Below are 220,791 nucleotides of genomic sequence, written 5' to 3' on the forward strand. Positions count from 1 at the left end.
AAAAATGTTCGACACCCACACGGGGGGTGAGCATCGAAACCAAAAAATATTTGGCACTGACATTCATCGACACACTATTGAGTTCTCAAAGAACACACGCACACACCATCTCCCGGGGATTCCCCCGATCAATCGGTGAGGCAACTTTTACAGCTTAGCGCGGCCAGTAACCCGAAACCAAATCGGGGTCCCAATCGAGCTAGTGTGACCGCCAGGCGCTCCTCGTACTACCTCGTTTCCCTGGCTCAGCGTCTCCGCTCGGCCCCGGGTCGGTGTCCGTGTCGCTCTGACTTGAATAAAGTTACGTGGCGGCTTGCACGATGTCAAATCGCCTGGTCAATACGGGTTTTGGACGACTCGAGATCAACATCCAGGACGGACAAGATCGATTCCGGCCCGCGGACAAGATCAATCAGGTGCCCCGACCCGCTCCACCAGACCGCCCAACGCCTGCAGCTGTTCGACGAAATTCGGGTAACCGCGGTCGATGTGGAAGACGTCGTGCACTTCGGTGGTTCCGTCGGCGACCAGACCCGCGAGCACCAGGCCCGCGCCCGCCCGGATGTCCGAGGACCACACCGGCGCGCTGGACAGCCGAGGAATACCGCGAACAACCGCGTGGTGACCGTCGGTGCGGGCGTCGGCGCCCAGCCGGATCATCTCCTCCACGAAGCGGAACCTCGCCTCGAAGATGTTTTCGGTGATCATCGAGGTGCCGTCCGCGATCGCCGCGAGACCGATGGCCATCGGCTGCAGGTCGGTCGGGAAACCGGGGAACGGCAGGGTCGAGAAGTTCACCGCGCGCGGACGCTCCGGCTGCACCACACGGAAGCCGTCCAGCTCGAAGGAGATTCGCGCGCCCGCCGAACGCAGCTTGTCCAGCACCAGCGAGAGGTGCTTCGGGTTCACGCCGGTGACGCGCACGTCGCCCATCGTCATGGACGCGGCGATCCCCCAGGTCGCGGCGACGATGCGGTCGCCGATCACGCGGTGATCGGTCGGACGCAGTCGCTTCACGCCCTGGATGGTGAGCACCGAGGTGCCCGCGCCACTGATCCGGGCGCCCATCTGCACCAGCATGTTGCACAGGTCGACGATGTCGGGCTCGCGCGCCGCGTTGTCGATGACCGTCTCGCCCTCGGCGAGTACCGCGGCCATCAGGATGTTCTCGGTCGCGCCGACCGACGGGAAGTCCAGCCGGATCCGGGCGCCCTGGAGTTCGTCGGCGCGCGCGACGACGCAACCGTGCTCGATCTCGCTGGTCGCGCCGAGCAAGCGCAGCCCAGCTTGGTGCATGTCGAGGGGACGGGAACCGATCGCGTCGCCGCCGGGCAATGCGACGACCGCGCGCTTGCACCGCGCCATCAGCGGACCGAGCACGCACACCGAGGCGCGGAACTGCGTCACGGCGGGGAAGTCCGCGTGGTACTTCGGCTCGGCGGGCGTCGTGATGGTGACCACGGAACGGTCGCCGGGTGCGTCGTCGGAGATGACGACCTCACAACCCAGCCCGCGCAGCACCTCGGCCATCAGCGGCACATCGAGAATGTCGGGGCAGTTCGTGATCGTCGACGTGCCCTCGGCAAGCAGGGCAGCGGCCATCAGCTTGAGGACGCTGTTCTTAGCGCCTCCTACCGCGACCTCGCCGACGAGCCGATTGCCCCCGGTGACCAGAAACCGTTCGCTCACACTGGGTAGCTTATCCACCGTCGGCGGCGCGCACGCGCGTGTACGCGATCCCGGTGTGCTCCGACACGATCCGAACGGTCGGGATCACGATTCTTTCTTGCCGCCGCCGGGCTGCCACAGAATGTCGCCCGCGGGATTCGTGTACCGGCTCAGGATGAAGAGCAAGTCGGACAGCCGATTGAGGTACTTGGCCGGGAGAACGCTGGTGTCCTCGGGGTGGGCCTCGACCGCGGCCCATGCGGCACGCTCGGCGCGGCGCACCACCGTGCGCGCGGTGTGCAGCAGCGCGGCCAGCGGGGTGCCGCCGGGCAGAATGAACGAATTCAGCGGCGCCAGTTCGGCATTGAACTCGTCGCACCAGCCTTCCAGCCGGTCGATGTAGTCCTGCGTGATGCGCAGCGGCGGGTACTTGGGATCGTCGACCACGGGGGTGGACAGATCCGCGCCGGCGTCGAACAGGTCGTTCTGAACCTGGCGGAGCACCGCGAGCAGGTGCTCGTCCGGTGCGCCGAGCGCGATCGCGACCCCGATGGCCGCGTTGGCTTCGTCGCAATCCGCGTAGGCGACGAGGCGGGGATCGGTCTTGGAGACCCGTGAGAAATCGCTGAGCCCGGTGGTTCCGTCGTCACCGGTCCTGGTGTAGATCCGGGTCAGATGCACACTCATGCGAAAACTCCTCCGCTCGCTACAGGCCGGGCATGCGGCGGGTGCGGTCCGACGGCCGCGATTCCACCCAGGACAGGAAGGCCGCGCGGGCGCCGCGGTCCAGCGCGAGTTCGTAATTGCCCTCGGTGTCGGCCACCTCGGTGACGATGATCTCGTCGGTCATGATGTCGTACTCGTCGCCGCGCGGACCGCGCCGATCGCCGACCTCGATGCCGCGGCGCCGAATCGTGGCGTCCGGGCCGATCTTGAGACTGGTGAGCTTGAAGAAGACGAGGCGATCCTCGTCATAGCGAATGAGACCGTGCCGCCAGCCCTGGCCGCCGTTCGCGGGCAGCACACGCAGGATCGCGGCGGTCCCGCCGCGGCGCAGCATGATCAGTCGGTAGACGGAGATCAACGCCAATGCGACCAGCAGCAGCACCAGAATGATCAAGACAACCATCCCGGTTTGCAATGCTGTCCGTCCTTTCGCTCGGCATCCGCGTCACGAACCGCGGCGGATACCCATCCGTTGCGACATTCAAACACGAGTCTACAAACGGGTGAGCACCTGGGGCTGAATACCATTGTCGGCGGCGAAGATACCTTCGCCGCCGACAATGGGGATGTTCACGACCCGTCAGGGTCTTCAGGCGCTCGCGACCTGCTCGACCGCGCGCACCCGGGCCTGTGCCGCCCGCTGCTGTTCCTCGGTGGCGGACGTGTCGGCCAGCACCTTGCGTGCCGCCTCGACGTCCACCTCACCGGCGAACTCCGCGGACTCGGCCAGGACCCGCACCGTGTTGGCGGTGACCGAGAAGAAACCGCCGTGCACGGCGGCGACGATCCGCTCGCCATCGGTGGACACGATGTTCACCGTGCCGCCCTCGACCAGCTGGCCGAGGAGCGGCTCGTGGCCCGGCATGATGCCGATCTGGCCCTCGGTGGTCTGCGCGCTGACGAACGACGCCTGGCCGGACCAGAGCAGCCGTTCGACGGCGACCAGATCAACTGACATTTCCGCCATGGGTGACTACTTTCCGGCGATCTTCTTCGCGGCCGCCTCGACGTCGTCGAGACCACCGCAGGAGTTGAACGCCTGCTCCGGGAAGTGGTCGAACTCGCCCTTGCAGACCCGGTCGAAGTCGTCGATGGTCTGCTCCAGCGGCACGACCGAACCCACCTGGCCGGTGAACTTCTCGGCCACGATGAAGTTCTGGCCGAGGAACTTCTCCAGACGACGGGCGCGACCGACGAGGACCTTGTCCTCTTCGGAGAGCTCGTCCATACCGAGGATGGCGATGATGTCCTGCAGTTCCTTGTACTTCTGCAGGATGCGCTTCACCTCGTTGGCGACGGCGAAGTGCCGGTCGCCGACGATCGAGGCCTCCAGGATGCGGGAGGTCGAGGTCAGCGGGTCGACGGCCGGGTAGATGCCCTTCTGCGAGATCGGGCGGGAGAGCTCGGTCGTCGCGTCGAGGTGGGCGAAGGTGGTCGCCGGGGCCGGGTCGGTGTAGTCGTCGGCGGGCACGTAGATGGCCTGCAGCGAGGTGATGGACCGACCACGGGTCGAGGTGATGCGCTCCTGCAGCTCACCCATCTCGTCGGCCAGCGTGGGCTGGTAACCGACGGCGGAGGGCATGCGGCCGAGCAGGGTCGACACCTCGGAACCGGCCTGGGTGAACCGGAAGATGTTGTCGATGAACAGCAGCACGTCCTGGTGCTGCACGTCGCGGAAGTACTCGGCCATGGTGAGGGCCGAGAGGGCGACGCGCATACGGGTGCCCGGCGGCTCGTCCATCTGGCCGAAGACGAGGGCGGTGTCCTGGAGGACGCCCATCTCTTCCATCTCCAGGCGGAGGTCGGTGCCCTCACGGGTGCGCTCACCGACGCCCGCGAACACGGAGGTGCCGGAGAACTCACGCGCGATACGGGTGATCATCTCCTGGATCAGAACGGTCTTGCCGACACCGGCGCCACCGAACAGACCGATCTTGCCGCCCTTCACGTACGGGGTCAGCAGGTCGATGACCTTGATGCCGGTCTCGAGGATCTCGGTCTTGCCCTCGAGCTGGTCGAAGCTCGGCGGCTTGCGGTGGATGCCCCACTGCTCGCCGTCGCGGCCGGTGCCCGGCGCGTCGAGGCAGTCGCCGAGGGCGTTGAAGACGTGGCCCTTGACGACGTCACCGACGGGCACCGAGATCGGCTTGCCGGTGTCGGTGACGGTCGCGCCGCGGACCAGGCCGTCGGTCGGCTGCATCGAGATGGTGCGCACGATGTTGTCGCCGAGGTGCTGAGCGACCTCGAGGGTCAGGGTCTTGGCCACCGACGCCAGCTTGATGTCGGCGTTCAGAGCGTTGAAAAGCTCGGGGATCGCGCCACGCGGGAACTCGACGTCCACGACGGGGCCGATGACCCGGACGACGCGGCCTGCGGCGGCGCCGGTCCGGCTCGTGTTGTCTTGAGTGACAGCTGCGGTCATTTGGATAAGTTCTCTTCCTGCGCTTCTAGTCGCGGTCCGAGCTCGACGCCAGCGCGTTCACGCCGCCGACGATTTCGCTGATTTCCTGCGTGATCTGGGCTTGACGCACCGAGTTCGCCTCGCGCTGAAGAACACTCGCGAGTTCGTTGGCGTTGTCGGTGGCCGCCTTCATTGCGGTGCGCCGAGCCGCGGACTCGGATGCCGCTGCCTCGAGCAACGACGCGTAGATACGCGTGTTCACGTACTTCGGCAGCAACGCCGCCAGCAGTACATCGGCGTCGGGCTCGAATTCGTACTGCGCCTGCGGTTCGGCGGTGGGCGAATCGGAGAACGAGTCCGCGCCCATGTCGAAGTTCTCGTCGACGAAGCTGACCTGGATCGGCGCAAGGCGGCGCACCTCCGGGGTCTGCGTCAACATCGACACGAACCGCGTGTACACGATGTGCAGCTCGTCGACGCCCTCGATATCGCCGGTGCCGTGCGGGTGCGGCACCTGACCGTCGGAGCCCGCCATGAAGGCGTCCACCAGGTGGCCACAGGCCGCCGAGGCGTCGGTGTACTTCGGCTGCTGCGAGAAACCGGTCCACGCCGAGACCAGCGGGCGGTTACGGAAGGTGTAGTACGTGAGGCCCTTGTTGCCCATCACGTACAGCACCGGCTCCTTGCCCTCGCCGCGCAGGGTGGTCATCAGCTCTTCGGCGCGCTTGAGCACGTTGGAGTTGTAACCACCGCACATGCCGCTGTCACTGGTGATCACCAGGACGGCGGCGCGACGCGGGTTGGCGCGTTCGGTCAGCAGCGGATGCGCCAGGTTCTTCGACGCGCTCGCGAGCTCGGCGAGGACCTTGGTGATCTCTTCCGCGTACGGCTTGGCGGCCGCAACCCTGGCCTGGGCCTTGGAGATTCGCGAGGTCGCGATCAGCTCTTGGGCCTTGGTGATCTTCTTGATCGAATTCACACCACGAATGCGGGAGCGCAATTCACGCAAGCTTGCCACGGTTCACACTCCCTTCATTCGCCAGATTCCAATAGCGCATTGCTCGCCCGATTACTTCTCGACGTGCTTGCGGGTGACCGACAGCGACTCGACCTCTTCGTGGTCGAGCTCGCCCGCCTCCGCCTCGTTCACCACACGGCTGCCGTCGGAGGCGAGGAAGCCCTGCTTGAACTTGTCGGTGGCCGCCTTGATGGCGTCGCCGTTCTCGGCGTCGAGGACCTTGCCGCCCTCGATCGACTTGAACGCGTCGGCCGCGCTGCGGTGCAGGTCCTCGAGCAGCTCCGCGTTGAAGCGGCGGATGTCGGCGACCGGAACCGAGTCGTAGTAACCGGCGTCGACGAGGTAGATCGAGACGATCTGGTCCTCGACCGCGACCGGGGAGTACTGGTCCTGCTTGAGCAGCTCGACCCAGCGGGCGCCGCGCTCGAGCTGCGCCAGCGAGGCGGCGTCGAGGTCGGAGGCGAAGGCGGAGAACGCCTCCAGCTCGCGGTACTGCGCCATTTCCAGACGCAACGAACCGGCGACCTTCTTCATGCCCTTGGTCTGGGCGGCGCCACCGACACGGGAGACCGAGGTACCGACGTTGATCGCCGGGCGGACGCCCTTGTTGAACAGGTCGGACTCGAGGAAGACCTGGCCGTCGGTGATGGAGATGACGTTGGTCGGGATGAACGCCGAGACGTCGTTGGCCTTGGTCTCGATGATCGGCAGACCGGTCATCGAGCCCGCGCCCATCTCGTCGGAGAGCTTGGCGCAGCGCTCGAGCAGACGCGAGTGCAGGTAGAAGACGTCACCCGGGTACGCCTCGCGGCCCGGCGGGCGACGCAGCAGCAGCGAGATGGCGCGGTAAGCCTCGGCCTGCTTGGTCAGGTCGTCGAACACGATCAGGACGTGCTTGCCCTGGTACATCCAGTGCTGGCCGATGGCCGAGCCGGTGTAGGGGGCCAGCCACTTGAAGCCGGCGGAGTCGGAGGCCGGGGCCGCGACGATGGTGGTGTACTCCATCGCGCCGTGCTCCTCCAGCGCGGCCTTCACGCCCGCGATGGTGGAACCCTTCTGGCCGATGGCGACGTAGATGCAACGCATCTGCTTGGTGGGGTCGCCGGACTCCCAGTTGGCCTTTTGGTTCAGGATCGCGTCGATGCAGACGGCGGTCTTGCCGGTCTTGCGGTCGCCGATGATCAGCTGACGCTGGCCGCGGCCGATCGCGGTCAGCGCGTCGATGGCGGTGATGCCGGTGGCCATCGGCTCCTCGACCGGCTGGCGCTCCAGCACGGTCGCGGCCTGCAGCTCCAGCACGCGGCGCTCTTCGGACTCGATCTCGCCGAGGCCGTCGATCGGCTGACCGAGCGGGTTCACCACGCGGCCGAGGAACTTGTCGCCGACCGGCACCGAGAGCACGTCACCGGTGCGGCGAACCTGCTGACCCTCTTCGATCTCGGCGAACTCGCCGAGGATGACCGCACCGATCTCGCGGTCCTCGAGGTTCAGCGCCACGCCGAGCACGCCGCCCGGGAACTCGAGCAGCTCGTTGGCCATAGCCGAGGGCAGGCCGCTGACGTGCGCGATGCCGTCGCTGGTGTCGGTGACCACACCGACTTCTTCGATGGACGTCTGGGGGGTGTAGCTCTGGGTGTAGCTCTCGATCGCGCTACGGATCTCGTCGGAGGAGATCGTCAGCTCCGCCATGTTCTTCCTGCTCTCGCTGTAAGGGTCTCGAATGTCGGTGTTGGCGCCGGTGCCGGGCCGGCAGAGCCGGACTACGCCAGCTCGCGGCGCAGCCGCTCCAGTCGGCCGGTGGCGCTGCCGTCGATCACGTCGTCGCCGACGCGCACGACCAGCCCGCTCAGCAGGCTCTGATCGACCTCGACGTGCACCGTGATCGGCTTGCCGTAGATGCGCTGCAGGGAGGCGGCGAGCCGCTCCCGCTGCTGCGGCGTCAGGGCGATCGCGGCGCGCACGTGCGCGACGATCTGGTCACGCCGGGCGGCGGCCAGGTCGGACAACTCGTCGAAGGCCGGGCCGAGGCCGGTCCGCTGCCGTGCCACCGCCTGCTCCGCGAGGGTCACGGTGATGGTCTCGGCCTTGCCGGACAGCAGCCCGGAGATCAGCTCGCGCTTGGCCGAACCCGGCTTCCCGCGATCGGACAGCGCCTGCTCCAGCTCGGGGTTGTCGGCGATGATCCGGCCGAGCCGGAACAGCTCGTCCTCGACCGCCTCGAGCCTGCCGCTGTCCGCGGCCGACTCCAGCAGGGCCTCCTGGCCGAGCAGCACCAGGGTGTCGACCAGGTCGGAGGTGCGCGACCAGTCCTGGGCCACCGCGGTGGTCAGCACCGCCAGGGTGGCGGGGCTGACCTTGCCGCCGAAGACCCGCTCGCTCAGCTCGGCGCGCACCGAACCGGGCACCGACACGTCCGCGAGCGCAACACGCAGCGAACGCTGGTCGTCCAGCACGGCGACAGCGGCGAACAGTTCCGAGCCCGTCGTGGCGGCAACACTGTCGCTTCCGGTCAGAGCGGCCCGAAGCGCCTCCCGGGACCGGGAGCTGGCCTCGCGGCTCGCTGCGTACATGCTTCTCACTTTCGCGTCGTTACCTTCCGACCCCGATGCCGGCGTCGGTCTCGTCGAGTTCGCTGAGGAACTTCTCGATCGAGGCCGCCTGCTTGGCTTCGTCCGAAACCGACTGGCCGATGATCTTCTCGGCCAGGTCGACGGCCGTGCGGCCGACTTCGGAGCGCAGTTCGGTGAGGATCTGCTGGCGCTGGGCTTCCAGCTGGGCGTGGCCAGAGGCCACGATGCGGTCGCTTTCGGCCTGGGCCTCCGAGCGCATCTGCGCAAGGATCTGCTGGCCCTGGGTGCGCGCGTCCTCACGGATGCGCGCGGCCTCGAGGCGGGCGTCCGCCAGCTGCTGCTGGTACTGCTGCAGCGTCTGCTGGGCTTCTTCCTGCGCGGCCTCGGCCTTGGCGATACCGCCTTCGATCTTGTCGGCACGCTCGTCCAGCACCTTGGTCAGGCGCGGGATGACGTACTTGTAGAACAGCACCGCGATGATCGCGACGCAGACCACCGACCAGACGATGTCGTACGTTTCGGGGACGAGAGGATTCACATCCTCTCCGCCCTCCGCTGCGAGTACTGCGAACTCGTACATCGGAATCAGAAGATGAAGCCGGCGACGAGGCCGATCAGGGCCAGCGCCTCGGTGAACGCGATACCGAGGAACATGTTGGTACGGATCGTGCCCTGCAGCTCGGGCTGACGGGCGATACCCTCGATCGCCTTACCGACGACGATACCGACGCCGATGCCCGGGCCGATGGCGGCCAGGCCGTAGCCGACGGCGCCGAGGCCCTTCAGCGTCGACTCGTTGGCAGCTTCCTGGGCCAGGTACGAGAGGCTCATGAGTCTTCTTTCCCTTTCTGTTGCTCACCCGCCGGGCGGCGCGGTGTAGCAGGTCTCCGGTGATGGGTAGTGCGGTCAGTGAGAATCGGCGTGCTCGGCGAGGCCGATGTACACGGCGGTCAGCAGCGCGAACACGTAGGCCTGCAGGAAGATGACCAGCATCTCGAACAGGGTGAACCCGAGTCCCGCGAGCAGCGAGAACGGCGAGAAGACCTTCATCCACGCGGCGGCGTCGAACAGGAAGAACCAGGTCGCGCTGAAGAACAGCACCAGCATGATGTGGCCGGCGAGCATGTTCGCCATGAGTCGGACGGTCAGCGTGAACGGGCGAAGGATGAAGGTCGAGACGAACTCGATCGGAATCAGCAGGACGTGCAGGGCGGGCGGCACGTTCGGCACCACGATGCTGCTGCGCATGTAGGTGAGGAAGCCGAACTTCTTGATGCCCACGTAGTTGAACGCGATGTAGGCGACCGCCGCGAGCACGATCGGCATACCGATTCGGGCGTTCGAGGAGATGTTCAAGCCCGGAACGATGCCGGAGAAGTTCAGAAAGAGGACCGTGAAGAAGATCGTCGCGATCAGCGGGAAGAACTTGCGGCCGGTTTCCTTACCGAGCACCTCTTCCGCAATCTGCTCCTTGACGAAGACCAGTCCGATTTCGGCGACATTCTGTAGGCCGCGCGGAATGATTCGGGGACTCCGGAAGGCCAGCAGCATGACGGCGACGAGCACGGCGGTCATGATCAGCCGGACCAGCATCAAACGATCGAGTTCGAACGGCGTTCCCTCGAACAGCAAAGCTGGAGGGAAGAAGTCGGTTAGCGACGGCGCGTGGAACTCACCCGCCGCCAAAGTGGTGACGCTCAGCGTTCTCTCCCGTGTTCGGGCCGCGGGTACGGTCATTCCCGCGGTTCGATCGGACATTGACGATCAATTTGGGTCGACTCAGGTCGGCTCGAAATTCGTCAGCAGCTGCGCGGCAATCCCGCTCGGGCGGCGTCTGTACGTGTGTCGGCGACATCGTCGACATGCAGAACCGGAACCCTCGGAGCCCGGCACGGCAGTAAGCATAGCGGTACTCGGAGGGATCGTGGGATCCCCCCTCGCTTGGTCGCTTGCTTACCAACACTTTACCAAGTTATCTACGACGCTGTGTAGGGGGGTGAAGTCATTCCTGTTCGGCGGCCGGGTCGGAGTCCCCCGCGGTGGTCGAGACATACGGAACCTTCTGTCGCAGAACGCCGTACGTCTCCGCGCCGAGCACGATGACGAGGGCGCCGATGACGGTCAGGAACAGCGCCACCCGGTTGTAGAAATCGAACTGGTTGAGCACCGCGACCGCGATGAGCACCAGCAGCACCTTGCCGACCCAGCTGGCCAGCATGACCAGGCCCGCTGTGCTCGGCGGCAGCTTCGCGCCGAAGAGCACGACCGCGGCCGTGGTGAGGATGAAGACGCCGCCGATGGCCGCGCCGAGCAGCGCGCCCCACAGCCCGGGCAGCCCGGCGACGGCGGTCGCGATCGCGGCGCTCAGGACCACCAGGACCGCCAGCCCGATCAGGCCGTAGCGCAGCGCCGACTTCAGCGGCGCGTCGGGGCCGGGGATGGGGTTCGGAGTGAAGGTCACGGCTACCGACTTTACTCAGACGCCTGCTGCTCGGCCGCCGCCTCCCCGCGCCGCAGCCCTGGAACGGCGGTCACGACGAGGGCGAAGACGAGCCCCCCTGCCATCAGCAGCACCACGATTCGACGGTCCATCAACGAGGTACCGACCGCCCCGAATGCCAGTACACCGACCCACAAATAGATCAGCAGCACGACGCGTCGATGGGAATGGCCGATCTGCAGCAAACGGTGGTGCAAGTGCATTTTGTCCGGCGTGGAGAAACTCACACCCGCCCGCACCCTTCGCACGATCGCCAGCAGCAGATCCAGCACCGGAATGAACATCACGGCGCCGACCAACAGCAGTGGCGAAAGCAGACCGACGATGTCGCGCGGACCATAGCCTTGCAGCGGAATTCGACCCGAGGCGCCGGTGGAGACCGACGCGAGCATCAGGCCGATCAGCATCGAACCCGAGTCGCCCATGAATATCCGGGCGGGCTGGAAATTGTGCGGCAAAAACCCCGCACACGCACCGGCGAGCGCCGCGGCGAGCAGCGCAGGCGGGTAGGTGTTCACGTCACCGCCCTGCTCGTAGAGCAACCCCACGGAGAACACGAAAACGGCGGCGGCGCAGATGAAGCCGAGGCCGGCGGCCAGACCGTCCAGGCCGTCGACGAAGTTCATCGCGTTGATCAGCGTCACCGTCACGGCCACGGTCACCAGACCACCCTGCAGCGCGTCGAGCACCACGGTGGAATTGTTGAACGGGTCGTAGATGACGTACCAGCTCAGTCCCATGACGGCCATCACGCCGCCCGCCGTCACCTGGCCTGCGAATTTGGTGAGCGCGTCGAGTCCCCAGCGATCGTCGACGATGCCGACGAGCACGATGATGGTCGCCGCCACCAGCACCGCGGGTATGTCGACGGCGTAGTCGAACCCGCGGCGCAGGGCGGGCAGCTGGTGCGCGAAGAGCACCGCGGCCACCACGCCGATGTACATGCCGACGCCGCCCATCCGTGGGATCGGCTTGACGTGCACGTCGCGCTCACGCGGCACGGCGACGGCGCCGAACGAGATGGCGAGCAGCCGGATGCCGCCGGTGGCGAGGAAGGTCACCGTGGCCGAGATCAACAGGACGAGCAGGAGCTCGCGAAGCGGAACGACCGAGCCGGAGCCGGAAATCATGCGACCTTTCTCCCGCTCACCGCGCGGGGGAAATGGTCAGCTCGTCCGGTGACATGCCGAGCACCTCGGCGATCTCGGCCACCGGGACCGCGCCCTCGCGCAGCACGCGGGGCTGATCCGCGGTGAGATCCACGATGGTGGAGGCGACCGCGTGCTCGGCAGGACCGCCGTCGAGGTACACGCCGACCAGGCTGCCGAGCTGCTCGCGGGCCTCGGCGGCCGTCTTGGCGGGCGGCTGGCCCGAGATGTTGGCGCTGGACACCGCCAGCGGGCCCACCTCGCGCAGCAGATCGAGCGCCACCGGGTGCAGCGGCATCCGCAGCATCACGGTGCCGCGCGTGTCACCGAGGTCCCACGCCAGCGAAGGCGCTTGCTGCACAACAAGACTCAGACCACCCGGCCAGAAGGCGCGGATCAGCTCGCGCGCCTGCGGGCGCACCGAGAAGACCAGTCCGTCGATCGTGTGCCACGAACCGACCAACACCGGCACCGGCATGTCCCTGCCGCGGCGCTTGGCCGCGAGCAGCTCGCTCACCGCGGTGGAATCGAAGGCGTCGGCCGCCAAGCCGTACAACGTGTCTGTGGGCATCACCACCAGTCGCCCGGACTTCAGGGCGCTGGTCGCTGCGGACAGTCCGGCGGCGCGCGAATCGGGATCCGCGCAGTCGTAGACGGTACTCACGGCCCCCATCCTGGCACATGGTGCTGGTGGGGCGTCAGGTGCGGGTAGCGACGACGAAGCGGGGTTTGCCTGCGAGGTCGGGGTGTTCGACGACATCGGTGAAATCACCGGTCTCGGTGAGGAGGGCGGCGAGGGCCGAGCCGTTGGTGTCGTCGTGCTCGATGGCGGTCGCGCCGCCCGGACGCAGCAGACGGGCGATGTTGGGCACCATCCGGCGGATGACGTCCAATCCGTCCGGCCCGCCGAACAGCGCCAGGTGCGGGTCGTGGTCGGCGACCTCGGGGTCGAGCACCGCACCATCGGGGATGTAGGGCGGGTTGGACAGCAGCAGGTCGACCTTTCCGTTCAGCTCGGTGAGCAGGTTCGGATCGGTGACGTCGTCGGCGTACAGGGTGATCGGGGTGTCGCCGTCGGCGATGCGGTCGTCGGCATTGCGGCGTGCCCATTTCAGGGCGGCCGGGTCGATCTCGATGGCGTGCACCTGGGCATCGGGCCGCGCGTGCGCGACAGCGAGCGCGAGCGCGCCAGAACCGGTGCAGAAATCGATGACGATCGGCTGGTGATCGTGCGGCAGCGTCTCCAAATAGGCCAGCGCCCAAGCGAAGAGCAGTTCGGTCTCCGGTCGCGGCACGAAGACGCCCGGCCCGACCGCGAGATCGATCTGTCCCATCGGGGCGACGCCGGTCAGATGCTGCAACGGAATGCGCTCGGCGCGCCGGTCGACCAGGGCGCGGTAGTCCGCGACGAGCACCGGATCCACCAGCGGCACCAGGGCCAAACGCGTCCGCTCGACACCGAGCACATGCGCGGCGAGTTGCTCGGCGTCCGCGCGCGGACTCGGCACGCCCGCGGCCTGCAATTGTTCCGCGGCTTCGTTGATCACCGCACGCATAGACACTCGACCCACCACCCCACTCTCGCCGATTTCCGTCGCGCCCATCGTTCACTTCCCGGAATTGGGTCGCCCAGCCACGCGGACGCCGCGCCGGAACTTATTCGGCCGCCATGCGGGCCTCGCGGTCGGCCTTGCCGAGCGCGTCGAGGAGCGCGTCGAGGTCGCCGTCCAGCACGGAGTCGAGGTTGTGCGCCTTGAAGCCGATGCGGTGATCGGTGATCCGGTTCTCCGGGAAGTTGTAGGTGCGGATGCGCTCGGAACGGTCCACCGTGCGGATCTGGCTGGCGCGACCGGCCGCGGCCTCCTGCTCGGCCTGCTCCTCGGCGAGCGCTTGCAGGCGCGCCGCGAGGACCTGCATGGCGCGGGCCTTGTTCTGCAGCTGCGAGCGTTCGTTCTGGCAGGTCACGACGATGCCGGAGGGCAGGTGCGTGATGCGGACGGCGGAGTCGGTGGTGTTGACGCCCTGGCCGCCCTTGCCGGACGAGCGGTAGACGTCGATGCGCAGATCGGATTCATCAATCTGCACCTCTTCGACCTCGTCGGGCTCGGGGTAGATGAGCACGCCCGCCGCGGAGGTGTGGATGCGGCCCTGCGATTCGGTCACCGGAACGCGCTGCACGCGGTGCACGCCGCCCTCGAACTTGAATCGCGACCAGACGCCGTCGCGCACCGCGTCGCGGCTCTTGATGGACAGCGTCGCGTCTTTGTAACCGCCGAGGTCGGAGAAGGTCGCGCCGAGGACTTCGACCTTCCAGCCGTGCCGTTCGGCGTAGCGGATGTACATGCGGGCCAGGTCGGCGGCGAACAGCGCCGATTCCTCGCCGCCCTCGCCGGACTTCACTTCGAGCACCACGTCGTCGCCGTCGTGCGGGTCGCGGGGGGCGAGCAGGTCGGCGAGCGCCTGCTCCAGCTCCTCCACCTGACGCCGCAAATCCGGGATCTCGGCGGCGAAGGCCGGATCGTCGTCGGCCAGTTCCTGCGCGGCGGCCAGATCGTCGTGCGCGCTCTTCAGCTTGTTGTAGGTGGCCATGATCGGGGCGAGCTCGGCGAACCGCTTGCCGACGCGGCGCGCGGCGCCCGGATCGTTGTGCAGCGTCGGATCGGACAGCTGCGTTTCCAGTCCCGCGTGCTCGGCCAGGATGTCGTCGATCGCGGACGGCTGCGTCATGATGCTTCCTTCTCTCGGGTCCCGGCCTGTGCCGGGTCGGCATTTCTCGTCATCCGGCGCCGGGCATGGCCTGGGCACCGGGCCAACAAATGCGCCGACGCCCGGCCTGCAGTGCAGAACCGGGCGTCGGCGAGGAAGCTACTTGGCGTCGGCGTCGGCCTTCTTGCCCGCGCGCTTGCCGTAGCGAGCCTCGAAGCGGGCCACGCGGCCACCGGTGTCCAGGATCTTCTGCTTGCCGGTGTAGAACGGGTGGCACTGCGAGCAGACCTCGACGGTGATGTGTCCCGACTCCTTGGTGCTGCGAGTCTGGAAGGTGTTGCCGCAACCACAGACCACCGTGGTGTCGACATACGTCGGGTGGATTCCTGCCTTCATGGATGGTGTCCTCTCGATAGTGGTCGCCGGGTCGCCACGAGGGGCGTGAACCGGAACCGCTGGTTCCAAACTCTGCGTCGCAGAGGTCGGCGGGATTGTCTGCGGGACGCAGACGCACAGCGGTCCAGTATGCCAGAACCGCTACTACGCACCCAAAACACACCGGGCAACCATTTTGTTCCCTGCTTCGTGTATCTAAGGCAACCTCCGCAAACGCAGCACCCCAGAAAGTGAGGGCACGCGGTTTCTCCGCACCTACGGAACCCTTAAGTCGAGTAGTCCGCTACTCGGGAAGGCGAACAGCACTGTTCATAGAGTTCGTAGGTGTCGAGTTCCCCCTGCACATCGGCGTGCCGAGACAGAAAGGAGAACGCTATGAACAGCCGAATCGCCCTCGCGGTGTTCGTCCTGTTGATTCTCACTGTCGCGGTGGGCTGGTTTGCGATCCCCGAGACCACATCGTCCGCCGCCTACACGACCGCGGATACGGCCGCGTACTACGAGCGGCACTCCGCCGAGGCGGACGACGACGTCGCGGTGTCGGCTACGACGAGGTTGCTCGCCTGCATGATCGCCGGTGCGGCCGCGATCGGCCTGATCTTCTTCCGGCCGTACATGCCGAAGGGGCCCCGCGATCGCGAAGCCCCTTCGGTGGCACGGCAATTCGTACCGCTACTCGTCCAACGCGCCCGGCGCGGTCTTGCTGACCTGCATCAGGAACTCGAGGTTGTTCTTGGACTTCTTCAAGCGATCGATCAGCAGGTCGATCGCCTGGTGCGAGTCCAGGCCGGAAAGCACGCGGCGCAGCTTGTGCAGCACCGCCGCCTCGTCTGGGCTCAGCAGTAGCTCGTCCTTGCGGGTACCGGACGGGTTGACGTCCACCGCCGGGAACACGCGCCGTTCCGCGATCTTGCGGTCCAGCTTGAGCTCGGCGTTACCGGTGCCCTTGAACTCCTCGAAGATCACCGTGTCACCGGTCGAGCCGGTCTCCACCATGGCGGTGGCGATGATCGTCAGCGAGCCGCCGTTCTCGATGTTGCGCGCCGCGCCGAGGAACCGCTTGGGCGGGTACAGCGCGGTCGAGTCGACACCACCGGAGAGGATTCGGCCAGAGGCAGGCGAGGAGTTGTTGTACGCGCGGCCCAATCGGGTGATCGAGTCCAGCAGCACCACAACGTCTTTGCCCATTTCGACGAGTCGCTTGGCGCGCTCGATGGCCAGCTCGGCGACCGAGGTGTGATCGCTCGGCGGACGGTCGAAGGTCGAGGCGATGACCTCGCCCTTCACCGAACGCTGCATGTCGGTGACCTCTTCGGGACGCTCGTCGACCAGCACCACCATCAGGTAGCACTCGGGGTTGTTGGTCGCGATCGCGTTCGCGATGTCCTGCATGATCGTGGTCTTACCGGCCTTCGGCGGGGACACGATCAGCGCGCGCTGGCCCTTGCCGATCGGCATGATCAGGTCGATCACGCGGGTCGTCAGCTTGTTGGGCTGGGTCTCCAGCCGTAGCCGCTGGTTCGGGTAGAGCGGGGTCAGCTTGCTGAACTCGGGACGCCGCTTGGCCGCCTCGACGTCGCCGCCGTTGACCGTGTCCAGCCGCACCAGCGGATCGAACTTCTGCCGCTGGTTGGCCTGCTCGCCGTCGCGCGGAGCCCGCACGGCGCCGGTGATCGCGTCACCGCGACGCAGGCCGTTCTTGCGGACCAGGTTCATCGAGACGTAGACGTCGTTCGGTCCGGCGAGGTAGCCCGAGGTGCGGACGAACGCGTAGTTGTCCAGCACGTCGAGGATGCCCGCGACCGGCTGTAGGACGTCGTCCTCGCGGATCTCGAGCTCGCGGCTCTCACCGCCGCCGGTCTCACGGTCACGCCCCCGACGACGCTCACGGAACCGGCGACCACGGCGACCGCGACCGCCTTCCTCGTCGTCACCACCGCGACCGCCCTCGCCGCGACCGCCCTCGCCGCGACCGCCCTCGCCGCGACCACCGTCGCCGCGACCGCCCTGGGCGCGCTGCTCACCGTTCTGACCGCGCTCGCCCTGGCCGCGCTCGCCCTGGCCACGCTCGCGGCGCCGTTCGCCCTGCTCGGCTTCCGGCTTCTGCTCGTCACCACGCGCCTCGGCGGTCTCACCGCCGCCGGAACGCGCCTGGTCACGGCCGCGACGCTGCCGACCACGGCCGCGCTGACCACCTTCGCGGCCGGACTCTTCGCTGGTCTCGGCGGCGGGGGCGGAATCGGTCTGCGACGACTCGGCGGGCGCGGACTTCGAAGGAGCGGGATCGGCGGGTGCCTCGGGCGCGGGCGCGGCGGCCTTCTCGGCGGGCGCGGCTTCCTTCGCCTTGGCCTCCTTGGCCGGGGCCTTCTCCTTCGCCGGCGCGGGCGTCACGTCGAGGGCCGCCTGCTCGGCCTTCTCGCCGCGCGCGGGCTTCTCCGACTTGGCGGGCTTACCGGCCTGGTTCTCCTTGATGGCGGCGATCAGATCACCCTTGCGCATACCGGAGGTGCCTCGGATACCGAGTTCCCCCGCCAGCGCGCGCAACTGCGGCAACAACATTCCAGTCAGCCCCGATCGTGCGACGTCGGTTTGTTCGCTCATCTTCGAAATCTGTCCGGATTCACTTTCGCGGCCGCCCGAGGAACTTGGGTTGGATTCCACCCCGGGTGTCGCGAGCAGGTCCGTATCTGTCACGGAAATCCTTTCCTTCCCTCGACCGCCGTGTGCTGTTTCGAGGGTTCGTCCCGCAGTCCGGGCACTCTGCCGGACTCGGTATTGCCGTATCGCCTGCCCCGCCGGACCGGAGGCTTCGCCACCGGTTGTGAAAGGTGGGAGAGATCATTCCAGTTGCGCAGCTACGCAGTACCCCCATGGCCTGGAGGCTCGAGCCTGGAGCCTGCTGGAGCGATTGCCCTGATGAAGCACCGGCGTCTGATGCGCACGATGTACGGACTTGCTCAGAATAGCTGGCAACTGTGAACCTCGGCAAGGCAGACGCGCCGTCAGTCGACCTGGACGCCCTCGGCGAGTCCTGGCTCGACCACCCGGAGGCCGTCGGCGGCCGCGAGTTCGCGGAGTTCCGCTGGGAATTCGCTGGTACCGAGAGCCAACACGGTCGGACCCGCGCCCGAGACGGTCGCCGGAATGCCTGCCGCGCGCAACCGCTCGATCCACGCCGTGGTGAGCGGTAGCGCGGGAGCACGCTGGCCCTGGTGCAGCCGGTCGGCCGTAGCGGGCATGAGCAGGTCGGGACGCTGGGTCAGCGCGACGACGGCCAGCGCGGCCCTGCTGACATTGAAGGCGGCGTCGCCGTGCGGCACGGTCTCGGGAAGCAGACCCCTTGTGTGCGCGGTGGACGAGCGGACCTCGGGAATCAGCACCACCGGGCGCAGCGTCGGGTGCGGATCGAGCCGGACGGCGCGGTACACCCGGCCGTGCTCGGGAATGTCCGCGCTCGCCTCGGTCGCGTCGGCGGCGGTCTCGGTCCAGGACACCACGATCCCGCCGAGCACGCTGGCCGCCGCATTGTCCGGGTGGCCTTCGAATTCGGAGGCCAGCTGCACCAATCGTGCGGCGCCGACGGCCAACTCGGGATCCAGCTTCGCGGCGAGCGCACAGCCGGCGGCCAGGCCGCCGACCACTGCCGAGGCCGAGGAGCCGAGCCCGCGCGAATGCGGAATCACGTTGCGGCACACCACATCGAGGCCGTCGGCCCACACACCGACGGACTCCAGGCCGCGTTCGATGGCACGCACGACGAGATGCGAAGGGCCCCACGGGACATCGTCGGCGCCCTCACCCTCGACCCGGATCGTCAAGCCGGAATCGGTGGTGCGCACCTCGATCTCGTCGTAGATGCCCAAAGCCATACCGAGGGAGTCGAATCCGGGCCCGAGGTTGGCGCTCGACGCGGGCACCCGCGCCGTCACGGAGAGTCCGGCGGGCAGGGTCCGCGACATCAACTGGCTTTCGCGGGAACTCAACTCAGGCCAGCTCGAGTCGGGCGGCGACCGCGACGGGGTCGACCGCGATCGGCTGCACCTGCGGCATGCCGAGCAGCGCGGTGTCGGGGTCCTTGAGGCCGTTGCCGGTGACGGTGCAGACCACCGTCAGGCCCGCGTCCAGCCAGCCTTCCTCGCGGGCCGCGAGCACACCGGCCACGCTGGCCGCGGACGCGGGCTCGACGAAGACGCCTTCCTTGGCCGCGACCAGGCGGTACGCCGCGAGGATCTCCTCGTCGGTGGCCGCGCGGAACGCGCCGCCGGACTGCTCCTTGGCCTCCACCGCGCCGTTCCAGGAGGCGGGGGCGCCGATCCGGATGGCGGTGGCGATGGTCTCCGGGTCCTTCACCGGGGCGCCGTTGACCAGCGGAGCCGCACCGGCGGCCTGCACGCCGAGCATGCGGGGCAGGCCGTCGGTGATGCCGTCGGCGTAGTACTCGCGGTAACCGCGCCAGTACGCGGTGATGTTGCCCGCGTTGCCCACCGGGAGCGCGTGCACGTCCGGCGCCTTGCCGAGCACGTCGCAGATCTCGAACGAGGCGGTCTTCTGACCCTCGATACGCGCCGGGTTCACCGAGTTCACCAGGCCGACGGCCGGGAAGTCGGCGGTCACCTTGCGCGCCAGCTCGAGGCAGTCGTCGAAGTTGCCCTCGACCTGGATGATCTGCGCGCCGAGCATGACGGCCTGGGCCAGCTTGCCCATCGCGATCTTGCCCTGCGGGATCAGCACCGCGCAGCTCATGCCCGCCCTGGTGGCGTACGCCGCGGCCGACGCCGAGGTGTTGCCGGTGGACGCGCAGAGCACCGCCTTCTGACCGCGGTACTTGGCGTCGGTCATGGCCATGGTCATGCCACGGTCCTTGAACGAGCCGGTCGGGTTGGCGCCCTCGACCTTGAGGTACACCTCGCAGCCGGTCAGCTCGGACAGGAACGGCGCGGGCACCAGCGGGGTGCCGCCCTCGAACAGCGTGACCGGCTCCCAGTCGGCCGCACCCGCGAGCCGATCACGGTAGGCCGCGATCAGACCCGGCCAGCGGGAGTGCACCCCCGCCTGCGGGGCGACGCCAGTGGTACTCATTCCTCGGTGCCTTCCAATCTCAAAACGCTGGTCACTGATGTGACGGACGCCATCTCCGCCAAGGCCGACACGGTGTCCGCGAGCGCCGACTCCACCGCGTGGTGGGTCACCACGACCAGGCGCGCACCCTCGCCGTGCCCTTCCTGACGGACGGTCGAAATGCTCACCCCGTGCTTGGCGAATTCGCCCGCAACCTTGGCAAGGACGCCTGGGACGTCTTCGACCTGCAGGTTCACGTGGTAGCGGGTGGGCGTATCGCCGATCGGCGCGATCGGTAGCTCAGCATAAACCGATTCGCCCGGTGCGCGGCCACCGAAGAACTTGTTGCGTGCGGCCATCACCAGGTCGCCGAGCACCGCGGAGGCGGTCGGAGCGCCGCCCGCGCCCTGCCCGTAGAACATCAGCCTGCCCGCGTTCTCGGCCTCGACTACCACGGCGTTGAACGCGCCGCTGACCGCCGCCAGCGGGTGCTTGCGCGGGATCAGCGCCGGGTAGACCCGCACCGAGACGCGCTCCTTGCCGCCCTCGGCCAGGCTCGGCTCGCCGGGGCCCGCGTCCACGCGCTCGCAGATCGCCAGCAGCTTGACCGTGCAGTTCACCGCGGACGCGGTCTCCAGGTCCTCCGCGGTGATCTTGGAGATGCCCTCGCGGTACACATCGGCGGCGGTCACGCGGGTGTGGAAGGCCAGCGACGCCAGGATCGCGGCCTTGGCCGCCGCGTCGTAACCCTCGACATCGGCCGTCGGGTCGGCCTCCGCGTAGCCGAGGCGGGTGGCCTCGGCGAGGGTCGCCGAGTAGTCCGCGCCGGTCTCGTCCATGGCCGAGAGGATGAAGTTCGTGGTGCCGTTGACGATGCCGACGACGCGGTTCACCCGGTCACCGGACAGCGACTGGATCAGCGGGCGCACCACCGGGATGGCGCCCGCGACGGCGGCCTCGAAGTACAGGTCGGCGCGGTTGCGTTCGGCGGCCGCGGCGAGTTCGCCGGTGTAGTCGGCCAGCAGCGCCTTGTTGGCGGTCACCACGGATTTGCCCGCGTTCAGCGCGGCCAGGATCAGTCGGCGCGCGGGATCGATGCCGCCGATGACCTCGACGACCAGGTCGACGTCCGGGCGGTCGACCAGCGCGTCCGCGTCGGTGGTCAGCAGTTCGGCGGGCAGGCCGCGATCCTTCTCCAGGCTGCGCACCGCGACGCCGCGAAGCACGACGGGCGCGCCGACGCGCGAACGCAGGTCGTCGGCGTGCTCGCGCAGAATCCGCACGACCTCGGTGCCGACATTGCCCATGCCGAGGACCGCGACGCCGATCGGGCGATCGGTCCCCCAGGTTCCGTTCTTGGCCACTTCGGTCATGCGTCAACCTCCAGACTCAACAGATCTGCCACCGTTTCCCGGCGCAGCACCAGTCGCGGCTGACCGTCGCGGACGGCGACGACCGCCGGACGGGTCAACTGGTTGTATCGACTGGACATCGAATAGCAATACGCTCCGGTCGCGGCCACCGCCACCAGATCGCCGGGGCCGACGTCGGCGGGCATCCAGGTGTCGCGGATGACGATATCGCCACTCTCGCAATGCTTTCCGACAACACGCGCGACGACCGGCTGCGCGTCCGATGAGCGCGAGACCAAGCGGCAGTCGTAATCGGCCTGGTAGAGCGCGGGACGGATGTTGTCGCTCATGCCGCCGTCGACGCTCACGTAGCGGCGGCGCAGGCCGGCGTCCAGCGAGACGTCCTTGGTGGTGCCGACCTCGTAGAGGGTGACGGTGCCGGGTCCGGCGATGGCGCGGCCCGGCTCGACCGCGATGGTCGGCTCGGGCAGACCCGCACGGGCCGCCTCCTCGGCGACCAGGCGGCGCAGGTTCGCCGCGAACTCGCCCAGCGGCGGCGGGTCGTCGTTCGGCAAGTACGAAATACCCAGTCCGCCACCGAGATCCAGCGTCGAGATCTGCGCAGTGCGCTCCACGCCGAACTTGTCGATGGCCTCGCGCAGCAGGCCGAGCATGCGGCGCGCGGCGATCTCGAAACCGTCGATCTCGAAGATCTGCGAGCCGATGTGCGAGTGCAGGCCGACCAGCCGCAGGTTGCTGGCCTCGAAGACGCGGGCGAGCGCTTCCATGGCGTCGCCGCCCGCGATCGAGAAGCCGAACTTCTGGTCCTCGTGCGCGGTCGAAATGTATTCGTGGGTATGGGCTTCCACGCCGACAGTGACGCGGACCAGCACGTCCTGCACCACGCCGGCGCGTCCGGCGACCGCCTCTAGCCGATCGATCTCGATCAGCGAGTCGACCACCACGTGGCCGACACCGGCCTGCACCGCGGCCTCCAGCTCGGTGACGGATTTGTTGTTGCCGTGCAACGCGATTCGCTCGGCGGGGAAACCGGCGTGCAGCGCGATGGCGAGCTCGCCGCCGGAGCAGACGTCCAGCGAGAGGCCCTCGTCGCGGATCCAGCGGGCGATCTCGCCGCAGAGGAACGCCTTGGACGCGTAGTGCACCCTGGTGTTGGGGCCGAAGGCCTGCACCATGTCGCGGCAGCGGGAACGGAAGTCGTCCTCGTCCACAACGAACAGCGGGGTACCGAACTGCGCGGCGAGGTCGTGCACCGGCACACCGGCCAGTCGCACCACACCGTCGGCGTCGCGAGAAGCGTTGCGCGGCCAGACATTCGCGGGCAGGTCGATCATCTGCTTCGGATCGGTGGGCTGTTCCGGCAAGCTGGGGGCGTGCGGGATGTCCGCGTGGCGTGGCCCGGCCGGGTGCGCGCTCATAGTTGTTCCTTCCTTACCGCACGCGCCGAGCACGTGGACAGATACGAATTCCCGAGTTGCCCGCGCACTACATGCGCTCCGGTGCGCTGACGCCGAGCAGGCCGAGGCCGTTGGCCAGCACCTGACGGGTGGCCTTCACCAGCTCGAGGCGGGCGGACTTGAGCGGCGTGACCGGCTCGTCGCCCTTGGGCAGCACCCGCATGTCGTCGTCGGACTGGAACGGGTGGTAGGCGCCCGCGAGTTCCTCCAGGTACCGCACCACGCGGTGCGGTTCGCGCATCTCCGCCGCCGTCGCGACCACCCGGGGGTACTCGCCGAGGGTACGGATCAGCTCGCCCTCGCGGTCGGCGGTCATCAGACCGAAATCCGGTGCCACCGAAGCGAAGTCGAACGCGGCCGAGTTGTCGATGATGCGGCAGGAACGGGCGTGCGCGTACTGCACGTAGTAGATGGGGTTCACGCTGTCCTGCTTGGTCCACAGGTCCAGATCGATATCGATGCTGGAATTCACCGAGGACCGCACCAGCGAGTAGCGGGCGGCGTCGACGCCGATCGCCTCGACCAGGTCGTCGAGCGTGACCACGGTGCCCGCGCGCTTGCTCATGCGAACGGCCGCACCGTCTTTCACCAGATTCACCATCTGGCCGATCAGCACCTCGACGGTGTCCGGGTCGTCGCCGAACGCGGCGGCCGCGGCCTTGAGGCGGCCGATGTAGCCGTGGTGGTCGGCGCCGAGCATGTAGATGCACAGGTCGAAGCCGCGGGCGCGCTTGTCGTGGAAGTAGGCGATGTCACCGGCGATGTAGGCGGACTTGCCGTCGCTCTTGATGACGACGCGGTCCTTGTCGTCGCCGTACTCGGAGCTGGCGATCCACCAGGCGCCGTCCTTCTCGTACAGCTTGCCGGAGGACTTGAGCTCCTCGACGGCCTTGTCCACCGCGCCGGAGGCGAACAGCGAGCTCTCGTTGAAGTAGACGTCGAAGTCGGTGCCGAACTCGTGCAGGGTCTGCTTGATGTGGGCGAACATCAGCTCGACGCCCTCGCGGCGGAACACCTCGTGCCGCTCGTCCTCGGGCAGGTCGACGACGCCGGGGTTGCCCGCGACGACCTGGTCGGCGATCTCGCCGATGTAGGCGCCCGCGTACCCATCCTGGGGGGTCGGCGCGCCGGTTGCGGCGGCCACCAGGGAGTTGGCGAACCGGTCGATCTGCGCGCCGTGGTCGTTGAAGTAGTACTCGCGGGTGACGTCGGCGCCTTGCGCGGCCAGAATGCGGCCGAGCGCGTCGCCGACCGAGGCCCAGCGAGTCCCGCCGAGGTGGATCGGGCCGGTCGGGTTCGCCGAGACGAACTCCAGGTTGATCCGGCGGCCCGCGAGCGCGTCGGCGGTGCCGTAGGACACGCCCGCCGCGAGCACCTTTTGCACGATCGCGCCCTGCGCGGCGGCGGCGAGGCGGATGTTCAGGAAGCCGGGGCCAGCGACCTCCGCCGAGGAAACGCCCTCGGTGGCGCTCAGCGCGTCGGCCAGCCAGGTGGCCAACTCGCGGGGATTCGTTCCGGCCTTCTTGGCCACCTGCATCGCCACATTCGTGGCATAGTCACCGTGTTCCGGATTGCGGGGGCGCTCCACGTTGACCTCGTCGGGCAGGACCGCGGGGTCCAGTCCACGTTCGACAAGCACCTTCGCCGCGGTGGAGCGAAGGAGATCTGCAAGGTCAGCTGGAGTCACGAGTCTCTATCCTATGGTCTGGGCAGGTGTACGCCGTCGGGCGGGCACTGCCCCGGATCCGTCCGCAATGAACAGCACAGCGGTTCATCACATCGAGAGAGCAACGAGCAATGCCGAGTAGCAACAGCGCCTCGAAGTCGGCCAAGGCCGTACGAGCCGCGGGGAAGGTGTCGCCTTCCCGCAAGGGGGGCGGCGGCAAGGGCCAACTTCCGAAGAAGCGCCAGGTCCCGTGGTTGGCCATCGGCGCGGCCGCAGTAATCATCGCATTGATCGGTGCGCTCGCCTACAACCTGGTCCCCAAATACCGCGAACAGGCCGAACTGGACAAGTACACGCCCAGTGCGCAGAAGAAGGATCCCTCGGATCAGATCGCGGGCGTGGTGAAGAAGGACTACGCGCAGGGTGCGGGCAAGCACGTCGACCCGACGCAGCGGGTGGCCTACGACCAGACGCCGCCGTTCGGCGGTCCGCACGACCAGGCGTGGGCCGACTGCACCGGCGTCGCGTACGCGAAGCCGATCCGCACCGAGAACGCGGTGCACTCGCTCGAGCACGGTGCGGTGTGGATCACCTACAACCCGGACAAGGTGGACGCCGCGGGCATCGACACGCTGAAGAAGAAGGTCGAAGGCAAGCAGTACACCTTGATGTCGCCCTTCCCCGGGCAGGACAGCGCGATCTCGTTGCAGTCGTGGGGGCACCAGTTGAAGCTGGACGACCCGCAGGACAAGCGGATCAACCAGTTCATCACCGCGCTGCGGCAGAACCAGTACACCTACCCCGAGGTCGGCGCGGCCTGCTCCAACCCGTACTTCGACCGGGAGAACCCGGAGCCGTTCGATCCGACGCCGCCCGGCCCCGGTGCGGTGCCGATGGACGGTGCGGGCATTCCGACCGATCCGTCCGAGCTCGGTGGTGGACTGCCGCCAGGTATTCCGGGTGTGCCCGGCCTTCCCGGTGTTCCCGGCGCACCTGGTCTGCCCGGGGCGCCTGGTCTTCCCGAGGCGCCCGGTCTGCCTGACGCGCCGGGCGCACCCACAGCGGGTCCCTAGATGGGGGCCGAGGCAGATGTCGATGAGCCTGGCGCGGAGACCGGGTTCAAGGCGCAGGTGCGCAGGCAGGGTGTGGCGCTGCTGATTCTCGGCGCGATCGGCGCGATCCTGCTCGGGTTCGCGATCGGGACACTGGTGCGTCTTCCGCTGGACGGCGGCTCCGGTGAACCCGACCCCAACGCGGTCGACATCGGGTTTCTCCAGGACATGTCCGCGCACCACGCGCAGGCCGTGGAGATGGCGGGCATCGCCCTGCTTCGCTCGACCGACAACGACGTGCGCAGGCTGGCCTACGACATCATGACCACCCAGCAGAACCAGGTCGGGCGGATGCACGGTTGGTTGCAACTGTGGAACAAGCCCGCCCAGGGCGCCGACGGTTTCATGGGCTGGATGAGCGAACCGGACTCCGGACACGGGCACGGCGGCGAGCATCAGATGTCCGGGTCGATGGCGAGCATGCCGGGCATGGCGACCCAGGAGGAACTCGCCGCGCTGCGGCAAGCGCCCGCGCCCGAGGCCGACGCCATGTTCCTGCGGCTCATGCTGCGGCACCACCAAGGCGGCATGCCGATGATGGAGTACGCGGCCAAGCACGCCGCGACCACCGCCGTGCGCACCCTCGCCGCCAGCATGGTCGAAACCCAGCAGGCCGAATCCCGCCTGCTCACCACCATGCTGACCGCCCGAGGCGGCACCCCCCTCCCCCTCAACTGACCCCGCGTCGGGCCGGACCGTGTGAAAGCGCCCGGCCCGACGCCCTTTTTGGCGTCCAGCGCGCGATGCGATACGCTTGCCCCGCCCGATCGGACCACCCGGCCCGACCGAGATCTATCCCGCCCTCGTAGCTCAGGGGATAGAGCGTCTGCCTCCGGAGCAGAAGGCCGCAGGTTCGAATCCTGCCGAGGGCACTCCACTCGCTGCATGGCCCATGCCCACGGAGGGCGTGGGCCTTTGCTCGTTTCGTCGTGTTTTGTGGGGGTGCAACCCCCACGCCCCGCCCGGAGGGCTTCGCCCCCGGACCCCCATGGAGCGGGCTGGGTTTTGTGGGGATGTTCCTGTCGTAGCCGGAGGGCTTCGCCCCGGGCCCAATGAGAGAGCTGGGTTTTGTGGGGATGTTTCTGTCGCAGTTGGTTCATGTCCACGGAGGGCGTGGTTTCGCTCGTTGTCGGAAGGGCGCCGCTGATCCGATGTGTGTCGGCGTTGGGGCGAGGTTCGGATCGGTACCGCGCTTGTTTTGTGTCAAGTAGAGTTGGGGGGTCACGTGAGTGATGCCGGGAGGGCGGAGCGCGGTTGCAGCGACGCCCCGCCCGGTGGGTCAGCTGATCCACATTCGGCGGACCAGAACGAACGCCCCGGCGATTACAGCAGCGAGAGTCAACACGATGCCGTAGTCGACCGGGGCGTTGTTCTTGCCTCGGCGATGTTTGGCCATCCCCACCACCTCCTTTCTCGGCGCGGTGCGGCCTGGACCGATGCCACACCGCCCCTGGAGTAGGAGGTTGGGGACACCCTACTCAGTCCCTCTGACCAGTCCCTTTGCGTCACAGTGGGTTACACGCATAGGTATGCCGAGTTCGTAGGTTCCCCGGCGATCGACATCGGCTCGACACGACGGTCCTTGGTTGGTCCGGGCGGGCGGTGCGCGACGGAATCGGTCTTTGGCAGGATGGGGCGGTGCGTTCTGTGGTGCGGGTGGGGGCCGTTGTGGTCGCGATGATCGCCCTGAGTTCTTGTTATCCCGAGGATGTTCCGACTTCGGCACCGACGACGAGCACGTCGGCGCAGACGAGTTCGGCGGCGCCGACGAGTACCCTCTCGCCGGATCAGCGGCATCGGCAGGGTGCGTTGGCGGAGGGGGCGCGGATGGCGGAAGTGCTTGCGGTGCCGACGGATATCGACCCGGATGTCACGGTGTACGGGCGGGCGGGGGTGTTGACTCCGGCGCTGCTGCTGGTGATGGCGGGGCACAACGACGCGATCAAGGAAGCGGCCGAGCGCAACGGGCTGCTGACCGGTTTCATCACGCACCGCACGAACGACGACCGGGAACGGCGAAAAGACCTGACACACGGCGTGATGCGTTTCCCGGACGATGCGACGGCACGGCAGGCGGCCGCCGACCTCGCGGATGCCGCAGTGCACTCGCGGGGAATGCTCGAGTCGGTGGCACGCACGCCCGCACCACTTCCCGGCGCCCCGGAATCGAGGTTCAGCCACAAGGAAGAACGGGGACGCTCGGAGGGAATGGCCTTCACTCCCTTTCGCGAGTACGTGATCTATACGTCGGTGCGGGCCGGGACACTCGACGAGGTGCGGCAAACCACGTTGCGCGCCATCGAATTGCAGGGCCCGCTGCTCGACGGCTTCATCCCGACGCGACTGGTCGACTACCCCGACCTCCCCTACGACCCGGACGGCGTCTTCGCCCTCACCATCGGCGACGGCGACGCGCAACAGGGCGCGTATCGGCAGCGTGGCGCGGTGCTCTTCGCGCAGGACCAACCGCGCGCGGCGTCCCTGTTCCGCCAAGTCGGCGTGAACGCCATGGCCAACAAGGGCACCACGGTCTACCGCACCGACGAACCCTCGGCAGCACAACGCCTGAGCACAGGGCTGGTCGAGATGCAGCGGGAGCATCAGCCCGCGCCGACCGCACCCGGCGTTCCGTCCTCGTCCTGCGTTTCGGATCCGAAAGGCGGCGTGAATTCGTGGTTCTGCGTGGTCGCCGCGGGCCGGTACGTCGGCGAGATCTGGGCGAAGACTCAGGACGACGCCCACCGCCTGCTCGAAGAGCAGTACCGGGTGCTGCGCGACGCGAAGTAGATCGGGCACGCGAAGCGGCTCCGACGTGGTCGCCACTGCCACAGCCGAAATCCGCGTCCGCCGTTCTTGTCTCACCTGTGCAGTAGCGTCCCGGACGAAACGATCGTTCGCCTGGACGGTGTGTGGCGCGCGCAGCTGACGAGCCGCCGATCCGCCTCGGAGCACGACCGTCTTTCTCACCGGCACAGCGCATTTCGACACCAGAGAGAGCCCATGGACCTGCACCCGTCCGCCAGCCGCTACTTCGGCGTACCCGTACCCGCTCGCGTGGCCGACGCCGTCGACGGGCGATTGCTCGAATATTGGGCGGGCGATCGCGGCCCGCTCGTGGACGCCCACTTGGCGATCAACTACCCGTACTTCGGAGCGATCGACAAATCGCTGAGCGGCTTCGTCGTCCTCGACGACGAGGGTGACAACTACACGCTGCTGGATGTGCGGGGCGGCGGCGCGGTGTGGTGGCAGGATCACGAAACCCGGGAACTGGCACTGTGGTTCGACTCTTTCGACGATTGGCTGGCCTACCGAGACGAGCTCGCGCGGGCCGACGCGAACGACGAGGACGAGCGGTCGGAGTCCGATATTCGCGACTCCTTCCGTCCGCCGTCGCCCACCGCGTACTCCGGCCCCACGCCGACGAGCGCCGAACTCGCGGAGCGCTACCAGTGGCTGGTGTGGCTACTGGCGCAACCGTTGCTGCGCGATGGAAAGCCCACGCAGTCCGCCGAAAGTCTGGCCTCCAGCGCCGCAGGGCACTTCACGCACCTGTGGAGCGTCACCGACGTCCGGAAGGTGCTCGAGGCCGAATTGCCGCTGCTGCACGGGGATCCGCATCTGGCTATCTATTGGCTGCTGCACACCGCCCTGCTCACGCAGGACGACGACCGCGCCCGCGTACTCGCCGAGATCGAGCGTGCTCCGGAGCGTCCCGACCTGCTGAACGCCTTCACCGAGGTCTTCGGCACGCTGGCGATCGACGGCGACGTGGCGTCCGTGCGGGAGTTCCGCGTCCGCCGTTCGCTGCTCCAGCAGTACGTCGCTGCCGATGACGAGGCGCGAACGCGGGCCGCGCTCACGGCCATGGAGATGGCGCCGGAGCACCTGCCGCTGGCTCGGGCGAGCTGGATAAAGCACGGCTTGGACGACGGAACGCTCACCGCCGAACTCGTGAGCGCCGCACTGGATCGCATGCCCGTCACCACGGGGACAACACTGCTGCGCGCCGAAGTGGATCGGCGAGCGGGACGTGAGCACAGCCCGTCCGCGGACGCCCTCGTGCGTTCGCTGCCCGCATCCACCTGCACCTGGTCGCTCCGCGTGTGGGCGCTGTCCGTGGTGACGCCGCTGGTGCGCGACGGCGCGGCCCTCGCCGCGGCGGCCGGAGACCTCCTCGGCAAAGACCCGTACAGCAGGCCGTGCCTGATCGCACTGCGGCGGGCCCACGAACTGTGCGAGACCGAACCGGTGCTGACCAGCGCCGAGCTCCAGCTGCGCTGGGCCGACGCGCAGATATCGTCTTCCTACCTGGAGCGGCTCGGCACAGGCGACCATGCCACCGTCGTGGCGGAGATCGACGCCGCAGGACTGAGCGAGCTTGTCGCACAACGCGTTCTGCTGCGCGCGGATATCGATGAATCGTCCGCCGAAGTCATCGAATGGGCGCTGAACGCCATCCTCGGCAGCGCGCACCCCGATCGAGCCACGCTGGCCGCCACCGGTATCGAGCACCTGCCCGCCGAGGTGCGCACCCGCGTGGTGCAGGGGCTGCGGGTGGACGCACCGGACAGCGCCGTCGTTCCGGTGCTGATCCGGCTGCTCGAGCACACACCGGAGCCGGATGCCTCCGACATCGTCGCCGAGATGAACAACGACGAACTGAAGAAGGCCGTCTGCCTCGCACTGGCCCCGATGGCACACCACCCGCCGGTGTTCGACGAACTGATGAGGCTGGCGGCCCTGCCGGCACCGGCCAGTACGGTCGAAGCACTGTGGGAGCAGCTGTTCCGGCCGAGCGCGGAGCAGTGTGTGCTGCCACGGACGTCGGCCGAGCAAGCCGTGCGGGCCGCCGCCGCCATGATCGACACCATCCTGGCCCATCCCGGAATTGGCGCTCGCAATACCGCGGGTCACCAGCTGTACCGCTTCCGGCACCCCGGTGCGCAGGACTTTCTCATCGCGGCGCTCGACGACTACGGCCGTCGCTACGCCGATTCCGACCCGGCACACAGCGCGGTCCTCAGCCACGGGCAGACGGTGGACGATCAGCTCGAGACAGTGGTCGCCAACCTGTATTCGGCGGTACGGAACCTGAACACCGGCACCGCGCGCACGGCGTTGATCGAGCGTCTGTTCACCGAACGACGCAGCGTCTGGCGCATGGGAAACGCACTCGCCGAGATCTTCTCGGCCGAGGTGCACCGGGATGTCCTGCGGCAGTTGCGCGATCGGCGCGACCATCGTGCCGCCGCGCACTACGCCAATGCCGTCACCGATCACGTGAAGCAGCGATGGCCCCTTGTCGAACTGCTGCGGGAGATCAGCGACTGGACCGCACCGCAGGACGAGACCGAACAGCGGGTGTTCAAGTACGCGCTGGTCGTCGGCATCCTTGCCGCGTTGGAAGCCGACGAGTACGACCTGGTCCGAAACGCCTACGCCAGCTGGGAATCCCTCGCGGTCGATGCCGTCGAGCCCGACAGCCTGTCTCGCGGACGGGAATGGTTCGATCCGCTCACCTCGGACGATATGCGCGCCCGACTCGCCGACGTGCTGTCCGGAGAGGCGGATTCGGCACGGCGCGCCCTCCTCGACGCGGGCGAGCGAGCACGGGCGGCGGGACGGCCGCTGGCTCGGATCGGTGACGACGAGCTCGGTACCTTGGCGGGCACCACCGTGCGACGACGCCTGCTCACCGACCGAGGTACGGGCGAGGTGTGGTTCCTCGACTCGGACGGCGAAATCTACGCCTTCGACGGATTCGGCATCTCGGACGACCTGCCCTTCCAGGCGAGCATGATCGGCTATCACGGGATGCGGGAGTTTCTCGGCGAGGTGCGCGAACAATCGGAGCGCGCGTTGCTGTGGACGGCTTCGGGCAACGAATTCGTCGAATTGGTGCGCTATCTGGACCGAGTCGTCTATCGGTGGGGTGTCAACAACGGCCGCTTCGACACGGTCGGTCTCACCTTTCCCGACCCGGCTACCGCCGAAAACGCCTGCACGCGAATGAAGGCCACCTGCGCGGCGGCGAAATACACCGAATCCGATCCGTGGTACCTGCCCGGCCGCGCGGCGCTCATGCGCACCTTCTACCGGCCCGACGCCAACAGCGAACGACTGATGGCCTTCGACCGGCCCCAGTTCGCGGTGGACGCGGAGCTCGCGGTGGCTCATGAACGCCGGGAGCTGGAGATGTACCGCGACGGTGCGGCGCTGTCGAAACTGGAGTGGGTGACCTGGAACGGCTATCGGGTACGCGAGGAACTGACCGTCGCCGAATGGGTTCGCGCTCGCATCCGCGACGACACTCGCGATCCGGCCTGGCATGTCGCAGCCCTCGCCGAGTTCGCCGAATACTTTGTGGCGCAAGGGTTCACCGAGCATTCGCCCGGTCTGCACGGATTCAGTGCCGAAGTCGGCCCGCCCGCCTCTGCTGCGGACATCGACGCCCTCGAAGCCGAGCTCACGGCACCGCTGCCCGCCGTTCTGCGCACACTGTGGCAGCACATCGGTCACGCCGAATGGCGAATCGGCGAGACCGGTCTGCGGCTCCTGCGCCCCACCGAGGTACGGCAGGAACGGGCCCGTATGCGCAAACTCGGGGCGAAGTACGCGGCCGCGCTCCACGGTGAGCAGCAACTCGAATGGGACCCTGTGCTGTCGACCATGAACGCGCTGGTTGTCAGTCTCGACGGCACCGTCGACACCGTGTTCTCCGATGTGTCACCGAGCTCCGACGACCGGGTCTTCATGTACCTGGATCAGCATCCGGCCGAGGCGTGGTGGGAGAGGTCGCTGTCGTGGATTCTCGCGTCCTCGTTCCTGAGCCGATTCGCCTTCCACCTCGAAATGGCAGCGCCCGAAACCATGATGCTCTTCGGCGGCCAGCGACGCGGCCCCGGACTCACCCGCCGGTACTTCGAGTCCACCGGGCCGAGCGGTACCAGGTTCTGGGAGATCGTCACCGATCCCGGCCTCGATACCGTCGCCACCCGGCACGGCAGAGAAGGCGGCGTGGGCACTCGCAACACCAAACGCTACGGCGACCCGGCCAAGGCCGCCGCCAAGGCCGCGAAACTGATTGCCGCCAAACAGAAGAGCGGGTATCAGGAGGTCGACTGACGCGCCGGAGCGGTCCTCGCACCTCGTTGTTCGGTGTTCGTCGCGGCGGCCGGTACGACCTCGAGCGGGTCGGGTCGCGGCGAGGATCGGCGTACTCTCGCGTTCATGAGCTGCTGCGGACCGTCGCGACGGACACTGCTCGGTGCGATCGCCTCCGCGGCACTGCTTTCCGCCCTGCCTGCGAGTCGTGCGCGGGCGCAGGCGGCGTCGGTGGTGGCGACGGATTTGGAAGTGGTCACGGTCACCGACAGTTCGGTGGTGCTCACCTGGACGACCGTAGCGGCGGATGGGGCGGGCCGCTTGGTTCCTGTTCCGTCCGACGCCGAAGTACGGTTGGGCGCAGCTGATTCCACGAGAGCACCAGTGCCCGTCTTCGCCGATCCCGAGCGAACCCCGTTCCACTACGCGGAGATCGGCGGCTTGGAGCCGGGCCGACGCTACCGTTTCGAAGCCCGGTCGCAGGGTGCGCGGGCGACGCCCGCTCTCTCGCTGACGACACTCGCGCACGGAACACCGGAAACTACCGGCGAATTCACCACTTTGGTGCCACCGCAGGGCCGCCTGTTGCGCACCATCGCGCTGGCCAACGACGTGCACTACGGCGAGACGGTGAGCGGTCTGGTGGTCGGCGGGTTCCCGCCCGGCTTCCGCCAGCTCACCGGCCTGCCGCCCTACCCGGAAGTCATGCTGGACGCGTTGCTCGACGACCTACGGGCCAGGGAAGTGGACCGGCTGGTCGTCGCGGGCGACCTGACCAGCGAGGCGACACCGGACGAATCGCGGGCCGTCCGCGCCCGGCTGGACACCTGGGGCGCGCTCGGCGGCGACTACCTGGTGACACGCGGCAACCACGACCGCCCGCACGTCGGCTACCAGGGCTGCACGCACCTTGGCGAACATCGCGACTGCTGGGGCGACAACTTCCTACCCCGGCAGCAGCTGGTCGAACACGAGGTCGGCGGCCTGCGCCTGCTCGGCGTGGACACCAGCGAACTCGACGGCTCGGGCGGCCGCATCGAACGACCGCAGTTCGATCGCCTCGCCGAGGTGCTGCGCGCCGATCCAGACCGCCCGACCCTGGTCTTCGGCCACCACCCGGTGACCCGCGAGTCCGGGCTGACCAACACCGCGGGCCCCGGATTCGTCCTCAACGGTCCGGACAGCGCCGAGCTACAGCGCCTATACGAGCGCGCGCCCGGAGTCTTCCTGCACCACAGCGGCCACACCCATCGCAACCGGCGGACCCGTCCAGACGCCGACATCGCGGTGGAATTCCTCGAGGTGGCGGCGGTGAAGGAGTATCCGGGCGGCTACAGCCTGCTCCGCGTGTACGAGGGCGGATACATGGTGAACTTCTACAAGACGCGCACCGAGGGCGCCCGGCGCTGGAGCAGCACGACCCGCGGTGAATACTTCGGCCTATTGCCCGACTACACCTTCGGTTCCTTTGCCGATCGCAATCACGTTGTCGCGCGGGATTTTTCCGGGCTCTCCTGAAGCGGACGACGAACGTCGACGCCCCCGGTCCGGCGGTGGCGTAACACCGAACCGGGGGCGTCGACGACCGGCGCACCCTTTGCCTGGAGCGAGCGGCGGGAATCGAACCCGCGTAAACGGCTTTGCAGACCGTTGCCTCAACCTCTCAGCCACGCCCGCCTCGCCTTAGAGAATGCCGGGCCGGACAGCGCGCGACCAGACTTCGGCTCGAGCTGATCCGAAAGCGGGCCCGAGCCCGACGCGGGTGATAGCGCCGTCGGCGCACGACGCGGAAACGGCCGCTCGGCATGGAATGATCGGGGACATGTCTCGGCCACGCCCGCTCCCAGTCGACCCGATCGAGGAGGCCCACCGCCAGTGGGTCGGCCACGGCTGGGGCGATGTCGCCGACGGCATGGCGGCGGTGACGTCGCTGGTCCGCGCCCAGCAAATCGTGATGGCGCGGGTGGACGAAGCACTGAAACCGACCGGTCTGACCTTCTCTCGGTACGAACTGCTGATGCTGCTCAGCTTCAGCAAGACCGGCGCGCTGCCGATGGCGAAGGCCAGCGCGCGCCTGCAAGTGCACCCGACCAGCGTCACCAACACCGTCGATCGCCTGGAGGCGGCACGGCTCGTGGAACGGGTTCCGCACCCGAGCGACCGCCGCGCCACCCTGATCGAGATCACCGACGCCGGAAGGGAATTGGTCGCCGAGGCGACCAAGGAACTGAACGCGAAGGTGTTCGCCCAGCCCGGTCTGCCCCCGCAGCGACTGCACACGCTGTTGCAGCTGCTCGCGGAATTCCGGCACGCCGCGGGCGACTTCGACACCGGGGACGCGCCCGCGCGCTGGAATACCCGCGATCGCTGAACTTCGGTCCGTACCTACCGGTCTCGTACACCGCCGAAACGACCGCCGCGTAACGTTCCGGCATCCAACTAGCGAATCAGCGGCGGTGTTGCCTTGGCAGCGGACGGGAAAGGGTCCACCATGTAATCCATGGTGCTGGTCTTGGGGGTATCGGCGGGCGCTGGTGGCGCGCGCGCGATGTCGACACATTCCGACCAACCGCATCTGCCTCCGATCGACCGCTGCCACGTACCGCGGCGCGCGGGCGCAGGCGTCGAGGAGGCCGTGTTCGAGGCGATCCGCCAAATGCGCCGTTCAGCCCAGCTGCGGGACGAGCTGATCACCGCGACCGCGGTCACCTGCCGCTGCCCGCTGCACGCCGACGCCATCCGTTCCGCGGCGGGCAGCAGCCGGCTCACCATCGTCGACGAGCCGCTCGCCCAGCTGCGGTACCTGCGCTTCACCGGAAGGCTGCCGGAGTCGGGCACGGTGATCCTCTACGACCTCGGCAGCTCCGGGCTGACGGTCACGCACGCCGACTGCCGCACCGACACCATCCTCTCCAGCAAACGCAGCACGGTGCTCGGCGGCGACGGCTACGACGCGCTGCTGCGCTGGCAACTGGCTCGCGGCGGCGTGCTCACCGATCGGCTGACCAGCCGACGCCATCGGGAGGCGCTCAGCAGCACGCGGGTGGTCACCGCGACCGATGCCGGATCCGGCGGCCGCGCCGTGGTGACCCGCAGCGACCTGGCCGAACTGTGCGCGGCCAGCATCCATCACTCGGCGTCGTTCGTGCGCCAGCTCGTCGAGGAAAGCGGGGTGCGCCCCGAGGCGCTTGTGCTGCTCGGCGGCTGCACCCGCAGTCCGAGCGTGCGCGCCGAGCTGGCCGAACTCGTCGACCTGCCGGTGATCTACGACCCGGAACCGGAATACGTCTCGGCCCGCGGCGCCCTGCTGCTCGCCGCCGAACGCCCGTCCGGTGACGTGCGGATGGCTCGGCTGCGGGCGGGCGCGACGCTGTATCGGCCCGCCACCGCGGGCGTCGACCGCCGGAAGGTCATCGCGGCCGTGGCGGTCACCGCGGCGCTGGGAGCGACGATCGCCGGTCTGCTCGCGGTGGAACGGAATTCGGCGCGAGCGCCGCACGGCGGAACCGCGCCGACGCAGATCGAACTGCGCATGACCCCTGAGCTGCCTGGCAACTGAGTCCGGAGCCCGCCGCATCCCGTTGGCTACCATGGCGCGAGAACCACAAATGCACGACAACGGGGGTGTACCCATGGCATTCGCCGCGGCGAGAACCATGCTTTCGACCGGATTCGGCGTGCTGACCTCGCATCGCGCCCTTCGCGCGTTTCCGGCGCGGTCGTCCGTCATCGCGGCCGTGGTGATGGGCGTGCCGATGCTGCTGGTCGGTGCGGACGTCACCGACGGAACCTCGGCGACACCGTGGTTGCTGGCGGGCGCCGCCTATCTGCTGACCATGATCGTCACCACATTCGGCAATGCCGCGCTCATCGCGCAAACCGACATCGTGCTGCGCGGCGGATACCCCAGTGCGGCAGCGGGCAGACGGGCGGCGCGAGCACGGTGGGCCGCGATCCTGCTGTGGGCGCTGGCCGCGGCGACCGTGCTGCCGGTGCTGCGGCTTGTCGAGCACGACTGGCGCGATATGCGCGCGATGCGCGGCCGCACCCGAACGGCGTGGGCGGACGTCGCCAACCTCGCGCTGCCGAAGATCGTCCTCGAACATCGCAATCCGATTGACGCACTGCGCGATTCACGAGCGGCCCTGGAGCGCGGGTGGGGCGCCGACGTGGCGAGCAGCGCGCGCCTCGGCATCGTCGGCTACATCCTGGTGCTCGTCGGAATAGTGCTGAGCGTGTCGGTCGGTGCGGCGTTGGGCGCGCAGGCCCAGGCCGGGACCGGCCTGCCGTACGGTGCGGCGGTCGGCGGCTGGCTCGGTCTGTCCGTCTTCACCACCGCGCTGATCTTCGTCTCGGCCGCGACCGCGGTGTATCAGACCGCGCTCTACCGCTACTCGGTCGACGGACGCACGCCGCCCGCGTTCGCCGCGGATCTCACGCGCTCGTTCCAGCCGTGAAACAGCGACGGCTCGCGCGAACGCCACGGAAGGCGGACGCGCGAGCCGTCACCGAACTCAGCGGTTGGTGAACTTCGCCGGACGCTTCTCGACGAAGGCGGTCATGCCTTCCTTCTGGTCCTCGATCGCGAACAGCGAGTGGAACACGCGGCGCTCGAAGCGCAGGCCCTCGGCGAGGGTGGTCTCGAAGGAGCGGTTGACCGCCTCCTTCGCGATCATGGCGACCGGCAGCGACATCGCCGCGATGGTCTCGGCCACCTCGAGCGCGGTGTCGAGCAGCTCGGCGGCCGGCACGATGCGCGAGACGAGTCCGGCGCGCTCGGCCTCCTCGACATCCATATTGCGGCCGGTCAGCACCAGGTCCATGGCCTTGGCCTTGCCGATCGCCCTGGTCAGGCGCTGCGAGCCGCCGATGCCGGGGATAACGCCCAGCTTGATCTCCGGCTGCCCGAACTTGGCCGTGTCGGCGGCGATCAGGATGTCGCAGATCATCGCCAGCTCACAGCCGCCGCCGAGCGCGTAACCCGCGACCGCCGCGATGGTGGGCTTGCGGAAGTTCGCCAGCCGGTCCCACCGGGCGAAGAAATCGTCCATGAACATGTCCATGTACGACTTGGGCTGCATCTCCTTGATGTCGGCGCCTGCCGCGAAGGCCCGCTCCGAGCCGGTGATGACCACGGCGCCGATCGCGTCGTCGTGCTCGAGCTCGTCCAGCGCGGCGATCACGTCGTCGAGGACCTGCGCGTTCAGGGCGTTGAGCGCCTTCGGACGGTTGAGCGTGATCCAGCCGACCCGGCCCTTGCGCTCCAGCAGAATCGTCTCGAAGTCGGTCACTCGGTCACCTCTTGCTCGGATCGGTTACGGATATCCGTGACGATAGCCGAGAAGTCCTTGCCCCCGTCCGTCTGGTTGAACCGGGTGTAGATCTCCGCGGCGAGCGCGCCGAGCTGGCCATCGATGCCGTTGGCGCGCAAGGCGTTCGCGGCGAGACCGAGGTCCTTCGTCATCAGCGCGGTGGCGAATCCCGGCTGGTAGTCGTTGTTCGCCGGGCTGGTCGGGACCGGCCCGGGGACCGGGCAGTAGCTGGTCAGCGCCCAGCTCTGGCCCGACGCGGTGGAGACGACGTCGAAGAACGACTGGTGGCTCAGGCCAAGCTTCTCGCCGAGCACCAGTGCCTCGGACAGACCGATCATCGAGATGCCGAGCAGCATGTTGTTGCAGATCTTGGCGGCCTGGCCGACGCCCGCGTCGCCACAGTGCACCACCTTGCCGCCCATCACCTCGAGCACCGGGAGCGCGTCCGCGAAATCGGCCGCCGCGCCGCCGACCATGAAGGTCAGGGTGCCCGCCGCCGCGCCCGCGACACCGCCCGAGACGGGTGCGTCGAGCGCGCGGTGCCCGGCCGCGACGGTCCGCGCGGCGGCCTCCTTGGCGTCGGCGACGTCGATGGTGGAGCAGTCGATGAACAGGGTGCCGGGGTTCGCGGCGGGCAGCAGGTCGGCGTAGACGTCGAGCACCAGCTTGCCGTTGGGCAGCATGGTGATCACCACGTCGCGGTCCGTGGCGGCCGCGACGGCCGTCTCCACCACGGTCGCGCCGTCCTTGCGGGCCTGCTCTTGGGCCGCGGGCACCGGGTCGAACGCGAGCACGTCGTAGCCCGCCCTGACCAGGTTGGCCGCCATGGGCGCGCCCATGTGACCGAGGCCCAGGAAACCGATCTGCCCACCCGTCGCCCGGCCGCCACCCCTCATCGAATCGCTACGCGATGCTGTGCTCACTGCTGCGCCTCCGGTGTCGCCAAACCCAGCTCCTTGTCGCCCAATTCGGCGAAGTACGCCGCCACCTGTTCGTCGGTGACCTCGGCGAGGGTCGCCGGTCGCCACTGCGGGTTGCGGTCCTTGTCGATCACCTGCGCGCGGATGCCCTCGACCAGATCGTGCGATCCGAGCGAGGCGATGGAGACCCGGTACTCCTCGTTCAGCACCGTCTCCAGGCTCGGCAGGCCGCGCGCCGCGCGCAACGAGCGCAGCGTGACCTTCAGCGCGACAGGCGATTTGGCGAGCAGGTCGGACGCGGCCTTGCTCGCCTCTGGCGCGTCGTGAGCTTGCAGCCGCGCCACGATCTCCTCGACGGTGTCCGCGCTGTAGCAGGCGTCGATCCAGTCCCGCTGCCCGAGCAGTTCGGATTCCGGTGCGGGCTCGGCGAACTCGGCGATGGCGGAGTCGGCGGTCGCGGTGTGCAGGGCGTCGAGCAGCGCCGGGATGCGGTCCGAAGGCACGTAGTAGTCGGCGAATCCGGCCGCGATGGCGTCGCCCGCGCCCATCCGCGCGGTGGTCAACGCGACGTGCGTCCCGATCTCGCCCGGCGTGCGGGCGAGCAGGTAGGTGCCACCGACATCGGGGATGAAGCCGATGCCCACTTCGGGCATGCCGACCTTGGACCGCTCGGTGACGATGCGGTGGCTGCCGTGGCCGGAAAGGCCGACGCCGCCGCCCATCACGATGCCGTCCATGATCACCACGTAGGGCTTCGAGTAGCGACCGATCAGCGCGTTGAGGATGTACTCGTCGCGCCAGAACACACCGGTCGGCGAATCCGCGTCCGCGTCACCACTTCTCGCGTCGGCGTGGATCGCGACGATGTCGCCGCCCGCGCACAGCCCGCGCTCCCCCGCGCCGGTGACCACGACGGTGCGCACCTCGTCGTCCTCGGCCCACGCGCGCAGGGCATCGGTGATGGCCAGCGCCATCGGGTGATTCAGCGCGTTGATGGCCTTGGGCCGGTTCAGCGTGATCAGGCCGAGGCCGTCGCGCTTCTCGATGAGTACGTCACTCATGCCTGCGCCTCGCTGACGCTCGGCTCCGGCATGCGCGAGGCACGCCGGCACATGATTCGCTCACTTCGTTCGCTCATGCTGCTCCTATGACCGAGCGGGCGACGACCACCCGCATGATTTCGTTGGTGCCCTCGAGAATCTGGTGGACGCGCAGATCCCTGACGATCTTCTCCAGGCCGTATTCGTGCAGATAGCCGTAGCCGCCGTGCAATTGGAGGGCCTTGTTGGCCACCTCGAAGCCGACATCGGTGGCGAATCGCTTTGCCATCGCGCACAGTTCGACCTTGTCGGGTGCGTTCGCGTCGAGGGCGGCGGCCGCGCGCCACAGCAGCGTTCGCGCGGCCTCCAATTCGGTACGCATATCGGCCAGTTCGAATTGCAGCGCCTGGTTCTTGTTGAGCGGCTTGCCGAAGGCATGGCGGTCGGCGAGATACGGCACCGCCTTGTCCAGCGCCGCCTGCGCACCGCCGACCGAGCACGCCGCGATGTTCAGCCGCCCGCCGTTGAGCCCGTTCATCGCGATGCGGAAGCCATCGCCCTCCGCGCCGAGCCGGTTGGCGACCGGGACGCGGGCGTCTTCCAGCACGACCTGGCGGGTCGGCTGAGCGTTCCAGCCCATCTTCCGCTCGTTCGGCCCGACCGACAGGCCAGGGGTGTCTGCGGGCACGATCAGCGCCGAAATGCCGCGCGCCCCTTCGTCACCCGTGCGGACCATCAGCACGTAGACGTCGTTGGCGCCCGCGCCGGAGATGAACTGCTTCGCGCCGTTGAGGATGTAGTCGTCACCGTCGCGAACGGCCTTGGTGCTCAACGCCGCCGCGTCGGAACCGACGCCGGGTTCGGTCAGCGCGTAGCTGCCGAGCAACTCCATCGAAGTGAGCCCCGGCAGCCAGCGTTGACGCTGCTCCTCCGTGCCGTAGGCATCGATCATCCAGGCGGCCATGTTGTGGATGGAGATGTAGGCCGCCACCGCGGGGCACCCGGTGGCCAGCTGCTCGAAGATGCGCACGGCGTCGAGCCTGCGCAGCCCCGAGCCGCCCACGTCCTCGCGGACGTAGATGCCGCCGAGACCGAGCGGGCCCGCCTTGCGCAGCACGTCCACCGGAAAGTGTTTCTGCTCGTCCCATTCCAGCGCGTTGGGCGCGAGGAATTCGTCGGCGAACTGGCGCGCGGTCTCGCCGATCGCGCGCTCGTCCTCGTTCAAGGTGAACATCCGGCTCAGTCCATCGTCGGGATGACGAACGCGTTGGACTCCTTGAGACCGGAGGGCCAGCGCTGGGTCACCGTCTTGGTCTTGGTGTAGAAGCGGATCGAGTCCGGGCCGTGCTGGTTCAGATCACCGAAGCCGGAGCGCTTCCAGCCGCCGAAGGTGTAGTACGCGATCGGCACCGGGATCGGCACGTTGATGCCGACCATGCCGACCTCCACCCGGGACGCGAAGTCGCGGGCGGTGTCGCCGTCGCGGGTGAAGATGGCAACGCCGTTGCCGTACTCGTGCTCATTGGCCAGGCGCAAGCCCTCCTCGTAGTCCTTGGCGCGCACGACGCTGACCACCGGGCCGAAGATCTCCTCCTTGTAGATCCGCATGTCGGCGGTGACCTTGTCGAACAGGGTCGCGCCGACGAAGTAGCCGTCCTCGCCGCCCTCGACGGTCAGGCCGCGACCGTCCACGACCAGCTCGGCCCCCTCATCGATGCCGATCTGGACGTAGTTGTTCACCCGGTCCACGCCGTCCTTGCCGACCAGCGGGCCGAAGTCGGCGCCCGGGTCGTCCGAGCGGCCGATGTTGAGCTTGTGCACGCGCTCGGTCAGCTTGGCGACCAAGCGGTTCGCGGTCTCCTCGCCGACCGGCACGGCCACCGAGATGGCCATGCAGCGCTCGCCCGCCGAACCGTAGCCCGCGCCGATCAGCTGGTCGGCGACGTCGTCGAGATCGGCGTCCGGCATCACGATCGCGTGGTTCTTGGCGCCGCCGAAGCACTGGGCGCGCTTGCCGTTCGCGGTCGCTGTCTCGTAGATGTACTGCGCGATCGGGGTGGAGCCGACGAAGCCGACGGCCTTGATCCGCGGATCGTGCAGCAGGGTGTCGACGGCTTCCTTGTCGCCGTTGACCACGTTGAACACGCCCGCGGGCAGACCCGCCTCCAAGAACAGCTCGGCCAACCGCAGCGGCACCGAGGGATCGCGCTCGGACGGCTTGAGCACGAACGCGTTACCGCACGCGAGGGCCGGGCCCGCCTTCCACAGCGGGATCATGGCCGGGAAGTTGAACGGGGTGATGCCCGCGACGACGCCGAGTGGCTGGCGCATGGAGTAGACGTCGATGCCGGTGCCCGCGCTCTCGGTGTACTCGCCCTTGAGCAGGTGCGGGATGCCGGTGGCGAACTCGATGACCTCCAGTCCGCGCTGGATGTCGCCCTTGGCGTCGGCGATGGTCTTGCCGTGCTCGGACGACAGCAGCGCCGCGAGGCTGTCCATCTCGTCCTGCACCAGGGTCAGGAACTTCATCAGCACCCTTGCCCGCTTCTGCGGATTGAACGCCGCCCACTCCGGCTGGGCCGCCGCCGCGTTCGCGATGACCGCCTCGACCTCGGACTTGCTCGCCAGCGGCACCCGCGCCTGCACCTGACCGATGTTCGGGTCGAAGACGTCGCCGAAGTTGCCGGAGGTACCCGGGACGTGCTGCCCGCCGATGAAATGAGTGAGTTCGCGAACCATGCCAGTCCTTGTCTGTCGTCGTCGACGCGCGGAGGCGCGATCAGCGGTCATCCTATAGTTGGATGTCCAAGTAATGACCCGCTGGGTCGTGAATGTGATCCATCCCACCGGCGGCGGGCAAGGCCCCGACCGCCCTGGCACACCCCGAACCGCCTGACGAACGCCGAGCGGGTGAGTCGGTAGGGTCCCGGCCGCGAACAAGGTCCCACACACTTTCCACACGCCACACATAGGCACCGCCTGTGTGCCGCGTACGAAACCTCTGTGCCACGGCCGCGATCCCTTCGCGGAGTCGACCGAACGTGAGCCCGCCCGCCACACGCTGAATCGACCCAGCAGCAGTGTCGGCCCGCGTCAGCGGGTGGGGTCCGCGCCGAGGCTGCGCCGAGGCCGGATCGCCTCGACCGTCGAACTCACCCGGACTTTCTCGGCGAACGCGTCAGAGCGATGGCACCTGCCGCCAGCAGCACCGCGCCCACGATCAGCACGAACCCGGCCGCGCCGAGCCCGCCCGACAGCTCCGTCACCGCGTCGGCTATCGCGAGCGCGACCGCGCCCGCGCCGCCGATCATCAGCACCGCGGATCGTCGCGTCGGATACAACGCGAAGCACAGGAACGCGACGAGCGCGGTCAGCACGGCGGACCAGAGTTCGCGCCCGAAGTCGATCAAGTGCGCGCCGAGCAAGGCTATGACGATCCCGAGCAGGTAGCCGGCCCATGCCTCGACGAATGCCCCCATCGCGGTCAGCAGCAGCCACGCCAGCCCGAGCGCGAAAAGGCCCAACCCGACCCAGAAGTCGTCGACGTCCAAAAGTTCGCCGAGCACGCCGACGACGACGGGAGCACTGAACGCCGCGCACGCGAGCATGCCGACGACCGAGGGCAGCGCCAGATAACCGACCACCGAGACGACGAGTCCCGCGCTCAACGCGAGCACCCACGCCTCGTCGGAGCCCGAATCATCGATGCCCGAGCCGACCGCCCCGGTGACCGCGGCCGCCGACGACGCGAACAGCACGGCGGCGAGCCGGACACGCGCGGTCGGTGTCGGCGCTCGGAACAGCGCCGCACGGCCGGCCAGCGCCACACCGCCGAGCGCGAGCCCGATCGCCACGACAGCCAGAGCCGCGACCCGGCCGACCCGCGCCAGATCATCCCAGGCTGCGCCGACGAACAGCACAACACCGCCGAGCAGCAGGCCCGCCCCGGCATACGCCGCCACCTCCGCGAGCAGCTTGCCACCCGACGGTCGAGCCGCGTCCTCCTCGGCGGCCACCGCCGCCAAGACGGCGTCGCGCTGGTCCGTATTCAACACACCGCCGTCGACCAGCCGCCGCAAGGCGGCCCCCACCCGTTGCTCGTACGCCATCGGCTCAGTATGTCCGAGCCCATCCGCCCGCTGCTACGGCCGCGAACAAGCTCGCACACACTCTCCACACGCCGCACACAGGCACCGCCTGTGTGCGGCGTACGAAACCTTTGTGGCACGGCCGCGAATCCTGGCGGTGTGATCGCGGTCACCGTAGAATTACTTTGACGTCCTAGTATCGGACGTCAGGACTCGCCGGAGGACTCCCGTGGCCGACAGCAGCGCGCTCCACACGCCCACCCATCCCGTGCGTTTCGTGACGTCGGCCGCCCTGTTCGACGGGCACGACGCCGCGATCAACATCATGCGCCGCATCCTGCAATCCCAGGGTGCGGAGGTGATCCATCTCGGCCACAACCGCGCCGTGCACGAGGTGGTCGCCGCCGCGATCGAGGAGGACGTGCAGGGCGTCGCGGTCAGCTCCTATCAGGGCGGCCACATCGAGTACTTCGAATACCTCGCGGCCGCGCTGAAAGAGGCTGGGGCAGGCCACGTCCGGGTCTTCGGAGGTGGCGGCGGGGTGATCGTGGCCGAGGAGATCGAGCGGCTGGCCGCCGCGGGCGTGCGGATCTTCTCCCCCGAGGACGGTCAGCGGCTCGGCTTGCCCGGCATGATCAACGAATTGGTGCGGACCTGCGATTTCGATCTCGCCGAGGAGTTTCCCGCGACCGAGGCGGTGCTCGCGGGCGAGCGGCCCGCGCTGGCCCGCGCCATCACCTGCCTTCAGCAGGACACGCTGCCCGCCGCCGCCCGCGAAGCGCTGCTCGCCGCGGCCGACGCGCGCGCCGTGCCGGTGCTCGGCATCACCGGCACAGGTGGGTCCGGGAAGTCTTCGCTCACCGACGAATTGGTGCGTCGGCTGCGTTCGGACCAGCAGGACAAGCCGCGCGTCGCGATCCTCGCCGTCGACCCGACCCGACGCCGCGGCGGCGGCGCGCTGCTCGGCGACCGGATCCGGATGAACGCGCTCGACGGCGCGCACCTGTTCTTCCGTTCGCTGGCCACCCGCGGCAATCACGAACTGCCGCGCAATATCGACACCATCATCGCGGCGTGCAAGGCCGCCGGGTACGACCTGGTCGTCCTGGAGACGCCGGGCATCGGGCAGGGCGACACCGCCATCGTCGACCACGTCGACGTGTCGATGTACGTCATGACGCCCGAGTTCGGCGCCGCCTCCCAGCTCGAGAAGATCGACATGCTCGATTACGCCGATGTGGTGGCGATCAACAAGTTCGAGCGCCGAGGCGCGGCCGACGCGGTGCGCGACGTGTCGCGCCAATTGCTGCGCAACCGTGAGGCGTTCGGCGCGCGCCCGGAGGACATGCCCGTCTTCGGAACCAGCGCGGCGACCTTCAACGACGACGGTGTGACCGCGCTCTACCAGCATCTGACCGGCCTGCTGAGCGAACACGGCCTGCGGCTCGAGCCCGGCACGCTGCCTCGGGTGGACACCAAGGTCTCCACCCGCTTCGCCCAGCTCATCCCGCCTGCCAGGGTGCGGTATCTGGCCGAGATCGCCGAGGCGGTACGCGGATACCACGCCGAGACCGCCCGGCAGGTCGCGGCGGCGCAGCGCGTCCAGCGGCTCGAGCAAGTACTCGCCGAACTACCCGAGGACACCGCGGTCGCCGATCTACTCGACACCGCCCGCCGTGAACTGAGCGACCACAACGCCGCGCTGCTGGCCGAATGGCCTTCGGTCGCCGAGAGTTACCGCGGCGAGGAGCAGGTGGTGCGGGTGCGCGACCGCGAGCTGCACACGCCGCTGCGGCGGGAGTCGTTGTCGGGCAGCAGCATCGCGCGCGTCGCGCTGCCCCGCTTCACCGATCACGGTGAGCTGCTGCGCTTTCTGCGCGCCGAGAACCTGCCTGGGCGCTTCCCGTTCACGGCGGGCGTGTTCGCGTTCAAGCGGGACAATGAGGATCCGGCGCGGATGTTCGCTGGCGAAGGCGATCCGTTCCGTACCAATCGGCGGTTCAAGGTGCTCTCCGAACATGCTGAGGCCAAGCGCCTTTCGACGGCCTTCGACTCGGTGACGCTCTACGGCCGCGATCCCGACGAGCGACCCGACATCTACGGCAAGGTCGGCACGTCGGGCGTCTCCATCGCCTCGCTCGACGACATGAAGGCGCTCTACGACGGCTTCGACCTGACCGCGCCGACCACCTCGGTCTCCATGACGATCAACGGCCCGGCTCCGACCATCCTCGCCTACTTCCTCAACACGGCCATCGATCAAGCGCTGGAACGCTTTTCGGCGAGCGCGGGCCGTGCGCCGACGCCGGACGAGGCCGCCGACATCCGGGCGCGGACGCTGTCCACCGTGCGCGGGACCGTGCAGGCCGACATCCTCAAGGAGGATCAGGGCCAGAACACCTGCATCTTCTCCACCGAGTTCAGCCTGCGGATGATGGCCGACATCCAGGAATGGTTCGTGCGCAACAAGGTTCGCAACTTCTACTCGGTGTCCATCTCGGGCTATCACATCGCCGAGGCCGGCGCGAACCCGATCAGTCAGCTGGCCTTCACCCTCGCCAACGGATTCACTTACGTGGAGGCCTATCTGGCGCGTGGCATGGACATCGACGACTTCGCGCCCAACCTGTCGTTCTTCTTCTCCAACGGCATGGACCCCGAGTATTCGGTGATCGGCCGGGTCGCGCGGCGCATCTGGGCGATCGCCATGCGCGACCGCTACGGCGCCAACGAGCGCTCGCAGAAGCTGAAGTACCACATTCAGACCTCGGGCCGTTCGCTGCACGCACAGGAGATGAACTTCAACGACATTCGCACCACATTGCAGGCGCTGATCGCCGTCTACGACAACTGCAACAGCCTGCACACCAACGCCTACGACGAGGCGGTGACCACGCCGACCGAGGAATCGGTGCGCCGCGCGCTGGCCATCCAGCTGATCATCAACCGCGAGTGGGGGCTTGCGATGAACGAGAACCCGATGCAGGGCAGCTTCATCGTCGACGAGCTCACCGATCTGGTCGAGGAGGCGGTGCTCAGCGAGTTCGAGCGGATCAGCGAGCGCGGCGGCGTGCTCGGCGCCATGGAGACCGGCTACCAGCGCGGCAAGATCCAGGACGAATCCATGCTTTACGAGCGGCGCAAGCACGACGGCTCGCTGCCGATCATCGGGGTCAACACGTTCCGCAACCCCAACGGCGAGCAGCACCGGGTGATGGAACTGGCCCGCGCCACCGAAGCGGAGAAGAAGTCCCAGCTCGACCGGGTGCGCGAGTTCCAGCAGCGCCACCGCGACGCGGCGCACGCGGCGCTGGCCCGCCTGGACGCGGTGGCCCGCACCGACGAGAACATCTTCGAGGTGCTGATGGACGCCGCGCGGGTCTGCACGCTGGAGCAGATCACCGACGCCTTCTTCACCGTCGGCGGGCAGTACCGCCGGAATGTGTGAGGGGTGGCGGCGGAGTACGCGCAGGCGGCGCTGCGGACGCAGTCCGTCCACAGACCGCGCATGGCCGGAGCGAAGGCGGAGGTACGCATTTCCCCCAGGCCCGCCACCGGTCGTGTGACAATCGCCGGGCCGGGAAATCCGCCACGACAGGAGGGACACGATGGACCTCGCCGGTCTACGCGTGATCGACGCCCACATCCACCAGTGGGATCCGTTGACCACGCCGCGCGATTTCAGCAATCTCGCCCGGCTGTTCAAGTACCTGCCGGTGCCGATCGATCTGGCCAGCCGGTTGGCTCCGCGACGTGACCGCGAATTCGTCGGCGACCCAACGCCATACGTGCATCCCTACCTGCCCGCCGACTACCGGACCGACACCGCGGGCGTCCCGGTGGAGTCGATCGTGCACATCGAGGTGGAATGGACCGGGACGGGTCCGACCGCCAAGGCCGACGAGACTCGCTGGGTCGCCAGCCTGCCCTTCGGCGTCGACACCCCGCGCCTCGGCGCCGTCATCGGATCGGCCGACCCGGCCGCTGACGGCTTCGCGGCCCTGCTCGACGCGCACCAGACCGCGTCGCCGCTGTTCCGCGGCATCCGCACGATGGTCGCGCACCACCCCGACACCGCCATCCGCTCCTTCGCGGGCACCGAGGGCGCGCTCACCACGAGCCGTTTCCTGGACGGGTTCGCCGAGCTCGCCGCGCGCGGACTGTCCTTCGAGGCGTGGGTGTACTCGCACCAGCTGCCCGAAGTGACCGCGCTGGCCGAGCGCTATCCCGAGGTCACCATCGTGCTCAACCACCTCGGCACGCCGGCGGGACTGTTCGGCAAGGTCGGCAAGCGCACCGGGGCCAACCCGGGGGAACGCAGGAAGCTGCTGCTGGCCTGGCGCGACGATCTGAGCGCGCTGGCCGCGAGGACCAACGTGGTCGCGAAGGTCAGCGGGTTGATGATGCCGATCCTCGGCCACCCGGTGCCGCCGCGCGGCAGCGCGACGCCGGTGCCGACGCTTGTCGAGCGGATCGGTCCGCTTGTCACGCACGCGATGGACGTCTTCGGGCCCGACCGCCTGCTGTGGGGCTCGAACTTCCCGGTGGACAAGCCCATCACCAGCATCGATCACAGCGCCCGCGCCATCGCCGAGATCGTGACCGGCCACGGCGGCGGCCCCGCCGACCTGGCCCAGATCTTCCGCGGCACCGCGGAACGCGTCTACCGCGTCGAGGCTCCCGAATAAGTTCGCGGGCCGCGGGCCCGTTGACAAAGATGGCGGGCGCGCGCCTAATGAGGTGGCAGGTGCGGACAATGATGTCGCCCGACATCACATGGGTTCGTACGACGGCGGCCGGACTCATGGAACGAGCGGTGCGATGAACGAGACGACCATCGACCACGAAGTGATCATCGTCGGAGCCGGGTTCTCAGGCATCGGCGCTGCGATCAAGTTGCGCGAGGCCGGATTCGAGGACTTCCTCATCGTCGACGACGCGGACGGGGTCGGCGGCACTTGGCATTGGAACACCTACCCCGGTGTGGCCGTGGACATTCCGTCGTTCAGTTATCAGTTCTCGTTCGATCAGCGGGCGGACTGGACCCGGGTATACGCGCCGGGTCGCGAGCTCAAGGCCTACGCCGAATCGTGCGTCGACAAGTACGGATTGCGCTCGCGCATCCGCTTCGGCACCACCATCACCGACGCGGAATTCGATGAAGAGCGGCATCTTTGGCGGCTGCGTACCGATTCCGGAGAGGAGTTGCGCGCCCGCTACGTGATCAGCGCGACCGGTGTGCTGACCCGGCCGAAGATGCCGGAGATCCCGGGCGTCGGCGATTTCCGCGGCGTCACCATGCACACCTCGCGCTGGGACCACGGGCAGAGCCTGCGCGGTAAGCGGGTCGCGATCATCGGCACCGGAGCTTCCGCGGTGCAGGTCATCCCGGAGATCGCGCCCGAGGTGTCGCACCTCGTCGTCTTCCAGCGCACGCCGATCTGGTGCCTGCCGCGGGCGGACCTGCCGCTGCCCGCGCCGCTGCGGATGGCGCTGCGACTGCCCGGCGGGCGGTCGCTGACCAGGATGATCAGCCAGACCTACGTCGAGCTGACCTTCCCCATCGCCGCGCACTACTACCGCTCGCTGCCCACCGCGGCGATGGCCGAGCGTGCCGGGCTCGCGCACCTGCGCCGCCAGGTCCACGACCCGGCGATCCGCGAAAAGCTGACGCCCCGTTACGCACTCGGCTGCAAACGGCCGAGCTTCTCCAACGACTACCTGGCCGCCTTCAACCGCGACAACGTGCTGCTGGAGACCGACCCGATCCGGGAGATCACCGCGACCGGCGTGCGGACCGACGCGACCGAGCATCGGGCGGACGTGCTGATCCTGGCGACCGGATTCAAGGTGATGGAGTCGGGCAACATGCCGACCTACGATCTGCGCGGCGTCGGCGGCCGTGACCTGGAGAAGTGGTGGGACGAGCACCGACTCCAGGCCTACGAGGGCGTCAGCGTCCCCGGCTTCCCGAACTTCTTCTCGGTGATCGGGCCGTACGGCTACAACGGTTCGTCATATTTCGCGCTGATCGAGACCCAGGTCCGGCACATCCTGCGCTGTCTGCGGCATGCCCGCGCGACCGGCTCGACCCTGGTCGAGGTCACCGAGGAAGCCAACGACCGCTTCTTCCGGGAGATGCTGTCCCGGCGCGGCGGGCAGGTGTTCTGGCAGGAGTCGTGTTCGGTTGCCAACAGCTACTACTTCGACAAGCACGGTGATGTGCCGCTGCGGCCGTCCACCACGGTGGAGGCGGCCTGGCGCAGCGGGCACTTCGATCTGACGGACTACCGGTTCGCCTCGGCGTCCTAGAAGACACAGGACGTCTCCAGCCGCGTATGGCCGGAGCGAAAGCGAATGTACGCAGAATGGGCGCTGCCGCACGCAGCCCGCCTCGAGCCCGCCCATGGCCGGAGCGAAGGACACACTAGGCGCGGGCGGTCGCGGCGGCAATCTGCTGGGTCAGAGTTTCGCGGGCGGTGACCAGCGAGGGTCCGTACCAGGTGAGGCTGCGGCCCTCGACCAGCGCGACCGGAATTCCTGGAAAGGCTTCGGGCCCATCGGTTTCGGTGAAGACGTACGGCTCGTCGGGCAGGATCGCGAGTTCGACGCCGCGGGTGAGTTCCTCTTCCGTGACGCGCGGGTAGCGCTCGGGGCGGTCGGCATGGACGAGTCGCAGGCCGAGGCGGCGTGCCAGGTCACCGGTGAATGTGTCGCGGCCGACGACCATCCAGGGCTTGCGCCAGACCGGGATCACCGCCGCCCGATCGGGCTCCGGAGGCGGTGCGGCCCAGATCTTCTCGGCTTCGGTCAACCAGTTCGGCACGGGGACGCCGAGCGCTTCGGCGAAAAGCCGGGCGAGCGAAGGGAACGCGTCGTCCAAGTTTTCGATTCTCGTGACCCACACCGGGATACCCGCCTCACGCAGCCGCTCGACGTCCCTGCGGCGATTCTCCTCCTGGTTGCACAGCACCAGATCCGGTGCCAGCGCGATGATCCGGCGGACATTCGGGTTCTTGGTGCCGCGTACCCGTTCGACGGAGAGGTCGGCCGGGTGGGTGCACCACTGTGTCGCCGCGATCAGCAGCTCGGGGCAGGTGACCGCGATCGACTCGGTGATCGACGGCACCAGAGACACGACGCGCCGGACCGGGCGGACGATCGTCACCTCGCCACCCAGATCATCTGTCAGCGAGATCCTCTGGGGCGGAACGACATTCATGACAAGATCCGGTCGCACAGGACGCGCAGCCGCTCGGGCGGCACCTCGGGCAGCGTGTTGCCCGCGCCGAGCACCAGCAGGTAGAGGATCTGCGCGGTCTGCTCGGCGGCGGGTTCGGGGTAGCCGATCTCGCCGAGGAGTTCGCGCAAGAACGCCAGCCGTGCCGCATCGACGCGCTGCTTGGCCGCGGCCGCGATGGGATCGTCCAGCGCCCAGGCACGGACCGCGACCTCCAGTCGAGCGGGTGCGCCGTCGGCGAGCACCAGGTCGATCAACAGATCGAGCTTGGCGCGCGGGTCCAGGTCTTCAGCCGCCTGCACCTCGCGGATGTAGCGCAGCGTCTGCACCTCCTCGAAGTGCGCGAGCAGCGCCTTCTTGTAACCGGACATGCCCTGGAAGTGGTGATAGAAGGACCCGGTGCTGAGCCCGGTCGACGCGACCAGCTTGTCGATGGTCAGCGCCGTCGGTCCCGCCGCGCCGAGGATCGTCAGCCCGGATGCCAGCCATGAGGTCTTGCCCGCCACATCGCCCAGCCTATAACATAAATTTTGTTCTGTTCTGAGAGAACTCGCTTTCGGAGGTCGCGATGACCGCGATGACCACCCAGCCCAGCGCCACCGCCGCCCGCTGGCCTTTGCTGACCCACTACGCGGGCGGCACGTTCCTCGGCCTGATCGGCTTCGGCCACCTGCTCGCGCTGCACGTCTTCAACGGGGCCGACGTCGCGGGCGAGGAAGTGATCAACGAACTGTCCAGAAACACCACGACCGCGCTGTTCGAAGGCGGCAGGGAAGTGACTGTGTTCGGGCTCAACACCGGCTATAGCGTGGCCCTGGGAATGTTCGGGCTGCTCTTTCCGCTGCTCGCGGTCGTCGCGGTGCGGGCGGCGCCTTGGTTGATCGCGCGCTGGTCGCCGTTCAACTGGCTGTGCGCGGTCACGGCAGGCGGCACCTTCTGGATCTCCTGCCTGTACTTCCCCGAGACCGTAATCGCTTTCGCCGGACTGTCCGCGCTCTGCTACGCCGCCGTGCTGGTAGGCGGGCCGCGTATGTCGCCGACGTAGAGCGGGGTCGGCACAGCCACGCGAATCGGCACAGCCCGCGCGAGGGAGTGTCCTATGGTTTCGTCCAGGGCAACCGCACGGTTCAGGGCCTGATGACGATGTAGTGCCCAGTGGTCTCCTGGAACTCGACGGCTGCGGCGATGGTGGCGTCATCGAGCGTTGTAGCGCCGATGGGAACGACGATGAGTTTGTCGTCATCGTCGTGGAGCCGGTGGATGATCGCGATGCAGGTTCCGTGTGCTGAGGTCATCGGTTCGGTGGAGCCGAGGTAGTAGGCGTCGAGTTCCTCGCCGTCGGGTGCCAGTGTGTCGGGGACGTAGCCGTAGTTGGCCAGGTAGAGGAATCCGCAGGTCGGGTGGCGACTTCCGTAGGGCCGGTCGATGGTGAGGTGGACCGTCCGGCCAAGGAACTGGCGTGCCAATCGCAACGATCCGGATTCCTCGATCGGGTCTGCGCCGGTCATGTTCGCAGATTATCGGGCGGCCGGGTCGTTATGCGGCTGCCTGCGCGCCTCAGAGACAGAGCCATGCGGGGCGCGCGGAGTTCATGGCAGCGCAGGGTCGGTACACGGGCAGTGGATGGACAGCGCTCCGGCATTACTTCGCCTGCCCCGCGAGGGCAGACTTGGAAGTGGCACCCGGTACCGAGAAATCGGCCCCCAGCGCCCGGACGGGATCCGCCCGACGAAGTCCGGAGACGCGGGGCGCGACCTCGATGCCGGGTGCTGGCCGTTGTCGGCGCGAACGCCGCCGCCGTCCCAGCGCCCGCGGCCGCCTCCGAACCCGCAGCGGTACCAGCGCCCCCAGCGGCCCCGACCCCCGCAGCAGTCCCAGCGCTCGCATCCGCCTCGGCCCCACAGCCGCCCCAAGTGCTCGCGGCGTTCCCGGCCCCGCAGCCGTCCCAGCCCCGCAGCCGTCCTAACGCCCGCAACAGCCCCAGCGCCGCGGCCGTCCCAGCCCCCGGGCCGTCCCAGCCCCCGGGCCGTCCCAGCCCCCGGGCCGTCCCAGCCCCCGGGCCGTCCCAGCCCCCGGGCCGTCTCAGCCCCGCAGCAGCGCGTACAGCGCGCCGAGTTCGCGCAGCCCGGTGGCGGCGGTCGTCTCGTCCTCCGCGCTCATGCGCAGGGCCTTGCGTAGCAGTACGGGGTCGAGATCGTCCATCGCGGAACGGAATTCGACCTTCGGCAGGTCAGGTAGCCGGGCCTCGTCGCCGTACAGATCCTCCGTCGCGACCGGGCGCGGATCGCGTTCGATGACGCGGATCAGGGTGTCGAGGTCAAGTCCGCGCAGGGTGAGGATCTCGCGGGGACGCTCGTCGAGGCGCTCGGCGAGCAGGTAGCAGACGGCCGCGACGTGTTTGCACGGCCAGCCGGGGTCCGGACAGGTGCAGTCGAAGTCCAGCTCGGCCGCCGTGGTCGGGAGCAGCAGCGGGCCGAGCGCGGTGGGCAGCGCGCCGGAGGCGATCTCGGCCAGCATGCCCGGTGAGCTGCGGATCGTCTCGACCAGCAGGTCGAGTTCGTCCTCGCGCAGCGCGCGGACCCGGAACGCCGCGGTGAACGGGCGCGGCTGACTGCCCTGCACCTCCGCGACAACCGCGCCCGGTTCGATCCGATAGCTCACCACCTGGCCGGAGCGCGCGTAGCTGCGCCCGCGCGCCAGCCTGCCTGGCTGGGCCATCGCCTCGACCGCGTCGATCAGCGCCCGGCCCCACCAGGTGCGTCCGAATCCGCCGCGCCTGCTGCGCGCGGTCACGCCGCCCTCGACCGGCAGCCGCTTGCCGTACTTGCTGTAGTCCTCGAAACTCATTCGCCCACCGCCTCGGCGCCGAGGGTGAACAGGTCGCGCAGTTCGTCGGTGCTCAGCTCGGTGATCCAGTTCTCCCCCGCGCCGACGGCCAAGTCGGCCAGCCTGCGCTTGCCGTTGATCATCTCGTCGATCCGCTCCTCGATGGTGTCGACGCAGACGAGCTTGCGTACCTGCACCGCGCGCCGCTGACCGATGCGGAAGGCGCGGTCGGTCGCCTGGTTCTCCACCGCGGGATTCCACCAACGGTCCAGGTGCACCACGTGATTGGCGGCCGTCAGGTTCAGCCCGGTGCCACCGGCCTTGAGCGACAACAACATCAGCGGCGGGCCCTCCTCGGCCTGGAACCCGGTCACCATGGCGTCGCGGCGGCGTTTGGGCACGCCGCCGTGCAGGAACGGGATCGGGGCGCCGAAGCGCTCGGCGAGGAACGGCGCGACGAGCTCGCCGAACTCGCGGAACTGGGTGAACAGCAACGCCTTCTCGCCATCGGCGAGCACCGCGTCCACCACATCCTCCACTAGGGCCAGCTTGCCGGAACGGTGCTTGCCACGGGCCAGTACGCCGGAGCCGTCGCCGAGGAAGTGCGCGGGGTGGTTGCACACCTGTTTGAGGCGGGTCAGCGCGCCAAGCACGGCGCCCTTGCGCGCCATGCCTTTCGCACTCCTGATCTTTTCCATCATGTCGTCGACCACCGCCTGGTACAGCGCGGCCTGTTCGACGGTCAGATTGGCGCGCACCGTCATCTCCAGCTTCTCCGGCAGGTCGCTGATGACGGACGGATCGGTCTTCACCCGGCGCAGCACGAACGGCTGGGTGACGAAGCGCAGGCGCGAGATCGCGTTCTGGTCGTTCTCCCGCTCGATCGGCACCGCGAACCGCGCGCGGAAGGTCTGCGGGCTGCCGAGCAGTTTCGGCATCGCGAAATCCAGCAGCGAACGCAGCTCCTCGAGCCGGTTCTCGACGGGAGTTCCGGTGAGGGCCAAGCGATGTCGCGCCTTCAGCGAGCGGGCCGCACGGGCCTGGCGGGTCGCGGCGTTCTTGATGTGCTGTGCCTCGTCGAGCACGACGCGTTCCCAGTCCTGCCTGCCGAGCGCCTCGACATCCCTGGCGAGCAGCGAGTAGGTGGTGAGCACGAGGTCCGCTTCGGCGATCGCCGCGTCCAAGTCTTCGCCGCCTCGTCTCCCGGCGCCGTGATGGACGAGCACGCGCAGGTCGGGCGCGAACCGCTCGGCCTCGCGCTGCCAGTTGCCGACCACCGACATCGGGCACACCAGCAGCGTCGGGCCGGGGTTGTCGGACTGTTCCCGTTCGTGCACGAGCAGCGCGAGCACCTGGATCGTCTTGCCGAGGCCCATGTCGTCGGCAAGGATTGCGCCGCAACCCATTCGGCTCATCGTGACCAGCCAGGACAGGCCACGCAGCTGGTAGGGACGCAGCTCCGCCTTGAGACCGCTCGGGGCGGGCACCGGCTCCGCGTCGTGCTGCCGGTCGAACAGGTCGGCCGCCCATCCGGTGGCGGTGACCTCGGTGATCGGCACCTGCTCGACGCGGCCGCTCGCGAGTTCACCGATCATGTCGGCGAAGGTGATCGGCGAATCGTCGTGGTGCGCGGCGACGTAGCGGGCCGCGGCGGCGAGCACCTTGTGATCGGCCTGCACCCATTCGCCACGCAACTGGACGAGATCGGATTTGGCGCGGACGAGTCGCTCCATCTCGGCCGTGGTCAGCACGGTGTCGCCGAGCGCCAATTCCCAACGGTAACGGACCAATCCGCGCATGCCGACGGTGCTCTCCGCCGCGGGGACCCCGCTCTCCACGCGCAACCGCATGGACGGGGCGGAGATACTCCACGCGCGCGGCAGCAGCAACCGGACGCCCGCCGCCTGCAACGCGTGCGCGCCGTGCGCGACGAGATCGGCGACCACCTCGGTGGGCAGCAACAGGTCCATCGTGCGCGGATCGGTCGGCAGGTCGCGAAGGCGCGGATAGGCGCGCTGCGCCTCGCCCAGCTTGTCGATCGCGGTGCGGATCAGGCTCGGGTCGCCGTGCAGCGGAATCGGCGACGGCGCCTCGCCCTCGGTGCGCAGGCAGACCTCGAGCCGCCACAGCGCAACCGACTCGTCGGCGACGCCCAGTTCGCCGTCCGGCTCGAGCAGGCGAAGCACCAGTTCCGGCTCGTCAACGGTGAGACTGGCCCGCCAGCGTTCCAGCACCTCGGCGAGCTGATGGCTGCCGCTGTCGAGCGGGCTGTCGCCGACCAGCGCGGCGAGCAGCGGGTGCGACGGCGGCGGGCCGCCCATCAGCCGCCTGGCGATCGGGTCGGTCAGTTCGCCGACCAGGTCTTCCAGTACCGCGGCGGGGCGTCCGGCCGCGTGCAGTGCGGCCGGTGCGGCCACCGCGAGCTCGGCGAGCCAGGCGCGCTGGGCCGCGCCGCCGACCAGTCGCCAGCGCACCCACCATTGGCCGTCGTCCCTGCGCAGTTCCGGGACGACCCGACCGGCCCGCACCCAGCGTTCGACGCCGTGCGCGACATGGGCGAGAAAGCGCAGATCGCCCGCGACGGCCGAAGCGGGCAGCGGCTGGCGCAACGCCGCGGCGGCGGCCTCTGGCGCCAGCGCGTGCGCGCGGACCGTGGCGGGCTCGGCCGCACCGGACGCGGGCACGAGAACCTCGGCCCGGTGCCGGAACCGCGACGCGCGCAGCAGGGCGCCCAGCGGGTCGGGCAGCGCGTCCGGCACCCCGTCGTCGGTCCACAGCAGCAGACCGGCCCCTGGCGACCACAGTCCGTGCAGCATCCGCCCATCAAATCAGGTGGGTCCGACACTTCGCCGCGGGGTTCGGTAGCCGCAGGTCGTCCATGCGAAGTTCGCGGTTCAGGGGCACTATGGACGGTACCGAGAGCATGCCGCGACCAACGGAGACAGCCTGGGTCGAGTGGTACCGGGTGACCGTAGACGCGTCCAAGAACCACGCCGGGATGCGCTGCTACCGCTGGGGCCGTTTTCGGCACATACTGGGATATTCGCTGGTCACGACTGAGAACCACAGCTGGGCGTCAACGAGCGGAGGGCAGCAGCATGACGATTCTGCTCCAGGTACTCGAGCAGAGCTTCACGCCTACTACGCATTGGGAACGGCGCAAGTACACCTTCGTCAACGCCGCCAAGATCGTTGGGATGCGTCTCGACGGCGAGTGCGGTGTGTGGCTGGACCTGTCACGGCCCGGGGAATCACAGCACCTCGCGCACACCCCGGACCCGCATCAGGCGATCACGTTCCTCCTCACCACCTTCGCCAAGATCGCCGAGTGCGAGGAGCGCGGCGGCTCGTGGTTGATCGGGCACGACGGAGCGCACCACGAGTCCATCGCGGCCACCCGATACCCGCCGCGGGCCGCCGAGGTCGCCGACGACGATCTGCTCGCGCGCGCCTGGTTGTGAGCAAGCCTCGCCGCTGATCGGCGCCGCCCCGGCGAAGCCCTCGAATGTCGGTGCCCCCGAGTACAACTGGCACCGTGCGCATCCGTGGTCGTTCGCTCGTGCCGCTTCTCGCGGTGCTGCTGCTCGTCGGCTGCGGCGGGTGGTCCGCCGGACCGGTCGCGCCCGCACCGGGTAGTCCGAGCCGAGCCCAACTCGAACTGTTGCTCGCCGAGGTGCGGGTGGTCGCCGAGCGGCCGCGGCCCGGCGGTTACGAGCGCGGCTGCGGGAACGGACAGGGCTGCGTCTTCGGGCCGTCCTGGACCGACGACTACGACGGTCCGGGCGGGCACGACGGCTGCGACACCCGCAACAATGTGCTCGCCGCCCAGCTCACCGGCGTGCGTTTCCGTGCGGGCACGCGCGACTGCGTCGTGGTGTCGGGCGGCCTCGACGACCCGTACACCGGGGAAAGGAGCACGTTCCGCAAGGCCGACGCCCGCGCCGTGCAGATCGACCACGTCTATCCGCTCGCGGCCGCCTGGGACATGGGCGCGTTCGCCTGGCCGCCGCAGCACCGCGTGCGGTTCGCCAACGATGTCGAGACGAATCTGCTGGTCACCGCGGCGGGCGTCAACCAGGCCAAAGGCGACAGCACGCCCGCGGAATGGCTGCCGCCGTCGCGCGCGAACCACTGCTTCTACGCGGGCCGCTACCTCACCGTCGCGGTGCGCTACGACTTGCCGCTGACCTCGGCCGACAACGCCACGCTGCACGACGTCGCCCGCACGTGTCCGTGAGCCCGCCCGGCGTCAGCCACAGTCGATACCGCCGTCAGTGCCCGGCGAACCCGCACGACCCCGAGCCCCAGCCACAGTCGACACCGCCGTCAATGCCCGGCGAACCCGCACGACCCCGAACCCCGGCCACAGTCGACACCGCTTGCTTGTGCCCGTGAGCATGCGCGGCACCGAACCCCGCCGCTACAGCCGACACCGGACACACGCCCACGAACCCGCGCGCCCCCGCTCCCGGCACTAGTGCCCCGCCCACGAAGGTTGGACAACCAACGCCGACCAAAGGTCACCATTGATCGCCCCACCGCACCGAAGGTCACCCCCGGTCGGTCCACCGGTGCACGCAGGTCGGATGAATGAAGGTGACGTCCAGTCGGTCTGGCGGGATGGAGGTGGCCTTCGGTCGGTTGCCGCGCGGACCATTCTGGACGCGGCATTCGGTCGACACCGCCCGCACTTGCCCGCGAGCCCGCACGACCCGATCCCCGGCCACGGTCGACATCGGACGCACGTGCCCGTGAGCTTGCGCGGCACCGAACCTCGGCGCTACAGCCGACATCGGACGCACGTGCCCGTGAGCTTGCGCGGCAACGAACCTCGGCGCTACAGCCGACACCGGACACACGTGCCTGTGAAGGTGAACCTGCCCGCACCTGGACCCGGCGCTACGGACGTCGCACGCGAAGTGGCGCGCCCGTCCGGGGTCGGGTCGCCGTGTCCTGTGACCTTCCCGAGCTGTACTACGCGCCCGTGGCGACCGGTCGCTTGGGATCGTTCGACCACTGCGACCAGGAGCCCGGGTACAGCGCGGCCTCGACGCCCGCGACCGCGAGCGCGGCGACCTGGTGGGCGGCGGTGACACCGGAACCGCAGTACACCGCGACCGGGCCGGAGCCGAAACCGGCGAAGCGCTCGCGCAATTCGGCCGCGGCGCGGAAACGTCCGTCCGCGGCGAGGTTCTCCGCGGTCGGCGCGCTCACCGCGCCGGGGATGTGTCCGGCTTTCGGGTCGACCGGCTCGATCTCGCCGCGATACCGCTCGCCCGCGCGGGCGTCGAGCAGCACGCCCTTCCACTTGGCGACGGCGTCGGCGTCGACCACCGGCAGCTGGCCGGGCCGCAGTTCGACGTCGCCGGGTTCCGGATCGGGTTCGGCGCCCGCGGCGAGCTCGCCGCCCGCGTACGTCCATGCGGGCAGGCCGCCGTCGAGGATGCGTACGTCGGTGATGCCCGCCCAGCGCAGCAGCCACCAAGCGCGCGCCGCGGCCATGCCGCCGGTCGCGTCGTAGACGACCACCGGGTCGCCGGTGCGGATGCCCCAGCTGCGCGCGCACTTCTCCAGCTGCGCGATATCGGGAAGAGGATGTCGCCCGCGTGCCGGTGAGGGCGGCGCGGCCAGCTCGGTCTCCATATCGACGAAGACCGCGCCGGGAATGTGCCCCTCCAGATAGTGCTGCGGCCCGTCCGGGTCGCCCAGCGCCCACCGCACATCGAGCAAGCGGACCCGCTTGTCCGCCAATGCTTCCCGAAGTTCCCCCGCAGAGATCAGTACCGCGCTCAACCCAGCTCCTCGTCCAGTTTCTCTCGCGCGCCGACCCACTCACCTTAGTGGACACCGCCGGACGTAGTCCGTCGAAAACCGCGGATGGCCGCAGCGAAGTCGAAGGTAGAAAGTCGGTCCAGTTTTCCGGCACTGGCCGGTGACACGCTGTCCGACCAGCGGCAGTATCCGGACAATGTCCAGAGTTTCCGCGCTTCCCGACCTCGATCCCGCATCGCGGGAGGCGCCCGCCGCCGGGCTCGCGCAGCCGCTCGGGGCGGGCGCGGTGACGGCGCTCGTCGGGTTCACCAGTTCGTTCGCTGTGGTGCTGAGCGGGTTGACCGCGGTTGGTGCCACCGCGGCCCAAGCCGCGTCCGGGCTCCTCGCGCTGTGCGTCACCCAGGGCATCGGAATCATCCTGCTCAGCTACCGCTACCGGATGCCGATCACGCTGGCCTGGTCGACGCCCGGCGCCGCGCTGCTCGCGGGCGCGGGCACGATCGCGGGCGGCTGGCAGGCCGCGCTCGGGGCGTTCGCGCTCACCGGAGTGCTGATCGTTATCACTGGGCTGTGGCAGCGGCTGGGGAACCTGGTCGCCGCGATTCCGGTCGAGATCGCGCAGGCCATGCTGGCGGGCGTGCTGTTGCCGATGTGCCTCGCGCCGGTCGAGGCGGTGGCGACCAGCCCGGCGGTGGTGGTGCCGGTGATCGCGGTGTGGTTGGCCCTCCAGCGTTTCGCGCGGCGCTGGGCGGTGATCGCCGCGTTCGTCGTCGCCGCCATCGGCGCCGGGGTGAGCATCGTGGTCGAGCACCGCGAACTCGACCTCGCCGCAATGGCACCGACGGTGGAACTGGCTCTGCCGCAGTGGAATTGGCAAGCCATGATCGGCATCGCCATCCCGCTCTACATCGTCACCATGGCCTCGCAGAACATTCCGGGCACCGCGGTGATGCGATCGTTCGACTATCGGGTGCCGTGGCGCGCGGCGATGACCGTGACCGGTGTCGGCACCATCCTCGGCGCACCGGCGGGCGGTCACGCCATCAACCTGGCCGCGATCAGCGCCGCCCTGTCCGCCGCGCCCGCCGCCCACCCGGACCCCAAGCGCCGCTGGATCGCGGCCTGCACCGCGGGGGTCGCCTACCTGCTGCTCGCGCTCGGCTCCGCGGCACTCGTCACCCTGGTGGCCGCCGCACCGGAGGGAACGTTGGAAACGGTGGCCGGGCTGGCGCTGCTTGCGACGCTCGCGGCGGCACTCGCGGGCGCTCTACGCTCCGAACAGCACCGGGAGGCGGGGGTGATCACCTTCGCGATCGCCGCGTCCGGCGTCGGTTTCTTCGGCATCGGTGCCGCCTTCTGGGCGTTGCTCGCCGGGCTGATCGTGCGCCGGTTGCTGGATACGCGGGCTACATCCGGCTGAGCAAGGTGAGCGGGTCTTCCAGGAAGCCCGCGGTGGTCGCGAGGAAGCGGGCGGCCAGTTCGCCGTCGATCATGCGATGGTCGAAACCGAGGCCGAGGGTGGTCACCCAGCGGACGGCGAGTTCGTCGCGAAAGACCCACGGGCGCTTGCGGATCGAGCCGAGACACAGGATCGCGGCCTCGCCGGGATTGACCAGCGGAACACCGGTGTCGACGCCGAAGACGCCGACGTTGGTGACGGTGAAGGTGCCGCCGCGCAGGTCGGCCGGGGTCGCCGAGCCGGAGCGCGCGGTCTCGGCGAGCCAGCCGATCTCGCGGCACAGGTCGCGCAGGCTCAGCGATTGTGCCTCTTTGAGATTCGGCACGAGGAGGCCGCGGTCGGTGGCCACCGCGATGCCGAGATTCACGTAGTGCTTGGTGACGATCTGCTGATTCGCCTCGTCCCAGTAGGCGTTGACACCCGGGAATTCCGCGATGGCGGCCAGCGTCGCCTTGGCGACCAGCGCCAGCGGCGTGAGCGTCAGTCCCGCAAAGGATTTGGTGGTGCGCAGGTGGTCGAGCAGTTCCATCGACGCGGTGCAGTCGATGGTGACGAAGACACTGGCCTGCGGAATCGTCCGCGCGCTCGCCACCATGGCCGCCGCGGTGCGCTTGCGTATGCCGGTGATCGGCGCCCGCTCCTCGCGCACCGCCGGACGGATCACGCCGGCGTTCGGCTCGGTCACCGGCGGCGCGGGGCGGTTCGCGGGCGTGATGTCTGTTGTGGGAGCGGCGGTTCGGGGTTGCGAGACGGGCACGGCGCCGCGCACGTCGTCGACCGTCACCGCCCCGTCCGGGCCGGAGCCCGCGACGAACCACAGGTCGATGCCGAGTTCCTTGGCCAGTTTGCGGGCGGGGGGCGTGGCCGCGGCGCGTCCCTCCGGCGCGGGCCTGCGTCGCCTCGACTCGGCTTCGCCTTCCGGTCCGTAACCGACGAGCACCGACGTGCGGCCGTTGCCTTCCGAGGGTGGCGTCTCGTCGGCTGGGGTCGACGACGGGACCGGCCCCGGTCCGGCGGCGGGCGGCGACTCCACCCGCACCCGAATCAGCGGCGCGCCCACCTCGACCGTCTCCCCCGGCTGGGCGAGCAACTCCTCGACCCGTCCCGCGAACGGCGAGGGCAACGCCACAACGGCCTTGGCGGTCTCGACCTCAGCGATCGTCTGATTCAGCTCGACGCTGTCGCCGACGCCCACCGACCAGGACACCACTTCGGCCTCGGCGAGTCCCTCCCCGAGATCCGGGAGCCGGAATTCCAGAACGTGGCCGTCGTCTTCCACGGGGCGCCTCTCGGATCGGGTCGGCGGTCAGGCGGCGAGCGAACGGTCGACCGCGGCGAGGATGCGATCGGCGTCGGGCAGGTGGTGCTTCTCGAGCTTAGCCGGGGGGTAGGGGATGTCGAACCCGCCGACGCGCAGCACCGGCGATTCCAGGTGATAGAAGCAGCGTTCGGTGATCCGTGCCGCGATCTCGGCGCCGAGCCCCCCGAAGACGGGAGCCTCGTGCACGATGACCAGCCTGCCGGTCTTGTCGACCGATTCCTCGATGGTGTCGAAATCGATCGGCGCGAGGCTGCGCAGGTCGATGACCTCGAGCGAATGACCTTCCTCCGCAGCGATTTTCGCCGCCGTGAGCGCGGTGGCGACGGTGCCTCCGTAGGCGACGAGGGTGGCGTCCGCGCCGGTGCGGCAGACCCGGGCCCGGCCCATCGGCAGCTCCGGCGGTGCGTCGAAGTCGACCTCGCCCTTGTCCCAGTAGCGCCGCTTGGGCTCGAAGAAGATGACCGGATCGTCCAGCGCGATCGCTTGGCGCACAAGGTGATACGCGTCGGACGGATTGCTCGGCGTCACCACACGCAGCCCCGCGGTGTGCGCGAAGTAGGCCTCCGGCGATTCGGAGTGGTGCTCCACCGAACCGATGCCGCCGCCGAACGGGATGCGAATCGTGATGGGCGCGACCACCTTTCCCTTGGTCCGGTAGTGGATCTTGGCCACCTGGGAGACGATCTGGTCGAACGCCGGATAGACGAACCCGTCGAACTGGATCTCGCAGACCGGGCGGTACCCGCGCAGCGCCATGCCGAAAGCCGTTCCGACGATGCCGGATTCGGCCAGCGGGGTGTCGATCACCCGGTTGTTCCCGAAATCCTTCTGCAGCGTGTCCGTCACCCGGAAGACGCCGCCGAGTTTGCCGATGTCCTCGCCCATGAGCACGACCTTGGGATCGTCCTCCAGCGCCCGGCGCAGCCCGGTGTTCAGCGCGTTGGCGAAGGTGGTGATCATGGGCGTGCTCCTTCCGGTCGCGCGGAGGACGCGCCGGGATCGCCGGTCAGGTACTCCGCGTACGCTCGCCGCTGTTCGTCGAGCAGCGAGTGTGGTGTCGCGTAGACGTGGTCGAACAGCTCCATCGGCGCCGGGTCCGGCATCTCGATGGTCGCGGCGCGCAGCTGTCGCGCGACGTCGTCGGCGTGGGCGGCGACTTGCCGCGCCCAGTCCTCGTCGAACTGCCCCTCCCGCTCCAGCAGCCTGCGCACCCGGTCGATCGGATCGCGGCGCTTCCACTCCTCGGTCTCGGCCGCGGCGCGGTACCGGGTGGGGTCGTCGGCGGTGGTGTGCGGACCCATCCGATAGGTGAGCGCCTCGATGAAGGACGGCCCGCCGCCCGAACGCGCCCGCGCCACGGCCTGCCTGGTCACCGCGAGCACGGCGAGCACGTCGTTGCCGTCGACCTGCACGCCGGGCATGCCGTAGCCGTAGGCGCGGCGCGCGATCGGCGTCGCGCTCTGAATCCGCACGGGGGCGCTGATCGCCCAGTGGTTGTTCTGGCAGAAGAACACCACCGGCGCGCTCCAACTCGCGGCGAAGCCGAGCGCCTCGGCGATGTCACCCTGACTCGTCGCGCCGTCGCCGAAGTAGGCGATGGTGGCGATCTCGGCGCCGTCCAGGTTCGCGGCATAGGCGTATCCGGTGGCGTGCAGGCCCTGCGAGCCGACCACGATGTTCGGGTTGGTCATGTTCACCGCGCCGGGATCCCAGCAGGAGTGCGCCGCGCCGCGCCACAGCCTGGTGAGCTCGGTGGGGGAAACGCCGCGGCAGTAGGCGACGGCGGCTTCGCGGTAGCTGCAGAACACGTAGTCGTCGGGGTGCAGCGCGCGCGCCGAACCGACCTGGGCGGCCTCCTGACCGAGCAACGGCGGCCACAATCCCAACTGGCCCTGGCGCTGCAACGCGGTCGCTTCGACGTCGATGCGGCGACTCACCACCATGTCCTCGTACAGCGCGCGCAGCTGATCCGGGCCGACATCGGCGACGAGTGCCGCGTGCCGACGATCGAGAACGCGACGGCCATCGGGCTGGATCAACTGCACCGGGTATGTGGGCCGCTCCGCCATGACCGCTCGCCTCCTCATCCTGTGCCGAGCGCGATATGTGTCCTATCTCACAGCATCCACGAGAAAGCGGTCTGCGCAAGTGACCGGTACACCGATGAGCAGAATGCTCAAATCGGGGGGTCGGGATGGTGTCATACTGCGTTGTATGTCCAGTAAGGAACCCGTCGACGCCACGTTGGACGCCACCGACGCTCGCCTGTTGCTGGAGCTGGTCGCCAATCCGAGGGCGACGGGCGTGGAGCTGGCGAACCGACTCGGGCTGTCCCGCAACACCGTGCAGGCGCGGCTGTCTCGCTGGGAGGCCAGCGGGGTGCTCGGCAGTTTCGAGCGGCGGGTACAGCCGAGAGCGCTCGGCTATCCGCTCGCCGCGTTCGTCGCGGTGGTCGTCGATCAGCACCAATTGGATTCGGTGGTGGACGAACTCGCCGAAGTGCCCGAGGTCACCGAGGTGTGCGGCATGACCGGACTCACCGATCTCACCGTCCGCGTCGTCGCCCAGGACGCCGACGACCTGTATCGAATCGCCGGACAGATACTGAAGATTCCCGGCGTGGAGCGGACCAACATGGCGCTGGTGATGCGCGAGCTGGTGGGGCCGCGGACCGCGCCGTTGCTCGATCGGCTGGCCGGGTCGAGCTGAATCACCGTGCCCGTTACTGTGCGGGTATGGAGATTTCGGGCAAGGTCGCGATCGTCACGGGTGCGGGAGCGGGTATCGGTGCGGCGCTGGCGCGGCGGCTTGCCGAGCGCGGAGCGCGGGTCGTGGTCGCCGACCTGGACGGGGAGTCGGCCGCCGTGGTCGCGGAATCCATTGGTGCGCAGGCGGTATCGGTGGGCGGCGATGTCTCCGACGAGAAGGTCGTGCAGACCATGATCGATCGCGCCGAGGCCGAATTCGGGCCGGTGGACTTGTATTTCGCCAACGCGGGCATCGGCGGCGGTCCCGGACTGGAAAGCACCGACGAGCAGTGGTCGGCCGCGCTGGAGGTGAACGTGCTCGCGCACGTGCGCGCCGCTCGGCTGCTCGTCCCGGGGTGGGCGGCGCGCGGCGAGGGATACTTCGTCGTCACCGCGTCGGCGGCGGGCCTGCTGACCCAGATCGGCTCGGCGCCGTACTCGGTCACCAAACACGCCGCGGTCGGCTTCGCCGAATGGCTCTCGGTCACCTACGGGGACAACGGGATTCGGGTCAGCTGCGTGTGCCCGATGGGCGTCGACACCAAGCTGCTACACGGCGATCTGATCCCCGGCGACGAGGCGGCCGCCGCGATGGCGATCAAGGCGGTCACGTCCGCGGGCGCCGTTCTCTCGCCCGAAGAGGTCGCCGACGTGGTCTTGGCCGGAATCGAGGCCGAACAGTTCCTCATCCTCCCGCACCCGGAGGTGCTGGAGATGTACCGCCGCAAGGGCGCCGACTACGACCGCTGGCTGGCTGGCATGCGCCGGTTCCAGAACGCGCTACGCGGGTAGCGAGGCGGAGGAACCGTCAGTCGGTGACGAGTTCGGCGGCGGCGGTGCGAATGACCTCGGGGATCTCGACCGGCTTGCGTGTCTCGGAGTCCACGTAGACGTGCACGAAGACGCCCGTGGCCGCGAGCTCGAGCGAACCGTCGGCGTCGCGGAAGATCGCCAGGTCGTAGGTGATGCTGGAGCGGCCGAGCCGGGATATCCGCAGGCCCACCTGCAGCTGGTCCGGGAAGCTGATCGAGCCGAGGTACTGGCAGGAGGTCTGCGCGACAACGCCGAGCGCGGGCAGCTCCCTGATGTCGGTGCCCGTCGCGTGCATCAACCAGGCGTTCACCGCGGTGTCGAAATACGAGTAGTACGTCACGTTGTTCACGTGGCCGTAGTGGTCGTTGTCCGCCCACCGGGTCGGCATCGGCCAGAGCACGGGATACTGCTGCGTCACCCGGCCGACGATAGCTCAGCGGGAGCGGCGCCCTGCCGGTGGTCGCGGGGACTGACGCCGAAGTGGCGCTTGAAGGCGGCGCTGAGCGCGAAGGCCGAACCGTAGCCCACCTGACGCGCGATGGCCTCGATGGTGGCGTCCGACTCCTGGAGCAGGTCGGCGGCCAGCGCGAGGCGCCATTCGGTGAGGAAGGCCATCGGCGGCTCGCCGACCAGGTCGGTGAACCGCCGGGCCAGCGCGGCACGCGAGACGCCCACCGCCTCGGCCAGGCTCGCGACGGTCCAGCCGTGCGCGGGATTGTGCTGGAGCAGGCGCAGGGCCTTGCCGACCAGCGGATCGCTATAGGCGTGGTACCAGGCGGGTGCGTCGTTGCGGGCGAACCAGGCGCGCAGTGCGGCGATCAGCACCAGGTCGAGGAGGCGGTCGAGCACCGCGCCCTGGGCCGGCTGATCCTTGGTCGCCTCGTCGGCGAGGATGTCGAGCAGGCGGCTGTCGAAATCGCCGTGCGGCAGCACCGCGATCGGCGGCAGAGCGCGCAGCAACCGCTGACTCGCCGCGCCGGCGGACTCGTAGGTGCCGGTGACCATCATGGTCGCGCCCTCGGGATCGGTTCCCCACTGGCGCACGCCGAGACTCAGTGTCTCGCAAAGGATCTCACCGTCGGGAGTCTTCGTGACCTGGCCGGGGTGGATGATGATCTGCGGCGGCGTCGCCGGATCGTCCGCGACGGTGTAGGGATGCGGGCCGCGGAAGATGGCGACGTCGCCCGCGTGCAGTTGGCGCGGCTCGCTCTTGGCCGAAACCTTGTTCCCCTGAACAGAATTCGACTTGCTGTCCGGCACGATCCACGCGGTGCCTCGGATCATCGAGAGCACGGTGAGCGGCGCCTCGTCCTGGATGCGCAACGACCACGGCGGATCAAGCAGCGAACACATCAGGAACGCACCCCTGGCGCGTGGGCCTTCGAGCAGACTGGCGAGCGCATCCACGTCTTCCACACTAGACGCACACGCATGGTTATAAGCGGCTGAACTATGTTTCGTCTCGGCTCCGGGCGGTGTACTCGAAGCATGAACAACAACGACAGCCGACAGCCCCTCGTCCTCGTCACCGGCGGCACCGGAAAGACCGGCTCCCGGGTCGCGGCCCGACTCCTGGCGGGCGGTCACGCCGTCCGCATCGGTTCCCGTTCCGCGGAGATTCCGTTCGACTGGACCGACCGCGCCACCTGGGGACCGGCGCTCGCCGATGTGGACGCCGTCTACCTGGCTTACCAGCCGGATCTCGCCGCGCCGGGGGCGCCGGACGTCATCCGGGCGTTCGCGGCGGCCGCGAAGACCGCCGGTGTGGGCAAGCTGGTGCTGCTGTCCGGGCGCGGGGAACCGGAGGCGCTCGAGTGCGAGCGGATCGTGCGCGAATCCGGGTCGGCATGGACCGTGGTGCGCTCCGCCTTCTTCGCGCAGAACTTCAGCGAGGGCGCGTTCGTGGACTACATCCTGTCCGGAACGGTCGCACTGCCCAACGGCGACGTGCCCGAACCGTTCGTGCACGCCGACGACATCGCCGATGTGGCGGTCGCCGCGCTGACCGAGCCGGGGCACGACGGCGAGATCTACGAACTCACCGGGCCGCGGGCGCTGTCCTTCGTCGAGGCGACCGCCGAGATCGCGAAGGCCACCGGGCGCGATATCCGGTTCATCCCGATCAGCCGCACGGAATTCGTAGCCGGGCTCACCGAGTACCAGGTACCGGCCGACGAGGTCAGCCTGCTCGACTACCTGTTCGGCACCATCCTCGACGGGCGGAACTCCCCCACCACGGATGGTGTGCGGCGGGCGCTCGGGAGGGAGGCCAAGGACTTCGGTGCGTACGTCGCGGAGACGGCGGAAACCGGGGCGTGGGCCGTGGAGGAGGTCGCTGTGCGCTGAGGGCACGGTTCGGGTCCGTCACAACGACCCGCCCCTTGAAGCCGATGCGAAGGAGGACATCCCAATAGTGATGACGGGCAATGCAATTCGGACAGGAAGGGCTACGACTCGACCAATGCCGGTCGACGCGATCCGCTCGTTCGACGTGGAATAGCGGATGCGGTCCAACTGTTGAACTTGTCAGAAGTGGAATGTGCCCACCCGCGGGCGTGGAGCTCAACGGCGCGCTCCACGCGACCGGACCAGCCCGGGCCGACGATGTCCCGAACCGGCCCCGCGGGTGGTTGCCGAGGGAGTCGGTAGCCCGCCCGATACTCCATCGGCAGGATCAGCGAGCGTCGTCTGTGGCCCTGCTGTCGCGGTGTACCTCGACCGCGGCCGGGGCGACGACGCCCGCCTTCCAGCAGCAGAGGAGCACCGCGACGAGTGGGACGAGCATGGCGGCGGTGAGCGGGACGAGTTCGGTGAGCCAGCCGATGACGGCGGGCCCCGCGAGTAGACCGAAGTAGCCGAGGCCGAAGACGCGGGACATGTCGGTTGCGGCGGTGCCGGTGCCGAGATTGCCTGCGGCGGTGAATATCTGGGGCACGCTGCCGGACAGGCCGAGGCCGCAGAGCGCCCAGCCGACGAGGGTCAGCGGTGTCAAGGGCGACAGCATGATGGTGCCGAGGCCGAGGGCGGCGAGCAGCGTTCCGTAGCGAACCACGGCGACCCGGCCGAACGCGCCGCTGACGCGATCGGCGGCGAAGCGACCCGCGGTCATGGTCACGGAGAACGCGCCGAACGCCAGCGCGGCGGTGGCTTCGTCGACGCCGAGGTGCTCGCGCATCTGCAGGGTGCTCCAGTCGGCGGCGACTCCTTCCGCGAGCAGCACGGCGAACGCGATGGCGGCCAGCGCGAGCACCTTGCGCCCGTGCCCGGGTTCCGGCACCTCGGCCGCGGCCTCGGTGTGCGCCGGGCCGATGACTTCCGAGCTGGGCGGTTCGGGTCGCCGAGGCGCGGCGGGATCGACCAGCAGACGCGGCACGCTCGCGACGACAAGCGCGACACAAGCCGCCGAGGCCAAAACGAGCGTCACCCGCACGTCCCAGCCCGCGCGGAGCGCGGCGGCGCCGAGCAGGGAGCCGAGCAGTCCGCCGCCGGAGAACAGGGCGTGGAACGCCGACATGATCGGACGCCCGTAGGCCCGCTCGACCTGCACCGCCTGGGCGTTCATCGAGACGTCCAGCGCGCCGTTGCCGAAGCCGAAACAGGCCAGCGCCGCCGCCAGCCACACCGGACCGGTCGCGAACCCCGGTCCGAGCACGGCTATCGAGGCGATGAGCGCGGCCGCACCCACCAGCCGCCTGCTGCCGAACCGGTCGGCGAGCGGGCCCGCGATACGCATGCCGACAATGCCCGCGCCCGCCATGAGCAGGATGAACATCCCCAGCGTCGAGTGCGAGACGCCCGTCCGATCGGTGATCACCGGAATGTGCACGACCCACATCGCCAGCAGGACACCGTTCAACCCGAATACCGTGAACACCGCGCCCCGCGCCGCGCGTGTTCGACCATCGACCGTTTTGGCTGGCACCAGTTCGACGGTACCGGCTGCGGTCGAGCGGATACCGCCGACAACCGACTACAGGTACATCCCCGACTCCGGTTCGGGGGCGGTGGCGTCGAGGCGAGGTGCACCGCCTTGCAGGGCAATGAGTTCGGCGAGCGAGAAGCCGTCGTCGGGGATCGGGGCGGGGTGATCGCCGAGCCAGCGCCGCGCTTCGGTCGCGGAGAGGCGGCCGATCTCGAGCTGGGCCAGGCAGCGGCCGGGACGGGTGACGGCGGGGTGCAGGCGGGACAGGTCCTCGTTGGTGGTGATGGCGACGAGCACGTCACGGCCTTGGCCGAGCATCCCGTCGGTCAGGTTCAGCAGACGCGAAAGCCCCTGACCCGCCGAGGCTTTCGCTTCGGCACGGATGAGCTCGTCGCAGTCCTCCAGCACCAGAAGGCGCCAGCGGCGGCGCTCGTCGTCGACCTCGGTGGCGGCCGACATGAGGTACCCGGGCTGACTGAACAGCATGTCCGGGTCCAGCACGCAGTCGACCTGGCACCACGGCTGCCACGCCCTGGCCAGCGCGCGCAGCGCCGTGGTCTTTCCGGTACCGGGCGGTCCGTGCAGCAACAGCAGCCGACCGCGAATATCGTTGGGCGACAGGGCCATCAGCCGATCCAGCGCGGCCGCGGCCGCGTCCGGGTAGTTGCGGCGGATGTCCGGCCAAACCGGTGTCTCGATGTCGCTTTGGCGTCGCCGCGGCCCCTGCTGGGGGTGCAGGTACCAGAACCCCATCTCGATGCCGTCCACCACCTCCGACGGCTCCTCGGCGTCCCGGATCGCTTCGGCCAGAACGTCGTTGGCCAGCTCGTCGGTGACGGCGGTGACCTCGACGACGGCGGAACGGTCGGCCCAACGGTCCGCGCGCAACGTCCAGCCGTCACCGACCACCAGGATCGAGCGACTGTTGTCCTCCTCGATGGCGCGGGCGATCCGCGAACCCGAGGGACGCAGCGGCGCGTCGGCGCGCACGCGTTCGAGCTGCTTCTTGCGGTAGCGACCCTGTTCGCCTTGCACGAACGGGGTCAGCGCGAGCACGTCGAGCACATCGCGCGGCGAGTAGTACGAATCCAGTGCGACGGACCACCGCAGGCTCTCGGCCGGATCGGCCGGCCCCGGCTCGGGCCCGACCAACCGCAGTGGTTCCTTGCGTTCCAACATTCCGCCCATGATCGGCGCGTCGGACCGGCGCCGTCCACCGAATTAACTCCCCGCGGAAACGAAGCGACCCCCCGCTCCACAGGAACGGGGGGTCGCATACCTGGTGCCTTACAGCGCCTTCAGTTCTTCGGTGACCGCACCGACGGACTTCTTGGCGTCGCCGAACAACATCGAGGTGGTATCGGCGTAGAACAGCGGGTTGTCGATGCCCGCGAAGCCGGAGTTCATCGAGCGCTTGAGCACGATGACGCTCTTGGCCTGGTCGACGTTGAGCACCGGCATGCCGTAGATCGGCGAGGACGAGTCCTCGCGGGCGGCCGGGTTGGTGACGTCGTTGGCGCCGATGACCAGGGCGACATCGGTGCGGCCGAACTCGCCGTTGATGTCGTCCATTTCCTTCATCGCGTCATAGGAGACTTCGGCCTCGGCCAGCAGCACGTTCATGTGCCCGGGCATACGACCGGCGACCGGGTGGATGGCGTATTTGACCTCCACACCCTTCTTCTCGAGCAGCTCGGCCATTTCCTTGACCGCGTGCTGAGCCTGCGCGACGGCCATGCCGTAACCGGGAACCACAATGACCTGGTTGGCATACGCCATCTGGATCGCGGCGTCCGCGGCCGAGGTGGCCTTGGCCTGCTTCTGCTCACCGCCACCGGCGCCGGGCGCGGTGCCGCCGCCACCGAAGCCACCGGCGACGATGGCCGGGATGGAACGGTTCATGGCCTTGGCCATCAGGTTGGTCAGGATGGTGCCGGACGCGCCGACGATCATGCCCGCCACGATCATCGCGGTGTTGTTCAGAGCCAACCCGGCTGCGGCGGCCGACAGACCGGTCAACGCGTTGAGCAGCGAGATGACAACGGGCATGTCCGCGCCACCGATCGGCAGCACCACCATCAACCCGAGCACGCCGGCGAAGACCAGCAGGCCAACCATCCAGAACCACGGCGCGCCACCGTCGGCCGCGCCGATGCCGATCACCACGGCCGCGGCGATCGAACCCAGCAGCAGCAACAGGTTCAGCGGCTGCTGCAACTTGCCGAGGCCGATCGGCCGGCCGGGCAGGATCTCCTGCAGCTTGCCGAAGGCGATCAGCGAGCCCCAGAACGACACCGAACCGATGATCGCGGCGAACAGCGAACCGACGATGATGTGCACGGTCGGCTCTTCACCGTGCTTGAAGTTGGAAAAGCCGGTGGTGTCGAGGAATTCGGCCCACGCGATGAGCGCGACCGTGCCACCGCCGACACCGTTGAACGCGGCCACCAGCTGCGGCATCGCGGTCATCTTGGTGTATTTCGCGGGCGGCACACCCAGCACCACACCGAGCACCAGACCGGCCACGATCAGAATCCAGTTGCTGGTGTCGCGCACCGCGATCAATGTCGCGACCACGGCGATGCCCATGCCGACCGCGGCGATCCAGTTGCCGCGCACCGCGGTCTTCGGGCCGGTCAAGCCCATCAGACCATAGATGAACATCGCGAAGGCGACGATGTAGAGAACGTTGACCAGGTTGTCCATAGCTTTACTCGCCCGCCTTCTCAGCGACCGGCTTCTTGGCCTTGAACATGCCCAGCATCCGGTCGGTGACCACGAAACCACCGATCACGTTCAAGGTTCCGAAGACCACGGCAACGAACAGAATGATCTGGATGCCGATCGAAGGGTTCTCCACCCGGCCCAGGGTGACCAGCGCACCGAGCACCACGATGCCGTGAATGGCGTTGGTACCCGACATCAATGGCGTGTGCAGGGTGTTGGGGACCTTGGAGATGACGGCGAAACCGACGAACCCGGACAGCACCAGGATCGCGATGTTCGCCAGGAGTTCGGTATACATCAGTTCACCTCACGAGTGACGCAGGAGTCCGCGAGAACCTGATCCTCGAAGTCGGGGGCGACCTTGCCGTCGACGAGCATCAGTTCCAGCAGGGCCGCGATGTTCTTGGAGTACAGCTCGCTGGCGTGCTCCGGCATGGTCGCGGGCAGGTTCAGCGGCGAAGCGATGGTGACGCCGTGCTTGACCACGGTCTGTCCCGGCTCGGTCAGCTCGCAGTTGCCGCCGGTCTCACCGGCCAGGTCCACGATCACGCTGCCCGGCTTCATGCCCTCGACCGCGGCGGCGGTCACCAGCCGCGGCGCGGGACGACCCGGCACCAACGCCGTGGTGATCACCACGTCGAAGCCCTTGATCGCGTCCTCGAGCGCCTGCTGCTGCTTGGCCTTCTCTTCGTCGGTGAGCTCACGCGCGTAACCGCCCTCGCCCGCGGCGTCGATGCCGAGGTCCAGCCACTGCGCACCGACCGAACGCACCTGATCGGCGACCTCGGGACGCACGTCGTAGCCGGTGGTGCGGCCACCGAGTCGCTTGGCCGTCGCCAGCGCCTGAAGACCCGCGACACCCACGCCGAGCACCAGCACGGTCGCGGGCTTCACCGTGCCCGCCGCGGTGGTCAGCATCGGGAAGAAGCGGGTCGACTCCGAAGCCGCCAGCAGCACCGCCTTGTATCCGGCGACATTCGCCTGCGAGGACAGCGCGTCCATCACCTGCGCGCGCGAGATACGCGGAATCGCCTCGACCGCGAAGGCCTGCACACCGGCCGACTTCAGCGCCGCGATCTGGTTCTCGGCATTGCGCGGGGCAAGGAATCCGATCAGCGTCTGCCCGCCGGACAGCTTGGCCACCTCGGCGTCACTCGGCGGCGCCACCTTCACGACCACCTCGGCCGACCACGGATCGCCGATGGTCGCACCGGCCTCCACGTAGGCCTCGTCGGGAATGAGCGCACCCAGTCCGGCGCCGGCTTCCACGACCACCTCGACGCCCTGCTTCAGCAGCGCCGGAATGATCTTCGGCACCAATGCGACACGCCGCTCGCCCGCGTTGGACTCGCGAACGACTCCGACACGCGCTCCGCGCGGCGACGAGTCGCCAACGTTTTGCGTTGTCTCCACTTGTCAGACTTCCTTCTCGTGCTGGCTGTTGGCCACCGACCGATGTCCGGACGAAGTTACTTTCGAGTAAGTTCGCCAAAAATCCTCGCAACTGTACCCGGCTCGCCGTGAGCGTAGCTGAGATGCCCGTCACAGGACGTGGTCGGATTCCGCCCATATGCCGGATTCGCACCGCCGCGACGCGCCGTGTCGTTGCCTCCGTTCTCCCTGCATCGACGCGAAAAGTTCGACTTCGATGGTCGTCCGCGCAGGTGAGGGCCACAAGATCGAACCTTCCGGTTCGTTGCTTACCCGGACGTCAGCTAACTGGTCAGACGCTCGAGACCGCGGCCGAGAGTGACGGGGGTCATGCTCCGCGGGGGCTTCGGGGTGTTCCGCGCCACTCGTACGCCGTATGGTCGCGGTGTGAACGACTGCGTCTTCTGCCGCATCGTGGCGGGTGAAGCTCCGGCTACCAAGGTCTACGAGGACGAACTGCTGTGCGCGTTCCTCGATATCCGCCCGATCGCGCGCGGCCACACGCTGGTCGTGCCGAAGCGGCACGCGGCGGAACTGGAGGACCTCGACGCCGATCTCGGCGCGGAACTCTTCCGCGCCGGGCACCGGATCGCGCTGGCCATGCGACGCAGCAGTCTCGTCGCCGACGGCGCGAACCTGGTGATGAACGACGGCAAGGCCGCGTTCCAAACCGTCGCGCACGTCCACTTGCACGTCGTCCCGCGCAGGCACGGTGACAAGCTCAGCTTCGCCAAAGGCTTCCTGCTGCGTAGACCGAACGATCCGGAGGGCACCGCCGCCGCCATCCGGGCGGGGCTCGCGACGCTGGCACGCCAGGACGACACCGAGGACGTGGGCACCGAGGAAGGAACGCAGGCATGATCGACCAGACGTTGGACCGCACCGAGCTGACCGCGCTGCTGACCGAGCAGTGGGAGGCCATCGCGGCGCTGGTCGCCGACTTGGACGAAAACCGCTGGCGCACACCGTCGAAGCTGCCCGGCTGGACCGTGTTCGACATCGTCGCGCACGTGGTCGGCACCGAATCGTGGCTGCTCGGCGAGAAGCCGCCGCCGCACGATCCGATGCGCGAGAAGACCGACGTCCGTTCGCTGCCTTACGTCCGCAACGAGACGGCGGTGCTCAACGAGATCTGGGTCGACCGCCTGCGCCCGATGCCAGGCGCGCGGCTGCTCGAGCTGTTCCGCGAGGTGATAGACCGACGGCGCAAGGCGCTGACCGAGATGGACGACGCCGAATGGACGACGCCGACGGTCTCCCCGATCGGCCAGGTTCCCTACGGCCGGTTCATGCGGGTGCGGCTGTTCGACTGCTGGATGCACGAACTCGACATCGCCGACGCGCTGGACGTGCGGGTCGACGAGGGCGGCAGGCGCGGCGAGCTGGCGTTCGCCGAGTTCGCCGGATCGCTGCCGCGGGTCGTCGCCAAGCTCGGCAAGGCGCCCGCCGGGTCGCGGATCACCTTCACGCTGACCGGCGCGCTACCGCGGACCCTGCGCATCGCGGTGGACGAGCGCGCCGCCTTCGTCGACTCGTTCGACGGTCCGGCCGACGTCGAGATCACCATGGACTCGGGGCTTTTCGTGCGGCTGGGCGGTGGTCGGCGCAACGCGGCCGAGCACCTCGACGAGATCACCGTCGCGGGCAACGAAGAGCTGGGTGTCCGTGTGGTTCGCCACCTCGCGTTCACCCTCTGAGCCGGTGCGACTCTTCCTGTCCAGCTACCGATTCGGCAAGCATCAGGACCGGCTCGCCGAGCTGGTCGGTGCGCCGGGCCGGGTCGCCGTGATTCCCAACGCGTGCGACGCCTGGCCGGACATGTGGGCGTCGGCGGTGACCAGCGATCTGGTTCCGTTGCGCAAGCTCGGGTATGCGCCGGAGGTGCTGGATCTGCGCGATTACGTCGGGCGCGCAACGGAATTGGAGCATCGGCTCGCCGAGTTCCCGCTGATCTGGGTGCGCGGCGGCAACACCTTCGTACTACGCGCCCAATTCGCCCGCAGCGGAGCGGATCTCGCACTGACGCGGCTGCTCGAAGCCGACGCGCTCGTCTACGCCGGGTACAGCGCGGGCGCTTGCCTGCTGACGCCGGACCTGCACGGACTGGAGTCCGCGGACGATCCCGCCGAGGTGGAACCTGTGTGCGGGGTCGAACCGCGTTGGGACGGGCTGGGTTTGGTCGACCACCGGATCGTCCCGCACGTCGACTCCCCCACCGACCCGGAAGGGTTCGGCAACCGGCTCGCGGCCCAGTACCGCGCCGCCGGGATCCCCCACTGGGCGCTCACCGACGACCAAGTGGTCGTCGTCGACGGCGCCGCACCCGAACTCCTGCGCTGACATTCGCACCCCGACCGGCAGAGAACGACACCGACCGCACTCGCTACCCCCAGCACGAGTTCGGTTGCTTCCACACATCTTTCATACGCCTCACATAGTCGGTGCCTATGTGAGGCGTACGAACGGTATGTGGGAGCGGTCAGATCGCGTCGGCGGGGCGTGTGCGGAAGACGATCCAGCGCATGGCGGCATACATATAGATGGCCTCGCAGGCGCCCGCGAGTAGGCGGGAGAGGTGGTATTCGAGGCCGAGCGCGGTGAGTCCGCCGCCGACGCCGAGGATGAAGGCCAGGTAGTTGATCACGACGACCACGACGTACACCGCGGCCTGTCTGCCGACGGGCGCGTGGGAGTGGAAGTTGAAGGTGCGGTTGAGGACGAAGGCGAGTCCGAACGCGCAGATGTAGCCCAGCGTGATCGAGACCGGCACCGGCCAGTTCCACCAGCCGTGAAAGATGGTGAGCAGTACCAGGTCGACGCCGAAGGTGAAGCTGTTGATCAGTGCGAAGCCGAGGAACGTCGGCGGGACGATCCGGTCCAATCCCAGGGGCAGCCGCGCGACGACGAGCTCACACCAGCGGGTGAACCGGTCGGCGAGGGAGTCGGCGGTGACGGCCAGATCGTGCACGCGGCCAGAATGGCAGCGGCAGGTGTCCGCGAGGTGAGCTGTTGGCAAACGTCCGCCGGGTTGCCCCGCTCAGCCGATCTGTCCGAGGGGTTCGGGGCGGTCCAGGCTGGACCAGGCCATCAGCCAGCGGCGGCGGGTGACGTCGTCGGCGTCGGCGAGGAGGGCGTCCAGCAGGAGCATGGGGTCGCGGCGCCATTGGTCGGCGATCGTCGCCAGCGCTTCCTTGTCGAAGAGGCCCGAGCGGTCGAGGGCGGTGAGCCAGGTACCGAACTCGCCCGCGTGGATGCCGCGCAGCGCCTCCAGATCCACGGCGCCGTCGGCGAACTCGTCGGCGAACAGCGCGCCGATGAGCTCCCGGTAGTCCGGTGATTCGACCCGCATGCCGTCAACCCTCCGAATGTGTGGCAGGTCCCCGGAATGGTCGAACGATCCGTCGGCCGCGCGCGTCCACCGTCACGACGACGGCCGATCCACGCACGGCGAGCCCCTGCACCCGGCATTCTTGCCCGGCGCGCCAGGAATTACCAGCCCGGAAACAACGGCCGCCCGCGCTTTCGACAGCTTCCGCGCTCTCCCCGCACTACTGTGAACAACCGTGGACCTGCATGAACTCGTCGCCGCACTGCCCGAGGGCGCGGTGCTCACCGACCCCGATTTGCTGATCGGCTACCGGCAGGACTGGGCGCGCGATCCCGGGGCAGGAACGCCCGCGGCGGTCGTCCGCGCGACCTGCACCGCGGATGTTGCGGCGACGTTGCGTTGGGCGCACGCCCACCGGGTGCCGGTGGTTCCGCGCGGCGCGGGATCCGGGCTCTCGGGGGGCGCCACGGCGGTGGACGGCGGGATCGTGCTGAGCACCGAGCGGATGCGGGCGATCACCGTCGACCCGATCACCCGGACCGCGGTCGCGCAGCCCGGCCTGTTGAACGCGGAGGTCAAGCGGGCGGTCGCCGAGCACGGGCTCTGGTACCCGCCGGACCCGTCGTCCTTCGAGATGTGCTCGATCGGCGGCAACGCGGCGACCAACGCGGGCGGGCTGTGCTGCGTGAAATACGGGGTCACCACCGACTACGTGCTCGGCATGGAAGTGGTGCTCGCCGACGGAACCGCGGTGCGGCTCGGCGGCCCCCGCCTGAAGGACTCCGCCGGGCTCTCGCTCACCAAGCTGTTCGTCGGCAGCGAGGGCACGCTCGGCGTGATCACCGAACTGACCCTGCGCCTGCTGCCCGCCCAGCCGGTGCAGAGCACCGTGGTCGCCAGCTTCGCCTCGCTCACCGCCGCCACCGAGGCCATCCTCGGCATCACCGGCACGCTGCGGCCGTCCATGCTCGAGTTCATGGACTCCATCGCCATCAACGCCGTCGAGGACGAGATGCGGATGGGGTTGGACCGCGCCGCCGCCGCGCTGCTGGTCGCCAGGTCCGACGCGCCGGGCGAATTCGCCGCGCGCGAGGCCCAGATCATGGTCGAGGCCTGCGAAAAGGCCGGAGCCACCGAGGTTTTCCACACCGAGGACGCCGAGGAAGGTGAGGCGTTCACCGCGGCGCGGCGTTTCGCGATTCCCGCCGTGGAACGGCTCGGGCCGCTGCTGCTCGAGGACGTCGGGGTGCCGCTGCCGCGCCTCGGTGATCTGGTCACCGGCATCGCCGCCATCGCCGAACGCAATGACGTGACCGTCTCGGTGATCGCGCACGCGGGCGACGGCAACACCCACCCGCTGATCGTGCACGACCCCGCCGACGCCGACAACACCGCCCGCGCGCACCGCGCCTTCGGCGAGATCATGGACCTGGCCATCACCCTCGGCGGCACCATCACCGGCGAACACGGCGTCGGCAGGCTCAAGAAGGACTGGCTGCCCGATCAACTCGGTCCGGACGTGATGGCGCTGACGCGGCGCATCAAGGACGCGCTCGACCCGCACGGCATCCTCAACCCCGGCGCGATCCTCTGACGGACGGTCGCGCGGCGGGCGGCTTATACACTCGGCACACCCGACCGGGCCGGAACATTCCCGCGCATGAAGGAGTTGGCACCACCATGACCACCAGGCTCGAGCACAACGCCGCCGACACCCGATTCGAGATCTACGTCGACGACACCCTGGCCGGGTACGCCGACTACGCCGAGCGCGAGGACACCAAGGTCCGCGACTTCCACCACACCATGACCTTCCCGGAGTTCCGCGGGCAGGGCGTCGCGGCCAAGGTGGTCGAGTACGCGCTTCAGGACTCCAGGGACGCCGGGTTCTCCGTGGTGCCGACCTGCTGGTACGTCGAGAAGTACATCGCCGACCACCGCGAGTACGCCGACTTGGTCGCCTGAGGCGTACCTCCGCGTTCGCTCCCGCCGTGCGCGGTTCATCGGTCGACCGCGCACGGCGCTTTCGATGGCGGTCAGCCGCGCTCCCGTAGGTACTCGGCCAGAATCGGGCCGATGACCGCGAGTGCCTCGGGTGTGGTCAGTCGGTTGTGTTCGTGACCGGTCTGATGGTCGACGATCGCCCCGCTGACGTAGGGCCGCCAGGTGTCCACGTTCGGCGAGTAGCCGGGCCTGCCGCTGGTGCTGCTGAAGAACAGCAGATCACCGTCGAACACGCCGGGCCGGTAGTCGGCCGCCTGCCGGACCAACTGCTGGTAGTCCAGGTACAGGCGTTCCAAAGCAGCGGCGTCCAGCGCGCCGAACGCGCCACCGGCCATCGCGCCCACCGCACCACCTGCCGCGTCGCCCAACAGACCCCCGCCACGCAGGAGTCCGGCCGCGCGCTCGGCCAGCGGCTGGTCGCCCGCCAGTTCGTCCGGGTCGATACCGCCGAACTCGGCGAGCAGAACCTCCGGCGGCGGCATCTCCGTCGCACTCTCGGGTTCGACGTCGGCCCGACCGTCGATGATGACGAGCGCCGACACCGTCGCCCCTCGCCGTTGGAGTTCCACGGCGACCGCGTGGGCCAGCGGTCCACCAGCCGAATACCCGAGCACGCGGTAGGGGCCGTCCGGCTGAGCGTCACGCATCTCGTCGACGTAGCGCACCGCGCGTTCGGTCAGCGTCATGTCCGGTTGCGCCGCGGCGACGCCCGGCGATTGCAGCCCGTACACCGGATGGCCTGGATACAGATGACGCACCAATCCCGCGTAGCCCCAAGCCAATCCGATCGCCGGATGCACGCAGAACAGCGCGGGGCCGCTGCCGGACGGACGCAACGGCAGTAGCGGTCGCAGCGCGGGATCGGTACCGCCCGGTCCCTCCTCCGGTTGCTCCACGATGCGCTGGGCCAGCGCGCCCGGCGTGGGATCGCCGAACATCCACTGCACCGGTATGGCGTAGTCGAGCCGTTCGCGCAGTTCGTCGACCAAGCGGATCGCGACCATGGAGGTGCCGCCGAGTTCGAAGAAGTTGTCGTCCAACCCGACTCGTTCCGCGCCGAGCACCTTCTCGAAAGCGCTCACCACCGCATGCTCGGTCCTGGTGACCGGCGGCCGGTAGGGCAGATCGGTGCGCCGCTCGGCCAGGCTCGGCGGTGGGTCGTAGACAGCCGTGCCGGGCGGTGCGGTGACATCGATGTCGCCGAGCACCAGCTCCGGGTTGGTGGTGACGGCGTCGAGCAACTCGACGTACCGATCCGCGAGGGTCCGCGCGGTGGACGGTTCGAACAGGTCGAGGGCGAACGTGAGGCTGCAGTCGATGCCCGCGGGCGCTCCCTCCTCATCGAACTGCTCGTCGAGCATCCACTCCAGATCGAATTTCGCTCCGATCGCGGGCATCTCGATCGCGCGGACCCCGAGTTCTGGCACCGAGCCGGGATTGAACTCGAAGTTCTGGAAGGCCAGCAGCACCTGGAACAGCGGATGGTGGGAGGTGGAGCGTGCGGGCGCGACCACCTCGACCAACCGCTCGAATGGCATATCGGCATTGCCGAAGGCATCCAGGTCGCCGTCTTTCGTCGCGGCCAAGAGGTTTTCGAACGTTTCCTCGGGACGCACCCGACTGCGCAACACCAGGGTGTTGACGAACATGCCGACCAGCTCGTCGAGTTCTCCGTCACCGCGCCCGGCGATGACCGTGCCGATCGCGACGTCCTGCTGCCCGGAGATGCGGCCGAGCAGCACGGCGAGGGCAGCGTGCGCCACCATGAAGATACTCACGCCGTGCCACCGAGCGATCTGCCGAATGCGTTGCTGCACACCGACCTCGATGTGGAACTCGATCATGCCCGCGCGATGGGTGGACATGTTCGGCCGCGGATGGTCGCTGGGCAGCGACGTCACATCGGGCAGTCCGTCCAGCGCGCCACGCCAGTACTCCAGCTGCCGGTGCGCCAGACTGTCGGGATCGTCGTCGGCGCCGAGCAACTCGTGTTGCCACAGCGCGTAGTCGGCGTATTGCAGTGGCAGCGGCTGCCATTGCGGGGCGAATCCCGCGCGGCGAGCCGAGTAGGCCACCAGCACGTCGCGGGCCAACGGCGCCAGCGACGAGCCGTCGCAGGCGATGTGGTGCATGAGGACAACGAGTACGGTGCGCTGCGGTTCGATACGGAACAGCTCCACGCGCAGCGAGAGTTCGGTGGTCAGATCGAAACCACGCGCCGAGGCCGTGGCGACCATCCGCGGGACGGAGTCCGCATCGACATCCGAGACACGAACCGGCACAAAGGCTTCCGCCACACCACGGACATCCTGGTACGGCTCGCCCTCGGCGTTCACCGGATACACGGTGCGCAGCGTCTCGTGGCGGGCGATGACGTCCATCAGCGCCGCCTGCACGACCGCGACATCCAGCTCACCCTCCACCTCCAGCGCGAGGGGCACGTTCTGCGCGGGCGAGGCGGGGTCGTAGCGGTTGAGGAACCACATCCGCCGCTGCGCCGCCGAAAGCGGGACGTAGGTCGGCCTGCGGCGCGGGCCGGGACGCGGCCCGGGCGCCGCCGCCGAGGTGCGCACCGCTTCGGCCAGTCGCGCGACGGTCGGAGCGTCGAACACCATCCGCACCGGGACGCGACTGTTCAGCGCGGCGCCGAGGCGCGCGGCGATCCGCGTCGCGATCAGCGAATTCCCGCCGAGCGCGAAGAAGTCGTCGTCCAGACCCACCCGTGGCACGCCGAGCAGTTCGCCGAAGGTTTCGGCCACGATCCGCTCGGTGGGCGTCGTCGGCTCCCGGAAGCGGCCCGCGCGGATGTCGGGAGCCGGGAGCGCCCGCCGATCGAGCTTGCCGTTCGCGGTGCGCGGCAGAGCGTCGAGCACGACCAGCGCCGACGGCACCATGTACGACGGAAGTCGCTGCGCCAGAGATGCTTTCAGCGCCTCGAGATCGATCGGCGCGAGGCCGGACGAGACGGTGCCCGAGTACTCGCCGTCCAGCGCACCGCCATCCTCCGCCATCTCGCGCACCTCGTCATCGAGCGCGTTCCCCAGCGGCTCACCGTCGATCACCAGCGCCCCCTGAGGCTCAGCACCGTTCGCCGCCACGTCGCGCGGCCCGGCGTCGACTGCCGCCGCATCGCTCGAACTGGCATCCGCTGTGTCCGCCTCGGCCTCGAACGCCGCCTCACCCGGACCGGCAGCACCCGCCGCGGCCTCGCGCAGCTCAGCCTCGGCTGTCTGCGTCTCGCGCACACCGGTAGCAACTGCCGCCGCATCCTGAGGCTCGGCGTCGAGAGCCCTGACCGGCTCGGCACCGCTTGCCTCCGACCGGGTCGCCCCGGCCTCGACCGACGCCGCTGCACCCGCACTGACATCCACTGCATCTGCCTCGCGCGCCCCGCTGTCGGCTGTCTTCGCCTCACCCGGCTCAGCACCGTTCGCCGCCACACCACGCGACCCAGCATCACCTGCCGCAGAATCCTGCGACCCGGCGTCAGCTGGGTCCATCGCGCGCAACTCGGCGTCGCGTGATTCGGGCGGCTCAGCACCGTTCGCCGCCACCCCGCGCACCTCGGTATCGAGGGCGTGCGCCAGCGGCTCGGCGTCGACCGCCGTTACCTGATGTGCCGGGGCGTCCGCTGCCGCCGGTTCGACCGCGTCGGCCTCGGGCGCCGTCTCCTCGGGCGAGCCGATGACGTGCGGCACCACGTAGCCGACGAGCAGTTCGCCGACGGACGGGTCGGTGTAGACCGTCACCGCGGCTTGGTGGACGGCGGGGTCGCTGACCAGTGCCGACTCGATCTCGCCGAGTTCGATGCGGAGACCGCGCAGTTTCACCTGGAGGTCGCCGCGGCCCAGGTAGTCCAGTGTGCCGTTGCGTCTGCGCACCAGGTCGCCGGTGCGGTACATGCGTTCGCCGGGCGCGCCGTAGGGGTCGGCGACGAAGCGCGCGGCGGTCAGCGGGGATCGGCCGTGGTAGCCGCGGGCGAGGGCGTGGCCGGACAGATACAGTTCGCCGACGACGCCGTCCGGCACCGGGTGCAGCCGCTCGTCGAGCACGCGGACCGCGAGACCAGGGGCAGGGCGACCGATGGTGATCTCGTCACCGGGCCGTAGGGCATCGCTGCCCGTCGCCCATACCGTGCTCTCGGTGGGCCCGTAGTCGTTGAAATGCAAGCGTTCCGGCGCGGCCCACTGCTCGACCAGTTCCGGCGGGAAGGGCTCGCCGCCGTTGATGATGCCGCGCAGCGCGGGGGCCGGGCCGAGTGCCGCGGCGTCCACCGAGCCGAGTGCCGACGGCGAGAGCGCGATGTGCGAAACGCGCTCGCGGGCAAGCAGTTCACCGAGCTCCGGCCCGCCGAAAGCGGTGGGACCGGCGATCACGAGCGTGGCGCCGGCGCCGACGGCCATCAGCAGCTCGAGCACCGCCGCGTCGAAGCTCGGGGACGCCACGGCGAGCACGCGCGAGTCCGCCGCGATGCGCATCCGATCACGTTGGGCGACGGTGAGATTCGCCAGCCCCTCGTGCGTGACGACGACACCCTTCGGTCGTCCGGTGGAACCCGAGGTGAAGATGACGTAGGCCGGATTCTGCCAGCGCACCGGTGCCGTGCGTTCGGTGTCGTCGATCGGCACTCCGGTGGCCGAGTCGACCAGATCGGCGGTGGCCGGATCGTCCAGCGCGAGCCAGTGCACCGGCGCCTCACCGGAGTCTTCGCCGGAATCGTCGAAGCCAGCGCCCGGCAGCGTCGGCGCGACGGCACAGACCGTGACCCCGAGCCGCGCCCCGGAATCGTCCAGGATCTGGGTGATCCGCTCGGCCGGATAGGCCGGGTCGATCGGCACGAACGCGGCACCTGTCTTGGCCACCGCCCACACCGCGAGCACCGCGGGCAGCGAGCGCCGGATGGCGATCGCGACCAGCCCTTCCGGGCCCGCGCCTGCACCGATGAGCACCCGCGCCAACCGATTGGCGTGCTCGTCCAGCTCGCGGTAGGTGAGCCGGGAGACCCCGTCAACCACCGCGACACCGTCCGGATTGCCCGCCACCGCCGCAGCGAGCAGCTCCGGCAACACGGTCGGTTCCGCCACGGAAGGCTGGGCTTGGAGATCGAGGGCCGCGGACTCTTCCGCGTCGAGCAGGTCGACATCACCAACGGGCGCTTCCGGAGCCGCGACAACCGCGCGCAACAAGCGCAGCCAGCGATCCGCGAACCGCTCGACGGTGTCCTGGTCGAACAGATCGGTGGCGTAGCCGAAGCGGATCGTCAGGCCCGACGTCTCGTCCGGCGCCACCGTGACGCTCAAATCGAAACGCAGGCTCTGCTGTTCCAGCTCCACCGGAGCGACATGCAGATGGGACAGTGCGAGCTCGACCGGTGCGAGATTCTGGAACACCAGCATGACCTGGACCAGCGGATGCCGCGCCGCCGAGCGAGCCGGATCGAGCACGTCGACCAGGCTCTCGAACGGGATGTCCGCGTGCGCGAAGGCATCCAGATCGGTGCGCCGCGTCTCGGCGAGCAGGTCGGCGAACGCGGCGGCCGAGTCGATCTCGGTGCGCAGCACGACGGTGTTGACGAACATGCCGACCACGTCGTCCAATTCGGCCGCGCCGCGACCAGCGACCGGCGTGCCGATCGCGATGTCCGAAGCGCCGCTGAGTCTGGAGAACAGGGCCGCGAGCGCGGCGTGCAGCACCATGAACAGCGAACTGTGGTTTGTCCGGCCGAGTTCGTCCAGCGCGGCGGCCAATTCGGCATCGACCGTGCGCAGTACAGTGCCGGCGCGCAGCGACGGGATGGCGGGACGCGGCCGATCCGCGGGCAGCTCGAGCCGGTCCGGCAGATCCTTCAGTGTGGTGGTCCAGTAGTCGAGCTGCGCGGCGAGCAGGGATTCCGTGTCGTCGGCGGAACCGAGCCGCTCCCGCTGCCAAAGCGTGTAATCCGCGTACTGCACCGGCAATTCGGTCCAGCCGGGGACGGCACCGCTGGATCGCGCCGCGTAGGCCGCGAGCACGTCCCGTGCGAGCGGCCCCATGGAGAACCCGTCCGCGCTGATGTGGTGCACCACCACGACGAGGACATGCTCGCCGTCGGCGACGCGGAACAGGCGCAGCCGCAACGGAACCGCCGCCGCGACATCGAATCCCGCAGTGACGCACTCCAGTACGGCGGCCGGAAGCTCGTCCGCCGTGATCGCGATCGGCTCCGGGTCGAGTTCCACCGCGTCCGGTGGCAGCACGACCTGGTAGCCGACGCCGTCGCGCGCCGGGTACACGGTGCGCAGGGCCTCGTGCCTGGCGAGCACATCGGTCAGCGCCGCGCGCAGTGCGGCCACGTCCAGGTCGCCGCGCAGGCGGAGCACCGCGGGGATGTTGTACGCGCCGGATTCCGTGTCGTACTGGTTGACGAACCACATCCGCTGCTGCGCGGGCGCGAGCGGAATGTGCTCGGGCCGCGGACCGGAGCGGGGCCCGATGCTGGGACGCGCACCGTCGCCCGCAGCGGGCAACCGGGCGGCCAGCCCGCGCACCGTCGGCGCCTCGAACAACAACCGGACCGGCACCTCGATGTCGAGTGCGGCCCCGAGCCTGGCGGTCACCCTTGTCGCGGACAGCGAATCACCGCCGAGCGCGAAGAAGTCGTCGTACGCGCCGACACCGGGCCGATCGAGTACCGCGCCGAAAACCTCGGCGACGACGCGTTCGACGCCGATCGGAGGCACGTATTCGACTGCGACGCATTCCGGTTCGGGCAGCGCGCGCACGTCGACCTTGCCGTTGCCGGTCACCGGCAGGACGTCGAGCACGGTCACCGCCGCGGGCACCAGGTGGCGTGGCAGGCGGCGCACCAAATGGTCGCGCAGGCGCGCGCCGTCGAGTTCGGCACCCGTCGTCGGAGCCACATAGGCCGCGAGCGCCAGGTCGCCGGTGGGTCCGCGCCGCGGCACGGTGACCGCGAGCCCGACTCCAGGCACATCGCGCAGCACCGCGTCGACCTCGCCGGGTTCGACTCGGATGCCGTGCAGCTTCACCTGGGAATCGTTGCGGCCCATGTATTCCAGGCCGGTGCACGAGACGCGGCGCACGAGATCGCCGGTGCGGTACATCCGGTCACCGGGAGCGCCGAACGGGTTGGGCACGAACCGAGCGGCCGTCAGACCGACGCGGCCGTGGTAGCCGCGCGCCAGACCGGGCCCCATCAGATACAGCTCGCCGATCGTCCCGACCGGCGCGGGCCGCAGCCAGCGGTCGAGCACGACCAGACCGAAGCCCGGCATCGGCGCGCCGAGTTCGGCGGCCTCGCCGGGGACCAGAGCCGCGCTGAAGGTCGCGGCGACGGTCGCCTCGGCCGGTCCGTAGGAGTTCATCATCGACCGGCCTGCGCCGACCCTGGCGGTGAGCTCGGGCGGACAGACCTCGCCACCGGTGACCACCGTGCGCACGCTGTTCCACGACGCGGTCGAGAGCGTGGCGAGCACGGCGGGCGGCGCGACGACGTGGGTCACCTCGTTCGCCACGATCACGGAGGTCAGCTCGTCGCCCGCGGTCGCCGCCGCGGGCGCGACGACCAGCGTGGCGCCGGTGTAGAAAGTGGACAGCCACACCAGCGTCGCTGCGTCGAAATTCGGGTTCACGCTGAGCAGGACGCGATCGCCCGGCCTGGCCCGCATGCGCGCCGCGGTGCCCGCCGCGAGCCCGCCGAGTCCGGCGTGGGTGACCACGACGCCCTTGGGCGTTCCGGTGGATCCCGAGGTGTAGATCAGGTAGGCGGGGTGTTCCGCGCGCAGCGGGCGCGGCCGGTCGGCGTCGGTGATCGCCGCGTCGGAATGGTCCGTCAGCTCGGCGCGCAGCACCGGATCGTCGAGCAGCAGCCAGGACACCGTGCCGCGCAGGCGGTCTCGGTGTTCCGCGGTGGTGATGCCGAGCGGCGCGCCGCTGTCGGCGGCGAGCGTCGCGAGGCGTTCCTCGGGATGGTCGATATCGACGGGGACGAACGCGGCGCCGGACTTCGCGATCGCCCACACCGCGACGAACCAGTCGACAGACCGCGACAGCGCGAGCAGCACGCAGGTCTCCGGGCCAGCACCGGCCGCGATAAGCTTGCGCGCCAAGCGATTCGAGCGGGCGTCGAGTTCCGTGTACTCGATCGCTTGCGCGTCGTCCTCGACCGCGACCCGACCGGGACGCACGCCGGAACGCAGCAGATCGGGCAGCAGCCGCATCGGCTGCGGTCGGGAGCGCAATATCTCGGCGCGCTCCACGCCGCACACGCCGGCGGCTTTGGCCGCCGGGTCGGCGGCCATGCGGTCGAGCATCCGCACCAAGCGGTCGCCGATCGCCTGTGCCTCGGCGGCATCGAAGAAGCCGGTGGCGCAGCTGAGGATCAGCCGCAGCGTGTCGCGCGCGTGCGCGGCCAGCGACAGCGGGTAGTGGGTGCCGTCGCGGCCGCGGAAGTCCCGTACCCGCAGCGCCGCGTGCTCGGCGGCGCTGCGCAGGGCCGTCGCGTCCACCGGATAGGACTCGTAGACGATCGCGGTGTCGAAGAGCACGCCGAGCCCGGCGGCGGACTGGATCTCGGTGAGCCCCGCGGTGTGGTGGTCGAGCAAGGCGCCCTGCTCGCGCTGGATCCGGCGCAACAGGTCACCGACCGGCTCGGCGGGATCGAGGGCGATGCGCACCGGAAGGGTATTGACCAGCATGCCGACGGCGCGCTCCGCGCCGGGCAGATCGGCAGGGCGGCCGGAAACCGTTGCCCCGAAGACGATGTCGGTCTCACCGGTCAGCTCGGCGAGCAGCATGCCCCAGGCGCACTGCACCACCGTGTTGAGGGTGACGCCCTGGTCGGCCGCCATGCGCTGGAGGGCGAGGGCGCTCGCCGGTGTGAGCGGCAGCTCCAGATCCAGCTTCCCGGAGCCGGTGCGCTGCGGGGCGCGGCCCGCGGTGACCAGTGTCGGGCCGGGCAGTCCGGAAAGTGCGTCCGTCCATGCCGCCGTCTCGGCGGCGCGGTCCCGGCGCGTCAGCCACGCGAGGTAGTCGCGGTAGGAGACCGGCTGCGGGAAACCCGCTCCGTCCCCGCCGCTTTGGTACCGCGCGAGCAGTTCGGCGAGCAGCAGCGGCATGGACCAGCCGTCCAGAACCAGGTGGTGGTTGGTGACGAGCAGGCGAATGTCGTTCTCGCCGCACCGCGCGCACACGAACCTGACCAGCGGCGGACGGGCTGGGTCGAACGGCGCGGCCAGCTCGCGGGCCGCGAACGCGTCGAACTCGTCGGGGTCGACATCGACTGTGCGCCAGGGGACCTCGACGTCGGCGAGCACGATCTGCACCGGCTCGTCGGCGCCCGCGACGAACGCGGTGCGCAACGCTTCGTGTTGCCGCACGGTCGCGGTGGCGGCGGCCGCGAGTCGCTCGATGTCCACCGCTCCGTCGAATTCGAACACCGCCTGCACCGAGTACTCGTCGGTGCGGCCCGCGGCCAGCTGCGCGTGGAAGAGCAGACCGTGCTGGAGCGGGGCGAGCGGCCAGACGTCCGTCATGGCGGGATACCTGATGGCCCAGGCATCCAGCTGGCGCTGACCGACCGAGACCAGGGGCAGATCGGAGGGCGTCAGTTTGCCCGCGTCGGGCTCCGCCAACTGGCGCGCCAGTTCCTCCAGAGCGGAAATCCATGCACTGGCGAGGGATTCGATTTCGGCACCGTCGACGACCTTCGAGGCGTACCGCCACACCGCTTGCAGCACCGAACCTTTCGGGCGTTCGACCACCACCGCGTCGACGGCGAGGACCGCCGAAGCAGGCAGCTCGGCGCCGCCGCCCAGACTCGCCGCGAGCGAGACCGGCAGCCACGGCACCGCGTTCTCCGACGCTTCGGTGTCGCCCTCGGCCACCTGGCCGAGGTAGTTGAATCCGAGCTGCGGGTCCGGTGCCGCGCCGAGGACGGCGGCGGTCTTCGGATTCGAATGCCGCAGCAGGCCGAAGCCGATGCCGCCGCGCGGGACGGCGCGCAGTTGTTCCTTCACCGCGGCGAGCGCGTCGAGCGGACCGGCGTCGCCGATCTCCAATCGGACGGGGAACTGGCTGGTGAACCAGCCGACGGTGCGGGAGAGATCGGCGCCGGGAACGGCGGCCTCCTCGCGGCCGTGCCGCTCCAGCATGACCAGCGCGGGGCCGGATTCCGCACGGTGCTCCGCGAGCACCGAGGCCAGCGCGGTCAGCAGCGCCTCCTCCATACCGCAGCGGTAGGTGGCAGGCAGCCGGTCGAGCAGCGTCGCGGTGGTCGCCGCGGGCAGGCTCAGTTCGAGGCGCTCGACGGTGTCGCCGGTGTCCACGTTCGGGTCGAGCCCGCGGCGGCCGAGCGGCGGATCGGGGGTGGCGAGCACGGCGGCCCAGTGGTCGGCCTCGGCGACCCACGACTCGGTCGTCGCCGCCTCGGTGAGCGCGTGCGCCCACGTGCGCATGGAGGTGCCGACGGAGGGCAGTTCGGGCGTCTCGTCGGCGTGCGCCTGCGCCCATGCGGAGATCAGATCGGCGATCAGAATGCGCCAGGACACCGCGTCGACGGCCAGGTGGTGGATGACGAGAACGAGCCTGCCCGCCACTTCCGTACCGGCATCGAGCCAGGTCGCCGCGACCATGATCCCAGCCTCCGGCGCGAGCCGCGCGGTGGCCGCCGCGACGACGGATTCGGTGTCCACGCCGTCGATTTCGAGGACCCGTACGCGCTCGAGCAGCGTCTCGGCCGCGATCGTCCCCGGCGCCGCGACCTCCAGTCCGCCGCGAACCACCCTGGCGCGCAACATGTCGTGTCGGTCGAGCACCGCGCCGAGGGTGCGGACCAGTTCGGACTCGCTCAGCCCGGTGGGCAGGGCGAGCACAACGGATTGGCCGAACCGCTGCCATCCCGGCTGCTCCAGCAGCCAGTCCACGATCGGCGTTCTCGGCAGGAAACCCACTCCACCGCCGGGCAATTCGGCCAGCGCATGCCGCTCGCCGGGGGCTGCGACCACCGCAGCCAGCGCTGCGGGCGTCGGATGCTCGAACACGTCGCGCGCGGAGAACACCAGATCGGCCGCCCTGCCGCGGGCGACCAGCTGGATGGACAGGATCGAGTCGCCGCCGAGCGCGAAGAACGACACGTCCGCGCCGACCGACGGCACGCCGAGCACTTCGGCGAACAGTTGGCACAGAACGCCCTCGACCTCCGACGCGGCGGCCCGCGGCGCCTCTTCGGCCATCGGCTCAGGCAGCGCGCGCCGGTCCACCTTGCCGTTGCCGGTGATGGGCAGCGCGTCCAGCACGGTGATGGCGCCGGGCACCATGTGGCCGGGCAGCCTGCGCATGCAGAATTCGCGCAGGCTCGGCACGTCCAGTTCGGCGGTCTGCGAATCGTGGTGTACCGGAACCACATACGACGCGAGCATGGCGCGTCCGGACGCGCCGGTGCGCACGACAGTGACGGCGATCTCCACCTCCGGGTGCGAATCGAGCACCGCGTCGACCTCGCCGGGTTCCACCCGCATCCCGCGCAGCTTCACCTGGAAATCGCTGCGGCCCAGGTACTCCAGCACGACACCGTCGGCTACGGCCGTCTCGCCGGACGGTTCGACCGAACGCCAGTAGACCAGGTCGCCGGTGCGGTACATCCGGCTGCCCGCCGGTCCGAACGGGTCGGCGACCAGACGTTCCGCCGTCAAACCGGGGCGTCCCGCGTATCCGCGTGCCACGCCGGGTCCCGCGATGTAGAGCTCGCCGGGTGTGCCGATCGGCACCGGCGCGAGCCGCTGATCGAGGACAAGCAGCCGCGCGCCCGGCACCGGCCGACCGAGGCCCGCGGGGCGTTCGAGGTCCATGGCATCGGTGAAGGTGGCCGCTACGGTCGTCTCGGACGGGCCGTAGGAGTTCACCAGCCTGCGGCCGGAACCGAAGCGCGCCACCAGTTCCGGCGGGCAGATCTCACCACCGGTGGTCACCGCGAGCACGCCGTCCAAGGCGTCGTCCGGCAATGTGGCGAGCACGGCGGGCGTCGAGCACAGGTGGGTGATCCCGTATTCCGCTACGGCGGAAGTGATCTCGGCGCCCGCCATGGCGTCGCCACGGCCGATCACCAGCGTCGCGCCGCTGCCGAAGGCGACGAGCAGTTCCAGCAGCGACGCGTCGAAACTCGGGTTCAGGCAATGCAGCACGCGCGAACCGACCTCGGGTCGATAGGCCTCGCGCACGGCGGCGGCCAACCCCGCGATCCCGGAGTGCGAGACGACGACGCCCTTCGGCACGCCGGTCGACCCGGAGGTGAAGACAACATAGGCGGCGTGCTCGAGGCGCAGATCTCGCCGCGAGTCGGCCGCGTCGTCTCCTGATGTGGGCGCATCGAGAACCGCCGCGTCCGTGTCGATCTCGATCCACCGCACTGTGTCGGGCAGCCGGGATGCTTGCTCGCGGGTGGTGATACCCAGTCGCGCACCGCATTCCGACGCCATCTTGGCGACCCGCTCGGCGGGGTTACCGGTGCCCAGCGGGACGTAGGCCGCGCCGGAACGCACCACGCCCCAGAACGCGAGCACCGACTCCATCGAGCGCGGCAGCGCGACGAGCACCGACTCGTCCGGCGCCGCACCGAGCCGGGTCAGTTCTCCGGCCAACCCCTTTGCGGCGCTGTCGAGTTCGCCGTAGGTAAGGGTGCGCTCGCCGTCCATCACGGCCACGGTGTCCGCGCCCGCCGCGCGCAGTCCCTCGTCGAGCACATCCGGCAGCAGTCTGGGGGCGGGTGGCGTTGGGCCGTGCGCTCCTTCGCGCAGAACAAGCTCGTCGTCGAGGAAGTACTCGACCTCGCGGACCGGGGTGTCGGGGTCGGCGTCCAGCAGCGCCTCGAACAGCTTCAGGAACCGCAGGTGATGGCGGGCGAGGGATTCCTCGTCGTAGAGATCGGGGTTGGCGGTGAAGTCGAGATAGATCGGCGCCTGCGCGCCGTGCTGGTAGATGTTGACGAACAAGTCCTCGATCGGGCCGGACGTGATCACGTGCAGATCGGTCTCGATGCCCGTGAAGTGCACCTCGGCGGGGAACAGCATGATGTTGACCACCGGGCCGACGATCCCGCGACCGCCCGCGACCGCCGCCGCGCCGTCCGCGCCCCGCCGGATCTCCTCGTGCCGAAAACGCTGGTGGCGCAGGGCGCCCGAGACCTCGAGCCGGATCGCGTCCACGATCTCGGCCATGGTGCTGCGCTCACCCACCGTGACCCGCAGCGGAACGATATTGGCCAGCATGCCGCCGGAGCGGCGCAGCATCGCGGTGGTGCGTCCGGAGACCGGCAGGCTGAGCACCACATCGTGCGCGCCGGTGGCCTGCGCGTAGTAGACAGCGAGCGCCGCCATCGCGATACCGGGCGTGCCGACGCCGTAGCGCGACGCGGCGGCGTCGAGTCGTGCCTTCGTCTCGTCGGAGAGCCGCTGCCGGTGCTGACGTCCGAGTGCGTGCGCCGGCGCGGCGCCCGGCACCAGACTGCACCGTTCTGGCATGTCCGACATGCGCTGCGACCAGTACTCCGCGTCGGCGGTGAATCGGCTCGACTGCCGGTAGCGCACTTCGTCGTCGTAGATCTCGCGCAGCCCGGACGCCTTGCACGGTGACGGCTCCTCGCCTGCCAACGCCGCGTTGTACAGCTCGGCGACGCGATACAGCCCCGTCGCGGACGCGAAACCGTCCAGCGCGATGTGGTGCGCGCGCGAGTACCACAGCACGCGATCGGGGGCGACCCGGATCAGCACCGACACACCAGGACGCTCGTTGATCAGGTCCACCGGGGCGGCCACGTCCACCCGCATCCAGCGCATGGCCTCGGCGTCCGGGTCCTCGGCATCGCTGAGGTCCAGGTAGCTCAGATTCGTGTGCAGGCTCGGATCCACGACCTGATAGGGCTGGCCGTCACGAACCCCGAACCGCAGCAGCGCGGTCTCGTACTCGTGGGCGACTCGATGCGAGACCTCGATCAGCGTGTCGACATCCAGCGGCCCGCGCATCTCGATGTATTGCGCTTCGTTCAGCGGCACCGAAGGATCCAGCTGCTGTGCGTACCACATGCCGAGCTGCGCGGGCGAGAGCGGGAAGCCCTCGTTCTCGCTCACGTCGATGCCCCGCGCGGCCGAAAGTCCGTGCGTCATAGTCGATCCCCTTGATTCGAGTCAGCCGGCTCTACGCGTCGTTGCGGAAATCGGCGTGGCGTTCTTTCTGGTCGGTGACGCGCCGTTCGTCTCCGGCTCCTCCAGGAGCTCGTAGGCGGGCACGTCGGTATCGGAGCTCGCGGTCAACCGGCTGACCATCACCTGCCGCACATGGGCGGGCAGCGTGGGAGCGAACTTCTTGACATAGGCGGCCATCCACTCCGGCCGCGCGAGCAAGAACGGGAAGTCGGTGGTCATCATGCTGCGCACGACGAGCATCGGAATCGGCGAATCGAGCGGGTGGAAGTCCTTGTTCCACAACCCCGGCTCCTTGCAGCCGGGGTAGAACTGCCCCAGCATGAAGCCGCGCTCGACGAACCTCGACTTGAGCTCCTCGTGCAAGTCATCGATCAGCGAGAAATCCCGGAGGTCCGGCAGCACGGTGACGAGGGCGCGCAGCGCCGAGCCGCCGCCCTCGGTCGGAGCCAGCCGCCCGAACAGCTCGAGCGCGTCTTCGATGACCAGTCGCACGTACGGCGGCCACGGACGGACGCCGGGCACCCGGCCGACCCACATCAGATCGCGGCGCAGCGACGGCCGGACGTACGGGCAGACCGGACCCTCACGACCGAGCTCCGGAATATGGCCGGTCAAATAGTCCTCGGCCCAGGTCCGCACGAAGTCGACGGTGGACTTCGTGTGCGGACACGAAATATCTGTGTCGGACAGGGGGAACCAATTCATTCCCGACCGCGGTCCGATGACGATCTCGCCCATCACTCACCTCGACACACAGCGAGGTCGAGTGCGGTTTCGCGAACCCCCGGACAAATGAGTAGTCGATCACCCGATTTTCTCGAGAAGTGCATATCCAGAACATGTGCGGTATGGCGTAACACGCGTCAGCTCCTGCCGAAGTACCCACGAAGCGCCCGTTCAGGTGCCTCCTATCAGCGAGGATCGACGTCAGCCTCCAAAAGCCCCGACCGGCTTCCGAAATAATCCAGCTATCAATGTTTATGGGCCGGCAGGTCTCGAAACGAGCTACTTCGCGGACACGATGAGGCAACCGATCGGACTCGGATGCGTGTCACCGAACAGTTGGCAGAACAAAAAAGGAGACGGCCGGGTAACAACCCGGCCGTCTCCAGTTCGGCGTGGTGCGAGCGTCAGCCGCGCAGCAACGCCCTGGACATCACCACACGCTGGATCTGGTTGGTGCCCTCGTAGATCTGGGTGATCTTGGCGTCGCGCATCATCCGCTCGACAGGGAAGTCGGTGGTGTAGCCCGCGCCGCCGAAGAGCTGGACGGCGTTGGTGGTGACCTCCATGGCCACGTCCGAGGCGAAGCACTTGGCGGCCGCGGAGATGAAGCCGAGGTTCTTCTCGCCGCGCTCGGCGCGGGCGGCCGAGGTGTAGACCATGAGGCGGGCGGCCTCGATCTTCATCGCCATGTCGGCCAGCATGAACTGGGTGTTCTGGAAGTCGGCGATGGCGGTGCCGAACTGCTTGCGGTCCTTGGTGTAGGCGATCGCCGCGTCCAGCGCGCCCTGGGCCAGGCCGACGGCCTGCGCGCCGATGGTCGGGCGGGTGTGGTCGAGGGTCTGCAGCGCGGTCTTGAAACCGGTGCCCGGCGCGCCGATGATGCGGTCGCCGGGGACGCGGCAGTTCTCGAAGTACAGCTCGGCGGTCGGCGAGCCCTTGATGCCGAGCTTGTGCTCGAGCGGACCGACGACGAAGCCCTCGTCGTCCTTGTGCACCATGAACGCGGAGATGCCGTTGGCGCCCTTGTCGGCGTCGGTCACGGCCATCACGGTGTACCAGGAGGACTTGCCACCGTTGGTGATCCAGCACTTGGAGCCGTTGATGATCCAGTCGTCGCCGTCCTGCTTGGCGCGGGTGCGCATGGAGGCGGCGTCGGAGCCCGCCTCGCGCTCGGACAGCGCGTAGGAGGCCATCTCACCGTTGACGATGTCGGCGAGCACCTTCTGCTTCAGCTCCTCGGAGCCGTTCAGGATCAGGCCCATGGTGCCGAGCTTGTTGACCGCGGGGATGAGCGAGGAGGAGCCACAGACGCGGGCGACCTCTTCGATCACGATGCAGGTGGCGACCGAGTCGGCGCCCTGGCCGCCGTAGGCCTCCGGCACGTGCACGGCGTTGAAGCCCGCGGCGTTCAGCGCGGTGAGCGCCTCCTCCGGGAAGCGGGAGTTACCGTCGACGTCCTTGGCGTACGGCGCGATTTCCTTCTCCGCCAGACCGCGGATGGCCGCCCGCAGTTCGTCGTGGAAGTCCTCGAGCTTGAACAGGTCGAAATCGGGGTTTCCCGCCATGGGACACGCTCCTGGGTGGTGGGCTCGAGCCGCGGTCGGCGGCCGGCGTTCATCTCGGCACTCAGTGCCACTTCATGCGCCAGTATACGCACAGAATTCCGTGCCACGTGGGGTGATCTTCTGGCACTGAGTGTCAACGCTGGGGTGGGTGGCTCAGATCACAGACTACCGAGTTTGCGGGTCAGCAGATCGGCGACCTGGCGCGACGGCATGTCCCTCGGAAACACCGCGACCACCATCTCCTCCGCGTCGTGGGCCCGGCCGCGTCCGCGCGGAATGGCCGCCAGCTCAACCCGCAGATCCGCGGCGCCCGCGTCCGACTCGCCGCGCACCATCCGGCGCAGCAGATAGTTGTGCGTGGCGGTGACCGCCGCGGTGAACTGCACCCTGGCCAGATCGGGCGCGTCCGGCAGACGCTCGCGCAGATAGTCGGTGAACAGGCGCTCGTAGCGGAACACGGTGACGATCTCGCGCTCGCGCAGGGCGGGCACCCGGCGCACCACCTGGTAGCGCCGCGCCGCGATCTCCCGCCACTGCGTGAACCGCTCGAAGACCTGCACGACGGCCGCGCACACGGCATCCCACGGATCCTCGTCCTGCGCAGCCGCCAGGTAAGCCGCCGCCTGCGCCAGCTGCGACTCGTGATCGGCGAAGATCACGTCCTCCTTCGACCGGAACTGCCGAAAGAACGTCCGCCGGGAAATCCCCGCCGCCTCCGCGATCTCGTCGACCGTCGTCGCCTCGTACCCCTTGTCCGCGAACAACCGCAGCGCCTGATCCACCACGGTCAACCGAAACCGCGCGGGATCCTCCCCGGCCCGCACCCGCCCACTCTCCTCAGTTGCCACGGACAACACCGTATCCACCGGAGGACGGATAGCCGCACCACATCGCAAGCCGTTTCGGTTATTTCGATTGTTTCGTATAATTCGAGTAGAGAGGAGGTTCTCATGGCCGGAACCCATATCGCCAAGCGCATCGAGCCGGGTGAGATCGACGCCGAGGTCGCGGCGCGCGCTATGCGGCGAATCAAGGACTACCTCATGCGCCATCCCTCGGAGGAGACCATTCGCGTCGACGGTGAGACCGGCGACAACGCCCTCATCCTCCCCCGCGAGGTGGTCAATATGGTGGCGTTCATCCTCGCCCAAGCCGCCGAAGGTCGAGGGGTCTCGATCGTGCCGTCGCACGCCGAGCTGACGACCCAGCAGGCGGCGGACATGCTCAACGTCTCGCGGCCTTACGTCGTTCGGTTGCTGGAGGCCGGTGAGATCCCCTTCCGGCTCATCGGCACGCACCGCAGGATCAGGTTCGACGACCTGAAGGACTATCAGCGGCGCAGCGAGGCGACGAGCCGGGCCGCGGCAGACGAGCTGTCCGACCTCGGACAAGAACTCGGCATCTGACCATGTCCTTCGTAGTCGTGTACGACGCCAACGTCCTCTACGGCAACACCCTCCGAGACATGCTCATCCGTCTCGCCAGATCCGGTGTCGTCCAGGCGAAGTGGACCAACGCGATACTCGACGAGACACTCCGGAACCTCGCGGACAAGCGACCTGACATCCCGGCTTCCAAGCTCCGTCGGCTTCGCGAGCTGATCGTGGGCGCGGTGCCGGACTGCCTTGTCGAGGCGTACGAGCCGCTCATCGAGGGTTTGAAGCTGCCAGATCCCGACGATCGGCATGTTCTCGCGGCCGCGATCAAGGTGGGAGCACAGGTGATCGTCACGGCGAACCTGCGAGACTTCCCACCAGAGCAGCTGGCGGCGTGGAACATCGAAGCCCGAAGCCCGGACGAATTCGTCCTCGACCAGATCGCCCTCGACGACCGGATCGTATGGGCGTGTGTGCAGCAGATCGCCGACTCCCGTCGCAATCCACCCGAATCCGTGGACGAGATCCTCGACGCATTGGAAAGCGCCGGCTTGGTCGAATCCGTGGCAGCCCTGCGATCCGGTCGCCGCTGGTGAACAGCGACCGGGCGTCGCAGATCAGCCCAGGAGTTTGGTGCGGAGGGCTTCGTCCTTTTCGAGGACCAGTTTTTCGAGGTCGGCCTGGAATTGGGTCATGCGGGTGCGCAGGGTCGGGTCGGCGGCGGCAAGGATGCGGACGGCGAGCAGGCCCGCGTTGCGCGCGCCGCCGATGGAGACGGTGGCGACCGGGACGCCCGCGGGCATCTGCACGATGGAGAGCAGGGAGTCCATGCCGTCGAGGTACTTCAGCGGGACCGGCACGCCGATCACCGGAAGCGGGGTCGCGGAGGCGACCATGCCGGGCAGGTGCGCCGCGCCGCCCGCGCCCGCGATGATCACCTGGACGCCGCGATCGGCCGCCTCGCGCGCGTAGTCGAGCATGCGCTGCGGCGTGCGGTGCGCCGAGACCACACCTACCTCGAACGGCACGCCGAACTCGGCGAGCGCCTCGGCGGCCGCCTCCATGGTCGGCCAGTCGGAGTCGCTGCCCATGATCAGGCCAACTCGAGGATTACTCATGGGGATCCCATCCGTCGGTCCACACCGCGTGCGACATCCAGTGCGCCGCCCGCTCTGCCTTCTCGCGCACCTCGGCCACGTCGTCGCCGAGGACGTTGATGTGCCCGATCTTGCGATCGGGACGTTCGCCCTTGCCGTACAGGTGCACCTTCGCGTCGGGCATCCTGGCGAACAGGTGGTGCAGCCGCTCGTCCATCGACATCTCGGGCGCCTGCTCGGCGCCGAGGATGTTGGCCATCACAGTGACCGGAGCCAGCGGGCTGGTGTCGCCCAGCGGGTAGTCGAGCACGGCACGCAGGTGCTGCTCGAACTGCCCGGTGCGCGCACCGTCCATGCCCCAGTGGCCGGAGTTGTGCGGGCGCATCGCCAGCTCGTTCACCAGCAGCGCGCCGTCGTGGGTCTCGAAGAGCTCGACGGCCATCGCGCCGACCACGCCGAGCTCGGCGGCCAGGTTCAGCGCAAGGGTCTCCGCCACGGCGGCCTGCTCGTCGGCCAGATCCGGCGCGGGCGCGATCACCACCGCGCACTGCCCCTTGCGCTGCACGGTCTCCACCACCGGCCAGGTCGCGGCCTGCCCGAACGGCGAACGGGCGACCATCGCCGAGAGCTCGCGCTTCAGATCGACCTTCGCCTCGGCGAGCAGCCGCACACCGTGCGCGAGCTGATCGGTGACGATCCGCTCGGCCTCGGCCGCGTCGGCGGGCATCCAGACACCGCGGCCGTCGTAACCGCCGCGCACCGCCTTGAGCACGAACGGCCAGCCGTGCTCGTCGCCGAAGCGCACCGCGTCGGAGGGCTCGGCGACCGGGGTGAACGCGGGCACCGGGACGCCGAGCTCGGCGAGCTTGGTCCGCATGGCCAGTTTGTCCTGGGCGTAGACCAGTGCCTGCGGCGGCGGCGCCACGTTGACGCCCTCGGCGACCAGCGCCTCGAGGTGCTCGGTCGGCACGTGCTCGTGGTCGAAGGTCAGCGCGTGCGAACCGACGGCGGCCTTGCGCAACGCGGCGAGATCGGTGTGGCTGCCGAGGACCACGTCGGGACTGACCTGCGCGGCCGGGTCCTCCGGGTTCTCGGCGAGCACCCGGAGCCGCTGGCCGAGCGCGATGGCGGCCTGATGGGTCATTCGCGCGAGCTGACCGCCACCGATCATGGTGACGGTGGGCATCGCGGCTTGATCGAAGGAACGGGTACTCACGTCGTGCAATCTTGTCATGTCCGGCCGCAATGACCGCTACCGGTACACTCGGCTCTCGTGTCTTTCGTCGACGACGTGGTCAGCGTCCTCCCCCGACCCCTGCGGGAGATCGCCTACCGCCACCACGAGCTGATCAAGTTCGCCATCGTCGGCGCGACGACCTTCGTGATCGACAGCGGGATCTTCTACTTCCTCAAGCTGACCGTGCTGACCGAGAAGCCGGTCACCGCGAAGATCATCTCCGGCGTCATCGCCGTGATCGCCTCCTACATCCTGAACCGGGAGTGGTCGTTCAAGAACCGCGGCGGCCGGGAACGCCACCACGAAGCGCTGCTGTTCTTCGCGGTCAGCGGCGTCGGCGTTGCGCTGAGCAACATCCCGCTGTGGATCTCGAGCTACGTGTTCGATCTGCGGCAGCCGAACGTCAGCTTCGCCGTCGAGAACATCGCCGATTTCATCAGCGCCTTCATCATCGGCAACCTGCTCCAGATGGCTTTCCGATTCTGGGCGATGCGGCGCTGGGTCTTCCCCGACGAGATGACCGAGCTGGAAGCCGAGCTCGAGGAACTCATCGAAGAGGAACAGCTCGGCCAGGCCTGATCAGCGCGGCTCCGGCACCGCACCCGTCGTCCGAGTCGGCGTCCACGATCCGAGGAACACCGCGAACAGCGCGGGTCTGCGCCGCTGCAACTCCAGCCGACCGCCGTCCGCCTCGATCAACGCGCGCGCCAACGCCAAGCCGACGCCCGTCGACCCGCCCGCGGAGAAGCCGCGATCGAAGATGTACGGCGCCAGCTCGTCGCGCACGCCCTCGCCTTCGTCGGCCACCTCGACGCACACCAGCGGCTCGCGGGCATTGCCGGGACGGACCGTGCGCACCGACACCGTGCATGTCCCGCCGCCGTGCATGAGCGCGTTGTCGATGAGCACCGTCACCGCCTCCCGCAGGCGCGACGGGGTAATCGGCGCGCGCAGCGATTCGTCGCCGGTCAGCACCAGCTCGCGCCCCGCCTCGGCGAACGGGCGCTTCCACTCGGCGACCATCCCGCACAGCTCGTCCATCACCGGGATCGGATCGCGGTCTGCCGCGTCCTCGTCGCGGGAAGCGCGGACCAGTTCGTCGATGGCCTCGGTGAGCCGGTCGACCTGCGCCATCGCCTCCTCGGCCTCGTGCACCACCTCGGGATCGGCGTGCGCGGAGAGTTCGTCCAAGCGCAGGCGCACCGCGGTCAGGCGGCTGCGCAGCTGATGGGAGACGTCGGCGACCAGCGCGTGCTCGCGTTGCAGACGGCCCGCGATCTCGACAGTGGCCGAGTCGAGCACGTCGGAGACGCGGTCCAGTTCGGAGATGCCGTGCCGGCGCGGGTCGGCGCGGAAGTCGCCCATCGCCAACCGGGCCGCGCGCGCCGCGACATCGCGCAGCGGATCGGCGACCCGGCGCGCGGTCACCACCGCGACCGTCACCGCCGCGCCGAGCGAGGCGAGCACGGCCAGCGCAACCACCGCGACCGCCTGCCGCTGCCGCGCGTGCATCGGCGCGGCGGGCACCTCGAGGCGCAGCGATCCCGAGGTACCCATAGACAACGATTCCACCAGCGGGTCGGGCACCGAGTCCGCGCCGATGTCGAGGCGCGAGGCGTTGTCCTGCGGGCTGGGGTAGACGATCGTGAGCTTGCCGTTCTCCGGCACCAGCGGACGCACCACGCGCACGTCGAGACCGCCGCGCACCAGACCGTCGTCCTGTTCCTGGGCGATGACCTCGGCGGCGATCCGGTCCAGCCTGCTCTGCAAGTCGTTGCGGGTGATGTCCTCGACCCACAGCCAGGCGGTGTAGGTCAACGGGACGCCGAGCACGACCGTGGTCAAGGTGAGCACGGTCAGCATCGACCGCAGGATCCGGCGCCGCACGTCAGTCGGTGTTCAGCCGGAAGCCGACGCCACGCACCGTGACGATGCGCCGCTCGGCCATCGGACCCTCGTCGCCGATCTTGCGGCGCAGCCAGGACATGTGCATGTCCAGCGTCTTGGAGCCGCGCAGTTCGGCGTCGCCCCAGACCTCGCGCAGGATCGTCTCGCGCGGCACCACCTGACCCGCGCGATCGATGAGCACCTTGAGCAGCTCGTACTCCTTGTTCGCCAGACCGACCTCGACGCCGTTGACGAGCACCCGGCGCGCGGCGGGCTCCAGCCGGATGCCGCCGACCTCGACCGCCTCGTCGCCGATTCCGCTGCGGCGCAACAGCGCTCGCACCCGAGCCAACAGTTCCGCGAGCCGGAACGGCTTGCCGACGTAGTCGTCGGCGCCCGCGTCCAGCCCCACCACGAAATCGACCTCGTCGGTGCGCGCGGTGAGCATCAGCACCGCCAAGTCGGCACCGCGTGCGCGCACCTGTCTGCACACCTCGAGCCCGTCCATGCCGGGCAGGCCGAGGTCGAGAATCAGCAGGTCGTGGTTGCCCTCGAGCGCGCGGCGCAGCACGGCGGGGCCGAAGCTCTCCACGGTGACGTGATAACCCTCGCGCCCCAACGCGCGCGACAGCGGGGCGGCGATGGCCTCGTCGTCTTCGGCCAGGAGTACGGCGGTCATGGAAACAGATTACGGACAACGGGCGCGATCGCCCGGCTCACCGATAGCCGCCCGCCGGGCCGAACCCGTGCTGGTGGCTCGACCGGTCCACTTCGAACACCTGGTGGTACAGCAGCGCGTGCACGTCCTGCACGTTGGGGATGTCGTCGTATTCCAGCGGCTCCTCCGAGGACGAGCCGATGATCAGGGTGCCGGTGCCGAGCACCCTGTCGAACAGCCCGTGCCGGAACTGCACGCTCGAGATGCGGCTCATCGGAATATCGATGCCGGTGTGGGTGAGCACGCCCTGGCGCACGAGCACGCGCCGCTCGGTGACGATGAAGTGGGTCGTGCGCCAGCTCAGAATTGGTGCGACACAACGCCATACGACGATGCCGAACCAGATGGCGAAGATGAGGGCGAGCACGACGGTCGTGGCGGTGCCCGTGGTGTTGCGGTACGCCAGTCCCCCGGCGAAACCGGCGAGCGCCGTGGCCCCGATGAGCGTCACGATGGGCCAGAAGAGCATCTTCCAATGCGGATGGCGATGGAGTATCAACTGCTCGTCGGGAGCGAGCACATCCTCCGGATAACCCATGCTCGGAACACTACCCCGGCAAGATGCCAGAATGCCTGACACCGGCTCCCGGCGTGCTGCACAATCGTCAGCTTGCAGGGGATCGCTTCACCGGCTGTTTCGCATCGCGTACGACTTGGTTCCGCTTGTTCGAAAGCTCGGCCCCGATTCAGACGACAACCGCTCGGCATGACGTGCACTGACGACTGTGGAGGCGTGTGTGACCAAGGATCTGACCCAACTCGAAATCCTGACCGAACTCGAACCGGTGGCCGAACAGAACCTGAACCGGCATCTGTCGATGGCCAAGGACTGGCATCCGCACGACTACGTGCCGTGGGACGAGGGGCGCAACTTCGCGGCGATGGGCGGCGTCGACTGGGAGCCCGAGCAATCCAGGCTGAGCGAGGTGGCCAAGGCCGCGATGATCACCAACCTGCTCACCGAGGACAACCTCCCCTCCTACCACCGCTTGATCGCGCAGAACTTCTCCCAGGACGGCGCGTGGGGCAGCTGGGTCGGCCGCTGGACCGCGGAGGAGAACCGGCACGGCATCGTCATGCGCGACTACCTGGTCGTCACCCGCGGCGTGGATCCCGTCGCGCTGGAACAGGCCAGGATGATCCACATGACCCAGGGCGTCGACGCGCCACCGGACTGGGACGGCTTCCTGGTCAACGTCGCCTACGTGACCTTCCAGGAGCTCGCGACCCGGGTCAGCCACCGCAACACCGGCAAGGTCTGCGAGGACCCGATCGCCGACCGCATGCTGCAACGGGTGGCGGCCGACGAGAACCTGCACATGATCTTCTATCGCAATATGTGCGGCGCGGCCCTCGACCTGGTTCCCGACCAGGCGATGATGGCGCTGACCAGGGTGCTCACCAGTTTCGTCATGCCTGGCGCCGGGATGCCGAACTGGCGCCGCAACAGCGTGCTCATGGCCAAGCACGGCATCTACGACCTGCGCCAGCATCTCGACGAGGTGGTCGCGCCGGTGCTGAAGAAGTGGGATGTCTTCGAGCGCAACGATTTCGGGCCGCGCGGGGAGCAGGCGCGCGATCGGCTCGCCGAGTTCATGGAAAAGCTGGGCCGGGACGTGCTCAAGTTCGAGGAGCAGCGGGACCGGATGCTGGCCAGGGAGGCGGCGAAAGGTGACCTGCAGCCCGCCTGATCGCCGCGCGGGTCGGCAATGGTGTGGCGGTGGTGATCCACCGCCACACCACCGTCGATCAGTAATCGGCGCGCAAATGGGTGACGTCGCCCGCGGAGACGGCGTCGTTTCCGATCAGCAAACGCCCGGTCGCGTCGACGCCCGTCGCGACACCGGTCAGTGTCCGTCCGCCGGGCAGTTCGGCGCGCACGTCCATGCCGAGCGTGGCGCAGCGCTCGCGGTAGGCGGCGGCCAGATCGTCGGTCGCCCATGACGCGTCGCGCCACGCGGTGAAGCGGCGCGCGAACTCGGTTAGCAGCGACTGCGCCACCAGGGTGCGGTCGGTCCGCTCCGCGCCAGCCAGCGCGAGCGAAGTGGCGTGCGGCACCGGCAATTCCGCCTCGGTGAGGCCGACGTTCACGCCGACGCCGATCACCACCGCCGGCACGTCGCCGCTCGCCGCCACCTCGGCCAGAATGCCGGCGACCTTGCGACCGCCGATCAGAATGTCGTTGGGCCACTTCAACATCGCGTCCACACCCGCCGTGCCGCGCAGTGCGTCCGCCACGGCGACGCCGGTCAGCAGCGGCAGCCAGCCGAGCACCGCGGGCTCGATTCCGGGCAGCCGCACCAAGATCGACATCGCGATCTGCGCCCGCGGCGGACTGACCCAGGTACGCGCGTGCCTGCCGCGGCCCGCTTCCTGGGTCTCGGCGATCAGCACGCGGTGATCCTCGGAGCTCGCGGCCGCGGCGATCAGATCGGCATTGGTCGAGCCGGTGGACTCCACCACCTCCACCTGCGCGAAGAAGTCCGCGAACTCGCTCTCGGCGAGGCCACGCCGCAATCGTTCGGCATCCAGTGGCGGTCGGTGCGCTGAATCGGGCGTTTGCACGAACCGCAGGCTACTCGCTCCCGTCCCGGGTCCGGGACGGGAGCGATCGGCCTCAGCCCGCGAGGTCGTAGCCGGCCATGATGCCCGGCTCTCGCTCCCCGCGCGCACTGTCGTCCGAGGTCGACTCCTCTTCCTCGAACTCCGGATCGAGGATGGTCGGTTCGGCCTCGCGTACCCGCCAACTCGTCGACGCCGCCGTGGCGTACTCGGCGACGGTCCTACCCCACTCCCACATCACTGGCTCCTCCCCATGAGCCGGAAAATGGACTCCCCCAAGGTATCTGGACGCACGACGGGAGCGAAAGCGATTATCCGCGTGAGCGTCCGCACCGACGTCTCTCCGGACGTGTATGGTGGCCGCACGAGCCCCCGCCGAGCCCTTGTCCACCTGGGCTTTTCTACTCGCGGGTAGCCCACCGGGGGTTAGAAAGACCGACTGCTACTGGTTACACTCCGAGCCATGACGAGTGTCCAGCAGCAGTCCGCATCCGGTTCGGCGGGCGAACCCGATATCCACACCACCGCCGGGAAGCTGGCCGACCTGCGGAATCGGCTGGAAGAGGCCAAGCACCCGATGGGTGAGGCCGCGGTCGACAAGGTGCACGCCAAGGGCAAGATGACCGCCCGGGAACGCATCCTCGCACTGCTCGACGAGGGCTCTTTCGTGGAACTCGACGCGCTCGCCAGGCACCGCAGCGTCAACTTCGGACTGGAGAACAACCGGCCGCTCGGCGACGGCGTGGTGACCGGTTACGGCACCATCGACGGCCGCGACGTGTGCATCTTCAGCCAGGACGTCACCGTCTTCGGCGGCAGCCTCGGCGAGGTGTACGGCGAGAAGATCGTCAAGGTGATGGACCTGGCGCTCAAGACCGGCCGCCCGCTGATCGGCATCAACGAGGGCGCGGGCGCGCGTATCCAGGAGGGCGTCGTCTCCCTCGGCCTCTACGGCGAGATCTTCCACCGCAACATCCAGGCCTCCGGCGTGATCCCGCAGATCTCGCTGATCATGGGCCCTGCCGCGGGCGGACACGTCTACTCCCCCGCGCTCACCGACTTCGTTGTGATGGTCGACGGCACCAGCCAGATGTTCGTCACCGGTCCGGACGTCATCAAGACGGTCACCGGCGAGGACGTCACCATGGAGGACCTCGGCGGCGCGCACACCCACATGACCAAGTCCGGCGTCGCGCACTACGTGGCCTCCGGCGAGCAGGACGCGCTCGACTACGTCAAGGACCTGCTCAGCTACCTGCCGAGCAACAACCGCGCCGAGGCGCCGCGCTTCGCGCCCACCGACCCGATCGACGGCGCCATCGAGGACTCGCTCACCGAGGAAGACCTCGAGCTGGACTCGATCATCCCGGACTCGCCGAACCAGCCGTACGACATGCACGAGGTGATCACCCGACTGCTCGACGACGACGAGTTCCTCGAGGTGCAGGCCGAGCGCGCGATGAACATCATCGTCGGCTTCGGCCGCATCGACGGCCGCAGCGTCGGCATCGTCGCCAACCAGCCCACCCAGTTCGCGGGCTGCCTGGACATCGACGCCTCGGAGAAGGCCGCGCGCTTCGTGCGCACCTGCGACGCGTTCAACATCCCGATCATCACCCTGGTCGACGTTCCCGGCTTCCTGCCCGGCACCGGCCAGGAGTACAACGGCATCATCCGGCGCGGCGCGAAGCTGCTCTACGCCTACGGTGAGGCCACTGTGGGCAAAATCACCATCATCACTCGCAAGGCCTACGGCGGCGCCTACGACGTCATGGGTTCCAAGCACATGGGCGCCGATGTGAACCTCGCATGGCCGACCGCTCAGATCGCCGTGATGGGCGCTTCCGGCGCCGTCGGATTCGTCTACCGCAAGCAGCTGCAGCAGGCCGCCAAGGACGGCAACGACGTCGATGCGCTGCGGCTCGAGCTGCAGAACGAGTACGAGGACACCCTCGTGAACCCGTACGTCGCCGCCGAGCGCGGTTACGTCGACGCGGTCATTCCGCCGTCGCACACTCGCGGCCAGATCGTGTCCGCGTTGCGACTGCTGGAGCGCAAGATGGTGACCCTTCCGCCCAAAAAACACGGCAACATCCCGCTCTGAACCAGCGATACCCTCGGTAGGCCGCGCACACTGGTTGCAGACGCAATGAGTGGATCCGAGGATGATTATCGCGTCATCCCATTTCGGGCAGAGAAAGACGCCCGATGGAGCTAGAGGAAGGATCTGGCACTGTGACGACCGTGGCAGAAGAAGACGTGTTGACCGCCGCCGAGTTGGATCTCGCAGTCGACCCGATCGCGGACGAGGTCGAGGTGCTCACCGCGGACGCGGCCACCCCGACCGCCGAGGCGGGCGAGCAGCCGTTCATTCGAATCGTCAAGGGCTCGCCGACCGACGAGGAGGTCGCCGCACTGGTGTGCGTGCTGACCGCCGCCGCGAACGCGGCGAGCGCACCGGCCGCCACCGGCCCCGCCGACATGTGGGGCCGCCCGACCGCGATGCACCGCGGTACGTCGCCGTTCTCGCCGTACGCCTTCCCTGCCCTGTCCCACCTTCGGTGACGACGACGCTCGTTCTCGCGTCGGCGTCACCGGCCCGCAGGGAGGTGCTGCGCTCGGCGGGCATCGACCCCGTGGTGCGCATCTCCGATGTGGACGAGGACGCGGTCGCCGCGGCCCTGCCCGCCGACACCACCCCGCAGACGGTTGTCGTCGAGTTGGCCAGGGCCAAGGCGGTCGCGGTGGCCGCCGTCGTCCCCGAATACGCCGCCGACTGCGTCGTGGTCGGTTGCGATTCCATGCTGCTTGTGGACGGCGTTCTGCAGGGCAAGCCGCACACCCCCGAGGTGGCGCGGGCCCGCTGGGCCGAGATGGCAGGGCGCAGCGCCGATCTGATCACCGGGCACTGTGTGCTGCGGCTGGTCGACGGCGAGATCGTCGCCGAATCCGTGGACTGCAGTTCCACCACGGTGCATTTCGCCAAGCCGGAACCGGACGAGCTGGACGCCTACATCGCCACGGGCGAGCCGCTCCAGGTGGCGGGCGCGTTCACGTTGGACGGGCTCGGCGGCTGGTTCGTCGATCGGATCGAGGGCGATCCGTCGAGCGTCATCGGTATCGGCCTACCACTGCTGCGCCGACTGCTTGGCGACGTTGGGGTCGCCGTTGCGCAGTTGTGGCGCCACACGGACCGATAACGGCGGTGTGAGGGGCGCTTCCGCGCCGGCGGCCTCGGCGCCGACCGGCACCGAGGCCGCCTCGCGAGTCTCCTGATTCCGGCGGGCCAGGTATTCGAGCCGGGTCACACACAGCTCGGGTTCCACGAACGGGTGCAGCCGGACGTTCACCTCGCCGCGCGCGCCGTTGCGGTCGAGCACTTCTCTGATCAAGCCCAGATGCACGCCGCACACCACCTCGGAGTGGGTGCGGGCGAGTTCGCGCAGCGGACAGGCGGTCATCCGGATCACCGCTTGGCCGGGGCCCTCGGCGGCGGCATCGCGCTCGGGCGCGAACCCGAGCTCCGAGAGCAGCGTCATCGTGACTTCTCTGGCGTCCTCCAAGGACTCCACCGCGTGGTCACCGGCATCGAGCTTTGCGCCCCAGGCGCGTCCGGCCGCGACGGCGGCCTCCGAGCGGCGGCGTGGATCGGGACCGAGCTGGTCGGCGAGCACCTGCGCCAATTCCTGATAGCCGACCGAGCGCTGCACCGCGCTGTAGCCGATGCGCGGACGGCCGCGGCCGCGTGGCGGCTGCTGGAATTGCCGAACCAGGGATTCCTTGGTGAGCACGTCGAGGTGGAATCGCACCGTCGTGACGTGCTGTCCGGTTATTCTGGCCAGCTCCTGGGCGTCGAGAGGCTCGCTTGCGCCACGTAGGATCGCGAGCAGTCGCCGCCGCGGCCAAGAATCGGACATAGCTCACCCCTCCTCCCGGGAGACTTTATCGGATGAGGGTGCGATTTATTCGCCCAATCAGCCGATTCGTGATCTGAAACGAGTCTCACAATCGCCTCACATTTAACATCGCTGTGAGACCCGAACCGCCGTAACCACCGTCTACCTCGTGTGAAGGACCCATATCGTGCCCGTTGCCCCGGACTCACATCCCTCATTCGGAACGTACGCACATCCTCACCGACTAGTAACCACAGAGTGGCTGTCGGCAAACATAGGCGCGCCGGGACTGAAGATCGTCGAGTCCAACGAGGACATCTTGCTCTACGACATCGGTCACGTGCCGGGAGCCGTCAAGATCGATTGGCGCGGTGATCTGAACGATCCGGTCACGCGTGACTATATCGACGGCGCCCGTTTCACCGACCTGATGCGGGCCAAGGGCATCTCGCGCGACGACACGGTGGTCGTCTACGGGGACCGCGGCAACGCACAGGCGGCGCACACACTGTGGCTGTTCACCCTCTTCGGACACGAGGACGTGCGACTGCTCGACGGCGGACGCGAGGCGTGGATCTCCGAGGAGCGCGACACCACCTTCGACATCCCGACTATCGCCGACAGCGACTACCCGACGGTGCGCCGCGACGACACGACCGCGCGCGCCTTCCGCGAGGACGTACTCGCTCACCTGGGCAAACCGCTGCTCGACGTGCGCTCGCCCGAGGAGTACTCCGGCGAGCTCACCCCCAAGCCGGACAACCCCGAGGACGCGGCGCTGCGCGGCGGCCACATTCCCACCGCGCTGAACATCCCGTGGGACACCTCGCTCGCCTCGGACGGGCGTTTCCGCTCGCGCGCCGAGCTGTGCACCATCTACGCGCCCCTCGACGACGCCGACGACCTGGTCGTCTACAGCCGCGTCGGCGAGCGCTCGAGCCACACCTGGTTCGTGCTGACCTACCTGCTCGGCTACCGAACCGTCCGCAATTACGACGGCTCGTGGACCGAATGGGGCAATTCCGTGCGAATGCCGATCGCCAAGGGGGCTGAACCGGGTGAGGTTCCGGCGGGGACGGCCAAGCGCGGACGCGGAAAGTAACGCGTACCTCCCCTTTCACTCCGGCCACGCGCGGACTCGCCGTCGGGCCGGGTTCGGCAGCGATCGATCGGCCGATCAGGGCTTCCATCACACCGGATGCGGATGTGTGATGCGCGACCTACTGTTCAGTAGGGCTATCCGAGTTCGGCGTCTGTTGGCAGACTGCCTACACTCGCCCCAGACGAAATTGTCGACAGGGCGCGGAGCCTGCGCGGTGTTCCGACCCCCACCGGGAGCGGAGCCTGCGCGGTCCCACCCGCGAAGCGACCAGAAGAATGCAACCAGGAGGCTCAGTGCCCAGCCATGCCAGCGCGCGGATCACGAAGGTACTCGTAGCTAATCGAGGCGAGATCGCCGTGCGCGTGATTCGGGCGGCCAAGGACGCCGGCATCGCCAGTGTCGCGGTGTATGCCGAGCCCGACGCCGACGCGCCCTTCGTGAAGCTCGCCGACGAGGCGTTCGCACTGGGCGGCCAGACCTCGGCCGAGTCGTACCTCGTGTTCGACAAGATCCTCGACGCCGCCGCCAAGGCGGGCGCCGACGCGATCCACCCGGGCTACGGCTTCCTCTCGGAGAACGCCGACTTCGCCCAGGCCGTGATCGACGCTGGCCTGATCTGGATCGGCCCCTCGCCGCAGTCCATCCGCGATCTCGGCGACAAGGTGACCGCCCGCCACATCGCCGAGCGCGCGAACGCGCCGATGGCAGCGGGCACCAAGGACCCGGTCAAGAACGCCGACGAGGTCGTCGAGTTCGCCAAGAAGTACGGCGTGCCGGTCGCGATCAAGGCCGCGTTCGGCGGCGGCGGTCGCGGCATGAAGGTCGCGCACTCCATCGAGGAGATCCCCGAGCTGTTCGAGTCGGCCACCCGCGAGGCGGTCGCCGCGTTCGGTCGCGGCGAGTGCTTCGTCGAGCAGTACCTGGACAAGGCCCGCCACGTCGAGGCGCAGGTCATCGCCGACAAGCACGGCAACGTCGTCGTCGCGGGCACCCGCGACTGCTCGCTGCAGCGCCGGTTCCAGAAGCTCGTCGAGGAAGCGCCCGCGCCGTTCCTGTCCGACGCGGTGCGCGCCGAGATCCACGAGTCCGCCAAGCGGATCTGCCGCGAGGCCCACTACTACGGCGCAGGCACCGTCGAGTACCTGGTGCAGGGCGACACCGTGTCGTTCCTCGAGGTGAACACCCGCCTGCAGGTCGAGCACCCGGTCACCGAGGAGACCGCGGGCATCGACCTGGTGCGCCAGCAGTTCCGCATCGCCAACGGCGAGGAACTGGACATCAAGGAAGACCCGACCCCGCGCGGTCACTCCTTCGAGTTCCGCATCAACGGCGAGGACGCGGGCCGCGGCTTCCTGCCCGCCCCCGGTCCGGTCGAGGTCTACCGTGAGCCGTCGGGCCCCGGTGTGCGCGTGGACTCCGGTGTGGTCGCGGGCAGCGTGATCGGCGGACAGTTCGACTCGATGCTCGCCAAGCTGATCGTCACCGGCGAGAACCGCACCCAGGCGCTGGAGCGCGCCCGGCGCGCGCTGGCCGAGTTCGAGGTCGAGGGCCTGGCCACCGTCATCCCGTTCCACCGCGCCATCGTCGAGGACCCGGCGTTCATCGGTGACGGCGAGAAGTTCGACGTCTACACCAAGTGGATCGAAACCGAGTGGACCAACAACATCGAGCCCTACACCGGTAGCGGCGCCCCGGCCGAGGAGGACGAGGACCTGCCACGGCAGAAGGTCGTCGTCGAGGTCGGCGGCCGCCGCGTCGAGGTCTCGCTGCCCGGCAACTTCACCGTTGGCGCGGGCGCAGCGGGTGCCGCGAGCAACGGCGCCGGTGTGATCCGCAAGAAGCCGAAGCCGCGCAAGCGTGGCGGTGCGGGCGGCGGCGCTGCCTCCGGTGACGCGGTCACCGCGCCGATGCAGGGCACCGTGGTCAAGGTCGCCGTCGAGGAGGGCCAGACCGTGGAAGCGGGCGACCTCATCGTGGTGCTCGAGGCCATGAAGATGGAGAACCCCGTCAACGCGCACAAGGCGGGCGTCGTGACCGGTCTCGCCGTCGAGGCGGGCGCCGCGATCACCCAGGGCACGGTCCTGGCCGAGATCAAGTAAACGTAGGCGTACCTCCGCCTTCGCTGCGGCCATGCGCAGTGCTGAGGACGTACTGCGTCGACTAGGCCGCGCCTTCGGGCCGACCGACACCGCACGAGAGCGGGCGATGGACAACGGAGTCCGCGCCCGCTCTTGTCGTATCGTGGTCCGGTGACCAGCTCTACCGTGGCCGAGATCATCCGCGGCCGCAGCGCCACCGGTTCCCGCGCGGACGGGCATCGCCTCGCGCTCGTCATCGAGGGTGGCGGCAGCCGCGGCGTCTACTCCAGCGGCATGGTGCAGGCGCTCGAGGAACTCGGCCTCTCCGGGGTGTTCGACGCCGTCTACGGCACGTCGGCGGGCGCGATCAACGGCGCCTGGCTGCTGTGCGGACGGGCCGTGCCGGGGATGCGGTCTTGGTCGAATCCGGAGATCATGCGGCGGGTGATCGATCCGAGCAGGCTGTTTCGCGGCGGCGCCGCGTTCGATGTGCGGTACCTGGTGCACCGGGTCTACGACGGCCTGGAGCCCATGGATTTCCCGGCGATCCTGAACAATCCCACCACCTTCCACCCCATCGGCACCGACATCCGCACCGGCAACGCCATCGACCTTCGCCCGCACATCTACGACAAGCGCACCCTCATGCGGGCGCTGCGGGCCAGTGCGAACCTGCCGATCCTGGCCGGTCCGCCCGTCACCTTGGACGGCGTGCCCTACCTCGACGGCGGCATCGCCGAACCGATCCCCATCCACAGCGCGGTGCGCGGCGGCGCGACCCACTGCCTGGTGCTGCGCACCCGCCGCGCCGACGAGTCGCGCCCGCCCGCCTCGCGCCTGCACCACATGGTCGGCGGCAACTATCTCCGCTTCCGCGCCCCCGGCGCCTACCGCGCCTGGCTGCGCCGCCCGCAACAGGAACAGGCGGAGACCACCCTCTTGGCCGCCCTCGGCGACGCGGCCCTGCAAATCCACCCGCCCGCCGACGCCCCCACCGTCGAAGGCACCGCCCGCGACACCGATCTGCTCACGAAGGCGCTCGAGCTCGGCCGCCAGGCGGTCTATTCGACCCTCGCCCGCGTCGACGCCGCCTGAAGGCATCCGCGCTCGCAGCCTGACCGCATCCACGTGGCCGCCTGAACTCACCGGCGCTGGACCCTGCCCGCACCCACGTCGCCGCCTGAACTCACCGGCGTGGAACCTGCCCGCACCCACGTCGCCGCCTGAACTCACCGGCGTGGAACCTGCCCGCATCCACGAGGCCGCCTGACCGCTGAGCAGCAGGCGATCGACCTGCGCGTCCGAGTCGAAGCACGCCGGTGCCCGCCAGCGATCGGCCGGGCCCTCGGCCTCCGCAGTGCGCCGGGCCGCGCTCGCGCCAGCCGCTGGTTCGGTCCTGGTCTTCGGCAGGTCCGACCGCACCGCACTGGGAGGTGGCCGCCGCCGGTCGGTCGACGGTCAGCGCTGACATCGACGCGGCCGACGCAGCCTTCGCTAACGGCTCACACCGGCCGGATTGTGGCGAGCGGCCGCCGATCGGCCTGCCCTTGACCTTGGGGGACGCGGCCGCACCACGCTGAGCGGTGGGCCACCATCGGCCATCATCAACAAGCAGCCGCCGGGCGGGTCCACATCCGACCACGCGGGCGGTCACGGAGCGTCCGTCCCTGCCTTGGGACGTTGGTTCCACCGAGGTGGTTCTAGGAGCTTTCCGGCGCGTCACGATGTGGACTACGTGCCGATTCGCGGGCAACGGGCCGTTACCCGGCGGATGGGTGGAAATCGCTTCTCGATCGGCACATCGCGTGCCGGGCGAGGTTCGCGGAGCGGATCAGTCGAGGGCGACGGTGACGCCGTCGGAGAGGACGAAGTCGTGGAGTTCGAGGTGGGCGGGGGTGCTGCCGGGTGGCACGTCGAAAACCAGCACGGTGGTGGCCGAGGCGCCGGGGCGCAGTTCGAAGGAGTGACCGAGGCGGGACTGCATGGCCTGCCAGGCGGTGGCGGTGGTGTCGTGGTCGATGGCGTTGCCCTGGGCGTCGAAGAGCTTCTGGCCGAAGGGCAGGAACCACTTCGTCTCGTCCGAGATGTTGCGGACGGCGAGGGTGACGACCAGGAACGCGCCACGCGCGGATTGCAGGCCGACGCGCGCCACTCCCGACCGCACATCAGTCACCGCGAACTCGAACTTGCCGTCGCGCACCGCGCTGTACGCCGGGGCTGGGACATCCGGCGGGTTCGGCGCGGGCTCCGGGTTCTCCTCGACCATCGCGGTCGGCGGCGGGGCGGTCGTCTCGTTCCCGCTGACCGCGGCGATCAACGCCAGGCAGCCCGCGGCGAAGACGAAGGGCGCCAAGAAGATCACGACCAGCGCCCCGATCACCTTCCGCAGCACCCCACCCCGCCTGCGCCGCGGGACCGGCTGCCGTGGCGGCGCGACATACGCGGGCCCGCGCGACGGCCACACCGGCCCGAGCGACTTCGGCCGCCGAACCACCGGCGCGGGCTTGCGCCGGAGATACCACCGCTTGCCGTAGGGGTGCACTACCGGCGCACCCTGCGCCGAGGCAGGCGGCGCATAGCCCAGTGGCGCAAGACCTTGCGGCGCGACACCTGGCGCGACAGAGGCCAGAGCACCTGCTGGGTTCTGCGGCGGGACATCTGACGCGACACCACCCCTGGCCGAGGCAATCGGCGAATTCTGCGGCGCACTGCCCACCGGCACAACGCCCGGCGGCGCGACTCGCGTCTGCACGAGCGTCGGCGTCGGCCCCGGCGCGGGCATTACCTTCGTCGGCTTCGGCCCCGCGACATCTGATCCGGCACGCCCTTGCTCCACCGCATTCGGCGAACTCTGCGGCGCGCCATCAGCTGGCGCGGGCCCCTGCGGCGCGACACCACCCCTGGCCAAGGCACTCGGCGAATTCTGCGGCGCACTGCCCACCGGCACAACGCCCGGCGGCGCGACTCGCGTCTGCACGAGCGTCGGCGTCGGCCCCGGCGCGGGCATGACTTTGGTCGGCTTCGGCCCTCCGGCAGCCTGACTCTGCCCACCCGCAGCCACCGGCGATCCGCCGACCGCTTGTGCTGCTGCGCTTCTCGCCGATGGGGTCGCGCCGCCCGGCGAACCATGCTGGGCCGCTGCACCTTCTGACATCGGCGGCGCCGACGAATACCCCGCACCGACGGCCGCATCTTTCCCCGGCGACGCGCTCGCCGAGGAACCATGTTCGGCCGCAGCGCCATTCGATACCGCCTGCGCGGCACCCTGACCTGCATTACCGGCTGCCGCATAGGCGCCTGCCGGGGCCTCGGCACCTATCGTCTCCACACGCGTCGGCGGCAGCCCCGGCTGCTGGAGCACGCGGGTCGGCTGCGGTGTACCAGGCGAAACGACCGCGCGAGCCGCACACACGAACTCCCCCGCACTGGCGAACCGGTCCCCCGGCTCTTTCGCCATCCCCCGCGCGATGACCGCGTCGAGCGCGGCCGGAACGGTCGGATTCACCGACGACGCGCACGGCGGATCGGTCATGAGGTGTCCGCGCATCTGCTGGGCGGGGTCGGTGTCGCCGTAAGGGCGGCGGCCGGTGAGGGATTCGTACAGGACGCAGGCGAGGGAGTAGATGTCGGCACGCGCGTCGGCGTGGCCGCTGAAACGTTCCGGCGCCATGTAGGCCCAGGTGCCGATCGCCAGACCCGTTGTGGTGACCGAGGTCTGGCCTGCGCCGCGCGCGATGCCGAAGTCGATCAGGTAGGTGAAGCCGTCGGGTGCGACGAGGATGTTGGAGGGCTTGACGTCGCGATGGACAAGTCCGGCACGGTGCGCGGCGTCCAGCGCGGTCGCGACCTGCCCGAGGATGTGGAGCGCCGTGCTCGCTTCGAGCGGCCCGCTCTCGGTCAGCCGAGCCGCGAGGTCGGTGCCTTCCACGAATGCCATCTCGATGAACAGCCGCCCGTCGACGGCACCGTGCCGGTGGATCGGCACGATGTGCGGGTCGCGCAGCGCGGCGGCGACTTGGGCCTCGCGCTCGAAACGCGTCCGGTACACCGCGTCCACAGCGAGTTCAGCGGGCAGCAGCTTCAGCGCGACGCGCCTGCGGTCGGTGGTGTCGTAGGCCAGCCAGACCTGCCCCATCCCGCCCTTGCCGAGGAGCCGTTCCAGCCGATAGCGACCGAATCGCGCCGCTGTCATCGCGAACCTCCCAGTCACCATCGACATCCGCCGCGCCGACGCGGACTCCCGAATGCCGGGGGCACATCACCGAAAGTCCAGCTCACGACATTGCTGCCGCGGGCACAGCCTTACAGGGAGCGTACTCGCGTCGACCATCTCGGACAGTGTGAGCTGGCCGACTCCCCCAGATCCCCGCCTCGCGGCCGGGCGCGAGCTCGCGCGCTAGCCTTTCCCCATGGACGAGCTGCCCGACATCCGGATCGGCACCGCGGAGCGGGAGCACGCGATGCGGCGGCTGTCGGACAACTTCGCCGCGGGTCGCCTCAGCGTCGCGGAGTTCGACGAGCGCAGCGCCGTGATCGCCGCCGCGGTCACCCGCGCCGACCTGGACCGTGTCTTCACGGACCTGCCGCCGGAGCCCGCGGCCGTCGCCGCTCCCGCCGCTCGCAAATCCCGTCCGCTCGACGAATGGCTGGATCGGGCGATGGCCGCGATCCCGATCGTGGCGCTCATCCTGTTCTTCGTCACCGGCAGCTGGCTGTGGTTCCTCGCGATCCCACTGGCCGGCGCTCTCTTCTTCGGCACACGACACGGAAAGCACTGATGGAACCCATCGAGATCAACGCGGGCAGCTGGTACCTGCGGGCCCTGCGCGCCGACGAACGGATCGACGACCGCCCGGCGCTCGCCGCGGGCGGCATCACCGACCCGGAGTACGTCACCCGCCGAACCGCCCAGTGGGACAAGGAAACCCACTACTCCTGGGCCGTCTGCGAACCCACCACGGCGGAGATGGTCGCCGAGATCGTCGTCACCCCGGCCGCGGACGGCACCGCCGAACTCGCCGGCTGGTCCCGCGAAGGCTACGAACCCGCGCTCGACGCCGGTCGCACGGCGGTCGGCCGATTCGTCGAGGGCGGGCTCGGCCTGCGGCTGGCCTCGCCCAGCTGACCGACGCGGCGGTCGCGTCGATCAGTCGCGCCGTGCCTGGTCGAGGAGGACGAGCGGGACAGCGGCCGCGGCAAGGGCGGCTCCGATCCAGTACCCCGAGGTGAGCGCGGAGCCGTTGGCCAGTGTCGCGGCGGCGAGCACCGGAGTGATGCTCAGCGCATGACTCCGGTGTGTCCCGTCGAGTACCGCCCCGGCTGCGGCCAAACAGTGAGCCCGTGCGGTCCCCGCCCGACGGGGATGCGGGCCAGCAGCTTCCACTCGACGATGTCGATCGCGTAGACCTCGCCGTGGTGGCGTCCCGAGGCCCAGAAGATCCGGCCGTCGACGGAGATGTTGCCCATGTCCGGGCTGCCGCCGCCGGGCAGGAACCACTTGTGCACCAAGCCGTTCGCCGCGAAGTCCCAGACCGAGATGCTGCCCTCGTGCCGGTTGGTGATGAGCATTTGCTTGGAGTCGCGGGTGATGTAGAGACCGTGCGCGCCGTCGCCGGTGGGCACGAAGCCCTTGCTCTCGAAGCTGAGCGCGTCGAAGACGTAGAGACCGCCCGCCGCCATGTCGGCGACGTAGAAGGTGAGCCCGTCCGGCGAGAGTTTCACGTCCTGCGGCTTGCCGGAGCGGCCGCCCGCGAGATCGATGGTCTTGATCAACTTGCGTTCCGCGACGTCGAAAACCTGCATGCGGCCGATGAATTCGCAGCTGGCAAGGGCGAAGCGCCCGTCGGCGGTGAAGTCCATGTGGTCGACGCCCGCGCAGTCGGGCACCGGAAGGGCGTGCACTTTCTGCCAAGTCTTCGGGTCGTAGAAGTCCAGCGACTTGTCCGCCTCGGCGACGACGAGCGCGAACTTGCCGTCGGGCGTGTAGTACATGTTGTAGGGGTCCCGGACCGGGAACGGCTCGCCGGGCAGGCCGGTGCGCGGGTCGATCGGCCGCAGGCTGCCGCCGCCGAGCGGCAGGTCGTTGGTGACGTAGAGCGTCTGCATGTCGTAGGACGGCACCACGTGCTGCGGCTCCTCGCCGCCCGCCGCGAAGGTGTCGATCACCTGGAAGGTGTTCTGGTCGATGACCGTGACGGTGTGCGACTGGCTGTTGGGGACGTACACCAGCGGCCGGTGATCGGCCACCGACGGGCTCAGCTCCCGGTTGGCCGCGTACACGTCGGTCGGTGAGAGCGGTGGCGGCATACCCGGCAACAGGTTGGCGATCTGCGGAGGTGGAGGCGCCGAGGTCGGTGCCGCGACCGCCGTTGTCGTTGACTCTGAGGCGACGGTGCCTGCCTCACTGGTGGTAGTGCAGCTGGTCACCGCCGCCACGGCGGCCAAGGACGCGAATATCCCGCGAGGTGCGCCGCATCGGTTCACGCGCCTGCACCGTGCCTGAGAGGAGTGAGACGACATGTGAGCGAAGCCTACGGGTCGGACAGCCATTTCACGGCTATCCACGCCGACCCGGACACTCGTCGCGTCACTCGACCGATCCGAGCACCCTTTCCAGCGCGTCGACGGCGGCGTCCAGTTGCGCCGCGGTGACCGTCAGCGGCGGCCGGAACCGGATCCCGCGCTCGCCGGTGCCGAGGATCAGCACCTGCTCGCGCTCGCGCAGCGCGGTCAGCACCGCGTCACGCAGTTCGGTCGTCGCCAGGGTGATGGCGCACATCAGCCCGCGTCCGCGCGGCTCCGTGACCCGAGGATGATCCGCCGCGAGCCCCTCCAGCCTGCGCAGCAGGTGCTCGCCGAGCGGCCGGGACGACTCGATGAGTCCGTCGCGCTCGATCACCTCGAGGATGCGTCGGGCACGCACCATGTCGGTCAGGTTGCCGCCCCATGTCGAGTTGAGCCGAGAACTCACCGCGAAGACGTGGTCGGGAATCTCGTCGACCCGGCCGCCCGCCATCACACCGCACACCTGGGTCCGCTTACCGAAGGCGACCACATCCGGCGCGAGGCCGAATTGCTCATAGGCCCAACGAGTTCCGGTCATGCCGACGCCGGTCTGCACCTCGTCGAGGACGAAGAGCGCGTCGTTCTCGTGACAGAGCCGCTGCACGGCGAGCAAAAATTCCGGGCGCAGGTGCCGGTCGCCGCCCTCGCCGAGGATCGGCTCGGCGATGAAACATGCTATGTCGTGCGGGTTTTCGGCGAAGGCGCGGCGAGCCTGGTCCAGCGCGTTCGCCTCTGCGGCCTCGATGTCGCGCCCCGAGGCCAGGTATGGCGTCTCGATGCGCGGCCAGTCGAACTTGGGGAAGCGGGCGGTCTTGACCGGGTCGGTGTTGGTCAGCGACATGGTGTAGCCGGTGCGCCCGTGGAAGGCGCCGGTCAGATGCAACACCTGAGTGCCGAGATCCGGTGACCTGCCGTGGGATTCGTTGTGCCTGCTCTTCCAGTCGAAAGCGACCTTGAGCGCGTTCTCCACCGCGAGTCCGCCGCCGTCGATGAAAAACATGTGCGGTAGCCGCGGATCGCCTAGCACGCGGGCGAAGGTCTCGACGAACCGCGCCATCTCCACGGTGTACATGTCGGAGTTGGAAGGCTTGTTCAGCGCGGCCGTGGCCAGCTCCGCGCGGAAGTCCGGGTCGTCGGCCAACGCGGGATGGTTCATGCCAAGTGCGTTGGACGCGAAGAAGCCGAACATGTCGAGGTAGGTGCTGCCGTCACGTTCGTCGACGAGGCGGCAGCCGCGGGAGTTCGTCAGGTCAAGCACCATGTCGAATCCGTCGGCGAGGATGTGCGCCGAAAGGATCTCGTGTACCCGGGTCGCGGGGGTGACCGGTGCCTTGTCACCACCCGATCGGGTGCGCTCCAGTTCGAGGGTCACACCAGTAGGGTACGAAAAGATTTACGGAATCTCTACAACATTGCGTAGTTATTACGCTCTACCGCTACCTGTCATAGAATGTCTGCAGGATGATGGTGCTGCGTGTCCGGACGTTGGCGGTCGCCCTGATCTCCTGGAGCAGCTGTTCCAGATGCCTCGGCGACGCGACCCGTACCAGCAACACGTAGCTCTCGTCACCCGCCACCGAGTGGCATGCCTCGATACCCGGGATATGTTGCAGCACAGCGGGGGCGTCATCCGGCTGCGACGGGTCGAGAGGAGTGATCGCGACGAATGCCGAGAGCAGCTGTCCAAGGGCCTCGGGATCGACGTGCGCGGTGTAGCCGCGGATCACGCCGCGAGCTTCCAGCCTGCGCACCCGAGACTGCACGGCGGAGACCGATAGGCTCGCCTTCTCGGCCAGGTTCGACAGGGTGGCGCGACCATCGGCCATCAGTTCACGAATCAGCAGGCGATCGATGTCATCGAGTACGGGTCTTGCCGGTGTATCCGCCATCAGTGGAGGCTAACCCAGTGAGCGCTGCTCGTGTCGAAAACCTCCACTCGTTCACTTCCGGCAACCTGGTAGCACCGGGTGCATGCCCACAGCGGAAACCAAAGCCGAAGCGGAGCAATCGATGACGAACACCCTGAGCGACCAGCTGACCCGCGATCTCGCCGACCGCGCGGCAACCCTGCTGCGCGGCATCGGCGCCGAGCCGCCGCAGGACGGCGAGCTGACCGCCCGCACCCCCATCACCGGCGGCGTGCTCGCCACCCTGCCCGCCGACTCGCCCGAGTCCGTCGACGCGGCCATCGAACGTGCCGCCGCGGCCTTCGGCGCCTGGCGCACGGTGCCCGCGCCCGTGAGGGCGGCGGTGGTGCGCAGGCTCGCCGAGCTGCTGACCGCGCACAAAACCGAGCTGGCCCAGCTGGTCACCTTGGAGGCGGGCAAGATCGGCCCAGAGGCGGTCGGCGAGGTGCAGGAGATGATCGACATCTGCGAGTTCGCCATCGGACTCTCCCGCCAGCTGTACGGGCGCACCATGCCCTCCGAACGGCCAGGGCACCGGCTGATGGAGACCTGGCATCCGCTCGGCGTCGTCGGGGTGATCTCGGCCTTCAACTTCCCGGTCGCGGTCTGGGCGTGGAACACCGCGATCGCGCTGGTGTGCGGCGACACCGTGGTGTGGAAGCCGTCCGAGACCACCCCGCTCACCGCGCTCGCCTGCCACACCCTGCTCCGCCGCGCGGCCGCCGACGTGGGTGCGGATCCGCAAGTGCACCAACTGATTCAGGGCGGTTCCGAGGTCGGCGCCCGGCTGGTGGACGACGAGCGCGTCGCGCTGCTCAGCGCCACCGGCTCGGTGCGGATGGGTCGCATCGTCGCGCCGCGGGTTGCCGCGCGTTTCGGCCGCTGCCTGCTCGAGCTCGGCGGGAACAACGGCGCCGTCGTCACGCCGTCGACCGACCTGGAGCTGGCCGCGCGCGCCATCGTGTTCGCCGCCGCGGGCACCGCCGGGCAGCGCTGCACCACGCTGCGGCGGCTGATCGTGCACGTCGATGTGGTCGGTCCGCTGCTCGATCGGGTCGCCAAGGCGTATCGGCAACTGCGCGTTGGTAATCCGCTCGACGACGGGGTGCTGGTCGGCCCGCTGATCAACGAATCCGCGCGCACGAGCCTGCGGGCGGCGATCGACCGCGCCCTCGCCGACGGCGGCGAGCTGGTCTGCGGCGGCGAGCCGGTGCCGGGATTCAGCGAGCACGCCCACTACGTGCGCCCGGCCATCGTCCGGATGCCTGCGCAAACCGCCGTGGTGCGCGAGGAGACCTTCGCGCCGATCCTCTACGTGCTGACCTACCACGACTTCGACCACGCCGTCGCGCTGCACAACGCTGTGCCGCAAGGACTTTCGTCCGCGATCTTCACCGGCGACCAGCGTGAGGCCGAACGCTTCCTCGCCGCCGACGGCTCCGACTGCGGCATCGCCAACGTCAACATCGGCACCTCCGGCGCGGAGATCGGCGGCGCGTTCGGCGGCGAGAAGCACACCGGCGGCGGTCGCGAATCCGGCTCCGACTCGTGGAAGGCCTACATGCGCCGCGCCACCAACACCGTCAACTACTCCACCGAACTACCACTCGCCCAGGGCATCCAGTTCGGCTGAAACCGCCCCCGACCAGGCGATTAGGCGCCACGCCCTTCCCGTGTGTAAGGTTGAGAACACCGACGCGGGGTGGAGCAGCTCGGTAGCTCGCTGGGCTCATAACCCAGAGGTCGCAGGTTCAAATCCTGTCCCCGCTACTAGGAACAGTCCGGAATCATCAGATTCCGGACTGTTTTCGTATCAGGACCGAGTTGCGAACGCGAGAGGGGCGGCGTTCGGTCGAGTCGAGGGGAATCGCTTCGGTCGTTCGGATTTAGGTAGTGGATATGTAACCTTGAACGGGACGAATCCAGTACTAAAGAGAGGATGGCGGGTCATGACCCAGCGTCGCACCGGGGCGCTGCCGGACTTCGCGCGGCGGCCGTTGCGGACAGTCGGCGCTGCGGACGCCGCCGACGTCTATCGCCATCCCCGACAGCAGCTGTCCCGACTGACTCGAAAGGGGTTGTTACACCGGGCAGCTCACGGATACTACGTTGTGGTTCCGCAGGAGTACGTCGGTCTGCCTTGGATGCCGGAACTCGAAGCGACGGCAGCGGGGATCGGCGCGGCCATGTTCGGCCCTGAGCATGCGATCCTGATGGGTGTCAGTGCAGCACGCCTGCACGGTGCGATCCCTCGCGCGCTCGCGATCGCCTTACTAGCCGCACCGAAGCAGCGCGCACCGCTCGCACTGACCGATCGCGATGCGTCGGTGCGGTTCGTGAGGCGCGACACCGCCCGCCTCGACGCCGAACTGATGGGCACCGAACTGGGACAAGCACTTGTCACCACGGTGGAACAAACGGTGCTCGATCTGACGAGGCGTCCAGACCTGGGTGAGACGGCGGTGGATGTACCCGCAGCGGTTCGTGCGCTGTATCCGCGATGCGACGCGCATCGGCTGACGGAGTTGGCCACCGAACAACGAATGCGAGCGACCTTGCAGCGGGTCATCGCGATGGTCGGTGAACAGTGAGGCCCGGCATCGAGGAGCGCGCCGCCGTAGCAGAGAGCTTCGGCGTGTCGGCGGTCCAGGTCGAGCGAGACTTTCTGATTTCGCTTGTGCTCGCGCATCTCTCGGAGCGGAGCGCGGACGACGTGCTGTTCATTGGCGGAACCGCCCTCGCACGAACCCACCTTCCTGACGGTCGGCTCAGCGAAGACATCGACCTGATCGCGTTGGGTAACCGGTCCGAGGTCGCCGCGCAGCTCACGCACGAGTTACCGCGCGCCGTTCTGCGCCGGTTCGGCCGCCTGAAATGGCGGCCGAGTCCGAACGAGGTGACAGGCTCCGACTCCGCCTACCTGATGACCGAGGACGAGAGTGTCGTCCTCAAGATCCAGCTGCTGTCACAACTGGGGATGCCGCCCTGGCCGAGAGAATCGAGACCGCTCGTCCAGCGGTATCGGGGCGCTCCCCCGGCCACTCTTCAGGTTCCAACGCTGCCGGCCTTCGTGGCCGGGAAGACGATGGCTTGGTGTGATCGCGGTGCCCCGCGAGACCTGTGGGACCTGTGGGCCTGCTTGCGGGCCAGACTCGCCTGACGGTGTCGGCGCGCCGAGCACTCGAGATCGTCTGTGACGCATGGGAACAGGGAATGGTCTAGCCGGCAATCCGGTGCGCGAGAGCCGCGTGCACAGCGAACAGCCCGATGCGATTACGAGACTATATGTTACTGTTGGTAACAGTAGTTTTGTACCCGAGGAAAGGGGCAGGCAATGGGGCTCGCCCAATCGCCTGATATCACACTCGACCGCGTTCGTGAGATCGAAGACGTCGAGTACGCGGCGAAGTTGACGATGCTGTCCGAAGGATCCGTGGAGCGGCACTTCGACCCGTACGTCGACATCGATTGGGATTCACCGGAATTCGCTGTCGATCCCACCGACCGGCGGTGGATACTGCCCGACGCCGATCCGCTGGGGCGGCACCCCTGGTACAAGGCGCAGCCGGAGGAGCGGCAGATCGCCATCGGCATGTGGCGGCAGGCGGGGATCGCGAAGGTCGGACTGCACTTCGAGCAGTTGCTGATTCGCGGGATCATGCAGTACGCGGCCAGGCTCGACAACGGCGATCCGGAGTTCCGCTTCATCACCCACGAAGCCGCAGAAGAGTGCAATCACACCCTGATGTTTCAGGAGATGATCGACCGGATCGGCATGGATGTCGTCGGCATGGGGTCGATCGATCGCAAACTCACCCTCGCGATCTGGCCGACCGTGGTGTACTTCCCCGCGCTGTTCTTCACCATGGTCCTCGGCGGGGAGGAGCCGATCGACCACATGCAGAAGGCGATCCTGCGCTCCAGCGCGCAGATGCATCCGATGGTCGCCAGGGTGATGCAGATCCACGTCGCGGAGGAGGCGCGGCACATCTCGTTCGCGCACGAGTACCTGCGCAAGAACGCGCCGCGACTGGACCCGATCCGCAAGTCCGCGCTGTCGGTTCTGACGCCGATCGTGATGCGGGTGATGTGCGAGATGATCATGACGCCGCCGGTCGAGTTCCGGCGCGAGTTCGACATCCCGAAATCGGTGATCGACGACTTGTATTGGCGCAGTGAAGAATCCCAGGCGACCCTGCGCGGCATCTTCGCCGACGTCCGCGCCCTCGCCACGGATTCCGGGCTGATGAACCCGGTCGCCAAGCTCGCATGGAAGCTCTGCGGAATCGACGGCCGAATCTCCCGTTACCGCAGCGAACCCGACCGCTGACCGCGCTCACCGGAACCGGACCATTCCGACGTCTGCGCCGGCGGTCCCAAAAGTCGGTCAGCGGTGACACCTCGACGTGGACCCCGAATTCCACCGGGGCCCACGTCTTCACGGCCGAGTTGGTCGTCGGCGAGTACGAACATCACCGTCGAGGTAGGCACGGGCAGGAACCTCGGAAGTGCCTGCCTCGCACGATGATACGGCCGGGCATCAGATCCGTGGCGGCTCGATACCGAGTTCGCGCAACCGCTCGACGTACTGCGCGATATTGGCGAGTTTGATGTCCTCGTAGCCGCGGACGACGTCGGGCAGGGCGGCGGCCTGGACGGCTCGGTCGTAGCCGTCGGCGTCCAGGGTGTTGGCGAGCGCGGTCACCATGCGCACGTAGTGGGCGCGGAGTTCGCGTTCGACGCGGCGGACGTGGGCGTAGCCGAAGGGGTCGAAAGCGGTGCCGCGCAGGCGCTTTCCCTTCGCGAGCAGGCGCAGGGCGAGATGGCTTCGCGGGCCCATGCCGATCTTCTTGTCCCTGCCGAGCGCCCGCAGGACGGGCGGGTGGAGGCGGTAGGTGAGGTTCGCGCCGTCGGGCACCTGGGTGGCGACCTCGGCGAGGAACGCCGGATCGGTCAGTCGCCGCGCGACCTCGTACTCGTCCTTGTAGGCGGTCAGCTTGTACAGCCCGCGCGCCACCTGCTCGCTGAATTCGGTGCGGTCGGTGACCCGCCGTTCGGTGTCCCAGATGTGCCGCACGGTGCGCACGTAGTCGCGCGCCACCGCGACGCTCTGGAACCCGATCAGCTCGGCCGCGCGCAGCTCCACCAGCCGCCGTGTCTCGCCGGTCGCGGTGAATCCGTCGAACAGATCCGCGGGCACAACCACCGGGGTGGGCTCGGGCTTGCTGCGCGCGGTCGCGACGGCGAACTCCGCGGGCCGCGCGATCGCGATCCTGCCCCAGCGGAAGGCCGCGATATTGGCGGCGACAGCGACGCCGTTGATCTCGATGGCCTCCTCGATCGCCGACGCGGGCAGTCGCAGTCCCCCGCTCTGGTACGCCGCGCCGACGAGCAGGAAGTTGGCGGCCGCGGTGTTGCCGAAGAGCACTTCGGCGGCGGCGAGCGCGTCGAACGAGCCAACCACCTTCGCCGCCCGCGCCAACCGGGCCAGCAGCGACGACTCGTCCGGATAGGCGACGGACTTGTCGTAGACCATGTCGCCGGTCGGGGTCTTGCTCGTCGAAGCCACCGCGATGGTCGCGGACGGCGAACCGTAGGCCAGGTTCTTGTCGTCGGTCGCGGCGAGCAGGTCGAACGCGATGACGCAGTCCGCGGAGCCGGGAGCGAGCCGATTCGCGGGCTCCAGCGCGTCCGCGGCGAACCGCAGGTGCGACACGACCGGTCCGGCCTTCTGGCTCAGGCCGATCTGGTCGAGGCTCGCCACGTCGTAGCCCGCGCGCAGCGCCGCCGTCGCAAGCACCTGGTTCACGGTCACGATGCCGGTGCCGCCGATCCCCGCGAGGAAGACGTTCTGCGTGCCGGTCGGCGCCGCGAGCGCGAGCTCCGGCAGGCGCGGCGGCTGCGGACGGCGAACTTCCTTGCGCCGCTTACGTTTCGCCGGGTCGGGCAGCTCCACCGTGACGAAGGAGGGGCAGTCGCCGTCGAGGCAGCTGTAGTCGGTGTTGCAGGAGGTCTGGTCGATGCGCGTCTTGCGGCCGAACTCGGTGTCGACCGGCTGCACCGAAAGACAGTTGCTCTTGACGCCGCAATCGCCACAGCCCTCGCACACCGCCTCGTTGATGATCACCCTGGTCCGCCGGACCGGCAGGGCGCCGCGCTTGCGCTTGCGGCGCGCGTCGGCCGCGCAGTGCTGGTCGTAGACGAGCACGGTGACACCGGGGATCTCGCGCAGCAGCCGCTGGGCCTCGTCGAGCCGATCGCGGTGCCACAGCAGCGTGCCCGGCGCGAGGTCGCGCTTGCGGTAGCGCTTGGGCTCGTCGGCGCAGACGATGATCTTCCGCACCCCCTCGACGCTGAGCTTGTGGGTGAGCTTCGGCACGCCGATGGAGCCCTCCGCGTCCTGCGCGCCCGTCATCGCGACGACGTCGTTGTGCAGCAGCTTGAAAGTGATGTTCACCCCCGCCGCGACGCAGGCCTGTACCGCCAGCTGGCCGGAGTGGAAATACGTTCCGTCGCCGATGTTCTGGAACAGATGGCCCACGTCGGTGAAGGGCGCCTGCCCGATCCACTGCGCCCCTTCGCCACCCATCTGCGTCAAGCCGGTGACGGCGCTGTCGGCGCGACCGGACATGGTCACCATGGTGTGGCAGCCGATGCCACCACCGGCCAGCGAACCCTCCGGCACCGCCGTGGAGCGGTTGTGCGGGCAGCCGCTGCAAAAGTACGGAGCGCGCTTGGCGGACAGTACCGACAGCGACAACGGCTGCGGCAAAGGCCTTTTCATGTCGAGATAGCCGGCGAGAGCCCGGCGCAGCGGACCCGCGATATGGCCGGAGGTGAGTTCGCCATTGGGGCTGAACAACACCCGCCCTTCGGCATCGGCCTTACCGACGATCTCGGGCGCACCCGGACGGCCGTAGAGGATGTCGCGGATCTGCGTCTCGACGAACGCGGTCTTGTCCTCGACGACGACGATCCGCTCGAGCCCGTCGGCGAACTGCCGGACACGTTCGGGGGCGATGGGATACGGCATGCCGATGCGCAGCAGTCGGACGCCCGCTCGAGACAGGTCGGCGTCATCGACACCGAGATCGAGCAGAGCCTGCCGCATCGCGTCGAAAGTGGTTCCGGTGGCGGCGATCCCGACCCTGGCATGCGCCGGGTTCACCTCGATGACGTCCAGCTCGTTGACGGTGCTGTAGGCCTTCACCAGTTCCCAGCGCGGTCCGTATAGGTCTGCCTCGGCGATGACACTGTCGGTCGGCGCGGCCATCGGACGCTGGATATAGCTGAAAGGCTTCCCTTCCCAATCGATCTCGGGCACGGTGATGGCGATGTCGCCGACCGAGCCGTCGACCGTCCAGGCGCCGTCGGCCACGTCGGCGACGATCTTCAGCGCGACCAGGCACCCGGACGCCCGCGACAGCGCGACGCCGTGCAGCCCCATGGTGATGATCTCGCGCGCGTTGCGCGGAAAGAGCACGGGAATGTTCATCGCCGCCAGCGACCGTTCGCTCACCGCGGGCACAGTCGAGGACTTCGACGCCGGATCGTCGCCGACCAGCAGCAGCACCCCGCCGCGCGCGTTCGCGCCGTACATATTGGCGTGCCGCAGCGCGTCGGTGGCGCGGTCGAGGCCGGGGCCCTTTCCGTACCAGACCCCGACGACGCCGTCGTGTGTCGCGTTGCCCGCGGGCAGTTGCGCCTGGCTGCCCCACACCGAGGTCGCGGCGAGTTCCTCGTTCAAGCCGGGGACGAAGAAGATGTCGTGCTCGGCGAGGACGGTGGGCATTCCGTTGAGCATCTTGTCCACGCCGCCGAGCGGACTGCCCTGATAACCGGAGACGAAAGTGCCGACCCGCAGACCCGCCCGCAGATCACGCACGTGTTGTTCCACCAGTTGACGCGCGATCGCCTGCACCCCGGTCAGCACGACGGTGCCGGAGCCGACCCGGTAGCGGTCGGCGAGGTCGTATGGCGCGGTGATCAGATCGCGGTCGGCGAGCTCGGTCATCGGTCCACCCATCCGCTCGGCGCCCGGTCGGGACGCCTCGCATAGTTGTGCACTTGGTTGCCGACATCCTGTCCTGAAAGATCGGAGTGCACAATAGATGGACTTCTAGTTGCGCATTCTGCTCAATCCGGACGCCAATTCCTTGACAGCGCCTATGCAGGATGCGAGATCGATGTGACGCCGACCACTGCTGAGACGTGATCGACAAGAACTCGTGCCGAGAACCGACTCGACCAGCCGCCGCACGCCCGACGGGAAGAATCCAGAGCCCTCAACGCGGCGCTGCGCGGTCAGGCAGGAACAGCGTCCTCGACCCTGGAGCCACCGACTCCGGGGTCGATTTCGTTTGTTCGCCGGACCACTTATTCATCGTCCGGCAGGACACGGAAGTACTCGTAGTCGGCCAACGGGCGCATCGCACGGAAGTCGCGCCGATCCAGAGTCAGTATCGCGTCCGTGTCGTATTCGGCCGCCAGCGCCACGTTCACCGCATCGGCCAGATCCAGCTCGAGATCACGATATCGCCGCTCGACCGCGCGAGCGGCCTTCAAGGTCTCGAGCCGAGCTTCCATTACGGTGAACCGCATCCGATCCACCTGCGCGAACAGGAAATCCATCAGCGTATTGCGGTGGGCGAGGCCGAACCGCTGCCGCGCCAGATGATCCACCTCGGTGAGTACAAGTTGCGAAATCACGACAAGGCTGGCCAGTTCGAGATACTTGCGACAGCCGAAATGCTCGGCGGCGTTGCGATCGGCTGCCGCGATGATGCCCGAGGTGTCCGCGATTACGATCACCGGCGCTGCACTCCGTCGGCCACGGCCCGCGTCACGTCCGCCTTGCCGATTGGCGTACCGGGCCCATCCAACGACGGGAAGTCCAGAGGCTCGGCCCACACTCGCAGCTTCTGCGCCGCCCGATGGATGGCGTCGCGGATGATCTCAGCCTCGGAAACCCCCCGGCGGGCAGCCGCATCCTTGATGACGGCAAGGTCTTCGGAATCGGCGTACACATTCGTTCTCTTGAGTGACATGTACCTATGCTAGTACATGTACACCGGAACACTTCAGCCCCGAGCTACGCCAGAGCGTGCGCCGGATGAGGAACATAAGCGGCGTCGAATGTCCGGCGTGAATCACGGGCTCATCGCGGAGTCCTGCGGCGGGCCGAGAACACGAGCCCGCGAACTCCCCGCGCGTACCGCAGTATCCGAGCGAAATACCTTGTGACCACGGCATTCACATTGGTAGCGTTTCCGAATATATCGTTTCGTTACCCGAATACCGCCGCTCCCTATTACTCTCCTCTTTGCTCGACGAAAGTTATTGCGTCGCCGTTCTTTCAGTGACTAGGGCGACACCCGACCCATGCCGGAGCTCGAATCCGGCACGGGCCGGTCCGCACGGGGGCAGCGATGCCCAGAGGTAGGCAAGATCATCGGTGATAGGCAGCAGAATCCACCGCGTATTACCGACCGGCATGTGGTCCCGCCCCCTCGGCGTCCGAACCAGGTTGCTGGCGATCGTCCTCATCCCCAGCGTCGCGCTGCTCGCGCTCGGCATCGGCGCCACCTGGTATCTGGTGAAAGCCGGTCGCAATGCGGCGTCGTGGGCCGAGCTGGCCAGCTCCGTCACCACCCCGGCGATCCTGATGATCGAGGCGTTCCAGGAGGAACGTCGCGCCTCGCTGCTGCACTTGGCGGGCGACGACGACGCGACCAACACCCTGCCCGCCGCCCGCAAGAATTCCGACGAGGCGCTGGCCGCGCTGGAATCCCTCGGTGAGACCGCCTCCGAACTGCGGCCGGACCTGGCGGGCGACATCGAAGGCTACGACGTGCTCTACCAGCAGCTGCCCACACTGCGGGGCGGCATCGACGCGCACGCCCTCCCTTCGGCGCAGGTTTTCCTCGCCTTCAACCAGATCATCGACACCATCGTGCTCGCCTCGCTGCTGGCCGCCGAGGTGGCGCCGGACGCCGAGATCGCCGTCGAACTCTACAAGGGGGTGCACGCGCTGCGCGCGGCGGAAGCGGTCTCGCGGGCGAGCGCGATCGGCTCGGCCGCGCTCATCTCCGAGCAGCTCACTCCCGAACAGCTCACCGAGCTCGGCAATTACGTCGGCGACGGCCGCGGTGAGATCGCCTACGCGACAGCTGTGCTCAGCGGCAAGCGCCAAGCACAGCTGCAGGAGATCACGTCCAGTCCCACCTGGCGGCAGCTGACCGCGATGGAGGACGCGATCATGCATCGCGGCATCCAGACCGGCGATTCCGAAGGCGCGACGAGTGGTTCCACCGGCGAAACGTCCGGCAGGCAGTCCACCTCTCGAACCACCCGCACGGCAGAGCCGCCGCCGCTGCCCCTCGGCATCGGCGAATGGCAGCAGGCCGCCACCGCCGTGCGCTCGCAGCTGCTGAAGCTGTGGGAGGACCAGAGCCGCGACGCCCACCGCACCGCCGGGTCCACCGGCGAGGAGATCGCCCGCAACTCCTTCTACGGCGGCCTCGCAGTGCTGGCCCTGACGCTGTTGGCCTTCCTCGCCGCACTGCTGCTGGCCAACCGCTTCATCGGCCGCATGCACCGGTTGCGCCGCGACACCCTGGAACTCGCCGACGAGCGCCTGCCCGAGACCATCCGCAGGCTCGGCGAGGGCAGCCAGGTCGATCCGCAGGAGATCGCGCGCCTGGACTACGGCGGCGACGAGATCGGTCAGGTGGCCGACGCGTTCAACCGCGCGCACGTGGCCGCGGTGTCGGCCGCGATCGCCGAATCGAAGACACGGGCCGGTGTCGCCGCTGTCTTCCTCAACATCGCGCACCGCAGCCAGGTGATGGTGCACCGTCAACTGGCGCTGCTGGACAAGGCCGAGCGCGAGGAGGAGAACCCCGCCCGCCTCGACCTGCTCTTCCAGCTCGACCACCTGGCCACCAGGGCACGGCGCAACGCCGAGAACCTCGTCATCCTCGGCGGCGAACAGCCTGGCCGTCGCTGGCGCAACCCGGTGCCGCTGATCGAAGTGGTGCGCAGCGCGGTCGCGGAAAGCTTGGACTACACCAGGATTCAGATCGGCAAGCTGCCCGAGGTGCGCGTTTCGGGCACCTCCGTTGCCGACCTCATCCACCTCATCGCCGAGCTGACCGACAACGCGACCGCCTTCTCCCCGCCGGAATCGCGGGTCGAGGTGACGGGCACGCTGGTCGGCAAGGGTGTCGCCATCGAGATCACCGATCAGGGCCTCGGTATGCCGGAAGCCGAACTGGTCGAACGCAATACGGTGTTGGCCTCACCGCCGGACTTCAGCGTCGCCGCGCTCTCCAGCGACGCCCGCCTCGGCCTGTTCGTGGTCGGGAAACTGGCCGCGCGGCACGGTATCTCGGTCCGGCTGACCGAATCCGACTACGGCGGTGTGAAAGCCATCGTGCTTGTGCCGACCACGCTGATCGCCACCGGTCAGGAGCCGCCGCGCGAGCAAGCCGCCCGCGAACCGCACGCGCTGGCGAGCAACGGGACGTTCAACGGATTCGCCCCTGTCCCCGCTCTCGCCGCGCCGATCGCTCCCCAAAGCGCCACCGCCGAAACCGGTTCCGGCGATCGACCGGCCCTGCCCAAGCGCCGTCGCGAGACGTCCGCCGCGCCTGTCGCCGGCCAGAACGGCGCGACCGGCACACGGCCGCGCACCGCCGAGGAAGCCCGCACACTCATGTCGGCCATCGAGAACGGCACCCGGCAGGGTCGCCTGAATCGCGTCGACAACCCAACGACCCCGCAGGAAGGTGCCGGTGACGACCTCCAAGCCACGTAGTCTCGACTGGTTGCTCGACGATCTCGTCGAACGGCTGCTCGACGTCCGCTACGCCGTCGTGCTCTCGACCGACGGACTACTCCTCGGCCACAGCTCGGCGATGAATCGCTCGGACGCGGAACGCTTCTGCGCGATGGCCTCCACCCTGCACGGCGTAGCGCGCAGCGCGGGTAGCCATTTCGACGCGGGCGGGGTCTGCCAGACGGTGGTGGAACTCGACCGCGCGGTGCTGTTCATCACGGCGGCCGGCGACAACGCGTGCCTCGCGGTGCTCACCGCGGAGAACGCCAACATGGGCATGGTCGCCTACGAGATGAACCAGACCGTGCAGCGCGTCGGCGCGCACCTATCCGTCGACCCGCGCCCGCAACAGCTCGACGGGGTCGGTTCTCGACGGCCATGAACGACCGGCGGGAGTCTTGGTTCGACGAGGAGGCGGGTCCGCTCGTCCGCCTCTACGCGGTCACCGGCGGGCGCTCCGGCGGCGGCAGGCCCGAGCTGAACATGCTCACGCTCGTGGTGCGCGCCGGATCACGGACGCTGCGCCGCAACGAACCCGAGTACGCCGAGATCGTGCGGCTGGCCCGCGAACCGCAGTCCATCGCCGAACTGGCCGCGCAGCTGAACCTGCCGCTGACCTCGACCAAGATCCTGGTCGGCGACCTCATCGACGACGGCCTGCTGGACTTCCGCGATCCCGAACCGACGCCCGAGGCGGGACCGCGGGACATGGACGTGTTGCGCGCGGTGCTGAAGGGCATCAAGGCGCTCTGACTCCGGGACCACGAACCCGGGACGCCGGCACCGACCTCGGCACACCAACATTCAGGGCACTGCCACTCGGTACGGCGACCTCCGGCGTCTCGGCACCAGACGCACGGAGGTCAGTGGATCAGCTCAATTCAGGCGTGCCGCCAGACGTTTGGCGTTCATGTAGGCGATCGCCTCGATCGACACCATGGGGTTCACCCCCGACGCGGTCGGGAAGCACGAGGCATCCGCGACGACGATATTCGGCACCTCCCAGGTCGCGCCGTCCGGATCCACCGCCGAGATCGCCCGCGAGCCGCCCATCCGCGCCGAGCCCATGATGTGCAGCGCGCCCATCCCGCAGCGGCCCGGACCGTACCCGGCGGCGAGGCAGGCGGCGACGAATTCCGCGTGCGATCTGCTGACGCCCGGCTCGTAGGACGCTCCGGCCTGGTGCCCGGAGAAGACGCGCTTCGCGCCCGCGGCTTCGAGAATGCTTGCTGCGCCAGCGATTCCGGTGTGCAGGTGGGCGCGGTCGTGCTCGGAGAGCTGGTAGCGCACGACCGGTTCGCCGGACCGGTCGACCGTGACGCGCCCGTGGTCGCTGTCGCGGGTGATCACGCCGACGGCCGCGGTGCGGGCCAGATCGAGCATGGCCGCGCGATGTTCGGTCGCGCCGCGCCAGTTCATGAAGCCGACGAGCAGGCCGGGGTGCAGCGGGCCGGTCTCGTAGATCACGCCGTAGCCGCGCTGGTCCAGATCGCTGTGCTTGCGCGAGATCCTGGTTTGCAGCCCGCCCTCCCACGGCCTGATCTCCTCGTCGAAGACGCCGAAGACCGCCGAGGCGGGGTGCAGGCGCAGGTAGTCGCCGATGTTCTTGTTCCGCAACCCGGAACGACGCAGCAGCGCGGGCGTTTGGATAGCGCCCGCGGCGACCACCACGGCTCGGGCGCGGACCGTGAATTCCGCGTCATCGGCGGTCATCGCCCGAACACCTTCGGCCCGGCCGCCCTTCACGTCGACGCGCCGGACGTCGGCGCCGACCACGAGCCGCGCACCGTGCGCGGCGGCGTCGGCGAGCCAGGTCTTGGTGACCGTCTGCTTCGCGCCGAGCCGACAGCCGTAGCCGCAGCGTCCGCACTCCACGCCCGCGTCGCACGCGTCGGTGACGTTGCGCGGCAAGGGGGCGACATCCCAGCCCAGCGCCGCGAGCCCCCGCTCCAGCACACCGTCGCGCGCGGAGCCGGGCGAGCGGTCGAAGGTGACGCCGAGCCGCCGCTCGACGGCGTCCAGCGCCGAGCCATACTCGTCCTCGGCGAACTGTCCAGCGCCCAGGCTCGCCCATTCCGCGCGCACGTCGTCGGGGGTGCGCAGCGAGGTGCTCCAGTTGACCACCGTGCCGCCGCCGAGGCAGGTACCCGCCACCAGCGTGAGCTGACCCTCCGCGGTGGCCGACGGCCCCGGCGCGTACAGCCGCAGCAGCGCGTCGAGCTCGCCCGCGCCGAAATCGGCGTCGTCGTAGTATTCGCCGCGCTCCAGGACGATCACGTCGAGACCGGCTTCGGCCAGCACGGCGGCCGCGGCACCGCCGCCCGCGCCGGAACCGACAACGACGACGTCGCAGTCGAGCGTGTCGTCCGCGCGGGGGCGGACCGGCCGCAGGGCGGGTTTCGGCGCGCCGGGCAACGGACCGGGCGGAGCGGGATAGCCCATCTCCTTCCACAGCGGGTTGCTGCCGTCGGGTCCCGGCGTCGTGTAATACGCGAGCAGCGCGGCCTGTTTGAGCGCCTGGAAGATCGCGCGCTTGGCCCCGAGCCGCGATCCGCCGAACGCGAGCAGCAGCCGTTCGCGTTCGGCCTGCGAGCGCGCGGAGAAGCGGCGCGGACCCATGCCCGCCAGCAGGCCGAGAACCGGGGAATCCCACAGTCCGAGCAGCGTCGCGAGCTGCTTGCGTTCGGCCTCGCGCGGATTGCGGTCGAGCAGCCTGAGCACCACGTCGGCGACGCCGAGTTCGGAGGCGGACGGCAGCGCGAGGCCGTCGCCGGGCGCGAAGGTGTCGCAGATCAGCTCCAGCGCAGCCCGTTGCCCTGCCGTGAGTTCCATGGCGTTCTCCCCGAGACCGAAAAGTGTGGCGGCGCAACCGGAATTACGGCTCACATAAGTTGACGAGCTCGAACCCTACTCTGGAGAATTACCGTCGTAAAGACCGATTTGCAACCCGCTCACACGGGCATCTACCGATTCTCGTTGCGGAATCCCGGACAACTTGATGGGCGCGGACCGACGGTGCGGGTTCAGTCCGGTTCGGGTTGGCAGCGAGGGCAATAGTAGATGCCGCGTTCGCGCTGCGTGATGCGATCCGACGGCGGCGTCGTCTCGCCGAGCGGTCGTACCTCGATCCGGGTGCCGCACCGCTGGCAGGGCCAGCGCTGACGTCCGTAGACCAGCGCGCGCCACGGCGGGCTGTGCGCCGCCTGGGTGAGGACGCGCTGCGCCTCGTTGACCAAGGCCAGCAGATCCGGCACCGCACCGACCGGCGTCGCCGGGTGCACTCTTCGCAGAAAGCAGACCTCGCTGCGGTAGATGTTGCCGATGCCCGCCAGGTTGCGCTGGTCGAGCAGGGCGAGGCCGACCGGTTGCGCGGGGTGTCGCGCCAAGCGCCGAACCGCCTCGGCCGCATCCCAATTCGGGCCGAGCAGGTCGGGGCCGAGGTGGTCGGTCGCGGTGTGCTCGTCGGCCCGGCGCAGCACCTCGACGGTGCCGAGCGAGAAACCGACGGCCTCGGTGTCGTCGGTGCTGAGCACCACCCGCGCGGTCACCCGCGGCCGAGTCCAGCGTTCGCCCGCGCAGTAGGTGCGCCACACCCCCTCCATCTTCAGATGGGTGTGGATGCTCGCGGTGGTGGTGCGGATGAACAGGTGCTTGCCGTAGCTGCCGACCTCTTCCACCAGCTCGCCGACGAGATCCACCGTCGCATACCTCGGTACCCGAAAATCGCTGCGCACCAGCGTCTTTCCCACGAGCGCGAGCCGTAGCCGGTGCGCGGTCAGGAAGACCGTGTCACCCTCGGGCATGCGGCGCCTCCGCGCGTCGGGGGTTGTCGGCGCGCCGCACGGCCGGGCTGCACCGCGCCGTCATGGCTGCCTCCGCAGCCGCAGGCCCCGCGGCGTCGCGGAGAAGCCCGCCTCCGTGAGGAACCCCGCGAAGGTGTTGCCGTGCACCGATTCTCCGTCCACCCGGTCGATCACCAGCGAGTCGACCCGGCGGCGCCGGACCAGCTCGGCCAGTTCGGCGGCGGCGGCCTGGCGTGCGTTCGGGTCCTCGGTGAAGGTGAGCAGTGTCTTGCCGCCGCGCTCCAAGTAGAGCACGAGCTCGCCGTCCACCAGCACGACCAGCGCGCCCGCCTTGCGGCCAGGGCGGTGGCCGCTGTCGCTGTCGCCCTTGGGCCAGCCGAGGGCCGCGCCGTACGGGTTCGCGGGGTCGCAGGCGGCCAGTGCCAGGGCCTTGCCCTGTTTCGCCGGATCGCCGGACCGGCCGCGTTCGGTGTCGAAGGAGCGCAACCGATCCACCACGTCGGTGGTGGAGAACTGCGCGCCGCCGAGCGAGTCGACGAAGTAGCCGCGCCGGCAGCGGCCACGGTCCTCGAATTCGGTGAGCACCCGGTACATCAGCGCGAAACCACCCGTGACGCCCTCGTTCTGCACCGAACCCCTGGTCAGTACGCCATAGCGCTCCAGGAGAGTGTCCGCGGTGGCGTGCGCGCGAATCGTGTTGTCGGCGACGCGTTCCGGCAGCAGCGACCAGCGCCCCGCGACGGCGGGCGGGCCGGACCGGGTCGGCATACTCGGCCTCGGAAGATAGGCGCGGCCGCGTGGCGCGCGGCGCGGGGTCCGGTGCGCCGTCGTGGTGCGCGACGTGCCCGCGAGCAGGGCGCGCACCGGCGCGAAGGTGTCGCCGGAGACCACACCCGCCCACACCAGCTCCCACAGCGCGGCCGCCACCGCGGTGTCGTCGAGCAGGCCGGTGGAATCGGAGAGTTGGCGGAAGAAGTACGCGCCGCCGCCGTGCAGGACCGGGGGAAGCCGGAGAGGCTCGGAGCGCTGCGGGGCGTCACCGGCCGGGCCTTGGTTGCCATCGAGCGGAACCGACGCACCGCTGTCCGACTTCGTCGGCGGATCGGCATCGCGCGGCAGCCCGCCGCCCCTCGTCGGTTTCGTCGACGGGTCGGCATCATGGTGCCCGGCGGCCGACTTACTCGGCAGATCGGTGTCCAGCGAAACCACGTTGCCCCGGACCGATTTCCGCGATGGATCGGCATCGAGCGGGACCGAGTCGGCTCGGCCCGATGAACTCGAGGCGAGCGGCGTCCGCGGCGCCAAAGTCGCACCGAGCGCGTCGAGCAGCCGCAGATGCACCTCGGACAGGTCGATCTCGTCCGGGGGCTGGAGCGTGAACGGCGCCTGGTCGGCCAGGTGCAGCGCGATCCATCCGTCCTTGGCCGTGATGGCGCCGTGCCCGGACCACACGACCTCGCCGGTGGCCATCAGCTCGTCCAGCATCGCGGGCGAATAGTCGCGGACGCGGGCGGGCAGGATCAGCGACTCCCACGCGGAGGCCGGGATGGGCACGCCTGCAAGCTGTTCCACCACGGCCGCGACACCGTCGACGCCGCGCAGCTCGCCGGTCTCGACGTGCTGCCAGGACGGGAGGAAGCGGCCGAACGCCGCTGTCGAGACCGGCTCGACCTCGTGCCGCGCCGCGGCGAGCGACCTGCGCCGCAGCCGTCGCAGCACCTGAGTGTCGCACCACTCGGAACCGCTGGCGCCCGGCGTGAATTCGCCTTCCACTGCCCGCTTTTCGGTTACCAGCCGGTGCAGCGCGGTGGCGGCGACCGCGGGGCCGATGCCGAACCGCGCCGCGACGGCCTCGGTGGTGAACGGTCCGTGCGTCCGGGCGTAGCGGCCGACCAGATCGCCGAGCGGGTCGGCGACCGGCTCGATGAACGCGGCGGGCGTGCCGATCGGCAGCGGGACCCCGAGCGCGTCGCGCAGCCGGGAGGCGTCCTCGACGGCCACCCACCAGGTCCGTCCCGCGAACGAAACCTCCAGTGCGCGCCGGGCCTTGGCGAGTTCGGTGAACCAGGGACGCGGATCGCCGGCTGGAGGGTCGTTCGACTGCTGGCCGAAGCCTCGCGGGTCCACCGCATCGGCATCACTGATCGCCGCGGCGTCGACGCCGCGCAACGCCGCCTCATCGGCACCGCGCGATCCCGTTCCGTCGATGCCAAGCGGTGCCGCCTCGTCGTCACCGGCCGATACAGCCCCATCGGAGTCGCGCGGCGCCGCCTCGTCGAGACCGTGCATCGCGGCTTCATCGACACTGCCCATCGCCGACCCGTCGACATCGGCCGACACAGTCCCATCGAAGTCAGGCAGCGCCGCCTCGCCGGCGCCATGCGCGGCGGCGTCACCGGTCTGCGCGCCTTGGCCGACGCAGCGCAACGCCGCCTCTTCCGGAGTCAGCGGCCCGAGCAGGCGCAGGAGGTCGGCCAAGCCCTCCGCATCACGCGCACGGCGTTCGGGGGTGAGTCGTTGCAGTTCGCGCTCGGTCTGTTCGAGCACCGCCGGATCGAGTAGTTCGCGCAGCTCGACCCGGCCAAGCAGCTCCGCGAGCAACCCGGAATCCAGCGAGAGCGCGGCCGCCCTTCGCTCGGCGAGCGGGCTGTCCCCCTCGTACATGAACTGGCCGATGTAGTCGAACAGCAGCGCGCTGGCGAACGGCGAGGGCGTCGCGGTCTCCACTTCGACCAACCGGACTTGCCTGCGCGCGACGCGCCCGAGCAGATCGCGCAGGTTCGGCAGGTCGTAGACGTCGCGGAGACATTCGCGCACCGTCTCCAACAGGATCGGGAAGTCCGGGAATTTTCGTGCCACGTCCAACAGCTGCGCCGAACGCTGCCGCTGCTGCCACAGCGGTGCGCGCTTGCCCGGATCGCGCCGCGGCAGCAGCAGGGCGCGCGCCGCGCATTCGCGGAACCGGGACGCGAACAGCGCCGAGCCGCCGACCTGTTCGGTGACGATGTCGTCGATCTCGTCCTGTTCGAAGACGAACAACTCCGCGCCGGGCGGATCGTCGGTGGTATCGGGCAGCCGCACCACGATCCCGTCGTCGGAAGCGGTCGGCGCGGCGTCCACGCCGAACCGCTCGCGGAGCCGGGAGCCGACAGCCAGCGCCCACGGCGCGTGGACCGGCAGACCGTACGGCGAGTGCAAGACCAGCCGCCAGTCGCCGAGCTCGTCGCGGAACCGCTCGACGATCAGTGTCCGGTCGGTGGGCAACTGACCGGTCGCGCCGCGCTGATCCTCCAGCAGGGTCACGAGATTCGAGGTGGCGTTGTCATCGAGTCCGGCGGCTTGGACGATGCGGCCGAGACCGTCGCCCCCGGCCGTGCCGGAACCGCCCGCGCCGCCGCCCTTTCCGCGCCCGGCACCGCGACCCGCGCCCTTCGAGGACGCGGGTTCACGGCCGTCGCCCGCCGTGGGATCGACCGACCTGGCCAGCGCCTCGGCGGACTCCCGCCCCGCTTTGCGGATGAATTCGCCAAGCGCCGCACCCAATTCGGCGGGCCTGCCCAACCCATCTCCGTGCCAGAACGGGAGTCGCCCGGGCTGCCCGAAGGCGGGCGTCACCAGAACGCGGTCGAAGGTGATCTCCTCGATGCGCCAACTGGTCGCGCCGAGGGCGAACACGTCGCCGACGCGGGATTCGTAGACCATCTCCTCGTCGAGTTCGCCGACCCGCGAATTCCGTTCGCCCACCATGTACACCGCGAACATGCCGCGGTCCGGGATCGCGCCGCCGGAGGTCACCGCCAGCCGCTGCGCGCCCGGGCGGCCGGTGAGCGTGCCCGCGTCGCGATCCCACACCAACCGTGGACGCAGTTCGGCGAATTCGTCGGAGGGATAGCGACCGGCGAGCAGGTCGAGCACCGACTCGTAGGCCGAGCGCGGCAGTCCGGCGTAGCTGCCGGTCCCGCGCACCGTCTCGAACCAGGTGTCCACGTCGATCGGCTCGAGCGCGCAGGCCGCGACGGTCTGCTGGGCGAGGATGTCGAGCGGGTGGGCCGGGATCTGCAAGGCCTCGATTTGCCCCGTGACCATCCGCTGCGCGGCGACGGCGCAGTGGATGACATCGGTGCGGTGCTTGGGAAACAACACGCCGCGGGAGATCTCGCCGACCTGGTGCCCCGCCCTGCCGATGCGTTGCAGCCCGCTCGCCACCGAGGGCGGGGCTTCGACCTGCACGACCAGGTCGACCGCGCCCATGTCGATGCCGAGTTCGAGACTGCTCGTCGCGACCACGCAGCGCAGGCGCCCGCTCTTGAGGTCGTCTTCGATCAGCGCGCGCTGCTCCTTGCTTACCGATCCGTGGTGCGCGCGGGCCAGCAGTTGGTCGGCGCCGTGGATCACCTCGGTGGACGCGCCGAGCTGTGCGGGCGGCGCGTGCTCGGTGTCGATCGGATCGCCGAGCCGCCCGGCATACGCCTCGTTCAGCCGGGCCGTGAGCCGTTCGGCGAGTCTGCGCGAATTCGCGAAGACGATCGAGGAGTTGTGGTCCAGCACCAGATCCACGATGGCCTCGTCGACGTGCGGCCAGATCGACCCCGGCTGATCGGATTCGCCCGGCTCGGTCATGTCCGGCACCGGCACCCGCACCGACAGGTCGAAGGTCTTGGGCGCGGGCGGCGAGACGATGGTGATGGGCGCGTTGCCCACCAGGAACCGGCCGACCTCCTCCGGCGGCCGCACGGTGGCGGAGAGGCCGATGCGCTGGGCTGGCCGCTCGGTCAGCAGATCCAACCTGGCCAGCGAGAGCGCCAAGTGCGAACCGCGCTTGGAACCGGCGATGGCGTGCACCTCGTCCACGATCACCGTCCGCACCGTGCGCAGGGTCTCGCGCGCCGCGGAGGTCAGCATGAGGAACAGCGACTCCGGCGTGGTGATCAGGATGTCGGGCGGGGTGCGCTGCATGGCGCGGCGGTCGGCGGCGCTGGTATCGCCCGAACGCACGCCGACGGTGATGTCGGGCGGATCGAGGCCGAGCCGTTTGGCGGTCTGGGTGACGCCGACCAGCGGCGCGCGCAGGTTTCGCTCCACGTCCACCGCGAGCGCCTTGAGCGGCGACACGTACAGCACGGTGGTCCCCGTGTGTTCGACCTTGCCGTCCTCGCTCGAGCGGCGTGCCCGGCGCTTGGCCGCCTTGTCGTCAGGTCGCTGCCGCGCGGCGAGTTCGTCGATCGCCCACAGGAACGCCGAGAGGGTCTTGCCCGAGCCGGTCGGCGCGACGACCAGGGTGTGTTCTCCGGCCGCGATGGATTGCCACGCGCCGAGCTGGGCCGAGGTCGGCGCCGGGAAGGCACCGTCGAACCATTCCTGGGTCGCGCGGGAGAACATGGCGGTGGAGAACGTGGCCATGGGATCAGTGTGCACCCGAGCACCGACAGGCAACCGGCCGCGAGGTGGCAACCGGCCCTTGGATGACACCTGGCCGCCGAGACCTGGACCTGACCGACCGAGCACCCGGCGCGCGCCCCTGAGGCGAACTTCGTGTTACCCAACTACCGAGTTCGAACAGACCGACAGGCCGGATAAAGGTCCGGCTGCCATCGCCGGGTCGTACGCTTCGATCCGTGCAGAAGGTGCTAAGACTCGACCTGGTCAGCCATGGCATGACCGAGGCGATGCGGAAGGCACGTTTTCCAGTCGACGAATCCCTGACCGAGGCGGGCCGCCGCGCCATCGCCGCCTGCGCCCCGCTCACCGCCGCGCGTGTGCTGACCGGCCCGGAACGCCGCACCGTCGAGACGGCGGCACTGATGGGTCTGCCCGGCGAGGAGGACGACCGGCTGCGCGACCTCGACGCGGGCGCGTGGCGCGGCGGCGAACTCATGTCGGTGCCGCAGGACGAGCTCTACGCGTGGCTGACCAACCCGCAGTTCCGCGGGCACGGCGGGGAGTCGGTGCTGGACGTGATCGAGCGGACCAGGTACTGGATGGCCGAGATCGCCTCCGAGGGCAAGTCGACCATCGCGGTGACCCATCCCGCGGTGATCCGCGCCGCGCTGCTGGTGACACTGGACGCCCCGCCGAAGTCGTTCTGGCGGATCGACATTCCGCCCGGCAGCGTCACGCGGTTGCACTACCGCGGCGAGTGGACGCTGCACTTCCCGCCGTGAGCGCGTCGCGGGCGCCGCACTCGGCTCCGGCATGCGCGCTGGCACAGGATTCACTCACCGCGTTCGCTCATTCCGCGCCGAGCGGCGTCGACCGTTCGGCGACGCTCAGCAACAGCCGCACCGCGTCGGTGATCAGCCGCGCCGAAAGCGCCGGGTCGATGGCGCGCTGAATGCCGAGGCCGAGACCCAGGCTCAGCACCGTCGATGCCGCGTCCTCGGCGGGCATCGGCAAGACCAAGCGAAGACTGTCGGCCAGCGTCTGCAATTGCGCGGCCACCGCGCCGCGCACGGCGCCGAGGTTGGACACCAGCGCGGCCCGCAGGTCGGGGTCGTCGCGCGAGAGCGTGGCGAATTCGAACTCGAGCATCGTCCAGCCGACGTCGCCGAGGGTGCGTTCGGCCCACTCCTGGAGTCGCGCCAGCCGTTCTTCCAGGCTCTCGTCCGCGGCGATCAGCTCCGAGACCTCGCCGAACTTGCTGGCGTGGATGTCCTCGAGCACCTCGAGGCACAGATCCTTCTTGGTGCGGAAGTTGGAGTAGACCGCGCCCTTGGAGTACCCGGCCTCTTCCGCGACGCGTTCCATGGAGGTCTTCGCATAACCGTCGGTCAGGAAGAGATCGCGCGCGGTCGCGATCAGATCGGCCCTGGTGCGGGCCTGACTCTCGGACCTGGTCAGTCGTGCCATGCCGCGATTCTACGTACTCACGGATTTTGGATACCGAGAGAATTTGAATTCTGATAGTGTGCGAAACCATGAGTAACAAGAACGGGTCACAGCGACGTGGCCTGGCCATCGGTTGCGGCGGCACGGTCGGCGCGGCATGGATCGTCGCCGCGCTAGCCGCGGTGCGCGACGTGCTCGACTGGGATCCGCGCGAGGCCGACGTCCTGCTCGGCACCTCGGCGGGCGCGGAAATGGTGACCATGCTCGGCAGCGGTATCGGCGTCGACGAACTGGTCGCCATGCAGGAAGGCCGGAGCACGAACCCGGCGCTGCTCGCCCACATGCGCGACGAGCCGGGCCGCTTTCCGCCGCTGCCCCGCCTTGGACTCGGCGCACCGAGGCTGACGCTGCGCGGCGCGGGATCCGGGCAGCGACTGCTCACCGCGGGCAGCGGCCTGCTGCCGCTCGGCGGCGGCGATGCCGGATGGTTGCAGCGGCTCGCCGAGCGCCTGAACCCGGGCCGCACCTGGGTGCCGCATCCGGCGACTTGGCTGGTGAGCATGGATCACGCGACGGCGGAACGGGTTCCGTTCGGCGCACCGGACGCTCCCGCCGCCACCCTGGGCGAGGCGCTGCGCGCATCGTGGGCGATTCCCGGTTGGTTCCCGCCGGTCCCGATCGCCGGACGCCGGTTCGTCGACGGCGGCGCCGGATCCACCGCGTCCGTCGATCTGCTCGCAGGGCATGAGTTGGACGAAGTCGTGGTGCTGGCGCCGATGGCGTCCGCCTCGCGGCTGCCCGCCACCGGTCCCGGTCATTTTCTGGAGCGTCAGCTGCGCGACCGGATGAGCGCTCAGCTCGCCGCGGAGATCGCCCAACTGCGCGCCGCGGGCACCCGCGTGCTGATGCTCGGCGCGACCGCCGAGGATCTGGCGGTGATGGGCCCCAACTTCATGGACGGCCGTCGCCGCCTCGACACCTTCCGGCACAGCCTGCGCAGCACCCGCCGCGCCCTCGAACAAGGAGTCTTCGCGTGAGAATTCTCGGTCACGGTTATCCCGCCATCGAGTTGCGGGACGCCAGGGTGCTGATCACCGGCGGCGGTCGCGGTATCGGCCAGTCCACCGCCCAGCTCTTCGCCGACGCCGGAGCCCATGTCGCCATCGCCGACGTCGACATCGCCGCGGGCGAGGCTGCCGCCGCGGCCATCGGCGCGCGCGCCTTCGAGCTCGACGTGCGCGCCCGCGACCAGTGGGACAAGGTCGTCGCCGAACTCGGCCGCGTCGACATCCTGGTCAACAACGCCGGTGTGATGCCAGCGGGCGCGTTCCTGGACGAGCCTGATGCGGTCGGCCACACCACCTTCGACATCAACGTGTGGGGATTGATCCACGGCATGCGCGCGGTGGTGCCCGGGATGATCGAGCGCGGGCGCGGCCACGTCGTGAACGTCGCCTCGCTGGCGGGCAAGATCCCGATCCCCGGCCTGGCCGTCTACAACGCGAGCAAGTTCGCCGCCGTAGGTCTTTCCGCCGCAACGCGTTTGGAGTTCGCCGAGCGCGGTGTGAGCGTCAGCTGTGTGATGCCTTCGGCGGTGCGGACTCGGTTGTCCTCGGGGCTGACGCTCGGACGCGGGATGCCGACCGTGGATCCGGAAGACGTTGCCGCCGCGATCCTGACGACCGTGCAGACGCGCAAAGCCGAAGTGGCCGTGCCGAATTACCTCTGGCCCGTCGACATCGCACTGGCCGCCGCGCCGGAACGCGCGGTGCAACTGGTCCGAAAGCTGTTCGACGGCAACCGCGCTCTGCATCCCGCCGATGCCGACGTGCGGGCGAAGTACGAGGAACAGGTTCGCTCGATCACGAAGTGAGCCTGCCCTCGGGCGGCGGCGCTGGATCCTGGTGCTGGGTCACTTCGTAGCGAGCACCGCGCCGAGTGCGGCCGCGGCGTCGAGCAGAGCTCGCGAGCGGGCATCGATGTTCGCGTCTCGGGCGGCCAGTGCGGAGGATATTTCGTTCCACCGGTCCGCCCGGCGCAATTCCGGCATCAGCGCGCGCAGCGGGGCGATGCGGTAACCGGCCATCCGCAACTGGTGCACGATCCGTGCGTCCCGGACGTCGCTGGGCGCGTACTCTCGCGCGCCGCCCGGGGTGCCGCGCCGCGGGACGAGGAGCCCTTCGGCTTCCCAATGCCGCAGCGTCGACGGCCGAACACCCAGCGCGCCAGCGAGTTCGGCGATGGTCATCGAATCCGTCGGTCTGACATCGTCGATTGACTCACCGGTGATCGCGGCGGCGGCCCGCTTCGCCGCTTCCAGCTCTTCGCGCTCGGCGGCGAGCCGAGCATGCGCGGCGTCCAAGAGGGCGAGCAGATCCGAATCCGGATACCCGTGCGCGGCCCGCATGATCCGCTTGGCCTCGACCGGCCCGGCTCCCGTCGCGAGCGCGCGGTAGGCCAGCGCGGAATGCAGGTGCGTGTCCGTGTAGGTCCGATAGCCTGCGGCGGTGCGCGTCGCGGGCGGCAGGACGCCGTCGCGTTCGAGGTTGCGCACCTGCTGCACCGAGCAGCCCGCCTCCCTCGCGACATCGACGGTGCGCAGACCTGGCGATTTGCGACTTCTCATCGCGCTATCTCGGCATTCTCGCGGCAGAGTCTCCACAAGCACATGAATGAAACGCTAGAACACATGGAGATGAACGAGATCATCGAATTCGTCCGAGGACTCGACGGCGTCCTGACGCTCGAGCCTGCACCGGGCGACGGTTCACCCGAAATCAGTTGGGGCGACACATTCTTCTATTACGCGCCCGACGGCGTCGTCCCCCGAACCCAGCCCTTCGCCACCATCGTGACCAAGGACTACCCCGACGACCAGACCTCCCACCTGAACCGCCCCGACACCTTCCGCGTGAACTTCTTCGCCGGTAAGGAGGCCTTCATCGATCGCCTCGGCCGCGCACCCCGCGATCCCGCCCCTGACGACACCGACCCGAGCGCGACGGACACCCTGCTGGCCCATCCGGTCTACGGGAGCCAAGGGTGGATGGCGGTGGTGAATCCGGGCCCGCGAACGGAAGCAGCGGTACGAGAACTCCTCCGAGCCGCCCACGACCTCGCCCGCTCCCGCTGGCACCGCCGCGCCGGGGATGATCAGCCCGCATGAACCCGTCCGACGAGCGGGTCCGCTCCCTGACCGTTGAGATTGTGCACGCGCTGCGGGGCCGGGTGGGCCGGGCAATCCGGCGACGCCGTTGCTTCGGAAATCAGCGATATCGACTGGACCTTTGATTGCCAAGGGTCAGCCGCGTGGGAACCCTAAATCTGGTCCGCCCTCGAAGGTGTACTCGCCGGTGGCCTCGAGCACTCGCCCCGCAAAGGACATAGCCTCGATGAGCGCCTGCACGGAATCCATACCGAAGATGGCGCGGGTCGTCGGATCGGCCTCGATCCCGTCCACGCGCACCGGGCAGTAGTAGCCGCCCCCTTCGGCCTGCTGCGGCTTGCCGAACACGACGGTCACGGAGTTCTCACCCTTGCGCAGTTCGCGCGTCGCGACGGGCTCGCCGAGTTCCCAGGTCGTCATGCCCGCCACCCTATGCCCGTAACGCGGCCAACAGGGCCGCGACATCGGGCAGGTCCTGCGGGCGCGAGGACCCCGCCGCCCACCGGTACGGCGTCTTGGCCCTCCCTGCCAGGCAGTCGGCGTACCACCGGTTGATGGCCTCCCAACACACTCTGGATTGTCGCCGCTGGCATTCCGGCACCAGCGTGTTGTAGTAGTGCCGATCACACGACTCCGTGTCAATCCCGCCCACGAGCTTCGTGCAGCGTGGCGCGACCGGATCCGGTTCCGCCGCCGCGGTGGGTGCGAGCAGGACGACGGAAAGCAGGCCAATGCAGAGGGACGCGAACGGGTTTCGCATGATTCCTCCAAGGAAGAGAGAGTGATGAGTCAGTGTTGAAGCGGTGGCCTCGGATGAGCAGTGGGGAAGATCTCGTTCCATCGCTTCGCGCGAACGTCCCGTGCCTTCCCTTCGATGGCGTGGTGTCGGCGGTCGAGTCGCCGAAGGGGATGCGCGGTGCGCGCCGGGCGTTTGACCGGGCGTGATGCGTAGCCCTGGTGGGCGAGGCGGTCTTGGATCTGCTGCACGCTGGGGCCCGGCGGTTCGTCCTCGGCGAGGAGGGCGGCGATCGCCGCGGCCAGTGCGCCGAGGACAAGCGGATCATGGTGCGACAAGGTCATTTCGGTGCCTCGACGGTGGAGCAGCGAACGGGCGGCCGGGGCGGCATCGTGCGCTGGCCGTCAACAGCCTCGGTGACGAGATCCGCCCAGCGGGTGGCCAGGTAGCCGACGTGGGACCACGCTTGGTGAAGTTCGGTGGCGGTGTGGTCGGCGGCGAGGACGAGTTCCGCGGTCACGTGTGCGGCGGCCATGTCATCGACGGCTTGCCCGTAGCCGGTTGTCTGTGACCAGGATTGGCGGGGTTGGATGTGCACGGTCACCCAGTTGTCGATCAGGATGCGCAGGTCGCCGCGCCGAGTGTCGATCTGGGCTTGCCTAGCGGGGCAGGCGATTCGGGTCCGGTGCAGGTGAGCCAGTGCGTGCGCCCAGCGCAGCACGAGGTGCTCACCCGGCTGATGTCCGGCGGCCCCACGGAACGCGGCCGACAGTTCACGCCATCCCGGAAGTATCGGCCGCGAACGATAGTCGGCAGTCCGAACAGTCTTCTCCGGCATGGCTGTTCAGTCCAGAACCGTCGAGACACAGGCGAGCGCCGCCAGATACTGGCGGCAGTGCGGACCGTGTTCGGCGTGCCACGACAACACCAGTGCAGCACGCTCGCGATCCATGACGATCGGCGGACTTGCACAGTCCCGGTGTTCGATTTCCCACTGCTGTACACGGTCCATCAGCGACAACATGCGCGCCTCTCCCCTGCGATGGTTAGGAGCACACCGGCGCCGGTCCGGCCACGCCGGGCCCGAGCCCTACAACCTCCCGTGCGGCCGGTTCACGTATCCGAGACGAGATAGAGGAATTCGCCTGCGGTCCAGCGCCGATGTGCTGCTTCAGCGTCTCCGAGGCGGGCCGAATCAACCACGACGTAACGATGCAATTGCACTGCACCTTCGCTGCATTCCCTCGAAAATCTGCAGCGGAAGCGGTTGTACCGGGGTATTTTTCGTTTCACCACGGCGGCACGAGCAGGGGCTGGAGCTGAGCCGGTGATCATCTATCGCTGGACTGGAGTGGAATCGAAGGCGCTGCGCGAGGCGATGCTGCTCAGCGTCGATAAGTTCGCGGCCAGGACGGGTATCTCGGCCCGGGCGGTAGGGAACTGGGAACTTCAAGGTGCCTCGGCACAGTTGCGGCCGAGCAGCCGAGAGCTCTTGGAGAAGGCGCTGGCAGAAGCGCCGCCGGAGGTGGTTGCTCGGTTCGAGCGCGCACTCGCAGGCATCGAGTCCCCGAGAGACGAAGCCGATCCCGGATTGCCCCAAACGGTTACTCTGGCGCAAGACACCCCGAACCGGTCCCCGGTCATCTCGGGTGCCGGTGAATCCGATCAGGTCTGGGTGCGCGCCCGGACCGCCGCTGGAGAGGTCGTCCTCGTGTCACTTCCTCGTCGCACCGTAGTCGCAGGATTCGGCGTAGGTGCCCTAGCCGCCGCAGTCGGCGCCAAACCTGCGGCCGCCCTGGCCAACACCGCCGATACCAACCATGTCGCCCACTTCCACACGCTGCGACTCTCGCTGATCGAGAGCGACAACCTCTACGGCGGACAGAGTGTGATCCCGTTGGTAGAACAGAACCTCGAGATCATGAGTCAGCTGCGGCGCGCAGGCATCGGGGATGCCGGCGCGATGCAGCGGATGCGGATCCTGTACGCGGAGTTCGCGGCGTGGCTGTATCAGGATGCACGGAACTGGGACCGTGCCCAGCACTGGACCGACCGCGCACTAACCTGGTCGCATCAGCTCGACGACCCGTGCTCGATTGCCGCCATTCTCATCCGTAAGGCGCAGATCGCCAACGACCAGGGCGACGGAGAGGAAGCAATGGAGCTGGCCGAGGCCGCCGAGCGCGCGGCCCCGTCGGGCACCCGATTCGTTGCCGTCGCAGCGACATTCACAGGCTACGGTGCGGCGCTCGCGGGCGAACGCGCGGCAAGCGAACGCGCCTTCGACCGGGCACGCATACTTGCCGCTGACGCCGACGCTGATCCATCCTGGGGATTCTTCCTGGACTCCCCCTACATCGAGGTCCATCAGGCTCATAGCCGCGCCGTGCTGGGTGACTACCGCACCGCGATCGACCAGTTCGGGCGCGCGATCACCGACATGAGATCCGGGTACACACGCGACCAGGCCGTCTACATCTCACGGCAGGCACTCGCATATGCCCGTATGGGTGAGGCCGAGCCGGCCGCCACGCTCGGCCTTGCGGCGATGCAGGTCGGTGTCAGCACCGGATCCGAGCGAGTCCTGCACAACGTGCGTGCCGTCGACGAACTGCTGCCGACGACGAACTTGCCCGAGGTCGCCGAGTTCCACGCGTGCGCAAAGCGGTGGGCGGTCGTCGCATCATGACGCGCCCGTTCGTACTGTTGTCGGTCGCGGTCAGCATCGACGGATACATCGACGACACCGGCCCGGATCGACTGCTGCTGTCCAACCCCGAGGACTTCGACCGCGTCGACCAGGTGCGCGCCGAGTGCGACGCCATCCTGATCGGCGCCGAAACCGTACGCAGCGACAACCCGCGCCTGATCGTGAAAAGCCATGCACGGCAGTCTGAACGGGCTGCGACCGGACGGACTTCGCAGCCGTTGAAGGTGACCGTTACCGAAAGTGGCAACCTCGATCCCGAGGCCAAGTTCTGGCATCACGGCACCGCTGAGCATCGGCCTGTCGTCTACACGACGAAGGCTGGCGCGCAGAAGGCGAGCGAGCGGCTCGGCGAACTGGCTTCTGTAGTCGCACTCGGTGAGACGGTCGATTTCGGTGCGCTGCTCGACGATCTCGGCCGCCGCGGTGTCGGACGGTTGATGGTCGAGGGCGGTAGTCACATGCACACTGCCTTTCTGTCGGCGGGACTCGCCGACGAGCTGCACCTCGCAATCGGACCTACCCTGGTCGGAGACAGCGCCGCGCCACGCTTCGTGAACCCCGCGCGGTTCCCAGGAGGCTCGACGCACAGAATGCGGTTGGTCGAAGTGACCCAGCTCGGTGACGTCGCCGTGCTGCGCTACCACCCGAAGGAGAACCAGTGACCGCACCGGATCACCACCACTGGATGAATCGGGCCATCGAGCTCGCGCGCTTGTGCCCGGTGGTCGAGGGCGCGTTCTCGGTCGGCGCGGTGATCGTGGCCGACGGCAAGGAGATCGCGACCGGCTACTCGCGCGAGACCGACGCGAAGGTTCACGCGGAGGAGGCCGCGCTCGACAAGCTGGACGTGAACGATCCACGGCTGAAGGTGGCGACGATCTACAGCACACTGGAGCCGTGCTCGGAGCGCGCGACGAAGACCCGCCCGCCGTGCACGGATCGCATTCTGGCAGCGCGCATTCCGGTCGTGGTGATCGCGTGGCGGGAACCGTCGACGTTCGTCGAGGACTGCGTGGGCGTGGAGAAGCTCCAACAGCAGGGCGTGAAGGTGATCGAGCTACCGGAACTCGCCGACGCCGCGATGTCGATGAACCGACACCTCGACCTGTCGTAGCGCTTCGTCCGATAGGACGGAGGCGGAAAGACGGCCAGGATGGCTTACCGTGAGAGCTGGAATCCCGTCGCGCAGTCGGCGATTCGAGCAAGCAGCCTACGACCTCCCCCGCCTCCGCTGGCACCGCCGCGTCGGGAACATATCTATCTGGAACACTGACCTACATGGGGAGCATTGTCCGAGCCCGCCGCATCCAGGACGAGGCACTGGACCTCTACCGACAGACGTCGGTGGTGATCGATCCGGCTCTGATTCGGCTCGACGCTGCCCTCGGATATGCCATGAGCGGTTTCGGCGCCGATGGCTGCCAACTCGCCGAAAACGTCCTGGACGAGCTACCCGCCGAGCACCGCACGAGAATCGTCGCGATCCGCGTCATCGACGTTCTCGACGCCTTGCCTGCCGGACACCGTCACATACCGTCGGCCGCGGCCTTGCGTGCATTGGTCAGCACGGAGACGACGCCGCAATGACCCACCAGGACATCGAACCTGCGGTCCTCACAGAAACGACCTTCACTCCGCAGCGAACCCGCGTCGTCCTCGACGCCGCGTGCCGCGCGGCTGGATTCGACGCAACAGGCGCGAAGTTGCTGCGCCATCACACCAACGCTGTCTATTCGTTGGTCAGCGCCCCGGTCGTGGTGAAGATCGGTCGACCGAGTCGGATCGGCCACGTCGACGTCGTCGGTCTCGTGCGGTGGTTCGAGGACGAAGGTGTGCCTACAGTCCCTCTCGCTGACACCGATCAGCCGCTGGACATCGGGGGCTGTCCGATCACCTTCTGGAAGTACCTGGACCAACGCCGCGGGATCACGAGCGCGGCTGAGCTTGCTGAGCCACTGGCCGCACTGCACTCGCGCCGGACCGCACCACCGGTGGCGCTGCCGGACGACCAGATTATGTTGGCGCTCAATGCGATCGCGCGCTCGATCGACGCCAGCGTAATCCTTGCGCCTGAGGACCGGGTGCTCCTGCACGCACGGCGGCTCGCGTTCGCCCGCCGTGCACCCGACATTCTGTTCGCACTCGACGTCGGCGTGATCCACGGCGACGCGCAACACCGAAACGCACTGTGGGATCAGGACCGTCGCGCGGCCGTGCTCTGTGATTGGGAGAACGCGGCTATAGGGCCACCCGAATGGGACCTGGTCACCATCGAAGTGCATTGTCGCCGTTTCGGATATCCAGCCGCAGAGTACGAGGCCTTCGCTCGCTCATACGGCCTCGACATTCGGGACTGGGACGGATACGAGTGGCTTCGGGATCTGCGGGAACTGAGGATGATCAGCACGAATGCGCGCAAGTGCGTGCCGGGGTCGGCAACTGCCGCTGAGGTTCTGCGACGGGTTGACGCGTTGCGCGACGATGCACCGATTCGGTGGAACATCCTGTGAAGCAAGGGCAGTCGCAACCGGGCTGCAATCCCACCGCATGCTCGCCTATCTGCGCGAGCTACTACACCGGCTGACTCCGTACGCCGAGCTCGCTCGGCGTCGCCGAGCGCCATTGCTACGCGGGCAAGCTGAGCGCTCGGTATACAGCGATGACCGTGGCCGCGCCGAGGATTTCACCGCGTTCGATCATTTGGACCGCCTCCTCCAGCGGAATCCAGCGGATGTCCTCGGCCTCGTTGATATCTGGCTGAGTGCCGGTCAAGTCGGCGCCGCGGGCGAGATAGATTTCCTGGGGGTGATCCATTGTGCCGATAGCAGGTTGGTAGGTGACCAGGCGCTCCATGGTTCGCGGGCGCCAGCCCGTCTCCTCTTCGACCTCCCGGGCCGCGGCGAGAGCGACGTCTTCGGCATGGTCGATGTAGCCGCCCGGCAACTCCCATACCCATTGGTCGATGATGAACCGGTGGCGGTAAATCAGCAGCGCCTCTCGATTCTCGTTGAGTACCAGCGTCATCGCGCAACATGGCATCCGCACGACATACTGGGTGAAGCGCACGCCGTCGGGCAACTCGACGTCCACGGTCGACAGGCGAATGTGCCGGTTCTCGTCCACCACGGTCTCGCCGTGGACTGTCCACAGGGTACGGCTCACACTTCGACCGTAACGAACACCGTTCATCGGTGACATCGACTCGTCGGGCAGAACCCGTCGGATCGGGTCGCGAAGAAGTTGGCGAGGGTGTACAACCGCACCGGGCAGTTCGCGACCGTGGGTGCGGTGGTCGAGTTGCGGGAGCGGATGCGGCCATTGGTCGCGGCGACAGCATAGGAGCACATCGGCATGGTGCGGATCGGCGTCACCGGGCACATGAACATCACCGAGGCCACGGCATCTCTGGTGTATGACGCGGTGCGTGTGCTGCTCGATGAGTACGACCCGGCGGATCTGGTCGGGGTCAGTTGTATTGCGCGCGGCGCTGATTCGGTGTTCGCACGAGCGGTGCTCGATGCCGGAGGGCGGCTCGAGGTGGTGTTGCCATCACGGAATTACCGTGAGCGGAAGGTGAAGCCAGACCACGTCGAGCTGTTCGATGATCTCGTGGAGCGCGCGGCGGCGGTGCGTGTGATGGATTTCGACGACGCGGGCCGCGAAGCGTACGAAGCCGCGAACGACGCCGTTGTGGGGTCGGTGGATCGTCTGGTGGCGGTGTGGGATGGGGAGGACGGGCAGAAGGCAGGCACCGGGACGGTTGTCGAGCTGGCGCGGGAACGTGGCGTGCCGGTCGATGTGGTGTGGCCGGAGGGCGCAGCGCGCGAGTAGTCGGGTCGAGGCCAGTAAAAATGCCGCGTACTCCCCTGCGCGCCAGACGATGCGGGTGACAAACGCGCGCGCGACACCGGTGCACAATTTGGTTTGTGACGGAAGTACCGCAATTCCTCGATGGCGCACGAGTTCTGGCAACAGCGGACATCCGGGGTGCGACATCGTCCGGACGAACGAGGCACAAGGTGGATGGTCTCGTTGTCGATGACTTCGCAGGGCTGGCGATCGCGCAGTACGACGCCGATCCTGCTGTGTACTTGTTCTATTGCGACGCGACGTGGAACGTCGTTACCGATACCTGCCACCACAATGTTGCCGCGGCCCGCGAACAAGCCTTCGACGAGTTCAATCCGGTGGAGTTCATCGAATCGCCTTACGCCAACGACTGAGTTGCCGACCTGCGGGTGATGGTCCTCGTTCCCTCGGCGCTGTAGCCAGCGATTCAGGCATGGGGTATGCCGAGCTCAGCACCCAAGTAGGACATGTCGCCGACGCCTGCCAAGTTCGAAAATGCCTCGAACGCAACCTCTCTCGGCTGACTGGCTCCGCCGATGGTGCGCAGCGTCGCGATGGTCAGGGTTACCGGGTGGTGCATGGTCGGATGCGCGGTTCCGGTTCCTGCCGGCGGTGTGATCCAACCCCCCTCATCGACGACGCCTTGGAGGTCGAAGGGGATGCCCCACAGCCACCCGAGGCCGCTCAGTCGATTGTTCAGTTCTTGGGTACCCGGGTCGGCGCCAGGCCAGCACACACCACGGATTGCGTCGTCCGATTCTCTACTGAGCTGTATGGACAACGATCGCCCCGGGATCGACAGATTGAGACAGCCCAGCCCCGGCAATGTGGTCAACACCCATTCGAGACGGTCGGCGAATTCGTCCCAATCCGAGCATTGCGGGGACAAACCACGCGAGGTGGGTCGATCCGGGGCGACCGTTCCGACCCGCGGAATCCGGTCAGGTCCATAGTCGCTGTAGGCGCTCAGCCGCAAATCCGCTGGCGTGGTGCGCAATCCATCGCGAAGGACAGCTACGATCGCGGCCGCGATCTCGTCACGGTAGTTGGCCGTGTGCCGCCAACCAGTCCGCCATTCGCGAGCCCGTTGGCGATAGTCGCGCTCCTCGCCGAGACCATCGGCGTGGGTGACGCCCGCCGAACCCGGCGCAGGATGCCACAGCGCTTCCTCTAACGATCCCATTCCACCGGTCTGATGGTCACTCATCAGTGAAAACGACTTCGTTCGCTGCGATTTCAGGATCGAGCGCAGACGGGCGGCAGCCTCCGGGTCGTCAGGTACCGACACGGTGATACCAACGCCTTTTCCATCGGGGTAGAACTGGACTCGTTGACCGGTGACGGTGTCGCGCAGCTGTACTGTCTCCCCGTTGCACGGCCACACCACTTCACCCTCGTCATCCCAGTCCGGGTACAACACTCGAGGAATATCCGCCAACAGCATCGCCCAGTCGTCATCGAGCACGTTCACTCCCATCCTCACACTGACCGTGAAGCTAACAGCCCCATCGGACAATCTGGCCCCGAGCAAACCCGACCGCGAGCGGAAGGACGACACCCACCCGATCCTCCCGGCGTGGGTGCCGCATCGACGGCGCATGCCGACGACGATCCGAGGCCTCATCCGAGCGAGAGCTCGCCCGAATCAGGACCCGGCCGACAGGCTGGGCAGGAACCACTTCAGAAGTTCCGAGAACGGCCCGCACATCGCGGCGCTGCCGGTGGCGGGCCAGCACCCGCCTCCGACCACCGGTGTCGCGGTGCGTGCGAGCGCGGCAGTGACGGGTGCCAGGGTGAGCGCGCCGATCATGGCGGTTACGGCGCTCGGCACGCGGTCCGACGCGGTCAAAAGGTTCACGCGGTGTACGCGTCCGCTTCGGACAACGTTCCGGTTCGCATGGCAGCCATCTCAGGACGGGCGCAGCGCCCGACTCGAGGTGACCTGCACCGCGCCTGAAACGGTGGGGGTCACCTTTGGTCGGGCGATTCTGCGGCTGTTAGTTGCCGCTCAGTTGCTAACAGTTTGGAGCCGGAGGACGACAGCCTTTGCGGCCGACCGCTACTCACCCGACAGGAGCAGGAACGATGACGACCCGATCGGTGCGCCGCCCGGTGCCGATCCGCGCGATTGCCGCCCAGTACGTCGCGGCGCTGATCGCGCTGGCGGTGACGGCCGTCTTCGGCTACCTGCTGCTGAATCCCCCGCAGCCCGCGGGCACGGCGGAAGTCCCTCGTTCGAGCGTCAGCCAGCCCCACTGAAGCAATAACTAGACCGGTCGTCATAACTCGAGGTACCTTGGCCTCGTGTCCCCACGAACCGACTCGCGGCAGCGCTTCCTCGACGCCGCCGCCGACCTCTTCCACACCAAGGGCTATCACGCCACGGGCCTGAACCAGCTGGTCAGCGCGGGCGGCGCCCCGAAGGGCTCGCTGTACTTCCACTTCCCCGGCGGCAAAGAGCAGCTCGCGGCCGAGGCGCTGACCCAATCCAGCGAGGAGCTGCGCGACACGCTGCGCGCGATCCTCGCCGACGGCGACACCGACGCCGTTTTCGCCGCCATGGCGCACAACCTCGAGGCCTCCGATTTCCAGCGCGGCTGCCCGCTCGCGACGGTCGCGCTGGACGCCGCCGCCGAGAGCGAATTGATCCGGCAGGCCTGCGTCACCGGGTTCGACTCCTGGCGGGCGGCGATCGAGGAATTCCTCCGCGAAAAGGGCCTCGACGGCGAGCGCGCGGCCAACCTCTCGGTCGTCGCGCTGACCATGATCGAGGGCGGACTCATGCTCGCCAAGACCCAGCGCGACATCGCCCCGCTGCGCACCGTCGCCGACCACCTCCGCACCACCCTCGAAAGGGAGCTTTCCTGATGCGCATCCACCACCTCGACTGCGGGACCATGCGCCCCTTCGGCGGCAAGCTGCTCGACGGTGCGCCCGGCCTGCTGCGCCGCGCCGAAATGGTCTGTCACTGCTTGCTTCTCGAGCTCGACGACCGGCTCGTCCTGATCGAGACCGGCATGGGCGAGCAGAGCGTGCGCCGCCCCAACGAATGGCTCGGCCGTCGCTTCATCTCGCTCACCCGGCCGGTGTTCGACATCGAGCGCACCGCTGTGCGACAGATCGAGGCGCTCGGCTTCCGCCGCGAGGACGTGCGCGACATCGTGCTCACCCACCTCGATCTCGATCACGCGGGCGGGCTCGCCGACTTCCCGCACGCCACCGTGCACGTCTACGACGAGGAACTGCGCGCCTTCCGCGGCGCGCACACCGCGCAGGAGCGATTCCGTTACCGCGCAGCCCAATTCGAGCACGGTCCGAAGTGGCAGTCCTATTCCGATCACGGCGAGCCATGGTTCGGCTTCGAGGCCGTGCGCGAACTGGCCGGACTGCCGCCGAGTCTGCTACTCGTGCCGCTGGCCGGGCACACCAGGGGCCACGCGGGCATCGCCGTCGACACCGGTAACGGCTGGCTGCTCGCCGCGGGGGACGCGTACTTCCATCCCGGCCAACTGGATCTCACGCACCCGCATCAGCCGCTCGGGGTGACCCTTTTCGAGCTCAGCGTCGAGACACTCGGCGGGCCGCGCCGCGAGAACCAGCAGCGCCTGCGCGACCTGATCCGCGACCACGGCGACCAGGTGCGAATCTTCTCCGCGCACAACGCCGCCGAGCTGCGCGCCTTCCAGACCGTGCCTGCCTGAGTCGAAACCCTTGACCGCCCAAGCCCTCTCGCATAACTTACAAGATGCAAGTTATGCGAGAAGGGTGCGGCCATGGACGATCCGCGGCGCTATGTGGTCATCGGCGGAGGACTGGCGGGGCTCGCGTCCGCGGTCTGGCTGGCCGAGGCCGGCAAACAGGTCACGCTTCTGGAGCGTCGCGGGAGGCTTGGCGGACGCACGCACGCCATGAAGGTCGATGCCGTCGACGATCTGCCCGACAACGGTCAGCACGTCATCGCCAGCGGCTACGAGCATTTGTTCCGCTATCTCACCAGCGTCGGCACTCGCGAATACGTCGCCTTCCCGCATCGAGCCACCCTCCGGTGGCCGGACGGGCGCTCGGCGAGCATGTCCACCAAGGGATTCGCCGCGCTGCGAACCCTTTTCGGCGCACATCCCGACGCGAGTGTGCCGGACCGGCTCCGCGCGGCCCGCGCCACGATGCGTCTCGGGTGGCAATGTCTGCGCCAGCCCGCCGATCTCGCCGATCTCACCACCGAACAGTGGTTCCAGCGCGTCGGCATGCCCGCCAAAGCCCGTGAGGCGCTGTGGGATTGGCTCGCGCTCGGCATCGCCGCCGAGCCCGTGCAGCGGGAGTCGGCGAAGGTGTTCGCCGATGTCATGGCGACCGGCATCCGGCTGGGCGCCCGGCACCGGCGGCCGGTCACCATCGGCTACCCGACGACCGACCTCGACACGCTGTATGTCACCGGGGCGCAGCGGGTTTTCCAGCGGCACGGGGTGGAGGTCAGGTACCGGGCGATCGCCCGGCGCATCCATATCACCGACGGCAAGGTGACCGGCGTCGCCCTCGCCGACGGCTCGGTGCTGCCCGCCGACGCGGTGGTCTGCGCTGTGCCGAACTCCTCGATCGGCGGCCTGCTCGACGACCTGCCCGAGCACGCCGAAATCTACGCCGCCGCAGACAAACTCGGCTACACACCGATCGTCAGCACCAACCTCTACCTGGACCGCCCGCTGGGCACCACGGCCGAGTTCGAGGCGCTGATCGGCGGCACCGGGGTCATCGACGAGGTCTTCGACCGCCAGCTGATGACCGGACGGAACACCGACAAGGCCTGGCTGTACTGCCTGACCACCAGCGGCGCCTACGAGCAGATCCACAAATCCAACGACGCGATCGTCGCCGAACAGCTCGACCTGCTGCGCCGCTACTACCCGGCGGCCGCCGAGGCCCGCGTCGTGCAGGCCCACGTCGTGCGCATGCCGAGGGCGACGTTCTCGCAGGTGCTCGGCACGCACGCGCTGCGCCCCGGCCAACGCACCTCGGTCCCCACTCTGGTGCTCGCGGGCGACTGGACCGCCACCGACTGGTCGGCGACGATGGAGAGCGCGGTACAGAGTGCGGCGAAGGCCGTGGATCTCCTGCTTGCGCTACCGTCTGTGCCGTGACCACGGAGCGAGCCTCCCGCGCCCCCAAGCGGCGCATGTCTGCCACCGATCGCCGCAACCAACTGCTGGACGTGGCCCGCGACATCGCCGCCGCCGAGGGGTTCGGCGCGGTCAGCATCGAGCGCGTCGCACGCACCGCCGACGTCGCGCGCGCCCTGGTCTATCAGCAGTTCACGGATCTATCCGGAATGATGTCGGCACTACTCGACCGGGAGACCGCGGTCGCGCTGGCCGGCGTGCGCAGTGTGGATTGGATCGGCACCGGCGACGACGTCGACCAAGTCGGCCGCGGCGTGCTCGCCTACCTGCACGCCGCGCCGACCAGCTGGCGGATCATGCTCAGCCCGCCCGACGGCGGCCCGCCCGAGCTGCGCGACCGGCTCGAGACGGGTCGCGCCTACGCGCGGGCGATCGGCGCACGACACCTCTCGCGCTACGCCGGGATCACCATCGATCCGAACGGCGCGACGGAACGAATCATGCTGTCGGCCGTCGAGGAACTGGCTCGGCTGCACCTGACCGACCCGACCGCGTATCCGGACGAGCTCGTGCTGCGCTACCTGCGCTCGCTGGTGGACTGGGCCGTCGGCGTCGAGACAAGAGCGCTCGACCGCGCCTGAATCCTCCTCGGACGCAACCCATCCCACCGACCGCGCGGCTCAGCCGTCGACGGCATCCGCGCCCGGATTGTGGGCGCTGTTCTGCGGCAGCGACCGAACGGCTCAGCTATCCAAGGGCACGGATCCAAATCCAGCGCCGCAATTCCGCACGCGGCGACTCAGCAGCTCAACCATCCGAGCCCACCGGCTCCAGAATCCACCGGCGACCCAGCAACTCAACTATCCGAGGGCACGGGCTCCAGAATCTGTGGCCGCGGTTCCGGTGCGGCGATCCGCAGCGCGTCGGCGGAGACGTCGTCGGGCTGGGTCTGCGACCGGATCTCGGCTTGGACCCGCGCCTGATACGTCCGGATCTCGCGGTCGATCTCCGCCTCGTCCCAGCCGAGGACCGGCGCGACCAACCGCGCCACCTGTTCGGCGCAGTGCGCGCCGCGGTGCGAGTACTCGATGGAGATCCTGGTGCGGCGGGCCAGGATGTCGTCCAGGTGCAGCGCGCCCTCGGCCGCCGCCGCGTACACGGCCTCCACCTGGAGGTACGAGGGCGCCTCGGTGATCGGCTGCAACAGTTCCGGCTTGCCCTCGGCCAACGCCATCACCTCGTCGATCAGCGACCCGTAACGATCGAGCAGGTGCTTGACCCGGTACGGATGGATGCCGTACGCCTCTGCCAGCTGCACGGTCTGATTGACCAGCGCGAAGTAACCGTCCGCGCCGAGCAGCGGCACCTTCTCGGTGATCGACGGCGAGACCCTGGCCGGAATGTCTTGTGCCGCTTCGTCCACCGCGTCGTAGGCCATCACGCGGTAGGTGGTGTACTTGCCGCCCGCGATCGCGACAAGACCCGGCGCGATCCTGGCCACCGCGTGCTCCCTGGACAGCTTGGACGTGGAATCGCTCTCGCCCGCGAGCAGCGGCCGCAGTCCCGCGTAGACGCCGGTGATGTCGTCGCTGGTCAGCGGGGTGACGAGCACCTGGTTCACCCGGTCGAGCAGGTAGTCGATGTCCGCCTTGGTCGCGGCCGGGTGCGCCAGGTCCAGATTCCAGTCGGTGTCGGTGGTGCCGATGATCCAGAACGCGCCCCACGGGATGACGAACAACACCGAGGTGGCCGTGCGCAGGATGATCGCGGTGTCGCTGACGATCCGGTCGCGCGGCACCACGACGTGCACGCCCTTGGAGGCGCGCACGTGGAAGCGGCCGCGATTGTGCGAGAGAGCTTGGACCTCGTCGGTCCACACGCCGGTCGCGTTGATCACCACGTGCCCCCGCGCCTCGCCGGAACGCCCGTCCTCGCTGTCGCGGATCCGCACGCCGACGATCCGATCCGCCTCCCGCAGGAACCCGACGACCTGGGTGGAGGTGCGGATCACCGCGCCGTAGTGCGCGGCCGTGCGCGCGACCGTCATGGTGTGGCGGGCGTCGTCGACGACCGTGTCGTAATAGCTGACGCCGCCGATCAGCGAGTCGCGCCGCAGCCCGGGCGCCAGCCGCAGCGCGCCCGCTCGCGTCAGATGGCGTTGTCCGGGAACGGATTTCGCGCCGCCCATGGTGTCGTAGAGCACCAGACCCGCCGCGACGTACGGCCGTTCCCAGCCGCGGTGGGTCAGCGGGTACAGGAAGCGCAGCGGCTTCACCAGGTGCGGCGACAGCGTGGCGAGCGCGAGCTCACGCTCCCGCAGCGCCTCGCGCACCAGTCCGAACTCCAACTGCTCCAGATACCGCAACCCGCCGTGGAACATCTTCGACGACCGGCTCGACGTTCCGGAGGCCAGATCACGCGCCTCCACCAGCGCGACCGAGAGACCGCGGGTCGCCGCGTCGAGCGCGATGCCCGCGCCGACCACCCCGCCGCCGATGACCACCACGTCGAAATGTTCCTTGCCCAACCGCTCCCAGGCCGCGCGCCGCTGCTCGGGGCCCAGGGCCTGCGATTCCGGTTTCATGGTCATGCTCGACTCCTCCAGCCGACGCGCCTGCGTCGGACGTCGCGGGTCTTCACGGGCACAGATCGAGCTGTTCTGTACAGGCTATGCGAATCGCCGCACCGAGCGCCGGTCGGCGCGGGCTCCGTGTGTCGTCCAGAACTACTCGCCGGTAACCATCTCAGCCTAATCGGGTGGCGTGCCTGTCGCGATGTGATACCGAGCGCGCGGGACGTTTAGTAGCCTGCTGCCATGCGCTATGTGGCCGCCATCGATCAGGGCACGACATCGAGCAGGTGCATCGTCTTCGACCGGCGTGGCCGCGTCGTCGGGGTGGCCCAGCGCGAACACGAGCAGATCTTCCCCCGGCCGGGGTGGGTCGAGCACGATCCCGAAACCATTTGGCGCAATACGGAACTCGTGCTCGGTGAGGTGCTGGAGCAGAACGGGCTCGGCCGCGGCGACATCGCCGCCGTCGGCATCACCAACCAGCGCGAGACGACCGTCGTCTGGGAACGCGCCACCGGCAAGCCGATTCACCACGCCATCGTCTGGCAGGACACGCGCACCGATCGGCTGGTCACCGAACTCGGCGGCGACGCGGGCCCGACCCGCTACCAGGACCGCACCGGGCTGCCGCTGTCCACCTACTTCGCCGGGCCCAAACTGCGCTGGATCCTGGACAACGTGCCGGGCGCGCAGGAGCGCGCCGAGGCGGGTGAGCTGTGCTTCGGCACCATCGACAGCTGGGTGCTGTGGAATCTGACCGGACTGCACGTCACCGACGTCACCAACGCCTCGCGCACCATGCTGATGGATCTGCGCACGCTGCAATGGGATTCGCAGATCTGCGCCGAATTCGGCGTGCCGGAGTCGATGCTGCCGGAGATCCGCAGCTCCTCGGAGGTGTACGGCGAGATCTCTTCCGGTCCGCTGCAAGGGGTTCCGGTCGCGGGCATCCTCGGCGACCAGCAGGCGGCCACCTTCGGCCAAGCCTGCCTTGTTCCTGGTGAAGCCAAGAACACCTACGGCACAGGCAATTTCATGCTCCTGAACACCGGGACGACCCCCGTGTGGAGCAAGCACGGGCTGCTCACCACGGTCTGCTACCGGCTCGGTGACCAACCCGCGGTGTACGCGCTGGAAGGCTCCATCGCGGTGACCGGTTCGCTGGTGCAGTGGTTCCGCGACAACCTCGGCATCATCGATGCCGCCGAGGAGATCGAGCGGCTGGCGAACACCGTCGAGGACAACGGTGGCGCCTACATCGTGCCCGCGTTCTCCGGGCTGTTCGCTCCCCGCTGGCGGCCCGACGCCCGCGGCGTCATCGCGGGTCTGACCCGCTTCGTCAACAAGGCCCACCTGGCGCGGGCGGTCCTGGAATCCACCGCGTTCCAGACCTTCGAGGTGGTCGAGGCGATGCGCGCCGACGCCGAATCCCAGAAGCTGGACCTGGAACTGACCACGCTGAAGGTCGACGGCGGCATGACCGCCAACGACCTGCTCATGCAGTTCCAGTCCGACATCCTGGAGGTTCCGGTGGTCCGCCCGGTCGTCACCGAGACCACCGCGCTCGGCGCCGGGTACGCCGCCGGGCTCGCCGTCGGCTACTGGTCAGGCACCGACGACATCCGCGCCAACTGGACCGCCGACACCACCTGGCAGCCGAGCATGAGCGCCGAAGACCGCGAGGAGCACATCGCGGCCTGGAACAAGGCTGTCGAGCGCACCTACAACTGGGTGGACTGACGCGGGCGCGCTGGGTCGACCGACACAGGGGCGTACGGCCGCCCCGTGGGCGCGAACACCCGACAGACGCGAGGGCGCTACGGCCCAAGCATGCTGAATCGAATGCCACAGCGGCGCTGCCCGACGCCGGGCACAGACCCAACCGACGCTGGTCCCGCGTCCAGAATGGTCGGCGCGGTAACCGACAGAAGGCCACCGCCATCCCGCCGGACCGACTGGACGTCACCTTCAGTAACCCGACCTGCGTTCCCGACGCCGGGCGCTGACCCGATCGACGCGGCCCCGGGGCGACGCCGACCGACGTTATCCGGCGTGTGCGGTGGCCAGACGGTCGATGGCTTCCTCGAGCACCGCCGCTTCGGAGGTGGTGAAGCACATCCGCATCGAGTTGCGGTAGCCCTTCTCGACCGCGAACGCGGCGCCCGGCACGTAGGCGACGCCCGCCTCCAGCGCGCGCGGCAGCAGCTGCTGGGTGTCGGTGCCGTCGGTGAAATCGGCCCAGACGAACATGCCGCCCGCGGCGTCGGTGCAGGCGACGCGGTCGCCGAAGCCGGTGCGCACGGCGTGCACAAGCGCCTTGGCCCGCTCGCCGTAGACGCCGCGCACGTGGTCCACGTGCGTGGTGAGCCAGTCCCGGTCCGCGAGCAGGTCGGCCGCGATCTGCTGGGTGAGCGCCGAACCACACAGGTCCGCACCCTGTTTCAGCAATTCCACCGCCCGGCACACCGCGTCGGGGGCGACCATCCAGCCGACCCGCAGGCTCGGCGACAGGATCTTGGAGGCGCTGGAGAGCCGAATCACGTTGGGCGAGTAGGTCGCGACCGGCTCCGGGGCGGGCCGGTCGAACCAGAGCTCGCCGTACGGGTCGTCCTCGATCACCCAGAATCCTTGCGCCGCAGCCAGTTCCGCGAGCTCACGGCGGCGCGCGGTACTCATGGTGACCCCGCCCGGATTGTGGAAGTTGCTCACCGTGTGCACCACCGCGGGCCGCTCGCCGCGCGCGAGCAGTTCGCGCAGCACGTCGACGCGCATGCCCTCGCCGTCCAGCGGCACGGCGACGATGCGCGCTCCGGCCGCACGGAACACCTGGAGCGCACCGACGTACGCCGGATCCTCGACGACAACCAGTGCACCCGGGTCGATCAGCACCTCGGCGAGCAGCGACAACGCCTGCTGCGAGCCGTGCGTCACGAACACCTCGTCGATCGGCACCCGGCGCCCGAGCCGGGCGGACTCGCGCTCGGCGAGCACGTCGCGCAGCGGCGCCCATCCGGGCGATTCGGTGTATTGCAGGCAGCCTGGTCCACGCAGCGCCACCTCGGCCGCGGCGGCGATGCGCTCGCGTGGCATCAGCTCGGCATCCGGCAATCCGCCCGCGAGGCTGATCACCTCGGCACGCGCGGTGAGCTTGAGCAGGTCACGAATCGCCGAGCTCTTCAGTCCGCCGAGCTTGGCTGCCAGCGGTGGAACAGTCGGCGACATGGAAACCTCCCAGGGGAACGCCACGGTACGCGTCATCCCACTGTGTCACACCGCTACCAGAATATGAAATTCTAATCTCAAATAATGAGACGGCCGCGGCTCACCACGACCGTGCTCGCATGCTCAGGATCAGCGTCTTACCGTCCCGGCTGACGGTCTGCACCACCTGGGGATAGACGATGGGTGCGCTGTTGGGTTGGTATTGGGTCAGGTCGACCTCGAAGGTGTCGGGGTTCACCTGGGCGATGCGCAGGCAGTGCGTGGTGCCGACCGGGATCTGCTCGTTGATGGCGGCCTGAATGGTCTCGGCCGGTGAGACGTTGACCGAATCGGGCGCCACGTACCTGCGCGCCTGCTCGCCGCTGCGCTCGACGTAGAACCCGTACTGGAAGCCGAGAATCGCGTCGGGACCCGAGTCGAATCCACCGGGGCCGTTCCCGACCGTCACCCTGTCGTCCTTGCTTGGCACGCAGCCCCGCCCGACGCTCGAGTCCGATGTCGGCGCGGCCGTCGTGCCTTCGTCACCGCCGCCGTTGACCGCGACGATGGTCACCACCAGACCGATCAGCACGGCGACCGCGGCCGCGACACCGCCCACGATCCAGCGTTTGTTGCCGTCGGAGCCGCCGGTCGTCGCGACGGGCGCGCCGGGCGCGAGCCGCTTGGCGATCGGATCGTCGGCCCAGGACAGGCCGGGGTCGGCGGCGGGCGGCGGCTTGGGCACCTCACCGGATTCGCTCGGGCTGTTCCACCAGCGTTCCGGGGCGCCCGCGGTCGGCGCCGCGGTGTGCCGCACGGTCGCGTCGGCGGACACGTCCCGCTCGACGTCGCGTGCGGGCGCGGGAGGGGCCTGCGGCGCGGGCGGCGCGTCCGGGAAGACCGTCGTATCCGGAGCGCGGTACTGCGGCGGCGTCGGCGGCACCGGCGGCGCCTCCGCGGCGGGCCGCCAGCCGACGTCCGGATGGTCGCCAGGGGGTTCGGGCCACTGCGGGCCGACCTCCCCCAGCTGCGGACCACCGAACTCGCTCAGCGGCGGACCGAAATCGCCGCCGCCGACCGACGGGCCGAAATCCCCTGTCGGCGGACCGAAATCGCTCAGCGGCGGACCGAACTGCGACCCGGGCTTGTCGGCTTCGTTGTCCTTCGCGTCACCTTCGGAGCCCACACCCAATCCTTTCCCCAGAACACACGGGTGGGGCGGTCGAGAACGACCGCCCCACCCGTTGAACAGCTCGTGTCAGTACTGGAACGAGCCACCCCACTGCGTGGTCACGCCAGCCACGTTGACCGTCTGCGGAGCCAAGTCGCCCGGCGGGACAATCGGCGGAAGTTTAACCTGCGAAGCGGCTTCCAGCGCGGCGGCACCACCCGGCTGAGCGGCGATCCACTGCTCGACCGACGCCTTGGCCAGGTTCACCTGGGTGGTGTCGAGCACGAACGAGTTGGTGTTCGGGGCCAGACCCTCGCCACCGGTGTAGCTGGTGACCTTGATCGTGTTCACGTCGACGAACTCGACCGACACACCGGCCTCGCCCTTACCGGTCGGGGTGTTGTACCCGATCGTGCCGACGTAACCCGCCTCGTTGCTGAAGTGGTGGGTGTTGGCCACGTAACCGGGCAGCACGGCGCCGCCGTCGATGTTCGCGCCGAATTCCTGGTGCGGACCGCTCATCTCGACGACCGGGGCGGCGGGCGCGGCCTGCAGGCGCGGTGCCTGCCAGCGCGGTTCCTGCACCAGCGTTTCCGACTCCGACGGCGCGGAGGAGCCCGGCCGATCCGGCTGCGCGGCACGCGCGTCGGCATCGCCGCCCGGCTGAGCGCCGCTCTCGCCACCCGGACGGGTTTCGCCCGGCTGACCCGGCTTCGGCTCTTCGGCCTCGGTACCCGGAACCACGACCGGCTGCGCGGGCTCGGTCTGGCCCGGCACCGGCAGCGGCGCGACGCGCGGGCTGGTGACGCCCGGCTGGCTCGGCACGGTTAGTTTCGGATCCTTCTTCGGATCCGGCATCACCTGGTTCGGATCCGGGGTGTTGACACCCGGCTGGCTCGGGGTCGGCGAGCTCTCCGGCTTGTTCGGGTCCGACTGTTCGGTGTTGCCCGGATCCGGCTTGGTGGTCTCCGGAGTGTTCTGCGCCTCCGGCGTCTCGGTGCCCGGCTGGACCGGAGCCGGCGTGGTCGGCGTGCTCGGATCGTTCGGAACTGCCCCCGCCGGCGCCGCGAACAATGTAGCCACGGCAGCCGCGGTGGCCAGTGGCAATGATGTGCTCGCCATCGCTCGCTGCGCCCGACTCGGCTTACGATGTTTCACTTTTCGCCAATCCCTTTCCCGGGTGCGGCCGAATCGGTCGCACTCAGTTTGTCCCTGGTGAGACGCGCCTCGATCGCCGAACAACCCGAGGGCCGTTCGCTGTTCGGTTTCGGAAAGGACCTTCCCCCCACACCAGAACCACGCGACCGCCCGCCGATCGCATCTCTGCGGGCAGTCAACCACATGTGCGGCGTGCAGGCAACGCAGTGAAATACCCGAGCCGACAACGTCACTCGACGCGTCGACCGACATCGCCGCGAGAACCGCGGCGCCGCGCGTCAATCCAGGTCGTCGTGGCGCATGAGCAGGCGGCCCGCCTCGGTGACCGAACCGGTGAGCGACGGGTACACCGAGAAGGTCTGGGCCAGATCGTTGACCGTCAGGTTGTTCTGTACGGCGAGTGCGATCGGCAGGATCAGCTCGGAGGCGATCGGCGCGACCACGACGCCGCCGATCACGACGCCGGTGGCCGGACGGCAGAAGACCTTGACGAAGCCGCGGCGCAGGCCCGACATCTTGGCCCTCGGGTTGGTGTTCAGCGGCAGCATCACGGTCCGCGCGGGCACCTCGCCGTTGTCGATCGAGTTCTGGCTGACGCCGACGGTGGCGATCTCCGGCCTGGTGAACACGGCCGAGGCCACGGTCTTGAGCCGAATCGGGCTGACGCCCTCACCCAGCGCGTGGTACATCGCGATGCGGCCCTGCATGGCCGCCACCGAGGCCAGCGGCAGCAGGCCCGTGCAGTCGCCCGCGGCGTAGATGCCGGACACCGAGGTGCGCGAGACCCGGTCGACCCGCAGGTAGCCGCCGCGGTCGAGATCGACGCCCAGCTCTTCCAGGCCCAGATCCGTGGTATTCGGTGTGGAACCCACGGTCATCAGCGCGTGCGTGCCAGCGACGGTGCGGCCGTCGGAGAGCTTGACGACGATGCCTTCCGCGGTTCGCTCGACGGCGTCGGCCCTCGCGTGCTTCACCAGCTCGACGCCGCGCTCGGCCAGCGCTTCCTCGAGCACGAGGGCGGCGTCGGCGTCCTCGTGCGGCAGCACCCGATCGCGGCTGGACACCAGCTTCACCCGGACGCCCAATTCCGTGTAGGCGGAGACGAATTCGGCGCCGGTGACACCGGAACCGACCACCACCAGGGTCTCAGGAAGCTCGCGCAGGTCGTAGAGCTGACGCCAGTTCAGGATGCGCTCGCCGTCGGGTTCGGCGCCGGGCAGCACGCGCGGGCTCGCGCCGGTGGCGATCAGCACCACCTCTGCCTCGATCAGCCGCTCGCGCTCGCGACCGCCGTCGAGCTCGAGGAGCACGCGATGCGCCGCACGCCCGCCGCCGTTCTCGGCCAGCCGCGCGGAGCCGGAGAGGACGGTCACGCCCGCGGACTGCAACTTGGAGCGGATATCGGAGGACTGCGCCAGCGCCAGCGCTTTGACGCGCGAGTTCACCTCCGGCAGCCGCACGGCCGCCTGGCTCGGGTCGAGCGTGATTCCCAGGTCCCTTGCCCGGCGCAGATCGGTGCGCACACCGGTGGAGGCGATGAAAGTCTTCGACGGGACACAGTCCCACAACACACACGCGCCACCGATGCCGTCGCGGTCGATCAGTGTCACGTCCGCGCCGTGCTGGGCCGCGACCAAGGCCGCCTCATAGCCGGCCGGTCCGCCACCGATGATCGCAATGCGGGTCATGGATACCTCCGCTCGAGCTGTCGACCGGGATCTCCGGTACCTGGCTAACGTTAGTGGTCGGCGCGCTGTCGGGCTCGCCACACCTGGCCGTCGCGCCGGGAACACGGCGTCATGTGGGCGGGATAGCGGCGATCCGGTGTCATCATTGGCTACCCTTTGCAGGTGCCGATCTACGCCGCCTACGGGTCCAACATGGACTCGACCCAGATGCTCGAGCGCTGTCCGCACTCCCCCATGTCCGGAACCGGCTGGTTGGAGGGCTGGCGGCTGACCTTCGCCGGCGACGACATCGGGTGGGAAGGGCCGCTGGCGACGGTCGTCGAGGAACCGGGTTCCCGGGTGTTCGTCGTGCTCTACGACGTCTCCCCCGAGGACGAGCAGCTGCTGGACCGGTGGGAGGGCTCGGACTTCGGCATCCACAAGAAGATCCGGCTGCGCGTCACCCCGAGTCCGGGCAGCGGCACCGAGCCGCGGCTGGCCTGGCTGTACGTGCTCGACGCCTACGAGGGCGGCCTACCGTCGGCGCGCTATCTTGGCGTGATGGCCGACGCGGCCGAAAAGGCAGGCGCACCAGAGGAATACGTGCACGCGCTACGGACGCGCAACAGCCGCAACGTGGGACCTGGCAACTACTCGAGCTGAGACGCCGAACCCCGCCGCCGGAGCAACCGGACGGCGGGGTTCGTTCGTTTCGCCTGTTTCGGACGCCTCGCCTGTCGAGACGCCTGGATTTTCGGACGCCTCGATTTTCAGAACCGTCGCTTTTCAGAACCCTCGCTTTTCAGACCTCAGCGCGGCGGCGTCTGCAACACGATGTTCGACAGCACCCGCACGCCCACCGCGAGCGCGCGCTCGTCGATGTCGAAGGTCGGCTGGTGCAGGTCCAGTTGCTCGCCATGCCCGGACCAGACGCCGAGCCGCGCCATCGCGCCGGGCACCTCCTCCAGGTACCAGGAGAAGTCCTCGCCGCCGCCGGACTGGATGGTGTCGGCCAGCGCGTCGGGGCCGAGCGCGCGGATGGCGTCCTCGAAGATCCTGGTCGAGTGCTCGTCGTTGACCACGGGCGGCACGCCGCGGCGGTAGTTGAGCTGGTACCGCACGCCGGTCGGCGCGAGCAGGCCGTCGACGATCTCGTGCACCATCGGCTCGAGCAGCGACCAGGTCGCGTGGTCGCCGGTCCGGACGGTGCCGGTGAGCATGCCCGTCTGCGGTATGGCGTTCGGCGCCTTCCCAGCCGACACCGCGCCCCACACCATCACGGTGCTGGTCCGCGGGTCGATGCGGCGGCTGAGCAGGCCGGGCAGGCCGGTGATCACGGTGCCGATCGCGTAGACGAGGTCGCTGGTCAGGTGCGGACGCGAGGTGTGGCCGCCCGGCGAGTCGAGCACCAGCTCGATGGTGTCGGCGGCCGAGGTGATCGCGCCGACCCGGATGCCGACCCTGCCGACCTCCAGGCGCGGATCGCAGTGCAGCGCGAAGATCCGCTCAACCCCCTCCATGACGCCCGCCGCGACCAGGTCGATCGCGCCGCCCGGCATCACTTCCTCGGCGGGCTGGAAGATCAGCCGCACGCCGACCGGCAGGTCGGGGATCTCGGCGAGCGCGAGGGCGGTGCCGAGCAGGACGGTGGTGTGCGCGTCATGGCCGCAGGCGTGCGAGACGCCGGGGACGGTCGAGGCGAAGCTGAGGCCGGTGAACTCCTGCAGCGGGAGCGCGTCCATGTCGGCGCGCAGGCCGATGCGCGGTCCCTCGGGGCCGATGTCACAGATCAGGCCGGTGCCGCCGGGCATCTTCTGCGGGGAAAGACCCGCCTTGGTCAGCCAGGCCGCGACGAACTCGGTCGTGCCGAACTCGGTGCGGGAAAGCTCCGGGTTCGCGTGGATGTGCCTGCGCCACTGCACGAGGTCGACAGCGTGCTCGGCCAGCCACGAGTCGACCGCATCCCGGGCGGTCACGACGGTGTCCGTCGCGACGCCGCCCGGCGCCTCCGGGGTCAGGCACGCGGCACCCATGGGGCCGGTGGCTCGCGCCGAGGTGTTCGACAATGCGGCACTCGCGGGGCCCTCCGTGGTAGCGCGCGCCGCCTCCTGGCCCGTCGCTCGCGCCGCCGGTCGGCCTGTAGTGCTCACCGAATGTCCTCCTGTCGTTGAACGAGTCGTTGCAACAACCTGTCTCTGTGTTCTTCATCGCGGGCGACGGCGATTGCGGTACGCGCCAGCGCGATCGCGCCATCTGTCACCGCGCGATCCGCCGAGGCGTTGACACTCGCCTCGGCGAAGCCCGGCTGATGTGTCACCGCCCCACCGGCGTCTATGCCGATGACCGGATGGATGCCCGGGATGACGTTGGTGACATTGCCCATATCGGTGCTGCCGAGCGGTCGCTGCGCCTCGAGCTCCGGTGCGATCGGCACCCGTCCCAGGTCGGCGATCTGCTCACGATAGGCACACAGTAGTGCCGGATCGGGCGTCAGCTCGGTATATGTAGGCGCGAGCGTCCGGATTTCGTGGGTGCAGCCGGTCGCGAGGGCGCCCGCCTCGAAACAAGCCGACGCTCGTCGCATCAGATCGTCGAGGGATGCGGAGTCGACTGCGCGTAGGTAGTACAGCAGTTCCGCACGTCCGGGCACGATGTTGGGGGCTACGCCACCGTCGCTGACTATACCGTGAAGTTGCTGACCGGGTAGAAGGTGCTGCCTCAGCAAACCGAGAGCAACCTGCGCGACGGTGACGGCGTCCCCCGCGTTGCGGCCGTACTCGGGGGCCGCGCTGGCGTGCGCCTCGCGCCCGCGGAAGAGCACGCCCAGGTCGGCGAGGGCGAGCGAACGGGCGCCGACGATGTCGTAAGGGCCGGGATGCACCATCATCGCCATCGCGATGTCGTCGAAGACGCCGCGCTCCAGCATCAGCACCTTGCCGCCGCCGCTCTCCTCGGCGGGCGTCCCGAGCACCACGACGGTGATGCCGAGTTCGTCGGCCACCTCGGCGAGGCCGAGCGCCGCGCCGACGGCCGACGCGGCGATGATGTTGTGCCCGCAGGCGTGCCCGATCTCGGGCAGCGCGTCGTATTCGGCGCAGATGCCGACCGTCAGCTCGCCGCTTCCGCAGCTCGCGCGAAAGGCCGTCGGCAGGTCGGCGACGCCCGCCTGGATCTCGAAACCGCGCTCGGCGAGCGGCGCGAGGACCTTGGCGACGCTGCGCGTCTCCTCGAAGGCCAACTCCGGCTCGGCGTGGATGGCGTGCGACAGCTCGATCAGCCGGGTCGCCGCGGCGTCGATCGCGGCGTCGGAGGCCGCCGCGGCGCCGTCGGTGCGGACAGCGCGCGGCATGCTGCTCTTTTCCTCAGGCCCGCTGCGCGGTGATGGCATGGGACACAGTCTGGCACTGTGGCGCGAATCGGGCGCGTCCCGTGTCCGTCGACCTGCTCACATCCGGGCCTCGCCAGGGGTTATCCGACGGCGAACGCCAGGTTCTCCGGGCTTGTGCGCACCGCGAGTCCGGCCAGCGCTTCGGCGTGCAGCGCCCGCTTGATGATCGGCAGATTCGGCTTGCGGTTGCCCGCCAGTGCCGCGGCCTGTGCGACGGCGGTCTCCAGCAACACGTCGGCTTCGGCGGCTTGGTCCACGATGCCGGCCGCGATGGCCTGATCGGCCGGGTAGCGGTGGCCGGTGGTCATGGCCTGCACGCAGACCTGGTTGCTCAGGCGGTTGGTGAGCAGGGCGTTCATGCCGACGGTGAAGGGCATGCCGAGGTGCACCTCGGGCAGGCTCCAGAAGCCGCGATCGGCCCGCATGACGCGGAAGTCGTGCGAGGTGGCGAGCATGGCGCCCGCACCGAACGCGTGGCCGTTGATGGCGGCGACCGTCGGCATCGGGAAGGCCAGCAGGCGGGTGTAGAGCGAGTGCACCTTGTCCAGGTAGCCGTGCATCTCGCCGAGGTTGCCGAACAACCAGTCGGTGTCGAGACCGTTGCTGAAGAACTTGCCGGTCGCCGTGGTCACCAGCGCCGCGGGCCCCTCCGAGGCCTCGACCTTGTCGAACAGCGCGTGCACCTGATCGATCCAGTCCGGATGGAAGCGGTTCTCGCTGTCGGTCTGTCCCTCGCTCCCGAGGTACAGCACGAACACATCTCCCTGACGCTCCAGATACGGCATGCGTGCAGCGTATCGCCCTGGGCGGACAACCCCTACTCGCGGGTAGCCCCGCGTTGTGGGCGTGGGACGGTAAAGCTCGATAGGGTTACGGCATGCTTGCCGAACAGGCCGCCGAGGCGATCGCGGAACGTACGGGAGTCGAGCGCCACCGGGTGGCCGTTGTGCTGGGGTCGGGGTGGCAGCAGGCGGCCGCGGAGGTCGGTGCGCCGTCGGCGTCGGTGTCGATGCCGGAACTGCCCGGCTTCGGCGAACCGACCGCGCAGGGCCATGTCGGCGTGGTGCATTCGGTGCCCGTCGGTGAGACGCCGGTGCTGCTGCTGATGGGCCGCCAGCATCTCTACGAGGGCTATCAGCCCGCGGACGTGGTGCACCCGGTGTCGGCCGCGGTGGCGGCGGGCGCAGAGATCGTGGTGCTGACCAACGCGGCGGGCGGCATCCGGCCCGGCTTGCAGGTCGGTGAGCCGGTCCTGATCAGCGATCACCTCAATCTCACTGCCCGGACCCCGCTGGCGGGCGCCACCTTCGTCGACCTGGTCGACGCGTGGGACCCCGAATTGCGCGCGCTGGCAAGGGAAGTCGACCCGAGCCTGACCGAGGGCGTGTACGCGGGCCTGACCGGACCGCAGTACGAGACGCCCGCCGAGATCCGCATGCTGCGCACCATCGGCGCCGACCTGGTCGGCATGTCGACGGTGCTGGAAGCCATCGCCGCCCGCGCGCTCGGCGCCCGGCTGCTCGGCATCTCGCTGGTGACCAACCTGGCCGCTGGCGTGACCGGGGAACACCTTTCGCACGCGGAGGTGCTCGCCGAGGGCAACGCGGCCGCGCCGAGGCTCGGCAAACTGCTGCGCGGCGTGCTGGAGCGGCTCTAGATGCTGCGCTTCGGGACCGCCGGTCTGCGCGGGCCACTGCGCGAGGGCCCCGACGGCATGAACGTGACGACCGTGAGCAGGGCGACGGCGGGCGTTGTCGACTGGCTGCGCGGCCGCTGCCTCGGCGGCGGTCGGGTCGTCGTCGGTCGCGACGCCAGGCACGGTTCGCCCGAATTCGCCACCGCGGTCGCGGAAATCTTTGCGGCGGCGGGCTTTCCGGTCACGCTGCTGCCCGGAGCGGTGCCGACGCCGGTGGTGGCGTACGCGGTGCGCGAGCTCGGCGCGGTGGCGGGCGTGCAGATCACCGCGTCGCACAATCCGCCCGCCGACAACGGCTACAAGCTCTATCTCGACGGCGGTTCGCAGTTGATCGCGCCCGCCGACACCGAGATCGAGCGCTGCATCGAGGCGGTCGGCGAACCGATCCCGCGCACACCGGTCGCCGAATCCGACGACGCGCTCGTGCACCGCTATCTCGCGCGGGTCGCTCAGTTGCCGGACCTCGTCGGCGGGCCGGGTGCGCGCAACGACATCCGGATCGCGCTGACGCCGCTACACGGAGTCGGCGGCGATCTCGCCGTGCGGGCGCTCGCCGCGGCGGGTTTCACCGACGTGCACCTGGTGACCGAGCAATTCGTGCCCGATCCGGACTTCCCCACCGTCGCCTTCCCGAATCCGGAGGAGCCGGGAGCCGCCGATCTACTGCTCGCGCTGGCCGAACGGGTGAACGCCGATGTGGCCATCGCGTTGGACCCCGACGCGGATCGGTGCGCGGTCGGCGTGCCTGGCCCGGACGGGTGGCGGATGCTGCGCGGCGACGAAGCCGGTGTGCTGCTCGGTGCTTGCGTACTGCGCACCGCGCCGCCGGACGCGCTGGTCGCCACCACGATCGTGTCGTCGCGGCTGCTGTCCAAGCTGGCGGCGGCGCGCGGCGCCCGTTACGCCGAGACGCTCACCGGCTTCAAATGGCTCGCCAGGGCGGGCGACGGGCTGGTGTACGCCTACGAGGAGGCCATCGGGCACTGCGTCGACCCGGCGGCCGTGCGCGACAAGGACGGCATCTCGGCGGCCGTCCTCACCGCCGACCTGGTGGCGCGGTTGAAGGCCGAAGGACGCACGCTGCTCGACGAACTCGACGGGTACGCGGTCGAATTCGGCCTGCACGCGGGCGATCAGGTCGCGTTGCGGCTGGCCGACGCCGAGGCCGCCGCCGCGGTGGTCGAGCGGCTTCGCACCGACCCGCCCGGCGAGATCGCGGGCGAACCGATGAAATACGCGGATCTGCTCCAGGCGCGCGGACGGATGCGCACCGACGCGCTGATTTTCGAGGGCGCGGGCTCCCGTGTGGTGATTCGTCCGTCCGGGACCGAGCCGAAACTCAAGTGCTATCTGGAGGTCGTCGAGCCGGTGACCGACAGCGCCGGTCTCGCGCACGCGAGAAGCGTTGCGGCCGAGCGGCTCGCGGCGCTCGCCGAGTTCTGTCGCGCGCTGTAGCCCGCCGCCACGACGGGGCGTCAGCCGACCCCGACCCACCACGCCGCCGTTGCACGCGTACGGCGGGCACCGCCGAGTCTTTCGCGCAGCCGCGCTGAAAAGTCCGCGAGTTCGCGTCAGCGCGGTCCGAACTGGCGGTCGCCCGCGTCGCCGAGGCCGGGGACGATGTAGGCGTCGGAGTTCAGGCCCGAGTCGACGGTCGCGGTCACCAACCGCACCGGCAGGTCCGACTTCTCCAGTAGCGCAATGCCTTCCGGTGCCGCGACCACGCAGATCGCGGTGATGTCGGTCGCGCCGCGCGCGGCGAGCAGTTCGAGGGTGTGGCGCATGGAGCCGCCGGTCGCCACCATCGGGTCGAGCACGTACACCGGGATACCGGACAGGTCGGCGGGCAGCGATTCCATGTACGGCACCGGCTGGTGCGTGGTCTCGTCGCGGGCGATGCCGACGAAACCGACCTGGGCGTTGGGGATCAGCTCGGCCGCCGCGTCGACCATGCCGAGCCCGGCGCGCAGCACCGGGACCAGCAGCGGCGGATGGGCAAGCCGCACGCCCTCGGCGAAGGCGACGGGGGTTTCGATTTCGTACCTGGTCACGGGCGCCTCGCGCAGCGCTTCGTAGACCAGGATGCCGGTGAGATCGCGCAGCGCGTTGCGGAAGACCGCGTTGGGTGTGCGCGCGTCGCGCATCGTCGTCAGCAGGGTGGCGGCGAGTGGGTGGTCCACGGTGTGCGTACGCATGAGGGAACGATAAGGTTCGAGGCGAGTTCGGCGTCGAACGTCCTCGTGAATTTTTTTCGCGGGGCGTGGAACCGAATGGCAAGGCGGCGCGTCGAACCAGTTGGATGACGTACTCTGCCTGGGAACGAACAGATGGGGGAAGCACTATGGCAAAGATGTCGGCGGACACCGAGGGCATCGCCGCCTACGGCGCCACCGCCGAGGTGATGGCCGGTGAAATGGCCGGTGTCGCAGCGGGGGCCGCGGGCGCCTCGCCCGCGTTGCTCGGGCCGATCATGGGCCTCATCGGCGGGGATTTCATGGCCGCGTACTCCGCGGCCCACGCCGGACACGTCGCGTCGATCGCGCAACTGTCAGCGGTCCTTTCCAGCATGGGCGGCGCGGCGGCCGGCGCGGCGACCGTGCTCACCGAGACCGACCTGAACAACGCGGCCGCGCTGAAGTCCGCCGACCTGGACGGATGAGCCGGTGATCGACGTCAACCTCCTGGTCAAGCCGCTGCTCGACCTGCTCGGCAGCTTCGGCACCGGCGTGCTGCCCAGCGGCGGCCCCGCCGACTCGCTGGTCTCCACCTCGACGGCGCTGGATCAGCTGCATCAGTTGGGCCGCAACAGCATCAACCAGATGAACACCGCGTGGGACGGCGTCGCCGCCGACGCCGCGACCGCGAAGGCACTGCGCGTGCAGACCTCCGCCGCGAACATCTCCGACCGCGGCAACGAGATGGCGACGGTCGTCGACCAGGCCGCCACCGAGGTGGAGACCGGGCAGAAGGATCTCAACGGCATCGTCCAGTCCTTCGTGAACACCGCGACGGCGCTCGGCCCGACGATCGCGACGCCGCCGGGATTCGCGGCACTGGTCGGCACCGCCATCGATCACCTGAACCAGGGACTCGGCGTGGTCGGCCGGGTGCGCAACGAACTGGACACGCACACCGCGACCATGACCCAGCTGACCCCGGCGCCCTCGAGCCCGTCGCTCGCGTCGCTGCCCGGCGCGATCACCAGCACCGCGGGCTCCGGCCTCCAAGGCCTGATGGGCGTGGTCGGCCAGGCCGGTTCGCTGATCACCAGCGTGGCGAGCACTTCGGCGCAGAACGTCGCCAAGACGAGTCCGGGCACGAACAACACCTCGAGCTCGAACTCCACGAAGCCCGGCGACAGCACCGCCGCGCCGAGCAGCAAGGACGGCGTCAAGATCACCCTGCCGGACGGCAGTGTCGTCGAGGCGCCGAACGAGAAGGCCGCGACCGCCGTCCAGTCGGCGCTGAGCGCGGTCGGCACCCCGTACGTCTGGGGCGGCAACACCCCTGGGTCCGGCATCGATTGCAGCGGCCTCACCAAGTACGCCTACGGCGAGGCGGGCGTCGAACTGCCGCGCCTTGCCCAGGAACAGCACATCGGACACCCGCAGGTGTCGCCCGGCGATCTGATGCCGGGTGACCTGGCCGTATGGGACGGCCATGTCGCCATGGTCGTCGGCAACGGACAGCTCGTCGAGGCCGGTGATCCGGTCTCGGTCAGTTCCATCCGAACGGAGAACATGGGTATGGAGTTCTACGGCTTCTACAGGCCGACAGCATGACCGAGCAGCAGGCCCAGCAGATCCCGAACGTCACCCTGGCCGTCAGCCAGAACCGGTCCGGCACCATCGCGGTGCGCGCGACCGACCAAGGCATGCCGGTCGAGATCAAGTTCGAGCGCAGCGAATACCGTTACGGCGCACAGGCTCTCGCCAACGAGATCCTGCGCCTGACCCAGCGCTCGGCCATCGCCGCGCGCGCCAAGCGCCGCGAGGTCCTCGCCGAGTCGGGCATGCCCGCCGACATCCTGGACCGGCTCGGACTGCCGACCAGGCAGCAGGCGGTCGACGAACTCGACCGCATCGACGACGCCGACACGGGACCGACGAGCTGGATGCGGCCGGTATGAGCAAGCGGAGCGAGCGAAGCGAGGAATTGGCATGAGTGCCGAGATGGACGCGCTCGTCGCGAGCGCGACCCAGAAACTGGAAGCGCTCGAGGCCGCACTGTACGGCCTCAAGCAGGTGCGCGGCCAGTTCACCACCGAGGACGGCGCGGTCACCGTCGAGGTGAACAGCGAGGGCGCGCTGGTCGGTCTGACGCTGTCGGAGGCGGTCACGTCGATGGCCCCCGCCGACGTCTCCCAGCTGATCGTCTGGGCTTGCAGGCAGGCCTCCGAGGACGCGGGAGCGCAGCGCTCGAAGGTCGTTGCGACACTGAACGAGTCGTTCGCCCCGGCGCCCAACGGCGCGGCGGGCACAATTGGGGGCGGGCCGGATAGTGCCTGAGCCGGAAGGTCGATAGGCTTCCGCACATGGCTTCTGGAGACATCGTCCCGATCGAGCTCGGCCTGACCGACGGCGATCTCGTCACCCTGTGGGCACCGCGCTGGCGCGACGGTGACGACGAGTGGATGGCATTCCTCGGACATGAGGATTCCCTCTATGGTTTCGACACCGTCGCCGAACTGGCCGCGTTCATCCGGACCAGCTCCGACAACGATCTGGTCGACCATCCCGCGTGGAAGGTCGTCGCCGGACTCTCGGCGGTGGAACTGGAGCCGGAGGAGAATTTCACGTTCGACCTGGTCGCGGTGCCGGAGCTGGCCGCGGGCGATCCCGACGTGGACAGCATCGCCGAGCTGGAGGACACCCTCGGCATGGTCCGCAACATCGGCGAGGTGTGCGAGCTGGAGACGGTCACCAAGTTCTTCGGCTCGCATCCCGTGCTCGGCGCGCTGCCGGGCGGGGTGAGCGCGTTCGTCGGTCGGGACGGCGAGGAACTCTGGGACCAGATCGGCGCGGCCATCGCCAAGGACTGGGACTCGGTGCTCGACGCCATCGACTCGGTGGTCGCCACCCCGGACGTGGACGCCGAAGCCGTCGCGGTCGCCGAGGCCGAGTTGCTCGCGGCCGAGGAGAACGTGGTCGACGCCGACGACGCGGCCGACAGCGACGAGGACGAGGAGTTCGAGGCCGTCGACTTGGACGACGAGGACGAGGAGGAAGACGACTCGTTCTGGCACGAGGTCGGCATCGACCCGGTCAAGATCGTCACCTCGGACGGCACCTATTTCACGCTGCGCTGCTACCTCGACGACGAACCGATCTTCCTCGGCAAGAACGGCTCGATCACGGTCTTCGGCTCCGAGCGCGCCCTCGCGCGCTACCTCGCCGACGAGCACGACCACGATCTGGCGCGAGTGAGCACCTACGGCGAGGTACAGACCGCCGCCGTGGACGGCTCGCTCGAGGTCGAGGTGACCGACGAGAACGTCTATGTGCTGCCCGGCCTGGCCGACGACCTGGCCGAGGGACCGGAGGCGGTCGACATCGAACAGCTCGACCTGGCCGTCGAATTGTTCACCGATGCCGCCGACTACGCCGAGGACGACGCCGTCGAGCAGGCGCTGGCCCAGTCCACTCCCCTGGGCTGGTACGTGTCGTACCTGCTGAACCCGGACCCGACCCGGATGGCGCCGAACCCGCCGTTCGCCGCCGAAGCGCAGAGCTGGCGCGAGCTCGAGCGTGCGTTCGAGGCCCGGCTCGCGCCGCAGTAGTCCGCTGAAATGGGGCCGAATCCGTTCGGCCCCAACTCATTTCAGTCTGATCCAGATGTGCTCGGCGCGACCGAGCAGCCGCTCGTCCGCGCCGTAGACCGCGGTGGCGGAATAGAGCTTGCGACCCTGCACGCCATGACTTTCCCCGACCACCACGCACGGCTCGCCCGCCTCGGGCAGGCCGAACACCGCGGCGGTCATCGAGCCGAGCAGTGCTGGCTGCTCCAGCATGCCGGGTACCGACCAACCGCCAGGGCAGTCCAGCGCCGCCCACAGCAGCGCGGCGTCGATCGGCAGCGTCTCGTCAGGCGTCCACGGGGCCGCGACCACGCCCTCGCGCACCGGACCCGGCTCGATGCGCAGGCCGTCCCCGCGCGCGTTTCCGCAGACGAAGCAGTGCGCGAACATGTCGTTGGTCTCGTACGAGCCAGCGGCGACTTCCGCCACCTCGCGCGGCACGGATCCCGGGACGTCCCGTTCGAACGCGCCCGCCCGCGATTCCGCGATCAGGCGCTCACCGTCGAACAACTTGCCGTCGTCCAGCCGCAACGGCGTGTCCAGCGGAGCCGGGTTCCGCAGCATCACCGTCACCGCGCTCTCGTCGCGGTGTTCGGCGAGGCGTCCGGCGACATAGCCGCCGTTGCCGGAATTCGGTGGGCCGTTGAACCGACCGGGAATCTGCACAATCGTCACGAGATCCCACGATAACGAGGTCTATCGGAGGCTCTTCGTGGGCGGGCGGTGCGAAACTTCAGCCGAGCAGCACCGCGTATCCGGGCTTGATGATGTCGTCGATGATGCGCAGCCGGTCCGGGAACGGGATGAAGGCCGACTTCATCGCGTTGATGGTGAAGCGCTCCAGATCGCTCCAGCCGTAGCCGAAGGTCTCCACCAGCTTCAGCATCTCCGCACTCATCGTCGTGTCGCTCATCAGGCGGTTGTCGGTGTTCACCGTGACGCGGAAGCGCAGCCGGGCGAGCAGATCGAACGGGTGCTTGTCCAAGGCGGGCACCGCGCCGGTCTGCACATTCGACGACGGACACAGCTCGAGCGGAATTCGCATGTCCCGCACGTAATTCGCGACCAGACCCAGTTCCGCGTCCGCCAGCGCGCCCGGCACGTGGATGTCGTCGGTGATGCGCACGCCGTGCCCGAGCCGGTCGGCGCCGCAGAACGCCAGCGCCTCGTGGATCGACGGCAGGCCGAACGCCTCGCCCGCGTGGATGGTGAAGTGCGCGCTGTTCGCCCGCATGTACTCGAACGCGTCGAGATGCCTGCTCGGCGGAAAGCCCGCCTCCGCGCCCGCGATGTCGAAGCCGCCGACGCCGCGGTCGCGCCAGCGCACCGTGAGCTCGGCGATCTCGCGCGAACGCGCCGCGTGCCGCATGGCAGTGAGCAGGCAAGTCACCACGATGGAATGGCCCGCCTCGGCGGCGGCCGCCTCGCCCTCGCGGAAGCCGGCCAAGGTGTGCTCGACCACCTCGTCCATGCTCAGTCCGCGCTCCAGGTGCTGCTCGGGCGCGAAGCGCACTTCCGCGTACACCACGCCGTCGGCGGCCAGGTCCTCGGCGCATTCGCGGGCCACTCGGCGCAGGCCCTCCGGTGTCTGCATCACCGCGACGGTGTGCGCGAACGTCTCCAGGTAGCGCTCCAGCGAACCGCTGTCGGCGGCGTCGCGGAACCAGGCCGCGAGGGTCGCCTCGTCGGTGGCGGGTAGGTCTTCGTAACCGCAATCGGCGGCGAGCTCCAGTACCGTCGCGGGCCGCAGACCACCGTCGAGGTGATCGTGCAGCAGCGCCTTGGGAGCTTGGCGGATCGAGGCGAGGGTGAGCGGCATCGGTCCTGTCATGACCACACGTTAGCCGCGCCGCGCGGAATCGGCAGCGAAGTTCCGGCGTGGCAACCATCTCGTTGCCGGCGAGCCATGGAGTGGTCCACAGCGCGTTCGCGCGGCGTTGCCGATCACGGTCGTCCGCCGTGCCGGGCCGAGCACGGTGCGCGACTCCCGGTGCCGTCCCGGCATGCCCGCCTGCACGAGCGGCTGGACGGCTCGCGCACCGACGGCCCGGCGCTCAGGAACCGATTCGGTCGAGGATGAGCGGGGCGCCCCCGGCCGGTGCGGCAGCGCCGATGGCCAGCGAATCCGCCAGTGCGGCAACGGCTCCCGGGAGCGCGTCCGGTGTGTCGGTATGCAAGGTGAGCAGCGGCTGTCCCGCGCGGACCGGATCGCCAGGCTTGGCGTGCATTTCGATACCCGCACCGAACTGCACCGGGTCGCCTTGGCGGGCGCGGCCCGCGCCGAGACGCCACGCGGCGATGCCGACGCCCATGGCGTCCATGCGGGTCAGCACGCCGTCGCGTTCGGCGCGAATGGTCTCGGTGTGCCTGGCGCGCGGCAGCGGCGCGTCCGGGTCGCCGCCCTGGGCGCGCACCATGGCGCGCCAGTGATCCATCGCCCGTCCGTCGGCGAGCGCGTCGGCCGGATCGATGTCCAGGCCCGCCAGCGCCACCATCTCCCGCGCCAGCGCGAGGGTGAGCTCGACGACGTCGGCGGGCCCGCCGCCGGCAAGCACCTCGACCGACTCGGCCACCTCGAGCGCGTTGCCCGCGGTTCGCCCCAGCGGGGTGTCCATCGCGGTGAGCAGCGCGACGGTGCGCACCCCGGCGTCCGTGCCGAGCTCGACCATGGTCGTGGCCAGTTCGCGGGCCGCGCCGTGGTCCTTCATGAACGCACCGGACCCGACCTTCACGTCGAGCACCAGCGCGCCGGTGCCCTCGGCGATCTTCTTGCTCATGATCGAGCTGGCGATCAGCGGGATCGACTCGACCGTGCCCGTGACGTCGCGCAGGGCGTAGAGGCGCTTGTCGGCGGGCGCGAGGTCGGCCCCCGCCGCGCAGACGACCGCGCCGATCGCCGGATCGGCGAGGATCTCGCGCATCCGCGGCACGTCGACGTCGGCGCGCCAGCCGGGGATCGACTCGAGCTTGTCCAGGGTGCCGCCGGTGTGTCCCAGACCACGTCCGGACAGTTGCGGAACGGCCGCGCCGCACGCGGCGACCAGCGGCGCGAGCGGCAGCGTGATCTTGTCGCCGACCCCGCCCGTCGAGTGTTTGTCCACCGTGGGCCTCGGCAGATCCGTGAAGTCCATCCGCCGTCCCGAGGCGATCATCGCGGCAGTCCAGCGGGCCGTCTCCCTGCGCGTCATCCCGCGCCAGACGATGGCCATGGCCAGCGCCGACATCTGCTCGTCGGCCACCGCGCCGCGGGTGAAACCGTCGACCACCCAGTCGATCTGCTCGTCCGACAGCTCCCCGCCATCCCGCTTGGTCGTGATGATCGAAACCGCGTCAACACCCGTCACCCGGCCAGTCTGGCACGACACCCCGCCGCCGCTGGTTCTTGTCGGAGGCCTCCGATAGCCTCGCCGCATCAATCGATCGACGAAGGGGGATTCAGATGACTTACGCCGAGTTGAACCGACGGGTTACCCGGATCGAGACGCGCACCCGCGAGGTCGAGGCTTGCCACTCCGAGTCAATCTACAAGCTGACCCGGCGGGCGGCGCGGACGGACATCGTGACCGGACGTCTGGTCGTCGGCATGAACCAACTGGGTCGCGGTATTGCGCTGATGATGGAGCGCATGGGGCTGCCACCGCTCGAGTTCGCGGAGGTATCGATGCCAACCGAAGCGGAAATCGACGACGCACTCGAGGCCGACTGCTGACGAGGGGGCGACTATGACTTGTTCGGATCTGGATCGCAGGATGGCCAGGATCGAGACGCGCGTCGCCGATCTCGAGGAGACGCTGCTGCGAGACGTTCGCGGGGTGAAGGTCTTCGCGAACCGGCTCGCGGCTCAGTCGTCGACCATCGGTGAGGGTGTCGCGCTGATGATGCAACGAATGGGGCTCACTCCCATTCGCGTGCCGACTGTCGAGCCGCCCACCCCGGCCGAGATCGACGAGTCGTTCGAAGACGACTGCTGACGGATAGCGACTACTGCTGCCCGGCGTTCAGGTCGTCGGGACCGAAGGCGTCGGGCAGCAGGGTGCTCAGCCGGACGGGGCCGGTGCGGTGGTCCACCAGGAGATCGCGGCCGCCGTGCTCGTAGAGGAGTTGGCGGCAGCGACCGCACGGCATCAGGATTTCGCCGCGGGAATCGCAGACCGAGACCGCCGCGAGACGCCCGCCGCCGCCCGCGAATAAGTTACCGACGAGTACGCATTCGGCGCAGAGGGCCAATCCATATGAGACATTTTCCACATTGCAACCGCTCACAATTCGACCGTCCGAAGTGAGAGCCGCGGCGCCGACCGGGAAACGGGAGTAGGGCGCATAGGCATTGCGCATAACTCGAATAGCATTGTCGCGCAAAACATTCCACTCGATTTCCGACATCGCGAGCCTCCCGCCGAACCACCGCGAGGAGGGCGCACGAGAGCCCGCGCGCACCCCATTACGCATCAACAAAGGCAAACCTAACCCAGCGCAATGTAGCGCAACGCACGGCACGCCGAATTAGTTCCGCGAAACCGAGAGGATTAGAGTCCACAACAGATCGGTTCAGGTTCCCGGCGGGCCTCGCGCAAACGGAGCACCGTGCTCCAGCACACTCGGAGCACAGCGCAGCAACCTGGGCATTCGCCCCCTTCACGCGGCCGGCCCGGGACCTGAAACCGGGTCCATCAACGACGTTGGAGGCACCGCACTCTATGACCACGATCGAAGCTCCGGCCCAGCCGAAGCGGAAGACGCTGTACCGAGGCGACCCCGGAATGTGGTCCTGGGCGCTGCACCGGATCACCGGTGTCACCATCTTCTTCTTCCTCTTCGTGCACGTCTTGGATACCGCACTGGTCCGCGTCAGCCCGGAGACCTACGACGCGGCGATCGAGACCTACAAGACCCCGCTCGTCGCGCTGATGGAGATGGGCCTCGTGGTCTGCGTGCTGTTCCACGCGCTCAACGGCGTCCGCGTGATCCTCGTCGACTTCTGGTCCCAGGGCCCGCGCTACCAGCGCCAGATGCTCTGGATCGTGCTCGCCATCTGGATCCTGGTCTCGGCCGCCGGTATCGGCCGCCAGTTCTTCTACCTGTTCACGGAGCACTGATCGCCATGACTGCACCTGTTCTCGGTAAGTCTTACGACCGCCCGGCCAGCCTGGATCTGCCCCGCTCGCCGCGCGCCCGCTCCAGCAACAACTTCGAGAAGTACGCGTGGCTGTTCATGCGCTTCTCCGGCCTGCTGCTGATGGTCCTTGTGCTGGGCCACATGTTCATCATGCTGATGATCGACGGCGGCGTGCAGCGGCTGAACTTCGCCTTCGTCGCGGGCCGCTGGGCCTCCCCGTTCTGGCAGATCTGGGACCTCACCATGCTGTGGCTGGCCCAGCTGCACGGCGGCAACGGTCTGCGCACCGTGATCGACGACTACTCCCGCAAGGACTCGACCCGGTTCTGGCTCAAGACCCTGCTGGTGATCTCGATGATCCTGGTCACGGGCGTCGGCACCTACGTCATCTTCACCTTCGACCCCAACATCAGTTAGGAACAGGCCCTCGATGAGTGAATCGCGACCGATTCAGGAACACCGCTACGACGTCGTGATCGTCGGTGCCGGTGGCGCGGGCATGCGCGCGGCGATCGAGGCCGGTCCCCGGGTCCGCACCGCGGTGCTGACCAAGCTGTACCCGACCCGTAGCCACACCGGCGCGGCCCAGGGCGGTATGTGCGCCGCGCTGGCCAACGTCGAAGAGGACAACTGGGAATGGCACACCTTCGACACCGTCAAGGGTGGTGACTACCTGGTCGACCAGGACGCCGCGGAGATCATGGCCAAGGAGGCCATCGACGCGGTCATGGACCTCGAGAAGATGGGTCTGCCGTTCAACCGGACCCCCGAGGGCAAGATCGACCAGCGCCGTTTCGGTGGCCACACCCGCGATCACGGCAAGGCCCCGGTCCGCCGCGCGTGCTACGCCGCCGACCGCACCGGCCACATGATCCTGCAGACGCTGTACCAGAACTGCGTCAAGCACGACGTGGAGTTCTTCAACGAGTTCTACGTGCTCGACCTGGTGCTCACCGAGACCGACCGCGGTCCGGTCGCCACCGGTGTGGTCGCCTACGAGCTGGCCACCGGCGAGCTGCACGTCTTCCACGCCAAGTCGATCGTGTTCGCCACCGGCGGCTCGGGCCGGATGTACAAGACCACCTCGAACGCGCACACGCTGACCGGCGACGGCATGGCGATCGTGTTCCGCAAGGGTCTGCCGCTGGAGGACATGGAGTTCCACCAGTTCCACCCGACAGGTCTGGCCGGTCTCGGCATCCTGATCTCGGAAGCGGTTCGCGGTGAGGGCGGCATCCTGCGCAACGCCTCCGGCGAGCGGTTCATGGAGCGCTACGCCCCCACCATCAAGGACCTGGCACCGCGCGACATCGTCGCCCGGTCGATGGTGCTCGAGGTGCTCGAAGGCCGCGGCGCGGGTCCGAACAAGGACTACGTGCTCATCGACGTGACCCACCTCGGTGAGGACGTGCTCGAGGAGAAGCTGCCCGACATCACCGAGTTCTCCCGCACCTACCTGGGCGTCGACCCGGTGAAGGAGCCGGTGCCGGTCATGCCGACCTGCCACTACGTGATGGGCGGCATCCCGACCCGGATCCGCGGCGAGGTGCTGCGCAACAACACCGACATCGTCCCCGGCCTCTACGCGGCGGGCGAGTGCGCGTGCGTCTCGGTGCACGGCTCCAACCGCCTCGGCACCAACTCGCTGCTCGACATCAACGTGTTCGGCCGCCGCGCGGGCATCGCCGCCGCGGAGTACGCCCAGCGCACCGAGTTCGTCGACATGCCGGAGAAGCCGGCGCAGATGGTCACCGAGTGGCTGGAAATGCTGCTGTCGGAGCACGGCAACGAGCGGGTCGCCGACATCCGCACCGAGCTGCAGTACACGATGGACATGAACGCCGCCGTGTTCCGCACCGAGGACACCCTCAAGCAGGCCCTCACCGACATCCACGCGCTCAAGGAGCGGTACTCGCGGATCTCGGTGCAGGACAAGGGCAAGCGGTACAACAGCGACCTGCTGGAGGCCGTCGAGCTCGGCTTCCTGCTCGAGCTTGCCGAGGTCACCGTCGTCGGCGCGCTGAACAGGAAGGAATCGCGCGGCGGCCACGCACGCGAGGACTACCCGGACCGCGACGACGTGAACTTCATGCGGCACACGATGGCCTACAAGGAGAGCCCCGAGCTCATCGCCGACATCCGCCTCGACTTCAAGCCGGTGGTGCAGACCCGTTACGAGCCGATGGAGCGTAAGTACTGATGACTGCTGTTGCCGAAGCACCCTCTTCGCAGAAGCCCGCTCCGGTCCCCGACGGCTCGGTGATGATCACCGTCAAGGTGGCCAGGTTCAACCCGGAGGACGACAAGGGCGCGCACTGGGAGTCCTTCCAGGTGCCGGTCCTGCCGACCGACCGCTTCCTGAACGTGCTCATCTACATCAAGTCCTACCTGGACGGCACGCTCACCTTCCGTCGCTCGTGCGCGCACGGCGTGTGCGGTTCGGACGCGATGCGGATCAACGGCGTGAACCGGCTGGCCTGCAAGGTGCTGATGAAGGACATGCTGCCCAAGGGCGGTAAGTCGCTCACCGTCACCGTCGAGCCGATCCGCGGCCTGCCCGTGGAGAAGGACCTCGTCGTCGACATGGAGCCGTTCTTCGACGCGTTCCGCGCGGTGAAGCCCTACCTGATCACCACGGGTAACGAGCCAACCCGCGAGCGCATCCAGAGCCAGGCCGACCGCGCCCGGTTCGACGACACCACCAAGTGCATCCTGTGCGCCTGCTGCACCACCTCCTGCCCCGTGTACTGGAGCGACGGCAGCTACTTCGGCCCGGCCGCGATCGTGAACGCCCACCGCTTCATCTTCGACAGCCGCGACGAAGGCGCCCGCGAACGCCTCGACATCCTCAACGACGTCGAAGGCGTCTGGCGCTGCCGCACCACCTTCAACTGCACCGACGCCTGCCCCCGCGGCATCGAGGTCACCAAGGCCATCCAGGAAGTCAAGCGAGCCCTCCTCTTCACCCGCTGACCCCCCGGACCACCGCCTCACTACGAAGGCCGCCACCGTCCCGAAGACGGTGGCGGCCTTCGTCGCTTCCAGCGGTCGTCGAGAGCCCGTGGCCACGACCACATCCGGCTCGACGGATCATCGACCACATCCGCCGAGGACGGCCGATCACGTTGACCGAACAGCCAGACGTACTCTACGTACTTGACGTACTTGACCTTTCCTCTGGATGATAGTCGTATCCGAGGAAAGGCGATCCGATGTCCGCAGTGCGCTATGACAGCTACACGGAAGCCCGAGCCCATCTGAAGGACCTGTTGGACGCCGCAGGACAAGGGCGAGTGGCAACCGTCCGTCGCGACACCGAGTATGCCGCTGTCGTCGACGCCGAGCGACTCCGCTATGCCCTGGCCAGGTTGTGCCCCGCCAACGCGGAAGTCGTCCCCGAGAACGGCGGATGGTCGATGTACCTACCTGGGCTGCCAATCGGTGCCGATGGCGCCGACTTCGACGAGGCCGTCGAAGAAATGATCATCGCGCTGCGTGAGTACGCGGATGACTGGCAAAGCCGACTGCGTACCGCACCCAATCACCGTGAACACTGGGGTCTCGTTCAGCTGATCGAGCTCAGCAACGATGCGCAACTTCACGACTGGCTTGTCGGGGCCACCCAGTGACGTGGCCTCAGCCGACCCGTGAACGGCACGAGCAGTTCTGCAAGCTCGAGAGGTGGGAACGGATACGAGATGCGCGCGGGCGCACCGGAACTCACCACATCACGTATGAACTCGGACTGTCGGACGGCAGGATACTACGGACCCGAATCTCACACCCGGTCGATCGCACGGGCTACGGCACAGCTCTGTGGTCTCATATCCTGAGAGATCAACTCGAAGTCACCGAAGATGAATTCTGGCAGTGCATCTCGCACGGCATCTTGCCCGACCGCGGTGCACCGGAACCGCCACGTGAGTCCCTGCCCGCCGATCTGGTCCACCTGTTGATCCATCGGGTCGGCCTCACCGAAAGCGAAGTCGGGGCCATGGACAAGCCCGAGGCGATCGCTCGATTGCAGCGATTTTGGATCGAAGGAGTGTAGGCCTGACACGCGGGCCGACTTTGGGGCCAGCCAGGAAGTCAAGCGAGCCCTCCTCTTCACCCGCTGACCCCCGGACCACCGCCTCACTACGAAGGCCGCCACCGTCCCGAAGACGGTGGCGGCCTTCGCTGGATTGCGGGGCTTCGGCCACGCGGGGCCTCGCCTGCATCCGAACCGATTCACCGGCCGCACGCGGGGATTCGGCGGCGCAAGATCAGGGGACCGGGGAACGCGTTGCGCGGCGCGCGAACGGCGGGGCGTGTTCGGGGCGGAGGCCGATACCGCCCAAGTAGGCGGTGACAGCGCGCAGCCGGGCCGAGCGGCGCAGCAGCCGCAGCGGGGCTGGGAGCCTGCGCTCGTCGAGGGTGGCGTTCAGGGCGGGGCGGATGAGCATGTCGTGTTCGGCGCGCTGGGACCGCTGGACCATCGCCGCGGGGAAGGATCGGCGGCGTTGGACGCGGGCCAGATCGGTACGGCGAAGCTTGCCGCGTCGCAAGGGTTCGGCGAGGTATCGCGCGGTGGCGACGGCGTCTTGGATCGCGAGGTTGACGCCGACGCCGCCGACCGGCGACATGGTGTGCGCGGCGTCGCCGATGCACAGCACGCCGTCGGCGTACCAGCGGCGCAGCCGGTCCATCCCGGTCCGCAGCACGGCGACATCGTCCCAGTCGCGGATGGCGGCGAGTTGCCGCTCCGAGAAACCGCACAGCTCGCCGAGACGGGACCGCCACGCCGCGATGTCCTCGAGTCGCCGCTGCTCGTCGGTGCCTTTCGCGATGAGGTACGCCACCTGCTGGTAGTCGCCGCGATCCATCGCCACCGCCACCTGACCCCCGCCGAACCAGCCGAACACCTCGCCGTCGCCGATGTGGGACTTGGGTACTCGGACCTGCCACACATCCATCGGAATCTCGAACTCGCGCACCGGCAGTCCGGATTCACGGCGCACCACCGACCACCTGCCGTCGCAGCCAACCGTGAGATCCGCGGTGAGCGACCGCGCTCCGCCGTCCGCATCGGTGTAGTCGACACCGGTGACCCGGCCGTCGTCGTCGCGGCGTAATCCGGTGACGGTGCAGTCGCGACGGAGGGTGAACGTCGGCTCCTCGGAAGCGGCAGCGCACAGCAGATCAAGGAAATCGCCTTGGGGCACCATCGCGATGTGCTTGTGCCGACCGGGAATTCGGCTGAAATCCGCCATCACGACGACGGTGTCGCCGATTCGGATACGCATCTGCCGCAGGCGTCCGGCGGGAATTCTCGCGAACCGTTCGCCCAAGCCGAGTTCGTCGAGAAGGCGCAGTGTCGACGGGTGGACGGTATCGCCGCGGAAGTCCCTTCGGAAGTCGGCGTGCTTCTCGAGCACGGTCACCTCGACGCCCGCGCGAGCCAGCAAGAGTCCGAGCGTCATCCCCGCTGGGCCGCCACCCACGACGACGCACCCCGTTCGTTCGATCATGCCGCCAGGCTAACAGAACTTAGACTCTGTCTAAATTTCGATGGCGTGTAAGAATCCAGGCATGGGACTGCGGGAACAGAAGAAGCGGAAGACCAAGCAGGCTCTCGTCGAGGCGGCCCTTCGATTGTTCGGCGAGAAGGGCTACGACAACACCACCGTCGCCGAGATCGCCGCCGCCGCACAGGTTTCCTATGCGACCTTCTTCAACTACTGCACCACCAAGGAAGACGTCGTCTTCGCCGACGACGACCTCTACGACGAACTTCTCGCCGAGATCTTCGCGACCCGCGTCCCATCCGAACGTCCCGCCGACCTACTCTTGCGCGCGATCGATCAGCTGAGCGCGGCGACGAGCTGGAGTTTCCCGCTCGATCACGAACTCACGCACATCCGAGCACGCCTCATCGCCGAAGTGCCCGCCCTGCGCGCTGCCGCTCTGCTGCGCAACGCCGGCCTCCGGCAGCGCCTGACCCGAGCCCTCCTCGACGCCTACCCCGACGATCTCGACATACTGCACGCGGCAGCACTGACCGGCGCGATGGTCGGTGCGGTCGACGCGGTGCTCGACGACTCCGCCAGAGGACAGCTGACACCCACCACGATCACCGGCATCGTGCACCAAGCCGCTGAAATCGGCCTGCGCGGGCACCTGTCGGAGGGAGCACGGCATACGACCTGAGCCGACTCATTCCCGGCCGAGGGGAAGAGGAGTCGCGCAGGACCAGTGTTCGCCCGCGAGGACGACGTGGTCAAGGAAGCGGAGGCCTACGGTGCGGCAGGCTTCGATGATGGCGGTGGTGGTGCGCCGGTCGTCGAGGCTGGGGGTGGCGGTGCCGGAGGGGTGATTGTGGACGAGGGCGAAGGCGCGACCGTCGTGGCGGAGGACGGTGTTGAGGATTTCGCGGATCGGGACGGTGACCTGATCGACCGCGCCTTCGGCGACGAACACCTTCTGCCGCAAGCGATTCTGGGTGTCGCAGACCAGCACGAGGATTCGTTCCACGCGGACGCCGTCGAACAGCGGGCGGGCGATGCGGACGACGTCGAAGGCGCTTTCCAGGTGCGGCGCGGCCTCGGGTTCGGCGCGTGCCCTGCTGCCGAGCTGGAAGGCGGCGATGATCGCGGCGGCCTTGGCCACCCCGACGCCGGCTCTGCGGAACAGTTCCTCGGGCCGGGCCGCGGCCAGACCCGGGATGCCGCCGTATTCGGCGAGGAGCTCCGCGGCCAATTCCAGCGCGCTCTCGCCCCTGCGACCCTGACCGAGCAGCAGGGCGAGCAATTCGCTGTCGCTGAGCGCGTGCGGACCGAGCGCGAGCAGTCGCTCACGCGGGCGTTGGCCGAAGGGCAGGTTGGCGATCGGTACCGACATCTCAGACCCCCTCGAAGGCGATGGAGAATTCGGATTGTGCCAGCGGCCACCGACAGGTCGGGTGGGTGCGCGGTTCGGGCAGAATGAGGGGACGAACCGATTGGGGGGACGAATGTCTGGGTGGCGCAAGAACTCCAAGAACACGGGGGCCCACGGCCGCGACGGCGCGACGCGGACCGTCCGCGCACTGAGCGCGACCGCGCTGCTGACGCTCGCGGCCTGCGGAGGCTCCGGCACCGCGGCGAGCCCGGACCTCGACAGGTACTACGACCAGCGCGTCGCATGGGGTTCCTGCGCGGACTTCCCGCACGGCGCCGAGCTGACCGCCGGCGGCCTGGAGTGCGCGCGGGTGACCGTCCCGCTCGACTACGCCGAGCCCGACGGCGCCACGGCCTCGATCGCCATCTCCCGCCTGCCCGCTCGCGGCGAGCGGGTCGCCGCCCTGCTCACCAATCCAGGCGGCCCCGGATCGCCGGGACTCGCGATGCCGCTGATGTTCGCGGAAAGCGAGACGGCGCAACGCTTCGACGTGATCGGCGTCGACGTGCGCGGCCTCGGCGCGTCCACACCGAAGGTGGTGTGCCTGACACCGGAGGAGTTCCAGGCGGAGCGCAACGAGCTCGACGTCGACTATTCGGCGGAAGGCATCGCGCAGACCGAGCGCGAACACCGCGACTACGTCGACAAATGCGTGCGGCGAACGGGGGTCGACGTACTGGCCAACGTCGGAACCCGCGAGGTGGCACGGGATTTCGATGTGATCCGGGCGGCGCTCGGCGACGAGAAGCTGACCTACTACGGCGGCTCCTACGGCACCCGCCTCGGCTCCACCTTCGCCGAGATGTTCCCCGATCGGGTGCGCGCCATGGTCCTCGACGGTGGCGTCGACCCGGCCACCGACATGGTCGACGCCGTGGTGTTCTCGCGCGGCTTCCAGCAGGCCTTCGACGCCTACGCCGCCGACTGCGCGAAGGCGCCGGACTGCCCGCTCGGCACCGAACCGGCCCGCGCCACCGCGGCCTTCCACGCCCTTGTCCTCCCGCTGATCGACCGGCCCGCCGCAACGGCGGACCCGCGCGGCCTCGGCTACCGCGACGCGCTCAGCGCGGTAGCCAATTCGCTGTACAACCCGGCGGGCTGGCCCGGTATCACCACGGGTCTGAAAGAGCTGGCCGGGGGCCGCGGCGACGCGCTGCTGGCGTTCGCGGACGTCATCGCGAGCCCGAGCATCGTCGAGCGGGATCTGCAGCAGGCGGTGTTCTGCCTCGAGGAGAAGCGCGTCACCGATCGCGCGGAGGCCGCCGAACTGGACCGCCACACCCGCTCCGCCGCACCGATTTTCGACGACGGGCGCGCGACGGGACAGGCTCCGCTCGGCGTCTGCGCCTTCTGGCCGGTGCCGACGAACTCCCAGCCGCACGTCCCCTCGATACCGAATCTGCCGAAGGTCGTTGTCGTCTCCGTCACCGGCGATCCGGCCACCCCGCACCAGGGCGGGATCAACCTGGCCCGTGCGCTCGGCGCTTCCCTGGTCACCTACGAGGGCGTGCAGCACGGCGTCTTCGGCCAGGGTGTGGCGTGCGTGGACGAGGCGGTGTTGCGCTATCTGATCGATCTCACCCCGCCGCCCGAAGGCCTGGTCTGCCGGTCGGTCTGAGCGGATCCCAGCGGGCCCGACAACCGCCGGTTCGGGCACACTGTTCGGCGAACCGGCATCCGGGGGAAGGCGAATAGTGCGAAGGCGCAGGACGATTCAGAAAGTGGCGCGGTCGTGGTTTCCACGCTCGGCGCTGGCGGCGCTGCTGCTCACCACGGCGGCGTGCGCGGACGACGAACCGCTCGTCGCACCGGCTCCGACCTTGGAACCGTTCCTCCGCCAGACCCTCACCTGGGAGTCGTGCGAGAACTATCCCGGCGGCGCGGGTCTTTCCGCAGAGGGCATCGAATGCGCGCGGGTGACGGTTCCACTGGACTACGCCGACCCCGGGGGCGAGACCGCCCGCATCGCCATCTCTCGGCTGCGGGCGCGCGGCGAGCGTGTCGCCGCGATCCTCACCAACCCGGGCGGCCCTGGCGGGCCCGGCCTCGGCATGCCGAGGATGCTGGCGAAATCGCCGCTGGCCGAACGCTTCGATGTGATCGGCATGGATGTGCGCGGCCTCGGCGCCTCGACGCCGCTGGTGCGCTGCCCGTCCGCGGAGGAGACGCGGACGGAGCGGTTGCTCCTCGCGGTCGGCCATACGGTCGGCGAGGTCGACCAGCTGGAGGAGGAGGTGGAGGACTACGCGGTCTCGTGCGCCGCCGGTTCGGGAACGAAGCTGCTCTCGCACGTCGGAACCGTCGATGTGGCCAGGGATCTCGATGTGATCAGGACGGTGCTCGGCGAGCAGAAGCTGACGTACTTCGGTGGTTCCTACGGCACCCGCATCGGTTCCACCTTCGCCGAGATGTTCCCGGACCGGGTCAGGGCGATGGTGCTGGACGGCCCCCTCGATCCGGCGTCCAACATGAGTGATCCGGTGGTCGACGCCGCCGCGTTCCAACGGGCATTCGAGGCCTACGCGGCGGACTGCGCGACGGCACCCGACTGCCCGCTCGGCACCGACCCACGGCAGGCCACCGAGGTCTACCGGAAGCTGACTCTGCCACTGATCGAGCACCCCGCGCCCACCACGGACCAGCGCGGAGTGGACTTCGTCGACGCGGTCGAAGCGGTGATCGCCTCGATGTACAGCCCGAAACTCTGGCCGGACCTCACCGCGGCCCTCGCCGAGCTGAGCCGGGGCCGCGGCGACGCGCTCCAGGCGATCACCTCCGGCCATTCCGAGTCCGTCGGAATGGGCGTGCACCTGGCGGTGAACTGCCTCGAGGAGGTCAGGGTCACCGACCGGGCGCAAGTAACCCAGTGGGAGCGCCGAATTCGCGAGGTCGCTCCCATCTTCGACAGCGGACTTCCGGTCACCGAGTCGCCCTTGGACGTCTGCGCGTTCTGGCCGGTGCCGCCGAATTGGCAGCCGCATCCGCCGGTGATCACCGGCCTGCCGAAAGTGGTGGTCGTGGCGGCCACCGGTGATCCGGCGACGCCGTACGAGCGCGGCGTGCGGCTGGCCGAGGCCCTCGACGCGTCACTGATCACCTACGAGGCAACCCAGCACGGCGTCGCGTTCAAGGGCGTGCGCTGCGTGGACGAGCCGGTCATGAAGTACCTGATCGAACTCGTTCCACCGCCGGACACCCGCTGCGCACTACAGCGATAGACGGCGGGTCGGGCCTCCGCCTTCGCCACGCCTGGGACTGTCGACGGTAGTGCCCCTCTAACCGTCGACGGTGACGACCTCCGGCGCGGGTAGCGCGCACAGCACACCCGAGGCCAGCTTCTCGAGGTGATGGAGTTGCCGCTCGTGCACCACGATTCGGCGCAACGCCTCGTTGACGGTGGCGTTGCTGTTGGACGTGCCCATGATCGCGGCGGCGGCGGCCAACAGCTTCTGGTCGAGATCGATCCGCACGGTATGCATGCGTCCTCCTTCGTACTTTCGCCATCTTGCGCCATCAGCCCCGCTCATGTCCGGCAAATCGCGTACACGCGTCGGGATACCTGTCTTGACTTAATACCCTACGGGGGTATAGTGCGAAGTATGGAACACCGCCACGGAGCCCACGGGGCACAGCACGGACACTCCGGGCACGCAGGCCATTCCGCACCGGCCGCGAGTGAAATGCACGCGGCCGACCAGCACGCCGGGCACCGAACCGACAGTGCCGACACGCACCGCGGTCACGGCGCCGACGCGCACCGAAGCCCGAGTGCCGCCGCACATCAAACCGTCAGCACCGACGCACACCGAACCCACGGCACCACCGATCACTCCGCACACACCGGGCATCACCCCGCCGCCACCTGGAAGATGGCCGCGACCGCCACCCTGCACTGCCTCACCGGCTGCGCCATCGGCGAGGTGCTCGGCCTGGTCATCGGTACCGCGCTGGGCTGGAGCACGCTGCCGACGATGGTCCTCGCCATCGTGCTGGCGTTCGTCTTCGGCTACGCGCTGACCATCCGCGGCGTGATGAAGGCGGGCGTCGCGTTCGGCGCCGCGCTGTCCGTCGCGTTCGCCGCCGATACGCTCTCGATCACGGTCATGGAGATCACCGACAACGCGGTGCTGCTCGCGGTGCCCGGCGCCATGCACGCCGGACTCACCGACGCCCTGTTCTGGGGTGCGCTCGCCTTCGCTTTCGCCGTCGCCTTCGTGGTCACCACGCCGGTGAACAAGTGGCTGATCGGCCGCGGCAAGGGCCACGCCGTGGTGCACGCGTATCACGGCGGTCACTGAATCGCCGCTGTCACCGTTTCCATCCGCGAGACCGGCAATCGACGGAATCGGCCCGGCCAGCTAGGCAGTGTGTACAGCTGGCTGGGCTTTCGTTGTCGGAACGGTCAGGCGGTGCTTGCATCGAGGTATGTTCACCGAGGCTCAGCTGTACTCGCCGGTCACCCGCAGCGGCGACGGCGACGTGACGGTGCATTTGAGCGATGAGCACCCCGGCGTGCACGACCCCGAGTACCGAGCGCGCCGCAACGCCATCGCCGCTCTCGCGCTGGCCTACAAGCCGGGCGAACCCGTACCCGAGATCGATTACACCGAGGAAGAACAGCAGGTCTGGCGGATCGTCTCCGCCGAACTGGCCCGCAAACACCGCACGTACGCGTGCGGGGAGGTACTGGCCGCCGCGTCCCGGCTCGGTCTACCCGGCGACCACATCCCGCAACTCGACGAGGTGACGGCGGCACTCGCCCCGCTCACCGGCTTCCGCTACGTCCCCGCCGCCGGGCTGGTGCCGTTGCGCGAGTTCTTCGGCTCCTTCGCGGACCGGGTGTTCCACTCGACGCAGTACATCCGGCATCACTCCGCCCCGCTCTACACGCCCGAGCCGGACGCCATCCACGAGATCATCGGCCACGCCAACCAGATCGCCAGCCCCCGCTTCGCCGCCATCTACGAAACCGTCGGCGCGGCGGTCGCCAGACTGACCACCCAGACGGCGCTGAAATTCCTCGCCGATGTGTTCTGGTTCTCGATGGAGTTCGGCGTCGTCCGCGAGCACGGCGAAATCCGCTGCTACGGAGCCGGACTGCTGTCCTCCTACGGCGAGCTGGACGAGTTCCGGCGGGCCGAGCTGCGGCCGCTCGACGTGGTCGCCATGGGAACCGCGGCCTACGACATCACCCACTACCAGCCGATTCTGTACTGCGCCGAGTCGGTTTCCGAGATCGAGGACGTGATCGGCGGCTTCTTCGCCGAGATGGACGACGACACTCCCCTGCGCGCCTTGCGCGACCAGAAACGCCCCTCGGTGGCCGAGGCGAGCTGAGGCGGTCAATCGACGGAAGGGTCGAGCGGCAGACCGGCGTCGAGGAAGTCCATCGCGCGGCCGAGGTTGTCCGCGTTCACCGGCGCGCGCAGCGAGATGGCGAGGCCCGCTCCGGCGATCGCACCGGCCGCCACGCGGACCTCGAAGTCGTCGGCGGGGCGGTCGAGGTATTCGGCGAGCAGCTCGGCGATCATCTCGATGCCGCGCTCGAGCTCGATGCCGATCGCCGCGCGCAGTTCCGGCACGTGGTAGAGCAGGGCTTGGCGCTCCTGCTCGAATGCCAGTTCCTCGGGGGTCAGGGTGGCGAACGCCGTGTCCATCGCTTGGCGGAAGGCGAGAATCGGGGAAAGCCCACGCGGCTGGCGGCGGATCTCCTCGATCAGCACCGGATCCAGGTCGTCGGCGATGACCAGCTGCTCCTTGGTCGGAAAGTAGCGGAAGAAGGTGCTCGGGGAGACGTCGGCCGCCGCGGCGATCTGCTCGATCGTGGTCTCCCCGTAGCCCTGCTCGCGGAAGAGCCGGAACGCCTCGGTGCGAATCGTCCGGCGGGTCCGCTCCTTCTTCCGCTCCCGCAACCCCGGCGCCGCGACACCCTCACCCGTTGACTCAACCGACATGCGTCGATTCTGACTCATCGCGCGCCGCCGCGGCGGCAGGTGCGTCGACCGGCTCCGGCGCGCGGCCCGGCAGCACCCACAGCGCCAGCGGCACCGACACCGCGCACAGGGCGGCGCAGACCCACAGCATCAGGCTCATCCCGCCGACGAAAGCCGACTGGACCTGGGCCAGCGCGTCGGCGCTTCCGCTCGCCTTCGCCGCGGCCGCCCCTGCGCTCACGCCGTCGTCGTAGGGCGCGACGTTCAGCGCACCGAGTTCGGCGCGATACCTGGTGACGAGCACGGTGCCGAGCAGCGCGACGCCGATGGTGCCCGCCGCCTGCCGCAGCGCCTGCATCAGCGCGGACCCGACGCCGCTGCGCGCGACGTCCAGATCGTCCATGGCGACCGACATCGCGACCGGCATGCCCATGCCCATACCGACGCCGACCAGCGTGATCCAGCACGCGGTGAACCAGTAGGCGCTGTCCACGTCCGTCAGCGCGCCCATGCCGAGGCCGATGCCGAGCAGCACGAAACCGGCCGTGATCGCCACGCGCGCACCGGCTTTCGGGAGCAGCCGGTCCCCAAGCCGCGCACCGACCACCACGCCGCCGATCATCGGAAGCAGCCGAAGTCCGCTGCCGAGCGCGTCGGCGCCGAGCACCTCCTGGTAGTACTGCGGCACGGTGAAGAACATGCCGAACATCGCGAAAGTGATCAGCACGGCGAACACCGATCCCCAGCGGAAACCCTTGGCGCGGAACAGCTCCAGGTCGATCAGCGGGTTCCGTGCGCGACGCTGCCATAGCAGGAACGCCGCAACGGCGAGCACGCCGCAGGCGAACAGCATCCAGGCGACGGCGTCGCCCCAGCCTTCTTCGCCGAAGCGGATGAAACCGTAAGTGACACCGAGCATGCCGAGCATCGACAGCAGTACGCCGGGCAGATCGATCGGATGCTGTCGCGGATTACGCGATTCCGGCACCAGCGCGGCCACCGCCGCCGCGGCGACCACCACCATCGGCACGTTGATCAGGAAGACCGAACCCCACCAGAAGTTGTCGACCAGCCAGCCGCCGAGCACCGGCCCCAGAGGCAGACCGAGCGAGGTCGCGGTGACCCAGATCGACATGGCGCGGGCCCGTTCCCGCTGCTCGGGAAACAGCACGGGAAGCACGGCCATGGACAGCGGCACCATGACCGCCGCGGCGATGCCGAGCACCACCCGCGCCGCGATCAGCTGCCCCGAGGTCTCCGCGAAGGCGCAGGCGAGCGAGGCCAGACCGAACAAGACCAGCGCCGCGAGCAGGAGCTTCTTGCGCCCGTAGCGGTCGCCGAGCGCTCCCGCGGGCAGCATGAACGCCGCGAGCGCCAGCGTATAGGCGGAGCTGAACCATTGCAGCGCACCGGTGTTCGCGTGCAGATCGACGGCGAGGGTGGGCAGCGCGACGGTCAGGACGGTCATATCGAGACCGATGGTCAGCATGGCGAGAGCCAGCGCGCCGAGCGCGAGCCACCGTCGGGTATCCGCGTTCATGATCTCTCCCAGAAATGCGAGTTACTACTTTTTGATAGTAGCTCTCATTTCATGGTTACTGTCAATACATGGCCCCAGGTGTACCTGCGCTGTCACCGACGCCATGGCCTCCTACGTCGTGCCGGGTGACGTAGATTCGTCAGTCATGACGGATAGTCGCGCCAAGCAGGCCGTCGTGGAGCGGGCCGCCTACGATCAGCGCTGGTCCGACCACGCGCCGGTGACGGTGCAGTACCGATGAACAGCAAGGTGATTCGGGCGCTCGGAGCGTTCGGCGCCGTGGCGGTGGTGTTGCTGGTCGCGGTGCTCGCGCTGCGCGGCGGCTCCGACACCGACCGCACCGCTTCGGCCACCGCGACGACCCATGCCATCACCACGTCCACGAACAGCCCCGTGCGCTCGCCCGCCACCCCGCCCGCCGCGGCGACCGACCCGCTGACCGGCACAGACTCTCTACTCAGTCACGGTCGGGCTGCGCGGCTGCCCAGCGCCTTACGGATCAGCTCTCGCGCTGCTGCCCCGGTCACGGACTGACCGGCCAGCACATCGAACGTCCGGTGATACACCTTGATCTCTCGCGGCTGTGTGATGTTCAGTTCTGCGGTTATCCCCTCAACAAGAACCATTTTGTTGTCAAACATCAGAAAACTGGTTGTGGCAGTCTCGAACGGTGCCATGAACGGGATGATTCCGAGTGTCACGCGAGGCATTCCCTGAACCGCTAACAACCTGTCCAGTTGTCCGATCATGGTCTGTTCGTCCCCGACCGTGGTGTACAACGCTTGTTCACCGATGACGAAATGGAACAGGTGATCTCGTCGGTAGAGGACCTGTTGACGCTCCATCCGCTTGGACACGCCTTCGTCCAAGTCGTCTGGTATCTGCTGGAACTCGATAACCTTCCGCAGAATGCCAGTAGCATAGTCGGCTGTTTGGAGCAGACCGGGAATAAGGACCGGTTCAAACCATCGAAGTATCCTGGCCTCGGATTCCCACTTGATAGAAGCTTGCTGCCGCCGTTTGGTGCCGGTACCGAGAATCTTCCGCCATTCGAGGTACGCGGTATCTATGTTCTTCCGAGTAGCGAGCAGGTCCGCTAACTCGTCCTCGGCGTCGCAGTCTCGGCAGTATGCGTGTATATCGTCAAGTGACGGCTTGATTTTGCCGTATTCGATCTTGGAGACCTTGCTAGCATCCCAGCCGTTACGGCGTGCCAGTTCAGCGCCGGACAACCCAGCGGTAAAGCGAATCTCCCGAAGACGTGCCCCGAGAGATTCGCGCTGCTGATCAACAGAACCAGTCACCGTGTGACGTACTCCGAATACGGGACAGCCAGAGACCAGAACCGTTCTTTCAACCGCCGACAGTAAGCGGCAATATGCGGGTCGGTAGTTACCGCCCCAGACCAACCTCCAGATTCCCCGAATGCCGAGTAGATGACTTTCTCGTCATCGAACAACCAGAAATCGTCTGGTGGAACTTCCCCCGCCTCATGCCGTGGTAGATAACGGATGTCTTCCCCTGCTGTGGTGTTGAGTTCGGCCACTCGCATAGAGAACCGGGTGTAGTCGGTGTGGGGCACCGACACGATACGTACCCGCGTCACCGCTACGCCCCGGCTGGTCGTCTCCCGCACCAACTCTGTCCACGGTTGGAACCATCCGTAGTCGTCTGGCTCATCCGCAAGGAATCGCCGTAGCGGCTCGTGCTCGTTCGGCTCGGCGTAGGAGTCGAGCACTTCGAGGTGAAACGCTTCCCGCTTGCAGGTCCGAAGTAGATTCGGAAACCCTTCATCGGGCACCAGCAGCACCGTAGAACGTCCTTTCACGCTTCGGGACCTCGATAGCCGATTCGTCTTCGGCAAGGTCGAGCTGAGCCAGCGTCTCAGGCTCCGTCACTGGTCGGCCGGACAGGGTGAACGTGCCCCGGCCGGTATCGGTCATAGCCGACCCGATGAACGTATCCGGTTCAGCGAAACCCGTTAGCAAGTGCGGAATTTCGACCGTTTCGGGGTTGTCCGTTACCCAACCCTGAACCAGGTAACTCGCCTGATCAGTGGCGTACAACGACGGACACCCGTTGCTCGTGCTGCCACCTTTGCCAAGGAACCGTAACCGCATGATGTGCCCTCCTCCGAGTCCGTGCACAATGCTGCACATGCCAGCTTGATAATCGCCCATTGATGCTGGTTCTGTACTGGCGAAATCGAATCTGTGCACGGTTATGCACGATCCTGGCAGTCGCACTCTGCTGCTCCCTAGCGTCTCTGTGCAGGCACGCGGCACCGGGTGAGTTCCAGTCACAAGGTCATCGGTTCGGCTGTTTCCCCGGTGCCGGGTGTCTGTCAACGGGAACAGGAGGGACAGCGTGTTGCCCAAGCGCACACCGAATACCAAGCGCCCGTACCCGGTGCCTGCGGCCCGACCGGAGTTGATCCGGCGCGTAGCCGAAGCGCTGAGGCAGTGGGGTACCCCGAAGCGGGGTGCCGCATGAGTGAGGTAATCCGGCCGATGCTGGAAGCGTTGTCGGCACGCGCTGCGGTCCGCTCGCTCACGATTCAGCGCGTTAACCACCCGCCCTACGGGTGGGAGATGTCCAACGGTCACACCGTGGTCTGCTCTGGGTCCTTGGACAGGCTCGCACGGTGGCTGGACGACGCCGAGCGTCAGCCATGATCACGCTCGGCTGGATTCTGGTGTTCGGGCTACCGGCAGCGGCGTTCGTAGCCGCGCTGGCGTGGCCTGAGCGGATACCGAAAGACCGCACTGTGAAGGCAATCCGCGAACGCATCGAACACGAGGACAAGCCCGACTAGTCACAGGAGTACTGATCGACTCCCGGCTGGTCAGGCTATTTCGAATGGGGAAAAACCTTGCGCTACTACATTTCTCGGTTTGGTTTAATCGTCACAACCGTAGGTGCAGTGCTGTCCGTCCTCGCATCGCCAGTTACGGCGGCACCGACGCCGGTCAAGGCGAAGGCGTGCGATTTCAGTACGACGTTCAGCCGTCCGACCTTGCTGCATCCGGTCATCTCCGCCGACGCACGGGCTATCTGCGACGTTCCCCCGGAGTCGCACAGTTTCGAGTTCAGCTTGGAACACGTCAACGCTGGGCGCTGGGTACGCTGGGCGCTCACGGTGGACTCCGCGGTTCCATACCCGAACGAGCGTCGGTACCAGGTGAGCGCGGAGTGTGAAACAGGCGAGTGGCGGCACAAGGTTCGGGTCTACGGCAGCCTGCAAGGCCGTCCGTTCGACTTCACCGAGACCGGCGATACCCGAACCGTTACGTCCAGTGAATGCCCGAGAGGATGACCGATGCCGATGTTCGAAGGTCGATACGCCGAGTACCCCGATCCTGGCTTGTGGCACCGGGTGCGGTTCTGGGGACCTCAGCGCATCCGTAATGCGTGGTGGCGGTTGAGTATCCGCCTGCGCGGCTCACAGCCACCGAAGCCGAACTAGTTCGACGCACATAACACCCCTGGGCATCTGGACAGCGGCCAATCGCCGAGTTCTGGCCGGTTGAACGGTGAGTACTTCGTAGCTGAGATGTCCAGGTCTACGGCCGTTCCAGCTTCGGCGTAGCCGCGTGCTTGGCCTGCGTTCCGAGCGTGTTCGATCTGACGACCGGGTGACGTAGATTCGTCAGTCATGACAGAGAGCCGAGCCACCAGCAAGGCGCGTAACGGGGTCTGCATCTCGGTCCCTTCCCTGTTCAAGGGTGAGTCTAGGGTTTGTAAAACCGGTGCGATCCGATGGCGCATCGATTACCAGCTGGCCCGCGGCGAGCTGCCCGGCCGCGCCAAGCAGGCCGTCGTCGAGCGGGCCGCCGCCTATGATCAGCGCTGGTCCGACCACGCGCCGGTGACGGTGCAGTACCGATGAACAACAAGGTGATTCGGGCGCTCGGAGCGTTCGGCGCCGTGGCGGTGGTGTTGCTGGTCGCGATGCTGTCGCTGCGCGGCGGCTCTGACACAGACCGAACGGCGGGCTCGGGCACCGCGACCCACGCCACCTCGACAGCCACGAACGGTCCCGCGGGTTCGCCCGCCACCCCGGCGGCCACCAACCCAGCGCCTTGACGGAACAGCGCGGGCTGCCTCATTGGTCACGGACTGACCGGCCAGCACATCGAACGTGCGGTGAACCCCAGTTCACCGGGTGTCGTCGGCTAGGTACCCTCCGCATGGGTAGACCCCCGGTGCGGCTACAGCCCTGCGGGTGGCAGATCACAGAGCAGAGAAATGCCCCGGATTCCCGGGCATCTCGACGGAGCTATGCGATTTCCAGTGCCGCCCGCATCCAGTCCTTCGCGGCGCTGAGATCATCGCCGGGAATGGCACGGGTTGCGTAGGTCGGTTTGCTGACCCAGCGACGCGAACGCCATCCGAGCATCGGCCGCACCGTCCACCAACCCAGCTCCCGGTTCAGCATGTGACCCGCACCCGTGTGCCGTGGGTTCAGCCAACGCCGGGGTCGGGGCCGTGTCGCTGCCCTCCACAAGCCGGTAAGACGATCGCGCATCATGACCGGACCGTCGTAGTCGGCGTACCGCCGTCCGTTCGGCAATCTCACGTCATCCGCCTACTTCGCAGTCCTCGGCCGAAACATCTCGCGTACCGGAAATGGTCTCGATAGGGCCATACGGCCTGCCCTGGATCGTACCGACCACCTGGGCGTACATACGCCAGGTTCCCGGCGCACACGGAGCAGTCGCGGTGTGGGTCTGACGAGACCATGGCACCAGCCGGGTTCGTACGTGCTGACCAACGAATTCCCACTGGCCCGAATTATTGAGCCGCTGCAAGCTTAGGTAGTAGTCATGCGTGAGACCTGGGTCGCCTTCGCGGGGCATGTCGCATTTCGCCCATGCGTCTGCATGAAGGTCCGGCGGCACGATTGTGGGCCGGGTGAAGATGAATCCGTTGTCACACAGCTGTCTTCGGGCCTCGGTCGGACCGGCACTTGCGACCTTGCTTGTGTCGATCAGCAGCATCGCGCCTGAGGCGGCGACAATGATGTGAAGTCGAGAAACGTTGTACTGCACGGGTTTTCCCCCATCCTGACATTTGAGCGACTACATTCGCTCAGTGCTTTCGTGGCGCGAAGGGCTTCAGTCGATAGTTGCGACGTCCTCGTGTTCGATCCGCCCGCGGATCTGCCTTCACAGTGCGGTCCTTCGGTATCCGCTCGGGCCACACCAGCGCGGCTACGAACACCGCTGTCGGTAGCCCGAACACGAAGACCCAGCCGAGCGTGATCACGGCCGGTTCTCCGCAGCGTCCAGCCACTCGGCAACGCGGTCGAGAGAGCCGGAGAACACGACTCGGTCGCCGTTGCACAATTCCCACCCGTACGGAGGTCGTGCGGCTCGGCGGATGCTCAGGCAGCGCGCCGCAGCGCGTGCCGACAACGCTTCCAGCATCGGCCGGATTACCTCGCTCATGCGGCGCCCCGCTTCGGCTGGTCCCACTTTCTCAGCGCATCGGCTACGCGCTCGAGCAACTCCGGTCGGGCCGCTGGCGCCGCGGACGGTCGTTTCATTTTCGGCGTCCTGTGTGGGAGCACGATCCCTCCTGGATTGGCGGTTGGTGAGCACCCGGCACCGGGAAACCGCCGAACCGATGACCTGGGACTGGAACTCACCCGGTGCCGCGTGCTTGTGAAGGGACGCTAGAGAGCACCCAATCGGCGGTGCTACCAACTTGACAGAACTTGACTAAAATTTGCTCTACTGGCCATATGGGCTGGCCGGATGGGCACCATGACATACGGGGTGTCACACACGGTCACACTCCTAGACAGGAGCCAAGATCATGCGCTTACAGTTCCTCGGCAAGGGCGGCTCAGGACAAGGCCAGTGCCCGACGCTGTACGCCACTGACCAAGGGTCGTACCTCGTTCAGGGATGGCGAACCGATTCACCCGGCACTGTCGAAATCCCCCACTTACTACTCGGGTTCGCGGAGCCGGATACGTTCGTCGGGGCGACGATGACGGACACCGGCCGGGGTACGTTCATCCTCTCCGGCCGACCGGTAGCGGATGCTGAGACGCTGACTCAGCTCGTCCTAGCCGACGATGAGACGGCTATCGAGGTGCCGAAGCGAGAGAGGGAGTTCTACGGTGCGACTGCTGCAAGGGCAAGCGTTCTGGGACCTGTTCCGGCAAGCTGAACGCTCAGCGTTCCACCTCGAAACCAGGGACGCCTACGACGTAGACGACGAGAACCCGCAACTCGCGCGGTTCCTCGAAGGTCACCGAGACGACGATTACGCATGGTTTCAGCCGTGGCTCGACCTCATGAAGGACGCCACGAACCGGGGCGTAGAAGTCTCACGGGTCCGAGTCGTGACGGTGCCACTGCCGGACTATCACCGTTGGTTGCTCTCGATCACTCCCGAGAATCAGTGTGCCGGGGAAGACATCCGGTACGTGCCCCGGCATCTCGCCGGGGAACTGCCCTCGGATGACTGGTGGCTGTACGACGATTCGTTGGTCGCTTTCAACGTCGTTGATCCCGCTGGCCGAGGGGCCGGTGTCGCCGCGACCGATGACCCGCACATAGTCGCCTACTGCCGCAGCATGAGAGAACGACTGTGGCAGATGGGCACCCCCTACGCCGAGTTCGCACACGCGACGCTGTGACCAACTCGGTTCACGAGCAGCGAGAAGCGCTCGGAAAGCGCCTCCGCGAGATCAGGAAGGATGCCGGACTCTCGGGACGCCAGCTCGCCGCCCTCGCGGGCTGGCATGAGTCCAAGGTGTCCAAGATCGAAACCGGGGACCGCAGTCCCTCGGAGGCTGACCTACGGGCGTACTGCACTCACACAGACACCAAGGACCAGCTAGGCGACCTTGTAGCGACTGTGCGAAATATCGAGTCGGCGTATGTCGAGTACAAGCGGTTGTTGCACACGGGCACGAAGCGCCGACAGCAGCAGTCGGTGACGCTCGCCGAACAGACCAAGCTCATGAGGTTCTACGAACCCGTGTTGATCCCTGGGATTCTCCAGACGGCCGACTACGCCGAAGCGGTGCTACGCAGGGTGACGGAGTTCTACCGGATACCCAACGACGTGGACGAAGGTGTCTCGAAACGGCTCGAGCAGCAGAAGGTCCTTTACCACGGAGACCATCGGTTCCACATCCTCATCACCGAACAGTCGTTGTCTACGACCGTGGGGAACGCCGAGGTCATGACCGGCCAGTTGGACCGGCTCCTAGCCGTCATGGGGCTACCACGGATGTGGTTCGGCATCGTACCCGCGGATGCCGAATGGCTCACCCCGGCAACCAATTTCGTCATGTTCGATGAACGCATGGTGTTGGTTGAAGCGATCACGGCAGAGCTGAAGATCACCCAGCCCCGAGAGATTGCGTTGTACGCCCGAGCGTTCGAAGCGCTCGCCTCGCAGGCCGTGACCGGCAAAGCCGCTCGGGCGCTGGTCGGGGCAGCGCTGGACCGATGGCGCGACAAGTCCCAGGAATGACCTGGCTGACCGACAGAACCTCGGGCTCCGGCACGCTGGCCTAAGCGCCTTCGCTGCGGCGATGCGCGGTCTGTTGACGGACTCCGTCCGGCTGCGCCTATTAGGCGTACCTCCGCATTCGCTCCGGCCATGCGCGGTTTAATGACGGACTCAGTCCGGCCTCGCCCGTTAGGCTCGCTCCCGATGAGAATCCCGCACCCCCGCCACCGCGCCGCGCGCTGTCTCGCCGGTGCGCTCGCCGCCGCGACCCTGCTCGGCGGCGCTTTCGCCGCACCGGCTTTCGCGGTGCCGACGACCACCACGACCGCGCCGTTCACCACCCCGAACACGGACAACTGCCCCCAAAAGACGAAACCGCCCGCGCCGATCGACGCGTCCGAGGTGCCCGCGCCGGGGCAACCGACGCCGGGCCCGTTGGCGGTCCCCGTGCCTCCGGTGGGCGGGACCAGGATGGGCGAGTGCGGCGTGGTGCTGCCGAAGGGTGCGCCGCCACCGCCGAAGGACATCTCCGCGACCGCGTGGATGGTGTCGGATCTGGACACCGGCGAGGTGCTGGCGGCCAAGGACCCGCACGGCCGCTACCGGCCCGCCAGCACGATCAAGGTGCTGCTCGCCACCGTCGCGCTGCGCACTCTCCAGCTGGACACGGTGGTCACCGGAACCCAGGCGGACGCGGACGTCGACGGCACCCGCGTCGGCATCGGTCCCGGCGGCCGCTACACCAACCGGCAGCTCATGCAGGCGCTGATCATGGCCTCGGGCAACGACGCCGCGCACGCGATCGCCGCGCAGCTAGGCGGCGACGATGCCGCCGTGGCGAAGATGAACGAGCTGGCGAAATCGTTGTACGCCTTCGATACTCGCGCGGCGACGCCGTCCGGGCTGGACGGTCCCGGCATGAGCACCTCGGCCTACGACCTGTCGCTGCTGTTCCGCGAGGCGATGACCATCCCGCTGTTCGCCGAGTTCATCCGCACCGAGCAGATCGACTTCCCCGGCTATCCCAAGAATCCGAAGATCCCGGACGACACCGATCACCCTGGCTTCGCCGTCGGCAACGACAACCAACTGCTGTTCAACTACGAGGGCGCGCTCGGCGGCAAGACCGGCTTCACCGACGACGCGCGACAGACCTTCGTCGCGGCCGCGCAGCGCGACGGACGCAGGCTGGCCGTCACCCTGTTGCAAGCCGAGGTTCGCCCGCTGCGACCGTGGGAACAGGCGGCCCGGTTGCTCGACTACGGTTTCGCGCTGCCCGCGGGCACCCAGGTCGGCATGCTGCCGAACCACAACGCGACCGACGCGAAATCCACTGTCGCCCTTGCCGCTCCGCCCGGACCGGAGGGCGGCGACGTGCTCGCCAGCCCGCCGCACGAGCGCGACAACGCGCGCGTCCGCACGCTGCTGATGGTCGGCGGCATCGTGCTGATCCTGTTCCTGCTGCTCAAAGCTCGGCGCGTCAACCGCCAACGGCGCTGAGCCGATTCGGTTCCGCGCTTAGCGCCGCCTGCGCAGGGTTGCCAGCCCGAGGGCGGCCAGCGCGCCCGCGCCGAAGTAGGCCGCGCCGCTGCCGAACGGCCCGGCGTTGTTGATCACGCGCGGCTGGATGACCGCCGGGGCGGGCGCGGCGACCTCGGCCTCGGGCTCGTTCTCCGAGGCGGTCGCGGCCCACGCGGTCGCGAACAGGATGATGCGATAGGTGATGTAGCTGAACACCATCAGACCGATGATCGAACCGAAGGCCGCCCCCGCCGGACTGCGCAGCACGATCTGCAGGTAGATCGAGGCGACGAACTTGAAGATCTCGAAGGCGACCGCGGCGATCAGGGCGGCTTTCGCGGCACTGGCCACCGTGACGGGCTCGCGGGGCAGCCTGGCGATGATCCACGCGAACACCGCCCAGCTCGCCAGCAGCGCGAACAGGATCGACAGCAGCGTCAACAGGACTCGGGCGCCGGGCAGATCGGCGAGGCCGTAGCGCTCCAGCAGCTGAGCGCCCAGATTGCTGGACGCCAGCGCCGAAAGACCGAGCGAAACCACGAAAGCCAGACCGAGGCCGATCAGCGCGCCGAGATCGGAGATCTTGGTGCGAATCCAGTTGTCGTCCTCGTGCTTCTGTTCCCACTGCTCGGTGAGCGCCGCGCGCAGGTTCGCCATCCAGCCGAGCCCGGTGTAGAGGCCTGCGAGCAGGCCGAGCACGCCGACCGTGCCGCGGGATCGGACCGCCTGGTCGATGAGTTCGTTGAGCTGGGTGCCCAGCTCGCCAGGGATGGTCTCGACGACCTTGTCCTGAAGCTCTTGGAACAGTTCCGGATTGCCCGCGAGCACGAAGCCCGCGGCCGCGAACGCCACCATCAGCAACGGAAACAGCGACAGCACAGTGAAATACGTGATGCCGGCGGCGAAGTAGTCGCCGCGCTGGCGCTGGTAGCGGCCACCGGCCCGGATCAGATGGTCCAGCCACGGCCGCGCCTGCACGCGGCGTTCGACCGCGGCTTTGATGTTGTCGATCGCCTGCACCAGTTCGCCCCTTCGACGCCTCCTGACGAACCCGGCCGGGCGCCGACTCCCCGCGCGGCCGGAGCGAAGGCGGAGGTACGCCCTCGCAAGCGTCGTACCCGGGCTAGCGGGCCAGGAAACCCACCCGGTCGTAGACCTGTGCGAGAGTGTTGCCGGCGATTTCCCGCGCCTGCTCCGCGCCTGCGGCGAGGATACGGTCGAGTTCGCCTTGATCCGCCAGATACTCTTCCACTTTGGCACGCAGGGGCGTGACAAATTCCACCAGCGCGTCGGCGACGTCGGACTTCAGGTCCCCGTAGCCCTTGCCCTCGAAATCCTTCTCCAGGGTGACGATCGGCGTTCCGGTCAGCGAGCTCAGAATCACCAGGAGATTGCTGACGCCCGGCTTCGCGTCCGTGTCGTAGCGGATCTCGCGCTCGGTGTCGGTGACCGCCGAACGAACCTTCTTCGCGGTGATCTTGGGATCGTCGAGCAGGTTGATCAGGCCCGCGTCGGTGGCGGCCGACTTGCTCATCTTGGCGGTCGGGTCCTGCAGGTCGTAGATCTTCGCGGTGCCCTTGACGATGTGCGCCTCCGGCACGACAAAGGTCTTCTTGTAGCGGGTGTTGAAGCGCTGCGCCAGGTTTCGGGTCAGCTCCAGGTGCTGGCGCTGATCCTCGCCGACCGGCACCTGGTGCGGGCGGTAGAGCAGGATGTCGGCGGCCATCAGCACCGGATAGGTGAACAGGCCGACGGTCGCGTTCTCCGCGCCCTGCCGGACCGACTTGTCCTTGAACTGCGTCATCCTGCTCGCCTCGCCGAAACCGGTGATGCAGCTGAGGACCCAGGCCAGCTCGGCGTGCTCGGGCACCTGGCTCTGCACGAACAGCGTCGACTTCTTGGGGTCGATGCCGATGGCCAGCAGCTGCGCGGCGGCGGCCCGGGTCCGCGCCCGCAGTTGCTTCGGGTCGTGCGCGACGGTGATGGCGTGCATGTCCGGGATGAAGTACAGCGCGTCGTAGTCGTCCTGCAAGGTCACCCAGTACTGCAGCGCCCCAAGGTAGTTGCCGAGGTGGAACGAGGAGCTGGTCGGCTGGATCCCGGACAGCACACGCTGTTTACGCTCGGCGGCCGGGGCTGATGCGGGACTCGACATGCCTCCGATCTTCCCATGCGGGTCCAGCGGAATTTCTAGCCGCCCAGTTGCGTGGGTCGACGCCGGGCATGCTCGGCCGCCCGGTCCGCGCCAGCGCGCGCTCCCGCTCGGAGACCAGCCGGTAGACCGGGCCGCTCGGACCGGCGAGGGTGCCGCGCAGCACCCTGGGGGCCAGCGGCGGCGCGATGTGCGCGGTGCGCACGCCGCGGGCCAGCGCGCGGAAGGCGAGTTCCTCCGCCATTCCCCAGCGCATGCCGTACATCGCCCGGATGCGCGGCGGCAGACTGCCCTGCACCAGCAGGAAGAACGCCGAGGTCACCTGGTGCAACGGCACACGCTGCGGATAGGGGACGCGCTGACCGGCCAGATACGACCCGACCAACTTGGCCTCCTCGGTGAGGAACAGCTCGTCGGAGGCGAGGTAGCCGTCGAAGAAGGCGCGGAAGGCCGGGTAGTCGGCGGGCGCTGCCGAGCGCGGCATGCCGAACAGCTCGCCCCAACGCACGTAGTCCTGGTACAGCCCCTCCCGCTCGCCGTCGGTCAGCTTGCGGACCAGCAGGTCGTACATCGCTTCGGCGGAATCGAAGGTGAACGCCATCGTCATGAACATCAGGTGCGGATCGAGGGCCGAGTACGGCGTGCCGGCGGGATGGTGCGGCCCGGCGTCCTCGGGCAGCTCGCCGACGACCTTGGCGTGCTTCTTCGTGGTGAACGCCAGCGCCCGGTCCGCCTCCTCCTTGCTGCCGAGGAAGACGGCCTCGAACAGCTTCCCGGTGAGCGCCAGCCGGGTGTAGGGCGTGTCGCGGTGCTCGGTGTTCTCGGCGGTCCCGACGTAGAGCCGAGGGTGCACGGCCCCGATCACGAGAGCGCGCTGACCGTAGGTGAGGCCGACCGCGCGCTTGCTCATGACGCGCCGCGCCATCGAGTGGTCGGCGAAGTATCCCGGCGTGGACGAGCGTGCGGACATCGTTGTCTCCTCATCGAAAGACCCGGCTACCGCCGGACCCACGTCATCTGGCAATAGAATCCCCCAGATCAGACATTGTGGCAAGGACCACTACCAGAATCGTTGCCGTGCCAGAATCGTGCTGTGACAGCGCAGCGGACCTACGGCGGCATCTCCGCCGACCAGCGCAGGGCCCAGCGCCGCACCGCCCTGCTGGACGCGGCGCTCGAGATCGTCGGCACCCAGGGCCTCGCCAAGCTGACCGTCTCCGGCCTGTGCGCGCAGGCCGGGCTCAACGAGCGCTACTACTACGAGAACTTCGACAGCCGCGACGCCGTCTTGACCGCGCTGACCGACCGGATCGCCGAGGAACTCGCCGTCGCCATCCTGGACGGCCTGCGCGACGCGCCGGACGAACCGCGCGCCAAGGCGCATTCCGCCATCGCCGCGGGCATCCACATGCTCACCGACGATCCGCGCAAGGCGAAGGTCGCGCTGATCGCGGGCATGGCGACGCCGGAGCTGCGAGCTCGAACCACCGAGACGATCCGGGTGTTCGCGCGCATGGTCGCGGCGGAGGGCATCGACTTCTACGGCATCACCGAGCCGGAGCCGGATCCGGCCATCTTCTTCCGCGCGACCTATCTGGTCGGCGGTCTGGTGCAGACGCTGACCACCTGGTTGCAAGGCGATCTGCCGCTCAGCAAAGAGGAGCTCATCGAGCACACCACGGATGTGTTCGTCCTGCTCGGTGAGGATCTGGCGCGTCGCCTCGGCTGAGGTCGGACCCGAGACTTGGCACCCGAGCGTGCCGCCTCGGCTGAGGTCGAACCCGAGAGACTTCGTGCCCGAGCGCGCAGCCTCGGCTGACGCATGTCGGGACCGGGGACCTGCGCCGGATCGCGAGGACCAGGGCTCCGTCGGATCAAGCCAAGGTCAGCGGGACGAACTCGCCCGAGGGTGGAGCGCCCTGGTAGACCACGCGGAACGCGACATCGCGCCGTGCCCAGTAGTCGGCGCAGTCGCGCATCGCCGCTTCGAACCAGTCCCGCTCGTCGGGTTGATCGGCGAGCAGCGCGGCCGCGTCCCGCACCACCACGACGTAGCCGCTCGCGTTACCGACGAAATCGTCCAGGTCGCGCAGGCATTCGTCGAAGGCGTCCTTGTTCGCGCCGAAGTAGTACGGGAACTGGAACGCCGCGGCCCACTCGTCGAACACGCCCGCGGTGCCGCGCATCTTCGGCCCGCGCAGCTCGCGCACCAGGTAGCCCGCGGGCGCGCGATAGCGCACCTCGCTCAGCTCCGGCGCGTCGACGGGCAGCGCACCGAGCACCGGCGCGGACGACCCGCCGAGGGCTGAGGGCGCGCCGTCGGCGGTGCGGGCGAGGAATCGCGAGAGCGGCACCGGGCGGGTCATCAGCGCATCCTCGTGAAGGTCTCGTAGTGGTCGCCGGTGTACCAGGCCGTGCCGTCGCTGCCGGTCACGATGCGTTCGGCGTCGCGGGAGCGATTGCGCTGCTTGGGGTTGACGTCCCATTCCCGATAGGTGATCGACCTGCCCGCCGCGTCGGTGCGCGGCAGCGTGCCCTCGCGATTCATCCAGCGCTCGCCGCCCTTGGTGCCCGGCGCGTTCGCCGAATCCGGCCAGCGGCCCGCGTCGATCTCGGCCAGCGTCACGTAGGCGCGTTCCGGGACGCCTTGCGCCCGGCTCGGCGCCGGGTCGGTCGCCGCGGCGGGTGGGGTGGCCGGTGAGCGCGCGGGGCTGTCGGTGGCGGTCGCGGTGGCGCGCGCCGTCGTGGTGGCCGAGCCCGCCGTTCGGTCGGTGTCTGAGCCGCCGCGCAGCGCGAGCACCGCGACCAGCAACACCACCGCCACGGCGCCGAGCGCCCCAAGCGCCCGAATCACCTTGCTGTTCATCGGTACTGCACCGTCACCGGCGCGTGGTCGGACCAGCGCTGGTCGTAGGCGGCGGCCCGCTCGACGACGGCCTGCTTGGCGCGGCCGGGCAGCTCGCCGCGGGCCAGCTGGTAATCGATGCGCCATCCGGAGTCGTTGTCGAAGGCGCGGCCGCGGTAGGACCACCAGCTGTACGGACCGTCGACGCCCGGATGCAGCTGACGTACCACGTCGACGTAGCCCGCGGCGATCAGCTCGTCGACCCAGGCGCGTTCCTCGGGAAGGAACCCGGCCGACTTCAGGTTGCCCTTCCAGTTCTTCAGGTCGCGTTCGGTGTGCGCGATGTTCCAGTCGCCGCTGACCACGAAGTCGCCGGTGCGGGCTTTCAGATAGGCGCCGAACTCGGCCATGAACCGGTATTTCTCGTCTTGGCGCGGGGTGCCCGCGTCGCCGGAGTGCACGTAGACGCTGGCGACGGTCAGCTCGTCGAAGTCGGCCTCGAGGTAGCGCCCGGAGGCGTCGAACTCGGCGCTGCCGAATCCGATGCGCACGGCCTTCGACTCGCGCCTGGAGAGGATGCCGACACCGGCCCTTCCCTTGGCTCCCGGCTCGGCGTGCGCCAGCCACCATCCGTCGGCCAACGCGGGGGCGAGTGCGGCGCGGGTCTGCTCGTCGGTGGCGCGGGTCTCCTGTAGGCAGACGATGTCGGCCTCGGTGGCGGCGAGCCACTCGAGCATGCCCTTACCCGTGGCCGCTCGGACGCCGTTTACGTTGATCGTAGAGATGATGTAGGGCACCCGACGACCGTACAATGCTGGTCAGAGATATCGCCCCCGGACACCGCCGTCCAGGAAGGGGTGCTGACGATGACGTCCGACACCTCCAAGTCCCCGGCCACCCCGCGCTCCACCCGAGCGCGCACCGCACAGACGGCCGACAAACCCGGACCGATCAAGGCCTTGCACCTGGGTTCCGGCGATCCGCTGCTGCTGTTGCACGGTTTCATGCTCTCGCCGCACTGCTGGGAACGCACCGCGGAACGGTTGTCCTCGGCCTGCGAGGTGTACGCGCCCGCGCTGCCAGGGCACTGGGGCGGCCCGCCCGCCGAGGGCTGGCACACCGACGTGGCCGCGCTGGCCGACGGGATCGAGGCCCAGCTCGACGAATTGGGTTGGCGCACCTGCCATATCGCGGGCAACTCGCTCGGCGCCTGGGTGGGTGTGGAACTCGCCCGCCGCGGTCGGGCCCGCACACTGACGCTCATCGCGCCCGCGGGCGGGTGGAACGTTCCCTCGATCACCCAGTTCCGGGTCGGCCTGAAGTTCCTCTCGTTGGTTCCGCTGGTCCGCATCGGCAGGCGGCTCGGCGATTTCGCCACCGACAACTTCATCCCCCAGCGGTTCGCTCTGTTCCTGCTGAGCAAGCAGGCCTCGGCGGTGCCGCGCCGGGAGATCGCGAACGTGTTGCGTGCCGCGCTGAACTGCTCGGCGATGCTGCCGATGATCGTGGGCGGCTTGCGCGCCCCCGCCCTCGCCGACCTGTCCGACCTGCCCACGCCGGTCCGCCTGCTGCTCGCCGAATACGACCGCATCATCCCGAACCGCGTCTACGCCCGCCGCTACCTCAAGGAACTCCCCGACTCCGCCGACCGCATCCTCGTCAACGGCGTCGGCCACGTCCCCATGCTGGAAGCCCCCGACCGCATAGCCACCCTCATCGCCGAACACGTCTACGCCAGCCGCACCCACCTCCGCGCCGTGTGAGCGAAGTCGGCAGCCCCAAGTTTATCACACAGATGTGATAACCTCAGGTCGTGCTGTATGCGATCGAGATCGAGCCCGAGGTTCGCTCGTTCCTGGCCGGCCTGCCACCGGTCGATCTGGCCCGCGCCGACTTCGCCGCGGGCCTCCTCGCCGCGTACGGCCCCGAACTCGGCGAACCGTACTGCCGCTACCTCGGTGACGGCGTGCGCGAGTTGCGGTTCACACTCACGCGCAACCGGGCCACACGCATAACGTACTGGTTCCCGGGCGGACGAAAAGTGGTGCTGCTGACGGTGTTTCACAAGACGAAGCAGCGCGAAACAGCTCAGGTAGATCGTGCGAAGCTAGCCCGCAAACTGTGTGAATCGGAGCACAGCGGCCCCGCGCACTTGTCCTTCGATCCCATGGGAGACAACGAATCATGACCAGCCAGCAGGAGTTCGACGCACAGCTCGCCGCGACCCGTGCCAGTGCGGAGTACCAGGCGGCTGCACGGGCCTACGCGCTGGCGCACAAACTCGGTCGGCAGATCCGTGAAGCACGTGAAGCGCGCGGCTGGTCGCAAACCGAGCTGGCGACCCGTGCCGGGATGCGCCAGCACGCCGTCAGCCGCCTCGAGGCAGGGGACGTCGTGCCGACGATCACCACTTTGGAACGGATCGCCGCCGCCCTCGAGACCGAGCTGTCGGTCTCTCTGGCGGCGTAGAGGCGCACTCCACCCGCGCCGTCCGGCGCTCTCACACACCCTGTGCACGCCTCACATAGGCGGTGCCTATGTGAGGCGTGCGGAAGGGGTGTGGGAGCTCAGCGGCCGAGGAGGGCCTTGGCGATGTGGGTTACTTGGATTTCGTTGGAGCCCGCGTAGATCATCAGGGATTTGGCGTCGCGGGCGAGTTGTTCGACGCGGTATTCGGTCATGTAGCCGTTGCCGCCGAAGAGCTGGACGGCTTCCATCGCCACGTCCGTGGCGGCTTCGGAGCAGTAGAGCTTCATCGCGGAGGCTTCGGCGAGGGTCGGCGGTTTGCCGGCGCGGCCGCGCTCGAGCGCGTTGAACACCATGTTCTGCACGTTGATCCTGGCGATCTCCATCTTGGCCAGCTTGAGCTGGACCAGCTGGAAGCGCCCGATCTCCTGGCCCCACAGCTTGCGGCTCTTGGCGTACTCGACGCAGAGCCGGTGGCATTCGTTGATGATGCCGAGCGCCATGAACGCCACGCCGATCCGCTCGGCGGTGAAGCTGGAGCGCGCGGACTCGCGGCCGTCGCCGCCCTTGTGCTCCTCGGTCTCGCCGAGCAGCCGGTCCCGGCCGAGGCGGACGTTGTCGAAGAACAGCTCGCCGGTGGGCGAGGCGTGCAAGCCCATCTTCTTGAACGGCTTGCCCTGGGTGAGCCCTTCCATGCCCTTGTCGAGGACGAAGGTCAGCACCTTGCGCTCGCGCTTATCCCCTTCACCCTCGTCCAGCTTCGCGTACACGATCATCACGTCGGCGAAGGGACCGTTGGTGATGAAGGTCTTCTGACCGTTGAGGATGTAGTCCTCGCCGTCGCGCTTGACGTAGGTCTTCATCCCGCCGAACGCGTCCGAGCCCGAGTCGGGTTCGGTGATCGCCCAGGACGCGACCTTCTTCATCGTCACGATGTCGGCGAGCCACCGCTCCTTCTGCGCCAGCGTGCCGCGCGACATGATGGTGGTCGCGCCGAGCCCGATGCTGACGCCCATCGCGGTCACCAAACCCATACAGACGCCGGACAATTCGCCGATCAGCACCGCCATCAGCGACTCCTGCCCGCTGAACGGGCTACCGCCGGAAGACTTCTTCTTCTCCGGCGCGGGCTCCCCCGCCGCGACCGCGGCCTCCTTGGCCCGCTGTTTGGCGAGCATCTTCTCGACCGCCTCGCCGCCCATCGCGTCGATTCCGAACTCGCTGAACAGCTTTCGGATGATCGGATACGGCAGCATCTCGCCGGTGTCGAGCGCGTCCAGGTTCGGGCGAATCTCCTTGTCGATGAAGGTGCGCACCGCGTCGCGGATCATCAGATCCGTCTCGGACCATTCGAACATCGTCGTTCTCCTTTCTGGCGGCCCAACCTCAGGGCAGCCGGGCGGCGATGTCGTCGATGAGCCAGGGGCCCTCGGTCTCGATCGTCTTGACGTCGTGCCAGCCGCCCAACTCGGAGATGGCGCCGCCCTGCACCGCGAACACCTTGCCGGTGATCGGGCACTTGTCCGATGCCAAGTATGCGACCAACGGGGAGATGTTGGCGGGGCTGAAGGCATCGAATCCGCCCGCTTCCTCGACCGCCTCCGCCTCGGCCGCCATCATCTCGCCCATGCCGGGCGTGGCGAGGGTGAGCCGGGTCCGCGCGATGGGGGCGATCGCGTTCACCCGCACGCCGTAGCGGGCGAGTTCGTCGGCGGCGACCAGGGTCAGCGCGGCGATGCCCGCCTTGGCCGCGCCGTAGTTGGCCTGACCGGCGTTCGGGATCGTGGTGCCCGAGGCGGACGCGGTGTTGATCACCGCCGCGTTGGGCTGGTTGCCCGCCTTGCTCTGCTCTTTCCAGTACGCGGCCGCGTGGTGCAGCACCGCGGCGTGGCCCTTCAGGTGCACCGCGATCACGGCGTCCCACTGGGCTTCGTCCATGCCCGCGATGAACGCGTCGCGCAGGATGCCCGCGTTGTTGACCACGATGTCGAGACCGCCAAGCTCCGCGACCGCCTGCTGGACCAGGTTGCGCGCGCCCTCCCAGGAGGCGATGTTGTCGGTGTTGGCGACCGCCTTGCCGCCCGCCGCGAGAATCTCCTCGACCACCTGCTGCGCTGGCCCGGAATCGGTGCCCTCGCCCGCATTGCTGCCGCCGAGGTCGTTGACGACGACGTGCGCGCCCTCGCTCGCGAACAGCAGCGCGTGCTCGCGGCCGATCCCCCGGCCCGCGCCGGTGATGACGGCGACCTTTCCTTCCAATGCGCCCATGTGCGTCTCCTGTGTGGTGCTCCCGCCCGATGGGGCGAGGGTGTGATGAATGGGGTGCGAGATCGGCCCGCAGCGAGTCGCGCCGCGGGCCGATCGGGTCAGTCGGCGATCTCGGCGAGGCCGTCGCTGAGCACGACGTCCGTTCCGCGGACCGTCTCGAAGGCGTAGGTGGTGACGCCGTCGGCGGCGCCCACCTTCCAGATCCGGGTCTCCAGGTCGTCGCCGGGGAAGACCATCTTGGCGAAGCGCACCGCGAAGCGGCGCAGCCGATGCACGTCCGAGCCCGCCGCCTCGGTGAGCACCGCCCACGACGCGAAGGCCATGGTGCACAGGCCGTGCGCGATGATGCCGGGCAGTCCGGCGTCCTTGGCGACCTGCTCGTCCAGGTGCAGCGGCACCGGATCGCCGGAAGCCGGTGCGTAGCGGAAGGTTTGGTCGTCGTCGACATGCTGCGGCACGACGGCGACCGGCTCGGTTTCGCGCAGCGACTCGTCGAACTTGTGCGGCGGCGCGGCCTCGCCGACGGTCTTCCCCGCATCGATATTGCGGAAGAACGCGGTCAGGTACTGCTCGTTGACCAGTTCCCCGTCCTTGTCGCGGCATTCGATGAGGATGGTGATCGTGCTGCCGTTGGACTTGCTCGCGTAGCCGACCGCTTTGGCGCGGGTGACCAGCTCGTCGCCGGGCCGGATCGCCCGGTGGAAGTGAAAGTCCTGCTCGCCGTGCACAACTCGGCCGAAGATGTCCATCGGCGCCACGTCGATCACCGGCATCATCATGGCCTCGAAGACCGGGACGATGCCGAACACCGGCGAGGCCACCTCACCGGCACGGTGCGCCGCGATGGGATCGTTGGTGGCCGCGGCGTATTCGGCGATCCGTTCCGCAGTTACCTCGAAACGTTCCTCGTCACACCAGGTTTCGAGGCCGGAATCGTCGAACTCGACAAGGCGTGCGGTGGTTTCCGCTGTCATCGCGACGTCCTACGCCGAGGCCAGCGCGTCGAGCTGCTCGAGCGACTTGTCCAGCTGCTTGATGCCGTCCTTCTCGACCGCCTTGCCGAGCGCGCCCTTGATCAGCGCGCCTTCGAAGTCCCCGGACACCACGATGGTGCTGCCCGCGCCCTTGGGCTGGATGTCGAAGGTGAATTCGGTTTTGACACCGGCCATTCCGGTGCCGCCGAGAGTCAGCTTGTTCGGCGCTTCCACCGCCTTGATGGTCCACTCCAGCTTGTTCGCCATGCCGAGCATGACGATCTTGGCCACCAGCTTGGACCCCTCGGCCAAGACGGTGGGCGGCTCCTCCATGAAGCGCTCGTGGATGGTGAACCACTTGTCCCAGGTCTGCGGGTCGGAGACGACCGCCCACAGCGCTTCCGGGGTGGCGTTGACGTCCTTGGTCGCTTCGATGTGTCCCATGATGTTCTCCTCTTCGCCCGGCGGGCGTGCTGAATCCGTGTGGTGAATGGTGGTTTTCGAGGCCGCTCAGCGGTCGGCGCGCTGGTAGGCGGTCACGACCGCGGCGCCGCCGAGGCCGATGTTGTGCTGGAGCGCGGCGGTGACGCCCTCGACCTGGCGCTTGTCGGCCGCGCCGCGCAACTGCCAGGTGAGTTCGGAGCACTGCGCGAGACCGGTCGCGCCGAGCGGGTGGCCCTTGGAGATCAGGCCACCGGACGGGTTGACGACCCACTTGCCGCCGTAGGTGGTCTGATTCTCATCGATGAGCTTGCCCGCCTCGCCGGGGCCGCACAGGCCGAGCGCCTCGTAGAGCAGCAGCTCGTTGGCGGAGAAGCAGTCGTGTAGCTCGATGACCTGGAAATCCTCCGGACCGAGGTTCGCCTGGCGGTAAACCTGCTGTGCGGCTTGCACATTCATGTCGTAGCCGATCAGGTTCTTCGCGGTGCCGTCGAACGTCGAGGCGAAGTCGGTGGTCATCGCCTGGCCGACGATCTCGACGGCCTGCCCGGCGAGGTCGTGCGAGTCCACGAAGTCCTCGCTCGCCAGGATCACCGCGCCGGAACCGTCCGAGGTCGGCGAGCACTGCAACTTGGTGAGCGGGTCGTAGATCATCCGCGCGCCGAGGATGTCGTCGAGGGTGTACTCGTCCTGGAACTGGGAGTACGGGTTGTTCACCGAGTGCTTGTGGTTCTTGTAGCCGATCTTGGCGAAGTGCTCGGCGGTGGTGCCGTACTCCTTCATGTGCTCGCGGCCCGCCGCGCCGAACATCCACGGCGCGACGGGGAAGAGCACCTCGGAGATCTCGGCCAGCGCCATGATGTGCTTGGCCATCGGCTGCTCGCGATCGTCCCAGGTGGAACCCAGCGAGCCCGGCTGCATCTTCTCGAAACCCAGCGCCAGCGTGCAGTCGGCGAGGCCGCCGCGGATCGCCTGCGCCGCGAGGTACAGCGCGGTGGAACCGGTCGAGCAGTTGTTGTTGACGTTGACCACCGGGATGCCGGTCATGCCCAGCTCGTAGACCGCGCGCTGGCCGGAGGTGGATTCGCCGTAGACGTAGCCGACGTAGGCCTGCTGCACCTCGCGGTAATCGATGCCCGCGTCGGCGAGCGCCTTGGTGCCCGACTCTCGCGCCATGTCCGGGTAGTCCCAGTCGGTGCCGTCCTCGTTCTTGCGACGGCCCGGCTTTTCGAACTTCGTCATGCCGACGCCGACGACGTAGACCCTGTTCGCCATCGAACTCCTCACTTCGTGCCTGCCCCGCCGCGGTTGTGAGCCTGCGACGCGGGCGGCGGCCATCAGCGTCCGATCCGATCGGATCGAGCTGAAACAAACATACAAAGCTGTATGTAAGGATGCAAGAGTGCGAGAGGCAATCTCAAGTCGAGTACGGAGAATTACCAGTTCATACGGGCATTGACAGACATACAACTAGTTGTGTATCTGCAACCATCTGCCGGTGATATTTGCCGATGCGCCACTCTCGCCGGTCGAGCCGAGACACGTCGAAGAAGAGTCGAGGTGCCGGCGATCACCTGGTCGACTCGCACCGACGTCCTCCCGGGCGCGCCCGGCTCGAAGCTGTATCGGGACGTTGCCCGTCGACTGTTGGCGCCGTTGACTTTCCGGTCGACCTCGAGCGTT

The 220,791-nt window shown here is 68.5% G+C and carries 203 protein-coding genes, 3 tRNA genes and 3 pseudogenes; 95 read left to right on the forward strand and 114 right to left on the reverse strand.

Annotation, left to right across the window (positions count from 1 at the left end):
- Positions 1 to 408: 408 nt before the first annotated feature.
- The 23 genes from murA to argS all read right to left on the reverse strand — a co-directional run bounded on the left by murA (position 409) and on the right by argS (position 24,708).
- Positions 409 to 1,689: a UDP-N-acetylglucosamine 1-carboxyvinyltransferase gene (gene murA / locus NAM01S_RS20305; RefSeq protein WP_067787575.1), complete on the reverse strand. Its 1,281-nt coding sequence runs from the start codon at positions 1,687 to 1,689 to the stop codon at positions 409 to 411.
- Between the two features lie 84 nt (positions 1,690 to 1,773).
- Entirely contained in the window at positions 1,774 to 2,355 is a 582-nt protein-coding gene (locus tag NAM01S_RS20310; protein WP_067787576.1) for a cob(I)yrinic acid a,c-diamide adenosyltransferase, read from the reverse strand.
- Positions 2,356 to 2,374: 19 nt separating this feature from the next.
- The gene (locus tag NAM01S_RS20315) at positions 2,375 to 2,797 is read right to left on the reverse strand and encodes a DUF2550 domain-containing protein (protein ID WP_067787578.1); all 423 of its coding nucleotides are present in this window, start codon (positions 2,795 to 2,797) and stop codon (positions 2,375 to 2,377) included.
- A gap of 186 nt (positions 2,798 to 2,983) precedes the next feature.
- Positions 2,984 to 3,361 (reverse strand): F0F1 ATP synthase subunit epsilon, encoded by a 378-nt coding sequence (locus NAM01S_RS20320; RefSeq protein WP_067787579.1) that lies wholly within the window; start codon positions 3,359 to 3,361, stop codon positions 2,984 to 2,986.
- A gap of 6 nt (positions 3,362 to 3,367) precedes the next feature.
- A complete protein-coding gene (atpD, locus tag NAM01S_RS20325; RefSeq protein WP_067787581.1) occupies positions 3,368 to 4,816 on the reverse strand; it encodes a F0F1 ATP synthase subunit beta in 1,449 nt (482 codons plus the stop codon).
- A gap of 25 nt (positions 4,817 to 4,841) precedes the next feature.
- A complete protein-coding gene (locus NAM01S_RS20330; protein ID WP_067787583.1) occupies positions 4,842 to 5,813 on the reverse strand; it encodes a F0F1 ATP synthase subunit gamma in 972 nt (323 codons plus the stop codon).
- Between the two features lie 51 nt (positions 5,814 to 5,864).
- Positions 5,865 to 7,502 carry a F0F1 ATP synthase subunit alpha gene (gene atpA / locus NAM01S_RS20335; RefSeq protein WP_067787584.1) on the reverse strand — a complete coding sequence of 546 codons (1,638 nt, stop codon included), beginning with the start codon at positions 7,500 to 7,502 and terminating at the stop codon, positions 5,865 to 5,867.
- Positions 7,503 to 7,573: 71 nt separating this feature from the next.
- A complete protein-coding gene (locus NAM01S_RS20340; protein WP_067787586.1) occupies positions 7,574 to 8,383 on the reverse strand; it encodes a F0F1 ATP synthase subunit delta in 810 nt (269 codons plus the stop codon).
- Positions 8,384 to 8,402: 19 nt separating this feature from the next.
- A complete protein-coding gene (locus tag NAM01S_RS20345; protein ID WP_067787588.1) occupies positions 8,403 to 8,963 on the reverse strand; it encodes a F0F1 ATP synthase subunit B in 561 nt (186 codons plus the stop codon).
- A 5-nt stretch (positions 8,964 to 8,968) separates the two neighbouring features.
- Entirely contained in the window at positions 8,969 to 9,214 is a 246-nt protein-coding gene (locus tag NAM01S_RS20350) for an ATP synthase F0 subunit C (protein ID WP_011207590.1), read from the reverse strand.
- Positions 9,215 to 9,289: 75 nt separating this feature from the next.
- A complete protein-coding gene (gene atpB, locus NAM01S_RS20355) occupies positions 9,290 to 10,120 on the reverse strand; it encodes a F0F1 ATP synthase subunit A (RefSeq protein ID WP_097247165.1) in 831 nt (276 codons plus the stop codon).
- 265 nt (positions 10,121 to 10,385) lie between these two features.
- Positions 10,386 to 10,844, reverse strand: a complete 459-nt coding sequence (locus NAM01S_RS20360; protein ID WP_067787591.1) for a Cg1360 family ATP-synthase-associated protein — start codon at positions 10,842 to 10,844, stop codon at positions 10,386 to 10,388.
- A gap of 11 nt (positions 10,845 to 10,855) precedes the next feature.
- A complete protein-coding gene (locus NAM01S_RS20365; RefSeq protein WP_067787593.1) occupies positions 10,856 to 12,013 on the reverse strand; it encodes a glycosyltransferase family 4 protein in 1,158 nt (385 codons plus the stop codon).
- 16 nt (positions 12,014 to 12,029) lie between these two features.
- On the reverse strand, positions 12,030 to 12,695 hold the full coding sequence (locus NAM01S_RS20370; protein ID WP_067787872.1) for an L-threonylcarbamoyladenylate synthase: 666 nt from the start codon (positions 12,693 to 12,695) through the stop codon (positions 12,030 to 12,032).
- A gap of 34 nt (positions 12,696 to 12,729) precedes the next feature.
- On the reverse strand, positions 12,730 to 13,587 hold the full coding sequence (prmC, locus tag NAM01S_RS20375) for a peptide chain release factor N(5)-glutamine methyltransferase (RefSeq protein ID WP_301318101.1): 858 nt from the start codon (positions 13,585 to 13,587) through the stop codon (positions 12,730 to 12,732).
- Positions 13,588 to 13,687: 100 nt separating this feature from the next.
- Positions 13,688 to 14,758 (reverse strand): peptide chain release factor 1, encoded by a 1,071-nt coding sequence (gene prfA / locus NAM01S_RS20380; RefSeq protein ID WP_067787594.1) that lies wholly within the window; start codon positions 14,756 to 14,758, stop codon positions 13,688 to 13,690.
- A gap of 138 nt (positions 14,759 to 14,896) precedes the next feature.
- Complete coding sequence (gene rpmE, locus NAM01S_RS20385) at positions 14,897 to 15,133, reverse strand: 50S ribosomal protein L31 (protein WP_067787595.1); 237 nt, start codon at positions 15,131 to 15,133, stop codon at positions 14,897 to 14,899.
- Between the two features lie 672 nt (positions 15,134 to 15,805).
- Positions 15,806 to 17,827 carry a transcription termination factor Rho gene (gene rho, locus NAM01S_RS20390; RefSeq protein ID WP_067787597.1) on the reverse strand — a complete coding sequence of 674 codons (2,022 nt, stop codon included), beginning with the start codon at positions 17,825 to 17,827 and terminating at the stop codon, positions 15,806 to 15,808.
- Between the two features lie 308 nt (positions 17,828 to 18,135).
- On the reverse strand, positions 18,136 to 19,092 hold the full coding sequence (gene thrB / locus NAM01S_RS20395; RefSeq protein WP_067787598.1) for a homoserine kinase: 957 nt from the start codon (positions 19,090 to 19,092) through the stop codon (positions 18,136 to 18,138).
- Between the two features lie 25 nt (positions 19,093 to 19,117).
- The gene (thrC, locus tag NAM01S_RS20400; protein ID WP_067787599.1) at positions 19,118 to 20,212 is read right to left on the reverse strand and encodes a threonine synthase; all 1,095 of its coding nucleotides are present in this window, start codon (positions 20,210 to 20,212) and stop codon (positions 19,118 to 19,120) included.
- The gene (locus NAM01S_RS20405) at positions 20,209 to 21,564 is read right to left on the reverse strand and encodes a homoserine dehydrogenase (protein ID WP_067787600.1); all 1,356 of its coding nucleotides are present in this window, start codon (positions 21,562 to 21,564) and stop codon (positions 20,209 to 20,211) included. Before NAM01S_RS20405 ends, thrC begins: the two co-directional genes overlap by 4 nt.
- Positions 21,561 to 22,982, reverse strand: a complete 1,422-nt coding sequence (gene lysA, locus NAM01S_RS20410; RefSeq protein WP_067787602.1) for a diaminopimelate decarboxylase — start codon at positions 22,980 to 22,982, stop codon at positions 21,561 to 21,563. The genes NAM01S_RS20405 and lysA overlap by 4 nt, the downstream gene beginning before the upstream one ends.
- 67 nt (positions 22,983 to 23,049) lie before the next feature.
- Complete coding sequence (gene argS / locus NAM01S_RS20415; RefSeq protein WP_067787603.1) at positions 23,050 to 24,708, reverse strand: arginine--tRNA ligase; 1,659 nt, start codon at positions 24,706 to 24,708, stop codon at positions 23,050 to 23,052.
- Positions 24,709 to 24,818: 110 nt separating this feature from the next.
- Between argS and NAM01S_RS20420 the strand changes: the two genes are divergently transcribed.
- From NAM01S_RS20420 to NAM01S_RS20445, 6 genes are all read left to right on the forward strand, one after another.
- Entirely contained in the window at positions 24,819 to 25,760 is a 942-nt protein-coding gene (locus tag NAM01S_RS20420) for a thioredoxin-like domain-containing protein (protein WP_067787605.1), read from the forward strand.
- Positions 25,761 to 26,477: a DUF305 domain-containing protein gene (locus NAM01S_RS20425; RefSeq protein ID WP_067787607.1), complete on the forward strand. Its 717-nt coding sequence runs from the start codon at positions 25,761 to 25,763 to the stop codon at positions 26,475 to 26,477. It begins immediately after the preceding gene.
- A 121-nt stretch (positions 26,478 to 26,598) separates the two neighbouring features.
- Positions 26,599 to 26,671: transfer RNA gene (locus tag NAM01S_RS20430), tRNA-Arg, on the forward strand.
- Positions 26,672 to 27,476: 805 nt separating this feature from the next.
- A complete protein-coding gene (locus NAM01S_RS20435) occupies positions 27,477 to 28,586 on the forward strand; it encodes a DUF7373 family lipoprotein (protein WP_443678290.1) in 1,110 nt (369 codons plus the stop codon).
- A 213-nt stretch (positions 28,587 to 28,799) separates the two neighbouring features.
- On the forward strand, positions 28,800 to 32,927 hold the full coding sequence (locus tag NAM01S_RS20440) for an SMI1/KNR4 family protein (RefSeq protein ID WP_067787610.1): 4,128 nt from the start codon (positions 28,800 to 28,802) through the stop codon (positions 32,925 to 32,927).
- Positions 32,928 to 33,032: 105 nt separating this feature from the next.
- Complete coding sequence (locus NAM01S_RS20445) at positions 33,033 to 34,424, forward strand: metallophosphoesterase family protein (protein ID WP_067787876.1); 1,392 nt, start codon at positions 33,033 to 33,035, stop codon at positions 34,422 to 34,424.
- 84 nt (positions 34,425 to 34,508) lie between these two features.
- Here NAM01S_RS20445 and NAM01S_RS20450 read toward each other — a convergent pair.
- A tRNA-Cys gene (locus tag NAM01S_RS20450) sits at positions 34,509 to 34,583 on the reverse strand.
- A gap of 145 nt (positions 34,584 to 34,728) precedes the next feature.
- On the opposite strand from NAM01S_RS20450, the gene NAM01S_RS20455 reads away from it, so the two are divergent.
- The 3 genes from NAM01S_RS20455 (at position 34,729) to NAM01S_RS20465 (ending at position 37,363) form a co-directional block, all read left to right on the forward strand.
- Positions 34,729 to 35,277 (forward strand): MarR family winged helix-turn-helix transcriptional regulator, encoded by a 549-nt coding sequence (locus tag NAM01S_RS20455; protein ID WP_067787877.1) that lies wholly within the window; start codon positions 34,729 to 34,731, stop codon positions 35,275 to 35,277.
- A 129-nt stretch (positions 35,278 to 35,406) separates the two neighbouring features.
- Positions 35,407 to 36,465 carry an Hsp70 family protein gene (locus NAM01S_RS20460; RefSeq protein ID WP_067787611.1) on the forward strand — a complete coding sequence of 353 codons (1,059 nt, stop codon included), beginning with the start codon at positions 35,407 to 35,409 and terminating at the stop codon, positions 36,463 to 36,465.
- A gap of 73 nt (positions 36,466 to 36,538) precedes the next feature.
- Positions 36,539 to 37,363: a DUF6159 family protein gene (locus tag NAM01S_RS20465; protein WP_067787613.1), complete on the forward strand. Its 825-nt coding sequence runs from the start codon at positions 36,539 to 36,541 to the stop codon at positions 37,361 to 37,363.
- 57 nt (positions 37,364 to 37,420) lie between these two features.
- Here the strand turns inward: NAM01S_RS20465 and NAM01S_RS20470 are convergent, their stop codons facing one another.
- From NAM01S_RS20470 to NAM01S_RS20495, 6 genes are all read right to left on the reverse strand, one after another.
- A complete protein-coding gene (locus NAM01S_RS20470; RefSeq protein ID WP_067787615.1) occupies positions 37,421 to 38,197 on the reverse strand; it encodes an enoyl-CoA hydratase in 777 nt (258 codons plus the stop codon).
- Positions 38,194 to 39,114, reverse strand: a complete 921-nt coding sequence (gene mmsB / locus NAM01S_RS20475; RefSeq protein ID WP_067787617.1) for a 3-hydroxyisobutyrate dehydrogenase — start codon at positions 39,112 to 39,114, stop codon at positions 38,194 to 38,196. Before mmsB ends, NAM01S_RS20470 begins: the two co-directional genes overlap by 4 nt.
- A 23-nt stretch (positions 39,115 to 39,137) precedes the next feature.
- Entirely contained in the window at positions 39,138 to 40,199 is a 1,062-nt protein-coding gene (locus NAM01S_RS20480) for an enoyl-CoA hydratase/isomerase family protein (protein ID WP_067787618.1), read from the reverse strand.
- 73 nt (positions 40,200 to 40,272) lie between these two features.
- Positions 40,273 to 41,412, reverse strand: a complete 1,140-nt coding sequence (locus NAM01S_RS20485; RefSeq protein ID WP_067787620.1) for an isobutyryl-CoA dehydrogenase — start codon at positions 41,410 to 41,412, stop codon at positions 40,273 to 40,275.
- A 5-nt stretch (positions 41,413 to 41,417) separates the two neighbouring features.
- Positions 41,418 to 42,917: a CoA-acylating methylmalonate-semialdehyde dehydrogenase gene (locus NAM01S_RS20490; RefSeq protein WP_067787622.1), complete on the reverse strand. Its 1,500-nt coding sequence runs from the start codon at positions 42,915 to 42,917 to the stop codon at positions 41,418 to 41,420.
- Positions 42,918 to 43,330: 413 nt separating this feature from the next.
- Positions 43,331 to 44,287: a DUF2157 domain-containing protein gene (locus tag NAM01S_RS20495; RefSeq protein ID WP_067787625.1), complete on the reverse strand. Its 957-nt coding sequence runs from the start codon at positions 44,285 to 44,287 to the stop codon at positions 43,331 to 43,333.
- A 208-nt stretch (positions 44,288 to 44,495) separates the two neighbouring features.
- Here NAM01S_RS20495 and icmF point away from each other — a divergent pair, with 208 nt between their 5' ends.
- The 3 genes from icmF (at position 44,496) to NAM01S_RS20510 (ending at position 50,578) form a co-directional block, all read left to right on the forward strand.
- On the forward strand, positions 44,496 to 47,714 hold the full coding sequence (gene icmF / locus NAM01S_RS20500) for a fused isobutyryl-CoA mutase/GTPase IcmF (RefSeq protein WP_067787627.1): 3,219 nt from the start codon (positions 44,496 to 44,498) through the stop codon (positions 47,712 to 47,714).
- Positions 47,715 to 47,874: 160 nt separating this feature from the next.
- On the forward strand, positions 47,875 to 48,954 hold the full coding sequence (locus NAM01S_RS20505; RefSeq protein WP_067787629.1) for an amidohydrolase family protein: 1,080 nt from the start codon (positions 47,875 to 47,877) through the stop codon (positions 48,952 to 48,954).
- A 133-nt stretch (positions 48,955 to 49,087) separates the two neighbouring features.
- Positions 49,088 to 50,578, forward strand: a complete 1,491-nt coding sequence (locus tag NAM01S_RS20510; RefSeq protein ID WP_067787631.1) for a flavin-containing monooxygenase — start codon at positions 49,088 to 49,090, stop codon at positions 50,576 to 50,578.
- 115 nt (positions 50,579 to 50,693) lie between these two features.
- On the opposite strand, the gene NAM01S_RS20515 is transcribed toward NAM01S_RS20510, so the two are convergent.
- Together NAM01S_RS20515 and NAM01S_RS20520 are read right to left on the reverse strand one after the other, a co-directional pair.
- Positions 50,694 to 51,434 carry a helical backbone metal receptor gene (locus NAM01S_RS20515; protein WP_253799033.1) on the reverse strand — a complete coding sequence of 247 codons (741 nt, stop codon included), beginning with the start codon at positions 51,432 to 51,434 and terminating at the stop codon, positions 50,694 to 50,696.
- A 50-nt stretch (positions 51,435 to 51,484) separates the two neighbouring features.
- Entirely contained in the window at positions 51,485 to 52,012 is a 528-nt protein-coding gene (locus NAM01S_RS20520) for a TetR/AcrR family transcriptional regulator (RefSeq protein WP_067787634.1), read from the reverse strand.
- Between the two features lie 62 nt (positions 52,013 to 52,074).
- Between NAM01S_RS20520 and NAM01S_RS20525 the strand changes: the two genes are divergently transcribed.
- Entirely contained in the window at positions 52,075 to 52,551 is a 477-nt protein-coding gene (locus tag NAM01S_RS20525) for an LIC_13387 family protein (RefSeq protein WP_067787635.1), read from the forward strand.
- 82 nt (positions 52,552 to 52,633) lie between these two features.
- On the opposite strand, the gene NAM01S_RS20530 is transcribed toward NAM01S_RS20525, so the two are convergent.
- The 3 genes from NAM01S_RS20530 to NAM01S_RS20540 form a co-directional block, all read right to left on the reverse strand.
- On the reverse strand, positions 52,634 to 53,014 hold the full coding sequence (locus tag NAM01S_RS20530) for an inorganic diphosphatase (RefSeq protein ID WP_067787637.1): 381 nt from the start codon (positions 53,012 to 53,014) through the stop codon (positions 52,634 to 52,636).
- A gap of 574 nt (positions 53,015 to 53,588) precedes the next feature.
- Entirely contained in the window at positions 53,589 to 54,353 is a 765-nt protein-coding gene (locus NAM01S_RS20535) for an SWIM zinc finger family protein (protein ID WP_067787638.1), read from the reverse strand.
- Positions 54,350 to 57,148 (reverse strand): DEAD/DEAH box helicase, encoded by a 2,799-nt coding sequence (locus tag NAM01S_RS20540; RefSeq protein ID WP_067787640.1) that lies wholly within the window; start codon positions 57,146 to 57,148, stop codon positions 54,350 to 54,352. Before NAM01S_RS20540 ends, NAM01S_RS20535 begins: the two co-directional genes overlap by 4 nt.
- A 282-nt stretch (positions 57,149 to 57,430) precedes the next feature.
- Here NAM01S_RS20540 and NAM01S_RS20545 point away from each other — a divergent pair, with 282 nt between their 5' ends.
- The gene (locus tag NAM01S_RS20545) at positions 57,431 to 57,793 is read left to right on the forward strand and encodes a hypothetical protein (RefSeq protein WP_067787642.1); all 363 of its coding nucleotides are present in this window, start codon (positions 57,431 to 57,433) and stop codon (positions 57,791 to 57,793) included.
- 44 nt (positions 57,794 to 57,837) lie between these two features.
- Positions 57,838 to 58,569, forward strand: coding sequence for an HNH endonuclease family protein (locus NAM01S_RS20550; protein WP_067787644.1), 732 nt, complete (start codon positions 57,838 to 57,840; stop codon positions 58,567 to 58,569).
- 737 nt (positions 58,570 to 59,306) lie between these two features.
- Here NAM01S_RS20550 and NAM01S_RS20560 read toward each other — a convergent pair.
- Positions 59,307 to 60,125 (reverse strand): sulfurtransferase, encoded by an 819-nt coding sequence (locus NAM01S_RS20560; protein ID WP_067787652.1) that lies wholly within the window; start codon positions 60,123 to 60,125, stop codon positions 59,307 to 59,309.
- Between the two features lie 175 nt (positions 60,126 to 60,300).
- On the opposite strand from NAM01S_RS20560, the gene NAM01S_RS20565 reads away from it, so the two are divergent.
- A complete protein-coding gene (locus tag NAM01S_RS20565; protein WP_067787653.1) occupies positions 60,301 to 61,524 on the forward strand; it encodes a benzoate/H(+) symporter BenE family transporter in 1,224 nt (407 codons plus the stop codon).
- On the opposite strand, the gene NAM01S_RS20570 is transcribed toward NAM01S_RS20565, so the two are convergent.
- Genes NAM01S_RS20570 through pdhA form a run of 3 tightly spaced genes read right to left on the reverse strand, consistent with a single transcriptional unit; the run spans position 61,511 to position 64,953 of the window.
- Positions 61,511 to 62,842: a dihydrolipoamide acetyltransferase family protein gene (locus NAM01S_RS20570; protein ID WP_067787655.1), complete on the reverse strand. Its 1,332-nt coding sequence runs from the start codon at positions 62,840 to 62,842 to the stop codon at positions 61,511 to 61,513. The genes NAM01S_RS20565 and NAM01S_RS20570 overlap by 14 nt on opposite strands.
- Before the next feature lie 27 nt (positions 62,843 to 62,869).
- Entirely contained in the window at positions 62,870 to 63,844 is a 975-nt protein-coding gene (locus NAM01S_RS20575; RefSeq protein ID WP_067787657.1) for an alpha-ketoacid dehydrogenase subunit beta, read from the reverse strand.
- Positions 63,841 to 64,953, reverse strand: a complete 1,113-nt coding sequence (gene pdhA, locus NAM01S_RS20580; protein ID WP_067787659.1) for a pyruvate dehydrogenase (acetyl-transferring) E1 component subunit alpha — start codon at positions 64,951 to 64,953, stop codon at positions 63,841 to 63,843. The genes NAM01S_RS20575 and pdhA overlap by 4 nt, the downstream gene beginning before the upstream one ends.
- 145 nt (positions 64,954 to 65,098) lie before the next feature.
- Here pdhA and NAM01S_RS20585 point away from each other — a divergent pair, with 145 nt between their 5' ends.
- A complete protein-coding gene (locus NAM01S_RS20585; RefSeq protein ID WP_067787660.1) occupies positions 65,099 to 65,593 on the forward strand; it encodes an Lrp/AsnC family transcriptional regulator in 495 nt (164 codons plus the stop codon).
- 26 nt (positions 65,594 to 65,619) lie between these two features.
- On the forward strand, positions 65,620 to 66,423 hold the full coding sequence (locus tag NAM01S_RS20590; protein ID WP_067787663.1) for an SDR family oxidoreductase: 804 nt from the start codon (positions 65,620 to 65,622) through the stop codon (positions 66,421 to 66,423).
- A gap of 16 nt (positions 66,424 to 66,439) precedes the next feature.
- Here NAM01S_RS20590 and NAM01S_RS20595 read toward each other — a convergent pair whose 3' ends face one another.
- Together NAM01S_RS20595 and NAM01S_RS20600 are read right to left on the reverse strand one after the other, a co-directional pair.
- Entirely contained in the window at positions 66,440 to 66,832 is a 393-nt protein-coding gene (locus NAM01S_RS20595; RefSeq protein WP_174554840.1) for an acyl-CoA thioesterase, read from the reverse strand.
- Between the two features lie 26 nt (positions 66,833 to 66,858).
- On the reverse strand, positions 66,859 to 67,851 hold the full coding sequence (locus NAM01S_RS20600; protein ID WP_067787879.1) for an AraC family transcriptional regulator: 993 nt from the start codon (positions 67,849 to 67,851) through the stop codon (positions 66,859 to 66,861).
- Between the two features lie 81 nt (positions 67,852 to 67,932).
- Here NAM01S_RS20600 and NAM01S_RS20605 point away from each other — a divergent pair, with 81 nt between their 5' ends.
- Positions 67,933 to 68,790 carry an NAD(P)H-binding protein gene (locus tag NAM01S_RS20605; RefSeq protein WP_067787665.1) on the forward strand — a complete coding sequence of 286 codons (858 nt, stop codon included), beginning with the start codon at positions 67,933 to 67,935 and terminating at the stop codon, positions 68,788 to 68,790.
- Positions 68,791 to 69,118: 328 nt separating this feature from the next.
- Here NAM01S_RS20605 and NAM01S_RS20610 read toward each other — a convergent pair whose 3' ends face one another.
- The 5 genes from NAM01S_RS20610 to NAM01S_RS20630 form a co-directional block, all read right to left on the reverse strand.
- On the reverse strand, positions 69,119 to 70,369 hold the full coding sequence (locus NAM01S_RS20610) for an MFS transporter (RefSeq protein WP_067787667.1): 1,251 nt from the start codon (positions 70,367 to 70,369) through the stop codon (positions 69,119 to 69,121).
- A 45-nt stretch (positions 70,370 to 70,414) separates the two neighbouring features.
- Positions 70,415 to 71,545: a DUF5925 domain-containing protein gene (locus tag NAM01S_RS20615; protein ID WP_067787880.1), complete on the reverse strand. Its 1,131-nt coding sequence runs from the start codon at positions 71,543 to 71,545 to the stop codon at positions 70,415 to 70,417.
- A gap of 108 nt (positions 71,546 to 71,653) precedes the next feature.
- Positions 71,654 to 73,072, reverse strand: a complete 1,419-nt coding sequence (locus tag NAM01S_RS20620; RefSeq protein WP_067787669.1) for an NAD(P)(+) transhydrogenase (Re/Si-specific) subunit beta — start codon at positions 73,070 to 73,072, stop codon at positions 71,654 to 71,656.
- Between the two features lie 4 nt (positions 73,073 to 73,076).
- Positions 73,077 to 73,391: an NAD(P) transhydrogenase subunit alpha part 2 gene (locus NAM01S_RS20625; RefSeq protein WP_067787671.1), complete on the reverse strand. Its 315-nt coding sequence runs from the start codon at positions 73,389 to 73,391 to the stop codon at positions 73,077 to 73,079.
- Entirely contained in the window at positions 73,391 to 74,506 is a 1,116-nt protein-coding gene (locus NAM01S_RS20630) for a Re/Si-specific NAD(P)(+) transhydrogenase subunit alpha (RefSeq protein WP_067787674.1), read from the reverse strand. The genes NAM01S_RS20625 and NAM01S_RS20630 overlap by 1 nt, the downstream gene beginning before the upstream one ends.
- Before the next feature lie 405 nt (positions 74,507 to 74,911).
- Here NAM01S_RS20630 and NAM01S_RS20635 point away from each other — a divergent pair, with 405 nt between their 5' ends.
- The 3 genes from NAM01S_RS20635 to NAM01S_RS20645 are packed head-to-tail and all read left to right on the forward strand — an operon-like array spanning position 74,912 to position 76,864.
- Entirely contained in the window at positions 74,912 to 75,385 is a 474-nt protein-coding gene (locus NAM01S_RS20635) for an HIT family protein (protein WP_067787675.1), read from the forward strand.
- A complete protein-coding gene (locus tag NAM01S_RS20640; RefSeq protein ID WP_067787677.1) occupies positions 75,382 to 76,221 on the forward strand; it encodes a maleylpyruvate isomerase family mycothiol-dependent enzyme in 840 nt (279 codons plus the stop codon). Before NAM01S_RS20635 ends, NAM01S_RS20640 begins: the two co-directional genes overlap by 4 nt.
- A 4-nt stretch (positions 76,222 to 76,225) precedes the next feature.
- A complete protein-coding gene (locus NAM01S_RS20645; protein ID WP_067787679.1) occupies positions 76,226 to 76,864 on the forward strand; it encodes a Type 1 glutamine amidotransferase-like domain-containing protein in 639 nt (212 codons plus the stop codon).
- Positions 76,865 to 77,003: 139 nt separating this feature from the next.
- Here NAM01S_RS20645 and NAM01S_RS20650 read toward each other — a convergent pair whose 3' ends face one another.
- Complete coding sequence (locus tag NAM01S_RS20650; RefSeq protein ID WP_067787681.1) at positions 77,004 to 77,492, reverse strand: GtrA family protein; 489 nt, start codon at positions 77,490 to 77,492, stop codon at positions 77,004 to 77,006.
- A gap of 69 nt (positions 77,493 to 77,561) precedes the next feature.
- Positions 77,562 to 77,873, reverse strand: a complete 312-nt coding sequence (locus NAM01S_RS20655) for a hypothetical protein (protein ID WP_067787682.1) — start codon at positions 77,871 to 77,873, stop codon at positions 77,562 to 77,564.
- A gap of 214 nt (positions 77,874 to 78,087) precedes the next feature.
- On the opposite strand from NAM01S_RS20655, the gene NAM01S_RS20660 reads away from it, so the two are divergent.
- A complete protein-coding gene (locus tag NAM01S_RS20660) occupies positions 78,088 to 79,446 on the forward strand; it encodes an FAD-binding oxidoreductase (protein WP_067787689.1) in 1,359 nt (452 codons plus the stop codon).
- Between the two features lie 86 nt (positions 79,447 to 79,532).
- Positions 79,533 to 79,817, forward strand: a complete 285-nt coding sequence (locus tag NAM01S_RS20665; RefSeq protein WP_067787690.1) for a GNAT family N-acetyltransferase — start codon at positions 79,533 to 79,535, stop codon at positions 79,815 to 79,817.
- Between the two features lie 71 nt (positions 79,818 to 79,888).
- Here NAM01S_RS20665 and NAM01S_RS20670 read toward each other — a convergent pair whose 3' ends face one another.
- The 4 genes from NAM01S_RS20670 to NAM01S_RS20685 all read right to left on the reverse strand — a co-directional run bounded on the left by NAM01S_RS20670 (position 79,889) and on the right by NAM01S_RS20685 (position 97,190).
- The gene (locus NAM01S_RS20670) at positions 79,889 to 94,012 is read right to left on the reverse strand and encodes a non-ribosomal peptide synthetase (protein ID WP_067787692.1); all 14,124 of its coding nucleotides are present in this window, start codon (positions 94,010 to 94,012) and stop codon (positions 79,889 to 79,891) included.
- 21 nt (positions 94,013 to 94,033) lie between these two features.
- Entirely contained in the window at positions 94,034 to 94,690 is a 657-nt protein-coding gene (locus NAM01S_RS20675; protein ID WP_174554838.1) for a DUF6875 domain-containing protein, read from the reverse strand.
- A 491-nt stretch (positions 94,691 to 95,181) separates the two neighbouring features.
- Positions 95,182 to 96,342 carry an acyl-CoA dehydrogenase gene (locus NAM01S_RS20680; protein ID WP_067787697.1) on the reverse strand — a complete coding sequence of 387 codons (1,161 nt, stop codon included), beginning with the start codon at positions 96,340 to 96,342 and terminating at the stop codon, positions 95,182 to 95,184.
- 158 nt (positions 96,343 to 96,500) lie between these two features.
- Positions 96,501 to 97,190, reverse strand: coding sequence for a TetR family transcriptional regulator (locus NAM01S_RS20685; RefSeq protein WP_097247122.1), 690 nt, complete (start codon positions 97,188 to 97,190; stop codon positions 96,501 to 96,503).
- A gap of 102 nt (positions 97,191 to 97,292) precedes the next feature.
- On the opposite strand from NAM01S_RS20685, the gene NAM01S_RS20690 reads away from it, so the two are divergent.
- Positions 97,293 to 97,748 carry a helix-turn-helix domain-containing protein gene (locus NAM01S_RS20690; protein WP_067787700.1) on the forward strand — a complete coding sequence of 152 codons (456 nt, stop codon included), beginning with the start codon at positions 97,293 to 97,295 and terminating at the stop codon, positions 97,746 to 97,748.
- Between the two features lie 2 nt (positions 97,749 to 97,750).
- The gene (locus NAM01S_RS20695; RefSeq protein WP_067787702.1) at positions 97,751 to 98,314 is read left to right on the forward strand and encodes a PIN domain-containing protein; all 564 of its coding nucleotides are present in this window, start codon (positions 97,751 to 97,753) and stop codon (positions 98,312 to 98,314) included.
- Between the two features lie 21 nt (positions 98,315 to 98,335).
- On the opposite strand, the gene purE is transcribed toward NAM01S_RS20695, so the two are convergent.
- Together purE and NAM01S_RS20705 are read right to left on the reverse strand one after the other, a co-directional pair.
- The gene (purE, locus tag NAM01S_RS20700) at positions 98,336 to 98,836 is read right to left on the reverse strand and encodes a 5-(carboxyamino)imidazole ribonucleotide mutase (RefSeq protein WP_084483120.1); all 501 of its coding nucleotides are present in this window, start codon (positions 98,834 to 98,836) and stop codon (positions 98,336 to 98,338) included.
- Complete coding sequence (locus NAM01S_RS20705; protein WP_067787706.1) at positions 98,829 to 100,049, reverse strand: 5-(carboxyamino)imidazole ribonucleotide synthase; 1,221 nt, start codon at positions 100,047 to 100,049, stop codon at positions 98,829 to 98,831. Before NAM01S_RS20705 ends, purE begins: the two co-directional genes overlap by 8 nt.
- A 39-nt stretch (positions 100,050 to 100,088) precedes the next feature.
- On the opposite strand from NAM01S_RS20705, the gene NAM01S_RS20710 reads away from it, so the two are divergent.
- Complete coding sequence (locus tag NAM01S_RS20710; RefSeq protein ID WP_067787707.1) at positions 100,089 to 100,631, forward strand: GtrA family protein; 543 nt, start codon at positions 100,089 to 100,091, stop codon at positions 100,629 to 100,631.
- Here the strand turns inward: NAM01S_RS20710 and NAM01S_RS20715 are convergent, their stop codons facing one another.
- Genes NAM01S_RS20715 through NAM01S_RS20725 form a run of 3 tightly spaced genes read right to left on the reverse strand, consistent with a single transcriptional unit; the run spans position 100,632 to position 103,195 of the window.
- Complete coding sequence (locus NAM01S_RS20715) at positions 100,632 to 101,939, reverse strand: ATP-binding protein (RefSeq protein ID WP_067787708.1); 1,308 nt, start codon at positions 101,937 to 101,939, stop codon at positions 100,632 to 100,634.
- A 1-nt stretch (position 101,940) separates the two neighbouring features.
- Positions 101,941 to 102,618 (reverse strand): response regulator transcription factor, encoded by a 678-nt coding sequence (locus NAM01S_RS20720; RefSeq protein ID WP_067787709.1) that lies wholly within the window; start codon positions 102,616 to 102,618, stop codon positions 101,941 to 101,943.
- 37 nt (positions 102,619 to 102,655) lie between these two features.
- Positions 102,656 to 103,195 (reverse strand): PH domain-containing protein, encoded by a 540-nt coding sequence (locus tag NAM01S_RS20725; protein WP_067787711.1) that lies wholly within the window; start codon positions 103,193 to 103,195, stop codon positions 102,656 to 102,658.
- Between the two features lie 199 nt (positions 103,196 to 103,394).
- On the opposite strand from NAM01S_RS20725, the gene NAM01S_RS20730 reads away from it, so the two are divergent.
- Positions 103,395 to 104,348 (forward strand): acyl-ACP desaturase, encoded by a 954-nt coding sequence (locus NAM01S_RS20730; protein ID WP_067787713.1) that lies wholly within the window; start codon positions 103,395 to 103,397, stop codon positions 104,346 to 104,348.
- Between the two features lie 58 nt (positions 104,349 to 104,406).
- Here the strand turns inward: NAM01S_RS20730 and NAM01S_RS20735 are convergent, their stop codons facing one another.
- Positions 104,407 to 105,222 carry a biotin--[acetyl-CoA-carboxylase] ligase gene (locus tag NAM01S_RS20735; RefSeq protein ID WP_067787714.1) on the reverse strand — a complete coding sequence of 272 codons (816 nt, stop codon included), beginning with the start codon at positions 105,220 to 105,222 and terminating at the stop codon, positions 104,407 to 104,409.
- Positions 105,223 to 105,274: 52 nt separating this feature from the next.
- A complete protein-coding gene (locus tag NAM01S_RS20740) occupies positions 105,275 to 105,457 on the reverse strand; it encodes a hypothetical protein (RefSeq protein ID WP_157107812.1) in 183 nt (60 codons plus the stop codon).
- 225 nt (positions 105,458 to 105,682) lie between these two features.
- Between NAM01S_RS20740 and NAM01S_RS20745 the strand changes: the two genes are divergently transcribed.
- From NAM01S_RS20745 to NAM01S_RS20755, 3 genes are all read left to right on the forward strand, one after another.
- The gene (locus NAM01S_RS20745) at positions 105,683 to 107,323 is read left to right on the forward strand and encodes an acyl-CoA carboxylase subunit beta (RefSeq protein ID WP_067787718.1); all 1,641 of its coding nucleotides are present in this window, start codon (positions 105,683 to 105,685) and stop codon (positions 107,321 to 107,323) included.
- A 131-nt stretch (positions 107,324 to 107,454) separates the two neighbouring features.
- Positions 107,455 to 107,784 carry an acyl-CoA carboxylase subunit epsilon gene (locus tag NAM01S_RS20750; RefSeq protein WP_067787719.1) on the forward strand — a complete coding sequence of 110 codons (330 nt, stop codon included), beginning with the start codon at positions 107,455 to 107,457 and terminating at the stop codon, positions 107,782 to 107,784.
- Positions 107,781 to 108,419, forward strand: a complete 639-nt coding sequence (locus NAM01S_RS20755; RefSeq protein ID WP_067787721.1) for a nucleoside triphosphate pyrophosphatase — start codon at positions 107,781 to 107,783, stop codon at positions 108,417 to 108,419. Before NAM01S_RS20750 ends, NAM01S_RS20755 begins: the two co-directional genes overlap by 4 nt.
- On the opposite strand, the gene NAM01S_RS20760 is transcribed toward NAM01S_RS20755, so the two are convergent.
- Complete coding sequence (locus tag NAM01S_RS20760) at positions 108,345 to 109,136, reverse strand: helix-turn-helix transcriptional regulator (protein WP_067787723.1); 792 nt, start codon at positions 109,134 to 109,136, stop codon at positions 108,345 to 108,347. The genes NAM01S_RS20755 and NAM01S_RS20760 overlap by 75 nt on opposite strands.
- A 166-nt stretch (positions 109,137 to 109,302) precedes the next feature.
- Between NAM01S_RS20760 and NAM01S_RS20765 the strand changes: the two genes are divergently transcribed.
- The 3 genes from NAM01S_RS20765 to NAM01S_RS20775 all read left to right on the forward strand — a co-directional run bounded on the left by NAM01S_RS20765 (position 109,303) and on the right by NAM01S_RS20775 (position 113,390).
- Positions 109,303 to 110,217, forward strand: a complete 915-nt coding sequence (locus NAM01S_RS20765) for a sulfurtransferase (protein ID WP_067787725.1) — start codon at positions 109,303 to 109,305, stop codon at positions 110,215 to 110,217.
- Between the two features lie 293 nt (positions 110,218 to 110,510).
- A complete protein-coding gene (locus NAM01S_RS20770) occupies positions 110,511 to 112,316 on the forward strand; it encodes an acetyl/propionyl/methylcrotonyl-CoA carboxylase subunit alpha (protein ID WP_067787726.1) in 1,806 nt (601 codons plus the stop codon).
- A 150-nt stretch (positions 112,317 to 112,466) separates the two neighbouring features.
- Entirely contained in the window at positions 112,467 to 113,390 is a 924-nt protein-coding gene (locus tag NAM01S_RS20775) for a patatin-like phospholipase family protein (protein WP_067787728.1), read from the forward strand.
- A 736-nt stretch (positions 113,391 to 114,126) separates the two neighbouring features.
- On the opposite strand, the gene NAM01S_RS20780 is transcribed toward NAM01S_RS20775, so the two are convergent.
- Positions 114,127 to 116,487, reverse strand: a complete 2,361-nt coding sequence (locus NAM01S_RS20780) for a serine/threonine-protein kinase (protein ID WP_067787730.1) — start codon at positions 116,485 to 116,487, stop codon at positions 114,127 to 114,129.
- A gap of 217 nt (positions 116,488 to 116,704) precedes the next feature.
- Between NAM01S_RS20780 and NAM01S_RS20785 the strand changes: the two genes are divergently transcribed.
- Both NAM01S_RS20785 and NAM01S_RS20790 read left to right on the forward strand, forming a co-directional pair.
- The gene (locus NAM01S_RS20785; RefSeq protein ID WP_067787731.1) at positions 116,705 to 117,073 is read left to right on the forward strand and encodes a DUF1707 SHOCT-like domain-containing protein; all 369 of its coding nucleotides are present in this window, start codon (positions 116,705 to 116,707) and stop codon (positions 117,071 to 117,073) included.
- Positions 117,073 to 117,420 carry a hypothetical protein gene (locus NAM01S_RS20790; RefSeq protein WP_067787732.1) on the forward strand — a complete coding sequence of 116 codons (348 nt, stop codon included), beginning with the start codon at positions 117,073 to 117,075 and terminating at the stop codon, positions 117,418 to 117,420. Before NAM01S_RS20785 ends, NAM01S_RS20790 begins: the two co-directional genes overlap by 1 nt.
- A gap of 152 nt (positions 117,421 to 117,572) precedes the next feature.
- Here the strand turns inward: NAM01S_RS20790 and NAM01S_RS20795 are convergent, their stop codons facing one another.
- The 3 genes from NAM01S_RS20795 to NAM01S_RS20805 form a co-directional block, all read right to left on the reverse strand.
- Positions 117,573 to 118,601 (reverse strand): YVTN family beta-propeller repeat protein, encoded by a 1,029-nt coding sequence (locus NAM01S_RS20795; RefSeq protein WP_253799025.1) that lies wholly within the window; start codon positions 118,599 to 118,601, stop codon positions 117,573 to 117,575.
- 280 nt (positions 118,602 to 118,881) lie between these two features.
- Positions 118,882 to 120,231, reverse strand: a complete 1,350-nt coding sequence (lat, locus tag NAM01S_RS20800; protein WP_084483126.1) for an L-lysine 6-transaminase — start codon at positions 120,229 to 120,231, stop codon at positions 118,882 to 118,884.
- Between the two features lie 64 nt (positions 120,232 to 120,295).
- Positions 120,296 to 120,748 carry an Lrp/AsnC family transcriptional regulator gene (locus tag NAM01S_RS20805; RefSeq protein ID WP_040686931.1) on the reverse strand — a complete coding sequence of 151 codons (453 nt, stop codon included), beginning with the start codon at positions 120,746 to 120,748 and terminating at the stop codon, positions 120,296 to 120,298.
- A gap of 121 nt (positions 120,749 to 120,869) precedes the next feature.
- Here NAM01S_RS20805 and amaB point away from each other — a divergent pair, with 121 nt between their 5' ends.
- From amaB to NAM01S_RS20830, 5 genes are all read left to right on the forward strand, one after another.
- Positions 120,870 to 122,399: an L-piperidine-6-carboxylate dehydrogenase gene (amaB, locus tag NAM01S_RS20810; RefSeq protein ID WP_067787886.1), complete on the forward strand. Its 1,530-nt coding sequence runs from the start codon at positions 120,870 to 120,872 to the stop codon at positions 122,397 to 122,399.
- 63 nt (positions 122,400 to 122,462) lie between these two features.
- Positions 122,463 to 122,536, forward strand: a tRNA-Met gene (locus tag NAM01S_RS20815).
- A gap of 374 nt (positions 122,537 to 122,910) precedes the next feature.
- A complete protein-coding gene (locus tag NAM01S_RS20820) occupies positions 122,911 to 123,357 on the forward strand; it encodes a type IV toxin-antitoxin system AbiEi family antitoxin (protein ID WP_253799022.1) in 447 nt (148 codons plus the stop codon).
- On the forward strand, positions 123,354 to 123,926 hold the full coding sequence (locus NAM01S_RS20825; RefSeq protein ID WP_253799019.1) for a nucleotidyl transferase AbiEii/AbiGii toxin family protein: 573 nt from the start codon (positions 123,354 to 123,356) through the stop codon (positions 123,924 to 123,926). The genes NAM01S_RS20820 and NAM01S_RS20825 overlap by 4 nt, the downstream gene beginning before the upstream one ends.
- 174 nt (positions 123,927 to 124,100) lie before the next feature.
- Entirely contained in the window at positions 124,101 to 125,096 is a 996-nt protein-coding gene (locus NAM01S_RS20830) for an AurF N-oxygenase family protein (RefSeq protein ID WP_067787734.1), read from the forward strand.
- 210 nt (positions 125,097 to 125,306) lie between these two features.
- Here NAM01S_RS20830 and NAM01S_RS20835 read toward each other — a convergent pair whose 3' ends face one another.
- The 3 genes from NAM01S_RS20835 to NAM01S_RS20845 form a co-directional block, all read right to left on the reverse strand.
- Entirely contained in the window at positions 125,307 to 128,780 is a 3,474-nt protein-coding gene (locus NAM01S_RS20835; RefSeq protein WP_067787735.1) for an indolepyruvate ferredoxin oxidoreductase family protein, read from the reverse strand.
- Positions 128,781 to 129,142: 362 nt separating this feature from the next.
- Entirely contained in the window at positions 129,143 to 129,577 is a 435-nt protein-coding gene (locus NAM01S_RS20840; protein WP_067787737.1) for a type II toxin-antitoxin system VapC family toxin, read from the reverse strand.
- Positions 129,574 to 129,813, reverse strand: a complete 240-nt coding sequence (locus NAM01S_RS20845) for a ribbon-helix-helix domain-containing protein (protein ID WP_067787739.1) — start codon at positions 129,811 to 129,813, stop codon at positions 129,574 to 129,576. Before NAM01S_RS20845 ends, NAM01S_RS20840 begins: the two co-directional genes overlap by 4 nt.
- Positions 129,814 to 130,259: 446 nt before the next feature.
- Here NAM01S_RS20845 and NAM01S_RS20850 point away from each other — a divergent pair, with 446 nt between their 5' ends.
- Genes NAM01S_RS20850 through NAM01S_RS20860 form a run of 3 tightly spaced genes read left to right on the forward strand, consistent with a single transcriptional unit; the run spans position 130,260 to position 133,358 of the window.
- Positions 130,260 to 132,584, forward strand: a complete 2,325-nt coding sequence (locus tag NAM01S_RS20850) for a sensor histidine kinase (protein WP_067787741.1) — start codon at positions 130,260 to 130,262, stop codon at positions 132,582 to 132,584.
- Positions 132,562 to 132,987, forward strand: coding sequence for a roadblock/LC7 domain-containing protein (locus NAM01S_RS20855; RefSeq protein ID WP_067787743.1), 426 nt, complete (start codon positions 132,562 to 132,564; stop codon positions 132,985 to 132,987). The genes NAM01S_RS20850 and NAM01S_RS20855 overlap by 23 nt, the downstream gene beginning before the upstream one ends.
- On the forward strand, positions 132,984 to 133,358 hold the full coding sequence (locus tag NAM01S_RS20860) for a DUF742 domain-containing protein (RefSeq protein ID WP_067787745.1): 375 nt from the start codon (positions 132,984 to 132,986) through the stop codon (positions 133,356 to 133,358). The genes NAM01S_RS20855 and NAM01S_RS20860 overlap by 4 nt, the downstream gene beginning before the upstream one ends.
- Positions 133,359 to 133,481: 123 nt before the next feature.
- Here NAM01S_RS20860 and NAM01S_RS20865 read toward each other — a convergent pair whose 3' ends face one another.
- The 3 genes from NAM01S_RS20865 to NAM01S_RS37530 all read right to left on the reverse strand — a co-directional run bounded on the left by NAM01S_RS20865 (position 133,482) and on the right by NAM01S_RS37530 (position 141,808).
- Positions 133,482 to 135,437 (reverse strand): GMC family oxidoreductase N-terminal domain-containing protein, encoded by a 1,956-nt coding sequence (locus NAM01S_RS20865; RefSeq protein ID WP_067787746.1) that lies wholly within the window; start codon positions 135,435 to 135,437, stop codon positions 133,482 to 133,484.
- Between the two features lie 191 nt (positions 135,438 to 135,628).
- Complete coding sequence (locus tag NAM01S_RS20870) at positions 135,629 to 136,408, reverse strand: DNA-formamidopyrimidine glycosylase family protein (RefSeq protein ID WP_067787747.1); 780 nt, start codon at positions 136,406 to 136,408, stop codon at positions 135,629 to 135,631.
- A gap of 60 nt (positions 136,409 to 136,468) precedes the next feature.
- Complete coding sequence (locus NAM01S_RS37530) at positions 136,469 to 141,808, reverse strand: Lhr family ATP-dependent helicase (RefSeq protein ID WP_084483128.1); 5,340 nt, start codon at positions 141,806 to 141,808, stop codon at positions 136,469 to 136,471.
- Between the two features lie 215 nt (positions 141,809 to 142,023).
- Here NAM01S_RS37530 and NAM01S_RS20880 point away from each other — a divergent pair, with 215 nt between their 5' ends.
- Positions 142,024 to 142,569: a histidine phosphatase family protein gene (locus NAM01S_RS20880; protein ID WP_067787749.1), complete on the forward strand. Its 546-nt coding sequence runs from the start codon at positions 142,024 to 142,026 to the stop codon at positions 142,567 to 142,569.
- A gap of 67 nt (positions 142,570 to 142,636) precedes the next feature.
- Here NAM01S_RS20880 and NAM01S_RS20885 read toward each other — a convergent pair whose 3' ends face one another.
- A complete protein-coding gene (locus tag NAM01S_RS20885) occupies positions 142,637 to 143,254 on the reverse strand; it encodes a TetR/AcrR family transcriptional regulator (RefSeq protein WP_067787750.1) in 618 nt (205 codons plus the stop codon).
- A gap of 68 nt (positions 143,255 to 143,322) precedes the next feature.
- On the opposite strand from NAM01S_RS20885, the gene NAM01S_RS20890 reads away from it, so the two are divergent.
- Both NAM01S_RS20890 and NAM01S_RS20895 read left to right on the forward strand, forming a co-directional pair.
- Positions 143,323 to 144,270, forward strand: coding sequence for a patatin-like phospholipase family protein (locus tag NAM01S_RS20890; protein ID WP_067787751.1), 948 nt, complete (start codon positions 143,323 to 143,325; stop codon positions 144,268 to 144,270).
- Complete coding sequence (locus NAM01S_RS20895) at positions 144,267 to 145,106, forward strand: SDR family oxidoreductase (RefSeq protein WP_067787753.1); 840 nt, start codon at positions 144,267 to 144,269, stop codon at positions 145,104 to 145,106. The genes NAM01S_RS20890 and NAM01S_RS20895 overlap by 4 nt, the downstream gene beginning before the upstream one ends.
- A gap of 39 nt (positions 145,107 to 145,145) precedes the next feature.
- Here NAM01S_RS20895 and NAM01S_RS20900 read toward each other — a convergent pair whose 3' ends face one another.
- Positions 145,146 to 145,859: a MerR family transcriptional regulator gene (locus tag NAM01S_RS20900; RefSeq protein ID WP_084483129.1), complete on the reverse strand. Its 714-nt coding sequence runs from the start codon at positions 145,857 to 145,859 to the stop codon at positions 145,146 to 145,148.
- Between the two features lie 63 nt (positions 145,860 to 145,922).
- Here NAM01S_RS20900 and NAM01S_RS20905 point away from each other — a divergent pair, with 63 nt between their 5' ends.
- Positions 145,923 to 146,399, forward strand: coding sequence for a DUF6194 family protein (locus NAM01S_RS20905; protein WP_067787757.1), 477 nt, complete (start codon positions 145,923 to 145,925; stop codon positions 146,397 to 146,399).
- 135 nt (positions 146,400 to 146,534) lie between these two features.
- On the opposite strand, the gene NAM01S_RS20910 is transcribed toward NAM01S_RS20905, so the two are convergent.
- The 4 genes from NAM01S_RS20910 to NAM01S_RS20930 all read right to left on the reverse strand — a co-directional run bounded on the left by NAM01S_RS20910 (position 146,535) and on the right by NAM01S_RS20930 (position 148,159).
- On the reverse strand, positions 146,535 to 146,819 hold the full coding sequence (locus NAM01S_RS20910) for a DUF6968 family protein (protein ID WP_097247096.1): 285 nt from the start codon (positions 146,817 to 146,819) through the stop codon (positions 146,535 to 146,537).
- A gap of 369 nt (positions 146,820 to 147,188) precedes the next feature.
- Positions 147,189 to 147,479, reverse strand: a complete 291-nt coding sequence (locus NAM01S_RS20920; protein WP_067787760.1) for a hypothetical protein — start codon at positions 147,477 to 147,479, stop codon at positions 147,189 to 147,191.
- Positions 147,476 to 147,973 carry a hypothetical protein gene (locus NAM01S_RS20925; RefSeq protein ID WP_067787761.1) on the reverse strand — a complete coding sequence of 166 codons (498 nt, stop codon included), beginning with the start codon at positions 147,971 to 147,973 and terminating at the stop codon, positions 147,476 to 147,478. The genes NAM01S_RS20920 and NAM01S_RS20925 overlap by 4 nt, the downstream gene beginning before the upstream one ends.
- Before the next feature lie 6 nt (positions 147,974 to 147,979).
- On the reverse strand, positions 147,980 to 148,159 hold the full coding sequence (locus NAM01S_RS20930; protein ID WP_067787762.1) for a hypothetical protein: 180 nt from the start codon (positions 148,157 to 148,159) through the stop codon (positions 147,980 to 147,982).
- 303 nt (positions 148,160 to 148,462) lie between these two features.
- On the opposite strand from NAM01S_RS20930, the gene NAM01S_RS34195 reads away from it, so the two are divergent.
- The 5 genes from NAM01S_RS34195 to NAM01S_RS20955 all read left to right on the forward strand — a co-directional run bounded on the left by NAM01S_RS34195 (position 148,463) and on the right by NAM01S_RS20955 (position 152,355).
- On the forward strand, positions 148,463 to 149,824 hold the full coding sequence (locus NAM01S_RS34195; protein ID WP_157107814.1) for a helix-turn-helix domain-containing protein: 1,362 nt from the start codon (positions 148,463 to 148,465) through the stop codon (positions 149,822 to 149,824).
- Positions 149,821 to 150,507, forward strand: coding sequence for a RibD family protein (locus NAM01S_RS20940; protein ID WP_067787892.1), 687 nt, complete (start codon positions 149,821 to 149,823; stop codon positions 150,505 to 150,507). Before NAM01S_RS34195 ends, NAM01S_RS20940 begins: the two co-directional genes overlap by 4 nt.
- A complete protein-coding gene (locus NAM01S_RS20945; protein WP_157107815.1) occupies positions 150,504 to 150,959 on the forward strand; it encodes a deaminase in 456 nt (151 codons plus the stop codon). The genes NAM01S_RS20940 and NAM01S_RS20945 overlap by 4 nt, the downstream gene beginning before the upstream one ends.
- Positions 150,960 to 151,123: 164 nt before the next feature.
- Positions 151,124 to 151,432, forward strand: coding sequence for a hypothetical protein (locus NAM01S_RS20950; RefSeq protein ID WP_067787764.1), 309 nt, complete (start codon positions 151,124 to 151,126; stop codon positions 151,430 to 151,432).
- A complete protein-coding gene (locus NAM01S_RS20955) occupies positions 151,429 to 152,355 on the forward strand; it encodes a phosphotransferase family protein (RefSeq protein ID WP_067787766.1) in 927 nt (308 codons plus the stop codon). Before NAM01S_RS20950 ends, NAM01S_RS20955 begins: the two co-directional genes overlap by 4 nt.
- Before the next feature lie 115 nt (positions 152,356 to 152,470).
- Here the strand turns inward: NAM01S_RS20955 and NAM01S_RS20960 are convergent, their stop codons facing one another.
- Positions 152,471 to 153,007 carry an NUDIX hydrolase gene (locus NAM01S_RS20960; protein WP_067787767.1) on the reverse strand — a complete coding sequence of 179 codons (537 nt, stop codon included), beginning with the start codon at positions 153,005 to 153,007 and terminating at the stop codon, positions 152,471 to 152,473.
- Positions 153,008 to 153,196: 189 nt separating this feature from the next.
- Here NAM01S_RS20960 and NAM01S_RS20965 point away from each other — a divergent pair, with 189 nt between their 5' ends.
- Both NAM01S_RS20965 and NAM01S_RS20970 read left to right on the forward strand, forming a co-directional pair.
- Positions 153,197 to 153,676, forward strand: coding sequence for a hypothetical protein (locus NAM01S_RS20965; RefSeq protein WP_174554839.1), 480 nt, complete (start codon positions 153,197 to 153,199; stop codon positions 153,674 to 153,676).
- A gap of 95 nt (positions 153,677 to 153,771) precedes the next feature.
- Positions 153,772 to 154,068: a hypothetical protein gene (locus tag NAM01S_RS20970; protein ID WP_157107816.1), complete on the forward strand. Its 297-nt coding sequence runs from the start codon at positions 153,772 to 153,774 to the stop codon at positions 154,066 to 154,068.
- A gap of 53 nt (positions 154,069 to 154,121) precedes the next feature.
- Here NAM01S_RS20970 and NAM01S_RS20975 read toward each other — a convergent pair whose 3' ends face one another.
- The gene (locus tag NAM01S_RS20975) at positions 154,122 to 155,165 is read right to left on the reverse strand and encodes a TY-Chap domain-containing protein (RefSeq protein ID WP_157107817.1); all 1,044 of its coding nucleotides are present in this window, start codon (positions 155,163 to 155,165) and stop codon (positions 154,122 to 154,124) included.
- A gap of 174 nt (positions 155,166 to 155,339) precedes the next feature.
- Positions 155,340 to 155,552: a hypothetical protein gene (locus NAM01S_RS20980; RefSeq protein WP_067787772.1), complete on the reverse strand. Its 213-nt coding sequence runs from the start codon at positions 155,550 to 155,552 to the stop codon at positions 155,340 to 155,342.
- Positions 155,553 to 155,779: 227 nt separating this feature from the next.
- On the opposite strand from NAM01S_RS20980, the gene NAM01S_RS35140 reads away from it, so the two are divergent.
- The 5 genes and pseudogenes from NAM01S_RS35140 (at position 155,780) to NAM01S_RS21000 (ending at position 159,449) form a co-directional block, all read left to right on the forward strand.
- Positions 155,780 to 155,953, forward strand: a complete 174-nt coding sequence (locus NAM01S_RS35140) for a hypothetical protein (protein ID WP_157107818.1) — start codon at positions 155,780 to 155,782, stop codon at positions 155,951 to 155,953.
- Positions 155,954 to 155,998: 45 nt separating this feature from the next.
- Positions 155,999 to 156,562, forward strand: coding sequence for a TetR/AcrR family transcriptional regulator (locus NAM01S_RS20985; RefSeq protein WP_067787774.1), 564 nt, complete (start codon positions 155,999 to 156,001; stop codon positions 156,560 to 156,562).
- Entirely contained in the window at positions 156,562 to 157,395 is an 834-nt protein-coding gene (locus NAM01S_RS20990; RefSeq protein WP_067787776.1) for an MBL fold metallo-hydrolase, read from the forward strand. Before NAM01S_RS20985 ends, NAM01S_RS20990 begins: the two co-directional genes overlap by 1 nt.
- Before the next feature lie 63 nt (positions 157,396 to 157,458).
- Positions 157,459 to 158,829, forward strand: a pseudogene (hpnE, locus tag NAM01S_RS20995) (hydroxysqualene dehydroxylase HpnE); the annotation flags it as partial.
- Positions 158,826 to 159,449 (forward strand): TetR/AcrR family transcriptional regulator, encoded by a 624-nt coding sequence (locus NAM01S_RS21000; RefSeq protein WP_307188699.1) that lies wholly within the window; start codon positions 158,826 to 158,828, stop codon positions 159,447 to 159,449. The pseudogene hpnE and the gene NAM01S_RS21000, both read left to right, overlap by 4 nt.
- Positions 159,450 to 159,664: 215 nt before the next feature.
- On the opposite strand, the gene NAM01S_RS21005 is transcribed toward NAM01S_RS21000, so the two are convergent.
- Positions 159,665 to 161,398 carry a glycerol-3-phosphate dehydrogenase/oxidase gene (locus tag NAM01S_RS21005; RefSeq protein WP_067787782.1) on the reverse strand — a complete coding sequence of 578 codons (1,734 nt, stop codon included), beginning with the start codon at positions 161,396 to 161,398 and terminating at the stop codon, positions 159,665 to 159,667.
- A gap of 225 nt (positions 161,399 to 161,623) precedes the next feature.
- On the opposite strand from NAM01S_RS21005, the gene glpK reads away from it, so the two are divergent.
- Positions 161,624 to 163,120 carry a glycerol kinase GlpK gene (gene glpK / locus NAM01S_RS21010; RefSeq protein ID WP_067787784.1) on the forward strand — a complete coding sequence of 499 codons (1,497 nt, stop codon included), beginning with the start codon at positions 161,624 to 161,626 and terminating at the stop codon, positions 163,118 to 163,120.
- Between the two features lie 303 nt (positions 163,121 to 163,423).
- Here the strand turns inward: glpK and NAM01S_RS21015 are convergent, their stop codons facing one another.
- From NAM01S_RS21015 to NAM01S_RS21030, 4 genes are all read right to left on the reverse strand, one after another.
- Entirely contained in the window at positions 163,424 to 164,602 is a 1,179-nt protein-coding gene (locus tag NAM01S_RS21015; protein ID WP_067787895.1) for an aminotransferase-like domain-containing protein, read from the reverse strand.
- 100 nt (positions 164,603 to 164,702) lie between these two features.
- Positions 164,703 to 165,767: a DUF8176 domain-containing protein gene (locus NAM01S_RS34200; RefSeq protein WP_253799015.1), complete on the reverse strand. Its 1,065-nt coding sequence runs from the start codon at positions 165,765 to 165,767 to the stop codon at positions 164,703 to 164,705.
- A 72-nt stretch (positions 165,768 to 165,839) separates the two neighbouring features.
- Complete coding sequence (locus NAM01S_RS21025) at positions 165,840 to 166,835, reverse strand: hypothetical protein (protein WP_067787899.1); 996 nt, start codon at positions 166,833 to 166,835, stop codon at positions 165,840 to 165,842.
- Positions 166,836 to 167,188: 353 nt separating this feature from the next.
- Positions 167,189 to 168,598 (reverse strand): NAD(P)H-quinone dehydrogenase, encoded by a 1,410-nt coding sequence (locus tag NAM01S_RS21030; protein ID WP_067787786.1) that lies wholly within the window; start codon positions 168,596 to 168,598, stop codon positions 167,189 to 167,191.
- 162 nt (positions 168,599 to 168,760) lie between these two features.
- Between NAM01S_RS21030 and NAM01S_RS21035 the strand changes: the two genes are divergently transcribed.
- Positions 168,761 to 169,240, forward strand: a complete 480-nt coding sequence (locus NAM01S_RS21035; protein ID WP_067787901.1) for a gamma-glutamylcyclotransferase family protein — start codon at positions 168,761 to 168,763, stop codon at positions 169,238 to 169,240.
- Positions 169,241 to 169,386: 146 nt separating this feature from the next.
- Here the strand turns inward: NAM01S_RS21035 and NAM01S_RS21040 are convergent, their stop codons facing one another.
- From NAM01S_RS21040 to NAM01S_RS21050, 3 genes are all read right to left on the reverse strand, one after another.
- Positions 169,387 to 170,595, reverse strand: coding sequence for a M20 family metallopeptidase (locus tag NAM01S_RS21040; RefSeq protein ID WP_174554842.1), 1,209 nt, complete (start codon positions 170,593 to 170,595; stop codon positions 169,387 to 169,389).
- A 128-nt stretch (positions 170,596 to 170,723) separates the two neighbouring features.
- A complete protein-coding gene (locus NAM01S_RS21045; RefSeq protein WP_067787787.1) occupies positions 170,724 to 171,926 on the reverse strand; it encodes a M20 family metallopeptidase in 1,203 nt (400 codons plus the stop codon).
- 119 nt (positions 171,927 to 172,045) lie between these two features.
- Entirely contained in the window at positions 172,046 to 172,750 is a 705-nt protein-coding gene (locus NAM01S_RS21050; protein ID WP_067787789.1) for an enoyl-CoA hydratase-related protein, read from the reverse strand.
- Between the two features lie 92 nt (positions 172,751 to 172,842).
- Between NAM01S_RS21050 and NAM01S_RS21055 the strand changes: the two genes are divergently transcribed.
- A complete protein-coding gene (locus tag NAM01S_RS21055) occupies positions 172,843 to 173,622 on the forward strand; it encodes a purine-nucleoside phosphorylase (RefSeq protein WP_067787790.1) in 780 nt (259 codons plus the stop codon).
- Entirely contained in the window at positions 173,623 to 175,116 is a 1,494-nt protein-coding gene (locus NAM01S_RS21060) for a phospho-sugar mutase (protein ID WP_067787792.1), read from the forward strand. It begins immediately after the preceding gene.
- A 116-nt stretch (positions 175,117 to 175,232) separates the two neighbouring features.
- Here the strand turns inward: NAM01S_RS21060 and upp are convergent, their stop codons facing one another.
- Positions 175,233 to 175,856: a uracil phosphoribosyltransferase gene (upp, locus tag NAM01S_RS21065; protein ID WP_067787794.1), complete on the reverse strand. Its 624-nt coding sequence runs from the start codon at positions 175,854 to 175,856 to the stop codon at positions 175,233 to 175,235.
- Positions 175,857 to 176,002: 146 nt separating this feature from the next.
- On the opposite strand from upp, the gene NAM01S_RS21070 reads away from it, so the two are divergent.
- The 5 genes from NAM01S_RS21070 to NAM01S_RS21090 are packed head-to-tail and all read left to right on the forward strand — an operon-like array spanning position 176,003 to position 179,440.
- Complete coding sequence (locus NAM01S_RS21070; RefSeq protein ID WP_067787796.1) at positions 176,003 to 176,320, forward strand: hypothetical protein; 318 nt, start codon at positions 176,003 to 176,005, stop codon at positions 176,318 to 176,320.
- A 4-nt stretch (positions 176,321 to 176,324) separates the two neighbouring features.
- Positions 176,325 to 177,443: a C40 family peptidase gene (locus tag NAM01S_RS21075; protein ID WP_067787798.1), complete on the forward strand. Its 1,119-nt coding sequence runs from the start codon at positions 176,325 to 176,327 to the stop codon at positions 177,441 to 177,443.
- Complete coding sequence (locus NAM01S_RS21080; protein ID WP_067787800.1) at positions 177,440 to 177,790, forward strand: hypothetical protein; 351 nt, start codon at positions 177,440 to 177,442, stop codon at positions 177,788 to 177,790. The genes NAM01S_RS21075 and NAM01S_RS21080 overlap by 4 nt, the downstream gene beginning before the upstream one ends.
- A 31-nt stretch (positions 177,791 to 177,821) precedes the next feature.
- Positions 177,822 to 178,169: a YbaB/EbfC family nucleoid-associated protein gene (locus tag NAM01S_RS21085; protein WP_067787802.1), complete on the forward strand. Its 348-nt coding sequence runs from the start codon at positions 177,822 to 177,824 to the stop codon at positions 178,167 to 178,169.
- Positions 178,170 to 178,195: 26 nt separating this feature from the next.
- Entirely contained in the window at positions 178,196 to 179,440 is a 1,245-nt protein-coding gene (locus tag NAM01S_RS21090; protein ID WP_067787804.1) for a SatS C-terminal domain-containing protein, read from the forward strand.
- Positions 179,441 to 179,476: 36 nt separating this feature from the next.
- Here the strand turns inward: NAM01S_RS21090 and NAM01S_RS21095 are convergent, their stop codons facing one another.
- The 3 genes from NAM01S_RS21095 to NAM01S_RS21105 all read right to left on the reverse strand — a co-directional run bounded on the left by NAM01S_RS21095 (position 179,477) and on the right by NAM01S_RS21105 (position 182,802).
- Positions 179,477 to 180,133, reverse strand: coding sequence for a hypothetical protein (locus NAM01S_RS21095; protein ID WP_097247063.1), 657 nt, complete (start codon positions 180,131 to 180,133; stop codon positions 179,477 to 179,479).
- 58 nt (positions 180,134 to 180,191) lie between these two features.
- Positions 180,192 to 181,289, reverse strand: coding sequence for an adenosine deaminase (locus NAM01S_RS21100; RefSeq protein ID WP_067787806.1), 1,098 nt, complete (start codon positions 181,287 to 181,289; stop codon positions 180,192 to 180,194).
- 223 nt (positions 181,290 to 181,512) lie between these two features.
- A complete protein-coding gene (locus NAM01S_RS21105; protein WP_067787904.1) occupies positions 181,513 to 182,802 on the reverse strand; it encodes a thymidine phosphorylase in 1,290 nt (429 codons plus the stop codon).
- Between the two features lie 95 nt (positions 182,803 to 182,897).
- Between NAM01S_RS21105 and NAM01S_RS21110 the strand changes: the two genes are divergently transcribed.
- Positions 182,898 to 183,167: a hypothetical protein gene (locus tag NAM01S_RS21110; protein WP_067787808.1), complete on the forward strand. Its 270-nt coding sequence runs from the start codon at positions 182,898 to 182,900 to the stop codon at positions 183,165 to 183,167.
- A gap of 13 nt (positions 183,168 to 183,180) precedes the next feature.
- The gene (locus NAM01S_RS21115) at positions 183,181 to 183,429 is read left to right on the forward strand and encodes a hypothetical protein (RefSeq protein ID WP_157107819.1); all 249 of its coding nucleotides are present in this window, start codon (positions 183,181 to 183,183) and stop codon (positions 183,427 to 183,429) included.
- A 10-nt stretch (positions 183,430 to 183,439) separates the two neighbouring features.
- Here NAM01S_RS21115 and NAM01S_RS21120 read toward each other — a convergent pair whose 3' ends face one another.
- A complete protein-coding gene (locus NAM01S_RS21120) occupies positions 183,440 to 183,841 on the reverse strand; it encodes a cytidine deaminase (RefSeq protein WP_067787812.1) in 402 nt (133 codons plus the stop codon).
- Between the two features lie 314 nt (positions 183,842 to 184,155).
- Here NAM01S_RS21120 and sdhC point away from each other — a divergent pair, with 314 nt between their 5' ends.
- From sdhC to NAM01S_RS21145, 5 genes are all read left to right on the forward strand, one after another.
- Positions 184,156 to 184,554 (forward strand): succinate dehydrogenase, cytochrome b556 subunit, encoded by a 399-nt coding sequence (gene sdhC / locus NAM01S_RS21125; RefSeq protein WP_084483136.1) that lies wholly within the window; start codon positions 184,156 to 184,158, stop codon positions 184,552 to 184,554.
- 5 nt (positions 184,555 to 184,559) lie between these two features.
- The gene (locus NAM01S_RS21130; protein ID WP_067787814.1) at positions 184,560 to 184,991 is read left to right on the forward strand and encodes a succinate dehydrogenase hydrophobic membrane anchor subunit; all 432 of its coding nucleotides are present in this window, start codon (positions 184,560 to 184,562) and stop codon (positions 184,989 to 184,991) included.
- Between the two features lie 31 nt (positions 184,992 to 185,022).
- Entirely contained in the window at positions 185,023 to 186,774 is a 1,752-nt protein-coding gene (gene sdhA / locus NAM01S_RS21135) for a succinate dehydrogenase flavoprotein subunit (protein WP_067787906.1), read from the forward strand.
- Positions 186,774 to 187,547: a succinate dehydrogenase iron-sulfur subunit gene (locus NAM01S_RS21140; protein ID WP_067787816.1), complete on the forward strand. Its 774-nt coding sequence runs from the start codon at positions 186,774 to 186,776 to the stop codon at positions 187,545 to 187,547. Before sdhA ends, NAM01S_RS21140 begins: the two co-directional genes overlap by 1 nt.
- Before the next feature lie 239 nt (positions 187,548 to 187,786).
- Complete coding sequence (locus NAM01S_RS21145; protein WP_067787818.1) at positions 187,787 to 188,203, forward strand: RelB antitoxin-like protein; 417 nt, start codon at positions 187,787 to 187,789, stop codon at positions 188,201 to 188,203.
- Positions 188,204 to 188,352: 149 nt separating this feature from the next.
- Here NAM01S_RS21145 and NAM01S_RS35145 read toward each other — a convergent pair whose 3' ends face one another.
- Positions 188,353 to 188,667, reverse strand: a complete 315-nt coding sequence (locus NAM01S_RS35145) for a hypothetical protein (RefSeq protein WP_157107821.1) — start codon at positions 188,665 to 188,667, stop codon at positions 188,353 to 188,355.
- Between the two features lie 172 nt (positions 188,668 to 188,839).
- On the reverse strand, positions 188,840 to 190,084 hold the full coding sequence (locus NAM01S_RS21155) for an FAD-dependent oxidoreductase (RefSeq protein WP_084483138.1): 1,245 nt from the start codon (positions 190,082 to 190,084) through the stop codon (positions 188,840 to 188,842).
- A 61-nt stretch (positions 190,085 to 190,145) separates the two neighbouring features.
- Here NAM01S_RS21155 and NAM01S_RS21160 point away from each other — a divergent pair, with 61 nt between their 5' ends.
- Positions 190,146 to 190,763, forward strand: a complete 618-nt coding sequence (locus NAM01S_RS21160) for a TetR/AcrR family transcriptional regulator (RefSeq protein WP_067787824.1) — start codon at positions 190,146 to 190,148, stop codon at positions 190,761 to 190,763.
- Positions 190,764 to 190,769: 6 nt separating this feature from the next.
- Here NAM01S_RS21160 and NAM01S_RS21165 read toward each other — a convergent pair whose 3' ends face one another.
- The gene (locus tag NAM01S_RS21165) at positions 190,770 to 191,453 is read right to left on the reverse strand and encodes a JAB domain-containing protein (protein ID WP_084483140.1); all 684 of its coding nucleotides are present in this window, start codon (positions 191,451 to 191,453) and stop codon (positions 190,770 to 190,772) included.
- A gap of 112 nt (positions 191,454 to 191,565) precedes the next feature.
- On the opposite strand from NAM01S_RS21165, the gene NAM01S_RS21170 reads away from it, so the two are divergent.
- Together NAM01S_RS21170 and NAM01S_RS21175 are read left to right on the forward strand one after the other, a co-directional pair.
- Positions 191,566 to 193,110: an alpha/beta hydrolase gene (locus tag NAM01S_RS21170; RefSeq protein ID WP_084483141.1), complete on the forward strand. Its 1,545-nt coding sequence runs from the start codon at positions 191,566 to 191,568 to the stop codon at positions 193,108 to 193,110.
- A 103-nt stretch (positions 193,111 to 193,213) separates the two neighbouring features.
- Positions 193,214 to 194,710 carry an alpha/beta hydrolase gene (locus NAM01S_RS21175; RefSeq protein WP_253799013.1) on the forward strand — a complete coding sequence of 499 codons (1,497 nt, stop codon included), beginning with the start codon at positions 193,214 to 193,216 and terminating at the stop codon, positions 194,708 to 194,710.
- A gap of 57 nt (positions 194,711 to 194,767) precedes the next feature.
- On the opposite strand, the gene NAM01S_RS21180 is transcribed toward NAM01S_RS21175, so the two are convergent.
- Positions 194,768 to 194,971 carry a type II toxin-antitoxin system VapB family antitoxin gene (locus NAM01S_RS21180; RefSeq protein WP_067787826.1) on the reverse strand — a complete coding sequence of 68 codons (204 nt, stop codon included), beginning with the start codon at positions 194,969 to 194,971 and terminating at the stop codon, positions 194,768 to 194,770.
- A 120-nt stretch (positions 194,972 to 195,091) separates the two neighbouring features.
- Here NAM01S_RS21180 and NAM01S_RS36690 point away from each other — a divergent pair, with 120 nt between their 5' ends.
- Together NAM01S_RS36690 and NAM01S_RS21190 are read left to right on the forward strand one after the other, a co-directional pair.
- Positions 195,092 to 195,790, forward strand: coding sequence for a DUF4396 domain-containing protein (locus NAM01S_RS36690; protein ID WP_253799011.1), 699 nt, complete (start codon positions 195,092 to 195,094; stop codon positions 195,788 to 195,790).
- 127 nt (positions 195,791 to 195,917) lie between these two features.
- Complete coding sequence (locus NAM01S_RS21190; RefSeq protein WP_067787828.1) at positions 195,918 to 196,829, forward strand: phenylalanine 4-monooxygenase; 912 nt, start codon at positions 195,918 to 195,920, stop codon at positions 196,827 to 196,829.
- A 5-nt stretch (positions 196,830 to 196,834) separates the two neighbouring features.
- On the opposite strand, the gene NAM01S_RS21195 is transcribed toward NAM01S_RS21190, so the two are convergent.
- The gene (locus NAM01S_RS21195; RefSeq protein WP_067787830.1) at positions 196,835 to 197,446 is read right to left on the reverse strand and encodes a TetR family transcriptional regulator; all 612 of its coding nucleotides are present in this window, start codon (positions 197,444 to 197,446) and stop codon (positions 196,835 to 196,837) included.
- Complete coding sequence (locus NAM01S_RS21200) at positions 197,436 to 198,965, reverse strand: MFS transporter (protein ID WP_067787832.1); 1,530 nt, start codon at positions 198,963 to 198,965, stop codon at positions 197,436 to 197,438. The genes NAM01S_RS21195 and NAM01S_RS21200 overlap by 11 nt, the downstream gene beginning before the upstream one ends.
- A 157-nt stretch (positions 198,966 to 199,122) precedes the next feature.
- On the opposite strand from NAM01S_RS21200, the pseudogene NAM01S_RS35150 reads away from it, so the two are divergent.
- Together NAM01S_RS35150 and NAM01S_RS21205 are read left to right on the forward strand one after the other, a co-directional pair.
- Positions 199,123 to 199,206, forward strand: a pseudogene (locus NAM01S_RS35150) (exodeoxyribonuclease III); the annotation flags it as partial.
- Positions 199,203 to 199,499: a hypothetical protein gene (locus tag NAM01S_RS21205; RefSeq protein WP_067787834.1), complete on the forward strand. Its 297-nt coding sequence runs from the start codon at positions 199,203 to 199,205 to the stop codon at positions 199,497 to 199,499. The pseudogene NAM01S_RS35150 and the gene NAM01S_RS21205, both read left to right, overlap by 4 nt.
- On the opposite strand, the gene NAM01S_RS21210 is transcribed toward NAM01S_RS21205, so the two are convergent.
- From NAM01S_RS21210 to NAM01S_RS35775, 3 genes are read right to left on the reverse strand one after another with little or no spacing between them, the layout of a single operon-like run.
- The gene (locus NAM01S_RS21210; RefSeq protein ID WP_084483144.1) at positions 199,427 to 200,269 is read right to left on the reverse strand and encodes a helix-turn-helix domain-containing protein; all 843 of its coding nucleotides are present in this window, start codon (positions 200,267 to 200,269) and stop codon (positions 199,427 to 199,429) included. The genes NAM01S_RS21205 and NAM01S_RS21210 overlap by 73 nt on opposite strands.
- Entirely contained in the window at positions 200,266 to 200,775 is a 510-nt protein-coding gene (locus NAM01S_RS21215) for a DUF6879 family protein (RefSeq protein WP_067787836.1), read from the reverse strand. The genes NAM01S_RS21210 and NAM01S_RS21215 overlap by 4 nt, the downstream gene beginning before the upstream one ends.
- Entirely contained in the window at positions 200,756 to 201,085 is a 330-nt protein-coding gene (locus NAM01S_RS35775; RefSeq protein ID WP_067787916.1) for a hypothetical protein, read from the reverse strand. The genes NAM01S_RS21215 and NAM01S_RS35775 overlap by 20 nt, the downstream gene beginning before the upstream one ends.
- Before the next feature lie 551 nt (positions 201,086 to 201,636).
- Here NAM01S_RS35775 and NAM01S_RS35155 point away from each other — a divergent pair.
- The 4 genes and pseudogenes from NAM01S_RS35155 (at position 201,637) to NAM01S_RS21240 (ending at position 203,051) form a co-directional block, all read left to right on the forward strand.
- Entirely contained in the window at positions 201,637 to 201,780 is a 144-nt protein-coding gene (locus NAM01S_RS35155) for a hypothetical protein (RefSeq protein ID WP_157107822.1), read from the forward strand.
- Positions 201,781 to 201,837: 57 nt separating this feature from the next.
- Positions 201,838 to 202,281 carry a hypothetical protein gene (locus tag NAM01S_RS21230; RefSeq protein WP_157107823.1) on the forward strand — a complete coding sequence of 148 codons (444 nt, stop codon included), beginning with the start codon at positions 201,838 to 201,840 and terminating at the stop codon, positions 202,279 to 202,281.
- 444 nt (positions 202,282 to 202,725) lie between these two features.
- Positions 202,726 to 202,854 (forward strand): annotated as a pseudogene (locus tag NAM01S_RS35160) (exodeoxyribonuclease III); the annotation flags it as partial.
- On the forward strand, positions 202,851 to 203,051 hold the full coding sequence (locus tag NAM01S_RS21240; RefSeq protein ID WP_067787842.1) for a hypothetical protein: 201 nt from the start codon (positions 202,851 to 202,853) through the stop codon (positions 203,049 to 203,051). The pseudogene NAM01S_RS35160 and the gene NAM01S_RS21240, both read left to right, overlap by 4 nt.
- Positions 203,052 to 203,244: 193 nt before the next feature.
- Here the strand turns inward: NAM01S_RS21240 and NAM01S_RS35165 are convergent, their stop codons facing one another.
- Together NAM01S_RS35165 and NAM01S_RS35170 are read right to left on the reverse strand one after the other, a co-directional pair.
- Positions 203,245 to 203,403: a hypothetical protein gene (locus tag NAM01S_RS35165; protein WP_157107824.1), complete on the reverse strand. Its 159-nt coding sequence runs from the start codon at positions 203,401 to 203,403 to the stop codon at positions 203,245 to 203,247.
- A gap of 142 nt (positions 203,404 to 203,545) precedes the next feature.
- Positions 203,546 to 204,016 (reverse strand): hypothetical protein, encoded by a 471-nt coding sequence (locus tag NAM01S_RS35170; RefSeq protein ID WP_157107825.1) that lies wholly within the window; start codon positions 204,014 to 204,016, stop codon positions 203,546 to 203,548.
- 769 nt (positions 204,017 to 204,785) lie between these two features.
- On the opposite strand from NAM01S_RS35170, the gene NAM01S_RS34210 reads away from it, so the two are divergent.
- The 4 genes from NAM01S_RS34210 to NAM01S_RS21255 all read left to right on the forward strand — a co-directional run bounded on the left by NAM01S_RS34210 (position 204,786) and on the right by NAM01S_RS21255 (position 207,941).
- On the forward strand, positions 204,786 to 205,145 hold the full coding sequence (locus NAM01S_RS34210) for a hypothetical protein (protein WP_084483145.1): 360 nt from the start codon (positions 204,786 to 204,788) through the stop codon (positions 205,143 to 205,145).
- Positions 205,096 to 205,617: a DUF6879 family protein gene (locus NAM01S_RS21245; protein WP_067787844.1), complete on the forward strand. Its 522-nt coding sequence runs from the start codon at positions 205,096 to 205,098 to the stop codon at positions 205,615 to 205,617. The genes NAM01S_RS34210 and NAM01S_RS21245 overlap by 50 nt, the downstream gene beginning before the upstream one ends.
- On the forward strand, positions 205,614 to 206,462 hold the full coding sequence (locus tag NAM01S_RS21250; RefSeq protein ID WP_067787845.1) for a helix-turn-helix domain-containing protein: 849 nt from the start codon (positions 205,614 to 205,616) through the stop codon (positions 206,460 to 206,462). Before NAM01S_RS21245 ends, NAM01S_RS21250 begins: the two co-directional genes overlap by 4 nt.
- Before the next feature lie 183 nt (positions 206,463 to 206,645).
- A complete protein-coding gene (locus tag NAM01S_RS21255; protein ID WP_067787847.1) occupies positions 206,646 to 207,941 on the forward strand; it encodes a D-alanyl-D-alanine carboxypeptidase family protein in 1,296 nt (431 codons plus the stop codon).
- 18 nt (positions 207,942 to 207,959) lie between these two features.
- On the opposite strand, the gene yhjD is transcribed toward NAM01S_RS21255, so the two are convergent.
- From yhjD to NAM01S_RS21270, 3 genes are all read right to left on the reverse strand, one after another.
- Positions 207,960 to 208,982: an inner membrane protein YhjD gene (gene yhjD, locus NAM01S_RS21260; RefSeq protein ID WP_067787848.1), complete on the reverse strand. Its 1,023-nt coding sequence runs from the start codon at positions 208,980 to 208,982 to the stop codon at positions 207,960 to 207,962.
- Between the two features lie 103 nt (positions 208,983 to 209,085).
- Entirely contained in the window at positions 209,086 to 210,117 is a 1,032-nt protein-coding gene (gene trpS / locus NAM01S_RS21265) for a tryptophan--tRNA ligase (RefSeq protein ID WP_067787850.1), read from the reverse strand.
- The gene (locus NAM01S_RS21270) at positions 210,080 to 211,084 is read right to left on the reverse strand and encodes an oxygenase MpaB family protein (protein WP_084483146.1); all 1,005 of its coding nucleotides are present in this window, start codon (positions 211,082 to 211,084) and stop codon (positions 210,080 to 210,082) included. Before NAM01S_RS21270 ends, trpS begins: the two co-directional genes overlap by 38 nt.
- A 123-nt stretch (positions 211,085 to 211,207) precedes the next feature.
- Here NAM01S_RS21270 and NAM01S_RS21275 point away from each other — a divergent pair, with 123 nt between their 5' ends.
- On the forward strand, positions 211,208 to 211,843 hold the full coding sequence (locus NAM01S_RS21275; RefSeq protein WP_067787852.1) for a TetR/AcrR family transcriptional regulator: 636 nt from the start codon (positions 211,208 to 211,210) through the stop codon (positions 211,841 to 211,843).
- A gap of 145 nt (positions 211,844 to 211,988) precedes the next feature.
- On the opposite strand, the gene NAM01S_RS21280 is transcribed toward NAM01S_RS21275, so the two are convergent.
- Genes NAM01S_RS21280 through NAM01S_RS21290 form a run of 3 tightly spaced genes read right to left on the reverse strand, consistent with a single transcriptional unit; the run spans position 211,989 to position 213,756 of the window.
- Positions 211,989 to 212,480 carry a barstar family protein gene (locus NAM01S_RS21280; RefSeq protein ID WP_067787854.1) on the reverse strand — a complete coding sequence of 164 codons (492 nt, stop codon included), beginning with the start codon at positions 212,478 to 212,480 and terminating at the stop codon, positions 211,989 to 211,991.
- Complete coding sequence (locus NAM01S_RS21285; protein ID WP_067787855.1) at positions 212,480 to 212,980, reverse strand: guanyl-specific ribonuclease; 501 nt, start codon at positions 212,978 to 212,980, stop codon at positions 212,480 to 212,482. Before NAM01S_RS21285 ends, NAM01S_RS21280 begins: the two co-directional genes overlap by 1 nt.
- Positions 212,977 to 213,756, reverse strand: a complete 780-nt coding sequence (locus tag NAM01S_RS21290) for an exodeoxyribonuclease III (protein ID WP_067787857.1) — start codon at positions 213,754 to 213,756, stop codon at positions 212,977 to 212,979. Before NAM01S_RS21290 ends, NAM01S_RS21285 begins: the two co-directional genes overlap by 4 nt.
- A gap of 69 nt (positions 213,757 to 213,825) precedes the next feature.
- On the opposite strand from NAM01S_RS21290, the gene ephH reads away from it, so the two are divergent.
- From ephH to NAM01S_RS21305, 3 genes are read left to right on the forward strand one after another with little or no spacing between them, the layout of a single operon-like run.
- Positions 213,826 to 214,722: an epoxide hydrolase EphH gene (gene ephH / locus NAM01S_RS21295; protein WP_067787918.1), complete on the forward strand. Its 897-nt coding sequence runs from the start codon at positions 213,826 to 213,828 to the stop codon at positions 214,720 to 214,722.
- Positions 214,723 to 214,772: 50 nt separating this feature from the next.
- The gene (locus NAM01S_RS21300) at positions 214,773 to 215,147 is read left to right on the forward strand and encodes a type II toxin-antitoxin system RelE/ParE family toxin (RefSeq protein WP_067787858.1); all 375 of its coding nucleotides are present in this window, start codon (positions 214,773 to 214,775) and stop codon (positions 215,145 to 215,147) included.
- A complete protein-coding gene (locus NAM01S_RS21305) occupies positions 215,144 to 215,428 on the forward strand; it encodes a helix-turn-helix domain-containing protein (RefSeq protein WP_067787860.1) in 285 nt (94 codons plus the stop codon). Before NAM01S_RS21300 ends, NAM01S_RS21305 begins: the two co-directional genes overlap by 4 nt.
- 98 nt (positions 215,429 to 215,526) lie before the next feature.
- On the opposite strand, the gene NAM01S_RS21310 is transcribed toward NAM01S_RS21305, so the two are convergent.
- The 5 genes from NAM01S_RS21310 to NAM01S_RS21330 form a co-directional block, all read right to left on the reverse strand.
- Positions 215,527 to 216,783 carry an acyl-CoA dehydrogenase family protein gene (locus tag NAM01S_RS21310; RefSeq protein ID WP_067787862.1) on the reverse strand — a complete coding sequence of 419 codons (1,257 nt, stop codon included), beginning with the start codon at positions 216,781 to 216,783 and terminating at the stop codon, positions 215,527 to 215,529.
- Positions 216,784 to 216,811: 28 nt separating this feature from the next.
- Positions 216,812 to 217,693, reverse strand: a complete 882-nt coding sequence (locus tag NAM01S_RS21315) for an SDR family oxidoreductase (RefSeq protein WP_067787864.1) — start codon at positions 217,691 to 217,693, stop codon at positions 216,812 to 216,814.
- Positions 217,694 to 217,791: 98 nt separating this feature from the next.
- Positions 217,792 to 218,667 carry a MaoC/PaaZ C-terminal domain-containing protein gene (locus NAM01S_RS21320; RefSeq protein WP_067787866.1) on the reverse strand — a complete coding sequence of 292 codons (876 nt, stop codon included), beginning with the start codon at positions 218,665 to 218,667 and terminating at the stop codon, positions 217,792 to 217,794.
- Positions 218,668 to 218,676: 9 nt separating this feature from the next.
- Positions 218,677 to 219,111, reverse strand: coding sequence for a type II toxin-antitoxin system Rv0910 family toxin (locus NAM01S_RS21325; RefSeq protein WP_067787868.1), 435 nt, complete (start codon positions 219,109 to 219,111; stop codon positions 218,677 to 218,679).
- Between the two features lie 66 nt (positions 219,112 to 219,177).
- Entirely contained in the window at positions 219,178 to 220,383 is a 1,206-nt protein-coding gene (locus NAM01S_RS21330) for a lipid-transfer protein (RefSeq protein ID WP_067787870.1), read from the reverse strand.
- Positions 220,384 to 220,791 lie beyond the last annotated feature (408 nt).

This window comes from Nocardia amikacinitolerans NBRC 108937 (assembly GCF_001612615.1).
GTDB lineage: Bacteria > Actinomycetota > Actinomycetes > Mycobacteriales > Mycobacteriaceae > Nocardia > Nocardia amikacinitolerans.

Excerpts from the sequence above, each read along its gene's own strand:
- NAM01S_RS20310 (WP_067787576.1), bottom strand. The coding sequence starts at position 2,355 with ATGAGTGTGCATCTGACCCGGATCTACACCAGGACCGGTGACGACGGA.
- NAM01S_RS20315 (WP_067787578.1), bottom strand. The coding sequence starts at position 2,797 with ATGGTTGTCTTGATCATTCTGGTGCTGCTGCTGGTCGCATTGGCGTTG.
- NAM01S_RS20320 (WP_067787579.1), bottom strand. The coding sequence starts at position 3,361 with ATGGCGGAAATGTCAGTTGATCTGGTCGCCGTCGAACGGCTGCTCTGG.
- atpD (WP_067787581.1), bottom strand. The coding sequence starts at position 4,816 with ATGACCGCAGCTGTCACTCAAGACAACACGAGCCGGACCGGCGCCGCC.
- atpA (WP_067787584.1), bottom strand. The coding sequence starts at position 7,502 with ATGGCGGAGCTGACGATCTCCTCCGACGAGATCCGTAGCGCGATCGAG.
- NAM01S_RS20340 (WP_067787586.1), bottom strand. The coding sequence starts at position 8,383 with ATGTACGCAGCGAGCCGCGAGGCCAGCTCCCGGTCCCGGGAGGCGCTT.
- NAM01S_RS20345 (WP_067787588.1), bottom strand. The coding sequence starts at position 8,963 with ATGTACGAGTTCGCAGTACTCGCAGCGGAGGGCGGAGAGGATGTGAAT.
- NAM01S_RS20350 (WP_011207590.1), bottom strand. The coding sequence starts at position 9,214 with ATGAGCCTCTCGTACCTGGCCCAGGAAGCTGCCAACGAGTCGACGCTG.
- atpB (WP_097247165.1), bottom strand. The coding sequence starts at position 10,120 with ATGACCGTACCCGCGGCCCGAACACGGGAGAGAACGCTGAGCGTCACC.
- NAM01S_RS20365 (WP_067787593.1), bottom strand. The coding sequence starts at position 12,013 with ATGATTTCCGGCTCCGGCTCGGTCGTTCCGCTTCGCGAGCTCCTGCTC.
- prmC (WP_301318101.1), bottom strand. The coding sequence starts at position 13,587 with ATGCGTGCGGTGATCAACGAAGCCGCGGAACAATTGCAGGCCGCGGGC.
- prfA (WP_067787594.1), bottom strand. The coding sequence starts at position 14,758 with ATGACGCAGCCGTCCGCGATCGACGACATCCTGGCCGAGCACGCGGGA.
- rpmE (WP_067787595.1), bottom strand. The coding sequence starts at position 15,133 with ATGAAGGCAGGAATCCACCCGACGTATGTCGACACCACGGTGGTCTGT.
- thrB (WP_067787598.1), bottom strand. The coding sequence starts at position 19,092 with ATGTCGCGGACCCTGCCCGCCGGACTCTCCGTGACGGCGCGGGTGCCC.
- thrC (WP_067787599.1), bottom strand. The coding sequence starts at position 20,212 with ATGAGTACCACTGGCGTCGCCCCGCAGGCGGGGGTGCACTCCCGCTGG.
- NAM01S_RS20405 (WP_067787600.1), bottom strand. The coding sequence starts at position 21,564 with ATGACCGAAGTGGCCAAGAACGGAACCTGGGGGACCGATCGCCCGATC.
- lysA (WP_067787602.1), bottom strand. The coding sequence starts at position 22,982 with ATGAGCGCGCACCCGGCCGGGCCACGCCACGCGGACATCCCGCACGCC.
- NAM01S_RS20420 (WP_067787605.1), top strand. The coding sequence starts at position 24,819 with ATGCCGAGTAGCAACAGCGCCTCGAAGTCGGCCAAGGCCGTACGAGCC.
- NAM01S_RS20425 (WP_067787607.1), top strand. The coding sequence starts at position 25,761 with ATGGGGGCCGAGGCAGATGTCGATGAGCCTGGCGCGGAGACCGGGTTC.
- NAM01S_RS20435 (WP_443678290.1), top strand. The coding sequence starts at position 27,477 with ATGATCGCCCTGAGTTCTTGTTATCCCGAGGATGTTCCGACTTCGGCA.
- NAM01S_RS20440 (WP_067787610.1), top strand. The coding sequence starts at position 28,800 with ATGGACCTGCACCCGTCCGCCAGCCGCTACTTCGGCGTACCCGTACCC.
- NAM01S_RS20445 (WP_067787876.1), top strand. The coding sequence starts at position 33,033 with ATGAGCTGCTGCGGACCGTCGCGACGGACACTGCTCGGTGCGATCGCC.
- NAM01S_RS20455 (WP_067787877.1), top strand. The coding sequence starts at position 34,729 with ATGTCTCGGCCACGCCCGCTCCCAGTCGACCCGATCGAGGAGGCCCAC.
- NAM01S_RS20460 (WP_067787611.1), top strand. The coding sequence starts at position 35,407 with ATGGTGCTGGTCTTGGGGGTATCGGCGGGCGCTGGTGGCGCGCGCGCG.
- NAM01S_RS20465 (WP_067787613.1), top strand. The coding sequence starts at position 36,539 with ATGGCATTCGCCGCGGCGAGAACCATGCTTTCGACCGGATTCGGCGTG.
- mmsB (WP_067787617.1), bottom strand. The coding sequence starts at position 39,114 with ATGAGGGGTGGCGGCCGGGCGACGGGTGGGCAGATCGGTTTCCTGGGC.
- NAM01S_RS20480 (WP_067787618.1), bottom strand. The coding sequence starts at position 40,199 with ATGAGTGACGTACTCATCGAGAAGCGCGACGGCCTCGGCCTGATCACG.
- NAM01S_RS20485 (WP_067787620.1), bottom strand. The coding sequence starts at position 41,412 with ATGTTCACCTTGAACGAGGACGAGCGCGCGATCGGCGAGACCGCGCGC.
- NAM01S_RS20490 (WP_067787622.1), bottom strand. The coding sequence starts at position 42,917 with ATGGTTCGCGAACTCACTCATTTCATCGGCGGGCAGCACGTCCCGGGT.
- NAM01S_RS20495 (WP_067787625.1), bottom strand. The coding sequence starts at position 44,287 with ATGGCGTACGAGCAACGGGTGGGGGCCGCCTTGCGGCGGCTGGTCGAC.
- NAM01S_RS20505 (WP_067787629.1), top strand. The coding sequence starts at position 47,875 with ATGGACCTCGCCGGTCTACGCGTGATCGACGCCCACATCCACCAGTGG.
- NAM01S_RS20510 (WP_067787631.1), top strand. The coding sequence starts at position 49,088 with ATGAACGAGACGACCATCGACCACGAAGTGATCATCGTCGGAGCCGGG.
- NAM01S_RS20525 (WP_067787635.1), top strand. The coding sequence starts at position 52,075 with ATGACCGCGATGACCACCCAGCCCAGCGCCACCGCCGCCCGCTGGCCT.
- NAM01S_RS20530 (WP_067787637.1), bottom strand. The coding sequence starts at position 53,014 with ATGACCGGCGCAGACCCGATCGAGGAATCCGGATCGTTGCGATTGGCA.
- NAM01S_RS20535 (WP_067787638.1), bottom strand. The coding sequence starts at position 54,353 with ATGAGTTTCGAGGACTACAGCAAGTACGGCAAGCGGCTGCCGGTCGAG.
- NAM01S_RS20540 (WP_067787640.1), bottom strand. The coding sequence starts at position 57,148 with ATGCTGCACGGACTGTGGTCGCCAGGGGCCGGTCTGCTGCTGTGGACC.
- NAM01S_RS20545 (WP_067787642.1), top strand. The coding sequence starts at position 57,431 with ATGACGATTCTGCTCCAGGTACTCGAGCAGAGCTTCACGCCTACTACG.
- NAM01S_RS20550 (WP_067787644.1), top strand. The coding sequence starts at position 57,838 with ATGTCGGTGCCCCCGAGTACAACTGGCACCGTGCGCATCCGTGGTCGT.
- NAM01S_RS20565 (WP_067787653.1), top strand. The coding sequence starts at position 60,301 with ATGTCCAGAGTTTCCGCGCTTCCCGACCTCGATCCCGCATCGCGGGAG.
- NAM01S_RS20575 (WP_067787657.1), bottom strand. The coding sequence starts at position 63,844 with ATGATCACCACCTTCGCCAACGCGCTGAACACCGGGCTGCGCCGGGCG.
- pdhA (WP_067787659.1), bottom strand. The coding sequence starts at position 64,953 with ATGGCGGAGCGGCCCACATACCCGGTGCAGTTGATCCAGCCCGATGGC.
- NAM01S_RS20585 (WP_067787660.1), top strand. The coding sequence starts at position 65,099 with ATGTCCAGTAAGGAACCCGTCGACGCCACGTTGGACGCCACCGACGCT.
- NAM01S_RS20590 (WP_067787663.1), top strand. The coding sequence starts at position 65,620 with ATGGAGATTTCGGGCAAGGTCGCGATCGTCACGGGTGCGGGAGCGGGT.
- NAM01S_RS20595 (WP_174554840.1), bottom strand. The coding sequence starts at position 66,832 with ATGCCGACCCGGTGGGCGGACAACGACCACTACGGCCACGTGAACAAC.
- NAM01S_RS20605 (WP_067787665.1), top strand. The coding sequence starts at position 67,933 with ATGAACAACAACGACAGCCGACAGCCCCTCGTCCTCGTCACCGGCGGC.
- NAM01S_RS20615 (WP_067787880.1), bottom strand. The coding sequence starts at position 71,545 with ATGTTGGAACGCAAGGAACCACTGCGGTTGGTCGGGCCCGAGCCGGGG.
- NAM01S_RS20620 (WP_067787669.1), bottom strand. The coding sequence starts at position 73,072 with ATGGACAACCTGGTCAACGTTCTCTACATCGTCGCCTTCGCGATGTTC.
- NAM01S_RS20625 (WP_067787671.1), bottom strand. The coding sequence starts at position 73,391 with ATGTATACCGAACTCCTGGCGAACATCGCGATCCTGGTGCTGTCCGGG.
- NAM01S_RS20640 (WP_067787677.1), top strand. The coding sequence starts at position 75,382 with ATGATCGACCAGACGTTGGACCGCACCGAGCTGACCGCGCTGCTGACC.
- NAM01S_RS20655 (WP_067787682.1), bottom strand. The coding sequence starts at position 77,873 with ATGCGGGTCGAATCACCGGACTACCGGGAGCTCATCGGCGCGCTGTTC.
- NAM01S_RS20665 (WP_067787690.1), top strand. The coding sequence starts at position 79,533 with ATGACCACCAGGCTCGAGCACAACGCCGCCGACACCCGATTCGAGATC.
- NAM01S_RS20670 (WP_067787692.1), bottom strand. The coding sequence starts at position 94,012 with ATGACGCACGGACTTTCGGCCGCGCGGGGCATCGACGTGAGCGAGAAC.
- NAM01S_RS20680 (WP_067787697.1), bottom strand. The coding sequence starts at position 96,342 with ATGGCGGGAAACCCCGATTTCGACCTGTTCAAGCTCGAGGACTTCCAC.
- NAM01S_RS20690 (WP_067787700.1), top strand. The coding sequence starts at position 97,293 with ATGGCCGGAACCCATATCGCCAAGCGCATCGAGCCGGGTGAGATCGAC.
- NAM01S_RS20695 (WP_067787702.1), top strand. The coding sequence starts at position 97,751 with ATGTCCTTCGTAGTCGTGTACGACGCCAACGTCCTCTACGGCAACACC.
- purE (WP_084483120.1), bottom strand. The coding sequence starts at position 98,836 with ATGAGTAATCCTCGAGTTGGCCTGATCATGGGCAGCGACTCCGACTGG.
- NAM01S_RS20705 (WP_067787706.1), bottom strand. The coding sequence starts at position 100,049 with ATGACAAGATTGCACGACGTGAGTACCCGTTCCTTCGATCAAGCCGCG.
- NAM01S_RS20720 (WP_067787709.1), bottom strand. The coding sequence starts at position 102,618 with ATGACCGCCGTACTCCTGGCCGAAGACGACGAGGCCATCGCCGCCCCG.
- NAM01S_RS20725 (WP_067787711.1), bottom strand. The coding sequence starts at position 103,195 with ATGGGTTATCCGGAGGATGTGCTCGCTCCCGACGAGCAGTTGATACTC.
- NAM01S_RS20740 (WP_157107812.1), bottom strand. The coding sequence starts at position 105,457 with ATGTGGGAGTGGGGTAGGACCGTCGCCGAGTACGCCACGGCGGCGTCG.
- NAM01S_RS20745 (WP_067787718.1), top strand. The coding sequence starts at position 105,683 with ATGACGAGTGTCCAGCAGCAGTCCGCATCCGGTTCGGCGGGCGAACCC.
- NAM01S_RS20760 (WP_067787723.1), bottom strand. The coding sequence starts at position 109,136 with ATGTCCGATTCTTGGCCGCGGCGGCGACTGCTCGCGATCCTACGTGGC.
- NAM01S_RS20780 (WP_067787730.1), bottom strand. The coding sequence starts at position 116,487 with ATGACAGCGGCGCGATTCGGTCGCTATCGGCTGGAACGGCTCCTCGGC.
- NAM01S_RS20785 (WP_067787731.1), top strand. The coding sequence starts at position 116,705 with ATGGACGAGCTGCCCGACATCCGGATCGGCACCGCGGAGCGGGAGCAC.
- NAM01S_RS20790 (WP_067787732.1), top strand. The coding sequence starts at position 117,073 with ATGGAACCCATCGAGATCAACGCGGGCAGCTGGTACCTGCGGGCCCTG.
- NAM01S_RS20795 (WP_253799025.1), bottom strand. The coding sequence starts at position 118,601 with ATGCCGCCACCGCTCTCACCGACCGACGTGTACGCGGCCAACCGGGAG.
- NAM01S_RS20805 (WP_040686931.1), bottom strand. The coding sequence starts at position 120,748 with ATGGCGGATACACCGGCAAGACCCGTACTCGATGACATCGATCGCCTG.
- amaB (WP_067787886.1), top strand. The coding sequence starts at position 120,870 with ATGACGAACACCCTGAGCGACCAGCTGACCCGCGATCTCGCCGACCGC.
- NAM01S_RS20820 (WP_253799022.1), top strand. The coding sequence starts at position 122,911 with ATGCCGGAACTCGAAGCGACGGCAGCGGGGATCGGCGCGGCCATGTTC.
- NAM01S_RS20830 (WP_067787734.1), top strand. The coding sequence starts at position 124,101 with ATGGGGCTCGCCCAATCGCCTGATATCACACTCGACCGCGTTCGTGAG.
- NAM01S_RS20835 (WP_067787735.1), bottom strand. The coding sequence starts at position 128,780 with ATGACCGAGCTCGCCGACCGCGATCTGATCACCGCGCCATACGACCTC.
- NAM01S_RS20845 (WP_067787739.1), bottom strand. The coding sequence starts at position 129,813 with ATGTCACTCAAGAGAACGAATGTGTACGCCGATTCCGAAGACCTTGCC.
- NAM01S_RS20850 (WP_067787741.1), top strand. The coding sequence starts at position 130,260 with ATGTGGTCCCGCCCCCTCGGCGTCCGAACCAGGTTGCTGGCGATCGTC.
- NAM01S_RS20860 (WP_067787745.1), top strand. The coding sequence starts at position 132,984 with ATGAACGACCGGCGGGAGTCTTGGTTCGACGAGGAGGCGGGTCCGCTC.
- NAM01S_RS20865 (WP_067787746.1), bottom strand. The coding sequence starts at position 135,437 with ATGGAACTCACGGCAGGGCAACGGGCTGCGCTGGAGCTGATCTGCGAC.
- NAM01S_RS20870 (WP_067787747.1), bottom strand. The coding sequence starts at position 136,408 with ATGCCCGAGGGTGACACGGTCTTCCTGACCGCGCACCGGCTACGGCTC.
- NAM01S_RS37530 (WP_084483128.1), bottom strand. The coding sequence starts at position 141,808 with ATGGCCACGTTCTCCACCGCCATGTTCTCCCGCGCGACCCAGGAATGG.
- NAM01S_RS20885 (WP_067787750.1), bottom strand. The coding sequence starts at position 143,254 with ATGGCACGACTGACCAGGTCCGAGAGTCAGGCCCGCACCAGGGCCGAT.
- NAM01S_RS20890 (WP_067787751.1), top strand. The coding sequence starts at position 143,323 with ATGAGTAACAAGAACGGGTCACAGCGACGTGGCCTGGCCATCGGTTGC.
- NAM01S_RS20900 (WP_084483129.1), bottom strand. The coding sequence starts at position 145,859 with ATGAGAAGTCGCAAATCGCCAGGTCTGCGCACCGTCGATGTCGCGAGG.
- NAM01S_RS20905 (WP_067787757.1), top strand. The coding sequence starts at position 145,923 with ATGGAGATGAACGAGATCATCGAATTCGTCCGAGGACTCGACGGCGTC.
- NAM01S_RS20910 (WP_097247096.1), bottom strand. The coding sequence starts at position 146,819 with ATGACGACCTGGGAACTCGGCGAGCCCGTCGCGACGCGCGAACTGCGC.
- NAM01S_RS20920 (WP_067787760.1), bottom strand. The coding sequence starts at position 147,479 with ATGACCTTGTCGCACCATGATCCGCTTGTCCTCGGCGCACTGGCCGCG.
- NAM01S_RS20925 (WP_067787761.1), bottom strand. The coding sequence starts at position 147,973 with ATGCCGGAGAAGACTGTTCGGACTGCCGACTATCGTTCGCGGCCGATA.
- NAM01S_RS20930 (WP_067787762.1), bottom strand. The coding sequence starts at position 148,159 with ATGTTGTCGCTGATGGACCGTGTACAGCAGTGGGAAATCGAACACCGG.
- NAM01S_RS20940 (WP_067787892.1), top strand. The coding sequence starts at position 149,821 with ATGACGCGCCCGTTCGTACTGTTGTCGGTCGCGGTCAGCATCGACGGA.
- NAM01S_RS20950 (WP_067787764.1), top strand. The coding sequence starts at position 151,124 with ATGGGGAGCATTGTCCGAGCCCGCCGCATCCAGGACGAGGCACTGGAC.
- NAM01S_RS20955 (WP_067787766.1), top strand. The coding sequence starts at position 151,429 with ATGACCCACCAGGACATCGAACCTGCGGTCCTCACAGAAACGACCTTC.
- NAM01S_RS20965 (WP_174554839.1), top strand. The coding sequence starts at position 153,197 with ATGGTGCGGATCGGCGTCACCGGGCACATGAACATCACCGAGGCCACG.
- NAM01S_RS35140 (WP_157107818.1), top strand. The coding sequence starts at position 155,780 with ATGACGACCCGATCGGTGCGCCGCCCGGTGCCGATCCGCGCGATTGCC.
- NAM01S_RS20990 (WP_067787776.1), top strand. The coding sequence starts at position 156,562 with ATGCGCATCCACCACCTCGACTGCGGGACCATGCGCCCCTTCGGCGGC.
- NAM01S_RS21005 (WP_067787782.1), bottom strand. The coding sequence starts at position 161,398 with ATGACCATGAAACCGGAATCGCAGGCCCTGGGCCCCGAGCAGCGGCGC.
- glpK (WP_067787784.1), top strand. The coding sequence starts at position 161,624 with ATGCGCTATGTGGCCGCCATCGATCAGGGCACGACATCGAGCAGGTGC.
- NAM01S_RS21015 (WP_067787895.1), bottom strand. The coding sequence starts at position 164,602 with ATGTCGCCGACTGTTCCACCGCTGGCAGCCAAGCTCGGCGGACTGAAG.
- NAM01S_RS21030 (WP_067787786.1), bottom strand. The coding sequence starts at position 168,598 with ATGACCCGCATTGCGATCATCGGTGGCGGACCGGCCGGCTATGAGGCG.
- NAM01S_RS21045 (WP_067787787.1), bottom strand. The coding sequence starts at position 171,926 with ATGCCGCGCGCTGTCCGCACCGACGGCGCCGCGGCGGCCTCCGACGCC.
- NAM01S_RS21050 (WP_067787789.1), bottom strand. The coding sequence starts at position 172,750 with ATGCCGTATCTGGAGCGTCAGGGAGATGTGTTCGTGCTGTACCTCGGG.
- NAM01S_RS21055 (WP_067787790.1), top strand. The coding sequence starts at position 172,843 with ATGCTTGCCGAACAGGCCGCCGAGGCGATCGCGGAACGTACGGGAGTC.
- NAM01S_RS21060 (WP_067787792.1), top strand. The coding sequence starts at position 173,623 with ATGCTGCGCTTCGGGACCGCCGGTCTGCGCGGGCCACTGCGCGAGGGC.
- upp (WP_067787794.1), bottom strand. The coding sequence starts at position 175,856 with ATGCGTACGCACACCGTGGACCACCCACTCGCCGCCACCCTGCTGACG.
- NAM01S_RS21070 (WP_067787796.1), top strand. The coding sequence starts at position 176,003 with ATGGCAAAGATGTCGGCGGACACCGAGGGCATCGCCGCCTACGGCGCC.
- NAM01S_RS21080 (WP_067787800.1), top strand. The coding sequence starts at position 177,440 with ATGACCGAGCAGCAGGCCCAGCAGATCCCGAACGTCACCCTGGCCGTC.
- NAM01S_RS21085 (WP_067787802.1), top strand. The coding sequence starts at position 177,822 with ATGAGTGCCGAGATGGACGCGCTCGTCGCGAGCGCGACCCAGAAACTG.
- NAM01S_RS21090 (WP_067787804.1), top strand. The coding sequence starts at position 178,196 with ATGGCTTCTGGAGACATCGTCCCGATCGAGCTCGGCCTGACCGACGGC.
- NAM01S_RS21100 (WP_067787806.1), bottom strand. The coding sequence starts at position 181,289 with ATGACAGGACCGATGCCGCTCACCCTCGCCTCGATCCGCCAAGCTCCC.
- NAM01S_RS21110 (WP_067787808.1), top strand. The coding sequence starts at position 182,898 with ATGACTTACGCCGAGTTGAACCGACGGGTTACCCGGATCGAGACGCGC.
- NAM01S_RS21115 (WP_157107819.1), top strand. The coding sequence starts at position 183,181 with ATGACTTGTTCGGATCTGGATCGCAGGATGGCCAGGATCGAGACGCGC.
- NAM01S_RS21120 (WP_067787812.1), bottom strand. The coding sequence starts at position 183,841 with ATGTCGGAAATCGAGTGGAATGTTTTGCGCGACAATGCTATTCGAGTT.
- sdhC (WP_084483136.1), top strand. The coding sequence starts at position 184,156 with ATGACCACGATCGAAGCTCCGGCCCAGCCGAAGCGGAAGACGCTGTAC.
- NAM01S_RS21130 (WP_067787814.1), top strand. The coding sequence starts at position 184,560 with ATGACTGCACCTGTTCTCGGTAAGTCTTACGACCGCCCGGCCAGCCTG.
- NAM01S_RS21140 (WP_067787816.1), top strand. The coding sequence starts at position 186,774 with ATGACTGCTGTTGCCGAAGCACCCTCTTCGCAGAAGCCCGCTCCGGTC.
- NAM01S_RS21145 (WP_067787818.1), top strand. The coding sequence starts at position 187,787 with ATGTCCGCAGTGCGCTATGACAGCTACACGGAAGCCCGAGCCCATCTG.
- NAM01S_RS21155 (WP_084483138.1), bottom strand. The coding sequence starts at position 190,084 with ATGATCGAACGAACGGGGTGCGTCGTCGTGGGTGGCGGCCCAGCGGGG.
- NAM01S_RS21160 (WP_067787824.1), top strand. The coding sequence starts at position 190,146 with ATGGGACTGCGGGAACAGAAGAAGCGGAAGACCAAGCAGGCTCTCGTC.
- NAM01S_RS21165 (WP_084483140.1), bottom strand. The coding sequence starts at position 191,453 with ATGTCGGTACCGATCGCCAACCTGCCCTTCGGCCAACGCCCGCGTGAG.
- NAM01S_RS21170 (WP_084483141.1), top strand. The coding sequence starts at position 191,566 with ATGTCTGGGTGGCGCAAGAACTCCAAGAACACGGGGGCCCACGGCCGC.
- NAM01S_RS21180 (WP_067787826.1), bottom strand. The coding sequence starts at position 194,971 with ATGCATACCGTGCGGATCGATCTCGACCAGAAGCTGTTGGCCGCCGCC.
- NAM01S_RS36690 (WP_253799011.1), top strand. The coding sequence starts at position 195,092 with ATGGAACACCGCCACGGAGCCCACGGGGCACAGCACGGACACTCCGGG.
- NAM01S_RS21190 (WP_067787828.1), top strand. The coding sequence starts at position 195,918 with ATGTTCACCGAGGCTCAGCTGTACTCGCCGGTCACCCGCAGCGGCGAC.
- NAM01S_RS21195 (WP_067787830.1), bottom strand. The coding sequence starts at position 197,446 with ATGTCGGTTGAGTCAACGGGTGAGGGTGTCGCGGCGCCGGGGTTGCGG.
- NAM01S_RS21200 (WP_067787832.1), bottom strand. The coding sequence starts at position 198,965 with ATGAACGCGGATACCCGACGGTGGCTCGCGCTCGGCGCGCTGGCTCTC.
- NAM01S_RS21205 (WP_067787834.1), top strand. The coding sequence starts at position 199,203 with ATGAACAGCAAGGTGATTCGGGCGCTCGGAGCGTTCGGCGCCGTGGCG.
- NAM01S_RS35775 (WP_067787916.1), bottom strand. The coding sequence starts at position 201,085 with ATGCGGTTACGGTTCCTTGGCAAAGGTGGCAGCACGAGCAACGGGTGT.
- NAM01S_RS35155 (WP_157107822.1), top strand. The coding sequence starts at position 201,637 with ATGATCACGCTCGGCTGGATTCTGGTGTTCGGGCTACCGGCAGCGGCG.
- NAM01S_RS21240 (WP_067787842.1), top strand. The coding sequence starts at position 202,851 with ATGAACAACAAGGTGATTCGGGCGCTCGGAGCGTTCGGCGCCGTGGCG.
- NAM01S_RS35165 (WP_157107824.1), bottom strand. The coding sequence starts at position 203,403 with ATGCTGAACCGGGAGCTGGGTTGGTGGACGGTGCGGCCGATGCTCGGA.
- NAM01S_RS34210 (WP_084483145.1), top strand. The coding sequence starts at position 204,786 with ATGCGCTTACAGTTCCTCGGCAAGGGCGGCTCAGGACAAGGCCAGTGC.
- NAM01S_RS21255 (WP_067787847.1), top strand. The coding sequence starts at position 206,646 with ATGAGAATCCCGCACCCCCGCCACCGCGCCGCGCGCTGTCTCGCCGGT.
- trpS (WP_067787850.1), bottom strand. The coding sequence starts at position 210,117 with ATGTCGAGTCCCGCATCAGCCCCGGCCGCCGAGCGTAAACAGCGTGTG.
- NAM01S_RS21270 (WP_084483146.1), bottom strand. The coding sequence starts at position 211,084 with ATGTCCGCACGCTCGTCCACGCCGGGATACTTCGCCGACCACTCGATG.
- NAM01S_RS21280 (WP_067787854.1), bottom strand. The coding sequence starts at position 212,480 with ATGACCCGCCCGGTGCCGCTCTCGCGATTCCTCGCCCGCACCGCCGAC.
- NAM01S_RS21285 (WP_067787855.1), bottom strand. The coding sequence starts at position 212,980 with ATGAACAGCAAGGTGATTCGGGCGCTTGGGGCGCTCGGCGCCGTGGCG.
- ephH (WP_067787918.1), top strand. The coding sequence starts at position 213,826 with ATGACGTCCGACACCTCCAAGTCCCCGGCCACCCCGCGCTCCACCCGA.
- NAM01S_RS21305 (WP_067787860.1), top strand. The coding sequence starts at position 215,144 with ATGACCAGCCAGCAGGAGTTCGACGCACAGCTCGCCGCGACCCGTGCC.
- NAM01S_RS21310 (WP_067787862.1), bottom strand. The coding sequence starts at position 216,783 with ATGTTCGAATGGTCCGAGACGGATCTGATGATCCGCGACGCGGTGCGC.
- NAM01S_RS21315 (WP_067787864.1), bottom strand. The coding sequence starts at position 217,693 with ATGGGCGCATTGGAAGGAAAGGTCGCCGTCATCACCGGCGCGGGCCGG.
- NAM01S_RS21320 (WP_067787866.1), bottom strand. The coding sequence starts at position 218,667 with ATGACAGCGGAAACCACCGCACGCCTTGTCGAGTTCGACGATTCCGGC.
- NAM01S_RS21325 (WP_067787868.1), bottom strand. The coding sequence starts at position 219,111 with ATGGGACACATCGAAGCGACCAAGGACGTCAACGCCACCCCGGAAGCG.
- NAM01S_RS21330 (WP_067787870.1), bottom strand. The coding sequence starts at position 220,383 with ATGGCGAACAGGGTCTACGTCGTCGGCGTCGGCATGACGAAGTTCGAA.